This window comes from Streptomyces sp. NPDC097107, assembly GCF_044762405.1.
Lineage (GTDB): Bacteria > Actinomycetota > Actinomycetes > Streptomycetales > Streptomycetaceae > Streptomyces > Streptomyces thinghirensis.
Genome location: NZ_JBIWEF010000002.1, coordinates 170,711 through 396,786 on the forward strand (window position 1 = coordinate 170,711; position 226,076 = coordinate 396,786).

Here is a 226,076-nt window from a genome sequence, read left to right on the forward strand (position 1 = left end):
TTCACGTGAAACATGCCCTCCCGTCCAAAGGGTGTGTTTCACGTGACACGAGCCGCGTGAGACACACCCTGCCGGACTCAGTGCGCGGGTTCGGCGATGTGCTGGGTGCCGATCCGCTTGCGGAACACCCAGTACGTCCAGCCCTGGTAGAGCAGGACGACCGGCGTGGCGACCGCGGCCAGCCAAGTCATGATCTTCAGGGTGTAAGGGCTGGACGAAGCGTTGGTGACAGTGAGGCTCCAGTCCGCGTTGAGCGTGGACGGCATGACATTCGGGAAGAGCGTCAGGAAGAGCATCGCCACGGCGGCCACGATGGTGACGCCGGACAGTGCGAACGACCACCCCTCGCGGCCGGCCTGGTTGGCCACCAGGGCGACGACCAGGGCGGCGACGGCCACCACGAGGGCGGCCAGGCTCTTGCCGTCCCCGCTGTCGACCTGCGTCCAGGCCAGGAAGGCCAGAGCCAGGACGGCCGTGACAAGGCCGACGCGCAGCGCGAGGATCCGTGACCTTTCACGGATCTCACCGACGGTCTTGAGCGCCGTGAACACCGTCCCGTGGAATGTGAACAGCGTCAGCGTGACCAGGCCGCCGAGGAGGGCGTACGGATTGAGCAGGTCCCAGACGGAGCCGACGTACTCCAGGTCCCGGTCGATCTTTACGCCGTGCACGATGTTGCCGAAGGCCACGCCCCACAGGAACGCCGGGAGCAGCGAGGTCCAGAAGATCGCGGTCTCCCAGTTGCGCTGCCAGCGTTCCTCCGGCCGCTTCACGCGGTACTCGAAGGCGACACCCCGGACGATCAGGCAGACCAGGATGACGAGCAGAGGCAGGTAGAAGCCGGAGAAGAGAGTGGCGTACCACTCGGGGAAGGCGGCGAAGGTCGCACCGCCGGCCGTGAGCAGCCATACCTCGTTGCCGTCCCACACGGGCCCGATGGTGTTGATCAGGACCCGCTTCTCGGCCCGGTTCCGGGCGAGCAATTTGGTGAGCACGCCGACCCCGAAGTCGAAGCCCTCCAGGAAGAAGTAGCCCGTCCACAGGACGGCGATCAGAACGAACCAGACGTCGTGCAGTTCCATGACTGTGCAGCTCCCTCGGCCTAGTACGAGAAGGCCATCGGCTTGTCGGCGTCACGGAGGTCGCCGCCGATCTTCGTGGGCGGGTTGAGGTCGGCCTCGGTGAGCTCGGGCGGGCCCGCCTTGACGTACTTGGCGAGCAGCCTGACCTCGATGACGGCGAGGATGGCGTAGAGCGTGGTGAAGACGACCATCGAGATGATGACCTCCGCCTGGGAGACACCGGGGGAGACTGCGTCGCGGGTCTGCATCACGCCGTAGACGACCCAGGGCTGCCGGCCCATCTCGGTGAAGATCCAGCCCCAGGAGTTGGCGATCAGCGGGAAGGCCATCGTCCAGAGGGCCAGGAGCCAGTACAGGCGGGTGAGTCTGGCGCCGAGCGGCGTGCGCAGAAGTACCAGGTGCGGCACCTCGTCCTCACCGGTTCGCAGAGCAGCCGGAAGCAGGAACCTCTTCCGCGTCAGCCACAGGCCCAGCAGGCCGAGGGAGAAGGACGCCATCCCGAAACCGATCATCCACCGGAAGCCCCAGTAGGCGACGGGGACGATGGGCTTGTAGTCACCTGGGCCGAACTTCTCCTGCAGCGCCTTGTTGGTGTCGTTGATGCCGGGTACGTACGAGTCGAAGTCGCTGTGAGCGAGGAAGGACAGCAGTCCGGGAATCTCCAGGGCGACCTTGTTGTGTCCCTTGTCGACGTCTCCGTAGGCGAAGACGGAGAACGGCGCCGGCTCCTCGCCGTCCCACAGGGCTTCGGCGGCGGCCATCTTCATCGGCTGCTGCTCGTACATGACCTTGCCGAGGGTGTCGCCGCTGACCGCGGTGAGCATGCCGCCGACCGCCATGGTGACCAGGCCGAGCCGGAGCGACGTCCGCATCACCGGGATGTGCTTCTTGCGCATCAGGTGGAAGGCGGCGATGCCGACCATGAAGGCGCCACCCGTCAGGAAGGCCGCCGAGAAGCTGTGGAAGACCTGGTTGAGGGTGGTGTTCTGGGTCAGGACGGCCCAGAAGTCGGTCAGCTCGGCGCGGCCCTTCTCCTCGTTGATGCGGTAGCCGACGGGGTGCTGCATCCAGGAGTTGGCCGCGAGGATGAAGTACGCCGACAGCAGGGTGCCGATCGAGACCATCCAGATGCAGGCCAGGTGGATCTTCTTGGGCAGCTTGTCCCAGCCGAAGATCCATAGGCCGATGAAGGTGGACTCGAAGAAGAAGGCGATCAGCGCCTCGAAGGCGAGCGGGGCACCGAAGACATCACCCACGAAGCGGGAGTAGTCGGACCAGTTCATGCCGAACTGGAACTCCTGCACGATGCCGGTGACGACACCCATGGCGATGTTGATCAGAAAGAGCTTGCCCCAGAACTTGGTCGCTCTGAGGTACTTCTCCTTCTCGGTACGGACCCAGGCGGTCTGCAGTCCGGCCGTGAGGGCGGCCAGCGAGATCGTCAGCGGGACGAACAGGAAGTGGTAGACGGTCGTGATGCCGAACTGCCATCGCGCCAGCGTCTCTGGCGCCAGAGCCATGTCCACGTCGTCAGTCTCCTTACATCGCCACATCACCATGGCCGGCGGTGCTTTGAGCGTGTATGTTGCACCTATCTCGGGCGCAACCGGGACACGCTTGTGAACGCGTTCACATTCACAAGCAATTATGACGTACAGCTTTTCGACACCGGAAGGGGGGTCCCCTGTGACGTCAACCCCTTGGCAAGAGCTTCAACAACTTGTTGAATTCGCCGCATGAAGATTCGGATCTCATGGCCTGCGGGTCACCTCACCGCAACGCTCGACGACACCCCGACCACGCAGGCGCTGCTCAAGGCCCTGCCGTTCACTGCCTCCGCCCACACATGGGGCGAGGAGGTGTACTTCGACACGGGTATGTCCGTTTCACGTGAAACGGACGCCCGGGAAGTCGTGGAACCAGGCACGGTCGCCTTCTGGACCGACGGCGACGCTCTGGCGCTGCCGTACGGGCCTACGCCGATCTCGCGAGACGACGAATGCCGCCTCGCGAGTCCCTGCAATGTCCTGGGTCGCCTCGACGGCGATCCGCGCCTGCTCGCGACGGTGCGCGACGGCGACCCGATACGCGTCGAACGCGTCGACGCGTAGAACCACTACAGCCGTCTTCAATCCCTACAGCGGTCGCCAACTTATACAGCAGTCTTGCGAAGCTCCTACAGCGGCCTACAGCTCGTTGCGGAACTCCTCCGACACCTTGAGGAAAATGTCGTTCGCCTCGCTCTCGCCGACCGTCACCCGCACACCCTCGCCCGGGAACGGTCGAATGACAACGCCTGCCTGCTCACAGGCGTCGGCGAAGGCGACCGTGCGCTCCCCCAGCCGCAGCCACACGAAGTTGGCCTGGGTCTCGGGCACCGTCCACCCCTGTGCGCGCAGCGCGTCGACCACGCGCGTGCGCTCGCACACCAGCGAACCGACCCGGCCGATCAACTCGTCCTCGGCGCGCAGCGAGGCGATCGCCGCCTCCTGCGCGATCTGACTGACCCCGAAGGGCACCGCCGTCTTGCGCAGCGCCGCCGCCACCGGCTCGTGGGCGATCGCGAACCCGACCCGCAGGCCGGCGAGGCCATACGCCTTGGAGAAGGTACGCAGGACGCAGACGTTGGGCCGCTTACGGTAGATCTCGACGCCGTCCGGCACCTCGGGGTCCCGGATGAACTCGCGGTAGGCCTCGTCGAGGACCACCAGCACGTCGCTCGGCACCTGATCGAGGAACCGCTCCAGCTCGGCCCGTCGCACCACCGTGCCCGTCGGGTTGTTGGGGTTGCAGACGAAGATCAGCCGGGTCCGGTCCGTGATCGCGGCCGCCATCGCGTCCAAGTCGTGCACGTCGCCCGGTGTCAGCGGCACCTTCACGGACGTCGCGCCGCTGATCTGCGTGATGATCGGGTACGCCTCGAAGGAGCGCCAGGCGTAGATGACCTCGTCGCCCGGGCCCGAGGTGGCCTGGATGAGCTGCTGGGCCACACCAACCGAGCCGGTGCCGGTGGCCAGGTGGGAGAGGGGCACACCGAACCGGTCCGACAGCTCGCTCATCAGGGCCGTACAGGCCATGTCCGGGTACCGGTTGAACGACGAGGCCGTGGCCGTCACCGTCTCCATCACGCCCGGCAGCGGCGGATAGGGGTTCTCGTTGGAGGACAGCTTGTAGGCCACCGGACCGTCGGCCGCGGCCGGCCTGCCCGGCTTGTAGGTGGGAATTCCCTCCAGCTCGGCGCGCAGCTTGGGGCTCGTCTCGCTCACCGCAGTCCTCCTCGTGACCACCACCGGCATCGAATACTTCTCACCTTATGAGGATTCAGCGCCGCTGCGTATAGGTGAGGCCAGACCTCGTCCGTCACACTGGCATCAGGGGCATCAGCGCACGAAGGCGCGCGATTCGGGGGGGGCGCGCCGCACATATATCTACGCGCCGGTGGCTCGCGCCGTGGCGCGCATCCCTCGTGCAGGTGAGTTGAGACCTCTTCGCAACATCTGCCACTTGGCAGGCCCTCACCGGTCGATACGCCAGGTAATGGAGTTCATCCCATCAACTGCCTTACTTTCGAAGGCGGTTGCGAATCAATGATCATGCAGAAACGTGACTGTCAACGCATGCATATGCGTCCGCCCTACCCCACCCCATGAGCCCTACTATCGGCTCGCCATGACAGCAGCAGGAAAGCACCAGGTGAGCCGCGCGGAAACCTCACGTCGAGGCAGCCGGCCGGGCCGGGCGGGCATCAGGGACGTGGCCGCCGCCGCCGGAGTATCCATCACTACCGTCTCCGATGCCCTCAACGGCAAGGGCCGACTCCCGGATGCCACCCGGCGCCATGTGCGCGAGGTCGCCGACCGACTGGGCTACCGGCCCTCGGCCGCCGCCCGCACGCTCCGCACCGGCAAGTCCGGACTCATCGGCCTGACCGTGACGACGTACGGGGATGAACCTTTCACCTTCACCGAGTTCGCGTACTTCGCCGAGATGGCGCGGGCCGCCACGTCCGCCGCGCTGGCCCGCGGATACGCCCTCGTCATCCTCCCGGCGACCTCCCGTCACGACGTGTGGTCGAACGTCGCGCTCGACGGCACGGTCGTCATCGACCCCTCGGACCACGACCCGGTCGTCAGCGAACTGGTACGCCAGGGTTTACCGGTCGTCTCCGACGGCCGCCCGGCCGGCTCGCTCCCCGTGACCGCCTGGGTCGACAACGACCACGAGGCCGCCGTACTCGGCATCCTCGACCACCTGGCCGACGCCGGTGCCCGCAGGATCGGCCTGCTCACCGGCACCACGACCGACACGTATACCCATCTGTCGACCACCGCCTACCTGCGCTGGTGCGAGCGCGTCGGCCAGGACCCGGTCTACGAGGCCTATCCGGCACACGACCCGTGCGCCGGCGCCGTCGCCGCCGACCGGCTGCTCGCCCGACCCGACCGGCCCGACGCCGTCTACGGCCTGTTCGACCCGAACGGCACCGACCTGCTCGCCGCCGCCCGCCGCTACGGGCTGCGCGTCCCGGAGGACCTGCTGCTGGTCTGCTGCAGCGAGTCCACCGGGTACGCCAGCACCGAACCGCCCATCACCACCCTGTCCCTGAAGCCCCGCCGCATCGGCACGGCGGTGATCCAGGTCCTCATCGACGCCATCGAGGGGCTCGACTCGGATCAGCCGGTCGAGCAGGTGATACCGACCGAACTGATCGTGCGTACGTCTTCGCAGCGGCGCCCGCCACGGACGACGGTCAGCCCGCCGCGGTCACCCGAGGGCAAGTAGGGCCACCGTCTCGGGAGCGGGAGGCGTGGCCCGGCCGACGCGTCCGCTCGGGAGGGCCGGCAGCCCAGCGGGTGCGGCGCCACCCACGTACGGGAGTGGCGGCAAGGCCGGCGGAAACGGCATCCGGTACGTCCGGGGCGTGATCACACCGCCGTTGCGGACGGTCGAAGCCCGGTCCAATCGGGGCGAAAGCCGCAGTGAACCGGAGTCCTGTTCTGATTCACCACCCCTGGGTCATCACACAGCGCGATCCGCATTCCTATGATGGGCCCACACACCGTGGGCCGCTGCGACCAGGCAGTCCGAAGCGGTGCAGATGCGGCGCGATGGTGGAGGGGTCGATGACTCAGGGGGCCGGTCAGGGACCCGAGGTGGAGCGGACGGCGACGGTACGCGACTTCCGGGTGCCCGCGTACGTCCACGAGACCGCTCCGTACGCCGCCACCGGCACGCACGCGGGCGAGGCAGCGCCGCCCTCCGAGGAGGAGTACGAGGAGAACCTTCCGGAGGGGTACACGCCCACGCAGCGGGATCTGCCCGTCATCCGTCGGGGTGACACGGTCCAGGTGGCCGTCGACCCCGAACCGCTCGTGGTGCAGCAGCCCGCCACGGGCCAGGGGCCACTGTTCGTCGTCGGCGACGTGCACGGCTATCTCGACGAGCTGCTGGCCGCCCTCCAGGAGAAGGGCCTCATCGACGCCGCCGGGCAGTGGTGCGCGGGCACCTCCCGCCTGTGGTTCCTCGGCGACTTCACGGACCGGGGCCCGGACGGCATCGGCGTCATCGACCTGGTGATGCGGCTGTCCGCCGAGGCAGCCGCGGCCGGCGGCTACTGCAAGGCGCTGATGGGCAACCACGAACTGCTGTTGCTCGGCGCCAAGCGGTTCGGCGACACGCCCGTCAACTCCGGTGCGGGCACCGCCACCTTCCAGGCGGCCTGGCTGCTGAACGGCGGCCAGAAGACCGACATGGACCGACTGCAGGACCACCACCTCCAGTGGATGGCCCGCCTCGACGCCCTCGAAGCGGTCGACGGCCACCTCCTGGTCCACTCCGACACCACCACCTACCTCGACTACGGCGGCTCCATCGAGGAGGTCAACGACACCGTCCGCGAGACGCTCACGCGCAACGACGCGGAAGAGGTGTGGGACCTGTTCCGCAAATTCACCAAGCGTTTCTCCTTCCGCGACGAGGGCGGCGCCGACGCCGTGCGCTCACTGCTGGACACGTACGGCGGCACCCGGATCGTGCACGGCCACAGCCCCATCCCCTACCTGCTGGGCGAGGTCGGCTCCGAGGACGGCGAGGACGACACGCGTACCACGGTCGAGGGACCTCACGTCTACGCGGACGGGCTGGCCATCGCGATGGACGGCGGCGTGACCATGGCCGGAAAGCTGCTGGTCCAGCAACTTCCGCTGGACGTCTGACCGTTCACCGGACAGGTTTACGCGCGGCGGCGTCCGTACAGCCCGGCACCCAATTTCTGGAAACCCCCTGTCACCACCCACCGTCACCGCTCTACCATCGGCTTATCCGTAGCAGGCTCCCCTCCGTTTCTGCCCGACGGCTCGTTGGCATGCGAGCCCCAAGCCCTACGGAGCATCGGGGGATGCACATGAACAGCGTTCCGCAGCACCTGTCGAACGAGGACCGCCAAGAGTACGAGCGGGTCCTCGAAGAGGCGCTGCGCTCCGCACCACACCGCCCGGAACTGGCCGCTGTCGGACAGCGGCTCAACTCCGAACAACTGCGCACCATGGCACTCAACGCCACCGCCCTCATCACCGCGGCGGCCACGACCGAGTACCAGCACTACGTGAAGGTCCGCGAGGAACTGCGCCACCCGGCGCCGCCCGCCCAGGTGCCTTCCACGCGCGAATCCGGCTCCGACGAGCCGGGCACGGGCGCGGCGGGACTCGCCGCCACCGTGGGCGAGGTCGCCGAGGCGACCGGCGCGGGTGCCGTCGCCGTAGTCGCCGTCCTGGCACCAGTCCTGGCCGGTACCGCCGCGGCGATCTTCCTGCTCGTCGGCTACATCCTGAAGATGCTCGATCCGGGGCAGAGCTTCGCGCAGACCATGCTCACCACCGGATGGGTGTTCGGCGCGTTCACCGCGGTGGCGATCCTCGTCGCCGCGGTGGGGCTACTGCTCACCGCGCTGCGCAACCGTCCCTCCGCCGAGTCCGGCTTCTACGGCGAACTCGACGAGGAAGTGGTCCGGGCCAGGGACGCCTGGCACGAAGCCCTGCTCGAGCGCGGCATCCTGCCCTTCCTCGGGGAGGCACTCGCAGAGCCGGGCGCCACGGCACTGCACCGTACGGCACCGGCGGCGCCGACCAGCCGTATGCCGCACCTCGGTTACGGCCGTCCCGGGTTCACCAGCCCGGACGGCGGTCCCGAGGCGGGCCCGCGTCCGCGTTACTCGAGTCCGGACTACAGCAGCCCGGACTTCGGCGGCCCGGAACACCGGCCCGAGTAGCCACCGGTCCCGGGCGGGCAGCGGATTCAGAGGATGCCCGCCCGGCCGGCGGCAGCGATCCAGGACGGGAACTCGGACAGCAGTCGGTCGTACAGCTCCGGGTCCGGGACGGTGCGGATGTCGTCCACGGCGAAGAAGCCGACGTTGTCGACGCGGCGGCCCGGCAGGGTGTCGAAGCGCTCGAGCACCCCGTAGTTGGACCGCCCGAGCCCCACGAACTGCCAGAAGACGGGTTCCTCCACCGCCTCCCGCAACTCCCGCTCGATCTCGGCATCGCGGTAGACGCCTCCGTCGGAGAAGAACAGCACCAGGGTCGGAGCCGACGCCGGGTTGTCCCGGACGTAGGACCGGACTTCGGCGATCACCTTCTGTTCCTCGTTCTGGATGCCGACCGCCCGCATGTCGACCTGCTCGGGGTGCAGGCCCTTCTTCCTGCCGCGGCGGAAGAGGCTGATCTCCCCCACGCGTACGTGCAGCCGCAGCCATTCGGGGAGCTCTCCGATGCGGAGGTCGGGCAGCCGGGCCGGAGTCGAGGCGAAGGTCCACGCCTGCATCTCACCGTCGTCGTCCAGTTGCGCGGCGACGGCGGCCATCCGCTCCACGACGTCCGTGACCACGCCCTTGGAGTAGAGGAAGGACATGGACCCGGAGGCGTCCAGGACCAGGATGACGCGCGCGGTGACCCCGGCCGCCCCGTGCTTGCTCAGGCTGACCGCGACCTGTTCCTTGCGCAGGGACAATCGCTTGCGCATGTCGACGGGAAGGTGTTCCTCCCCCTTGGTGAGGCGGGGTCCCGCACCGGTGGGCGCCGGTGGCGCGGTCGGCGCTGCGGGCGGCGCCTGTGCTGCCGACGGGGCCGGGACCGGTGGCATGGGCGCCTGCGGTGTCGGCGGGGTCGGCCGGCTCGCCGCTGTCGCCGGGGCGGCGGGCGCGGCCGCCGGGGGAGCGTCGTCCACGGTGATGCCGAAGTCCGTGGCCACCCCCGCGAGTCCGGAGGCGTAACCCTGCCCGACCGCGCGGAACTTCCACTTCCCCTGGCGCCGGTACAACTCGCCGCCGACCAGGGCGGTCTCCGTCCCGGCCGCCATGTCGAACCGGGCCAGTTCGGTGCGGGTCCCGGTGTCCAGCAGCCGCAGTGACAGGCCCGGGACCTGGCCGAACGTCCCGCTGTCCGCCGAGGCACACAGGACGATGCGGTCGACGGCCGGTTCCACCGAGCGCAGGTCCACCTCGACGGCGTCGGTCGTGACACCCGCGCCGGCACCGGAGCCGCCCTGCTTGCCCAGGTACCTCACCGCGTCGGACGCATGGCGGGGCTGGTTGTAGAAGACGAAGTCGCCGTCGTCCCGCACGCGTCCGGCCGAGGTGAGCAGCAGCGCGGAGGCGTCGACCTCGGGCACACCCGGCCCGGCGGCCCAGACGAGTTCGACGCGCACCGCGGGGGAGTCGACGGCGAGATTGGCACCCTTGCTCAGGGAGATGGCTGTCATGTACCCAGTCTGCCGAGACGCACCCCCGGTGGGGAGAGGGCAGGCCCGGCGTCCCGTCCGGGAGATCACTCGCCCCGCCGTCCCGGGCCCACGCCAAGCGCCCCCGCCCTTGGTGTGCAGGATCGCTCAGCGTGAGACCGGGGCAGGGACTCAGTCGGCCAACGGCAGGTAGACCCTGTTTCCCTGTGCCGCGAACTCCTTCGACTTCTGGGCCATGCCCTCCTCGATCTCGGCCTTGCTGCCTCCGTGCTCACGTCGGATGTCCTGCGAGATCTTCATCGAACAGAACTTCGGACCGCACATCGAGCAGAAGTGGGCCGTCTTGGCGGGCTCGGCCGGCAGTGTCTCGTCGTGGAACTCCCGTGCGGTGTCCGGGTCGAGGGCCAGGTTGAACTGGTCCTCCCACCGGAACTCGAAACGGGCGTCCGACAGCGCGTCGTCCCACTCCTGCGCACCTGGGTGACCCTTGGCGAGGTCGGCGGCATGGGCGGCGATCTTGTAGGTGATGACGCCGGTCTTGACGTCGTCACGGTTGGGCAGGCCCAAGTGCTCCTTGGGCGTGACGTAGCAAAGCATGGCCGTGCCCCACCAAGCGATCATCGCGGCACCGATACCGGAGGTGATGTGGTCGTACGCCGGCGCGACGTCCGTCGTCAGCGGGCCGAGCGTATAGAACGGAGCTTCATCGCAGATCTCCTGCTGAAGGTCGATGTTCTCCTTGATCTTGTGCATCGGGACATGGCCCGGGCCCTCGATCATGGTCTGTACGTTGAAACGCTTGGCGATCGAGTTGAGTTCCCCGAGCGTGCGCAACTCCGCGAACTGCGCCTCGTCGTTGGCGTCCGCGATCGAGCCCGGCCGCAGGCCGTCGCCGAGGGAGTACGTGACGTCGTAGGCGGCGAGGATTTCGCAGAGCTCCTCGAAGTTCTCGTAGAGGAACGACTCCCTGTGGTGCGCCAGGCACCACGCCGCCATGATCGAGCCACCGCGCGAGACGATGCCCGTCTTACGGTTCGCGGTCAGCGGTACGTACGCCAGGCGCACACCCGCGTGGACCGTCATGTAGTCCACGCCCTGCTCGGCCTGCTCAATGACGGTGTCCTTGTAGATCTCCCAGGTCAGCTCCTCGGCGCGGCCGTCGACCTTCTCCAGGGCCTGGTAGAGCGGCACGGTGCCGATGGGGACGGGGGAGTTGCGCAGCACCCACTCGCGGGTGGTGTGGATGTTGCGGCCGGTGGACAGGTCCATGACCGTGTCGGCACCCCACCGGGTCGCCCAGGTCATCTTGTCGACCTCCTCCTCGATGGAGGACGTCACCGCCGAGTTGCCGATGTTGGCGTTGACCTTCACCAGGAACCGCTTGCCGATGATCATCGGCTCGATCTCCGGGTGGTTGACGTTGGCAGGCAGCACGGCACGGCCCGCCGCGATCTCCTCCCGGACCACTTCCGGCGAGACGTTCTCCCGGACTGCCACGTATTCCATCTCCGGCGTGATCTCGCCCCGGCGTGCGTACGCGAGCTGCGTGACCGCGTTGCCGTCCCTCCCCCGGCGCGGCTGGCGCGGCCGCCCGGGGAAGACGGCGTCGAGGTTGCGCAGGCCGCCGCGCGGAGAGGTGTGTTTGATTCCGTCGTCCTCGGGACGAACGGGACGGCCCGCGTACTCCTCGGTGTCCCCCCGGGCGATGATCCAGTTCTCCCGCAGCGGCAAGAGCCCCCTGCGGACATCGGTGTCGACGAGCGGATCGGTGTACGGGCCTGAAGTGTCGTACAGCGTGACCGACTGCCCGTTGGTGAGGTGCACCTGGCGAACCGGCACGCGCAGGTCGGGGCGCGAACCCTCGACGTACGCCTTGTGCCAGCCGATGGACTTCCCGGCCTCCGTGGTCTCCTCCTGGGCGGAGTTCTGCGTGGAGGCAGGCGTGCGTGCGTCCTTGATGGTCATGAGACCTACTCCCTACGCCGGCATTACCCGGTAACAGGTTCGGCGGTCGACGCAGCGGCTTCCGTCTGTCGACGCTTCGTGGGATACATCACTCGGATTCGGTGACGTTTCCCGTGAAACATCGATGGAACGGAGGTCAGCGCCCTCTCAGCCCGGTGCTCCGAGCTCCCGCGTGTACAAAGGTGCCCCCACGCTAGCGTCAATTCGGGCGCGGTGAACAGAGGGCCCCCCTCGTTCTTGCGATGATCGGTCGGTGACCACACCGCAGCATCCACCGTTTCCGCCGCACGAGCCCCGCCGCGGACCGGGCCCCGAGGAAGGCGACGGCCGCGGAGCCGGCCCCGCCCCTTCCGGCGCTCCGGGCTCTGGCGGCGGCAGAGACGACACGGGCGGCGGCCACGGCGCGGGGGACGGCCACGGCGATTCCGGCGGCCACGGCGGTCCGGGTGGCCACGGCGGTTCCGGCGGCCACGGCGGTCCGGGTGGGCACGGGCACTCCCACAGTCACGGACCGGCGGCGCCCGTCTCCCGGCACCTGCGGAAGGTCATCGCCGCGGTCCTCATCCCGTTCGCCGCGGCGGTACTGGTCGGGCTCGCGTTGCTGTGGCCGGGCGGTGCGCCGCCGCACGAACGCACCGGGGTCGGCTTCGACCGGCAGACGCAGGACGCCACCGTCACCAAGGTGGTCGAGCTGAGCTGCCAGTCCGTCAACGCATCGGGCGTCCCCCCGACCGGCGACACCTCCACCGCCGAGGGCTCCTCCGCGGTGCAGCAGGCGCAGGGCGACTGCAAGCGGGCGACGATCCGCGTCGACAGCGGCAAGGACAAGGGCCTTACGTTCACCGAGATCGTGCAGCCGGACCAGTCCCGGCAGTTGCACGAGGGCCAGAAGGTGGTGGTCGCCTACGAGCCCTCCGCACCGAAGGACCTGCAGTACTCGGTGACCGACATCAACCGCGGGCTGCCGCTGGCCCTGCTCGCCTGCATCTTCGCGCTCGCCGTCGTGGTCGTCGGAAGGCTGCGGGGCCTCATGGCCCTGGTCTCGCTGGCCATCAGCTTCCTGCTGCTGAACTTCTTCATCCTGCCCGCGATCCTGCAGGGGTCGAACCCGCTGGCCGTGGCTGTGGTCGGGGCCAGCGCCATCATGCTGATCGCGCTCTACCTGTGCCACGGCCTGTCGGCCCGTACGTCCGTTGCGGTGCTGGGCACCCTGATCTCGCTGTTGCTGATCGGCGTGCTCGGATCGCTGTTCATCGACTGGGCCGCGCTCACCGGCAACACGGACGACAACACCGGCCTCATCCACGGCCTGTATCCGACGATCGACATGAGCGGCCTGCTGCTCGCCGGAGTCATCATCGGTTCGCTCGGTGTGCTCGACGACGTGACGGTCACCCAGACGTCGGCGGTCTGGGAACTGCACGAGGCCAACCCCACGATGGGCTGGCGGGGGCTGTACCGGGCGGGTATCCGGATCGGCCGCGACCACATCGCCTCGGTCGTCAACACGCTCGTCCTCGCCTACGCGGGCGCCGCGCTGCCCCTGCTGCTGCTGTTCTCGATCGCGCAGAGCGGGGTGGGGACGGTCGCCAACAGCGAGTTGGTGGCAGAGGAGATCGTGCGCACGCTGGTCGGGTCGATCGGTCTGGTGGCATCCGTTCCGGTCACCACGGCCCTCGCGGCCCTCGTCGTATCGGCCGACCGACCGGCCGGCTCACTGGCGGCGCAGGCCGCCGGTGCGACACCGGGCGCCGGTGCGGCTCCCGTACGCGGGCGGGGCCGTCGGCGTAAGCGCTGACCCATCGGCAGCCGGTCACGGCGAAGCGTTGCACCACGGCCGTAGAGCTGCCGTAACGGTTCAGCCCGCGCTCTGCTCTTCCGCCAGGATGCGGTCCAGGGCATCGTCGAGGTGGGCGTCGAAGTCGGCGAGCGCGCCCTCCTGCCCCAGCGGCACCAGCTTGTCGGTCCGGTCGAGGAACGCCACCAACGGCGCCGCCGACGAACGGAACAGCGCCTGGTCGCTGCCGACCTGAAGCCGGATCAGCACCTCCGCCAGCGGCTCGGGATCGACGGGGGCGATGCGCACGTCACCGTCACCGCACGGCCGACCCACCCCGTCGACCAGCAACTCCCGGCCGAAAGCCCAGGTGACCGGCGCATCCCCGGGCAGATGGAAGGTCAGTCGTACGGCATAGGGATCACAGGTCTCGTAGCGCAGCTCCACCGGAATGCGGAAAGAGAGCTCCTCGGACACGAGAAAGCTCATCATGACCTCTGCCTGTACGGACTCGCCCATTGCCTACCCCGTCATTCGCCGTCGACTGGCCGGGAATCAAACCTCTAACACTGGTGGCATCTTGCTTAACGTACACACCAGATCACAAGGAGTGAGTTTTCAGATACTGATAGAGATCGCGAGCGACCCCAGAAGTCGGCCCACCTCGTCCTGCAACCGCTCCGCCGCGGGCAGCAACCGGTCGGCCTGGTGGAGGGGCAGGGAAATGGCCATCGTCGCGGCCGTGGTGCCCACGGTGATCGGGATCGCCGCGCAGACCGTCCCCAGGGCGTACTCCTGGCGCTCGGTCACCGGCGTCATCCGCCGCATGCGTTCCAGGCGCTTCAGCAGGGCATTGCCATCGCGCACCGTGTACGGCGTGACGGGCTGCACCGGGTAGCGGTCCAGGTGGTCGCGGCGGGCGTCCTCGTCCAGTTGGGACAGCAGGCACTGTCCGATCGCGTGCGCGTGTCCGGTCTCGCGGAAGTCCGCCCACTCCTCGACCGCCGGATTGCCCGGGGTGTCGGAGACGCACATGATCTCGATCTCGCCGTCGCGGTACATGGCGTAGTACACGGGGACACCGATCGCATCGCGCCAGCGGGCCAGCGCGTCGACCACCGTGCTGCGACGTTTCTGCTCGGCTCCGCTGCTGCCGAGCCGCTCGGCTGCCTCGCCGAGGAAGAACAGGCCCTTCTCGCGGCGCAGATATCCCTCGTGCACCAGAGTGCGCAGCAGGTGGTACGCCGTGGGGAGCGCGAGTCGCGTCTCACGGGCCAGTTGTTTGGCGGGGGCTCCGTACGCGTGCTCGGCGACGCATTCCAGAAGGCGCATCGCCCGCTGCACGGAGCTGATGAGGGTCGCGGACGGAGGACCCGCGGGGGGAGCCGCGGGAGGTGTCCGAGACGTCGAATGGGGCTGCACGGGCAGTGCGTGCAGTGGGACGAACCCGGTGTCAGCCGTGGCCAAGAGTCACTCCCGGAACGCGAGGGGGCAGCCCGTGCGGGGACACGGGTGGGGGTGTACGCCACTCGCGGGGTCGCCCCCGCGTGGAGTTCCGGACTCTATTCGCCGGTCACCGCTCGCCGACGGCCCGTCCGGGAAACTTCCCTCGCGCGAGGGAACCGGTGATTCCTGTTACCGCCACCGGTGTCCCACGGCTCTCACCAGTCGCTGCGCGACGATGAACTCGACATGAACTTCCGTACGACGTAGATCAGTCCGCCGACGAGCGCGACGAAGACCAGCAGCTTGAACAGCAGTCCGATCACGAAGCCGACCACGCTGGCGATCAGCCCGCCGAACACGACCAGGGCGATGACCGGCACCGCGATCCACTTCACCCACCACGGCAGTCCCGTGAAGATCTCTCGCATCGCCCTCGTCCTTACCTTTCCGCCCGTTCGAGTGCCGGGTCCTTCGACGGCCCGGAGCCCCTCTGGGGTCATCCGATGTCCTGCACCCGATGCTAGGGCCGCGAGGGCCCCGGCGGGGCCCTCGCACCCCTTGTCTCCCCCTGACCGGTCCCCTAGGGAATCCCGGGGTCGCGACTCAGCTCTCGGGTGGAGAGAACACCACCAGAACCCGCAGATCCTCGCTGATGTGATGGAACTTGTGGGCGACCCCGGCCGGCACGTACACCACGCTGCCGCGGGCGACCTCGGTTGTCTCCATACCCACGGTGATCGCGGCCCGCCCGCTCACCACGAAGTACACCTCGTCCTGCGCGTGCGGCTTCTGCGGGTCGGCCGTACCCGCGTCGAGGGCGTACAGACCGACCGACATGTTCCGCTCGCGCAGGAACTGCAGGTAGGCACCGTCATTGGCGGCGCGTTCCGCCTCCAGTTCGTCCAGCCGAAATGCCTTCATCGCCTCGTCCGCCCCTGCCTCACCATTCGTTTCCGACCGCGTCTGCCACGATCAGACACATGAAGAATTTCCTAGTCAAGACGATCGCCAACGCGGGCGCCCTCGCAGTCGCCGTGTGGCTGCTCGACAAGATCACCCTGACCGGGGGCAGCACCGGCGAGAAGGCCGTCACGCTGATCGTGGTCGCCCTGGTGTTCGGCGTCGTGAACATGCTGGTCAAGCCGATCGTGCAGGTGCTGACCTTCCCCCTGTTCATCCTGACCCTCGGTTTGTTCACGCTGGTGGTCAACGCGCTGATGCTGTTGCTCACGTCATGGCTGGCCGACACGCTCGACCTGAGCTTCCACGTCGACGGGTTCTGGACCGCCGTCCTGGGTGGCCTGATCATCTCGGTCGTCTCCTGGGCCCTCAACGCGTTTTTGCCCGACAAGGACTGATCCCGATGACCTACCGCATCTGCTTCGTGTGCACGGGCAACATCTGCCGCTCCCCGATGGCCGAGGCTGTCTTCCACGCGCGCGTGGCGGACGCCGGGCTGAACGGCCTGATCGAGGCCGACAGCGCCGGCACCGGCGGCTGGCACGAAGGCGAGGGCGCCGACCCGCGCACCATGGCCGTCCTGGAGGAGAACGGCTACGGCCCCGACCACACGGCCCGCCAGTTCCAGCCGTCCTGGTTCTCCCGTCTCGACCTCGTCGTCGCCCTTGACGCCGGTCACCTGCGGGCACTGCGCCGCCTCGCGCCCACGGAGCGGGACGCGGCCAAGGTACGGCTGCTGCGGTCCTACGACCCCACCGCCGACCGCGCCGACCTCAACGTACCGGACCCCTACTACGGGGGCGTGGACGGCTTCGAGAAATGCCTTGAGATGGTGGAGGCGGCGAGCTTTGGACTGCTCGCCGCGGTACGCGAGCACGTGGAAGGACAGGCGGCATGAATGATTCCGCTACGAACAACGGGGCCGGCACGGGCGCGGAGGGCTCCCCTCACGGCGTCGGTGACGGCACGCGCGCGGTGCGGGCCGGGCTGCCCGAGCCGGTCAAGCACGAGCCGACGCTGCCCGGCCCCGTGTTCGCCGCCCACTTCCATCTGCCAGGTGAGCCGACCGGCCCGTACACGTACGGCCGCGACGAGAACCCGACCTGGACCCACCTCGAGCGCGCCATCGGTGAGCTGGAGGCGCCCGGACAGGACGACGTCGAGACGCTGGTGTTCGCCTCCGGCATGGCCGCGATCTCCTCGGTGCTCTTCTCCCAGCTGCGCGCCGGTGACGTAGCCGTCCTGCCCGACGACGGCTACCAGGCGCTGCCGCTGGTCCGCGACCAGCTGGAGGCGTACGGCATCGAGGTGCGCACCGCGCCGACCGGCGGGGACGCCCAGCTCGACGTCCTGGACGGGGCGAAGCTGCTGTGGATCGAGACGCCGTCCAACCCCGGGCTCGACGTGTGCGACGTCCGGCGACTCGCCGAGGCGGCCCACGCTCGCGGCGTCCTGGTCGCCGTGGACAACACGCTCGCCACGCCGCTGGGACAGCGTCCACTGGAGCTTGGCGCCGACTTCTCGGTGGCCAGCGGCACCAAGCAGCTCACCGGTCACGGCGACGTCCTGCTCGGCTACGTGGCAGGCCGCGATGCCGGGGCGATGACCGCCGTACGGCGCTGGCGCAAGATCGTCGGCGCGATTCCCGGGCCCATGGAGGCCTGGCTCGCACATCGTTCGATCGCCACCCTCCAACTGCGTGTGGAACGGCAGAACGCCACCGCGCTGAAGGTGGCCGAAGCCCTCCGTGCGCGGCCCGAGGTCACCGGGCTGCGGTACCCGGGGCTGCCCGACGACCCGTCTCACAAGATCGCCTCGCAGCAGATGCTGCGCTACGGGTGCGTCGTCTCCTTCACCCTGCCCACGCGCGCACGTGCCGATCGCTTTCTCGACGCGCTGCGACTCGTGGAGGGAGCGACGAGCTTCGGTGGGGTGCGGTCCACGGCCGAGCGGCGTGGGCGCTGGGGCGGCGACGCGGTGCCCGAGGGCTTCGTGCGCCTCTCGGTCGGCGCGGAGGATCCCGCGGACCTGGTGGCCGACCTGCTGCGTGCGCTGGAGGAGTCGGCGGACTGAGCGCCGCCGCGCAGCCACCGTGCTGCTTCCGGCCAGGTATGACGGACGGTCCGAGCCTCCCCCCTCGTGGCTCGGACCGCCCTCCGGTTCTGCGGGCGAAGAACCGCGCGATCAAGGCTAGTTGACTCAGTGTCAGTGTCTCATCACAGCAGCGACAGTGACCTGTCGACATATTGGTAGTTGGGCGCGGCCGAAGGGTTGGGGGAGAACAGAAGAGGGGGGAGGGTTTGCCATGGATCTGGCCTTGCTGCGCGCCCTCTTGACCGTGCACCGAGCCGGTTCCTTCACCCGTGCCGCGGCCCTGCTCGGCCTTTCCCAGCCGGCCGTCACCTCACAGATCCGCACACTGCAGCGCCAGCTCGGACGTCCCCTGTTCTTACGGCAGGCCCGCGGCGTCGCTCCGACGACGATCGGTGACGAACTCGCCCACAAGGCCGCACCGCACCTCGACGCCCTGGTGGAAATCGCCGAAACCGGGGCGGACGACGACTCCACGTTCAGAACCCTCCATCTCGCCGGACCACCCGAGTTCACCGCCGAGCGAGCGCTTCCCGTGCTCACGGAACTCACCGGCGAGGACGGACAGGGCTTCGCGCTGCGCGCCTCGTTCGGAAACGCCGAGGAGACCCTGGAGGGGCTCGCCGCCGGACACCACGATCTGGCCATCGGCACGGCCCGGCCGCGCGGAGCGCTGCTCACGGCCACCCCTCTCTGCGACGAGGAACACGTCCTGGTCGCCGCCCCCCACTGGGCCGAGCGGACCGGCACCGAAAGGCTCGGCCGCTCCGCCGCCCCCGCTCTGGAACACGTCCCCGTGGTCGAGGTCCACGAGTCGCTGCCCTTCGTAGCCCGTTACTGGGCATCCGTCTTAGCCACCCGCCCGGCGGCCCCGGGCACGGTGTGCCCCCGACCTGCGTGCTGTCCTCGCCTGTACGGTCGCAGGCGCCGGGATCGCCGTACTGCCCCGCCATCTGTGCGCCGAGGCACTGAAGCGCGGTGTCGTGGTCGCCCTGCGGGAACCGGCGGTGCCGCCGCTGCGGACGTACTTCCTGGTGGTGCGGACCGGCACATTGGCGATGCCACACATCGCCAGCGCCCATGAGTGGCTGCTGCGTGCGGCCGCCGACTGGAACTGAGCCCGGCGATCCCGCGAGCGGGCATCCCGCGATGTTTCACGTGGAACCAACCGGGCCACATTCCTTCCATGACCGTCCGACCCGTGGTCAAGCGCACCGCACGCGCCGTCCTCCTGGACGGCGACCACTTGATCCTGATCAAGCGCACCAAGCCCGGTGTCGACCCCTACTGGGTCACTCCCGGAGGCGGGGTCGAGCCGGACGACACCACCGTCGTAGACGCCCTGCACCGCGAGGTGTACGAGGAACTCGGCGCCAAGATCACTGATGTGGTCCCGTGCTTCGTGGACACGGTGGAGCACATCGGCGAGGACGCCGGAACGACCGGGGTGAAGGTGCAGCACTTCTTCGTCTGCCACCTGGAGTCCATGGACCCGGCCCTCCGGCACGGCCCCGAGGTCGACGAGCCCGCCGGTGAGTACGAGATCGTCCGGGTGCCGTTCACGCGGGTCGGCATCGCCTCCGTCCACCTCGTCCCGCTGTCGCTGCGGCACTATTTGGACGGCAACATCGAGGGTGTGCGCGCCATGCACGCTTCCGACCTGGGCTGACACCGGCGGCAGCCGGCCAGCCCTCCCGTAAGGCGACCAGCGGATGACGGGGTCCTGTGCACTCGGCCACCACATGGCCAAAAGCTCGCGTGTTCCATCGGAAAGTGGTGGACGCGGACGGCCGCTGTCGTACAGCCTGACCTGCGTGCCGAAACCTTTCCTCGCCTCTCTGCCGATCCGCCGCCTGACGCTCCGCGATCTCACCGCCTGCGCCGACCTGTCCGAGGATCGGGGGTGGCCGCGCGAGGAGCACAAGTGGGGGTTCCTCCTGACCGCCGGGAAGGGCTACGGCATCGACGATCCCGGTGGCGGGCTCGTCAGCGCCTGCACCGTCACCGAGTACGGGCCGCCCGACCGCCCCTCCCTCGCCGCCATCGGCATGGTGCTGGTCGCCGAGCGGCACGCCCGTCAGGGAATCGGACGCCGGCTGATGCGTCACGTCGTCGCCGCTCTGGGCACCACTCCGCTGACCTTGCACGCGACTCCGTACGGCCGACCGCTCTACGAGGAGCTCGGCTTCAAGACCACCGGCCGGGCGGACATGGTGCGCGGGCGCTTCACTCCGGGCGGGCCCCAGCCGAGGACCACGACGCGCGCGGCCACTGCCGACGACCTCGCCGCGATCCTCCGGCTCGACGAGGAGGTGTTCGGCACCGACCGCACCCCCATCATCACGCGGCTGCCCGCCTTCGCCGACCAACTGCGCGTCGCCGAGGAGAACGGTCGTCTCATCGGGTACGCGGCGGCCTGGCCCAACATGGACACCCATGTCGTAGGCCCCCTGATCGCCCGCGACACCGAGACGGCCAAGGCACTGATCAGCTCCCTCGCCGCCCGAACGGACCGGCCGCTGCGCACGGACATCGACGTACGGCACGAAGAGCTGCTGGCCTGGGCGAAGGCGCACGGACTCGCCTTCATCGCGCCCAACGCGGTCATGACGTACGGGATCACGGAACTGCCAGGCGACTGGAACCGGCGATTCGCTCCGCTGACGGTGGCGGCGGGCTGACCCGCTCGGTGGTCCCGCCCTCGCGGCAGGGCGGCGGCCGACGTCAGGCGAGGGCCTCCACGGCGGCCTCGGCGAAGGCGTGGTCCTGCTCGGGCGCGCCGCCGCCGACCCCGATCGCGCCGATCAGCCGGCCGTCGCGGTGCACGGGCACGCCACCCGCGATGAACAGAAGCGGCCGGTCGAGCGCGGTGGGCAGGGTGTGGAAGAGACCTCCGGGCTGGACGGCCTCCACGAGGTCTGCGGTGGGGAGGTTCAGCTGGAGCGCCGTGTAGGCCTTGCGGGTGCTGGTCTCCCCGGAGATCAGCACGGCTCGGTCGTCGCGCCGGAAAGCGAGAAGGTGTCCGCCCGCGTCGAGGACGGTGACGCTGACGGTGGCTCCGGCGGCCTCGGCGGCGCGGTGGGCCGCGGCGATGAGAACTTCGGCGTCCTGAATGGTGAGCGGGGCGACAGCGGTGGTGTTCATGGGGCTTTCTCCTTGGTTACTGCTGAGTGGTGCGATGCCTCGGTGGTCTTCGAGGCGGGGGGAGCCGCGGGATGCGGGGACGGCCCTGGCCCCGCACCCCGCGTCCGGGGCGTTCAGCGATGTGCGACGGCGGCCGGCTGCTCGACGGGCTGCTCGACGGGGGTGGAACCCGCGACGGCCTCGCCGGGAGCGCCGTCGCGCCGTTCGAGAGCAGCTGAGACGAGGGCGAGGACCAGCGCCGCGGCCGCGAGCGCGGCACCGACCCAGTTCGGGGCGGTGTAGCCGAAGCCGGCGGCGATGACGACGCCCCCGAGCCAGGCGGAGAGCGCGTTGCCGAGGTTGAAGGCGCCGATGTTCACGGCCGAGGCCAGCGTCGGGGCGCCGTGCGCATGGTCCAGGACGCGCTTCTGCAGGGGCGGGACGGTGGCGAAGCCCAGGGCGCCGATCAGGAAGATGGTCACGGCCGACGCGATCTTGTTGTCCGCGGTGAGCGTGAAGAGGGCGAGTACGACGGCCAGGGCGCCCAGGGAGATGTAAAGCATCGGCATCAGGGCGCGGTCCGCGAACCTGCCGCCGACAAGGTTGCCACCGACCATGCCGAGGCCGAAGAGGACCAGCAGCCAGGTGACCGAACCGTCGGCGAAACCCGCGACGTGGGTCATCATCGGCGCGATGTAGGTGATGGCCGCGAAGACGCCGCCGAAGCCGAGGACGGTCATGGCCATCGCGAGCAGGACCTGGACGTTCTTGAACGCGGCCAGCTCATGTCGGAGCCGCACTCCCTCGGCCTTGGGGACGTCGGGCACCAGCTTGGCGACACCGGCCAGGCCGACGACACCGAGCACCGCCACGACGGCGAAGGTGACGCGCCAGCCGACGGACTGTCCGACGAGGGTCCCCAGCGGGACGCCGACGACGTTGGCAACGGTCAGCCCGGTGAACATCATCGCGATCGCGCCCGCCTTCTTGTGCGGGGCGACCAGGTCGGCCGCGACGACCGAGCCGATGCCGAAGAAGGCACCGTGGGCGAGGGAGGCAACCACACGGCCGGCCAGCATGACGGAGAACGCCGGGGCGAGTGCGGAGAGCAGGTTGCCGACGATGAACAATCCCATCAGCAGCATGAGCATTCGCTTGCGCGTGACCTTGGTGCCGAGCACGGTCATCAACGGAGCGCCGAACACCACGCCGAGCGCGTATCCGGTCACCAGGAAGCCGGCGGTGGGGATGGAGACCCCGTAGTCGCTCGCGACCTCAGGCAGCAAGCCCATGATCACGAACTCTGTCGTTCCGATTCCGAAGGCCCCGATCGCGAGGGCCAAAAGCGCGAGAGGCATGGAGGGGTACACCTTCCCAGACGATTGCAGGAGCGCTTTGCGTGCGTTCACAATAATTGCATACGCGGGCTATAGGGAAGCGCGGGCAATTGCGTGACTGGTCTACCCTGGTCTCAGCCGCTCCGGGACGGAGGAACCACATGACAGCGACGGACCCCGCGCTCACCGCCCTCTCCCAGGGGTGGTGCGCCCTCTCCCTCCTGCACGGGAGGATCGAGGCCCACATCGAGCGCGCTCTGCAGGCCGGGCACGACCTGAGCGTGCGCGAGTACTCCCTGCTCGACGTGCTCAGCCGCCAGCACGAAGGAGACGGAGGGCATCTGCAGATGAAGCAGGTGGCCGACGCCGTCGTCCTCAGCCAGAGCGCCACCACGCGCCTGGTCACCCGGCTCGAGGACCGGGGGCTGCTCGAGCGCTACCTGTGCCCCACCGACCGGCGCGGCATCTACACCAACGTCACGGCGGTCGGCCTCAAGCTGCTGGACGAGGCGCGGCCCACCAATGACGCCGCCCTGCGCGAGGCCCTCGACGAAGCGGCCAGCAACCCCGAACTGGCCCCTCTGGTCCGGGTCGTGGAGACACTCAAGACACCGGTACCCGGCTAGCCGGATGCTGCCGGAGCACACCGTGACCTGTACTGCCGCCTCTGCGTAGGGTGCGGTCATGGGAGATCTTGAAATACGGTCCGCCGCCGAGGACGACATCCCAGCGGTCGTCGCGATGCTCGCCGACGACCCCTTGGGCGCCCAGCGCGAGTCACCGCACGACCTGGGCCCTTACCTGGCCGCGTTCGAACGGCTCCGCGCCGACCCGAACCAGTGCCTGGTCGTCGCCGTTCGAGACGACCGTGTCGTCGGCACACTCCAGTTGACGATCGTTCCCGGCCTCTCCCGGCGCGGCGCCACCCGGTCGATCATCGAAGGCGTCCGCATCCACGCCGACGAACGCGGCAGTGGCCTGGGTACCCAGCTAATCCAGTGGGCGGTCGACGAGTCGCGCCGACAAGGGTGTCACCTCGTGCAGCTCACCTCCGACAAGTTCCGTACCGACGCCCACCGCTTCTACGAGCGCCTCGGCTTCTCGGCCTCGCACACGGGTTTCAAGCTTCAGCTCTAACCACGGCCTTCCGCGGTAAGCGGCCATGACGTGGGGGGCCTGTTTCACGTGAAACAGGCCCCCCACGTCATGGCGGGGCAAGGCGCCTAGCCGATCCCCCGCCACCCCTCCGGATCCACGCCTCCCGGTACAGGGGCCCCCTCGTCGTACGGCTGGCGCGTGAACACGAACGACCCGAGGTCCAGATGGCTCACGGCCCCGTCCGGACGCCGCACGGCCCGCAGAGACTCCCCGGCGTAGTAGCCCTCAAGCCCTGTCCACGTACCGTCGGCATTCACCCGGAAGCGCGAGCGGCGGCCGTTGCCCGACAACGGCTCCAGCGACACTCCCCCATCGGCCGTCAGCCGTAGGGCGAAAGCGTGTGTCCCCCAGTACCACTGCCCGGCCAACTCCAGCACAGAGGTGCCGACTTCCGGCAGCGGACGCCACGGTTCGGGGATCCGGGGTTCCGCCTCAGCGACGATACGCACAAGATCGGCACCCACCCCGGCCGGCAGCGGCCCGGAGGTGCAGTTGGTCAGTACCACCGCGGCCACGTCGTCCTCCACGCTGATGGTGAGGTTGGCCAGGAAACCCGGCAGGGAGCCGGAGTGCCCCACGAGCAGCCGCCCGTCCCAGCGCTGGATCTGCAGGCCGAGGCCGTACGCCGCGCCGTCCAGGACGTCCGCGGCCTCGGCCGCCGCCGCGGGCGCCCGCATCTCCCGCATGGTCTCCGCGCTCAGCACCCTGTCATCCCCCCTCGCCAGGAAGACGGCGAACCGAGCCAGATCTCCGGTGGTGGACCAGAGCTGACCTGCCGGGGCCATCCGCCCGAGATCCTCGGCGGGTTCGGCCAGCATCACGTCGGCCCACGGGTGCACCGCCCAGCCACCGGCGTGCGGCGCTTGCGGACGCCCGGTCGTACGGTCCAGACCCAGCGGTTCCAGCACCTCCCTGCGCAGCACGTCCTCCCACGGAGCACCGCGCAGCTTCTCGACCAGTGCACCGAGCAGGGTGTAGCCGGGGTTGGAGTAGTGGTGCCGACGGCCCACCGGGTGCAGGAGCGGTTGCTTGCCCAGCACATCGGCGAGTTCGGGCCGCAGCGAGCCCGGCGTCCGCTCCCACCACGGCGCGGGGGACTCGGCGGCCAGCCCACCCGAGTGCGCCAGCAACTCGGCGATCGTGGCCTCCCCCGCCCCGGTGCCCGGCAGATGCTTCTCAAGCGGGTCCCCGAGGTCGAGCAGCCTCTCGTCCCGCAGTCGCAGGACGAGAACGGCGGTGAACGTCTTGGTGATCGAGCCGATCCGATACTGCACGTTCTCGTCCGGGCCATGCCCCTCGACCGAAGTCCGCGCTCCGTGCCACACGGTACGTCCGCCCCGAACCACCGCCGCGACGAGCGACGGCGTGCGCCCTTCGGTCTGGGCCACGGCGATTCGGCGCAGCAGCGCCCGACGGGTTGCGGGGAGCAACTCTTCCTGATGTGTCGTCATGCTCTCAGTCCATAGGCCAGGGCACCGCGCGTCGAGCCGATTTCCCCCGCGCCGGGGGATCAGGTCTGCGCCATGTCCACGAAACGCGAATAGTGACCCTGGAAGGCCACGGTGATCGTCGCCGTCGGACCGTTACGATGCTTGGCCACGATCAGGTCGGCTTCGCCTGCGCGCGGTGACTCCTTCTCGTAGGCGTCCTCACGGTGCAGCAGGATGACCATGTCGGCGTCCTGCTCGATCGAGCCGGACTCACGCAGGTCGGAGACCATGGGCTTCTTGTCGGTGCGCTGCTCGGGACCACGGTTCAGCTGGGAGAGCGCGATGACCGGGAGTTCCAGCTCCTTGGCCAGGAGCTTGAGGTTACGGGACATGTCCGAGACCTCCTGCTGACGGCTCTCGGCGCGCTTGGAACCGCCGGACTGCATCAGCTGGAGGTAGTCGATGATGACCAGTTTGAGCTCATTGCGCTGCTTGAGGCGCCGGCACTTGGCTCGGATCTCCATCATCGACAGGTTCGGGGAGTCGTCGATGTAGAGCGGGGCGGCCGAGACGTCCGGCATCCGGCGGGCCAGGCGGGTCCAGTCGTCGTCCGTCATCGTGCCGGACCGCATGTGGTGCAGCGCGACGCGGGCCTCGGCGGACAGCAGACGCATCGCGATCTCGTTACGCCCCATTTCGAGCGAGAAGATGACGCTCGGGAGGTTGTTCTTGATCGACGCGGCCCGCGCGAAGTCCAGCGCGAGCGTCGACTTACCCATGGCGGGACGCGCTGCGATAACGATCATCTGACCGGGGTGCAGGCCGTTGGTCAGCGAGTCGAAGTCCGTGAAGCCCGTGGGCACACCGGTCATCTCTCCGCTGCGCGACCCGATCGCCTCGATCTCGTCGAGCGCACCCTCCATGATGTCGCCGAGCGGCAGATAGTCCTCGCTCGTGCGCTGCTCGGTGACGGCGTAGATCTCGGCCTGGGCACGATTGACGATCTCGTCGACGTCGTCGTCGGCCGCGTAACCCATCTGCGTGATCCGTGTGCCGGCCTCCACCAGGCGGCGCAGGACGGCCCGCTCGTGCACGATCTCCGCGTAGTACGCGGCGTTCGCCGCCGTCGGCACGGTCTGGACGAGGGTGTGCAGATAGGAGGCCCCGCCGACCTTGTTGATCTCACCGCGCTTGGTGAGCTCGGCGGCGATCGTGATGGGGTCGGCCGGCTCGCCCTTGGCGTAGACGTCGAGGATGGCCTGGTAGACCGTCTCGTGGGCCGGCTTGTAGAAGTCGTGGCCCTTGAGGATCTCTACGACATCGGCGATGGCGTCCTTGGACAGGAGCATGCCACCGAGGACAGACTGCTCGGCGTCCAGATCCTGCGGCGGCACCCGCTCGAACGACGGCCCGCCGCCGTCCCAGGCGGCGTTGTCCGAACCGCGCTCGTGCTGCTCGTCGCGGCTGCGGCCCCCGTCCCCGCGACGACGGGAAGCGGGCAGACGATCACTGGGGCCGCTGTCGGCCCACGGGTCGTCCAAGGGCTCGGAAATGCTCACCGAGCCACCTCCTCCCGTCCGCCGAGCGGACCTCGCCGTGCCCCTTATTTCTACGGCACGGCACTGACAAATAAGACGCCCAACTCCGGTTGTGGCGCGTCGGTTTTGTGATGGTTCACAAGCCGGTGGACGGAGCAGGCGCCGGACCACCGTAGGCCCGCGGGCACCGTCAGCCAATCTGGTTATCCACAGGCCATGTGGACGAGCGGCCAGATGCTGTGGAGAACTCTGCGAAACCTGTGCACGACCCGGTGGACAGGCCTGTGAACAAGCCGTCGCCACCGCCTGCGCAACCACCCTGACCTGCAGCTTTCTCATCCACGCCCTGTGCAGAAGAAAAACTTCCCCAGTCGGATCAAGATCGCTTCGAACCGTACCCAGAAGCACACACGGTGAGACGGTACGTAAGGGCCACAATGCCTTTGCATCTCTTACCTGTGGACGATTAGATTGGTGCTCATGACACAGGCCCCCGCGCGCTCCCGGAACGTCCGGCGCCGACACGACCGCGAGATCGTCGCGCTGGCTGTCCCGGCCTTCGGCGCACTCGTCGCCGAGCCCCTCTTCGTCATGGCCGACAGTGCGATCGTCGGCCATCTCGGCACCGCACAACTCGCCGGACTCGGCATCGCCTCGGCCCTGCTCACCACAGCCGTCAGCGTCTTCGTCTTCCTCGCCTACGCCACCACGGCGGCCGTCTCTCGCCGCGTCGGCGCCGGCGACCTGCAATCCGCGATCCGTCAGGGCATGGACGGCATCTGGCTGGCGCTGCTGCTCGGCGCCGCAGTCATAACCGTCGTGCTGCCCACTGCGCCCTCCCTCGTGGAGCTCTTCGGTGCCTCCGACACCGCGGCCCCGTACGCCATCACCTATCTGCGGATCTCCGCCCTCGGCATCCCCGCCATGCTCGTCGTACTGGCCTCGACCGGGGTCCTGCGCGGACTGCAGAACACCCGGACCCCGCTCTACGTCGCCATCGCCGGCTTCCTCGCCAACGCCGTCCTCAATGTCGTACTCGTCTACGGCGCCGACCTCGGCATCGCGGGCTCCGCCTGGGGAACCGTCATCGCCCAGTGCGGCATGGCCGCGGTGTACCTGTGGGTGGTGGTCCGCGGGGCACGTCGGCACGGTGCCTCGTTGCGCCCGGATTTCGCCGGCATCAGGACCTCCGCCCAGGCCGGGGCGCCGCTGCTGGTACGTACCCTCTCGCTGCGAGCGATCCTCATGATCGCCACGGCCGTTGCGGCCCGACTCGGTGACGCCGACATCGCGGCCCATCAGATCGTCCTGTCTCTGTGGAGTCTGCTCGCCTTCGCCCTCGATGCCATCGCCATCGCCGGTCAGGCCATCATCGGACGCTATCTGGGAGCCGGTGACACCCAGGGGGCCCGCGATGCCTGCCGGAGAATGGTGGAGTGGGGAGTCGCGGTCGGGGTCGCACTCGGCCTGCTCGTGGTGCTGTCACGCCCAGCGTTCCTGCCCCTGTTCACCGGAGACTCCGCGGTCAGGGACACCGCCCTGCCCGCTCTTGTGATCGTGGCTGTCTCGCAGCCGATCTGCGGGGTGGTCTACGTCCTGGACGGGGTTCTCATGGGTGCCGGCGACGGCCCCTATCTCGCCTGGGCGATGCTGCTCACCCTGGCGGTCTTCACTCCCGTGGCCCTTCTCGTCCCCACGCTCGGCGGAGGACTCACCGCCCTGTGGGCGGCCATGACCCTGATGATGGCGATGCGCCTGGTGACCCTGTGGCTGCGTACCCGATCAGGTCGCTGGATCGTCACGGGCGCGACACGCTGACGGTTTCACGTGAAACATGATGTTTCACGTGAAACACGGCCATGAAGATGGGGCCGCATCCCCCGACCGGGAGATGCGGCCCCATCTCATCGCTTCAGCGAGAGCAAAGCTCAGGCAGCGACGACCTCGATGCTGACCTTGGCGTCAACCTCGGGGTGCAGACGCACGGACGTCTCGTGGGCGCCCAGGGTCTTGATCGGCGAGCCCAGCTCGATGCGACGCTTGTCGACGTCCGGACCACCGGCAGCCTTGATCGCCGAGGCGACATCAGCCGGGGTGACGGAGCCGAAGAGACGACCGGCGTCGCCGGAGCGGACGGCCAGACGAACCTTCACGCCCTCGAGCTGGCCCTTGATCTGGTTGGCCTGCTCGATGGTCTGGATCTCGTGGATCTTGCGAGCGCGACGAATCTGCTCGACGTCCTTCTCGCCGCCCTTGGTCCAGCGGATGGCGAACTTCCGCGGGATCAGGTAGTTGCGAGCGTAACCGTCCTTGACGTCGACGACGTCGCCCGCGGCACCGAGGCCGGAGACCTCGTGGGTGAGGATGATCTTCATGTTTCGGTCACCCTTCCCTTATCGCGCGGTGGAGGTGTAGGGCAGCAGCGCCATCTCACGGCTGTTCTTCACGGCCGTGGCGACGTCACGCTGGTGCTGAGTGCAGTTGCCGGTCACGCGGCGGGCACGGATCTTGCCGCGGTCGGAAATGAACTTCCGCAGCATGTTCGTGTCCTTGTAGTCCACGTACGTGACCTTGTCCTTGCAGAATGCGCAGACCTTCTTCTTCGGCTTGCGCACAGGCGGCTTAGCCATGATGTTTCTCCTGTGTGATCAAGAAGTGTGAGTGGAGCCCACCTAGAAGGGAGGCTCGTCCGAGTAGCCGCCACCGCCGCCGGAGCCACCGCCCCAGCCGCCGCCCTGCTGACCGCCGCCACCCTGCTGGCCACCGGCGGGAGCGCCGGTCGCCCAGGGGTCGTCGGCCGGAGCGCCGCCGCCCTGCTGGCCACCGCCGGGGCCGCCGCCCCAGCCGCCGCCACCCTGGCCGCCACCGCCACCGCCACCGCCGTAGCCGCCCTGACCTCCGCGGCCCTGGCCCGAGGTCTTCGTGACCTTGGCCGTGGCACTGCGCAGGCTGGCGCCGACCTCGTCGACGTCCAGTTCGTAGACCGTGCGCTTGACGCCCTCCCGGTCCTCGTAGGACCGCTGCTTCAGCCGGCCCTGCACGATGACGCGCATGCCTCGCTGGAGCGACTCGGCGACGTTCTCCGCCGCCTGACGCCAGACCGAGCAGGTGAGAAAGAGGCTTTCGCCGTCCTTCCACTCGTTCGTCTGACGGTCGAAGGTGCGGGGAGTCGACGCGACACGGAACTTCGCGACGGCCGCACCGGACGGGGTGAAGCGCAGCTCGGGGTCATCGACAAGATTGCCGATGACCGTGATGACGGTCTCGCCTGCCATGGGGGAACCTCTCGGCGGGTTTGCTGCTGGCTGCTTGTGCTGCTACTCGAATCCCGGGATCGGCTGAGCGGAAGGGCTCAGTGCATCTCGGGACGGAGGACCTTGGTCCGGAGGACCGACTCGTTCAGGTTCATCTGGCGGTCGAGCTCCTTGACGACCACAGGCTCGGCCTGCAGGTCGATGACCGAGTAGATGCCCTCAGGCTTCTTCTTGATCTCGTACGAGAGACGACGACGGCCCCAGGTGTCGACCTTCTCGACCTTTCCGCCGCCATCACGGACGACAGAGAGGAAGTTCTCGATCAGCGGGGAGACAGAACGCTCCTCGAGATCGGGGTCGAGGATGACCATCACCTCGTAGTGACGCATGTGGAACCCACCTCCTTTGGACTCAGCGGCCACGGTCGATCCGTGGCAGGAGGGTTGCGATGCGTTAGCACCGGTATCAACGAGTAAACCAGGACCCACTGACAATCGGGCCTCCTCCGAGGAGGTGACCCGGCTGGGGACAGGCAGCAGACACCAGTGCAGAAGGTACAGAGTACCCGGCCACCCGCTTGCGGTTGAAATCCGGCTGTGAGGGGACACAATCGGTACTCAGCGGATGTGAGGGCGAAGACACACTGCCTGTGGCAGGAGGAACCCCATGGCACAGATCATGCGACCCGCCAAGCCCCGGACCGGCCTGCTGGCCACCGACGGCAAAGCGCACCCCCTCCAGGACACACTGCTGGCCGTGGGCTTGGTCCTGGCCGTGCTCGCCCTGGCCACCGCGAGCTTCCGCGGGCTTCACGTCCTGACCTCCTGGGCAGGTCTGCTGGGTGTCCTGACCGCCGGATACGGACAGCTCATCTCGGTGACGACGCGCGAGCGCTTCGGCCTGGTACTGGCGCTGGGAGGCTCCGCACTCGGTCTGTTCTTCGGCATCAATCATGGTGGGTTCTTCGGCTGAGCCCGGCCACCGCAGACCCCCTTCCACCCGTACGCCGGACGGGGCGCTCACAGGGCGCAGTAGGCTTCGCGCGAGAGCCGGAGCCCCTGTACCCATGGGGACACACCAGCCCGAGGAGCGCCCCGAATGAGCCTGACCCTGAGGACCATCAGTCGCGAGCAGCATCTGGCCTACATCCAGAGCCTGCCGGCGGCGAGTCACATGCAGGTCCCGGCATGGGCAGACGTCAAGGCGGAATGGCGCTCGGAGAACCTCGGCTGGTTCGACGACCGGACCGGTGAGCTGGTGGGCGTGGGGCTCGTCCTGTACCGGCAGCTTCCCAAGATCAAGCGGTACCTCGCCTACCTCCCCGAGGGCCCGGTCATCAACTGGTACGCGCCGAACCTCCAGGAGTGGATGGAGCCCATGCTGGCGCACCTCAAGCAGCAGGGCGCCTTCTCGGTGAAGATGGGCCCGCCAGTGATCATCCGGCGCTGGGACGCCACGTCCATCAAGAAGGGCATCCAGGACCCCGACGTCAAGCGCCTGCGCGACATAGAGGCCGACCACATCGAGCCGCGCGCCTTCGAGGTGGCAGACAAGCTGCGTCGCATGGGCTGGCAGCAGGGCGAGGACGGCGGCGCCGGCTTCGGCGACGTACAGCCCCGCTACGTCTTCCAGGTGCCGCTGGCCAACCGCTCCCTGGAAGAGGTCCACAAGAACTTCAACCAGCTGTGGCGCCGCAACATCAAGAAGGCCGAGAAGGCCGGCGTCGAAGTGGTCCAGGGCGGTTACCACGACCTCGAGGAGTGGCAGCGCCTGTACGAGATCACGGCCGTGCGCGACCACTTCCGGCCGCGCCCGCTCTCGTACTTCCAGCGCATGTGGGCGGCCCTCAACAACGAGGACCTCAACCGCATGCGGCTGTACTTCGCCCGGCACAACGGGGTGAACCTGTCGGCGGCGACCATGCTGGTCGTCGGCGGGCACGTCTGGTACTCCTACGGCGCCTCCGACAACATCGGCCGCGAGGTCCGGCCCTCGAACGCGATGCAGTGGGCCATGCTCCGCGACGCCTACGCCCTGGGCGCCACCGTCTACGACCTGCGCGGCATCTCGGACTCGCTGGACGAGAGCGACCACCTCTTCGGCCTCATTCAGTTCAAGGTCGGCACGGGCGGGCAGGCGGCCGAGTACCTCGGTGAGTGGGACTTCCCACTGAACAAGCTGCTCCACAAGGCGCTCGACATCTACATGTCTCGCCGCTGACCCACAGCTCACCCCCAACCCGCACCTCTGACAGCCACGAGAAAGGTCCCAGGTCCGGCCATGGCGCTCACCCTCTACGTCGACACCGCGCGCTGGCGGGCGCATCACAAGCACGTGCAGGAGCAGTTCCCGGGGCTCGTCCCGGTCTGCAAGGGCAATGGCTACGGCTTCGGGCACGAGCGGCTGGCGGAGGAGGCCACGCGGCTGGGCTCGGACGTACTGGCCGTCGGCACGACGTACGAGGCCGCCCGGATCAAGGACTTCTTCGGCGGTGACCTGCTGGTCCTGACGCCGTACCGGCGCGGCGAGGAGCCCGTACCGCTGCCCGACCGCGTCGTCCGCTCGGTGTCGTCCATCGACGGCGTGTACGGCCTCGTGGGCGCACGTGTGGTCATCGAGGTGATGTCCTCGATGAAGCGGCACGGCGTCAGCGAGCAGGACCTGCCGCAGCTGCACGCCGCCATAGAGAACGTCCGGCTGGAGGGCTTCGCCATCCACCTGCCGCTGGACCGTACCGACGGCTCGGACGCCGTCGAGGAGGTCATCGGCTGGATGGACCGGCTGCGCGCGGCCAGGCTGCCGCTGCACACGATGTTCGTCAGCCACCTCAAGGCGGACGAACTCGCCCGGCTCCAGCAGCAGTTCCCGCAGACCCGCTTCCGCGCCCGGATCGGCACCCGGCTGTGGCTGGGCGACCACGACGCCACCGAGTACCGCGGCGCGGTCCTGGACGTCACGCGTGTCGCCAAGGGCGAGCGCTTCGGCTACCGGCAGCAGAAGGCGGCTTCCGACGGCTTCCTGGTGGTCGTGGCGGGCGGGACGTCGCACGGCGTGGGTCTGGAGGCCCCGAAGGCGCTGCACGGTGTCATGCCGCGCGCCAAGGGCGTCGCCCGGGCCGGACTCGCCACGGTCAACCGCAATCTCGCGCCGTTCGTCTGGGGCGGCAAGCAGCGCTGGTTCGCGGAGCCGCCGCACATGCAGGTCTCGATCCTGTTCGTGCCCTCCGACGCGCCGGAGCCCAAGGTCGGTGACGAGCTGGTGGCCCATCTGCGGCACACCACCACGCAGTTCGACCGGATCCTCGACCGCTAGCTCGACCACCGGGGAAAAGGCCGTACACGGGGATTCCGTGTACGGCCTTTCACCCGTTCGCTCAGAGCGAACCGCCCGTCTGCTGTCTCCCGCTCCATCTCACCCGTGGCCCCTCGAAGTGGGCTGCGGACTGCTCGGTATGAGGCGCGGGCTGCTCCGTATGAGCCGCGGGTCCCAGGACGAAGACGTCCTCCGACCCGTCGAGCACACCACCCGACGGGTCGTCGTCCCCCTTCCTCCGGACCGGGTCCCGGTCCGGCATGAGGATGTCCCGCACGACCATGACGCAGAGGAACAGCGTTCCCAGCAGGTGCACGCCGATGGCCCAGTGATAGCCGTCCGTCGGCAGTCCCTTGTGGGCGTCACCGCTGGTCGTGTACGCGAGGTACATCCAGATACCCAGGAAGTAGGCCACCTCGCACGCCTGCCAGATCAGGAAGTCACGCCACTTCGGCCGGGCCAGCGCGGCCAGCGGAACCAGCCACAGCACGTACTGCGGTGAGTAGACCTTGTTGGTGAGGATGAACGCCGCAACGATCAGGAAGGCGAGCTGGGCGAATCGCGGACGCCGGGGGGCGGTCAGTGTGAGCGCCGCGATGGCGCCGCAGCACAGCAGCATCAGCAGGGTGGCGAGCGTGTTGACGGTTTCGGTGCTGGGCGGATTGTCGGTGTTTTGAACCAGGATCAGCCAGAAGGATCCGAAGTCGACGCCGCGTTCCCGGCTGAACGTGTAGAACTTCGACCAGCCGTCGAAGGCGAAGAGCATCACCGGCAGGTTCACCACGAGCCAGGCGACGGCCGCGCCCCCCAGAGCCTTTCCGAACTCCCGCCACTTACCCGCACGCCAGCACAGTACGAGCAGTGGACCGAGGATCAGGAAGGGATAGAGCTTGGCGGCCGTGGCCAGGCCCAGCAGAACACCGAAGGCCAGTGAGCGCCCCCGCGACCACATGAGGATCGCGGCGGACGTCAGGGCGACCGCCAGCAGGTCCCAGTTGACGGTGGCGGTCAGCGCGAAGGCGGGTGCGAGGGCGACCAGCAGACCGTCCCAGGGCCGCCGGGTGTGTGTGCGGGTCACGCAGACGGCGATGACGGCCGCGCACACCATGAGCATCCCGGCGTTGACCATCCAGTACCACTGTTCCTGGTCCTGAATGGTGCCGCTGCCCGGTGTGAGCCAGGACGCGACCTCCATGAACACGCCGGTCAGCACCGGGTACTCGAGGTACTCCATGTCGCCGGGGAGCTTGTCGAAGTACGGCACCAGGCCGTCGACGAACCCGCGCCCCTGGTAGAGGTGGGGAATGTCGGAGTAGCACGCGTGCGTGTACTGGGAGCTGGCACCGAAGAACCAGGCGCCGTTGTAACAGGGCGCCTTCTGGACCAGGCCGAGGGCGAACATGCCGATCGCCACGAGCGCGATCACCCGCACGGGGGACCACCAGGACGTGCCGAGCAGGGCCCGGCGGCCGACAGGGCCGCCGATCAGCTCGCTGCCGGCCGCGGCGACCGTGTCCTCCCGGGTCGGCCGCACGGTGTCCGGCTGGTGCACGCTCGCTGGCGTCGATTCTGCACTGGGCATGGGGCACATCCTGCCGTACGCACCTGGGAATACGGCGAGGCCGCCGCACCCTGTGGATGCGGCGGCCCCTGTTTCACGCGATACTTGCGGGTGTTTCACGTGAAACACCCATGCCGGATATTCCGGCGGCTAGCCGTTCTGACCGGAGATGAAGCCGCCCCCGTTCTGGTTGCCTCCGCTGTCGTCCTCTTGCCCTGTCCCACTGGGCGACGTCGAAGGGGTCGGACTGCCTTCCGAGCCACCGTTCTCGTTGCCGGCGTTCTCATTGCCGCTGTTGTCGCCGTCCTCGCAGTTGAACTCGAAGACGCCGCAGGTATTGCTCGGCGAGGGCGAGGGACTGGTCTCGGTCTGACTGGGCGACGGCGACGGCGACGGACTCGTCTCCTCCTCCGTCTGGGAGGGGGAGGGAGACGGGCTGGGCGGCGGGGTGTCGTTGATGACCTCGCCGATGGGCTCCGCCTTCGGGAACTTCTCCGCCTTGGTGCCCTTCAGCGCGTCCTCCATGTAGTCCTGCCAGATGATGGACGGGAAGGACGCACCGTGGATCTTCTTCTCACCACCCGTTCCGTACATCTCCAGAAACGAGCGGTTCTTGATGGTCTCGTCGTCCGGGTAGCGGAACATGCTGATCGCGGTCGACAGCTGCGGGGTGTAGCCGACGAACCAGGCGGACTGGTTGCCGTCCGTGGTACCGGTCTTGCCGGCCACCTCTCGGCCGGACAGCTGGGCGTTGGAACCCGTTCCGTCCTCGACGACGGTCTTCAGGACGTCCGTGACGTTGTCCGCGACCTTCGCGGTGAACGCCTGCTTGGTCTCCGCCTTGTGCGTGTAGACCGTGCCGTCCTTGTTCGACACCTTGGTGACGGAGAAGGGCTCGCGCTGCTTCCCACTCTCCGCGAAGGTGGCGTACGCGCCCGCCATGCGGATGGCGCTCGGGTCCGAGACACCGAGAGAGAAGGACGGGTAGCCGGAGCCCGCCAGGCTGTCCTCCAGGAGTCCCGCGTCGACGGCGGCCTCCTTCACCTTGTCCAGGCCGACATCCATGCCGAGCTGAACGAAGGCGGAGTTCACCGACTCCCGCATGGCCTCGCGTAGGTCGATCTTGTAGTCCGGTGCTTCACCGACGTTCTGCTTGCCATCATTCTCCTGGCGCCACTGCTCGCCCTTCTCGTTCTCCCAGACCGAGCCGTCGTAGTTGTTGATCTTGAGATTGTTCTTGCCGCTGTAGAGGCTCTTCGGGGAGACGACGGTGCGTTCGTCCTGGGCCTGGGTCTCACCGAGCTCGGGATCGCGCACACCCCACTTCATCGCGGCCGCGAGTACGTACGGCTTGAACGTCGAACCGACCTGGGCACCGGTGACGTCGGCGTTGTTGGTGAAGTGCTTGGTGGCGTCCTCACCGCCGTAGATGGCCTCGATGGCACCGGTCTCGGGGTTCACTGAAGCTCCGCCGAACTGGACGTGTGTGTCCGTCTCGGGGCGCTTCTCGGCGTCGATGTTCTTCTTGTAGACCTTCTTGACGGCCTTTTCGAGCTCCTCGACCTTCTTCTTGTCGAAGGTCGTCTGGATCGAGTAGCCGCCGCTCTCCAACTGCTTCTGCGTGACCTTTCCACTCTTGATCACGGACGCCTTGGCAAGGTCGACGAGGTAGCCGATCTGACCACCCAGCTGCGAGTTCGAACGCGGGTTCTGCACGGTGGGGAGCTCGGTGAACTTGGCCCGCTCCTGCTGGCTCAGATGTTCGTACTCCACCATCTTGTCGAGGGTGTCCTGCATCTGGGCCGTGGCACGCTGCCGGTTCGCCTTCGGCGTGGCACCCACCGGGTCGATCGAGGTCGCGCCCGCCGGGTCGTAGTACGTGGCGCCCTTGAGCATCGCGGAGAGGAAGGCGCACTGGCCCGCGTTGAGGTCGACAGCGTCCACGTTGAAGTACGCGCGTGCGGCCGCCTGGATGCCGTAGGCGCCACGGCCGTAGTACGCGGAGTTCAGGTAGCCCTCGAGAATCTCGTCCTTGGGTACCTCCGCACCGACCTTGATCGAGACGAAGATCTCCTTGACCTTGCGGGAGATCGTCTGCGACTGGTCGTTCAGCATCGCGTTCTTCACGTACTGCTGGGTGATGGTGGAACCACCCTGCGTGTCACCGCCCTTGGCCATGTTGAACACGGCGCGTGCGATGCCCTTGGGGTCGATGCCGCTGTCGGAGTAGAACGTCTTGTTCTCCTGGGAAATGATCGCGTTGCGCATTTCCTCGGGGATCTGGGAGAGATTGACGCTCTGGCGGTTGCGCTCACCGCCCGTGGCGACCATCTGACTGCCGTCAGCCCAGTAGTAGACGTTGTTCTGCGCCGTGGCGGTCTCGGCGACGACAGGGACACCCACCATGGCGTAGGCGATGCCCGCGGCGGCCACCATGGTGCCGAAGAAGGCGATGCAGGCCCCGGAGACGAGCTTCCAGGAGGGCACCCAGCGACGCCATCCGTCCCTGTCGTAGCGCGGGTAGTCGATCATCCGCTTCTTGCCGGGCGCGGCCGCGCGCCCTCTGCCGACCACGACCGGTCCGGCGGGATCGCCCCGCCGGCCGCCGCGGCCCGGCTCGGCCGCTCTACGGCGACCGCCTCCTGCCCGCTGTGCCGCGCGCCGGGCTTCGGCACGGCTGCCGTACGGACGCTCCTCGTCCTCCGGACCGTACGAGCCGGACGGAGACCCTGTGGCGCCTCGCGGTGCCGCGCGGCGGCCGGAGGACGAGCCGGACTGGCCGCGTCGGGCCGCGGCACGTCCGCCTCCCTGCGGCTGCGGCGGTTTGCGACGGTGCTCGCTCATCGAACGACTACTCCTCGGGCAGGCGCACCTTTGCGCGCCTGGTAAAGGCGGCTGGTTTCCGGTCCCCCCGAAGTACGGATGCGGTCCCTTCCGGATTCACCCGTACTGCACCAGGGACAGGGACGCCCCCACGCGTCACTCGGTTCCCTGTGGTCTGCATGGCGCACAGACTACGCACCGCCAAAACCCCCGAGCCCCGAAGTTCACCTCAAATCAGGCAACTTGCACTCGATGAATCCCTGATGTGATCCCGTTCACGAGTTCCCCTCTTGTCGCGCGCGGAAGCTCGTTCTATCGTGCTGATGTATCGAGTCGATACATCAGCGCGGCATAAGGGCGAGAGGAGGCGACGATGAGCCGACGTTCCGGCATCCTCGAGTTCGCCGTACTCGGCCTGCTCCGCGAATCCCCGATGCACGGCTATGAGCTGCGCAAACGGCTCAACACGTCACTGGGTGTGTTCCGGGCGTTCAGCTACGGGACGCTCTACCCCTGCCTCAAGACGCTGGTCGCCAACGGCTGGTTGATCGAGGAACCGGGGAACGTCGACGAGGCCGCCGCGTCCCTCACGGGGCGCCGCGCCAAGATCGTCTACCGGTTGACGGCCGACGGTAAGGAACACTTCGAGCAGCTCCTCTCCCAGACGGGCCCGGACGCCTACGAGGACGAGTCCTTCGCCGCTCGCTTCGCGTTCTTCGGGCAGACGTCGCGTGACGTGCGCATGCGCGTGCTCGAGGGCCGGCGCAGTCGGCTGGAGGAGCGTCTGGAGAAGATGAGCGCCTCCTTGGCACGTACCCGGGAGCGACTCGACGACTACACGCTTGAGCTCCAGCGCCACGGAATGGAGTCCGTGGAACGCGAGGTGCGCTGGCTGAACGAGCTCATCGAGAGCGAGCGGGCGGGGCGGGACCTACGGGGTTCCGCCGCGGAGGGGACCGCTCAACAGGACAGGACATCTGGAGCGACGGGCGGCCTGCCCCGGCCCGGGGACGACCCCCGGCCGGATACGCCCGGCGACACCACCACGTGAGCGCCCAGTCAGGGCCTCACTCGTACACACAGGGAGCAACCGGAATGGGTTCGGTTCGCGTAGCCATCGTCGGTGTGGGCAACTGCGCCGCATCGCTGGTGCAGGGCGTCGAGTACTACAAGGACGCCGACCCGGCGGCCAAGGTCCCCGGCCTGATGCACGTCAAGTTCGGCGACTACCACGTCAGCGACATCGAGTTCGTCGCCGCCTTCGACGTGGACGCCAAGAAGGTCGGCCTGGACCTCGCGGACGCCATCGGCGCCTCCGAGAACAACACCATCAAGATCTGCGACGTCCCGAACAGCGGCGTCCAGGTCCAGCGCGGCCACACGCACGACGGTCTCGGCAAGTACTACCGCGAGACCATCGAGGAGTCCGCCGAGGCGCCGGTCGACGTCGTCCAGATCCTCAAGGACAAGCAGGTCGACGTTCTCGTCTGCTACCTGCCCGTCGGTTCCGAGGACGCGGCGAAGTACTACGCCCAGTGCGCCATCGACGCCAAGGTCGCCTTCGTCAACGCCCTTCCGGTCTTCATCGCCGGCACCAAGGAGTGGGCGGACAAGTTCACCGAGGCGGGCGTCCCGATCGTCGGCGACGACATCAAGTCGCAGGTCGGCGCCACCATCACGCACCGCGTCATGGCGAAGCTGTTCGAGGACCGGGGAGTCGTCCTGGACCGCACGATGCAGCTGAACGTCGGCGGCAACATGGACTTCAAGAACATGCTCGAGCGCGAGCGCCTGGAGTCCAAGAAGATCTCCAAGACGCAGGCCGTCACCTCCCAGATCCCCGACCGGGACCTGGGCGCGGACAACGTCCACATCGGCCCGTCCGACTACGTCGCCTGGCTGGACGACCGCAAGTGGGCCTACGTCCGCCTGGAGGGCCGCGCGTTCGGTGACGTCCCGCTGAACCTGGAGTACAAGCTCGAGGTCTGGGACTCCCCGAACTCGGCCGGTGTCATCATCGACGCCCTGCGCGCCGCGAAGATCGCCAAGGACCGCGGCATCGGCGGCCCGATCCTCTCCGCGTCGAGCTACTTCATGAAGTCCCCGCCGGTCCAGTACTTCGATGACGAGGCCCGCGCCAACGTCGAGAAGTTCATCGCCGGCGAGGTCGAGCGCTGACAGGCGCGGACTCCGGTCCGTCGGAGGTCCCCAGGTCGCATGACCCGGGGACCTTTCCCGTATGTGAGGCTGTGCCCCATGGCCGTCGTCCGTGACCTGCGCGTCCTGCTGCGCCTGAAGGGCTTCCGGCGCCTGCTAGCCGTACGCCTGCTCTCCCAGGGCGCCGACGGCGTCTACCAGGTCGCGCTCGCCACCTATGTGGTCTTCTCCCCGGAGAAGCAGACCTCGCCCGCCGCGATCGCCTCCGCAATGGCGGTCCTGCTGCTCCCGTACTCCCTGGTGGGCCCCTTCGCCGGCGTTCTGCTGGACCGCTGGCGCCGCCGCCAGGTATTTCTGTACGGCAACCTGCTGCGAGCCGTACTGGCATCGGTGACGGCCGTACTGATGGTCGTCTCCGTCCCGGACTGGCTCTTCTACGTCTCGGCCCTCTGCGTCACCGCCGTCAACCGCTTCGTTCTCGCGGGCCTGTCCGCCGCGCTGCCGCGTGTGGTGGACGAGGAGCGACTGGTGATGGCCAACTCGCTCTCTCCGACGGCCGGCACCCTGGCCGCGACGGTCGGCGGCGGCCTCGCCTTCGTCGTGCGCCTCGTGGTCGCGGACTCCGACGCCGCCGTGGTGCTGCTCGGGGCCGCCCTGTACCTGTGCGGGGCGCTGGCGTCCCTTCGCATCGCCGTGGAATTGCTCGGCCCCGATCCCGCGCTCGTACCGCCTCGGTTGACCTCGGCTCTCGTCGGCACCGCCCGCGACCTGGTGGCGGGGGTACGTCATCTCGCCGCGCCCGCACGCCGGGAAGCAGCCTGGTCGCTCGCGGGCATGACGCTGATGCGGTTCTGCTACGGCGCCCTGCTGGTGATGCTGCTGATGCTGTGCCGGTACGCCCTGACCTCGGACACGGACGAGGGGCTCGCTCTACTGGGGCTGGCGCTGGGCGTCTCCGGTGCGGGCTTCTTCGCGGCCGCGGTGATCACTCCCTGGGCGGCGGGACGGCTCGGGCCCGGCCGCTGGCTGGCGGTGTGCGCGGGGGCCGCCACAGTGCTGGTCCCGGCACTCGGTCTGCCGTTCGCCACCGTGCCGTTGCTCGCCGCGGCGTTCGTCCTGGGCCTGACGACGCAGGGGGCGAAGATCGCGACCGACACGGTCGTGCAGTCCTCGGTCGACGATGCCTTCCGTGGCCGGATCTTCTCCGTGTACGACGTGCTGTTCAACGTCGCCTTCGTCGGCGCCGCCGGGGTGGCCGCGTTGATGCTGCCGCCGGACGGGCGGTCGGTGCCGCTGGTTGTGACAGTCACCTTGGTCTACGGAGTGGTTGCGACGGCTATGGCCCGGTTTGAAAGCCAGTAAGTGTCACATCAGTGCCACAGAGCCCCACCGGACTGCAGAGATGTCAGTGGGACCCGATAGCTTACGTGCGTCTTATTTCGCGCCATGTCCGCGACACGCACCTATGTTTTCAGGGGGACCCCCAGTGACCACTCCGCCGCCGCCCCAGGGCAACCCGTTCGCGCAGGGCCAGCCGCAGGCTCCGCAGCAGCCCCACGGACAGAACCCCTTCGCCCAGGGCCAGCCGGGTTTCCCGCAGCAGCCTGGCCAGCCCGGGTATCCCCAGCAGGGTGCACCGTATGCCCCGGTCCCGCCGCAGCCGGCCCGACGCAAGCCGAGCTTCAAGACGATCAAGAACATCGTCATCGCCGTGATCGTCGTATGCGTGGCCGTCGGTGGTTACATCGCCAGCCGGGACGACGCCACCTCGGCTGCGGTCGGCGACTGCATGCACCGTGGCAGCAGCAGCGACAGCGACCCCGACCTCGAGGTTGTCGACTGCGGCGACTCGAAGGCCCAGTACGTGGTGCTGGCCAAGGTCGAGGGTTCCTACTCCGCTCTCACCGCCGAGAGCAAGTGCTCGGAAGAAGCCAAGGACTTCCAGTACTCGTACACCGAGAGCGGTAGCGGCAGCGACTTCCTGCTCTGCCTGAAGGACTACAAGAAGTAGGGCAGAGGTTCGGACGCTTCACGCGGACGGTCTTAGGGGCGGTGTTTCACGTGAAACACCGCCCCTTCGCTCGTTCGGCACCAGCCTCCGCTTCGTCACCGGCGTCATGTTTCACGTGAAACATGACGCCGGTCCGCGACTCACGCCTCCTGCTCGGCCCACCACTCCTTGAGCGCCGCCACCGCCGCGTCGTGCTCCATCGGCCCGTTCTCCAGGCGGAGCTCCAGCAGGTGCTTGTAGGCCCGACCGACAGCCGGGCCGGGACGGACGCCGAGGATCTCCATGATCTGGTTGCCATCCAGGGCCGGGCGGATCGCGTCCAATTCCTCCTGTTCCTGGAGCTGCGCGATCCGTTCCTCCAGCCCGTCATACGCACGTGACAGCGCCGAAGCCTTGCGCTTGTTGCGGGTCGTGCAGTCCGAACGGGTCAGCTTGTGGAGCCGGTCGAGCAGAGGCCCGGCGTCCCGGACATACCGACGGACCGCGGAGTCCGTCCACTCGCCCGTGCCGTAGCCGTGAAAGCGCAGGTGCAGCTCGACCAGCCGCGAGACGTCCTTCACCAGGTCGTTTGAGTACTTGAGCGCGGTCATGCGCTTCTTCGTCATCTTGGCCCCGACCACTTCGTGGTGGTGGAACGAGACCCGGCCGTCCTTCTCGAAGCGGCGCGTGCGCGGCTTGCCGATGTCGTGCAACAGGGCCGCAAGGCGCAGGGTCAGGTCGGGGCCCTCGTTCTCCAGGGCCATCGCCTGCTCCAGGACGATGAGTGTGTGGTCGTAGACGTCCTTGTGCCGGTGGTGCTCGTCCCGCTCCAGGCGCAAAGCCGGCAGCTCGGGCAGGACCCGCTCGGCGATACCGGTCTCCACCAGCAGGCTCAGCCCCTTGCGCGGGTGTGAGGAGAGGACGAGCTTGTTCAGCTCGTCCCGGACCCGCTCGGCCGAGACGATGTCGATGCGTCCGGCCATGTCCTTCATGGCGGCGACCACCTCGGGAGCCACCTCGAAGTCCAGCTGCGCGGCGAACCGCGCGGCCCGCATCATCCGGAGCGGGTCGTCGGAGAAGGACTCCTCGGGGGTGCCCGGAGTGCGCAGCACACGCGCCGCGAGATCGTCGAGTCCGCCGTGCGGATCGATGAACCTCTTCTCCGGGAGCGCGACGGCCATCGCGTTCACCGTGAAGTCACGTCGGACGAGGTCCCCCTCGATGGAATCGCCGTACGACACCTCCGGCTTGCGCGAGGTGCGGTCGTACGCCTCCGACCGGTAGGTGGTCACCTCGATCTGCCAGCCGTCCTTCTGCGCCCCGACAGTGCCGAACGCGATCCCGACCTCCCAGACGGCGTCCGCCCAGGGCCGCACGATCTTCAGTACGTCCTGCGGGAGGGCGTCGGTCGTGAAGTCCAGGTCGTTGCCGAGCCGACCGAGCAACGCGTCCCGGACCGAGCCGCCGACCAGGGCAAGAGAGAACCCGGCCTCCTGGAAGCGGCGGGCGAGGTCGTCGGCGACAGGGGCTACCCGCAGCGGTTCGCTCACGGCGCGGTGCTGCTCCTGGCTGAGGGCACTGGGGCTGGCTTCGTTGGCGTTCGGCACAACAGAAGAGGGTACGTGGCCCGAGCGGAGACCGACGTCCCCATTGATCGGGTTGCTCGCGCACCGAAAAGCCCCCACTTCCACTGTGCTCCCTTTATAGGCGCACATACGGGGCAGCCGCGTTCGGTGGCGGATCTTGTGGCCTACTCCGCGGCACTTCCCCTCGGCGCGCATCGTTACCATTCGTGGACGCACATTCCGACGACCACTGACGACGACGAGGGACGGGCGAGCGCGTGGCCGAGGCGGCAGACTTCCAGGGGACCAGTCCCTCACCTGCCCGCCGGTGGCTACGGCGCACCACGGCGCTGATCGCCGGGGCGCCGCTGCTGGCCGGCCTGGTACAGCTGCCGACCGCCGGATCGGCACACGCCGACGGGCAGCCCTCGGCCAAGGCCGACGCCGATTCGGGCTCGGTGGCCGTCGCGGTCGACTCGCTCACCCCCTCCGCGCCCACGGACGGGGACACGGTGACCGTGTCGGGCACCGTGACCAACCACGGCAAGCAGGCCGTCACCGACGCCCACGTGGGCCTGCGCGTGGGGCCCGAGGTCAACACCCGCTCGTTCCTCGACGCGATCGCCAAGGGCAGCAACGATCTACAAGGGACCATCGCCCCGGAGATCGACGACAAGTACACCGAGAAGTTCTCCAAGCTCAACCCCGGCGTCGCCGAGCCCTTCAACATCTCCGTGCCGGTCGACGACCTGGACCTGGGCGAGGACGGCGTCTACGAATTCGCCGTCTCGCTGTCCGGGGAGACCTCCGCGCAGCCCTGGGAGCAGATCCTCGGCATCCAGCGGACCTTCCTGCCCTGGCAGTCCGACGAGGCCGATCCCAAGACGAAGACCACGGCTCTGTGGCCGCTCGTGTCGACCACGCACATGGCCGCCGAGACGGGACCCAACGAGGAGCAGACACCGGTCTTCCTCAACGACGACCTGGCCAAGGAGATCTCCCCCGGGGGCCGGCTGAACCAGATGGTGACGCTGGGCAAGGACCTCGATGTGACCTGGGTGGTCGACCCGGACCTGCTCGCCTCCGTCGACGCGATGACGGGCAGCTACCGCGTCCGGGACGGCGACAAGACGGTCGCCGGCACCCATCAGACGGTCGCCAAGCAGTGGCTCGCCGAGCTGCAGGACGCGGTGGCCGACAAGGAGGTCGTCGCCCTTCCCTTCGCCGACCCGGACCTGGCGTCCCTGGCCCACAACGGCACGGACGTCACTGGCTCGCTGAACCAGCTGAAGAGTGCCACGGACGTCATCGACAACACGGTCGAGCCGATCCTCCACGTGAAGCCGAACACCGACTTCGCCTGGCCCGTTGACGGCGCCGTCGACGGGTCGATCGTCAAGGTCGCCACCTCCGCAGGCGCCGACAAGGTGATTGCCCGCAGCGACAGCCTCCAGGAGACCAGCGGCCTGCCGTACACACCCTCCGCGGCCCGCCCCATCGGCGGTGGCACGACGGCCGTCGTCGCGGACGCCCGGCTGTCCACGGCGTTCGAGGGTGATCTGACGAGGGCCTCCGCGTCCACGCTCGCGGTACAGCGGTTCCTCGCCCAGAGTCTGGCCCTGGGTCTCCAGACCGGCAAGCAGCGCAGCATCGTCATCGCCCCGCAACGCATGCCCTCCGGAAACCAGGCACGCGCGATGGCCGAGGCGCTGCGGGCGATGCAGGGCGGTACGTGGTCCGAGTCGCAGAAGCTGGCGGCGGCCGCCACGGCCAAGCCGGACCCGGACGCCACCACCAAGGTGCCCGGAACCTCCTCCTACCCCTCGGCGCTGCGCAAGAAGGAACTGCCCCGGACGGCGTTCGCGCAGACCGCGCGGACGCAGGACACGCTCGGCAACTTCAAGGTCGTCCTGTCGGACCCGTCCCGGGTGGTGACGCCGTTCGGGCGTGCACTGAACCGGGAGATGTCCGCGTCGTGGCGCGGCAGGGCCGCCGAGGCGGAGTCATTCCGCAACGGCGTGAAGTTGTACCTCGACGGGCTGACCGGCCGGGTCAGACTGATCGACAAGTCGGAGACGAAGCTCTCCGGTCGCAGCGCCACGATTCCCGTGACGGTGCAGAACAACCTGGTGCAGGACGTCGGCCCCCTGGTCCTGCGGCTCACCTCGACCAACCCGACGCGGCTCGAGATCGATGGCGCCGACTACGAGGAACAGCCGATCTCGGTCTCCGGCGGCCACAGCCAGTCGGTGAAGTTCACCACGTCGGCCAACGCCAACGGCCGTGCGACGGTGATCGCCCAGCTGTACACGATGGACGGGCGAAAGTACGGCGAGCCCGTCACCTTCGACGTGAAGGTCACCGAGATCACGGCCACCGTGATGCTCGTCATCGGCGGCGGTGTCCTGCTCCTCGTCCTCGCCGGCTTCCGGATGTACACACAGCGCAAGCGGGCCGCTGCCCGCGACGCGGAGCAGAGCGAGACCGGCGAGGCGGAGGAGCCCGAGGACTCCGGGAACTCCGGGAATGGTCCGCAGAACCCGGAAGGCTCCGCCGAACGTCTCAAGGAGGAGTCCGAGGCACGCCCCCGGACAGGCGACCCGGAGCAGCCGAGTGACCCGACACCGGACACCGCAGCGGAAAGCGCCGACCCGTCCGGCACGGGTGAGAGAGTGGACCGTTGAGGATGTCGTGGCCGGTGGGCCCGGGACGATGAGGTGGGGTAACCATGAACGCGCCGTACGACGGTGACCGCGGTCGGACCGTGGACGGCTCGGGTCACCCCGAGGGTCCGCCGCCCGACCCCGGCCAGGCACCGCCGCAGCCACCCGCGGACATGTACCTCCAGGACGCCTACGACCAGGATCCCTACCGGGCGCAGGACCTCTCCGCCCAGGACCCCGTCTCCGAGGCGCTCTACGACCGCGCCGCGCACCCCCCGCCGCCCCCGGGCACGTATCCGCCGCAGCAGCCGCTGTACTCCCAGCCCTCCCAGTCTCCCTACGCCCCCGACCCACGCGTCTGGGCCCAGACCCCGGCCCCCGAGCCGGAGGGCCCGGCGCAGTACCTGCCGTACGGCGACGACCCGCGGACCACCCAGTTCGTCGGCGTGGACGATCTGGTCACGCAGGCCGGCGAGCAGCGCCACGAGCCGGACGCCTTCGCACACCTCTTCCGGGACCAGCAGCAGGGCGGCGGCCACCCCTCCTACGACGATCACGCCTCCGTGCCGGCCCCCGCGCCGGCACCGGGGCAGTACGACGGGACACCGGGGCCAGGACAGTACGGCGCGCACCACGGACCCGACCCGCACGGGAACGCGTCGGCCTACGGTCAGTACGGCGGCCCCGCTCCGGCGCCCGGGCAGCAGCACGCGGCGCCCGCGCCGGGCCAGTACGCGGTGGCGCCCACACCGGAAGCGGCCGAGGCGCCCCTCCAGGAGCCCGCGCCCGTCGCCGCACCGGCCGCCGCGTCCAAGAAGGGCGGGCGTGCGGGGGGCCTGCTGAAGTCGAGCGCCGTGATGGCGGCGGGCACGATGGTGTCGCGGCTCACCGGGTTCGTGCGCTCGGCCTTGATCGTTTCGGCTCTGGGGGTCGGCCTGCTCGGCGACACCTTCCAGGTCGCCTATCAGCTGCCCACGATGATCTACATTCTCACCGTCGGTGGCGGCCTCAACTCGGTCTTTGTTCCGCAGCTCGTGCGGGCCATGAAGGAGGACGACGACGGCGGCGAAGCCTTCGCCAACCGTCTGCTGACCCTCGTCATGGTGGCGCTCGGCGCGCTCACCGTGATCACGGTCTTCGCGGCGCCCCTACTGATCCGGATGCTGTCCAACCCGGTGGCCAGTGACCCTGCCGCGAACGAGGTCGCCATTACCTTCGTCCGCTACTTCCTGCCCTCGATCTTCTTCATGGGCCTCCACGTGGTCATGGGGCAGATCCTCAACGCCCGCGGCAGGTTCGGCGCGATGATGTGGACCCCGGTCCTGAACAACATCGTCATCATCGTGACCCTAGGAATGTTCATCTGGGTCTACGGCACCGCGGAAAACTCGGGGATGAAGGTCACGAGCATCCCGCCGGAGGGCGAGCGGCTGCTCGGCATCGGAGTGCTGCTGGGTCTCATCGTGCAGGCCCTGGCCATGATCCCGTACCTGCGGGAGACAGGGTTCCGGATTCGGCCGCGTTTCGACTGGAAGGGCCACGGACTCGGCAAGGCCGTCACCCTCGCCAAATGGACGGTCCTGTTCGTCCTCGCCAATCAGGCGGGTGCCATGATCGTCATCCAGCTGTCCACCGCCGCGGGTAAGGCGTCGCCCGTCGACGGCACTGGCTTCGCCGCCTACGCCAACGCCCAGCTGATCTGGGGCCTGCCTCAGGCCATCATCACCGTCTCCCTGATGGCGGCCCTTCTGCCCCGCATCTCCCGCTCGGCGTCCGAGAACGACGGTGGCGCGGTCCGAGACGACATCTCCCAGGGGCTGCGCACCACAGCCGTCGCCATCGTTCCCGTTTCCTTCGGTTTCGTTGCACTCGGCATCCCGATGTGCACGCTCATGTTCGGCTCTTCGGGTACCAGCGAAGCCACCAACATGGGCTTCATGCTGATGGCCTTCGGCCTCGGTCTCGTCCCGTACTCCGTGCAGTACGTCGTCCTGCGTGCCTTCTACGCCTATGAGGACACCCGGACGCCCTTCTACAACACGGTCATCGTGGCCGCTGTCAACGCCACTGCCGCAGGGCTCTGCTACTTCCTGCTCCCAGCGCGCTGGGCCGTCGTAGGCATGGCCGCCTCCTACGGCCTGGCCTACGTGATCGGCGTGGGCATCGCCTGGCGCAGGCTGCGCAAGCGGCTCGGCGGGGACCTGGACGGCGCCCGGGTGCTGCGGACGTACGCCAGGCTGTGCATCGCGTCCGTCCCGGCCGCCCTGCTCAGCGGTGCGGCCTGCTACGCGATCAGCCGTGCGCTCGGCCAGGGCGTACTGGGGTCGTTCGCGGCGCTGCTGGCCGGCGGGCTGCTCCTGTTCGGCGTCTTCTTCGTCGCCGCCCGCCGGATGCGTATCGAGGAAGTCAACTCGCTGGTCGGCATGGTGCGCGGACGCCTGGGACGCTGAGACCCGGGGTAGGCGCACAACCATCGTCCGCCGCCGTGTGTCGTGCATAGCGCCGGACTGTGGGCACAATTGGGTTCGGCGTCGGACTGCGCGCATCGGGAGTCGGCCGGCGCGCATCGAATGGGGAGGCAGGAACGACGGTGGCGGAACGGAGCACAGCTGCCGTCGACGTGGCAGACAACAGCGGCGATGAGCCGCTGACCGCCCAGGCGGACCAGTCCACGGCCGACGGGGTGGCCAACAACCGGGAGCGGGAAACGGACAGCGACGAGGCACAGGGGAGCCCCACGAGCGAGGATTCCGGCAAGGCCTCGCCTCCCGAACTGCACAGCGGGCACAAACTCGCCAGCCGCTACCGCCTCGAGGAGTGCGTCACCCGTCTGGACGGCTTCAGCAGTTGGCGGGCCGTCGACGAGAAGCTCCGCCGCGCCGTCGGCGTCCACATTCTTCCGGCGGACCACTCACGCGCCCGCTCCGTGCTGGCTGCGGCACGTTCCTCCGCTCTTCTCGGCGACCCCCGCTTCGTCCAGGTCCTCGACGCCGTCGAGGACAACGACATCGTCTACGTCGTGCACGAGTGGCTCCCCGACGCCACCGAGCTGACCGCTCTGCTCGCCTCCGGCCCGCTGGAGGTGTACGACGCCTACCAGATGGTGAGTCAGGTCGCGGGTGCCATGGCGGCCGCCCACCGTGAAGGCCTCGCCCACCTGCGCCTGAGCCCCACCGCGGTGCTGCGGACGTCGACGGGCCAGTGGCGGATCCGCGGACTCGCCGTGAACGCCGCACTTCGCGGCATCAGTTCCGACACCCCTCAGCGCACTGACACCGAGGCGATCGGTGCCCTGCTGTACGCCACGCTCACCCAGCGCTGGCCGTACGAGAGCGACGCCCACGGTCTGGCCGGTCTGCCCAAGGACATCGGGCTGATCCCCCCGGACCAGGTGCGCGCGGGTGTCCACCGCGGCCTGTCCGAACTCTCCATGCGGGCGCTCGCCAACGACGGCGCCACCGCCTCCCGCCACGAGTCTCCGTGCACCACGCCGGAAGAACTGGTGAAGGCGATCAGTGAGATGCCACGCATCCGCCCGCCGGAGCCTGCCTACACCGCACCGCCCGCGTACCAGCGCACGGCATACCAGCAGGGGGCCTACGGCCGTCCGGCACCGCACCCCGGCGCCACCCAGCCGGTGCAGACCCCGCCACCCCCGCTGCAGAGCCGCACCGGCAAGGCACTGAAGTGGAGCGTCTCCGCCCTGCTCATCGCCGCACTCGGGCTGGGCAGCTGGCAGCTCGCGGACGCGATCATGGAACGGGGCGGCAAGGCGGACGACCAGAACCAGACGCAGACGACGGATGGCGACGACGACAAGAGCCAGAAGGTCCCGGTGGCAGGCAAGCCTGTCCCCATCGCGGGCGCCCGGGACTTCGACCCCTTCGGCGATCAGTCCGAGACGCCGTCCGCGATAGGGAACGTCTACGACGACAGCACGTCCAGCTATTGGCAGACGGACTACTACCTCAGTTCCGACTTCGGCCGCCTCAAGCCGGGGGTCGGCGTCATCGTGGACCTTGGCAAGGTCCAGCAGGTGGGAAAAGTGACCGTCACCTTTGTCGGGAACACATCCGTCGAGCTGCGTAGCGCGAGCAAGGACGCCACGGCGGAACCGGCGTCCTTCGACGAGTACAGCAAGGTTGCCAAGGGCTCAGGCACCACGGTGGAACTCAAGCCGGGCAAGGCCGTCCAGAGCCGGTACCTCCTGGTGTGGCTCACGGATGATCTGCCGATGCAGTCGGACGGGAAGTGGCGCGGCCGCCTGGCGGACATCAAAGTGACCAGCTGACGGCATCTGCCGCAGAGAGAGGGTGCGATGGCGGGCAGCGCGAGTCGTGACGGCGTGAGCGATCAGGACCTCCTCGCCCGCCACGTCGAAGGTGACCCCGACGCCTTCGGTGAGCTCGTGCGCCGCCACCGGGACCGGCTCTGGGCGGTGGCCCTGCGGACGCTGGGGGACCGGGAGGAGGCCGCTGACGCCGTTCAGGACGCGCTCGTCTCCGCCTACCGCGCCGCCCACACCTTCCGCGGACAGGCAGCCGTCACGACGTGGCTGCACCGGATCACGGTGAACGCCTGCCTGGACCGCGCCCGCAAGGTTGCCTCCCGGAAGACCGCCCCCGTCGACGACACCGAGCGCCTGGAGCAGCTCCTGGAGCCGCACGAGTCGGCCTCGGCGCCCGCCGAGCGCAACGACCTGCATCGCCAGCTGCTGGAGGCTCTGGGCACCCTGCCGGCCGACCAACGGGCCGCCCTCGTCCTGGTGGACATGCAGGGCTACCCCGTGGCGGAGGCCGCCCGGGTCCTCGACGTGCCGGCCGGCACGATCAAGAGCCGGTGCGCCCGGGGCAGAGCCAGACTTCTGCCGCTCCTCACCCACCTGCGCCCGGACGGCAGCGGCGAGGACACGAAGCCGGGTGCGAAACGGAACCGGACGCAGGGGCCATCCGTCCCACCCGCAGCGGGACCGCACCGTGCGGGCCCGCCGGACGCAGGGCCGAGTGATTCAGCCGCAGTGAAGGGCGGAGGTGGACGAGCGTGACGTCGTCGACGACAGACATGACCGGGCACCCGGACGTCGCGGAGATCTCCGACCTCACCGAGGGCCTGCTCCCGCCGTCCCGGACCGCGGACGTGCGACAGCACCTGGAGACCTGCGAGCTCTGCGCGGACGTGTTCGCGTCGCTGGAGGAGATCCAGGAGCTGCTCGGCACGCTGCCTGGACCGACGCGGATGCCCGACGACGTGGCCGGCCGTATCGACGCCGCCCTGGCGGCCGAGGCGCTGCTGAGCGCCACCGTGCCGGAACCCCCGGAGCCGACGCCTGCCGCTGCCACGCCCGCCACATCCGACAGGAACGACAGCGCGCATCGTGTTTCACGTGAAACATCGACCACGACGGATCGACCCGCCGGGCACGCCCGCGCTTCCTCCACCGGGCCGGGCCGCAAGGACCGCAAGCGAAGCGGGCGGCGCAGGATCGCCGTACTCAGCGCCGTGGCCGCCGCCGCTGCGATCGGGCTCGGCTCCGTGATCGTCTACTCGGTCACCGGGAGCAGCCCGTCCGACGGCACCGCGCTTGCGGACACCTTCTCAGAAGAAAAGTTGAAGGAACAGGTCGCCGCTCTCGTCGCCGACGACCAGAGCGGCGCGCAGAACGGACCGCGTACACCGCGCAGCTTCGGTATGGAGTCCGAGACCGGTGGTGAGAACCGCGTTTTCAAGCAGCCGGCGGTTCCCGAATGCATTCGGAAGGCCATCGGACGCGACGACGCGGCGCTGGCCACGAAGGACGGCGTCTACAAGGGCAAGGAAGCGCTCCTCGTGGTGCTGCCCGACGTCTCCAACGACAGCCGAGTGACCGCCTACATCGTCGAGTCGGCGTGTGTGGCTCAGCCTGCTGTCAGTAAGGCCGAGATCCTTTTGAAGCACTCCTACGCTCATTCCTGAGCGCTCGCGCCCGTCCCATTTCCCGTATGCCCGCCCCCTCGGCTCCGTGTGCCCGGACACAGCGGGAATGCGCGCCCCGTAGGATCCGTTGGGTGGGGTGAGAGCTCCGAAAGAAGCTCCACCCGGCCCTGAAGACGCAGTCCAGAGACGAGGAATGAAGCCGTGAGCGACGTCCGAAACGTGATCATCATCGGCTCCGGGCCCGCCGGCTACACGGCGGCGCTCTACACCGCGCGCGCGTCGCTGAAGCCGCTGGTGTTCGAGGGCGCCGTCACCGCGGGTGGTGCTCTGATGAACACCACCGAGGTGGAGAACTTCCCGGGCTTCCAGGACGGCATCATGGGCCCCGAGCTCATGGACAACATGCGTGCCCAGGCCGAGCGCTTCGGCGCCGAGCTGATCCCGGACGATGTCGTCGCCGTCGACCTGAGTGGCGAGATCAAGAAGGTCACCGACACCGCGGGGACCGTCCACGAGGCCAAGGCCGTCATCATCACCACCGGTTCCCAGCACCGCAAGCTCGGCCTGCCCAACGAGGACGCCCTCTCCGGCCGTGGCGTCTCCTGGTGCGCGACCTGCGACGGCTTCTTCTTCAAGGATCAGGACATCGCCGTGATCGGCGGCGGTGACACCGCGATGGAGGAGGCCACGTTCCTCTCCCGCTTCGCCAAGTCCGTGACGATCGTCCACCGCCGTGACACACTGCGCGCGTCCAAGGCAATGCAGGAGCGCGCCTTCGCCGACCCCAAGATCTCGTTCGTCTGGGACAGCGAGGTTGCCGAGGTCCAGGGCGACCAGAAGCTGTCGGGCCTGAAGCTGCGCAACGTCAAGACCGGCGAGCTCTCGGACCTGGCAGTCACCGGCCTGTTCATCGCGATCGGTCACGACCCGCGTACCGAGCTCTTCAAGGGCCAGCTCGACCTGGACCCGGAGGGCTACCTGAAGGTCGACGCTCCGTCGACCCGCACCAACCTGACCGGCGTCTTCGGCGCCGGAGACGTGGTCGACCACACCTACCGTCAGGCGATCACCGCCGCCGGCACCGGCTGCTCCGCCGCACTCGACGCCGAGCGCTTCCTCGCCGCGCTCACCGACGAGGACAAGGCCGAGCCCGAGAAGACCACTGTCTGACCCTCATCCGCCCCACGCATCAACCAGTTAAGGAGCCCGCCGTGGCCGGCACCCTGAAGCAAGTGACCGACGATTCCTTCGAGCAGGACGTCCTCAAGAACGACAAGCCCGTCCTGGTGGACTTCTGGGCCGCCTGGTGCGGTCCGTGCCGTCAGATCGCGCCGTCCCTCGAGGCCATCGCCGCCGAGTACGGCGACAAGATCGAGATCGTCAAGCTCAACATCGACGAGAACCCGGGTACGGCCGCCAAGTACGGCGTCATGTCCATCCCGACCCTGAACGTCTACCAGGGCGGCGAGGTCGCCAAGACCATCGTCGGCGCCAAGCCGAAGGCGGCGATCGTTCGCGACCTCGAGGACTTCATCGCCGACTAGCGTTTCACGTGAAACACGTATGGGCCGACCCGGACGGGTCGGCCCATACGCTTTACAGCGGCAATGCGCTTCGCTACAGCGGTCGCAACGCGGGTTCCTTCTGGACGGCTCCGAGCAGCCGGTCCAGTGCCATCTCCACGTCTTCCTTCCAGGACAGCGTGGCCCGGAGATCCAGCCGCAGCCGCGGATGGCTGGGATGCGGCCGGACTGTCTTGAAGCCCACAGCCAGCAAATGGTCCGCCGGCAGGACGCAGGCGGGCTCCTTCCAGCGGGCGTCCCCGAACGCCTCGATCGCCTTGAAGCCCCGACGCAGCAAATCCTTGGCAACCGTCTGAACCATCACCCGGCCCAGTCCTTGCCCCTGATAGCCCGGCATCACGAAGGCGGTCATCAACTGCACAGCGTCGGGCGAGACAGGACTCGTGGGAAACGCGGTCGAACGCGGTACGTATGCAGGAGGCGCGTAGAGGACGAAGCCCACCGGGACGTCGTCGACGTAGACCACCCGGCCACATGATCCCCAGTCCAGCAGGACGGCGGAAATCCAGGACTCCTTCTCCAGGGTCGGCGTGCCCGCCTTTACCGCGGCTTCGCCTCTGACGGGATCCAGTTCCCAGAAGACACACGAGCGACAGCGCTGGGGAAGGTCCTGAAGGTTGTCCAGCGTGAGCGGTACGAGCCGGCGCCCCATGAAGGCTGTTCCTCGCTTCCTTCGCCCGCCGCGTCGCGGGCGGCTGTCAGAGCGCTCCGTTCCTTGAGCAGGCTGCCAATGAACCCACTGACCGCGCCCAGCCCCAAGCCCGCGCTCACCAGTCCGGTGCGGCTCAACGATCGCATGGCCCCTGCCTTCCTCTCAGAGGTGCTGCCAGGTGCTTGCGCCTTCCGATCGCATCGTATCCACGTTGGGATGACCCCGACACCGACGGAAAGCAAAGGGCGGGTCGTGTCCGGTACGCACCGGACACGACCCGCCCCATCGGCCGGTGGAGCACCGACGAGCGCTCCACCGGCCCGAGCCTCAGGAGTCGAACTCTTCCGCTTCGCCCTCCAGAAGTCCCTTCTGCAGCACGGGCCCTTCACCGGGAGCGAGGCTCCCAAGGATCCGCTCAAGATCCTCCATGGAAGCGAACTCCACGGTGATCTTTCCCTTCTTCTGTCCCAGGTCGACCTTCACCCGCGTCTCGAAACGGTCCGAGAGCCGCGTCGCCAGATCAGAAAGCGCCGGCGAGACAAGGGAACCGGCCCGCGGGCCCTTGGCCCGCTGCGCCTTCTGCGGCCGGGACCCCATCAGGGTCACGATCTCCTCGACCGACCGTACCGAGAGACCTTCGGCCACGATCCGATGGGCCAGCCGGTCCTGGTCCTCCGGGTCCTCCACGGAGAGCAGCGCACGCGCGTGCCCGGCGGAGAGCACCCCGGCAGCCACCCGGTTCTGAACCTTCGGCGAGAGCTTCAGCAGACGCAGCGTGTTGGAGACCTGAGGGCGGGAGCGGCCGATACGGTCCGCCAGCTGGTCGTGCGTGCAGTTGAAGTCCTTCAGCAGCTGGTCGTAGGCGAAGGCCTCTTCCAGGGGGTTCAGCTGAGCCCGGTGAAGGTTCTCCAGCAACGCGTCCAGGAGGAGCTTCTCGTCCTCCGTGGCCCGCACGATCGCCGGGATGGTCTCCATCTCCAGTTCCCGGCACGCACGGAACCGGCGCTCACCCATGATGAGCTCGTAGCGCCCGGGCCCCGTCTGCCGGACGACGACGGGCTGGAGGAGGCCGACCTCCCTGATGGAGGTGACCAGCTCGGCCAGCGCGTCATCGTCGAAGTCCTTACGCGGCTGCTTCGGGTTCGGCGTGATGGAGTCGAGCGGGACCTCCGCGAAGTGCGCGCCCACGGGCGACCTGAGCGAGTCCACCCCACTCGATGCCGTACCGGATGCCGTCGACTCCTCCGTTTCACGTGGAACAGGCGGCAGCGTGGCTACCTTCGCCGCGGCCACACCGCGGTCGTTCGGCAGCAGAGGCATCGCCGGGGATGCGGAAGCCGCATTCCCCAGCGCCGCCGACGCCACCGACTTCTCCGTCGGAGCATTGGGGATCAGTGCGCCCAGACCTCGGCCCAGCCCCCTCCGTCGCTCACTCACTGGATCCCCTCCACCATGCTCGGGTCGTTCTGTGCGCCGATATGGGCATGCGTCGCGTCGTAACTGACGCCCACGCCCTTCAGCGCGATCTCGCGTGCCGCCTCTAGATAGGAGAGGGCTCCGCTCGATCCTGGATCGTAGGTCAGTACCGTCTGCCCATAGCTCGGGGCCTCGGAGATGCGGACCGAGCGAGGAATGCTCGTCCGCAGCACCTCGTCGCCGAAGTGGCTGCGCACTTCGTCGGCGACCTGGGACGCGAGCCGCGTCCGGCCGTCGTACATGGTGAGCAGGATCGTCGACACATGCAGGTTGGGGTTGAGGTGCCCGCGAACCAGGTCGACGTTGCGCAGCAGCTGTCCCAGCCCCTCCAGCGCGTAGTACTCGCACTGGATCGGGATCAGCACCTCCTGGCCCGCGACGAGCGCGTTGACCGTCAGCAGGCCGAGGGAGGGCGGGCAGTCGATGAGGATGTAATCCAGCGGCTGTTCGTATGCCTGGATCGCCCGCTGAAGCCGGCTCTCACGTGCCACCAGAGAGACCAGCTCGATCTCCGCACCGGCGAGATCGATGGTGGCGGGGGCGCAGAAGAGACCCTCGACGTCGGGGACCGGCTGGACCACCTCCGAGAGCGGTCTGCTCTCGACCAGCACGTCATAGATGGATGGGACGTCGGCGTGGTGGTCGATGCCCAGCGCGGTGGAGGCGTTGCCCTGCGGATCGAGGTCGACGACCAGGACCCGGGCACCGTGGAGGGCAAGCGACGCGGCGAGGTTGACGGTCGTCGTCGTCTTGCCCACGCCGCCCTTCTGATTGGCGACCACCATGACCCTGGTCTGCTCGGGCCGCGGCAATCCCTCGCCGGCGCGGTCCAAGGCTTCCACCGCCAGTTGGGCAGCACGACCGATCGGAGTGTCGTCCATCGGAGGCGGTGTTTCACGTGAAACATCCGCCCCCATCGACTCGGTACGGGGACCGGGGACCGGATCGGTCATCGGTCCCGCGATATTGGCGTCGGACCGCAAGGATTCACTCTCCTCGACTTCAGGCTCGCAATGAACAGAGCCTCCCATGCCTTCGGGGTCATGAACCAGTGAGGCCTGGCCTTCTGTGGAGAAATCCACCTCTGTGGACAACTCCCCGCCCTCTCCGAGCGACCCGAGAGGCTTTCGATCGCGGGGATCGGCCGCGGCGCGGCCGCGACTGATGATGCCGTGCAGCAGTGAGCGACGTTTCACGTGAAACACGATGCACAGCAGCCGGTGCCGAAATGCCGCGACACTCCGACATGCATAGGTTTGGCAGCTTGTGTGGAGTACGGCTCACCATCAGGACGCGTCAGCGCCGTCGGTGCCGCAGCAACCGAATGAGGCTATCCGCGACGCCGCCGGGCACGCCCCGTCCGGGCCGCCTTGGCCCGTTTTGCAGCGAACCGCACGCCACCCGGGCTCTCCCCGACCTCAACCCGCACCACGGTGGACATGGGGTCCACAACCCCCTCGCCGACATGCAGGATGGACGTCTCCACCGCGCCCAGCTTACTCAGCGCCGTGGCCGCGGCCTTCAGTTCCTCCTCTGCGGTGTCGCCCTTGAGAGCCAGCATCTCGCCGTACGGGCGGAGCAGTGGAACCCCCCACGTGGCCAGGCGGTCCAGCGGAGCAACGGCACGGGCGGTCACCACATGCACTGGCGGCATCTTCCCCATGACCTCTTCGGCCCGGCCGCGCACAACGGTGACATGGTCCAAGCCCAACAGCTCCACGACCTCGGTCAGGAAGTTCGTGCGCCGCAGCAGCGGCTCCAGGAGCGTGATCTTCAGGTCTTCCCGGACGAGCGCCAGGGGGATCCCCGGCAATCCGGCACCCGAACCGACGTCGCACACCGTCACGCCCTCGGGCACGACTTCCGAGAGCACCGCGCAGTTCAGCAGATGCCGCTCCCACAGGCGGGGAACCTCACGCGGACCGATCAGACCGCGCTTCACCCCTGCCTCGGCGAGCAGTTCCGCGTAGCGGACCGCATCCGCGTACCGATCGCCGAACACGTCGTGTGCCTGCTCGGGCACAGGGGGAAGCTCCGCTGCCTCCGTCACGGGGACCGTCCTTCCGTACGGCACCGGCGCACCAGTCGCCGCTATCAGAACCACCAGAACTATCAGGCTGACAAAGTTCGGCCCCGCCTGCGCAACAGACGGGGCCGGAGAACGAGAGGTCCGATCAGGCAGGAAGCACGACGACGAAGCGCTCCGGCTCCTCGCCTTCGGACTCGCTGCGCAGTCCCGCCGCCTTGACCGCGTCGTGCACGACCTTGCGCTCGAACGGTGTCATCGGCTTCATTCGCACCGACTCGCCGCTGCTCCTGACCTCGGCCGCGGCCTTGGCGCCCAGCTCGGAGAGCTCGGCCCGCTTCGTGGCCCGGTAATCCGCGATGTCGAGCATCAGCCGGCTGCGATCGCCGGTCTCCCGGTGCACGGCCAGGCGCGTGAGCTCCTGCAGAGCCTCCAGCACCTCCCCGTCCCTGCCGACCAGCTTCTGCAGGTCACGGCTGTGCGAATCGCTGATGATCGAGACAGAGGCACGGTCGGCCTCGACGTCCATGTCGATGTCGCCGTCGAGGTCGGCGATGTCGAGCAGACCCTCCAGGTAGTCCGCGGCGATCTCGCCCTCGTTCTCGAGGTGAGTCAGGGTGTCTGCGCCCTCGGCAGCGGCGGAGGTGGTGCCTTCCGTCACGGGATGGACTCCTTCTTACTTCTTCGACGGGGACTTGGGCCGCTGCGGGCCCTTGCGCTGTCCGGACTGGGCCTTGCTGCGGCCACCGCCGCCGGACTTCTGCGCCGGCTTCTTGGCGGCGGCGGGCTTGGCGTCCTGCTTGCCGTCCTGTGGGTCGTCCGACTTGGTCAGCGAGGTCTTGGGGTCGGGCTCACCGGCCGCCTTCACGGACTGGCGCTGAGACTTGCTCTGCCGTTTGGGCTGCTGGCGCTTGGGGGTGGCCGGAGTGGCCACGGTCGCGCCGTCCTCGGTCTGGGTGGCGACGGCCGTGTCGCTCTTCAGCACAGTGCCGTCGGGCTGAGCCGCCAGGCCCGCCTTGTTCAGACCGTTGATGAACTTCCGCTCGAACTCGTTGCGGTCCCGGCCCTTGGCGACGATGGCCTTGACGATGGCCTTCTCACCACGTCCACGCGTCTTGCCGTGCTGGGTGACGCTCTTGTGCAGGCGCTCCAGGTAGGACGCCTGGGCCTTGGAACCCGGTGTCGGGTTGTTGCGGATGACATACATCTGCTGACCCATGGTCCACACGTTCGTGGTCAGCCAGTAGACGAGGACACCGACGGGGAAGTTGATGCCGAAGACGGCGAACATGACCGGGAAGACGTACATCAGCATCTTCTGCTGCTGCATGAACGGCGTCTTCACCGTCGTGTCGACGTTCTTGGTCATCAGCTGGCGCTGAGTGAAGAACTGCGACGCCGACATCAGCACGATCATGATCGCGGTGACGACCCGGACGTCCGTCAACGAGGACCCGAGAGCCTCCACCTTGGAAGCGCCATCGGTGAACTTCGAGGCCAGCGGCGCACCGAAGATGTGGGCCTTCTGGGCACTCTCCAGCAGACGGTCGTTGATCACACCGACGGTGTCGTTCGACGCGATGCTGTTGAGCACGTGGTACAGGGCGAAGAAGAACGGGGACTGCGCCAGGATGGGAAGGCACGAGGAGAGCGGGTTGGTGCCCGTCTCCTTGTACAGCTTCATCATCTCTTCGGACTGGCGCTGCTTGTCGTTCTTGTAGCGCTCCTGGATCTTCTTCATCTCCGGCTGGAGCGTCTGCATCCCGCGCGTCGCCTTGATCTGCTTCACGAAGAGCGGGATCAGGCAGATGCGGATGAGGATCACCAGGGACACGATGGACAGGCCCCAGGCCCACCCCGTGTCCGGGCCGAAGATGGCGCCGTACACGCTGTGGAACTGGACGATGACCCAGGAGACAGGTGTCGTGATGAAGCTGAAGAGGCTGGCAATCGTGTCCACTGATCATGCTCCTTGGGCATGGGACTGGGTCTCTGCGGCCGGGCTCGAAGGACCGGGCGGACTCGTGTGAGAAGCCTGTCCTTCGATGGCCGGTTCGGCGGCGGAGGGCCCGCCCTTGCGTGCACGCCAGGCGTCACGCAGCATTTCGTGCCACCGCGGGCGCTTACGCGGCGGAACATGGTCCACGCCGCCCAGCGACCACGGATTGCACCGCAGGATGCGCCAAGCGGTGAGCGCCGTGCCCTTGAGAGCACCGTGCCGGTCGACGGCCGTGTAGCCGTAGTGGGAACACGACGGGTAGTACTTGCACACCGGCCCCAGCAGCGGACTGATCGTCCACTGGTACAGCTTGATCAGAGCCAGCAGCGGGTACTTCATCGCGCGCCCCCTCCCAGTAGCCGCTCCAAGGCGGCGTCCAGGTCTTGGGCCAGCTGTGCATGGTCGGCGTCACCCGCACCGGGTAGCGCTCGTACGACTACCAGGCTACCGGGGGGCAACAGGTCGATCCGGTCGCGCATCAGATGGCGAAGCCTGCGCTTCACCTTGTTGCGCACCACCGCACCACCCACAGCTTTGCTCACGACGAAACCCGCACGTGTCGGGGGAGCGCTCTCCCCAGGCGCGTGCGGGTCCGTGGCACCGCTTCGAAGGTGGACGACGAGGGCCGGACGGCCGGCCCGGCGGCCTCGTCGTACCGCGGTCGCGAAGTCCTCGCGCCGCCTCAGCCGGTTCTCGGTGGGCAGCACGATGTCATGACCTGACCGGGATCAGGCGGACAGACGGGCGCGACCCTTGCTACGGCGAGTCGCGAGAATCGCGCGGCCGGCACGGGTACGCATACGCAGCCGGAAACCGTGGGTCTTCGCGCGGCGACGGTTGTTCGGCTGGAAGGTGCGCTTGCTCACTCGGGGGCTCCAGAAAGAATCGGGGTTGGCGGGGTGCCGTCCTGGCTGTCACCGTGCGCCCACGAGTAGCTCGCGTTACGCCCGAGTGCACCGCTTTTCGATCACCTTTTACGTGACCTGTGCCCATCGGAGGCAGGCGGCAGCAGCCATCGACAACTCGACCTGGTCACGGTACGTGGGACTGCGCCATTCGGTCAAACCAGCGGCGACCGGCAGACACTTGTCCACAGGCTGGGGACAACAACTTGAACCCTACCGGCCACGCTGACTACCGTGACTGGACTCCGATTCGTTCCCTTATCCCTGCCCCACCCGAGTTTCATCCCGACCCGTCCCCGAATCACACCTTCGAGGGACTCGTGAGAGAGCGTGCCCTGTGGCTGACGTACCTGCCGATCTTGCCGCAGTGTGGCCACGCGTACTGGAGCAACTTCTCGGGGAGGGCCGCGGGCAGGGTGTCGAGTCGAAGGACGAGCACTGGATCCGGCGCTGCCAGCCCCTCGCGCTGGTCGCCGACACCGCTCTGCTCGCCGTGCCGAACGAATTTGCGAAAGGCGTACTGGAGGGCCGCCTCGCCCCCGTCGTCAGCGAGACCCTGAGCCGCGAATGCGGTCGGCCGATCCGCATCGCGATCACCGTCGACGACACCGCCGGCGACCCCGCGCCGCCCGCCCCGCAGGCGCAGCCCGCCCGCCCCCAGCCCCGCTACGAGGAGCCCGAGCTCCCTGCCCCCGGCCACCAGGGGCAGGGCGGCGGCCGCGACGAGTACGAGGGATACGGCCGCCACCGCGCCGATCAGCTCCCCACCGCCCGCCCCGCCTACCCGCAGGAGTACCAGCGCCCCGAGCCCGGCTCCTGGCCGCGCCCGGCGCAGCAGGACGACTACGGCTGGCAGCAGCAGCGCCTCGGCTTCCCCGAGCGCGACCCCTACGCGACACCGCCGCAGGAGCCCTACGGCCAGGAGCCCTATCCCAAGGACTCGTACCAGCAGGACTACCGTCAGCAGTCGCCGGACCGCCCTCCGTACGACTCCCAGCGCGGCACATACGAACGCGGTGACTACGAGCGCGGTGACTACGAACGCGGTGACCGCGAGCAGTCCCGCAACGACTACGAAAAGCCGCGCGGCGACTACGGCCAGCGCAGCCCCCGGCGGGACCTGCCCGAGCCGCCGTCCGGCTCCGGCCACGTCCACCGCGGCGGCCCCGTCGGACCCGGACCCGCCACCGGCGCCCCCGGCCCGCTGGCCGCACAGCCCGCACCGGCGACCGGGCCGGGCGAGCCCACCGCGCGCCTGAATCCGAAGTACCTCTTCGACACCTTCGTCATCGGCGCCTCCAACCGGTTCGCCCACGCGGCCGCCGTCGCCGTCGCCGAAGCACCCGCGAAGGCCTACAACCCCCTCTTCATCTACGGGGAGTCGGGCCTCGGCAAGACCCACCTCCTGCACGCCATCGGGCACTACGCCCGCAGCCTCTACCCCGGCACGCGCGTGCGGTACGTGAGCTCCGAGGAGTTCACCAACGAGTTCATCAACTCCATCCGCGACGGCAAGGGCGACAGCTTCCGCAAGCGCTACCGCGAGATGGACATCCTGCTCGTCGACGACATCCAGTTCCTGGCGGACAAGGAGTCGACGCAGGAGGAGTTCTTCCACACCTTCAACACGCTCCACAACGCCAACAAGCAGATCGTTCTCTCCTCCGACCGGCCGCCCAAGCAGCTGGTCACGCTGGAGGACCGGCTGCGGAACCGTTTCGAGTGGGGCCTGATCACCGACGTCCAGCCGCCCGAGCTGGAGACGCGCATCGCGATCCTGCGCAAGAAGGCCGTGCAGGAGCAGCTCAACGCCCCGCCCGAGGTACTGGAGTTCATCGCCTCCCGGATCTCGCGCAACATCCGCGAGCTGGAGGGCGCGCTGATCCGGGTGACGGCGTTCGCGTCGCTCAACCGGCAGCCGGTCGACCTGGGGCTGACGGAGATCGTCCTCAAGGACCTGATCCCCGGCGGCGAGGACTCGGCCCCCGAGATCACGTCCACGGCCATCATGGGCGCCACCGCCGACTACTTCGGCCTCACCGTCGAGGACCTGTGCGGCACCTCGCGCGGGCGCGCGCTGGTGACGGCCCGGCAGATCGCCATGTACCTGTGCCGGGAGCTGACGGACCTCTCGCTGCCGAAGATCGGCGCGCTGTTCGGCGGCCGGGACCACACCACGGTGATGCACGCCGACCGCAAGATCCGCAATCTGATGGCCGAGCGCCGCTCCATCTACAACCAGGTGACCGAGCTGACCAACCGCATCAAGAACGGCTGACGGCCGCCGGCACCGGCCGCACGGGCGCCCCGGGACATCCCGGGGCGCCCTTTGCGTGCCCGGGGGATCGCACTGCCGTCCTGCTCGCTGTTCGAATACCTGCCGGGTTACGGGCGTCCTCCACAGATTCGGCCACTTTTTTCCGTCCACACCTTGGGGACTGGGAAGTTGTCCCGATCCTGTCCACAGGCCAGAGGGTTGAGGGATCATCAGAGCAGGTCAGCTCCCTGTGGATTCGTGGACGAACGATCTCCACAGCCTGTGGACGAAGAAATCATCCACAGGCTGTGCACCGAGTTGTCCACGGGCAACCCACAGGCTGAGGCCCGTTGTCCCCAGCGATCCCGAGCTTCTCCACATGCCTGTCCACTGTTCGGCAACGCGACGCGCCCTGTCACCACCTCGAGTGAAAGGCGTCACATCAAGCTGCCCGGTTGGGCTGTGGGAAACGTGGGTAAACCTGGGGACGGCTCTGGGGAGAAGTCGCCTCTGCCTGTGCACGGAGTGTGCAGAACTTTCTGTTCTCCACAGATACGCCCGGTTGTCCACCGGCTCCGCCCACAGGCCCGGTGGACAAAATTGCTGCTCTGACCTGGGCAAACGAGGTTATCCACGGTATCCACAGGCCCTACTACTACTAGCGACTAGAGAGAGTGCGGAATCCGTTTCGAAGCGGGCCCTGTGCACAACTCGCTCTCTCGAGCCCGACCGCCCCTCGTCGCGACTTGACCCCGAACGGCACCTACTGTCAGTGGGGTGCGTCAGACTGGTCCCCGGTGTTCTGCCCCTCACAGGGACCGACGACACCGACCCAGACGACGAAGGCCAGGCAGGGCGAGCAGCGCCGGCAACAGCAGGAGGCGGCAACAGTGAAGATCCGGGTGGAACGCGACGTACTCGCGGAGGCAGTGGCCTGGGCGGCTCGCAGCCTCCCGGCCCGTCCGCCGGCGCCGGTCCTCGCGGGCCTGCTGCTGAAGGCCGAGGAGGGGCAGCTGAGCCTGTCCAGCTTCGACTACGAGGTCTCCGCGAGGGTCTCGGTGGAGGCGGAGATCGAGGAGGAGGGCACGGTCCTCGTCTCGGGCCGCCTGCTCGCCGACATCTCCCGCGCCCTCCCCAACCGGCCGGTGGAGATTTCCACAGACGGTGTACGGGCGACGGTGGTCTGCGGCTCCTCGCGGTTCACCCTCCACACGCTGCCGGTGGAGGAGTACCCGGCCCTGCCGCAGATGCCGGAGGCGACCGGCACGGTCCCCGGCGAGGTCTTCGCCTCGGCCGTGCAGCAGGTCGCCATCGCCGCCGGCCGCGACGACACGCTGCCCGTCCTCACCGGTGTGCGCATCGAGATCGAGGGCGACTCGGTGACGCTGGCCTCCACCGACCGCTACCGCTTCGCGGTCCGCGAGTTCCTGTGGAAGCCGGAGAATCCCGAGGTCTCCGCGGTCGCCCTGGTACCCGCCAAGACGCTCCAGGACACCGCCAAGGCGCTGACCAGCGGCGATCAGGTCATCCTGGCGCTGTCCGGCTCGGGCGCGGGCGAGGGCCTGATCGGTTTCGAGGGTGCGGGCCGCCGGACGACGACCCGTCTGCTGGAGGGCGACCTCCCGAAGTACAAGACGCTGTTCCCGACGGAGTTCAACAGCGTCGCCGTGATCGAGACCGCCCCCTTCGTGGAGGCCGTCAAGCGTGTGGCCCTGGTCGCCGAGCGCAACACCCCGGTGCGGCTCAGCTTCGAGCAGGGAGTGCTCATCCTGGAGGCCGGCTCCAGCGACGACGCACAGGCTGTGGAAAGGGTCGACGCGCAGCTGGAGGGCGACGACATCTCGATCGCCTTCAACCCGACGTTCCTGCTGGACGGCCTGAGCGCGATCGACTCGCCGGTGGCGCAGCTGTCCTTCACGACGTCCACGAAGCCCGCGCTGCTCAGCGGCAAGCCCGCGGTGGACGCCGAGGCCGACGAGGCCTACAAGTACCTGATCATGCCGGTGCGGCTGAGCGGCTGAGCGGTCGGGGCCCGGCGCAGTGGTCCACAAGGTGGGGGCAAACCCGCAGGTGAGGGCGTACGTCTGAGCGCGTACGCCCACAGCTGTGCACGGGCCGGCGGGTTTAGGCTCGGACGTGGGTACGAAAGTGCCGCGGCACGCATCCGGCGGTTCAGGACGTGCCGTCCCGCCACCTCGCACACCTTAAGGAACGCAACTGATGGAGCTCGGTCTCGTCGGCCTCGGCAAGATGGGCGGCAACATGCGCGAGCGGATCCGCCGCGCGGGCCACACCGTCGTCGGATACGACCGCAATCCGGACCTCGCCGATGTCCACAGCCTCGAAGAGCTTGTGGGCAAGCTCAGCGCCCCGCGCGTGGTCTGGGTCATGGTCCCGGCCGGCGAGGCCACCCAGGCCACCGTCGACCGGCTCGGCGAGCTGCTGGAGCCCGGTGACGTGGTCGTGGACGGCGGCAACTCCCGCTGGACGGACGACGAGAAGCACGCCGAGGAGCTGGCCGCCAAGGGCATAGGCTTCGTCGACTGCGGCGTCTCCGGCGGCGTGTGGGGTCTGGAGAACGGCTACGCGCTGATGTACGGCGGCGACGCGGACGACGTCGCCCGGGTGCAGCCGGCCTTCGACGCCCTCAAGCCGGAGGGTGACTTCGGCGCCGTGCACGCCGGCAAGGTGGGCGCGGGCCACTTCGCGAAGATGGTCCACAACGGCATCGAGTACGCGATGATGCAGGCTTATGCCGAGGGCTGGGAGCTGCTGGAGAAGGTCGACTCCGTGGAGAACGTCCGCGAGGTCTTCCGGTCCTGGCAGGAGGGCACGGTGATCCGTTCCTGGCTGCTGGACCTGGCGGTCAACGCGCTCGACGAGGACGAGCACCTGGGCGGCCTGCGCGGTTATGCACAGGACTCCGGTGAGGGACGCTGGACTGTGGAGGCCGCGATCGACAACGCTGTGCCGCTGCCGGCGATCACGGCGTCGCTGTTCGCGCGGTTCGCGTCCCGGCAGGACGACTCGCCGCAGATGAAGATGATCGCCGCCCTGCGCAATCAGTTCGGCGGCCACGCGGTCGAGAAGAAGTAAGCAACACCCGAAGGTCAACACCGGAGGGTCAGCACCCGAAGGTTGGGGAGGTCGGCGAAACGACCATGCACGTCACGCATCTGTCGCTGGCCGACTTCCGTTCGTACGCCCGGGTCGAGGTCCCGCTGGACCCGGGCGTCAGCGCCTTCGTCGGGCCGAACGGGCAGGGCAAGACGAACCTCGTCGAGGCGGTCGGCTATCTCGCCACGCTCGGCAGCCACCGGGTCTCCTCCGACGCGCCCCTGGTCCGCATGGGCGCCGAGCGCGCCGTGATCCGCGCCCAGGTCCGGCAGGGCGAGCGGCAGCAGCTGATCGAGCTGGAACTGAACCCGGGCCGCGCCAACCGTGCCCGTATCAACAGGTCCACGCAGGTCAAGCCGCGTGACGTGCTCGGCATCGTGCGCACCGTGCTGTTCGCGCCCGAGGACCTCGCGCTGGTGAAGGGCGACCCCGGTGAGCGGCGCCGCTTCCTGGACGAGCTGATCACCGCCCGCTCCCCGCGGATGGCCGGGGTGCGCTCCGACTACGACCGGGTCCTCAAGCAGCGCAACACCCTGCTGAAGTCGGCGGCGCTCGCGCGCCGGCACGGCGGCCGCACGATGGACCTGTCCACGCTCGACGTCTGGGACCAGCACCTCGCGCGCGCGGGTGCCGAACTGCTGGCTCAGCGCCTCGACCTGATCGCCGCCGTGCAGCCGCTGGCGGACAAGGCGTACGAGCAGCTGGCGCCGGGGGGCGGCCCCGTCGCCCTCGAGTACAAGCCGTCGGCGCCCGGTGAGGCGCACACGCGCGAGGATCTGTTCGAGCAGCTGATGGCCGCGCTCGCCGAGGCCCGCAAGCAGGAGATCGAGCGGGGCGTGACCCTGGTGGGTCCGCACCGGGACGATCTGCTTCTCAAACTCGGCTCGCTGCCCGCCAAGGGGTACGCGTCCCACGGCGAGTCGTGGTCCTACGCCCTGGCGCTGCGGCTGGCGTCGTTCGATCTTCTCAGGGCGGAGGGCAATGAGCCGGTCCTGGTCCTGGACGACGTTTTCGCCGAGCTGGACGCGCGGCGCCGGGAGCGGCTGGCCGAGCTGGTGGCGCCCGGTGAGCAGGTGCTGGTGACGGCCGCGGTCGATGACGATGTTCCGGGTGTGCTGGCGGGTGCGCGGTTCACGGTGGCCGAGGGCGCGGTGGAGCGCGTATGAGCGCGGGCGGGCCGGTCCCCGGGAAATCCCCCGAGGAGGGCGCCGACAGCAAGGGTGGCCGGGAACCGTCGGGTGTCGATCTCGCGCGGGTGGCGCTGAGGGCGGCGCGGGAGGCGGCACGCGCGCGTGGGGACGCCGCACAGCAGAAGAAGCAGGCGCGGCGCGGGGGCCTGCGTTCCGGGGCGCGCGCCGACGGGCGCGACCCGATGGCGTTGGGTTCCGCGATCAACCGGCTGATCACCGAGCGCGGCTGGGAGACGCCGGCCGCGGTGGGCGGGGTGATGGGCCGCTGGCCGGAGATCGTCGGTGCGGACGTGGCGAAGCACTGTGTGCCGGAGCGGTACGACGAGGACGAGCGGGTGCTGGTCGTCCGCTGTGACTCGACGGCGTGGGCGACGAATCTGCGGTTGCTCGCCCCGACGCTGGTGGCCCGGTTGAACGAGGATCTCGGGCACGGGTCGGTGCGGGTGATCAAGGTGCTGGGGCCCGGTGGTGCCGGTGGTCCCGGTCGTCGCTACGGGCCGCTGCGTGCGCCCGGCAGCCGGGGCCCGGGCGACACCTACGGGTGAGCCGCGGGCGGTCTGCGGGCGATTCGGAGGCTCTCCGCGGGTGCTTTGCGGGCGCTTCGCGGATGACCTGTCACCTTGTCAGAGACGGGTGATGTACCTCACATAATTGGGCCGCGACGGCGGGTGTGAACCGTCGCCGCGCCCTCCGTCCCGCAACCGCACGCGGTTGCGAATCCCGATCTGACTCCCAAGTAGCCAAGGGTTGACGCCTCGAAGCGCTGAGTGCCGTTGTGAGCCTCTTGGGGCCCCCATCCCCATATCGGGAGTCGGACGAGCATCGTTCAGGGCGGCACATGCGGACTCAGGTACCGGCAAACCCCCATCAGTGTCAGTGCTACCGGTAGAATGGAAGACAATCCCGCCCCGAACGTGGGGACCGTCCGGGACTAGCTGAGCAACGCTGATCAAGGCTTACCAACGCAACATGCCGCAGCCGCTCCGGCAACCCGCCGACGAGCCCGGCTCGTGCTGTGCCAGAAAGGGCGCTTCGTGGCCGATTCCGGCAACCCCAACGAGAACAACCCGTCCACCGACACCGGCGTGAACGACGCGGTGAGCACCTCGAACGCCGAGGCGCCCGCCTCGTACGACGCCAGTGCCATCACCGTCCTCGAGGGTCTGGACGCGGTCCGCAAGCGACCCGGTATGTATATCGGCTCGACCGGTGAACGTGGCCTGCACCACCTGGTGCAGGAGGTCGTGGACAACTCCGTCGACGAGGCGCTGGCCGGTCACGCGGACACCGTCGACGTCACCATCCTCGCCGACGGCGGCGTCCGGGTCGTCGACAACGGCCGCGGCATCCCGGTGGGCATCGTCCCCTCCGAGGGCAAGCCCGCCGTCGAGGTCGTGCTGACCGTGCTGCACGCGGGCGGCAAGTTCGGCGGCGGCGGTTACGCGGTCTCCGGCGGTCTGCACGGCGTGGGTGTCTCCGTCGTCAACGCCCTCTCCACGAGGGTCGCCGTAGAGGTCAGGACCGAGGGCTACCGCTGGACGCAGGACTACAAGCTGGGCGTCCCCACGGCGCCGCTGGCTCGGCACGAGGCCACCGAGGAGACCGGCACCTCGGTCACCTTCTGGGCCGACGGTGACATCTTCGAGAGCACCGACTACTCCTTCGAAACGCTCTCCCGGCGCTTCCAGGAGATGGCCTTCCTCAACAAGGGCCTGAGGATCAACCTCACCGACGAGCGCGAGTCGGCGAAGGCCACCGCCGGCGCGGACGAGGCGGGCGAGGACGAGAAGCACGAGGTCAAGACCGTCTCGTACTACTACGAGGGCGGCATCGTCGACTTCGTGAAGTACCTCAACTCCCGCAAGGGAGAGCTGGTGCACCCCACCGTGATCGATCTCGAGGCCGAGGACAAGGACAAGAGCCTGTCCCTCGAGATCGCGATGCAGTGGAACGGCGGCTACACGGAGGGCGTGTACTCCTTCGCCAACATCATCCACACGCACGAGGGCGGTACGCACGAGGAGGGCTTCCGTGCGGCGCTCACCTCGCTCATCAACAAGTACGCGCGCGACAAGCGCCTGCTGCGCGAGAAGGACGACAACCTCACGGGTGACGACATCCGCGAGGGTCTGACGGCGATCATCTCGGTGAAGCTGGGCGAGCCGCAGTTCGAGGGCCAGACCAAGACCAAGCTGGGCAACACGGAGGTCAAGACCTTCGTCCAGCGGGTGGTCTACGAGCACCTGGCCGACTGGCTCGACCGCAATCCGAACGAGGCGGCGGACATCATCCGCAAGGGCATCCAGGCGGCCACCGCGCGCGTGGCGGCCCGCAAGGCCCGTGACCTGACGCGTCGTAAGGGTCTGCTGGAGACGGCGTCGCTGCCGGGCAAGCTGTCCGACTGCCAGTCGAACGACCCGATCAAGTGCGAGATCTTCATCGTCGAGGGCGACTCCGCCGGCGGCTCCGCCAAGTCCGGCCGGAACCCGCAGTACCAGGCGATCCTCCCGATCCGCGGCAAGATCCTCAACGTCGAGAAGGCGCGCATCGACCGGATCCTGCAGAACCAGGAGATCCAGGCGATGATCTCCGCGTTCGGCACGGGTGTGCACGAGGACTTCGACATCGAGAAGCTCCGCTATCACAAGATCATTCTGATGGCGGACGCCGACGTCGACGGCCAGCACATCAACACCCTGCTGCTGACCTTCCTGTTCCGCTTCATGCGGCCGCTGGTCGAGGCCGGGCACGTGTACCTGTCCCGCCCGCCGCTCTACAAGATCAAGTGGGGACGGGACGACTTCGAGTACGCGTACTCGGACCGCGAGCGCGACGCGCTGATCGATATGGGCCGCAACGCCGGCAAGCGCATCCGTGAGGACTCCGTGCAGCGCTTCAAGGGCCTCGGCGAGATGAACGCCGAGGAGCTGCGCATCACGACCATGGACCAGGAGCACCGCGTGCTCGGCCAGGTCACGCTCGACGACGCCGCGCAGGCCGACGACCTGTTCTCGGTGCTGATGGGCGAGGACGTCGAGGCCCGGCGCGCGTTCATCCAGCGCAACGCCAAGGACGTCCGCTTCCTCGACATCTGAGTCGGTCTCAGCTGACCGCACCAGGAAGGACCTTCACCAGCAATGACCGACGAGAACACTCCTGTGACGACGCCCGAGGGTGACGCTTTGGCGATGCGTGTCGAGCCCGTCGGGCTCGAGACGGAGATGCAGCGCTCCTACCTCGACTACGCGATGTCCGTCATCGTCTCGCGTGCGCTGCCCGACGTCCGCGACGGCCTCAAGCCCGTGCACCGCCGCGTGCTGTACGCCATGTACGACGGCGGGTACCGCCCCGAGCGCGGCTTCTACAAGTGCGCCCGCGTCGTCGGCGACGTCATGGGCAATTACCACCCGCACGGCGACAGCTCCATCTACGACGCCCTGGTCCGCCTCGCCCAGCCGTGGTCGATGCGGATGCCGCTCGTCGACTCCAACGGCAACTTCGGTTCGCCGGGCAACGACCCGGCGGCGGCCATGCGGTACACCGAGTGCAAGATGGCGCCGCTGGCCATGGAGATGGTCCGTGACATCGACGAGGAGACCGTCGACTTCACGGACAACTACGACGGCCGCTCCCAGGAGCCGACCGTCCTGCCCGCCCGCTTCCCGAACCTGCTGATCAACGGCTCGGCCGGGATCGCGGTCGGCATGGCGACCAACATCCCGCCGCACAACCTGCGCGAGGTCGCGGCCGGCGCCCAGTGGTACCTGGAGAACTACGAGGCCTCGCACGAGGAACTGCTGGACGCGCTCATCGAGCGCATCAAGGGTCCCGACTTCCCGACCGGCGCGCTGGTGGTGGGCCGCAACGGCATCGAGGAGGCCTACCGCACCGGGCGTGGCTCGATCACCATGCGCGCGGTCGTCGAGGTCGAGGAGATCCAGAACCGCCAGTGCCTGGTGGTCACGGAGCTGCCGTACCAGACCAACCCCGACAACCTCGCGCAGAAGATCGCCGACCTGGTGAAGGACGGCAAGATCGGCGGCATCGCGGACGTCCGTGACGAGACGTCGTCCCGCACCGGTCAGCGCCTGGTCATCGTGCTGAAGCGGGACGCGGTCGCCAAGGTCGTCCTGAACAACCTGTACAAGCACACCGACCTGCAGTCGAACTTCAGCGCCAACATGCTGGCCCTGGTCGACGGCGTGCCGCGCACCCTCTCCCTGGACGCGTTCATCCGGCACTGGGTGAACCACCAGATCGAGGTCATCGTCCGGCGTACCAAGTTCCGCCTGCGCAAGGCCGAGGAGCGGGCGCACATCCTGCGCGGCCTGCTCAAGGCCCTGGACGCCATCGACGAGGTCATCGCGCTGATCCGGCGTAGCGACACCGTCGAGATCGCGCGCGGCGGCCTGATGGACCTTCTCGTCATCGACGAGATCCAGGCCAACGCGATCCTGGAGATGCAGCTGCGCCGCCTGGCGGCGCTGGAGCGCCAGAAGATCGTCCGGGAGCACGACGAGCTCCAGGCGAAGATCACCCAGTACAACGAGATCCTCTCCTCCCCGGCCCGCCAGCGCGGAATCGTCGGCGAGGAGCTGACCGCGCTCGTCGAGAAGTACGGCGACGACCGCAAGACCAAGCTGATCCCGTACGAGGGCGACATGTCCATCGAGGACCTGATCGCCGAAGAGGACATCGTCGTCACGGTCACGCGGGGCGGCTACATCAAGCGCACCAAGACCGACGACTACCGGGCCCAGAAGCGCGGCGGCAAGGGCGTACGCGGCACGAAGCTCAAGGAAGACGACATCGTCAACCACTTCTTCGTGTCCACCACGCACCACTGGCTGCTGTTCTTCACCAACAAGGGCAGGGTCTACCGGGCGAAGGCGTACGAGCTGCCCGACGCAGGACGGGACGCGCGCGGCCAGCACGTGGCGAACCTGCTGGCCTTCCAGCCGGACGAGTCGATCGCCCAGATCCGCGCGATCCGCGACTACGAGGCGGTGCCCTACCTGGTCCTGGCGACCAAGGCGGGCCTGGTGAAGAAGACGCCGCTGAAGGACTACGACTCGCCGCGCTCGGGCGGCGTGATCGCCATCAACCTGCGTGAGCAGGCGGACGGTTCCGACGACGAGCTGATCGGAGCCGAACTCGTCTCGGCCGACGACGATCTGCTGCTGATCAGCAAGAAGGCGCAGTCGATCAGGTTCACCGCCTCGGACGACACGCTGCGGCCCATGGGGCGTGCCACCTCGGGCGTGAAGGGCATGAGTTTCCGTGAAGGGGACCAGCTGCTCTCGATGAATGTTGTTCGAGCCGGTACGTTCGTGTTCACTGCAACCGACGGCGGGTACGCGAAGCGGACCTCTGTCGACGAGTACCGCGTCCAGGGCCGCGGCGGCCTCGGCATCAAGGCTGCCAAGATCGTCGAGGACCGTGGATCGCTCGTGGGCGCGCTGGTGGTCGAGGAGCACGACGAAATCCTCGCCATCACCCTCTCGGGCGGTGTGATTCGTACGCGAGTCAGCGGGGTCAGGGAGACGGGCCGTGACACCATGGGCGTCCAACTGATCAATCTGGGCAAGCGCGATGCCGTCGTCGGCATCGCACGCAACGCCGAGGCGGGACGCGAGGCGGAGGAGGTCGACGGCGATGTGGTCGTCGACGAGACCGCCGAAGGTGCCGCGACCACCGGCACGGACGAGGGTGAGGCGCCCTCGGCCGAGTAGCACGAGGAGAGAGTCATCGTGAGCGGAGCCACGGGCGCCGGGTCGGCCGGTACCTCCAGGGGTACGGAAACGGACGGCGGCGGCCGTGGCTCCGCCGCGCGTGCGACGGATTCGCACACGACTCAACTGCGCAAGATCGACGACGACGCGTCCGACTCCCGCTCGGCGAGCTCGTCCAAGACGCATGGATCCCAGGGGGGAACTGTGACGGACACCCGAGGCCAGCAGACACAGCAGGCGGCCTCGCCGCTGCCGGGAGAACGGCAGCCCCAGCAGCCCGGCGGGCCGTACCACCCGCCGCAGGCCTACCAGACCCAGGGCGGCAACGCGGCCGCCGCCGTGCGCCGCCCGCGCACCGGCGCCCGCACCACGCCCCGCGTCCGCAAGGCACGCCTGCGCGTGGCGAAGGCCGACCCGTGGTCGGTGATGAAGGTCAGCTTCCTGCTCTCCATCGCGCTCGGCATCTGCACGATCGTCGCGTCCGCCGTGCTGTGGATGGTCATGGACGCCATGGGCGTCTTCTCGACCGTCGGCGGCACGATCTCCGAGGCGACCGGCTCGAACGAGTCCAACGGTTTCGACCTGCAGTCGTTCCTGTCGCTGCCCAACGTCCTGCTGTTCGCGACGGTCATCGCGGTCGTGGACGTCGTCCTCGCGACGGCGCTCGCCACGCTCGGCGCGTTCATCTACAACCTGTCCGCCGGCTTCGTCGGGGGCGTGGAGCTTACGCTCGCCGAGGACGAGTGATCGTCGCTCGCCGGTCTCGCGACAACCGATTTTGGGACTGCCCGCCTCGTGCGCTAATCTTCAGGGGTCAGCGCGCGGGACATACACCGCAGAGCGCGGCGGGGCTATAGCTCAGTTGGTTAGAGCGCATCCCTGATAAGGATGAGGCCACAGGTTCAAATCCTGTTAGCCCCACCAGCGAGAAGACCCCCAGTCGGTAGCGACTGGGGGTCTTTCGCGTCTCCAGGTGTGCCCAGGTGTCTCCGGTGTTTCCAGGTGTCTCCGGTGACGACAACGCCCGACCGCTGGCGACGGGGGATGCGCCAGCGGTCGGGCTGTGGCCAAGGCTAACAAGGCCGGGTGCGTGGCGGGAGACATTCACCCATCGCACGGGCGCTCGTACGACAGGCGCGGCAGGTACTCGTGCCACTTCTCCTTGGTCAGCACGCCTTGGGTGGCCGAGCAGATGCGGTCGATGGCGTCGTCCACATCGAGGTTCCACAGCCGTACGGTGTCAGTGCCGCTGGACACCCCGAGCATGTGGCTGACGGGGCTGAAGGACAGGAAGCCGCCCGTCTTGGCGTTGGGGCTCATCGACTCCCCGATGGGAGCGGCCCCGGCGGGGGCGTGGACGTCCCAGAGCCGGACCGTGTTGTCGTTGGCGCCACTGGACAGGGTGTCGCCGTCCCGGCTGAACGTCAGCGACACCACCGAATCGGTGTGGCCGGCGAGCGTGGAGTCCGGTGGGGCCGCTTCGCGGGGATCGGTGACCTCCCAGAGCCTGACCGTGCCGTCGTCGCTGCCGCTGGCCAGCGTATGGCCGTCCGGGCTGTAGGCCAGCGCGTTGACGGGGCCGAGGTGTCCCGTACGGGGGGCGCCGAGCCGGGCGGCGTGACGGGGGTCGCTCACGTCCCAGAGCCGTACGGTGTCGTCCGCGCTGCCACTGGCCAGCGTGCGGCCGTCCGGGCTGAAGGCGAGGGTGTTGACGTATCCCGTGTGACCGGTGAGCGGCTTGCCGAGCGGGCGGGGGCGGGACGGGTCGCCGGCGTTCCACAGCTGGACGGTGCGGTCGTCGTAGGCCGTGGCCAGCGTGCGGCCGTCCGGGCTGAACGCCAGGGCCTCGGGGCCCGCGTAGCGGGTGCGGAGCACCACGGGTGGCCCGTGGGCGGTGGGCCGGGCCGGGTCCGTGACGTCCCACAGCTGTAACGCGCTGCTTCCCGTCAGCACCGCGAGGGTGTCGCCGTCCGGGGAGAACACGAGGGAGCGTACGTCGCCCTCCGCCGGGCGGAAGGGCTCGCCCAGTGACACGGGCCGGCCGGGATTCGTCACGTTCCACAGACGGACCCGGCCGTCGCGCGCCGCGGTGGCCAGTACGTGACCGTCCGGGCGGAACGCTCCGTTGCGGCCGATCATGTCCGACGTCGGCAGCGACCACAGGCGGACCTTGCTGTCCCCGCTGCCGGTGGCGAGCGTGCGGCCGTCGGGGCTGAAGCCGAGGGCGTACATCTCTCCGCTGCTTCCCGCGAGGGGCATGCCGATCTGGGACGGGTAGGCCGGGTCGCTGACGTTCCAGAGGCTCGCCGTGCTGTCCGCGCTGCTCGCGGCGAGCATGTCCCCGTCGGGACTGAAGGCCACGGACCAGATGGGGCCGGTGTGGCCGGTCAGCGGCGAGCCGATGCGTGCCGCGTCGCGTGGATCGGTCACGTCCCAGAGCCGTACGGTGTCGTCCTCGCTGCCGGTGGCGAGCGTGTGGCCGTCGGGGCTGAAGGCCACGGAGTGCACCAGTCCGGTGTGACCGGCCAGCGGTTCGCCGATGGGCGTCGCGGACTGGGGGTCGGTGACGTTCCACAGCCGGACCGTGTCGTCGTTGCCGCCTGCCGCCAGCGTCCGGCCGTCGAGGCTGAACGCGACCGAGCGCACCGCCGCGCCGGGACCCGTCAGCGTGTCCAGCGCCTTCGGCCGGCGCGGGTCGGCCACGTCCCACAGCCGCACGGCGTGGTCGTCGTGGGCGGAGGCCAGCGTCCGGCCGTCCGGGCTGAACGCGAGCAGGTAGACGGTGCCGCCGTGACCGGTCAGGGGGGCACCGAGCGGGCGCGGGCGGCTGAGGTCGCCGATGTCCCAGAGCCGGATCGTGCCGTCGTCGGAGGCGCCGGCCAGGGTGCGGCCGTCCGGGCTGAACACCGCGGAGCTGACCCAGCTCGTGTGGCCGGTGAGCGGTTTGCCCAGCGGTTCGGGACGTGCGGGGTCCGACACGTCCCACAGCCGCACCGTCCGGTCGTAGCTCGCCGTAGCCAGGGTCTGCCCGTCCGGGCTGAAGGAGGTGAGGTAGACGGCGCCGGTGTGCCCGAGGAGCGGTGTGGCCAAGGGCGCGTTGACGATCGAGATCAGCCGGTTCCGCACGCCCTCGTCGTCCGGCCGCAGGCGGTGCGCCGCCAGGTCGAGCTGGGCCGACAGCGACGGGTCCGTGTACTGGACCCGGTCCGCCTCGGCCACCACCTGCTCGAACACGGCGTCGTTGCGCTGCTGCCAGGCGACCACCGCCGAACCGACCGCCACGATCGCCAGGACGACCAGGGCCGACACCGCGGCACGACTGATCAGGACGGAGCGCTTGCGCAGCCTGACCGCGGCGGCCAGGAAGTCCACCGCGCTCCGGGTCAGAAAGGTGCCGTCGGCCGACTCCGCCCAGCCGCGGGCCCGCTCCAGCCGGGAACCCCGGTAGAGGAGGGAGGGGTCGCGGTCCGACTCCTCCCAGGCCCGGCCGTCCTCCTCCAGCCGCTGGCGCAGCAGGTTGCCGGTGCGGTCCTCGTCGATCCAGTCGCGCAGGCGCGGCCAGGCGTGGAGCAGCGCCTCATGGGTGATCTCCACGGTCTCCGCGTCGAGCGTCACCAGCCGGGCGCGCACCAGCGCTTCGAGCGACTCCTCCGTCTTGCCGGGGTCCCTCGACTCGTGTGCCAGCCGGCGTCGGGTGCCCCGCCTGCGGGTGGCCTGGGTGTCCTCGCTCACCCGGACCAGCCTGAGCAGGAGCAGCCGTGCGGCCGTGCGCGCCGCCGGGTCGAGGTCCGACCAGGCCCGCTCGGCGGTCGCCGCCACCGCTCCCTGGATCCCGCCGGCCGCGCGGTACCCGGCCAGCGTCAGCCGACCCGCCTTGCGGCGCTGCCAGGTGGCGAGCAGGGCGTGGGAGAGGAGCGGCAGCACGCCCGCGTCGTGAGCGCCGCGCGGGCCGCCGGTGCTCACCTCCCGGATGATCAGCTCCGCGAGTCCCGGTTCGAGCTCCATGCCCACGGCACGGGCCGGGCCGTTCACCGCCTCGCGCAGTTCCGCGGTGGTCAGCGGCCCCAGCACCATGTGCCGGTGCTGCAGCGCGTCGGCCAGCTCGGGATGGCGCAGGCACTGCTCGTAGAAGTCCGCGCGTACGCCGAGGGCCACGAGCACGGGCGCCGGGTCTCCCGGACCGCCGGGCGCGCAGGCGGCCTGGAGGAGCTGGACGAACACGCGCCGGTCCGAATCGTCGGCGCAGAGGGTGAAGATCTCCTCGAACTGGTCCACGATGACGACCGGACGGGCTGCCACTGGCGAAGCCGCTCCCGCCACCGGTTCCGCCACCGGTTCCGCCACCGCCACCGCCTCCGCCACCGGTTCCGCCTCCGCTGCCGCTTCGGCTTCCGGTTCCGTCGCCGCTTCCGCTCTGCCGCGGGCCCACGCCGCGAAGGCGTCCCTGGCCGCCCGCGCGTTCTCCGGAGCGTCCGGAGTGCCCGATCGCGCCACGACGGGCGCGAGTTCGGGTATCCGCCGGGTCAGCTCCCCGAGCGGATCGCCTCCCGGTACGAGCTGGAGTACGTCCCTCGGCCGGCCGGGCCCTGCGTCCCCACCACCCCTACCACCCCCGCCATCCCCGCCGCCCAGCGCGCCCTTTCGCAGGGCGGGCACCAGACCGGCGTTCAGCAGGGAGGACTTTCCCGCCCCGGAGGCGCCTACGAGCATGACCAGGCCGCCCGAGCCCTCCGCCGCGCGGAGCTGCGCGACGAGAGCGTCCGTGCTCCGCTCCCGCCCGAAGAACCAGTCGGCGTCCTGCTGGCGGTACGCGGCCAGACCGCGGTAGGGACAGACACCGCCGGGGACGGCCGGGGCAGCCTCGGCCGGGGGGTGTTCCTCGTCCGCGGCGGACGGCGCGGGGCGTTCGCCGGTCGGGTCGGTCACCGCCCGGTCCCACAGGCGCTGCCACTGGGTCAGGTCGTACAGGCCCGCGGACACCGGTGCGGGTCGCGCGCGCCGCGCCAGGGGGATGAGCACATGCAGTACCGCCGCGAGGGCGGGGAACTGGGCGGGTACGTTCCTGGCCCGCCGCCAGTCGCTGATCCGCTGGGCGGAGACCCGTACGGGCCGTCCTCTTTCGTCGACCCGCTGGAGCCGGACGACCGCCTCGGACACACGTTTGAGGGGAGGGTTGCCGGCCTCCCTGTACAGCAGAGCGAGACGTTCCGCGAAGGCCGTGCGTGCCCCTGAGTCGAAACTCAAGGTCTCCACTCCTTACTTCCCCCGCACCTGGACGTCCGGACCGGAAAACTCACTCTATACGCCTGACCTGCGGCTACGTCATGGCCGCCGCACCGGAACCTCCCCGGCGGCGGCCTCAGCTGGCAGGATCACGTCGCAGTGGCGAGTCACCCGCCCGACACCCGGACAGGTCAGCGGCCCGGCGCCCGGAGAGCCACCCTGTGCGGCCGAACGTTCTCGGTCAGCTTTTTCGGTGGCCCAGCCCTCCACGATCCGGTCCGGTACCGCGTACCACACGCCGTCGGCATGGCTCGGCTCCGGTCCCCACGAGGGGAGGGACCGGTGCCGAACCATGCCGACGGGCCCGGCGGCCCTCGTCCTCAGCGCTCCGGGGGCGCCGGACGATCTCGCGAGCGCCGGTCCGACCGGCGAGCGGCCAGGGCGGGTTCGGAGCGCCGATCCGCGGGCAGGCACGTCGTGTTGGCTCCGATTCGAGCGCCGCTGGAGTGTGTATGAGGATCTCCGTCGACCCCGAGCAGTGCTACGGCTCCGGCGACTGCGTCCACCGGGCCCCGTCCGTCTTCACCAAGGTCGACGGCCTGGGTGCCGTGATACCCGGACGCGAGTACGACGTCGACGCGCCACGGGTGCGCGAAGCGGCCGAGGGGTGCCCCTCGGCCGCGATCACCATCACCATCACGGGGGAGCACTGAGCATCCGAGCCGGAAGCGTCCCAGGAGCACTGAGTACCCGAGGTCCGCGCATGCCCCTGTCCGAGGTCCTGGTCACGCTCGGCAGCCGTTACGTGCGGACCGCCCCCGGTACGTTCGGGAAGGCGGCGCTCGCCGCGCGCTGGCTCAACCCCCATCTGCGCGAGCACCCCCGCCGACGGGTCGTCACAGTGCCCTCCGGCGACCTGTTCGCCGTGGACACGCAGGACCTGATCCAGCGGTACCTGTACCTGTTCGGCACCTGGGAGCCGCACATGACGGCCTGGCTGCGGCGCCGGCTGCGACCGGGGGACGGCTTCGTCGACGTCGGGGCCAACATCGGTGTCTTCAGCGTTCTCGCGTCGCGGCTCGTCGGCGACCGGGGCAGTGTCGTGGCGATCGAGGCCTCCCCCGTCTTCCACCGCCGTCTGGTGCGGCACGGCCGGCTCAACGCCCGCGGGAACATCCGCGCCCTCAACGCCGCCGTCTCGGACGGCCACAAGACCCTGACCTTCGTCCTCGCCAGCTCACGCAACATGGGCGCGAACAGCATCGTCCCTTACGACGGCCCGGCGGAGTCCACCTTCGAGATCGAGGCCCGGCCGCTGCCGGAACTCCTCGATCCGGCGGAGATCGCGAACGCCCGGGTGATCAAGATCGATGTCGAGGGCGCGGAGGGGAGCGTCGTCCGCGGGCTGGCGCCGATGCTGGGCAGCCTGCGGCCCGACGCGGAGATCAGTGTCGAGGTGACGCCCGAGCGCATGGCCCGGCTCGGGGACTCCATCGGCGAACTGCTGACGGTGATGCGCGACGCGGGCTTCCACGTCTACCGGCTGGCCAACGACTACGCGCCCGAGAGCTATCCCCCGGCGCTGGGCGGTGAGGCCGGCGTGCCGGTCCGGTGGCGGGGGCCCGTCGTGGAGGAGAGCGACCTGGTCTTCTCCCGGGTCGATGCGGAGAGACTCCCCTGATCCGGCGGTTCCGGCGCCGCCCCGACAGCCCTCGGCCGTCGCGGCGCCGTCCCGTCCGGTGCACGGGCGGGGGCCGGGAGTCTCAGGTAGCGGGCGGAAAACGCCATCCGAAGGACGCCAGCGCCCGCGCCCTGGCCTCCACGACCGCCATCCGGGCTTCGCGTTCGGCGGGGTCCGCATGGGCCGCCTGCCCGGTCACCTGGCCCTCCCACTTGCGGTAGAGCAGGCCCACCTCTTCGGAGAACCACCCCCGGCTCACGCAGTTGAGCGCCAGCAGCAGGCCGGTGTCCTCGGACGCCGGCAGGGCCATCCAGCCGCCGAGCGCGAGCAGCAGTTCGCGCCGTACCAGGAGTGTCGCCGGGTGGACCTGGGCGCGGTAGTCGTTCGCCTTCCAGTGGTCGAGCACCGCTCCGCGCTCGATCGGCCCGTGCTCCGGGTCACCCGGGAAACCGGCCGTCGAGCCGTCGGGCAGCAGGTCCAGGGCGCGCGACGTGGCCCACCCGAGCGCCGGGTCGGCCTCCAGGGCGGCCAGGTCGCGGGCCAGGGTCCCCGGCGGGAGCAGGTCGTCGGCGTCCAGGGTCTTCACGTACTCGCCGTCCGCGTGGGACAGGGCCATCGTGCGGGTCACACCCGGGCCGCCCCGCTGTCCCGGCCGTCCTTGCCGGAAGACGACGCGCGGGTCGTCGGGCACGTGCGGGCCGACGTCGTCCGTCCGCCCGTCCTCCTGGATCACCCAGTGCCACTCCCAGCCGGCGGGCAACTCCTGCGCGCACAGGGACGCGTAGGTCTCCGGCAGGAAGGGTGCCGAGGGGCCGTGGACGGCCGTGACGATGACGACGCGCCGGTTCACGGCGGCATTCGGGTCGTCCGCGATCACTTCGTACGCCTTCGGCACTGGTACTCACCGGTTCCTGTCCGTTGTGATGCGGCTTCAGCCTAGCCACTCCTCAAGAGGTCCCGATGAGTTGGGGCGGGTGTCCCCGTACACGGCGGCGGCCCGGCTGCTCTGTCGAGCGGCCGGGCCGTTTCTCGCGTGTGGTGCTGTACGCAGATCGCCGTGACGTCGGGTTCGGGTGGTGCGGGCGCCGCGGCGGGTGCCGTGCGCGCGCCGGACACCTCAGCGTTGCAGCGGCTCGGTGTGCTGGGCGGTGGCGTGCCGGGCCGGAGCCTCTGCGGTGTCGTCGCACAGGAGGTCGGTGGACGTCGCGGTGGCGTCGGCGGTCGGACGGTGGCGGCAGGTGGGGGCCTTGCCGTGGGCCTCGGCGCGGATGCGCTGTTTCATCGTGGGGGGCAGGGAGCCGGTACGTGACCAGGACCAGGGTGCCGCCGCCGCGGGTGCCGCCTCGGGGGAGGCGCTCTCGGTGTTGCTGTGCGTTCCGGTCTGCGGTGCGGCCGCGGAGGCGGTCGTCGTGATGAGTCCGAGCGCCGTGCACAGCGCGAGGAAGGCGGTGACGATGGTGGTCCACAGCGTGATGACCTTGTTCCGGGCCATAACCCCTCACTTTCGGGTTGGGCGATTTGCGTACTTTCCTCATGATGTGTATGTGGGCCGCGAAGTGGTGGACCGACGCCCGTGGCGCGTCGATGTTCAGATGAACACCACCCGGATGGACGCAAGGCGTAGGAAAAGGTGCCCAAACGGGAGGGAGGTGGGCAAAATTCGCGTTCTGTGAGGGTGTGATCACCCTCCGATCGGAGCGGCTTCGTCCGTGCTTATTGGGCTCGGACGGCGGGCAGTTGGCCGCCGACGCAGGTCACCGATCGGTATCGGCCGGTGTGTATAGTCGGGCGCCAGAGGTCCCCTACGTCAAGGAAAGACGAGGTAGCGCGGTGAAGAAGCTTCTCCTGGTCGCACTGGCCGCCATCGGCGGGCTCCTCGTGTACCGCCAGATCCAGGCGGATCGCGCCGAGCAGGATCTGTGGACGGAGGCGACTGACTCCGTGCCCACGGGTTCGTGAGTACGACCGACATCCGGTCCTGAGCAGACCCCGGCCGTCATACGGTCGGGGTTTTGTGTTGCCCGGATGCCGTTGCCCGGATGGCGTTGCCTGGTTTCCGCTGCCGGGATTCCGTGCGGGGGCGCGGAAGCGCGGGGTCGCGCGGCAGGATGGGCCACGGTCCGGTCCGGTTGGCGGCAACAGCGCCGGTGAGCGCGAGGGGTGGCGGGTGATGGGGCGGTGGTGTACGGCTCGGCGGGGCGGCGCCGGGGCGGGGCGTGGCGGATCAGGGCGTGCGGGGCTTTTGGGGCGTGCGGGGCGTGCGGGGCTTATGGGGCTTGCGGGGCGTGCGGGGCTTGCGGGGGGTGGCGGACCAGGGCCTGACCGACCGCGTACGCCCGTGCGGCTGGCGGTCGTGACCGTCGTACTGGCCACGACCGCCGCCCTGCCCGCCGGTGCGTCGCTCGCGGCGGGTACGCCTCCCGGCTACGTCTTCACCGAGGACGCCCGGCGGATCGAGGGCGCGAGCGGCACCTCGGACGCAGTACGCCTGGAACCCGGCACCACGTACCGCAGTTCCCTGCCGAGAAGCGGCACTCTCTACTACCGCCTCGAACTCGACGCGGCGTCGGACGCCTACGTCTCCGTCACCGCCGCACCCGGCCCCGACGGCGAGGTCACCGCCGTCGACGGCATCCGGCTCTCCGTGCAGGACGCCGAGGGCGGCTCCTGCTCGTCCGACAGCGCGACCTTCGGCGCCGCCCGCAGCCCCCGACCCGTCACGGCCCGGGGCATGCGCGAGATCGCCCCCGGCGAGACCCGGTGCCAGGACCCCGGCACCTACTACGTCGCGGTAGAGCGGTCCCGGCCCGAGGACTCCCCGCCGGGGGCCTGGGACCTGGAGCTCACCGCCGTCACCGAACCCCGCCCGGAACGGACCGGCGCGACCACCGCGCCCGACGCCTGGGACTCCGCCTCCCCCGCCCCCCTCGCCGGCGAGCCCGAACGGCGCCCGGGCGGCGGCGGCTTCGCCCACGCCACCCCCGTCGGGCAGGGAGTCTGGCGTGACGGCATCCGGCCCGGACAGACCCTCTTCTACAAGGTGCCGGTCGACTGGGGCCGCCAGTTGTACGCGACCGCCGAACTCGGCAGCTCCGGCGACGGCTCCGGCTACGCCACCAGCGCCCTGCACCTGGCCCTGCACAACCCCGTCCGCGGCGAGGTCGACGACGCCGCGAGGGGGTACACCGGGCGCCCGACGTCGGTCGCTCTCGCTCCCCTGCCGCCGGTGGCCTACGCCAACCGGTACGCCACCGACGGACAGACCGGCGCGATGCGGTTCGCCGGCTCCTACTACCTCGTGGTGCACCTCGCGGCACAGGTGGCCGACGACTTCGGCGACGGCCCCTTCGGGCTGACACTGCGCGTACGGCTCGGGGGAGCGGCGCGGACCGGCCCGGAGTACGCGGGGGAGCCCGAGCCGAAGGGCGTCTTCGAGGTCTCGGCACGGGACCGTGAGGCCGTGCCGGAGGGCGGCGGCGGGGGCGACGACCTCGCCATGAAGGCGGTCGCCGTGGGCGGGATCGGCACCGGCAGCCTGCTGCTCATGGGCCTGGGGGTGTGGACGGCGGCGGCGCGGCGCGGGCGGGGAAGGGCCTAGGCGAGGCCCCGGCTCAGATACGGGTCAGGGCCCAGAAGCCCACGGCGTAACAGGCCAGCGCGAGGATCAGCAGCGGAACGGCCACCCTGGCCGGAGGACCGGGGCGGCGACGCCGCCGTGCCGCGCGGTGCTGCGGATACGCCTGGGCAGGGGGACGCGACTGCGGGCTCCGAGCGGTGTACGAGGCGGTGGGGACGTCGGCTCGCTGCTCCGGGGACGGTGTCAGTGCCTGGGCGGGGAGCGGAGGCGCGTACGGGGGCGCGTACTGCGGGCTGCCCGGGAAGTCCGGTGTCCATGCGTGCGCCTGCTGGGGACCGGGCGCGGGCGAGGAGGTGACGGTCGGCTGCGGGGGCGGCAGATGGAAACTGCCGGTCTCCGACATGGCGGACGGCCCGGCGGTCCCGGGAGACGACGCCGACTGCGCGCCGTCAGGGGTGGACGACGTACGGTCCGGGGCTCCCATGCCGTCCGGGACCTCCATGCCGACCGGGGCTCCCATGCGGTCCGGGACCTCCACGCCGACCGGGGCTCCCATGCCGTCCGGGACCTCCATGCCGACCGGGGCTCCCATGCGGTCCGGGACCTCCATGCCGTCCGGGACCGACGGCGTATGGCCCGGAGTCGACGGCGTCCGGCCCGGAGTCGACGGCGTGGCATCCGGCGTCGATCCCGGGCCGAGCGGCCGCCGTGGGTCTGACAGGGCGGCATCCACGCCCGAGGCCCGCCCGAGTGGCCCGTCGGGCCCGAACCCCTCGGGCAGCGGGCCGACTTGGTCGAAAATCTCGATCAGCTCGTCGTCGGGTCCCGGCTCCGGCAGCAGCTCCGCCGCCGCGGCCAGCGCCTTGCGCGCCCCCGTGGCGGTGCGGAACCTCGCCGGTGGGTCCGGCTGCACCAGTGTCGCCACGACCTGCCACAGCGGCTCGGGAATCCCCTGCGGCGCGGGCGGCGTCCCGTGCTCGGCGAAGTACTGCACCAGCGCCTTGGCGTCCGGCTTCGCCCCCTCCAGCAGGTACAGGGCGACCAGGCCCACGGCGAACAGGTCGGCCGGGAAGTCCGGCTCCGCGCCCATCATCTGCTCCGGCGCCAGGTAACCCGGCGTCCCCACCACGAGGTTGGTCTCCGTCAGCCGGGGCTCGCCCAGCCGCATCGCGATGCCGAAGTCGGACAGCCGCAACCGGGGCCGGCCCGTCCCCGTCGCTTCGAGCAGCAGGTTGGCGGGCTTGACGTCACGGTGTACGACGTCCTCCGCGTGCACCGCCGCGAGGCCCGCGAGCAACTGGTCGAGGAGGATGCAGACGAAGGCGGGCGGCAGGGGGCCGTAGTCCCCGACCAGGTGGACGAGCGAACCGCCCGTGACCAGGTCCATGGTGAACAGGACCTTGTCGTCGTCGGCGGCCCAGCTCGCGGGCGCGAGTACATGGGGATGATCGATCCGCATCGCCTGTTCGCGCACGAACCGCAGCAGCGAGTGCGCGTCCCGCTGTTGGAGCACCTTGGCCGCCACGTACCGCCGGCGGCGGTGGTCCCAGGCGCGCCAGACGGCACCGACCCCGCCCCGGCCGATCGGGTCGACCAGCTCGTACCGGCCCGCGAAGACCTCACCCATGGCTGTGCGCCGCTCCTCCCCTGGGACCTGCCACGCCGTGCCCGCGGCCCGGCCGCCGGACCCCCCTCCGTCGGCCGGGCCCCGGGGTCAGTTCTGGTGGGACTGGTAGTGCGCCACCGCGTCCGAGGTGCGGCCCGCGCCGTACACCCGCAGGAACTCCGCCAGCTCCGGATGGGAGCCGGACAGGGCGTCCGCCGCGTCGATGATGTCCCCGGCGGCCGCCACCGAGCGCAGCAGCGACTGGATCTCACGGACCACCCGCTTGACCGTCGGCGCTCCCGAACTGCTCGTGGTCGTGGTGGTGTTGTTGAGCACCGATCCCCCCTGCGACTTCCTGATCTCGTCCATGCGCTCGGTCGCCTCGGCCGCGCTCACGCTGCCGTCCGCCACCTGCCCCGCCAGGTCCTGCAGCAGCTGCACCCGCTGAACCACCGCGGGATTGCCGATCTTCGCCCGCTGGCCGCTCATCAGCTGCGACAGCATCGGTGCGGACAGCCCCAGCACCCCCGCGAGACGAGCCTGGTTGAGACCAAGATCGTCGATCAGCCTGCGGAAGAGCGCCCCCAGCGGCTCTCCATACCAGTTCCGCTGCAGTTCCCGCGCTCTTGCGGTGGCTTCCTGCTGTGCGGCGTCCATTGCGTCTCCCCATCGCTTCCCCAAAAACCGCAGTTCGCTCCAGCGAACCACCCCGAGCATCTTACGGAGCGTGGTGTTTCACCGGGACCCCCAATCATTTGTGAGATACGGGGGGCGACCCGGTACTCTTGTCTGCGGCGCCCCCGCCGGCACGAGGTTTCCCGGCCGGACGCCTCCTTCGGGGCCTTAGCTCAGTTGGTAGAGCGCTGTCTTTGCATGGCAGATGTCAGGGGTTCGACTCCCCTAGGCTCCACTCATACAACCCCTCTGAACTGCGGGAACGCGGTTCGGAGGGGTTTTTGTGTACGGGTGCGTTCCTCGTTCTGCACGAGGTTCATGGTCAGCAGCAGCAGCGTCGGCGAGCCGCCCGTGGGGGCGATGTCCCCGTAGGTCCCGAGGACGACGCCGTGCTGTTCCGCGAGGAGCAGCAGCGTCTCGGTGGCCTCTTCCGCCACGAGGGACAGGTCGACGCGTTCCCGGGCGAAGGACCGCTGCCCGGTGCGGTTGAGCAGGAGCAGTGCCTCGGTGAGGGCGATGGCTCGGGCGTTGACGGCGTGGAGGCGGTCGACGAGTTCGCCGGTGTCCTGGTCCGGATCGGAGCGGGCCACGTCGAGCAGCGCCTTCGAGATCGCCAACGGGGTGCGCAACTCGTGAGAGGCGTTGGCCGTGAACCGGCGCGTCGCAACTGCGGTCCGTGCAGGACGTGGCCGGGGGCGGCTTCGGGGTCACCTGGCCGGCGAAGCTCCCGGTGGTGCGGATCGACCACGTCCTGGTCCGCGGCGTGGAGCCGGAGAGCTCGTGGCTGCTGCCGCCCACCGGCAGCGACCACCGGCCGGTGGCGGCCGCAATCAGCTGGTGACCCGACAGCATCGTGACCACACACCGCATGACAGGGCCACCGGCGAGCTCGCCCCCATGGGCCATGGCCCGCCCCGAGAGTGACAGGAAACACCAGACCGTATCCTGCGAACCGCCGATGCCGCACGCCTCCGCAACCGCCCCACCAGGCAAGACAGTTGGCCGAGCGCACCGCCGGACCGCCTCGCCGCACCGCCGCGGCGGAGCGACCGCGGCTCCTGGGCGGGCACCGACTCCCCGGGGGCCCGTCGAGCACCACGGAGGTGCTGTCTGCTCTTGATATCGTCACCCCACAGGGCACCAGCGCCACACCCCTGCGGGGCGGTGCCACATGGCTCATCGCCGTCGGAAGGCGTCCGGTCGCTACCGACGAGGTGGAAGGGGTAACCATGCGGGCGAAGGTACGGGCCGCTCTCGACGCGCTCTACATGAAGCGGCTGGTCAGGGAGTTGGAGGGACGCCCACGCCCCCAGCACATCGGCATCATGCTCGACGGCAACCGCCGGTGGGCCAAGATGTCGGGCATCGACGACCCACGCGAGGGCTACCGGGCCGGCGGGGCCAAGGTGCTGGACTTCCTGCGCTGGTGCGACTCCGCACAGATCGAGCACGTCACCCTGTTCATGCTCTCCGACGACAACCTCCACCGGCCCGAAGACCAGCTGAACCCGCTCATCGACATCATCGCCGAGGTCGTGGAACGGCTCGCCGCACCGGGCAACCCCTGGCGCGTCGAAGCGGTCGGCGCCCTGGACCTGCTGCCCGCCGAGTCCGCCACCCGCCTCAAGACCGCCACCGCCGCCACCCAGGACCGCAAGGGCGGCACCAAGGTCGACGTCGCCGTCGGCTACGGAGGCCGACGAGAGATCGTCGACGCCGTACGCTCCGCCCTCACCGAGCACAGCTCACAGGGCGGGGACATCGACGAGTTCATCGAGACCTTCACCATGGAGCACATCTCCAAGCACCTGTACTCCAAGACACGGTCCGAGTCCGACCTCATCATCCGCACCTCCGGCGAACAGCGCCTCTCCGGATTCCTGCTCTGGCAGTCCGCCTACGCCGAAGTCCACTTCTGCGAGACCTACTGGCCGGACTTCCGCGAGATCGACTTCTTGCGCGCCCTGCGCTCCTACTCCCTGCGCGAACGCCGCTACGGCCGCTGAGCGAACGCCGCTACGGCCGCTGAGCGGCGGTGTGAAGGCTTCGACGGTTTCACGTGAAACAACGCCGCGGGGCGGGAGACCCTCAAGTCTCCCGCCCCGCGGCGATGTGAAATCCGTCAGCGAAGGTCAGCGGGGCTCGTCGCCCTCCGCCGCCTCGTCCTGGGCCTGCTTGGCCTGAACCTCGGGGTCGAGGATCGCCTCACCGGTACCGTCCACCGACGTCAGCCGCCCCGATTCGGGAACCTCCGTCGCCTCGGGCGGTTCCACCAGCCAGTCCGGGTTGGCCTGCTTGTCCCACCACTTCCAGGCAGCGAACGCACCGCCCGCGACGACACCCGCCAGCGCCAGAACCTTCGCGATACGCCCGGCCCTGGCCCGACGCTGATGCTTACGCGTCAGCTTCTGGATCTCCTTGGCCGTGACCTGCCCCCGCAGCGCGGCCAGTGCGGCGGCACCCCGCGCGGCGGCCTCGTCCCTGACGGGGCCGGCCGCGGCCACCGCATGCTCGATCCTCGGCCTGGAGTACTCGGCCGCCTGCCGGGCGGCCAGACGGGTACGGACGGCGGCCTCCTGAGCGGCAGCGTCCATCTTCGGCGGCACATGCGTACGGGCCTGCTCCAGTCGCGGCGCGACATGCGCGCCGTACTGGTGCCGGGCCTGGCACGCGGCCTGCGACACCTTGGGCGCCAGTCGTCCGCGCGCCTCCTGCGTGTAGTGAGCGGCCCTGTCCTTGGCCGTGTCGGCGTAGGGCGCCACCACTTCCGCGGCGTGCAGCACGCTGTCCTTCGCCGAACCGGTCGCGGCGCGCACGCTGTCGATGCGGGTCACGGGTTCCTCCTCCTCGGTGGCGTACGGTAATTCGACTTTCCACCCTTTTACGGATCATGCCTGCGGACGCACTGCCAGGCATGTGAGGGCGGGCATCCGGGTCACGGACGATGCCTTCGGGCCCTCTGGGGCAAGGGGTGATGAAGTCGCGAACAAGAGTCGATCAACATCAATAACGGATGAATACCGGGCAACGGGAGCCTGCCGACGACAATGCCACGGATCGGCGCCCCGCGCTCGTAACCCAGGACTACACGCACCCCCGATCGTGCAAGGATCGACAAGCACGACAGGACGACGGAAGGCACGACGTGGCCGAGCAGCTCTACGCCACCCTGAAGACCAGCCAGGGCGACATCGAGATCCGGCTCCTTCCGGACTACGCCCCCCGGACGGTCCGGAACTTCGTCGAGCTCGCCCTCGGCGCCCGGGAATGGACCCACCCCGCCACCGGCGAGAAGTCCACCGACAAGCTCTACGACGGCACGGCCTTCCACCGAGTGATCAGCGGCTTCATGATCCAGGGCGGCGACCCGCTCGGCAACGGCACCGGCGGCCCCGGCTACCAGTTCGAGGACGAGATCCACCCCGACCTCGCCTTCGACAAGCCCTACCTGATGGCCATGGCCAACGCCGGTCCCGACACCAACGGCTCGCAGTTCTTCATCACCGTCTCTCCGACGACGTGGCTGAACCGCAAGCGCACGATCTTCGGCGAGGTGACCGACGCGGCCAGCCAGAAGGTCGTCGACGCCATCGCCATCACCCAGACCAACCCCCGCACCGAACGCCCCCTCAACGACGTCGTCATCGAGTCCGTCGTCGTCGAGACCCGCCAGGACTGATCACCGGCACTGGCCACAAGGACTACCTCCCCGCCCGCAGGGCAGGAACCAAACGCCCCGCCCATCCGTAAAAAAGGGCGGGGCGGTGCATGTGCCCACACCGCTCACAGGACGACCGAGGGGAAGCCATGGACCACGCGGCAGCCGGCCCACCGGAAGCCCAGAGCACACCCGGCTGCTACCGCCACCCCGACCGGGAGACGGGCATCCGCTGCACCCGCTGCGAACGCCCCATCTGCACGGACTGCATGGTCAACGCCTCCGTCGGCTTCCACTGCCCCGACTGCGCCACAGGCCGCACCGGCGACGGGCCCGCCCCGGCCGCCTCCCGGCCCCGCACCCTGGCGGGCGGCACCATCGCGGGCGACCCCCACCTCCTCACCAAGATCCTCATCGGGCTCAACGCGGCGGTCTTCATCGCCGTCCAGGCCCTGTCGTCGTCCTTCCTCAGCGACATGGTGCTCATCGGGCGATGGCCCCCCGCCCCCTTCGTCCCCACCGAAGGCGTCGCCGAGGGCGAGTGGTACCGCCTGGTGACCACGATGTTCACCCACGAGGAAATCTGGCACATCGGCTTCAACATGCTCAGCCTCTGGTTCCTCGGAGGCCCCCTGGAAGCCGCCCTCGGCAGAGCCCGCTACATCACGCTCTACCTCGTCTCCGGCCTGGCCGGCAGCGCTCTCACCTACCTGCTTGCCTCGCCCACCACAGCCACCCTCGGCGCCTCCGGCGCGGTCTTCGGCCTCTTCGGCGCCACCGCCGCACTCGTCCGCCGCCTCAACGCCGACATGCGGCCAATCGTCATCCTCTTGGTGATCAACCTGGTCTTCACCTTCACCTGGGCCAACATCGCCTGGCAGGCACACATCGGCGGCCTCGTCGCCGGCGCCGCGATCGGCTACGCCATGCTCCACGCACCGCGCGAGCGGCGAGCGCTCGTGCAGTACGGCACCTGCGCGCTGGTCCTCGTGGCCGTCGTCGGCCTGACCCTGTTGAGAACCGTCCAGCTCACCTGAGCAGGAGTTGTCCACAGCGGGTGGCGGATCTTGTGCATAGCGTGCGGGAACAGGTGTGCCCCCTGTAGCTGACTTGGGTTTCCGCAGGTCAGACAGGGGGCGAACGTGCTTTCGGTTGCCGGTACTTCCGTCACACCGGCGTCAATGCCCAGTGGGTTATCCACAGATCGTCTTTCTTTTCCCACACCGTGTGGACAACGCCTGTGGATAACTCCGTGGATAGCCCTGGGGAGAGCTACTTCCACTGCGTCGAGACACCGAATCCCGCGGCGATGAAACCGAAGCCCACCACGATGTTCCAGTTGCCCAGCGCGTCGATGGGCAGTGAACCGTCGGTGACGTAGAAGACGACGATCCAGGCGAGGCCGATGACGAACATGGCCAGCATGACGGGTGCCACCCAGCTGCGGCTGGTCAGCTTGATGCTGGCCGCCTGCTTCGACGGCGGCGGCGTGTAGTCGGCCTTCTTGCGGATACGTGACTTCGGCACGAGGGTCTCTCCTGTCGATGCGCTGCGTGGCCGCGCAGGGAACGGGGTCGGGGACTCTGAGTGCTCCCCCGGGCGTCCGTTAGCGTAGTGCTTCCGTGGCGCCGAAGGAGATAAGGGTACGTTGAGCAATTCTGCCGACTCCCCCGGGACGGGATCCAGCCCTGCCCGCAGGCGCCGATTCCGGCCCGTGCGCGTACTCACGGCGGCCGTCTTCGCTCTGGCGGGGCTCATATTCTTCACCAGCTTCAATACCGCCAAGGGCACCAATATCCGCACGGACGCCTCTTTGCTCAAGTTGTCCGATCTCATCCATGAGCGCAGCCGGGAGAACGGTGAGCGGGAGGAGTCCAACGCGGCTCTGCGCGACGAGATCGACGCGCTCGCCGAGCGCGACAACGGAAGTACGAAGGCGGAGGCGGACAAGCTCGCGGCGCTGAAGAAGAAGGCGGGCACGCAGCCGCTGAAGGGCGAGTCGATCTCGGTCACGCTCGACGACGCCCCGCCGGACGCCACCGCCAAGCTCCCCGGCTACCCGGAGCCCGAGCCCGACTACCTGGTGATCCACCAGCAGGATCTGCAGGCCGTGGTGAACGCGCTGTGGCAGGGCGGCGCCGAGGGCATCAAGGTCATGGACCAGCGGCTGATCTCCACCAGCGCGGTGCGCTGTGTGGGCAACACCCTGATCCTCCAGGGCCGGGTCTACTCACCGCCGTACAAGATCCAGGCGGTGGGGGATCCGGAGCGGCTGAAGGAAGCGCTGGCCGCGTCCCCGGCGGTCCAGAACTACATGGTGTACGTGAACGTCTACGGGCTGGGCTGGAAGGTCGAGGACGAGGGGCGGGCGACGCTGCCGGGCTACTCGGGCACGGCGGACCTGCACTATGCCCAGCCTGTGGATTGACGCCTTTCCGGAGGGCCCCGCGCCGTTAGTCTGGTGCGGTACGGCGTGAGTCTGGCGCCGTGGTGCGACGGAAGGGACGGCATGTACGGCTGGATCTGGCGGCATCTGCCGGGGAAAGTGTGGGTGAAGGCGCTGCTCTCACTCATGCTGGCGGTGACCGTGGTCTACGTCCTCTTCCAGTACGTCTTCCCGTGGGCCGAGCCGCTGCTTCCCTTCAACGATGTGACGGTGGACAACCAGTGAGTGCGCGCATCCTCGTCGTCGACAACTACGACAGCTTCGTCTTCAACCTGGTCCAGTACCTGTACCAACTGGGCGCCGAGTGCGAGGTACTGCGCAACGACGAGGTGTCGACGGCGCACGCCCGGGACGGGTTCGACGGCGTGCTGCTCTCTCCCGGTCCGGGTACGCCCGAGCAGGCGGGGGTCTGCGTCGACATGGTCCGGCACTGCGCGGCGACCGGGGTGCCCGTCTTCGGCGTCTGTCTCGGCATGCAGTCGATGCAGGTGGCGTACGGCGGTGTGGTGGACCGGGCGCCGGAGCTGCTGCACGGCAAGACCTCGCCGGTCGAGCACGCGGGCCGGGGCGTCTTCGCGGGCCTGCCCTCTCCCTTCACGGCGACGCGGTACCACTCGCTGGCGGCGGAGCCGGCCACGGTTCCGGCGGAGCTGGAGGTGACGGCACGCACGCACGACGGGATCGTGATGGGGCTGCGCCATCGTGAACTGCCCGTCGAGGGTGTGCAGTTCCATCCGGAGTCGGTGCTGACCGAGCACGGGCACCGGATGCTGGCCAACTGGCTGGCGGAGTGCGGCGACCAGGACGCGGTGGCGAGGTCGGCGGGGCTCGCCCCGGTGGTGGGCAGGGCCACGGCGTGACCGCGCTGCGCCCCGAGCGCGAATCCGGCGCGGCCGGTGACCAGGGATCCTCGTACGGGCGGCCGTACGGGGATTCCGGTGCGTTCGGGGGCGGTTGGCACCAGGACTCCGCTGCCGAGGACTTCTCCTCCGGGGAACCGTACCGGCCGGTAGTCGCCGACGACGAGACGGTGGCGCTGCGGGTTCCGGATCCGCCGCCGGAGCGGCGTACCACCGTTCCTCCCGTGACCGGTGGGCGCGCGGCCCGCAGGAAGGCCGCGAAACGGCGTCACGGGCGCCGTGGGGCCTCCGGGGGCCCGGCGGAGGTGCAGGAGCCGGTCGAGGCGCCGAAAGCGCCTCTGTCGCGCGTTGAGGCGCGTCGGCAGGCCCGGGCGCGCAAGCCGGGCCCCGCGGTGATCGCCAGCCGTGCGATCGGTGAGGTCTTCATCACGACCGGCGTGCTGATGCTGCTGTTCGTCACGTACCAGCTGTGGTGGACGAACGTGCGGGCGCAGGCGCAGGCGGACAAGGCGGCGAGCAGTCTCCAGGACGACTGGGCGAGCGGCAAGCGGAACCCGGGGGCGTTCGAGCCGGGGCAGGGGTTCGCGCTGCTGCACATTCCCAAGCTGGACGTCGTGGTGCCGATCGCGGAGGGCATCGACGACAAGAAGGTCCTGGACCGGGGCATGGTCGGGCACTACGCCGAGGGTGCGCTGAAGACGGCGATGCCGGAGGCGAAGGCGGGCAACTTCGGGCTGGCGGGGCATCGCAACACGCACGGCGAGCCGTTCCGGTACATCAACAAGCTGAGCCCGGGCGATCCGATCGTCGTCGAGACGCAGGACGAGTACTTCGTCTACAAGATGGCGTCGATCCTGCCGGTGACGTCGCCGAGCAACGTCAGCGTCCTCGACCCGGTGCCGAAGCAGTCGGGTTTCACCGGTCCCGGCCGCTACATCACCCTCACCACCTGCACGCCGGAGTTCACGAGCAAGTACCGGATGATCGTCTGGGGCAAGATGGTCGAGGAACGGCCGCGCAGCAAGGGCAAGCCGGATGCGCTCGTCAGTTAAGGGCGGATGACCAGTGGCAGCGACCACCGACACGGAGCACGAAGAGCAGACCGGCGCGGACGGCCCACCGGAGCCCGCGACACGCCGCCGCGGTCGAGGTCCGGGGCGGATCGTCGCGCTGGCCGTCAGCGTCTTTGGCGAGCTCCTGATCACCGCGGGCCTGGTGCTCGGCCTGTTCGTCGTCTACTCCCTGTGGTGGACGAACGTGGTCGCAGACCGCGCGGCGGACGAGCAGGCCGACAAGGTCCGCGACAACTGGGCCCAGGACCGGGTCGGTCCGGACGGTCCGGGGGAGCTGGACACCAGGGCGGGCATCGGCTTCCTGCACGTGCCGGCGATGGGGAACGGCGACATCCTGGTGGAGAAGGGCACGTCGATGAAGATCCTCAACGACGGCGTGGCCGGCTACTACACCGACCCGGTCGAGTCGGCGCTGCCGACCTCGGGCAAGAAGGGCAACTTCTCGCTGGCGGCGCACCGGGACGGGCACGGGGCGAAGTTCCACAACATCGACAAGATCGAGAAGGGCGACCCGGTCGTCTTCGAGACGAAGGACAAGTGGTACGTCTACAAGACCTACGCGGTCCTTCCCGAGACGTCGAAGTTCAACGTCAAGGTTCTCGACGCGGTCCCCGAGGAGTCCGGCAGGAAGAAGGCCGGCCACTACATCACGCTGACGACCTGCACCCCGGTGTACACGAGCAGGTACCGGTACGTGGTCTGGGGCGAACTGGTCCGCACGGAGAAGGTGGACGCAGAGCGGACGCCGCCGGAGGAACTGCGCTGACTGACCTCCTCGCGGGAGGTCAGTCCTCTAACATGACGGAGGCCCGAAGCCGCAACTTCTCTTTGCGGCTTCGGGCCTCTTGCCGTGCGGCCTACCGGAGCGCCTTGAGGAGCACTCCGGCGCTCCAGGCTTCCAGCTCCTCGCGGTTCACGGTGATGACTCCGCTGAGTCTGGCGATCGCCTCCGATTCGTGGCTGAAGTTGGAGGTGGCGACGAACAGGGCGACGTCCACATGGTCGATGGCGCGTGCCGCGCCCGCGAACTTCTGCATGTCCGCGCTGGGTACGGTCCAGCGGCCGGACCTGTTCTTGCACTGGACGGCGACGGTGCGTCCGTCGGCGGTGCGGCCGGTGATGTCGATGCCGCGGTCGGTGCGGGCCTGCCGTACGACGACGTCGACGCAGCCGTCCCGGCGCAGCAGGTCGGCGACGTGGTGCTCGAAGGCCCGCCAGGTCATCGCGTTGAGTTTCGCCCTGACGTCATCGGCGGGGTTGTCTCCCTCCAGGGTCGCGAGGCGTTTGTGGTGCCAGCACAGCTTGCGCTCGACGTTCTCGATGTCCCCGCGGAGTTCGATGAGCTCGCGGCGGTGTTCGCCGGACGTGGCGATGAGGGCGTTGAACATCGGTACGACGGCCCGGCCGAGGATGTGGGTGATGCGCTGGTCGATGCGGGCGTCTTGGGTGCTGGTGTCGGTCGGGGCCGGGTTGTCCACAGGCTGTGTGCGTGCCAGGTACTCCATGTCCAGGAGGTGGACACGCACCTGGCGTGCGACTTCGCTGTCGCGGAGGAGCATGGCGATGTTGAGAACGGCTCGCCTGGAGTAGATGGTGAGGCTCCGGCGGGCCTGTGGATAAGTGGCCAGCGAGAGTGACATGTTGTCACTCTCGAATTCCCGCAGGTCAGCGCCTCGGAGCACGGTCATTCCGTTGGCTCCGAGTTCCTCACGGTGGCGCTTGGTCAGCTGGCGGATGGCTTCGGCGGTGACGTGGAAGTACGCCGCCACCATCGCCGTAGTCACGTGCATGCCGTCCGGCAGCAGGGACAGTGCCTTTACGCGGTCGAGCACGTCCGTGCGGTCGAGGACGCTGCTGCGTAGGGCCGGTGATTCCAGTAGGGCGGTCTCGCTGATCATGTCTCGGCCCCCCGGTTGGGTTGTGTGGTCACCTTTTGTCAACGAGTCATGACATACGAAGACACGATCGATTCGCGGCGGCGCGTACGAACGGAGCCCCGGTCCCTCCGCGGAGGGACCGGGGCTCTTGTCGTGCCGGGAGTTGCCGGGGTGCGTCAGTCGTCGCCGCGGAGGCCGCCGATGATGCCGCCGCCGTTGCCGCCGCCGTTGTTGCCGCCGCCGTTGCCGCCCACGGTGGTGAGGGTGATCTGGGTGGCGGCCGGGTCGTCGACCTCGGTGCCCGCCGGCGGGTTCTGCTGTATCACCACGGCGTTGCCGTCGTTGGGTCCATTGACCTGGATGTTGGTGAAGCCCGCCTGCTGGAGGGTCTGCTGGGCCTGCTGCAGCGGGGTGCCGAGCTTGATCTCGGGCACCTTCTTCTTCTTCACGGCCTTGCCGACGACGATCGTGACCTTGGAGCCCTTGTCGACCTGCTGGTTCGCTGCGGGCGTGGTGGAGATCACCTTGTCGACCTGGTTCGGGTCCTGTGTCGGCTGGTCGGTGCAGGTGGCTTGCAGGTCACCGCTGCTTTCGATCTGCGCCTTGGCCTCGTCGCAGCTGCGGCCGACGACGTCCGGGACCGTGGCCTTCGCCTCGGCCTCGGCGACCTCCAGGGTCACCGTGGAGCCCTTCTCCAGCTCGCTGCCCGGGTCGGGGTCCTGGCTGAGGACGGTGCCCTCGTCCTGGGAAGACTCGGTCTGCTTGGTCTCGACCTCGAAGCCCTTGTCCTTGAGCTGCTGGGTGGCCTCGTCGACGTTCTTGTCGATGACGTTCGGCACGGCGACCTTGGGGGCGCCGGTCGAGACGACCAGGTTGACGGTGGACTTCTTTTCCACGCTGGTGCCCTGCGCGGGGTCCTGCGAGCAGATGCTGCCCTTCTTCTGGTCCTCGCAGCGCTTCTGCGTGAAGACCAGTTCCAGGTCGGCGTTGGTGGCCAGTTGCTCGGCGTCGGCTCTGGTCTGGCCGACAAAGGCCGGCACGTCGACCTTGTTGTTGCCCGGCCCGCCGTCCCCGCTGAACGCGTACTTGCCGATCAAAATCGCGCCCACGAGGACGAGGATGCCTGCCAGGACCAGGACGATCGTGGAGGTGTTCGACTTGCGCGGCTGCTGGCGGCGCCGGCCGGGGCGGTCGTCGTAGCCGTAGCCGCCGTCGTCCGGGTTCATGGGCGGCAGCATGGTCGTGGCGCCGCCGCCCGCGTCCGAGCGCAGGGCGGTGGTCGGCTGGTCGTCGGGGTAGGCGCCGTAGCCGCCCGCGGCCATGGCGCCGAGCGCGGCGGTGGCGCCGACCGGCTGGCCGTCGAGGCAGGCCTCGATGTCGGCGCGCATCTCGTCGGCCGACTGGTAGCGGTAGTCGGGGTCCTTGACCAGGGCCTTCAGCACGATCGCGTCCATCTCGGGCGTGATCTCGGGGTCGAAGACGCTGGGCGCCTGCGGTTCCTCGCGAACGTGCTGGTAGGCGACGGCGACCGGGGAGTCGCCGACGAAGGGCGGCCGCACCGTGAGCAGCTCGTAGAGGAGGCAGCCCGTGGAGTACAGGTCGGAGCGTGCGTCGACCTGCTCGCCCTTGGCCTGCTCCGGGGAGAGGTACTGGGCGGTGCCGATCACCGCGGCGGTCTGGGTCATCGTCATGCCGGAGTCGCCCATGGCGCGGGCGATGCCGAAGTCCATGACCTTGACCTGGCCGCCCCGCGTCAGCATGACGTTGGCCGGCTTGATGTCGCGGTGGACGATGCCGGCCCGGTGCGAGTACTCCAGCGCCTGGAGGATGCCGATGGTCATCTCCAGCGTCCGCTCCGGCAGCAGCTTGCGGCCGGAGTGGAGCAGCTCACGGAGCGTGGAGCCGTCGACGTACTCCATGACGATGTACGGGATCGACACGTTGTCGATGTAGTCCTCGCCCGTGTCGTACACCGCCACGATCGCGGGGTGGTTGAGCGAGGCGGCCGACTGGGCCTCCCGGCGGAAGCGGGCCTGGAAGGACGGGTCGCGCGCGAGGTCCGCGCGCAGCGTCTTCACCGCCACCTGGCGTCCGAGCCGGGTGTCATGCGCGTGGTAAACCTCCGCCATGCCACCACGGCCGAGCACCGGGCCCAGCTCGTACCGGCCGCCGAGGCGACGCGGCTCTTCCATGGTTACTACCAGCCCTCTCCGTCGGTCCCGACCGGCCTGCTTGTACGGTCGGAGGCTGCCGTCCGGCCTACCGTACCCGGCTCGCTCCGGGTGACCTGGCCAAGCCCGATACCCGATACAGGACCGGTATCGCAACGTGCGCCTATGTGAAGGGGACGTGAGCGGAGTCACGTCCTGTTCAGTCCGTGGTCACTTCTTGCTCTCCAGAACGGCCTCCATCACGTCCTTCGCGATCGGCGCCGCGAGCCCGCCGCCGGAGATGTCGTCACGGACGGCGTTCTCGTCCTCGATCACCACGGCCACGGCGACGGGCGAGCCGCCGTCCTCGCCCTTGGCGTACGAGATGAACCAGGCGTAGGGGTTCTCCTTGTTGTCCACACCGTGCTGGGCCGTACCGGTCTTGCCGCCCACGGTGACGCCGTCGATCTGTGCGTTGGTTCCCGTGCCGTCCTCGACGACGGTCTCCATCATGTCCTGGAGGATCTGGGCGTTGTCCGCGGAGAGCGGCTCGCTCATCTCCTCGGGGTCCGTCTTCTCGATGGTGTCGAGGTTGGGGGCCTGGAGTTCGTCGACCATGTACGGCTTCATCAGGGTGCCGTTGTTGGCGATGGCCGAGGTGACCATGGCCATCTGCAGCGGGGTCGCGGCGGTGTTGAACTGGCCGATGGAGGACAGTGCGACCTCCGAGGGCGCCATGGCGTCCGAGAAGACGGAGCTGCTGGAGCGCACGGGGACGAACTGCTCCTCGGTGAAGCCGAACTTCTTGGCCGTCTCGAGCATCTTGTCGTTGCCGAGGTCGGAGCCGACCTTGCCGAAGACGGTGTTGCAGGACACGCGGAGTGCCTCGCGGAGGGTGGCGTCCTCGCAGGGGAGGTCGCCCTCGTTGGGCAGCTCGGTGGTGGTGCCGGGCATCGTCCAGGGCAGGGGGGAGTCGGTCTTCTCGTCCGCCGAGTCGTACAGGCCGTGCTCCAGGGCGGCGGCCGCGGTGAGCACCTTGAAGGTGGATCCGGGCGGGTACACCGCGCGCAGGGCGCGGTTGAGCATCGGGTCGGCGGGGTTGTTCTTCTTCTGGAGCCGGTTCCAGGCCTCGCCGGCCGCCTCGTTGCTGCCGGCGATCGAGGTGGGGTCGTACGACGGGTAGGAGGCCATCGAGAGGATCTTGCCCGTGGACGGTTCGAGCGCCACGACGGCGCCCTTGGCGCCCTGCTTCTTCAGGCCGTCGTAGGCGGCCTTCTGGGCGGCGCTGTTGAGGGTGGTGACGACGTTGCCGCCTTCGCGCCTCTTGCCGGTGATCATGTCGAGGGTGTTGCGGAAGAAGAGCCGGTCGTCGTTGCCGGTGAGGATGCCGTCGTCGATGGCCTCGAGCTGGGTGGCGCCGTAGGCCTGGGAGACGTAGCCGGTGACGGGCGCCCACATGGCGCCGTCCTTGTAGGTGCGCTTGTACTTGAAGTCGCCCTTGGTGGTGGCGTGGCCGGTGATGGCCTGGCCGTCGACGATGATGTCGCCGCGCGGGCTGGCGTACCGCTCGATGGCGACGCGGCGGTTGTGCTCGTCCTCCTTGAGCTCGTCCGCCTGGACGTACTGGAGCCAGTTGTCGCGGATGAGCAGGGTGAGGACGAGGAGGCCGCAGAAGATGGCGATTCGGCGCAGTGGCTTGTTCACGGTCGGACCACCTGGGTCATCTCGGCGTCCGGGTTGGCGGGAGCGGCGGGTGCGGGTCTGCGGGCGGTGTCGCTGATGCGCAGCAGGATGCCGATCAGGGCCCAGTTGGCGATGACGGAGGAGCCTCCGTAGGCGAGGAAGGGCATCGTCATGCCGGTGAGCGGGATGAGGCCCATGACGCCGCCGGCGACGACGAAGACCTGGAGGGCGAAGGCGCCGGAGAGGCCGATGGCGAGGAGCTTGCCGAACGGGTCGCGGGCGGCGAGGGCGGTGCGCACGCCGCGTTCCACGATCAACGCGTAGAGCAGGAGCAGTGCCATGAGGCCGGCCAGGCCGAGTTCCTCGCCGAAGGTGGCGAGGATGAAGTCGGAGTTGGCGGCGAACCGGATGAGTTCGGAGTGGCCCTGGCCCCAGCCGGTGCCGAGGGTGCCGCCGGAGCCGAAGGCCCACAGGGCCTGCATGGCCTGCTCGGAGTGGCCGGCCTGGCCGGCGCGGGAGAGCGTGTACTCGCGCATGGGGTCGAGCCAGGCGTCGACGCGCTGCTGGATGTGGGGTTCGAAGCTGGCGACGCCGACGGCGCCGACGGCGGACATCAGCAGGCCGAAGACGATCCAGCTGGTCCGCTCGGTGGCGACGTACAGCATGATCACGAACATGCCGAAGAACAGCAGCGAGGTGCCGAGGTCGGTCTCGAAGACCAGGATGAGGATCGAGACCATCCAGACGACGAGGATGGGGCCGAGGTCGCGGCCGCGGGGCAGGTAGAGGCCCATGAAGCGGCGGCTGGCGAGTGCGAGCGCGTCGCGCTTCACCATCAGGTAGCCGGCGAAGAAGATCGCCAGGACGATCTTGGCGAATTCTCCGGGCTGGATGGAGAAGGAGCCGACCTGGATCCAGATCTTGGCGCCGTAGATGTTCTTGCCGAGGCCCGGCACCAGCGGGAGCAGCAGGAGGAGCAGCGCGGTGACCATGGAGATGTAGGTGTAGCGCTGCAGGACGCGGTGGTCCTTGAGGAAGATCAGCACGGCGACGAACAGGGCGATGCCCATCGCGGTGTACATCAGCTGCCGGGGCGCGGCGGTGCCGGCCTGCTCGATGCTCTGGAGGAGTTCGGACTGGTCGAGGCGCCAGATGGCGACGAGTCCCAGTCCGTTGAGCAGGGTGGCCAGCGGCAGCATCAGGGGGTCCGCGTACGGCGCGAACCTGCGCACGACGAGGTGGCCGACGCCGGCCAGGAGGCCGAGGCCGAGGCCGTAGCTCAGCAGGCCGGCGGGCACCTCGTCGTTGATGGCCAGGCCCACGTTGGCGTAGGCGAAGACCGGGATGAGGACGGCGAACACGAGCAGAGCCAGCTCGGTGTTGCGCCGGCTCGGGGCGCCGATGGCGCCGATCGTGGACGTGTGGTGCGTCGGCGAGTTGGTAGAACTGCTCATCGTGTGACAGGGCCTCTCACGGCTTGCCTACTGCTTACCGCACAGCGAGACGACCTTCTGCTCTTCCTCCGAGAGGGTCGGTCCGGAGCCTGGGGTGGGTGCGGTCGTGGACGGGGACTCGGACGATTCGGGTGCCTTCGGTGATCCCGAGGGGTTCGGGGTCGGTGAGGCCTTGGACGTGAAGGAGGCGGGTGTGGTTCCCGTGGTGCCTCCGGCCTCGCCCTCGCCCGTCTTCGCGTTCTTCTCGGTCTCCGCGGTGCGCCGGTCGGCCTGCTTCTTGCAGGCGGAGGCCTGCACCGCCAGTTCCTCGATCTTCGCCCGGGCGTCGGCCAGGTCGCTCTCGGGGATGGTGGCCTCGACCAGTTTCTGCTGGTAGGGCGGCAGGTACTTGAGTTCGATCTCGGGGTGATCCTTCTGGATCTTCGAGAGGGAGACCCAGGCGAGGTCCTGGCTGATGCCCCGGTACAGCGCGAGGTGGTCGTTGTTGGTGCCGACGTAGTACTGGGTCTGCGTCCAGCGCCAGCCGCCGTACGTGCCGCCGCCGATGACGGCGAGGGCGAGCACGGTGTAGAGGGATCGCTTCAGCCACTTGCGGCTCTTGCGGGGTTTGGCGAAGTCGTCGGGGCCGTAGTCGTCGAAGCCGCCGGCCGGGATGTAGCCGGTGGTGTCGCCGCTGCCGGGCGGGCCGAACTCGCCGCCTCCGCCGCGCTGTCCGCCGCCCTGGCGGCCGAGTCCGGCGGCGCGGCCGGCCGGGGTCTGCATGATGCCGTTGTCGCCGAACTGGGCCTGGTTCTCGGCGACGGCGCCGACCACGATCGGGGTGTCGGAGAGCTGGCCGGCGAGGGTGTCACCGGTGTCCAGGTCGAGGACGTCGGCGATGATGACGGTGATGTTGTCGGGGCCGCCGCCGCGCAGGGCGAGCTGGATCAGCTCCTGGACGGTCTCCTGGGGGCCCTGGTAGCCGGCGAGGGTGTCCTCCATCGTCTGGTGGGAGACGACGCCGGAGAGTCCGTCGGAGCAGATGAGGTAGCGGTCGCCGGCCCTGACCTCGCGGATGGACAGGTCGGGCTCGACGTGGTCGCCGCTGCCGAGGGCGCGCATCAGCAGGGAGCGCTGCGGGTGGGTGCCGGCCTCCTCCTCGGTGATGCGGCCCTCGTCGACCAGGCGCTGCACCCAGGTGTGGTCCTGTGTGATCTGCGTGAGGACGCCGTCGCGCAGGAGGTAGGCGCGGGAGTCGCCGACGTGGACGAGGCCGAGGCGCTGGCCGGTCCAGAGCAGGGCGGTGAGGGTGGTGCCCATGCCTTCGAGGGCGGGGTCCTCCTCGACCATCTGCCGGAGCTGGTCGTTGGCGCGCTGCACGGCGGTGCCGAGGGAGGTGAGGATGTCGGAGCCGGGCACGTCGTCGTCGAGGGCGACGATGGTGGAGATCACCTCGGAGGAGGCGACCTCGCCGGCGGCCTGGCCACCCATGCCGTCGGCGATGGCGAGCAGGCGGGGACCGGCGTAACCGGAGTCCTCGTTGCCCTCCCGGATCATGCCCTTGTGCGATCCGGCGGCGAAGCGCAGTGACAGACTCATGCGCACCTCGCCCGTCGGCTCCGGGTACAGCCGGTCGTGTCGAGCCACACTGCCCACCCTCCGGTCGGGAGCGCGCCGGGGCCCGGGGTGCCGGCCGCCGCTGCGTGCTCGCTCCGCTCGCGCTCATTCATTGGTGTAGCACTACTTCCGCAGCTCGATGACGGTCTTGCCGATGCGGATGGGCGACCCCGGTCCGATCGGTGTGGGGGTCGTCAGCCGGGACCGGTCCAGGTAGGTGCCGTTGGTGGAGCCCAGGTCCTCGACGATCCACTGGCCGTTCTGGTCGGGGTAGATCCTGGCATGGCGGCTGGAGGCGTAGTCGTCGTCCAGCACGATCGTCGAGTCGTGTGCCCGGCCGAGCGTGATGGTCTGGCCCTGGAGGGCAACGGTGGTGCCGGTGAGGGTGCCCTCCGTCACTACCAGTTTGGTGGGAGCGCCGCGGCGTCCCCGGCCGCCGCTCTGTTGTTGGCGCTGTGGTGGAGGCGCCTGGCCCTGGCGCGCGGCGGCCTGCTGCGGTCGGGCGGCGTCGCGCCGCGCTCCGCGCTGGGTGACCCGCGTGCCGAACAGGTCGCTGCGGATGACCTGCACGGCCACGATCACGAACAGCCACAATACGGCGAGAAAACCCAGCCGCATGACCGTGAGGGTCAGCTCTGACATTGCCCCCGGATCACCCTTCGGCTTGCCTGTAGATAACGGTGGTGCTGCCCACGACGATCCGCGAGCCGTCGCGGAGCGTAGCGCGGGTGGTGTGCTGCCCGTCCACCACGATGCCGTTGGTGGACCCGAGATCCTGGATCGTCGAGGGCGTTCCGGTCCGGATCTCGCAGTGCCGGCGGGAGACGCCGGGGTCGTCGATCCGCACGTCGGCCTCGGTGCTGCGTCCGAGCACGAGTGTCGCGCGGGAGATCTGATGGCGGGTGCCGTTGATCTCGATCCAGTGGCGGGTGTGTCCGGCGGCCGCGGGTGCGGCCGGGGGCTGCTGGCCGCCCGCGGGCTGCGGGTAGCCGTATCCGCCGGGGCGTCCGCCGGGTGGCGGCGCGGCCGGCATGGGTGGGGCGCCCGCGGGGGCGGCGGCCGGCGGGTAGCCGTAGCCACCGCCCGGGCCGCCGGGCCGCCCGGTGGGGGCAGGGGGTGCGGTGGGGCCCGCGGGCGCCGGGCCGCCCTGGTGGCTGCTGGAGGAGGCGAGCGTACGGCTGCGTACCCGGTACAGGCCGGTGTCGAGGTCGTCCGCCTTCTCCAGGTGGACCTTGATCGGTCCCATGAAGGTGTAGCGCTGCTGCTTGGCGTAGTCGCGGACCATGCCGGCGAGCTCGTCGCCGAGCTGGCCGGAGTAGGGGCTGAGGCGCTCGAAGTCGGGCGTGCTCAGTTCCACGATGAAGTCATTGGGTACGACGGTGCGGTCGCGGTTCCAGATGGTCGCGTTGTTGTCGCATTCGCGCTGGAGCGCTCCCGCGATCTCCACGGGCTGCACCTCGGACTTGAACACCTTCGCGAAGGTGCCGTTGACCAGACCTTCGAGACGCTGCTCGAACTTCTTCAGGACTCCCATGGGGCACCTCCTCCGTCGCTGCCGTCCTGTCCGCTGCCTTGCGTACTGCTTACGCGTGTACCGCTCACCCGCGCACTGCCTACTTGGTACTGCTTACTGATCGTATCCACGCGCCGGTCGATCGGCTGGTTCCCCCTGTCGGCCCGGTCGACGGGTGTCGACGCCTCTCGGAGTTCCCGCCGGAGCTCCCCTTCGAACGCTGGGGTCCTTCGGGATGCTCTCCCGCGGGTACTCATGCCCAGGATCGTAGAGGCGGCCGCAGACCAGTGTCCCGCACCTGACTGCGGACCCCTACCGGCTCCTGGGGAGACGGGCCGGACCGGTACGAGGTTGATACCTGAACGGACACGGGCCGATACGAGTGCCCGAGTGCCCGAAGGAGGGCGGGCGCCCTGCTCCCGGGGCCTTGCGCGTGGCCTGTCCCCGCCTGGGAAGGGATGTGAATCCACCCGTTCCAGCGTGCTAATGTTCTCGTGTCGGAAGGCGCCGGACCGCAGGGAAAGGCCCCGAGGACACACCCAATGCGCGGGTGGCGGAATAGGCAGACGCGCTGGATTCAGGTTCCAGTGCCCGAAAGGGCGTGGGGGTTCAACTCCCCCCTCGCGCACCAGCCGGAAGCCCCCCAGGTCTCGGACCTGGGGGGCTTTCGCATGCTCGGGCGGGGGCGCTGTGGGGGGCGCCGCGGGGCCGCGGTGCGCTGTGAGGAAGGTCTCAGGGCTCGCGGCGCCACAGGGCCGGCACGTTGGGCGGCTCCCAGCCCGCCATCGAGGTGTGCGCCTGGAGGCAGCGGTAGGAGCCGCCGCCGTACGTGACCCCGTTGCCGGCGGCGTAGGAGCGGCCGGCCGCCCAGGTGCCGCCCGGCGGGTCGGTCGGCGGGTCGGTGGGGCCGGGGCCCGGATCGCCGTCCACGTCCAGGACGAAGTCGAAGCTCCCCTCCTTGCCGCCGCCGGCGCCGCGGACGTTCATCAGCAGCGCGGGGTCGAAGAGGGCGTCCGTGCTGTTGCGGGGCTCGCCGGGGAAGTACAGCTGGGTGGTCAGTACGGGTTCACCGGGTGTCTGCGCCTTGACGTGGATGTGCCGGGTACGGCCCGGATAGAGGCCGGGGACGATCGTCCGCAGTGAGAACGCGCCCGTGGCGTCGGTGAACTGGTGGCCGCGGAGGGTGTATCCGGCCATGTCGTAGGCGCCGGCGTTGTCGGCCTGCCAGAAGTCGAGGAGCACGCCGGGCAGCGGGACGCAGTCGCGGCCGAAGACGTAGCCGCTGACGGTCAGCCGGGTGCCGGCGGTGCCGGGTGTCACCAGGCTGGTGCGCAGCGGGGAGTTCGGCTTGAAGTACGGGCCCTCCATCTGGTCGGGCGTCGGGTCGTCGCCGTCGTCGCAGAAGGGGGTCGGCGGCAGGGGCTCGCCGGTGGAGGAGCGGGCGGTGTCCCGGGCGAGCGCGATGGAGCCGGTGGCGAGCAGCGGGACGGCGGCGCCGGCGGCGACGGCCGCCCTGAGCAGCGTCTTGCGGCTGATGCCGCGGTCGGCGGTGGCGCCGGGGCCCGGGCCGGTGTGCGGTCCGGTGTGCGGTCCGGTGTGCGGTCCGGGTCCGGGTCCGGGTCCGGGTCCGGTGCCGGGTTCGTCGGGGGTGGTGGGGGCGTCGGAGGTCATGGCGTTCCTCGGTCTCCTCGGTGGGGTGGTCCCTGGGGAAGCTGGACGGGACGTGCGACATCCGGGACGTCGGGGACAGGGAGCGCGCCCGCCGCGCGGGGCGGGCTGCTGTCGGTGCTTCGGCGGGCGCGCTCCGTGGTGATCGCTGGAAACCGTATGCGGGCCGGTGGGGGCCCGGACACCTCCCGTTCCGCCCCCTGCCCGGCGTTATGCGGGCGGCGGAACGGGGCGGGCGGGCCCGTGTACGGGCGGATCGCCCGGGGGTACGGTCGTGGCGCGTCGGCGCCAGGGAGCGGCGGCGCGGACATGGATGCGGCACGGGTGCGGCACGGGTACGGCACGAGTGTGTGTACGGGTACGAGTACGGGGAGGGCGGTCGCGATGACCGAGGCGACAGCGGGGACGACGGCGGGGACTGCGGCCGAGGGGACGGCGGGGGAGGTGACGGCGGGGACGGCGGCCGAGGGGACGGCGGGGGCGCGTGCGGGCGCGGGAGCGGGCGCGGTAGAGGGCCCGGAGGGGGGCGTGCGGGTGCCGGCCGTGCCGGGGTTCGCGCGGTGGCCCGTCGGCGGCTCGCCGAAGGCCGAGGGAAAGGCGCTGCGCACGCGCGTTCCGCGGTCCGCGCACGCCGACCTCACCCTGGACGCCTCCCGCCCGGACGCGGTGAGCGCGGTCGAGGAGTCCAACCGCGGCCGGATACCCGGACTCACCCCGATCCGGGTCGGGCGGATGGCCGCCACACCGTTCGCCTTCCTGCGCGGGTCGGCGGGGCTGATGGCGTACGACCTGGCGCGTACGCCGACGACGGGGATCGGCGCCCAGATCTGCGGCGACGCGCACGCCGCCAACTTCGGTCTCTACGGTGACGTCCGCGGCGGCCTGGTCATCGACCTGAACGACTTCGACGAGACCGTCCACGGCCCCTGGGAGTGGGACCTCAAGCGGCTCGCCGCCTCGATCGTCCTCGCGGGCCGGGAGGCCGGCGCCGACGAGGACACCTGCCGCGAGGCCGCCCACGACACGGCCGGCGCCTACCGGCGCACCATGCGGCTGCTGGCGAAGCTCCCCGCGCTGGACGCCTGGAACGCCATCGCGGACGAGGAACTCGTCTCCCACACCGACGCCCACGACCTGCTCGGCACGCTGGAGCGGGTGGCCGAGAAGGCGCGGGCCAACACCAGCGGGCGCTTCGCCGCCAAGTCGACCGAGGCCACCGAGGACGGCGGGCGGCGCTTCGCCGACGCCCCGCCGGTGCTGCGGCGCGTCCCGGCCGGGGAGGCGGCGGCGGTCGCGGCCGCTCTGGAGCCGTACCTGGCCACGCTCTCCGAGGACCGGCTCCCGCTGCTGGCGCGGTACGCGGTGCACGACGTCGCCTTCCGGGTCGTCGGCACCGGCAGCGTGGGCACGCGGTCGTACGTCGTGCTGCTCCTGGACCACCGCGGCGAGCCGCTCGTGCTCCAGGTGAAGGAGGCCCGCCCCTCCGCGCTGCTGCCCCATCTGACGGCCGTCGGCTTCGACGCCCCCGAGGCCGCGCACGAGGGGCGCCGGGTGGTCATGGGGCAGAAGCGGATGCAGGTGGTCAGCGACATGCTGCTGGGCTGGACGGTGGTCGACGGGCGGCCGTTCCAGGTGCGGCAGTTCCGCAACCGCAAGGGCAGCGTCGACGCCACGGCCCTGGCCGCCGGCCAGATGGACGACTACGGCCGCATGACCGGCGCCCTGCTGGCCCGCGCCCACGCGCACAGCGCCGACCCGCGGCTCATCGCCGGCTACTGCGGCAGGAACGACGAGCTGGACGAGGCGGTGGCCGCCTTCGCCGTGGCCTACGCCGACCGCACGGAGGCCGACCACGCGGAGCTGGTGGACGCGGTGCGGGCCGGGCGGGTCGCGGCGGAACTGGGGGTGTGACGCTTCCACCGCCTGCGCCGGAGACGTCGCAGGCGGTGGAAGCGCGGCCGCCTCGGGTGGCGTACGTCGTGCGTACGTCGTGCGCGGGCGGGGCGCGCGTCGTCGGGTGCGGCGGGCCGGGCGGCGCCGGGCGGGGTGTGGCCTACGCTGGTCGGGTGACGACCCCGGAAGCTGAGCAGGGTGGTGGCGGCGCCGGTGCGGAGCCGGCGGCGACGCCCGAGGACGGTGCGCCGCGTCCCGAGGAACGGCTGGAACAGGCCGTGCGGGCCGCCGAGCAGGCACTCATCGAGTACGAGATCGCGCTGGAGACCTTCCGCGTGGAAGTAGAGAACTTCTCGCGGCTGCACGAACAGCGGCTCGGCCCGGTGTACGCGCGGCTCGAGGAGCTGGAGGCGCAGATCCTGGAGGCCAGGGCGGCCGGCACCGGTGACGCGGAGGACCGCCGCCGGGCCGACGAGGCGCGGGCCCGGCTGATGCCGATCCCCGGGGTCGAGGAGCTGCTGAACGGCTGGATGGACGGGGACGGCCTGTTCCCGGAGGCCACGGCGATGCTGACGGACCAGGCGGTACGCCCGCCGCAGCGGGTGCGGCCCGGAGAGGAGGCCCGCAAGCTCTACCGCGAGCTGGTCCGCAAGGCCCACCCCGACCTGGCGCAGGAGGACGAGGAGCGGGTCCGGCGCGAGGAGTTCATCACCCGGGTCAACGCCGCCTACGCCCGTGGCGACGCGGCGCGGCTGCGCGAGCTGGCGGAGGAGTGGGCCGCCGGTCCGGCGCCCGAGCGGCGCCCGAGCCTGGGCGAGGAGCTGTACGTCCGCCTCGAATGGCTCGACCGTCGCAAGGAGATGCTCACGCTGCTCGCCAAGGAGTTGGAGGAGAGCGCGATCGGGGCCATGCTCCGGCTCGCCCCCGACGACCCCGACCGGCTGCTGGAGGAGATCGCCGAGCAGTTGGCGACCCAGGTGCGGGAGCGGGAGGCCGAACTGGCGGCGGTGCTCGGGCAGGGCTGAGCCGGGCGGGGGCTCGGGTAGCGTCTGGGGCATGAGTTTTGGAGCTGGTGTGCCCACGGTCGAGGTCACGGACCTCAAGGACGGCGACTTCCTGCTGGACGTCCGCGAGGACGACGAGTGGCAGGCCGGTCACGCCGCCGGGGCGCTGCACATTCCCATCAGCGAGTTCGTGGCCCGGTACGGTGAGCTGACCGAGGCCGCGCCGCAGGACGCCCGGGTCCACGTGATCTGCCGCTCCGGCGGACGCTCGGCCCAGGTCACCATGTATCTGGCCCAGCAGGGCATCGACGCCGTGAACGTCGACGGCGGCATGCAGGTGTGGGCCGCGGCCGGCCGCCCGGTGGTGGACGGGAAGGGCGAGCCGGGGCACGTTCTCTAGGCCGCTCGGGTCGTCTCCGGGTCGTCCCTCCGGGTTGCCCCCGGGCCGTCCCTCCGGATCGCCGCCGGATCGTCTCCGTGTCACGGCGGGCGCCGTCGCGCGGTGACGATGTGGTGACGGCCACTGCGCGGTCGGTCCGCCGGGGGCTGTGCGGGCGGACAGTCCTGAGTACCGTTCCCGTTCGGACGCTGTCGAGCAGCCGCACGAGTGGCGCGCGGGCGAGCCCCGCGACGGAAGGGGCGGTACGACGGATCGGGACCGGAACGGGGCGGAATGGACGCGTACGACACAGGCTCGGACGCCCCGCGGGGGCGGGACGAGCAGGGGGGACGGGGCGCACCGGATCAGCCTGACCAGTCGGATTGGTCGGGTCGGTCGGATCAGCCGGATCAGCCGGTCCAGTCGGATCAGCCGGTCCAGTCGGTCCAGTCGGATCAGCCGGGTCGGTTGGATCAGCCGGACCGGCCGGTCCAGTCGGTCCAGTCGGCCCAGTCGGATCAGCCGGGTCGGTTGGATCAGCCGGACCGGCCGGTCCAGTCGGTCCAGTCGGCCCAGTCGGCCCAGTCGGTCCAGTCGGATCAGCCGGGTCGGTCGGATCAGCGGCACCGGCCGGGTCGGTCGGACCGGTCGGATCAGCCGGGTCGGTCGGACGGCGACAGGGCCGGGTCCGAGGCCGGCGCGGGAGACGGCCCCCGTTCGGGCACCGCGGTGCCCCGCCAGGCGATCGTGGCGCCCCGTACCGGTATCTCCGCGCTCTCCCCGCGCTACCAGGTCGGTGCCGTGGCCGCCCTCGCGGTCGTCGCCGTCGCCGTCTGCGCCCACCTCGGCCTGGTGTTCCTGCACGTGGCGCCGTCGAACACCCTCACCAAGCAGCACGGCGAGGCGGTGGACGAGTGGGTCTTCCCGGAGTTCGAACAGAACTGGAAGCTCTTCGCGCCCAACCCGCTCCAGCAGAACGTCTCCGTCCAGCTCCGGGCGGAGGTGAGCACGGCGGACGGCGCGATACGCACGACCGGCTGGTACGACCTGTCCGCCGAGGACGGCCGGGACATCGACGGCAATCCGCTGCCGAGCCACACCCAGCAGAACGAGCTCCGCCGGGCCTGGGACTTCTTCGTCGCCACCCACGACTCCGACGACCGCCCGGTGGGCCTGCGGGGCACGCTGTCCGAGGACTATCTGCGCCGCATCGCCGTCCTGCGCCTGGACCGGAACGACGCCGCCGGGCCGGGCGGTGCCGTCCAGCGCGTCCAGTACCGTTCCCGGACCACCAACGTGGAGCCGCCCTCGTGGAGCGGGGAGAAGGTCTCCGGCCGGCCGGCCTACCGCGAGCTGCCCTGGTGGCCGCTGGCCGCCGGTGGGAAGGAGGGGGACGCCGCGTGAACGACATCGCCCTCTCGGTCTCCCGCGGCATCGCCCGTGTCACCGGCGCCGCGCTCGGCCCGTACCAGACCGCCGTGATCCGCATCGGCTTCAGCGCCACCTGGCTGCTCTTCCTGCTGCGCGAACTGCCCCACCGCCACGAGCTGTACGGTCCCGGGAGCCCCTGGGGCCACGACCTCGCCGAGCAGCTGATCGCGGACAACGGCGCCTTCACGGTGCTGATGTGGTCCGACGGGCGGGTCTGGTTCGAGATCGTCTACGCGGTGGCCGTCCTGAGCGGTGTGCTGCTCCTGCTGGGCTGGCGCACCCGGACCATGTCCGTGATCTTCATGGTCGGTGTGCTCTCGCTGCAGAACCGCAGCGTCTTCATGGGGGACGGCGGCGACAACGTCCTGCACCTGATGAGCATCTACCTGGTGCTCACGCGCTGCGGCCAGGTGTGGTCGCTGGACGCGCGCCGGGCGCGGCGTGCGGGTGGGGCACGCGCGCGTGGGGAGCGTGTCGTGGACCGGGCCGGGCCGGCGCTGTGGTGGGTGTTCGGGTTCGTGCTGCTCACCATGACGTCGGCGGGCGGGCTGGACGGCGACTGGTTCGTTCCGGCGCTGCTGTGGGCGGTGTGGGCCGCGCAGGGCCTGTGGTGGGCCGTGGGGCGCTGGGCCGGGGGCGGTGAGCCGCGGATCCTGCTCGACGTGATCGCCAACATCGTGCACAACGGCGCGCTGGTCGTGATCATGGCCGAGGCCTGCCTGATCTACGCGACGGCGGGCTGGTACAAGATCCAGGGCTCGCGCTGGCAGGACGGCACCGCGGTCCACTACCCGCTGAACCTTGACTACTTCTCGCCCTGGCCCGCGCTCTCCGAGGCGCTGGCCGCCAACGGCACGATGGTCATGCTCATCACCTACGGCACGGTCGCCGTGCAGGTCGCGTTCCCGTTCACGCTGTTCAACCGGCGGATCAAGAACGTGCTGCTGGCCGCCATGATGGCCGAGCACGCGGTGATCGCCGTGGTGCTGGGGCTGCCGTTCTTCTCGCTGGCGATGATCGCCGCGGACGCGGTCTTCCTGCCAACCTCCTTCCTGCGCCGGCTGGGCGGCCGGGCGGCACGCGCGCGTGCCGGGCTACTGGGCCGGCTACTGGGCCGGCTGCCGGGCCGGCTGACGGCCGGGCGTGGCGACGGCGGTGGCGACGGCGGTGGTGCCGGTGGTGGTGCCGGTGGTGGGGACGACCGCAGGGCGGCGGTGCCCGGGCCCCGCTCCCAGGAGGCCGCGGAGAGCGACAAGGACCCCGGCCACACGCACGTAGGCTTCCGGACATGACCGACCCCGACCTCGATCCGCCGGCCGTCTGGCGCCGGCACGCCGGGCCGTGCGTGCTGCTCGACGGGTTCCACGCCCTCAAGCACGCGCTGCGATTCGGCGCCGAGGTCCCGGTGGCCGTCACCGCCGACCGCGCGGGCGCCCTGGCCCTCGCCGAGGAGCTGGCGCCCGACGTGCGGGACGCCATGGACGCTCTGCTGGCGGAGGTGCCGCAGGAGACGTACGCCTCCCTCGTGCCGCGCCCGCATCCCACCGCCGTGGCCGCCCTGGCCGTACGGCCCTCGCGTGCGGTCAGCCTGCGGGCGCTGGCGCACACGCCCCGCCGTACGCCCGTCGTGGTCCTCGACCAGCCGCGCAACCTCGGCAACGCGGGGGCGGTGATCCGGCTGGCCGCCGGTTTCGGGGCGACCGGTGTGGTCACCACGGGCACACTCGATCCATGGCATCCCACGGTGGTGCGCGGCGGGGCGGGGCTGCACTTCGCGACCGCCGTGGAACGGCTGGAGGCCGGGGAGCTGCCGCCGGGGCCGGTGTTCGCGCTGGACCCGGAGGGCGAGGACGTCCGCGGGCTGAAGCTGCCGGACGACGCGCTGCTCGCGTTCGGCTCGGAGCGCAGCGGGCTGTCGCGGGAGCTGCGCGCGCGTGCCGACCATCTGGTGGCGCTGCCGATGCGCCCCCAGGTCTCCAGCTACAACCTCGCGACCAGTGTGGCCATGACGCTGTACCACTGGAGCGCCGGCGGGGGCGCACCGCACGTGACCTGACAGGCTGTTCTAGGCCTGGCGGCGGACCTCCACCACCCGGAAGCGGCTGGCCACGAAAGCCCCGTCGCACAGGGCGGCGTTGGCCGCCGGGTTGCCGCCCGAGCCGTGGAAGTCGGAGAAGGCGGCCGTCTGGTTGACGTACACCCCGCCGGTGAGGTTCAGGGACAGCTGGGCCGCCTCCTCCAGGCAGGCCTCCCGCACGGACTGCTCGACCTCCGTGTCGGTCGTGTAGGCGCCCACCGTCATCGCGCCCTTCTCCCGGACGCTGTGCCGCAGCAGCTCCACGGCGTGCTGCGCGGAGTCGACGGCGACGGCGAAGGAGACCGGGCCGAAGCACTCGCTGGTGTAGGCGGCCTCGTCGTCGGGCTTGGCGCCGTCCAGCTTGACGATCACCGGGGTGCGCACGACCGCGTCCGGGAAGTCCGGGTTGGCCACCTCGCGGGAGGCCAGGGCGACCTCGCCGAGGCCGGCGGCGGCCTCCAGGCGGGCCTTGACGTCCGGGTTGACGATCGCGCCGAGCAGGGCGTTCGCCCGGGCGTCGTCGCCGAGGAGTCCGTCGACGGCCCGCGCCAGGTCCGCGGTCACCTCGTCGTAGGTCCTGGGGCCCTGGTCGGTGCGGATGCCGTCGCGGGGGATCAGCAGGTTCTGCGGGGTGGTGCACATCTGGCCGCTGTAGAGGGAGAGGGAGAAGGCCAGGTTGGCGAGCATCCCCTTGTAGTCGTCGGTGGAGTCGACGATCACCGTGTTGACGCCGGCCTTCTCGGTGAAGACCTGCGCCTGGCGGGCGTTGGCCTCCAGCCAGTCGCCGAAGGAGGTGGAGCCGGTGTAGTCGATGATCCGGATCTCGGGGCGGGTCGCCAGGGTCTTGGCGATGCCCTCGCCGGGGTGCTCGGCGGCCAGCGCGACCAGGTTCGGGTCGAAACCGGCCTCGGCGAGGACGTCGCGGGCCACCTGCACGGTGAGCGCGAGCGGCAGCACCGCGCGCGGGTGGGGCTTGACCAGCACCGCGTTGCCGGTGGCGAGGGAGGCGAACAGGCCCGGGTAGCCGTTCCAGGTCGGGAAGGTGTTGCAGCCGATGACCAGGCCGATACCGCGCGGGACCGGCGTGAACTGCTTGGTCAGCGCGAGCGGGTCGCGCTTGCCCTGCGGCTTGGTCCACTCCGCCGTGTCGGGGGTACGGACCTGCTCCACGTACGCGTAGGCCACGGCCTCCATGCCGCGGTCCTGCGCGTGCGGGCCGCCTGCCTGGAAGGCCATCATGAAGGCCTGGCCGGAGGTGTGCATGACCGCCTGGGCGAACTCCATCGTCCGGTCGGCGATCCGCCGGAGGATCTCCAGGCAGACCATCGCGCGCAGCTCCGCGCCCGCGTCCCGCCACGCCTTCTGGCCGGCCTTCATGGCGGGCAGCAGCACGTCGAGGTCCGCGTGCGGGTACTGAACGCCCAGCTCGACGCCGTACGGGGAGACCTCGCCGCCGGTCCAGCCGTCGGTGCCGGGCTGGCCGAGGTCGAGGCGGGTGCCGAGCAGGGCGTCGAAGGCGGCCTTGCCCGCGGCCGTGTCCAGGCTGCCGTTCTCCCCGTAGGCCTTGGGGTGTTCGGGGTGGGGGGACCAGTACGCGCGCGTGCGGATCGTCTCCAGCGCCAGGTCCAGGGTCGGCCGGTGCTGGGCGATCAGCTGGTGTGCGGTGAGTTCGGCGGCCATGCGGGACCAACTCCTCGTCTCTCACGAACTCGCCGTCGACTCCGCGTCGACGCTTCGTCGAGTCCGTGGACCTGGGGGAAACCTGGGCAGAAACAGGCGGACACGGCTAGAGTAACCGAACGATCGGTCGGGACAAGGGGGACCGCCGCATCTGTGGAAAACCCCGTGCGGGAGGATCGCGCACATGACAGCACTCGACCTCAGCAGCCCCGTGGCCGTCGTCGGCACCGGCACCATGGGCCAGGGCATCGCCCAGGTGGCGCTGGTCGCGGGCCACCCCGTACGGCTGTACGACGCCGTCCCCGGGCGGGCCCGGGAAGCGGCCGACGCGATCGGCGCCCGGCTCGACCGGCTCGTCGAGAAGGAACGGCTCACCGGCGCCGAGCGGGACGCCGCCCGTGCCCGGCTCGGGCCCGCCGAGGCCCTCGCCGGCCTCGCCGACTGCGCGCTGGTCGTCGAGGCGGTCCTGGAACGGCTGGACGTCAAGCAGGAGCTGTTCCGGGCGCTGGAGGACGTCGTCGGCGACGACTGCCTGCTCGCCACCAACACCTCCTCCCTGTCCGTCACCGCCATCGGCGGCGCGCTCCGCGCCCCCGGCCGCTTCGTCGGCCTGCACTTCTTCAACCCCGCGCCGCTGCTGCCGCTGGTGGAGGTGGTCTCCGGGTTCGCCACCGACCCCGCGTCGGCCACGCGCGCGTACGAGACGGCCCGCGCCTGGGGGAAGACCCCGGTCGCCTGCGCCGACACCCCCGGCTTCGTCGTCAACCGAGTCGCCCGGCCCTTCTACGCCGAGGCCCTCGCGGTCCACGAGCTGCGGGCCGCCGACCCGGCCACCGTCGACGCCGTGCTGCGCGAGTCGGGCGGCTTCAGGATGGGCGCCTTCGAGCTGACCGACCTGATCGGGCAGGACGTCAACGAGTCCGTCACGCACTCCGTGTGGCAGGCGTTCTTCCAGGACGCGCGCTTCACACCGTCGCTCGCCCAGCGCCGCCTGGTCGAGTCCGGCCGGCTCGGCCGCAAGAGCGGGCAGGGCTGGTACGACTACCGGGACGGTGCCGAGCGGCCCGAGCCGCACACCGCCGAACCCGCCGACCGGCCCGCGTACGTCGTCGCCGAGGGGGGCCTCGGACCGGCCGGCGAGCTGCCCGCGCTGATCCGCGAGGCGGGCATCGAGGTCCGCGAGGAGGACCGGGGCACCGGGTCGCTGGTGCTGCCCGGCGGCGGCCGGCTCCACCTCACCGACGGGCAGACCTCGGCCGAGCTCGGCGGTGCCATCCACTTCGACCTCGCCCTCGACTACCGGCGGGCCACCCGTATCGCCCTCGCGCCCTCCGGGACCACCCCGCCCCGCGCCCTCGCCGAGGCCACCGGCCTCTTCCAGGCGCTCGGCAAGAAGGTCAGCGTCGTCGGCGACGTGCCCGGCATGATCGTGGCGCGGACGGTCGCGCGGATCGTCGACCTGGCGTACGACGCGGTCGCCCGGGGCGTGGCCTCGGCGGAGGACGTCGACACCGCGATGCGCCTCGGCGTGAACTACCCGCTCGGGCCCGTCGAGTGGGGCCGCCGGCTGGGACTCCGGTGGGTGTACGAACTGCTGGGCGAGCTGCACGAACGCGAGCCCTCCGGGCGCCACGCCCCGTCCCTGGCGCTCCGCCGTCACACGCACGCCTCCGACGCAGGGGAGGGCACCCCCTCATGAGTACCGCCAGGCGCGACACGTACACGCCCGAGACGCTGCTCTCCGTCGCCGTGCAGGTCTTCATCGAGCGCGGCTACGACGGCACCTCCATGGAGCACCTCTCCAAGGCGGCCGGCATCTCCAAGTCGTCGATCTACCACCACGTCACGGGCAAGGAGGAGCTGTTGCGCCGGGCCGTGAGCCGGGCGCTGGACGAGCTCTTCGCGATCCTCGACGAGGAGCACGCGCGCGTGGGGCCCGCCGCCGAGCGGCTGGAGTACGTCGTGCGGCGCATGGTCGAGGTGCTCATGGCCGAACTGCCGTACGTCACGCTGCTGCTGCGGGTGCGCGGCAACACCGGCACCGAGCGGTGGGCGCTGGAGCGGCGGCGCGAGTTCGACCACCGGGTCGCCGACCTGCTGAAGGCCGCGGCGGCCGAGGGGGACGTGCGCGCGGACGTGGAGGTACGGCTCGCGACGCGCCTGGTCTTCGGCATGATCAACTCGATCGTGGAGTGGTACCGGCCCGACGGTCCCCACGGCAGCGGCGGCCGGGGCGGCGCGGGTGAGCGCGAAGTGGTCGACGCGGTGGCGCGGCTGGTCTTCGGGGGTCTGCGCAAGGCGTCCTGAGTGGCCACTAGGCTCCGGCCCGGCGGTCAGCTCTGCGGTTCCAGGTCCTCGGTCTCGAACACCAGCAGGGTGCGCGTGCTGAGTACCTCCGGGATGGCCTGGAGACGGGTGAGCACCAGTTCGCGCAGGGCCCGGTTGTCCGGGGTGTGCACCAGCAGCAGGACGTCGAAGTCGCCGCCCACCAGGGCGATGTGCGAGGCCCCGGGGAGCTGCCGGAGCTGCGCGCGGACCGTGCGCCAGGAGTTCTGCACGATTTTCAGGGTGATGTACGCCGAGGTGCCGTGCCCGGCGCGTTCGTGGTCGACGCGGGCGCCGAAGCCACGGATGACGCCGTCCTCGACGAGCCGGTTGATGCGCGCGTAGGCGTTCGCGCGCGAGACGTGCACCCGCTCGGCGACCGAGCGTATCGAGGCGCGGCCGTCCGCCTGGAGCATGCGCAGGATGTCCTGATCGATGGCGTCCAGCGGGCGCGGGGGCGGCGGGGCGCCGGCGTCGTCCGGGCCGCCGGCTTCTTCCGGGCGTTCGGCCATTTGTTCAGATGCCACGTGCCCCCGCCTTCCTCCCATGGACGTACTGCGTCCATCTCAGGCTGTGGAGAACCGTTTGTCCACAGCCTGGGGCCGCCTGTAGCCAAAATGCGTCGGCGACCGAACAATCGGTAGGTGAGGCCCGTCACATCCGTGGCGAGCCGACAGCCGCTCCCACGAGGAGGTGCCGTCATGACGGTCATGGAGCAGCGGGGCGCTTACCGGCCCACACCGCCGCCCGCCTGGCAGCCCCGTACCGACCCCGCGCCGCTGCTGCCCGACGCGGAGCCGTACCGCGTCCTCGGCACGAAGGCCGCCGAGGAGGCCGACCCCGAGCTGCTGCGCACGCTGTACGCCCGGCTGGTCGCCGGCCGGCGCTACAACGCGCAGGCCACGGCGCTGACCAAGCAGGGCCGGCTGGCCGTCTACCCCTCCAGCACCGGTCAGGAGGCCTGCGAGGTCGCCGCCGCGCTGGCCCTTCAGGAGCGGGACTGGCTCTTCCCGAGCTACCGCGACACGCTCGCCGTCGTCGCCCGCGGGGTCGACCCCGTCGAGGCACTCACCCTGCTGCGCGGTGACTGGCACACCGGCTACGACCCCTTCGAGCACCGGGTCGCGCCCCTGTCCACGCCGCTGGCCACCCAGCTCCCGCACGCCGTCGGTCTTGCGCACGCCGCCCGGCTCAAGGGCGACGACGTGGTCGCGCTCGCCATGGTCGGCGACGGCGGCACCAGCGAGGGCGACTTCCACGAGGCGCTGAACTTCGCGGCCGTCTGGCGGGCACCGGTCGTCTTCCTCGTGCAGAACAACGGCTTCGCGATCTCCGTTCCGCTCGCCAAGCAGACCGCGGCCCCGTCGCTGGCCCACAAGGCCGTCGGCTACGGCATCCCCGGCCGCCTGGTCGACGGCAACGACGCCGCCGCCGTGCACGAGGTCCTGTCCGACGCCGTGCGCCACGCGCGCGCGGGGGGCGGTCCCACGCTGGTGGAGGCGGTGACGTACCGCGTCGAGGCGCACACCAACGCCGACGACGCGACGCGCTACCGGGGCGACGCCGAGGTCGAGGCCTGGCGCCGGCACGACCCGATCGAGCTGCTTCAGCGGGAGCTGACCGAGCGCGGTCTGCTCGACGAGGAGGGCGTCCGGGCCGCCCGCGAGGACGCCGAGACCATGGCCGCCGACCTGCGCGCCCGCATGAACAGGGACCCGGAACTCGACCCCATGGACCTGTTCGACCACGTCTACGCCGAGCCCACGCCGCAGCTGCGCGAGCAGCGCGACCTGCTGCGGGCGGAGCTGGCGGCGGCGGCCGAGGCGGAGACCGGGGCCGCGTCCGGGGCGCCCGAAGGGGGACACCGATGACCACGGTCGCCGTCAAGCCGGCCACCATGGCGCAGGCCCTCACGCGCGCGCTGCGCGACGCCATGGCCGCCGACCCGGGCGTGCACGTCCTGGGCGAGGACGTGGGCACCCTCGGCGGCGTCTTCCGGGTCACCGACGGACTCGCCGCGGAGTTCGGCGAGGACCGCTGCACGGACACCCCGCTCGCCGAGGCCGGCATCCTCGGCACGGCCGTGGGCATGGCGATGTACGGACTGCGCCCGGTCGTGGAGATGCAGTTCGACGCCTTCGCCTACCCGGCGTTCGAGCAGGTCGTCAGCCACGTCACCAAGATGCGCAACCGCACCCGCGGCCGGATGCCCCTGCCGCTGACCATCCGCGTCCCCTACGGTGGCGGCATCGGCGGCGTCGAGCACCACAGCGACTCGTCCGAGGCGTACTACATGGCGACTCCGGGGCTCCATGTCGTCACGCCCGCGACCGTCGCCGACGCCTACGGGCTGCTGCGCCGGTCCATCGCCTCCGACGACCCGGTGGTCTTCCTCGAACCCAAGCGTCTGTACTGGTCGAAGGATGCCTGGAACCCCGAGGAGCCGACGCCCGTTGAACCGGTGGGCCGCGCGGTGGTGCGGCGCTCGGGCAGGAGCGCCACACTCATCACGTACGGACCGTCGCTGGTCGCCTGCATGGAGGCGGCCGAGGCGGCCCGGGCCGAGGGCTGGGACCTCGAAGTCGTCGATCTGCGCTCCCTGGTGCCGTTCGACGACGAGACGGTGTGCGCTTCGGTGCGGCGGACGGGACGCGCGGTCGTCGTCCACGAGTCGGGTTCCTTCGGGGGCCCGGGCGGGGAGATCGCGGCCCGGGTCACGGAGCGCTGCTTCCACCACCTGGAGGCGCCGGTGCTGCGTGTGGCCGGGTTCGACATCCCGTATCCGCCGCCGATGCTGGAGCGTCACCACCTGCCCGGTGTGGACCGGATCCTGGACGCCGTGGGGCGCCTGCAGTGGGAGGCCGAAAGCTGATGGCACACGCTTCTGATGGGCGCAGCCTGGAGTTCAAGCTCCCCGACCTCGGTGAGGGGCTCACCGAGGCGGAGATCGTGCGCTGGCTGGTCGAGGTCGGCGACGTCGTGGCCGTCGACCAGCCGGTCGTCGAGGTCGAGACGGCCAAGGCGATGGTCGAGGTGCCCTGCCCCTACGAGGGCGTGGTCACCGCCCGCTTCGGCGAGGAGGGCTCGGAGCTGCCCGTCGGAGCGCCGCTGCTGACGGTGGCGGTGGGCGAGGGTGCCGCCGGCCTTCCGGCGCGGGACTCCGGCGCCGGCGGCGAGGCGGTGGAGCCGGCGCGAGCCGAGGGGCCGGCGGCCGGGCAGGCGAAGGCCGGGGGCTCGGGCAACGTCCTCGTCGGATACGGCACCTCCGAAGCGCCCGCGCGCCGGCGCCGGGTGCGGCCGGACCGGCAGACGTCCACCGCGGCGGCGACCGGGCAGGTCAACGGCCGGGCCCGTACCGCGGACCCGGTGGACGGCCCCGTCCCCGTCATCTCCCCGCTGGTGCGCAGGCTGGCCCGGCAGAACGACCTGGACCTGCGCGAGCTGAGCGGCTCCGGCCCGGAAGGGCTGATCCTGCGGGCGGACGTGGAGTACGCGCTGCGTGCCGCCGCCGCGCACGGCGGCCGTACGGCGGTCCGGGAGGGACAGGCCGGCCCCACCGAGGCGCCGGCACCCGTGTCCTCCGCCGCGCGTTCCGGCGGTGTCCGCACCCCCCTCAAGGGCGTCCGCGGCGCCGTCGCCGACAAGCTCTCCCGCAGCCGGCGCGAGATCCCGGACGCGACCTGCTGGGTGGACGCCGACGCGACCGAGCTGATGCGGGCGCGCACGGCCATGAACGCGGCGGGCGGGCCGAAGATCTCCCTCGTCGCGCTGCTGGCCCGGATCTGCACGGCCGCCCTGGCCCGCTTCCCGGAGCTGAACTCCACGGTCGACGCGGAGGCCCGCGAGGTCGTCCGGTTCGACCACGTCCACCTCGGCTTCGCGGCGCAGACCGACCGGGGGCTGGTCGTGCCGGTCGTCCGGGACGCTCACGCCCGGGACGCCGAGGCGCTCACCGCCGAGTTCGCCCGGCTGACCGAGGCGGCCCGGGCCGGTCGCCTGACGCCCGGTGCACTGACCGGCGGGACCTTCACGTTGAACAACTACGGCGTCTTCGGCGTCGACGGCTCCACGCCGATCATCAACCACCCCGAGGCGGCCATGCTCGGCGTCGGCCGCATCGTCCCCAAACCGTGGGTGCACGAGGGCGAGTTGGCGGTGCGCCAGGTCGTCCAGCTGTCGCTCACCTTCGACCACCGGGTGTGCGACGGTGGTACGGCGGGCGGTTTCCTGCGGTACGTGGCGGACTGCGTCGAACAGCCGGCGGTGCTGCTGCGGACCCTGTGACGAGAGTCCGGCGGCGACGCCGGTCGGCACACTCCGATCGCGCGGGCTCCCCCGCGTTCCCTGTGATCGCCGGGCAACGCATACTCGGGGGGTGACCGCGTACAAGCCCTCCGGTGATCCCGGCGCCGGCACCGACCCCGCGCCCGGTCCGGCCCCCGTCGGGTACGACGCCGTCGTGCTCGCCGGCGGGGCCGCGCGGCGACTCGGCGGCGCCGACAAACCCGGCCTCCGCGTGGGCGGTCGCGCGCTGCTGGACCGGGTGCTCGCCGCCTGCGCCGGAGCGCGGACGACCGTCGTGGTCGCCGACCCGCGACCCACCGCGCGCCCGGTGACCTGGGCGCGCGAGGACCCGCCCGGCGGCGGACCGCTCGCCGCCCTCGCCGCCGGTCTGCGGCACACCACTGCCGAGCACGTCGTGGTGGTCTCCGCCGACCTGCCGTTCCTCGCCGGGTCCACCGTCGGACGACTGCTGTCGGCCCTCGTCGCGAGCGACGCCGATGGCGCGCTGCTCACCGACGCCGACGGCCGCGACCAGCCCCTCGTCGCCGCCTACCGTGCGTCCGCGCTGCGCCGCGAACTGCCCGCGCGGGACCGTGCGGGTCTCACCGGGCTGCCGCTGCGCCGGCTCACCGGCGCGCTCCGTCTCACCCGTGTCCCCGATGCCGTCGCCTCCTTCGACTGCGACACCTGGGACGACATCGCCACCGCAAGGGCACGCATCAGGGAGCATGGTCACGTGTTGGATGAATGGATCACCGCAGCCAAGGACGAGTTGGGCATCGACCTCGACGTCGACACCGGCCTTCTGCTCGACCTCGCCCGGGACGCCGCCCACGGGGTGGCCAGGCCGGCGGCCCCGCTGACCACCTTCCTCGTCGGCTACGCGGCCGGGCGGGCCCAAGGCGGCCCCGAAGCCGTCGCCGAGGCAGCCCGCAAGGCCGCCGCTCTCGCGCAGCGCTGGGCGGAGGAGACCGCCGTAGCCGAGTCCGCACCCGCGGCGGGCAAGCCCGACGTGGCTCCGGACGCCACCCCTGACACCCGCCCGGACGCGCGATGACCTCCCACGGCACACGGACCGACGAGGAAGCCGAAGACCTCGACGTCGAGGAGGCGCTCGCCCTCGTGAAGGAGAACCGCGGCCCGGCCGGCCCGCCCCACGGCGACCACGACCACGCGACGACGCCCGCGCACGCCACGCACCACGGCGACCACAGTCACCACGAAGCCCACGGAGCCCACGGAGCCCACGGACCCCAAGGGCCACAGGACGCCCCGCACAAGCAGGCCGACTCCCACCACCGCGCGACGCCCTGGCCCGAAGCCCGGGCGACCGCCGAGCGCGCCGCCCGGACCGCCGTCCGTGCCGCTCGCCGCGCCCCGCTCGCCGAGCCCCTCGGCGCGGCCCTGGGCCTCACCCTGGCCTCGCCACTCACCGCCCTGACCGACCTGCCCTCCTTCGACACCTCCGCGATGGACGGCTGGGCCGTCGCCGGCCCGGGCCCCTGGACGGTGCGCGACGAGGGCGTCCTGGCCGGACACGCGGAACCCGCGCCCCTCACCGACGGCGAGGCCGTCCGTATCGCCACCGGCGCGCGGGTCCCCCTGGACACCACCGCCGTACTGCGCACCGAACACGGCCGTACCGACGGCAGAAACCGGCTGCAGGCGACCCGGGAGGTCGTCCACGGCCAGGACATCCGCCCGCGCGGTCAGGAGTGCCGCAGCGGCGACCAGTTGCTGCCCGTCGGCACCCTGGTGACGCCGGCCGTGCTGGGCCTCGCGGCAGCCGCCGGCTACGACAGCGTCACCGCGGTCCCCCGCCCACGCGTCGACGTCCTCGTCCTCGGCGACGAACTGCTCACCGAGGGCCGCCCGCACGACGGCCTCATCCGGGACGCGCTCGGCCCGATGCTGCCGCCGTGGCTGCGTGCCCTGGGCGCCGAGGTCCGCGCGGTCCGCCGGATCGGCGACGACGCCGAGGCCCTGCACCGCGCCGTCACCGCCTCCGACGCCGACCTGGTCATCACGACCGGCGGTACCGCCGCGGGCCCCGTCGACCACGTCCATCCCGTCCTGAGCCGTGTCGGCGCCGAACTCCTCGTGGACGGCGTCAAGGTGCGCCCGGGCCACCCCATGCTGCTGGCCCGGCTCAAGGACGACCAGCACCTCGTCGGCCTGCCCGGCAACCCTCTCGCCGCCGTCTCCGGACTGCTCACGCTCGCCGAACCGCTGCTGCGCACCCTCGCCGCCCGTCCGGCGCCCGAGCCGTACACGCTGCCGCTGCGGGACGCGGTGCACGGGCACCCGTACGACACCCGGCTCGTCCCCGTCGTACTGCGCGGCGACGGTGCCGTGCCGCTGCACTACAACGGCCCGGCCATGCTGCGCGGCATCGCGGCCGCCGACGCCCTGGCCGTCGTACCCCCGGGCGGGGCTCGTCCGGGCCAGGAGGCCGAGCTGCTCGACCTGCCCTGGGCCACCGGCGGAATCGGAGTGTGTTTCACGTGAAACTCCCGGGCCAGGACGCGATCGCCCGCCAGGCGGACGAACACCTCGTGACCCATCGGGTGAAACTCCCGAGGAAGCTGGTGGAGCACCCGATCCGCCAGGTCGGCAAACGGCTGTCCCTGGCCCTGGTGGTCCTCCTGGCGACGGCGTTCATCGTCTATGCCGACGCCGACGGCTACAACGACAACTCCGACGGCTCCGTCGACCTCCTCGACGCCTTCTACTACGCCACCGTCACCCTCTCCACCACCGGTTACGGCGACATCACGCCCGTCAGCGACGCGGCCCGGCTGACCAACATCTTCGTCGTCACGCCGCTGCGTGTGATGTTCCTGATCATCCTGGTCGGCACCACGTTGGAAGCCCTCACCGAGCGCACGCGGGATGAGTGGCGCCTGAACCGCTGGAGGTCCACTTTGCGCGATCACACCGTCGTCGTCGGCTTCGGTACCAAGGGACGGTCGGCGATCCAGACCGTCTGTGCGACCGGGCTGCGCAAGGAGCAGGTCGTCGTCGTCGATCCCAGCGGGAAGGCCATCGAGGCCGCGACGGCCCACGGCTACGCGGGCGTGGTCGGTGACGCGACGCGCAGCGACGTGCTGAACCGCGCCGAGGTGTACCGGGCGAGGCAGATCATCATCGCCACCCAGCGCGACGACACGGCCGTACTGGTGACGCTGACGGCCCGGCAGCTCAACCGCGCGGCGAAGATCGTGGTCGCGGTGCGCGAGGAGGAGAACGCGCCGCTGCTGAAGCAGTCCGGCGCCGACGCCGTGATCACCAGCGCCAGCGCCGCGGGCCGCCTGCTCGGGCTCTCCGTGCTCAGCCCCGCCGCCGGCATGGTGATGGAGGACCTCATCAGCCAGGGCAGTGGCCTCGACCTCATCGAGCGGCCGGTCATAAAGGCCGAGGTGGGCAGGAACCCGCGCGAGACGGATGACCTGGTGGTCAGCGTCGTCCGCGGACACCGGGTACTCGGCTACGACGACCCGGCCGTCGGCGGACTGGAGCTGACGGACCGCCTGATCACGATCGTGCGGGCGACGCCGGCCACCCATGTGGCACCCGACGCCCGCCCGCTGCCCCGTGACTGACGGGGCGCCGATCCCGTACCGCGGAGGCTACTTGCGGTTGTAGAGCCGCATCGTGACCGGGCCGAAGACCAGCAGGAGCAGGCCCGCCCAGCCCAGCGTCCAGGCGATCTCGACGCCGGGCCACTCACCCGCCATCAGTCCGCGCACCGCGGACGCCAGGTGCGTGATCGGGCTGTTGTTGACGAACACCTGCAGCCAGCCCGGCATCGTCTTCGGGTCGACGAAGACGTTGGACAGGAAGGTGAGCGGGAAGATCACCATCATGCTGACGCTCATCACCGACTTCTCGGTGCGCAGCATCAGCCCGAACATCGTCCAGATCCACGAGAAGGCGAACGAGAAGACCAGCAGCAGCGCGATCCCGGCGACCACACCGCCGAACCCGCCGTCCGGCCGGTAGCCGAGCAGCAGACCCACGGCGAGCATCACGACGGACGCGATGCTGTAGCGCAACGCGTCGCCGAGCAGATAGCCGACCATCGCCGACGGCCGCCAGATCGGCAGCGAGCGGAAGCGGTCGAAGACGCCCTTCTCGATGTCGACGTTCACCGAGATCCCGGTGTACATCGTGATCATCACGACCGACATCACCAGGATGCCCGGCAGCACGAACTGGATGTAGTCGCTCGGTGAACCCGCCAGCGCACCGCCGAAGAGGTACGTGAACATCAACAGGTTCATGATCGGGAAGGCGGTGACGTCGAAGAGCTGCTCCGGCACGTGTTTGATCTTGAGGATCGCGCGCCATCCGAACGTCAGGGACGTGGACAGGGCACTGGGCCGGGGCGGCCGCTCCTTGGTGACCAGCAGGGCCGCCAGCGACTCGGTGCTGACCGCGGCGAGTTCCTTGCTCTCAATGCTCGTGGCCGTGCTCATGCCGCCACCTCGTCCTTCGTGTCAGGGCCGGTGCCGGTGCCGTTGCCGGTGGTCAGGCCGGTGTCGTGCCCGGTCAGCGCCAGGAAGACCTCGTCGAGGCTGGGCTGTCCCAGGGAGAAGTTGTCGACGGTGATGCCGGCCCTGGTCAGCTCGCCCAGCGCCTTGGCGGCCTGGTCGGCGGCCGTGTCGCTCGCCGCCACACCGAGGCGCGCGGTCAGCGCCACCGGGTCGGGCTCCAACTGCACCTCGGCGACGAGCAGGTCCCGCAGCAGCCGCTCCGCCTCGGGCCGCTGGTCGGCGTCCCGCAGCCGCAGATGGACGGAGCCCGCGCCGACGGACGCCTTCAGCTCGCCCTTGGTGCCCTCGGCGATCACCTTGCCCTTGTCGATGACGGCGATCCGGGACGCCAGCTGATCGGCCTCGTCCAGGTACTGCGTGGTCAGCAGCACGGTCGTGCCCTGGGCGACGACCGCGCGCACGATGTCCCACACCTGGTTGCGGCTGCGCGGGTCGAGGCCGGTCGTCGGCTCGTCGAGGAAGAGCAGATCGGGGGTGTTGAGGATGGACGCGGCGATGTCGATGCGCCGCCGCATGCCGCCGGAGTAGTGCTTGACCTGCTTCGCCGCCGCCTCCGTCAGCCCGAAGGCCTCCAGCAGCTGGGCACCCCGCTCCCGCGCGGCCGTCTTGCCGTGCCCGAGGAGCCGGCCCAGCAGGATCAGGTTCTCGGTGCCGGTGAGGTCCTCGTCCACGGACGCGTACTGCCCGGTGAGGCTCACCCGGCTGCGCACCTCGTCGGCCTCGCGCACGATGTCGTGGCCGAAGACGTGGGCCTGGCCGCCGTCCGGCCGCAGGAGGGTGGCGAGCATCTTCACCGTGGTGGTCTTGCCGGCGCCGTTCGGGCCGAGGACGCCGTAGACGGTGCCGGCGGGTACTGCGAGGTCCACCCCGTCCACGGCCCTGGTCTCGCCGAACGTCTTCACCAGTCCCGCGGTCTCGATCGCGAGTCCGGACGTGTGCGTGCTCATTGGTGGTCCTTCCGCGTTCTTGGGCTACGCGTTTTCGGGGTACGCATGGGAAGACCTTCACCGTCGCGCAAACTCATCGGTCGCGCACAGGGATTTCCGGTGGACGGTCCCGAAGTCGGAGGGCGCCGCGACCGTGAGACGGAGAACGCTCCGACCGGGGGCCGAGGTGGAGGGGCCCGGGCAGGGGTGGAGGAGTAGCGTCGCCCTCATGCATGCGATCACGATTCCCGAACCCGGAGGCCCCGAGGCCCTGGTCTGGGCCGAGGTCCCCGACCCGGTGCCCGACGAGGGCGAGGTCCTGGTCGAGGTGGCGGCCAGCGCCGTCAACCGGGCCGACATCATGCAGCGCCAGGGCTTCTACGACCCCCCGCCCGGCGCCTCCCCCTACCCCGGTCTGGAGTGCTCCGGGCGCGTCGCCGCCCTCGGGACGGGCGTGTCCGGCTGGTCCGTGGGCGACGAGGTGTGCGCGCTGCTCGGAGGCGGCGGCTACGCCGAGAAGGTCGCCGTTCCGGCCGGTCAGCTACTGCCGGTTCCGGAGGGCATCGACGTCAGGCGGGCGGCGGCGCTGCCCGAGGTGGTCTGCACCGTCTGGTCGAACGTCTTCATGGTCGCCCACCTGCGTCCCGGCGAGACGCTGCTCGTGCACGGCGGTTCCAGCGGCATCGGCACCATGGCGATCCAGCTGGCCAAGGCCGTCGGCGCGAAGGTCGCCGTGACGGCGGGCACCAAGGAGAAGCTGGAGCGCTGCGCCGAACTGGGCGCCGACATCTTGATCAACTACCGCGAGCAGGACTTCGTCACCGAGGTGAAGGAGGCGACGGGCGGCGCGGGCGCCGACGTCATCCTCGACAACATGGGCGCCAAGTACCTGGACCGCAACGTCCGGGCCCTCGCCGTCAACGGCCGGCTCGCGATCATCGGCATGCAGGGCGGCCGGAAGGGCGAGCTGGACATCGGCACGCTCCTGGCCAAGCGCGCCGCCGTCAGCGCGACCTCGCTGCGTGCCCGGCCGCAGGAGGAGAAGGCGGCCATCGTGGCGGCCGTACGCGAGCACGTCTGGCCGTTGTTCGGCGGCGGCAGCGGTGCGCGCGTACGCCCGATCGTCGACCGCGAACTCCCGATGAGCGACGCCCCCGCCGCCCACCGGGTCGTGGAGGAGAGCGGCCACATCGGCAAGGTGCTGCTGATCGCCCCGTAGGGGTGTGCGTCAGCCGCGCCGTAGGCGGAGGCCGACGAAGGCCAGGGCCAGACCGAGGCCGATGAGGACCAGCCCGCTGCCCAGGGGCAGGGCTCGCACCACGGGCTCGGTGGCGTCGTCGGCGTGCGTGCCGGCCTGCGGCTGGAAACGGGACGGGGACGCCGAGGGCACCAGGGCGGCCTCCCCGGGGGCCACGGCGGTCTCCGGAGCGTCGGGCAGGTCCTCGCCGCCGTCACCGTCCGACCGGTGGCGGGCGTTCCCGTCCGCGCCGGCCTCTTCTGGCCCGCGCTCCTCGGGCCGCCCGGGCCGCTGCCGCCCCTCGCCCGGCCGGCTCCCCGCCCGGGAGGACTCCGGGTCGGCCGCCGATGTGCCCGACGCGGAGGCGGAGGCGGAGGCGGAGGGGGAGGCCGTCGCGGAGCCGCGCGCCGCGCTGCCCGCCGGGCCGGATTCCCTGCCGGACGGTGATGCGGTGCCGGCATCCGGGCCGTCGGGGCCGTCGTCGTCCCCCTGCGGGCGCTGCGGGCGCTCGTGACCGTTGTGCCCGTCGTGACCGCCGGACCCGTCCGGGTCGGCCGCCCCCGGAACCGAAGCCGGAACCGAAGCCGGAACCGAGGCCGGAACCGACCCGGAGGGAGACGGGGACACGGCGGCCGGCCCGACGGCGGTGGCGACCGCCCCGACCGCCCCGACCGCCCCGGGCCCGGCGCCGTGCGCCACCCCCACCCCGTACGGCGACAGCAGTGCGCTCGCCCCCAGGACCCCCACCAGCCCCGTCGCTCGAAGTGTGCGCAGCCATGGAGTCACGTCGGTGACCCCCTCCCGGTGGTAACCAGTCGCAGAAATCGACGGAACAAGCCTCACACCCGCCCGCCATACCGGCATTCCGGACGCCGCCGAACGCGCACAGCACGCTTCTGCGGGGGCACCGCCCCGTCGCGGGGCACGGGTGCGAGAGAATGGGGTCATGGAGATGCCGAGGAACGACAGGTCGCCGGAGAACCCCCAGATCCTGGTCGTCGGCCAGGATGGAATGGCGCTCAGCGGTGGCGGCGGGGACGACGAGTCCCGCGAGATCCCGGTGACCGAGCAGGTGGAACAGCCTGCCAAGGTCATGCGGATCGGCAGCATGATCAAGCAGCTGCTGGAGGAGGTGCGCGTCGCGCCCCTGGACGAGGCGAGCCGGGCCCGGCTCAAGGAGATCCACGCCAGCTCGGTGAAGGAGCTGGAGGACGGCCTGGCACCGGAGCTGGTCGAGGAGCTGGAGCGGCTCTCCCTGCCCTTCACGGACGACGTCACCCCGACCGACGCCGAGCTGCGGATCGCGCAGGCGCAGCTGGTCGGCTGGCTGGAGGGCCTGTTCCACGGCATCCAGACCACGCTGTTCGCCCAGCAGATGGCCGCACGGGCCCAGCTGGAGCAGATGCGCCGCGCGCTGCCGCCGGGCGTCGGCCAGGACGGCGAGGAGCCGCCCCACCCCGGCGGCCGTTCGGGTGGCCCCTACCTGTAGGCCGCCGCTACCGGCAGGGACGACGACCCACCGACACCACGAGGGGCCCGGCAGCACCTGCTGCCGGGCCCCTCGCCGTACGCCGGGCCCCACGCGGGGTACGCGGTCAGGACGGCGGGTTGCCCGTCGAGACCTTGAGCTGGATCTCCGGCATGTCCTCGGGGTCGACGTCCGTACCGGGCGCGGGGAACTGGTCGCGGATCGAGCCCTCGCCGTAGGTGTTCTCGTCGACCTCCACGACCTTCATCCGCCAGCCCGCGGCGTTGAAGCACTCCTTGACCGAGCCGATGTACTTGAACGAGAAGTCCGGCACCTTGATCTTGTCGGGGTCGTTGTACGACTCCTCCGGCTCGGTGCACTCGTCCTTCTCGATCGTCTTCGTCCTGTCCGGCCCGCGGTAGCCCGCCGCCTTCGACGCCGACGCGCTGGCGCTGGTCTCTCCGCCGCCCTGGGGGTCGTCACCGCCGCCGTTGTTCATCGTCAGCGCGCCGACCAGACCGCCGACGGCCACGAGGGCCACCACGATCGAGCCGATGATCACCGGCCTGTTGCTCTTGCGACCGCCCGGGGAACCGGGCGCCGGCGCCGACGGCGTGAGGTTGTACGGCGGCGGGGTCGACGGGCTCTGGGGGGAGTACGCGGCCGGTGTCGGGTAGCCGCCCTGCTGCGGATAGCCGTACGCGGGCGAGTGCGGGGCGGGTGTGGGGGTGCCGTACGGGTTCGGGCCCGGGGCCGGTGCCGGCTGGTACGGCGTCTGGACGGGGCCGGTGGGCACCGGTCCGCTCTGGTCGACCGGCGGGAACACCGCGGAGCCGACGCCCGCGCCGCTCGACGCGGGGGCGCCGGGCACGATGCTCGGCGGGGCCGCGTGGAAGGAGGCCGCCACACGCAGGCACTCGTCCCGCATCGCCTCGGCGCTGGGGAAACGCTCGTTGGGGTTCTTCTTCAGCGCGCGGGCCACCAGCGCGTCCACGGCCGGCGGCAGCGCGCGGTTGACGGACGAAGGAGCCACCGGCTCCTCCTGCACGTGCGCGTACGCGATGGCCAGCGGCGAGTCCGCGTCGAACGGCAGGCGCCCGGTGACCAGTTGGAAGAGCATGATGCCGACCGAGTACAGGTCGGAGCGGGCGTCCACACCGCGGCCGAGGGCCTGTTCCGGCGAGAGGTACTGCGGGGTGCCGACGACCATGCCGGTCTGCGTCATCGAGGTCACACCGGACTGCATGGCGCGGGCGATGCCGAAGTCCATCACCTTGACCACGCCGCGTTTGGTCATCATCACGTTGCCCGGCTTGATGTCCCGGTGGACCAGGCCCATCTCGTGGCTGATCTCCAGGGCGGCCAGCACGTCCGCGGTGATCTTCAGCGCCTTGTCGGCGGGCATCGCGCCCTGCTGCCGGACGTCCTCGTCGAGCACCGAGCCGAGCGGCCGGCCCTCGACGTACTCCATGACGATGTACGGCATCGGCATGGAGCCGTCCGCGGCGGAGCCGCTGTCGGACAACGCGTCCTCGCCGGTGTCGAAGACGGAGACGATGTTGGTGTGCGTGAGCTTGGCCACTGCCTGGGCCTCGCGGCGGAAGCGCTCGCGGAAGGCCTGCTCCCGGCCCAGTTCGGTGTGCAGCGTCTTGATCGCGACCTGGCGGTCCAGCACGGAGTCGTACGCCAGGTGCACGGAGGCCATGCCGCCCTCGCCGAGCAAGTCGCGCAGCTGGTAGCGGCCGCCGGCGAGCGCCCGCCCCGCGTACCGGCCCTGTCCGGCGTCCTGGCTCATGTCTCTGCGTCCCCCATGGGCGCCGCGACGCCGGTGGCAGCGGCACGCGCGCTCGCGTTTGTGATCGTGATCGAAAGTGCGATTCCCGGCCAAGTCTGCCCCAGGGCACTGACACGTCAAGCGCGGTGCCCGTTCCGTGACCGTACGCGAAAGAAGCGTCGCGGAAGCGTTACAGCCGACCTACCGCCGGTACACAGAATTTGCACGACAGTACGGAATCAGGGTTTCATGACCGGTCCGTCTCGATGCCGGTCGCGGCGTCCATCTCGGACCGGAGGCCCCCGCGAAGGCTGTAGCGTGGGCCGACGGAGACCGTAACAACACCGCGCGCACCGCGGGCAGAAACGACGGCGAGGACTGATGGCACAGCAGCAGCGCGCCCAGGGCCCGTCCGATCCCGAGGCGACTGGCGGCGGTATGGCTGACGCGCCGGAGACCTGGGGCAACGGCGGGCTGGTCGGCGACGGCCGGTACCGGCTGACCCGCAGGCTCGGGCGGGGCGGCATGGCCGAGGTGTTCGCCGCCGAGGACGTGCGTCTCGGCCGCACCGTGGCGGTCAAGCTGCTGCGCGCCGACCTCGCCGAGGACCCGGTCTCCAAGGCCCGCTTCACGCGTGAGGCCCAGTCGGTGGCCGGTCTCAACCACCACGCGATCGTCGCCGTGTACGACTCCGGCGAGGACTTCGTCGGCGGGCAGTCCGTGCCGTACATCGTGATGGAGATCGTCGAGGGCCGCACCATCCGCGACCTCCTCCTGAACGCCGAGGCGCCCGGCCCCGAGCAGGCGCTGATCATCGTCTCCGGCGTCCTGGAGGCGCTCGCCTACTCCCACCAGCACGGCATCGTGCACCGCGACATCAAGCCCGCCAACGTCATCATCACGCACAACGGCGCGGTGAAGGTGATGGACTTCGGCATCGCCCGCGCCCTGCACGGCGCGTCCACGACGATGACGCAGACCGGCATGGTCATGGGCACCCCGCAGTACCTCTCCCCGGAGCAGGCCCTCGGCAAGGCCGTCGACCACCGCTCCGACCTGTACGCGACGGGCTGCCTGCTCTACGAACTCCTCGCGCTGCGTCCGCCGTTCACCGGCGAGACCCCGCTGTCGGTGGTCTACCAGCACGTCCAGGACATCCCGACGCCGCCCTCCGAGGTCTCCGACGCCACTCCGCCGGAGCTGGACGGCCTGGTGATGCGCTCGCTCGCCAAGGAGCCCGACGACCGGTTCCAGACCGCCGAGGAGATGCGCGGCCTGGTCCAGTACGGGCTCCAGATGCTGTACGAGCAGGGTGGCCACACCGGCACCTGGAACACCGGCCCGGTCGCCGCGCACGACGGCCGGCACACCCCGTCGGCCGGCCTCGGCCTCGCGGGCACCTCGGTGCTGCCGCACCCCGACCACGGCGCGTCGGGCACCCAGCAGATCCCCCAGCCGATCCTGCCGAACGGCGGTTACGGAGGGGGCGACGACGGCGGCTTCGAAGGCCGCGGGAACAAGGGCAGCGGCCGCGGCAAGCTGTGGATACTGGCCGTCCTCGCGGTGATCGCCATCGCGGCGGGTGTCGCGCTGGCCCTGAACAACGGCGACGGCGGCAAGGGCGGCCCCGACACGGACAAGAGCCCGTCGGCGTCCACCTCGCAGAGCTCCGACGAGGGGTCGCCCAGCCCGTCGCCCAGCGACGAGGAGACGCAGGAGACCACCGACCCGGGCACGGAGCAGGGCAACGGTGGCGGAGGCACGGGCGACGGGGACTACACGCCGTCGTACTCACCGTCGTACACGCCGTCGCAGAGCGTGACGGAGGAGCCGACGGGCGACCCGACGGGTGATCCGACGGGTGACCCGACGGCGCCCACGGGTGACCCGACGACGGACCCGACGACGCCGACGGGCGACCCCACCGGCGACCCGACGGGCGGCACCGACGGCGGCGCCACCGGCGACCCGGGTGGCGATGGCGACCCGGCGGGCGAATAACGCGGAACCCACCCCACGCGCGCGTGCGGCCCGGGAACGGGCTTCACGCGCGCGTCGCGTTTCGAGGCGTCACAGAGAGCCGGCGGCGCCGTCCGTGAAGTGCACGGAGCCGAACTGCGGCTCGATCCGCAGGTAGACCGGCTCGAAGGGCTCGCCGTCCACCTCGCGCGGCGCGGGGCCGAAGCGTCCGATCTCGTCGGCGTTCGGTTCGTGGACGTCGCACCGGCCCACGACCTGCACGGTCCACAGGCTCTCGCCGGGCCCGGCGGAGCTCAGGTTGTCGGCACCGTACGCGACGACGCTCCCCGCGCACACCTGGTGGTACCCGCAGCTCCTGGGCATGCGCAGCAGTACCCGGCCGTCGGCCACGATGTGCCGTGCGAAGGCGAGGGAGGGCAGGGCGCGCAGGCTGGTGGCCGCACGGCCGTGGGCGGTGCGGCCGAGCAGGCCGACGGCGAGCTGTTCGTCGGAGGGCATGGCCTCACCGTGCGGGAGCGGGAGGCGACGGGAACAGAGTCGCCCGCCCCGGTATGAGGGGACGTAAGTCCCGAATAGGCGCGGCCCGCGTTTCTCAGCGGTTCTCGGCCTGCAGCCGGGCCACGAACGCGGCCGCCTGTGAACGCCGCCGCATTCCGAGTTTGGCCAGCAGGCTCGACACGTAATTCTTGATCGTCTTCTCGGCCAGGTGCAGCTGCTCGCCGATCGCGCGATTGGTCAGCCCCTCGCCGATCAGTTCCAGGATGCGCCGCTCCTGCTCGGTGAGACGGGCGAGCCGGTCGTCGGCCCGGGTGCCGCCGTCGCGCAGCCGCTCCAGTACGCGCGCCGTGGCCGCCGGATCGAGCAGTGACTTCCCCCGCGCCACCTCCCGTACGGCGCTCAGCAGCTCGGCGCCGCGGATGTCCTTGAGGACGTAGCCGGAGGCGCCCGCCATGATCGCGTCGAAGAGGGCCTCGTCGTCGGCGAAGGAGGTCAGCATGAGGCACTGGACGGTCTCGTCGCGGGAGCGGATCTCGCGGCACACCTCCACGCCGCTGCCGTCCGGCAGCCGGACGTCCAGCACCGCCACGTCCGGACGGGTGGCCGCCACCCGGGCCGGGGCGTCCGCCGCCGTGCCGGCCTCGCCGACCACCTCGATATCGGCCTCGCCCGCGAGCAGATCGTGCACGCCCCGGCGGACGACCTCGTGGTCGTCGAGGAGGAATACCCGGATTTTTCCGTCTTCGCGCACGGGCTCAGTCTCACACACCAACTCTTCCCGTGCCCGGGGTGGCCGGGATAACGTGCCGTTGTTCCGGCCCCCTGCGAGGCTGTGACCAGTAAAACTTCCGCACTTCGCCGATTTACTTGGAAATCCGAGTAAAAAGGCAGGTCAGGTGGGGTTTCACAGAAATGTGGAGCACTGGGTAACGTGCTGTTCGCAGGGCGCTCGCCGGGGCACCTGTCACGCCTGTTCCCGATCGGGCCGCACCCACCCTTGTGCGACCGCCGGGCCGCAGGTGAGCCGCACTGGCTTCCGGCGAACCCGGGGGCCGGACCGACGGAGGAGCACACGTGACCGAGAGCACTGCCGCGCGCAAGCCGCGACGCAGCGCCGGAAGCAAGGCGACCGGTACCACCGGCACCAAGGCCGGCGCCACGGGCGCCAAGGCCGGCACCACCGGCACCAAGCGCACTACCCGCACCGCTGCCGCCGAGAAGGGCTCCGAGACGGAGCTGGTGCAGCTGCTGACACCCGAGGGCGAACGCGTCGAGCCCGCCAGGAACTCGGCCTACGCCGAGTACGCCGCGTTCGTCGCCGACATCACCCCCGAAGAGCTGCGCGGCCTGTACCGCGACATGGTGCTCACCCGGCGCTTCGACGCCGAGGCCACCGCCCTGCAGCGCCAGGGCGAGCTGGGCCTGTGGGCCTCACTGCTGGGCCAGGAGGCCGCCCAGATCGGCTCCGGCCGGGCCACCCGCGAGGACGACTACGTCTTCCCGACCTACCGCGAGCACGGCGTCGCCTGGTGCCGCGGGGTGGACCCGACCAACCTGCTCGGCATGTTCCGCGGCGTGAACAACGGCGGCTGGGACCCCAACAGCAACAACTTCCACCTGTACACCATCGTCATCGGCTCACAGGCGCTGCACGCCACGGGCTACGCGATGGGCATCACCAAGGACGGCGCGGACTCCGCCGTGATCGCCTACTTCGGCGACGGCGCCTCCAGCCAGGGCGACGTCAGCGAGGCGTTCAACTTCGCCGCCGTCTACAACGCCCCCGTCGTCTTCTTCTGCCAGAACAACCAGTGGGCGATCTCCGAGTCCAACGAGAAGCAGACCCGCGTGCCGCTCTACCAGCGCGCCCAGGGCTTCGGCTTCCCCGGCGTCCGCGTCGACGGCAACGACGCGCTGGCCTGCCTCGCGGTCACCCGGTGGGCGCTGGAGCGGGCGCGGCGCGGTGAGGGCCCGGCGCTGATCGAGGCGTACACGTACCGCATGGGCGCCCACACCACCTCGGACGACCCCTCCCGCTACCGGCACGACGACGAGCGCGCCGCCTGGGAGGCGAAGGACCCGATCCTGCGCCTTCGCCGCTTCCTGGAGTCCGCAAACCACGCGGACGAGGGATTCTTCGCGGAACTGGAGGCGGAGAGCGAGACGTTGGGCAAACGAGTGCGCGAAGTGGTCCGTGCCATGCCGGACCCGGACCGGTTCGCCATCTTCGAGAACGTGTACGCGGACGGGCACGCGCTCGTCGACGAGGAGCGAGCCCAGTTCGCCGCCTACCAGGCGTCGTTCGCAGAGGCCGAGGGGGTCTGACATGGCGACGGAAAAGATGGCACTGGCCAAGGCGATCAACGAATCGCTGCGCCGCGCGCTGGACTCCGACCCCAAGGTCCTGATCATGGGCGAGGACGTCGGCAAGCTCGGCGGCGTCTTCCGGGTCACCGACGGCCTCCTAAAGGACTTCGGCGAGGACCGGGTCATCGACACCCCGCTGGCCGAGTCCGGCATCGTCGGTACCGCCATCGGCCTGGCCCTGCGCGGCTACCGCCCGGTGGTGGAGATCCAGTTCGACGGCTTCGTCTTCCCGGCCTACGACCAGATCGTCACCCAGCTGGCGAAGATGCACGCCCGTTCGCTGGGCAAGGTCAAGATGCCGGTAGTCATCCGCATCCCCTACGGCGGCGGCATCGGCGCCGTCGAGCACCACTCCGAGTCCCCCGAGGCGCTGTTCGCGCACGTGGCGGGCCTGAAGGTGGTCTCCCCGTCGAACTCGGCGGACGCGTACTGGATGATGCAGCAGGCCATCCAGAGCGACGACCCGGTGATCTACTTCGAGCCCAAGCGGCGCTACTGGGACAAGGGCGAGGTCGACAGCGAGGCCATCCCGGGCCCGCTGCACACCGCGCGGGTGGTGCGCGAGGGCAGCGACCTCACGCTCGCCGCGTACGGCCCGATGGTGAAGCTCTGCCAGGAGGTCGCCGACGCGGCGGCCGAGGAGGGCCGGTCCCTGGAGGTCGTCGACCTGCGCTCGATCTCCCCGGTCGACTTCGACACGATCCAGGCGTCGGTGGAGAAGACCCGCCGCCTGGTCGTGGTCCACGAGGCACCGGTGTTCCTGGGCTCGGGCGCGGAGATCGCGGCCCGCATCACGGAGCGCTGCTTCTACCACCTGGAGGCCCCGGTGCTGAGGGTCGGCGGCTACCACGCCCCGTACCCGCCGGCCCGCCTGGAGGAGGAGTACCTGCCCGATCTGGACCGGGTGCTGGATGCCGTCGACCGCTCGCTGGCGTACTGAGGAGAGGGTCGTGACGACAATGACCGAAGGGTCCGTACGCGAGTTCAAGATGCCCGACGTGGGCGAGGGACTCACCGAGGCCGAGATCCTCAAGTGGTACGTCCAGCCCGGTGACACGGTCACCGACGGCCAGGTGGTGTGCGAGGTCGAGACGGCGAAGGCCGCCGTCGAGCTGCCCATCCCCTACGACGGAGTGGTCCGCGAGCTGCACTTCCCCGAGGGCACCACGGTCGACGTGGGCACGTCGATCATCGCGGTGGCCGTCGGCGACGCGGCGGCGGCCTCCGCGCCGGAACCGGCACAGGCCCCTGTCGAGGGCACGGCGGACACGGCGACCGGGTCGGCCGCGACCGAGGCTGAGGAGAAGAAGCCGGAGGGCCGGCAGCCGGTCCTGGTCGGCTACGGGGTGTCCACCTCCTCGACCCGCCGCCGCCCCCGCAAGATCGCGGAGGTCCCGGCCCAGGAGGCCTCGGCCGCCTCCGCCGCGATCCAGGCCGAGATGAACGGCCACGGGTCCGCACCGGCCGTCACCCGAGGGCGTCCGCTCGCCAAGCCCCCGGTGCGCAAGCTGGCCAAGGACCTCGGCGTCGACCTGGCCACGGTCGCGCCGACCGGCCCGGACGGCATCATCACGCGCGAGGACGTGCACGCGGCGGTGGCCCCGGCCGAGGCCCCGGAGCCCGAGGCGGCACCGGCGGCACCCGCCGCGGCCACCTCCGCGGCCCCCTCCCCGGCGACCGCGGTGTCGTACGACACGGCGCGTGAGACCCGTATCCCGGTCAAGGGCGTCCGCAAGGCGACGGCGGCGGCGATGGTCGGTTCGGCGTTCACGGCGCCGCACGTCACCGAGTTCGTCACGGTCGACGTGACGCGCACGATGAAGCTGGTCGAGGAGCTGAAGCAGGACAAGGAGTTCACGGGCCTGCGGGTGAACCCGCTCCTGCTGATCGCCAAGGCCCTGCTGGTCGCGATCAAGCGCAACCCGGACGTCAACGCCTCCTGGGACGAGGCGGCGCAGGAGATCGTGGTCAAGCACTACGTCAACCTGGGCATCGCCGCGGCGACCCCGCGCGGTCTGATCGTTCCGAACATCAAGGACGCCCACGCCAAGACGCTGCCGCAGCTGGCGGGGTCCCTGGGCGAGCTGGTGTCGACGGCCCGGGAGGGCAAGACCTCCCCGGCCGCGATGCAGGCGGGCACGGTGACCATCACCAACGTCGGCGTCTTCGGCGTCGACACCGGCACGCCGATCCTCAACCCCGGCGAGTCCGCGATCCTCGCGGTCGGCGCGATCAAGCTCCAGCCGTGGGTGCACAAGGGCAAGGTGAAGCCGCGTCAGGTGACCACCCTGGCGCTGAGCTTCGACCACCGCCTGGTCGACGGAGAGCTGGGCTCCAAGGTCCTCGCCGACGTGGCGGCGATCCTGGAACAGCCCAAGCGCCTGCTCACCTGGGCGTGAAAGCCGCGGACCGAGTAGATTCATGACGGAAGGGGCGCCGCAAGTTCGAGTTGCGACGCCCCTTCTGCTGCGCCCGGCTCAGAGCGGATGCAGCACGTACACCGGAGCTCCGTCGTCGGCCCCGCCCCGGGAGCGAATGCAAGCGTGCCTGCGCAGCAGCCGCAGGCACTCGTTGACCCGCCGCACGGAGAGCCCCGTACGGGCGGCGATCGACTCCAGCGGCTCCCGCAGCTCACCCTTCTCGACGAGCACCGGTGCGATGACCAGGGCGACCGTCCACACGTCCTCCGTCACGGACAGCCGACGCCGCCAGTCGGCCAGTACGGACTCCGTGGTGGGCGCCGGGGCGAGGTGGCCGCCGACCGCCCCGCGGTGGAGGACCAGGGTGTCGAACCGGTCCGCGATGCGCTCCAAGGCGTGCACCATGGCCTGTTGCACGGCGAGGGTGGCCTGTTGGGCGGCGAGGGTGGCCTGCTGCGTGCACAGCATCTCCTTCTGCAACGCGATCGACGTACGTTGGCCCTCGGCCAGCTCCTCGTCCAGTCGCAGGTTGTGTGCCTCCAACCGGACGATCGCCTCGGCCACCTGGTCCGGCATGGCGTAGGCGATGGGCGCGCCGGGTGCGGCGGGCTGTACTTCGGCCTCGTCCAGAGAGTACGAACCCTCGCGCTGCACGGTCTCGATGACTTCGGCGACCCACTGCTTGAAGGGGGCGCAGGCCGGTTTGGTGCAGGCGTTGACGAGGAGGATGAGACCTTGGAGAGAGATGACGTGCAAGTCTCGACGCCACCCTCTACCTGCGGGAACGCTGAGACCGTAACCTCCAGTTACGGTCTCGAGCATCTCTCGGTGCTCGTCGGGAACATGATCTGCGAGAGCTTTCCGAGAGTTGGTGTGGCCGAGTTCCTTGCACACGTCCACCGCCGGGAACCAGTGGCTTCCGTCCGGCACGGTCAGCCTCCGCACTCGGGCGCCGGTGGCCGCGTACACGAAATCGTTGACGTCGATCGCCTCGTGCCGCTCGGCGGAGCTCCGCCGCTTGCTGGGTTCGTTCATGTGAACCACCTCCGTCGCGGAACGTAGGGCCGAGCCATAGGCATATGCCAGCATCTCCCGGGATGTTCACGACTGCGAGCGAAGGTGATCGAGAACCGCTGCGCCGACCGGTGGGTCGGGTATATGGCGGACGGCGCCGGGTGGCTGCTCCGGGCGCGTGCGAAGGGGGCTCAGCGGTGTCGGTGAGCCCCCTTCGTCGGTGTGCGGGGGTGTCAGACCCTGCCGAAGCCGTAGTTCATGAGCATCGTGGCGTCCTTGGCGCGCTGGGACGTGGAGGAGGAGGTCAGAACCGTGCCGATGACGGTCTTGCCCTTTCGGGTCGCGGCGAAGACCAGGCAGTACTTGGCCTCCGGGCCCGACCCGGTCTTGACGCCGATGGCGCCGCTGTAGCTGCCGAGCAGCGTGTTGGTGTTGGTCCAGGGCGCCATCGTGCGGGTGCCGCCCTTCTTGGTGACCGTCTTCGCCGTGTACTTCTTGGTCTTGACGACGGTGCGGAAGGTGGAGCTCTTCATCGCACTGCTCGCGAGCTTCGTCAGATCGCGCGGCGTGGAGTAGTTCTTGCCGTTGCCGATGCCGTCGAACGAGTCGAAGTGCGTGTTCTTCAGGCCGAGGCTCTTGGCGGTGGAGTTCATCTTGCCGATGAACGACTTCACCCGGGCCGCCCGCGTCGTGCCCGAGCCGAACTTGTCGGCCAGCGCGTACGCGGCGTCGCAGCCGGACGGCAGCATCAGCCCGTACAGCAGCTGCCGGACCGTCACCTTGTCGCCGACGATCAGGCGGGCTGAGGAGGCGTTCTTCGACACGATGTAGTCGCTGTACGCCATCTGGATCGTGACCTTGGCGTCCAGGTTCAGTTTCGGCTGCGAGAGCACGACCTTGGCGGTCATGATCTTGGTCGTGGAGCCGGTGGAGCGCCGGGTGTCCGCGGCCTTGGTGTAGAGCGGCTTGCCGTTCGCGTTGTTCATCACGAAGCCGCCCTTGGCGACGATCGAGGGCGCGGCGGCGGCCCGCGCGGGCGCGGTCTGCGTGGATGAGACGGCCTGCGCGGGTGCGGCCTGCGCGGGTGCGGCCTGGGCGGGTGCGGTGGAGAGGGCTCCGGTCGCGAGTACGGCGCCGCTGGTCAGGGCGACGGCGACGGCTCTGCGGAGCCGGATGCCGTGAATGGTGTTTATCAAGTCGAATACCCCGATTGTGGTGAATTCCCCTGGAGCGCGGCCTGGTTGTGGTCGGTAAGGCTTCGGCCGCGTCTGTGCGACACGTGAATAGCACGGATGGTTGTGCGGTGGTCGGGGTGGGGCGCGCGGTCCTCCTGATGGGTGGCCGCGGGTCCGCATACTGGACGGGCCCCGTCTTGCGTCCCTGTTGTATCTATCCTGTCGGCATGACCACGGCAGTGAAGCGACCACCGGCGGCGGACCGCGTCTACACCCACGTCAAGCAGGGCGTCCTGGAGCGCCGCTACGAGGGCGGGACCCTGCTCACCGAGGGCGAGCTCGCCGAGGCCGTGGGCGTCTCCCGCACGCCGGTGCGCGAGGCGCTGCTCCGGCTCGAGGCCGAGGGTCTGATCCGGCTCTACCCGAAGAAGGGCGCGCTGGTCCTGCCCGTCTCCGCGCAGGAGATCGCGGACGTGGTGGAGACCCGGCTGCTGGTCGAGGAACACGCGGCCAGGAAGGCCGTACCCGCACCGCACGGCCTCGTCGAACGGCTGGAGGAACTGCTCGCCCGGCAGAAGGAGCAGGCCGCCGCCGGCGACCTCACCGCCGCCTCCGTCACCGACCGCTGCTTCCACGCCGAGATCGTCCGCAGCGGCGGCAACGAGATCCTCTCCCGCCTCTACGACCAGCTCCGCGACCGCCAGCTGCGCATGGGCGTCGCCGTCATGCACTCCCATCCCGACCGGATCGCCAAGACCCTCACCGAGCACGGGGAGATCCTCGACGCGCTGCGCGCCGGTGACGCGGAGGCGGCCGTCGGAGTGGTCCACCGGCACGTGGGCTGGTTCTCGCACCTGGCCCGGGGGGAGGCCCGATGAGTTCGGCCACGTCGGCCGGGAAGACCCTGCCCGGTGATCCCCCAGGCGGACGGCGCGCGATCGCCGTGTGGAGCGTCGGCGTCGCCGTCTACTTCGTCGCCGTCATCTTCCGTACGTCCCTGGGAGTGGCCGGCCTCGACGCCGCCGACCGCTTCCACGTGAACGCCTCCGCCCTGTCCACCTTCTCCATCGTCCAGCTGCTGGTCTACGCCGGCATGCAGATTCCCGTCGGCCTGCTGGTCGACCGGCTCGGCACGAAGAAGGTGCTGGGCATCGGCGTCGTGCTCTTCACGGCCGGGCAGCTGGGCTTCGCCTTCTCCCCGTCGTACGGCATGGCGCTCGCCTCGCGGGCGCTGCTCGGCTGCGGCGACGCGATGACGTTCATCAGCGTGCTGCGGCTGGGCACCCGCTGGTTCCCGGCCCGGCGCGGGCCGATGGTCGCCCAGCTCGCCGGACTGGTCGGCATGGCGGGCAACCTGGTCTCCACCCTGGTCCTCGCCCGGCTGCTGCACGGCATCGGCTGGACGGCGGCGTTCGCGGGCAGTGCGCTGGCGGGCGTGGCCGTCTTCGTCCTGCTGCTGCTCTTCCTGAAGGACCACCCCGAGGGGCACGAGCCGGAGCCGCTGCCGCACCAGGGGGCCGCGTACGTACGGCGGCAGATCGCCACGTCCTGGCGGGAGCCGGGGACACGGCTCGGGCTGTGGGTGCACTTCACCACCCAGTTCCCGGCGATGGTGTTCCTGCTGCTGTGGGGGATGCCGTTCCTGGTCGAGGCGCAGGGGCTGTCCCGGGCCACGGCCGGTGGGCTGCTCACGCTCGTCGTGGTGTCCAACATGACGGTCGGCCTGGTCTACGGCCAGATCATCGCCCGGCACCACGCGGCACGGCTGCCGCTGGCGCTCGGCACGGTGGGCGCGACGGCGTTCCTGTGGGCGGCGACGCTCGCCTACCCGGCCGACCACGCCCCGATGTGGCTCCTGGTCGTGCTGTGCACGGTGCTGGGCGCCTGCGGGCCGGCGTCGATGATCGGCTTCGACTTCGCGCGGCCGGCGAATCCGCCGGAGCGGCAGGGGACGGCGTCCGGGATCACCAACATGGGCGGTTTCGTGGCGTCGATGACCACGTTGTTCGCGGTGGGGGTGCTGCTGGACGCGACCGGGGACGACTACACCGTCGCGTTCTCGTCCGTGTTCGTGCTTCAGGCGGTCGGGGTGTCGCAGATCCTCCGGTTGCGGAAGCGGGCGGCGCGGCGGGAGCGGGAGCGGTTGGTCACGAGCCGGGTGGAGACGGTGCACGTGCCTGTGTAGGTGCCCGGTGTGAGGTCCGGGGCGGGGGTGGGTGCGCGGCCCGGCGCCGACGGGGTGCCGCCGCGCCCGCCCGTGCCGCCCCTGGGGTGCCTCCCAGGCCGTTCAGGCACTGGGGGAGGCACGACTGCCCGCAGCCGGCGCTACTGCGTCACCGTGAAGTTCCGCAGGATCGCCGCCGTCAGGTCGTGGTCGCCCTCCGTTTTGATGCGGTCCGCCGCGGCCTCCGGTGACACGCGGCCGCAGGCCAGGCGGACGTAGGTCTCCCAGTCGAGGGTGAGGGTGGCGGCGGGGCCGAGGGCGGGGGCCGTTTCCAGGGTGCCGCGCCCCTGGATGTCGACGCGGATGGTGCGCAGGAACTCGACCGGGCCGTGGACGTCGAAGACGACGGCGGAGCTGCGGGGGGCGTCCGCGCGCTCGGCGACGACCCCCGGCAGCTCGTCGAGGAGCACGTCACGGGCGACGTGCGCGCCGGGGGAGTCGAGGTTGCCGGGGCGGCCGAGGGCCGTGCGCAGGTCCTGTTCGTGGGCCCAGACGTCGAAGGCGTGCCGGCGCATCGCCTCTTCGAGGGTCAGCTCGGTGCCGAGCGGGCCGCGCACCTTCGTGCCGGGATCGCGCGACTCGTTCCGCAGCTGGCGGCTGCGCCGGATGATCATGTACTCCAGCTCGGACGTCATCTCCGGTGCCGTGTGGTGGCGGCGGACGTCGACCTGCATCTCCATGTAGCGCTGGTGGTCATTGGTGACGTGGAAGAGGTCACGCGGGAGCGCGTGGATGGGGCGAGGGTCGCCCAGCATCTCGGAGTCCAGCCCCAGCACGTGGGAGACGATGTCGCGCACCGACCAGCCCGGGCAGGGGGTGCGGCGGTTCCACTCTGCCTCCACAAGCGGCTGTACCAGCTCGGATATCGCCTCGATGGAGTGAGTCCAGGCGTCGGCGTAGGGCTGGAGGGTGGGATGCAGACTCACGGAACGGGACCCCTCGGCGGTCGGTACACGGGCGGGTTGTGGCGGCGGTGCCAGTGGGAGGTGGCTGCGGTCGGCGTCGGCTTGGGACTCCCCCGGCTCTCGGCTGCCTTCGATCCGGGAGGACCCCCAAGTTACGCTGCTGTGCGGCACCCCGGCAGTGCTTTCGTGTGACGATCGTAGGCCCGTGTGGACGGCTCGAATGCCAGGACGGTGGTAGTGTGCGCGCCTCTTTGCTCCAAATCGCTGTGAATGAGGACGAGTCGGCGGAAGTGCGCCGTGTGCGAGCGGCGGCGCTCGTACGGGATCAGGCGGGCGCCGACCTCGTCGTACTGCCGGAACTGTGGACCACGGGCGCGTTCGCCTTCGAGGAGTTCGGCTCGCAGGCCGAGCCGCTCGAAGGCCCGACGTACGAGGCGATGGCGAAGGCGGCGGGCGACGCGGGCGTGTGGCTGCACGCGGGGTCGGTCCCCGAGCGTGGCTCCGACGGGCAGCTGTACAACACCTCTCTCGTCTTCTCCCCCTCCGGTGACCTGGCCGCCTCCTACCGCAAGATCCACCGGTTCGGCTTCGACAAGGGCGAGGCCGTGCTGATGGGCGCGGGGCGCGAGCCGGTGACGGTCCGTCTGCCGGATACGACGCTTGGCGTGGCGACCTGTTACGACCTCCGCTTCCCCGAACTCTTCCGCTCACTCGTCGACGCGGGGGCCGAGACCCTCGTCGTCCCGGCGGGCTGGCCGGAGCGCCGCCGGTCCCACTGGACGCTCCTGGCCCAGGCACGGGCGGTGGAGAACCAGGCGTTCGTCCTCGCGTGTGGAACGGCCGGGACGCACGCCGGAGTTCCGCAGGCCGGTCACTCGATCGTGGTGGATCCGTGGGGCGAGGTGCTGGCGGAGGCCGGCGCGGACGAGGAGGTCCTCACGGTGGAGTTCGACCCGGCGAAGGTGGCGCGGACCAGGGAACAGTTCCCGGCGCTGAAGGACCGGGTGCTGGGGCTCCCGACGCCGCGGCGCTAGCGAGGGCGCCCCGGACACACGGTACGCGGCCCGGCTCCCGGCCCTAGACTCCCGCGCATGGCACCAACCGGTACCCCAGCCATCCGCCGTGTCCGGGTGGACCCCGACGGCACCCACTTCGCGTCGGCGTTCGAGCTCCCGACGGCCGGACTGCCCCGGCTGACGCCCGAGCAATGGGCCCGCGCCAGCTTCGAGGACATCCCGGCGGTGCTGCGGGAGCTGATCCGGACGGGCTGGGCCGGCGTGCTCGGTCTGCGGCTGGGGCCGCGGTCCTCGGCGCGGCACGTGGTGGGGTGGCGCATGGTGGAGTCCGGGCCGGACAGACTCGCCCTGGAGGCCCGCGCCCCGTCGCTGACCATCCGCAACGTGCTCACCCACGACGGCTCACGGCTGGTCTGGGCGACGTACGTGCGCTACGAGCGCCGGGCCGGCCGGGCGCTGTGGTCCCTGGCCGCACCGGTGCACCACCTGGCCGTGCCCCTGCTCCTCGGCCGCGCCGTCCGCCGCGCGGGGTGAGGAGCAGCCGGGGTCCCGCCTGTCACGCGTCACGCGGCACGCGTCCCCTCGTCACCCGTCACGCGACACTCGTCACCCGTCACTCGTCCTCCCGCTCCTTCTCCGCCAGGTGGATCACGCACACCGTCAGCGCGATCAGCAGCGCCGGGTCGGCGTCGTCCCGGACGACGTCGACGCCGTAGGTGTCCCGGAGGGTCAGCCACCGGCGCGAGACGACGGCCAGCAGCTCACCGTCGTACTCGATGGCGAACTCCCGGTCGAGGATCTTGCCGCTGACGTCCAGTTCGGTGCCGTCGGCCAGCGAGACCCGGTAGTGGTTGCGCAGCAGGGAGAGACGTTTCCGCTTGATCCGGGCCAGCGGCTCGTCGCCCCGCTCGATCACCATCGTGTCGCGCAGGGCGAACATCTTCTGGTGGATGTCGATGAGCACGCGCCCCTGGACGTCCTTCAGCTCCCAGGTGTCCCGCAGCCGCATCGCCTTGCCGTCGACGAGGTACACCTTGTTGCCGTTGTCGTCCTCGATCCAGTAGTCGTCGCCGAAGCCGAGGAGCCGGTCGTACACGAGGAATCTCATGACGTGATCGCTTCCCCGGGGCCCGCCCCGAAACGCCGCCGGTAGGCCGACGGGCTGAGCCCGGTCTCGCGCCGCAGCAGCGCCCGCAGGTTCGCGGCGGTCCCCAGTCCGCTGCGGGCCGCCACCACGTCCAGCCGCTCCTCGCCGCGCTCGATCAGGCGCCGGGCGAGGGTCACGCGCTCGGCCGTCAGCCAGGCGAGCGGCGTCGTCCCCAGCTGCGCCCGGAACCGCCGGTGCAGGGTCGCCGGTGACATCGCCGCGCGCTCCGCGAGGTCCGTCACCGTCAGCGGCTCGTCGAGGCGCTCCTGCGCCCACTCCAGCAGGGGCGTCAGCGACGCGTCGGGGACGTGGGGCACCGGGCGCTCCACGAACTGCCGCTGCCCGCCGTCCCGGTGCGTGGCGAACACCAGTCGGCGGGAGACGGCGTTGGCGATCTCGGCGCCGTGGTCCTTGCGCCAGATGTGCAGCCCGAGGTCGAGTGCCGCCGCGCTGCCCGCGGCGGTGAGCACGTCGTCCTCGTCCACGAACAGCACGTCCGGCTCCAGCAGCACCCGGGGATGCAGCCGGCGGAAGGAGTCGGCCCACAACCAGTGGGTGGCGGCCCGCCGGCCGTCCAGCAGCCCCGCCTCGGCGAGCGCGAAGCTGCCGGTGCACAGGCTCATGACGCGGGCGCCGCGCGCGTGCGCGCGCCGGATCGCGTCGAGGACGGCCGGGCCGCGCGGTACGACGTTGTCCGGCCGGCCGGGTACGACGACCGTGTCGGCCCCGTCCGCGGCCTCCAGGCCGGGTACGTCGGTGAGTGCGAAGAACCCGTGGTTCATCCGGATCCCGGGGGCCGGGCGTGATGCCGGCGGGGCTCAGGCGCCGTAGCCGTTGTTGTACCCGTCCCGCGTGTGGTGGTGGGGCCGGTCCTCGACGACCGGGGTCGTCGGCGGCATCACGACGCGACGGCGCCGGGCGATGCTGCTGAAGGTCGCCACACCGATCAGACCGACGATCATGAGGATGACACCGACCAGGTCGAGGTTGACGCCCTGCATGTCCCAGTCGGTCGCGAACGTGAGGATGGCTCCCACGGCGATGAGGATGATGCACCCGCCGAGGCCCATGACTGTTGCCTCCTTGTAGATCCGGTCGGTTCCGGGTTTCCGGTCGATCCGGTTCCGTGCGGGTACCCCCGGCCGGAACACACATGCGGGGCAGGGGTGTTCCGGCCGGGGAACGCTCCGGGGCTCAGCCCTCCAGGAACGCCACCAGCGCGTTCGCCAGCAGGTGCGGGTCGTCGGCGCCGCACAACTCCCGGGCGCTGTGCATCGAGAGGATGGCCGCGCCGATGTCGACGGTGCTGATGCCGTGCCGGGCCGCGGTGATGGGGCCGATGGTCGTGCCGCACGGCATGGAGTTGTTGGAGACGAACGTCTGGAAGGGGACGCCGGCCTTCTCGCAGGCGGCGGCGAACACCGCGCGGCCCGAACCGTCCGTGGCGTAGCGGTTGTTGACGTTGACCTTGAGGATGGGGCCGCCGTTGACCCGCGGCTGGTGCGTCGGGTCGTGCCGCTCCGCGTAGTTGGGGTGCACGGCGTGGCCGGTGTCGGAGGACAGGCAGACCGTGCCGGCGAAGGCGCGCGCCCGGTCCTCGTAACTGCCGCCCCGCGCGAACACCGAGCGCTCCAGCACGCTGCCGAGGAGCGGGCCGTCGGCGCCGGTGTCCGACTGGGAGCCGGTCTCCTCGTGGTCGAAGGCGGCGAGGACCGGGAGGTAGGGGAGGTCCGCGCCGGAGGTCGCGACCGCGGCCAGGGCGGCCACGCCGGCGTGCACGGACAGGAGGTTGTCCATGCGGGGGCCGGCCACCAGGTCCCGGTCGCGGCCCAGGTAGGCCGGGGGCTCCACCGAGTGGGTCATCAGGTCCCAGCCGGTGACCTCGCCGCGGGCGAGACCCGCCTCCTCCTCCAGGAAGGCGATCAGGTCGCCGTCGCGGACGGTGTCGCCCAGGCCCCAGACGGGCTGGAGGTGGCGCTGCTTGTCGAGCTTGAGGCCCTCCGCGGACACGTTGCGGTCCATGTGGATGGCGAGTTGCGGGACGCGGAGCAGCGGGCGGTCGATGTTGACCAGGCGGGTCGAGCCGTCGCGCAGCGTGAGCCGGCCGGCCAGGCCCAGGTCGCGGTCGAGCCAGGAGTTCATCAGGGGGCCGCCGTAGATCTCGACGGCGACCTGGCGCCAGCCGTGCGCCCCGGTGTCCGGGCGGGGCTTCACGCGCAGGTTGGGGGAGTCGGTGTGCGCGCCGACGATGCGGAAGGGGGTGTGCGGGGTAGCGCCCTCGGGGACGTACCAGGCCACGATCGCGCCGCCGCGCAGCACGTACCTGCCGCCGGTGGTCCCCTCCCAGGCGTCCGTCTCCGCGACCTGCCGGAAGCCCGCCTTCTCCAGCCGCTCGGCGGCGGTGGCCACCGCGTGGTACGGCGTGGGGCCGGCCGCGAGGAAGGACATGAGGTCGTCGGTGTGGCCGCGGTCGAAGCGGGAGGGTGCGCTCATGGGGTTCACCTTAACGACGTGCGAGGGCCCGCTTCCCGTGGCGCGGGAGCGGACCCTCGTCAGGCTGTGCGGAATTGGTGGAGGGGGCCGGACGGGTCCTAGAAGGCCGCCTCGTCCAGCTCCATCAGGTCCAGTTCGACGCCCTGGGCGACCTTGCGGGCCATGGTGACGCCGGGCAGGACGTTGGCCGCGAAGAACTTCGCCGCCGCGATCTTGCCGGTGTAGAAGGGCTTGTCCTTCGCGGACGCGGTCGGCAGCTTCTCGGCGGCGATGGCGGCGCCCTTGAGGAGCAGGTAGCCGACGATCACGTCACCGGAGGCCAGCAGCAGGCGGGTGGTGTTGAGACCCACCTTGTAGATGTTCTTGACGTCCTGCTCGGTGGCCGCGAGGTCGGTGAGCATCAGGCCGACGATGGCCTCCAGCTCGACGGCGGCCTTGGCCAGGTGCTCGCGGGCGCCGGACAGGTCCTCGCCGCCGGTGCCGAGGGCGAGGAACTTCTTGATGTCCTCGGCGAGCGAGTTCAGCGCGGCGCCCTGGTTGCGGACGATCTTCCGGAAGAAGTAGTCCTGGCCCTGGATCGCCGTGGTGCCCTCGTACAGGGTGTCGATCTTGGCGTCGCGGATGTACTGCTCGATCGGGTACTCCTGGAGGAACCCGGAGCCGCCGAAGGTCTGGAGCGACTGGGCGAGCTGCTCGTAGGCCTTCTCCGAGCCGTAGCCCTTGACGATCGGCAGGAGCAGGTCGTTGAGGGCGTGCTCGGTGGCGGCGTCCTCGCCGTTCGCCTCCTTGACCTGGATCTCGTCCTGGACGGAGGCGGTGTACATGACGAGGGCGCGCATGCCCTCGGCGTACGCCTTCTGCGTCATGAGGGAGCGGCGGACGTCCGGGTGGTGCGTGACGGTGACCTTGGGGGCCGACTTGTCCATGAAGTTGGCCAGGTCGGGGCCCTGGACGCGCTCCTTGGCGTACTCGAGCGCGTTGAGGTAGCCGGTCGACAGGGTCGAGATGGCCTTCGTGCCGACCATCATCCGCGCGAACTCGATGATGCGGAACATCTGGCGGATGCCGTCGTGCTTGTCGCCGATCAGCCAGCCCTTGGCGGGGTGGCGGTCGCCGAAGGTCATCTCGCAGGTGTTGGAGGCCTTCAGGCCCATCTTGTGCTCGACGTTGGTGGCGTAGACGCCGTTGCGCTCGCCCAGCTCGCCGGTCTCGAAGTCGAACTCGTACTTCGGGACGAGGAAGAGGGACAGGCCCTTGGTGCCGGGCCCTGCGCCCTCGGGGCGGGCGAGGACGTAGTGGAGGATGTTCTCCGACATGTCGTGCTCGCCGGACGTGATGAAGCGCTTGACGCCCTCGATGTGCCAGGAGCCGTCCTCCTGCTGGACCGCCTTGGTGCGGCCGGCGCCGACGTCCGAGCCGGCGTCCGGCTCGGTGAGGACCATGGTGGAGCCCCACTGCTTCTCGACGGCGAAGGACGCGATGTGCTTCTGCACCTCGTTGCCCTCCTCGAAGAGGATGCCCGCGAAGGCGGGGCCGGAGGAGTACATCCACACGGCCGGGTTGGCGCCGAGGATCAGCTCCGCGTAGGCCCAGATCAGGGAGCGCGGCGAGGTGGTGCCGCCGATCTCCTCGGGCAGGCCCAGGCGCCAGTACTCGGAGTCCATGAAGGCCTGGTAGCTCTTCTTGAAGGACGCCGGGACCGGCGCGGTGTTGGTCTCCGGGTCGAAGACCGGCGGGTTGCGGTCGGCGTCGGCGAAGGACTCGGCCAGCTCGTTCTCCGAGAGGCGGGTCAGCTCCTCCAGGACGCTCTTGGCGGTGTCCGTGTCCATCTCCGCGAACGGGCCGGTGCCGTACACCTTGTCACGGCCGAGCACCTCGAAGAGGTTGAACTCGATGTCCCGGAGATTCGGCTTGTAGTGCCCCATGGCGACGGCTCCGTTGAGAGATCGGCGAGGCACTGAATCCTCGCATCTGTACACATACCGACTGCGCGTACCAAGCAGTAGCTACGATGATGCTACCCGTCGGTAATAAGAAGCAACCCCGAGCCGGTCATCTGTGACCCGTCACTCGCTACTCTTTGCGGCATGTACGGCTACGACCAGACCGCGGGCCAACAGCAGCAGCAGTACGCCCCGCCGCAGCAGCCGATGTCCGGCGGATACGGGCAGCAGCCGCCGCTGTACCCCGAGCCGTCCCCGCCCTCGCTCGCGGACGCGGTGCGCGCCTTCACCACCGGCCAGATGTCCGCCGAGGACTTCCAGCAGATCTTCGCGACCTCGAAGGTCTACTGCCCGCGCGGTGACAACCCCGGCTTCCTCGCGCTGCACAACACCCAGCAGCCGGTGATCCCCATGTTCACCGGGCTCAAGGAGCTGCGCCGGTACGCGGGCAAGGAGTCCAAGTACTTCGTGATCACCGGCGCGGAGGTGATCGACCTCCTGCCGACCGGCTACGGCTTCGTACTGGACATGGAGGGCGAGCACCGGATGGTGTTCGACGCGACGGCCGTCGAACAGATGGTCGATTTCGCCATGCGCCGGATGTACGGCTGACCGTTGCCGCCACTGCGAGCCCGGAGGGAATGCCCTCCGGGCTTTCCGGGTTTGAGGTGGCAAGAAGTTCAACGCTCAACTAAAGTGGGCGTACCCGAGGAGGTACCGACATGCCTGCAGTGACCGTCGAGAACCCGTTGACGCTGCCCCGCGTATCCGCACCCGCCGACGCCGTCGCACGTCCCGTGCTCACCGTCACGACCGCGCCCAGCGGTTTCGAGGGCGAGGGCTTCCCGGTTCGCCGCGCGTTCGCCGGGATCAACTACCGCCATCTCGACCCGTTCATCATGATGGACCAGATGGGTGAGGTGGAGTATCAGCCTGGGGAGCCGAAGGGGACCCCGTGGCATCCTCACCGCGGCTTCGAGACCGTCACGTACATCATCGACGGGATCTTCGACCACCAGGACTCCCAGGGCGGTGGCGGCACCATCACCAACGGCGACACCCAGTGGATGACGGCGGGCTCCGGTCTGCTGCACATCGAGGCGCCGCCGGAGCAGCTGGTCATGTCGGGCGGGCTGTTCCACGGGCTCCAGCTGTGGGTGAACCTCCCGGCCAGGGACAAGATGATGGCCCCCAGGTACCAGGACATCCGCAGCGGCTCCGTCCAGCTGCTCACCTCCCCGGACGGCGGCGCGCTGATGCGCGTCATCGCCGGTGAGCTGGACGGCCACGAGGGCCCCGGCATCACGCACACGCCGATCACGATGGTCCACGCGACGCTCGCGCCCGGCGCCGAGGTCACCCTGCCGTGGCGGGAGGACTTCAACGGCCTGGCGTACGTGATGGCCGGGCGCGGGTCGGTGGGCGCCGAACGGCGGCCGGTCCACCTGGGGCAGACGGCCGTCTTCGGGGCCGGGGGCTCGCTGACCGTCCGCGCGGACGAGAAGCAGGACTCGCACACCCCCGACCTGGAGGTCGTGCTCCTCGGCGGGCAGCCGATCCGGGAGCCGATGGCGCACTACGGGCCGTTCGTCATGAACACCCGTGAGGAACTCCAGCAGGCCTTCGACGACTTCCAGAAGGGGCGCCTGGGCACGGTCCCGGCCGTGCACGGGATGTCGGCGGCGGGGCCGGAGGCCTGACGCCGGCCGCGCACTGACCGGGCGTCACCCTGACGTCGTGTCACCCGGGCGGGCCGTCCGCGCAGGACAGCCCGCCCGGTGCGTGATCGGCTGGGGGCGTGCAGCTGCTTCCCGGTCCGGTCCGTCGGTTCGCCGCCTGGTGCGCCGTCATCCTGCTCGCCAGCGGTGTCGTCTACGTCGCGATCCGGCTCTGCGTCGAGTTCCGCACCGCGGTGACGCCGGCGCTGCTCGCGCTGCTCGGCACCGCCCTGCTCAGGCCGCTGCACCGGTGGCTGGTGAAGGCGCACGTGCAGCGGTCGCTGGCCGCCGGGCTCACCTGTGTCGCCGTCGTCGCCGTGGTCGGCGGGGCCGTGTACATCGTGGTGTCCGCGCTCATCGAGACCGGCGACCAGATCATCGCCTCGCTCCGGGACGCGGCCAAGGACATCGCCGACCACTTCGGGGCGGCCGGCACCTCGCTGGAGGACATGGCGTCCAACGCGCGTGAGCTGCTGGGCAGGTTCGGCGGTACGGCCGCCTCGGAGGTGGTCACCGGGATCAGCGTCGTCGGCGAGATGCTCGCCATGGCGGTGCTCGCCCTGCTGCTCGTCTTCTTCTTCCTGCGCGACTCCGACAGGGCCGTCGACACGGTGCGGGCCGTCGCCCCGCCCGGCGGCGCCGACATGGTCGAGGCGATGTCCCGGCGGGCCTTCGGTGCCGTCGAGGGCTTCATGCGGGGCACCACCCTCATCGCCCTCATCGACGCGGTCTGCATCACCGTCGGGCTGCTCGTCCTGCGCGTCCCCGGTGCTGTCGGGCTCGGCGCGCTGGTCTTCGTCGGCGCCTACATCCCCTACCTGGGCGCGTTCATCTCCGGAGCCGTCGCCGTGCTGGTCGCGCTGGCCGACCGGGGCTTCGTCATCGCGCTGTGGGCCCTCGGGGTGGTCCTGGCCGTGCAGCTGCTGGAGGGACATGTGCTCCAGCCGGTGATCCAGAGCCGGACCGTGCAGATGCACCCGGCCATCGTGCTGCTGGCGCTCACCGCGGGGGCGTCGGTGGCGGGCATCCTGGGGATGCTCCTGGCCGTTCCCCTCACCGCGGCGGCGTTCGGGGTCGTCCACGAGCTCCAGGCGCGTTACGCGGCATCGGGGTCGCCGACCGGGCCCCGGCCGTCGCCGGGGCCGCCTTCCGGGCCCGCGGACTCGTAGACCTCGTACCAGATGCTCTTGCCCACGCCGCGCGGGGCGACTCCCCACGCGTCCGCGAGCAGCTCGATCAGCATCAGGCCGCGTCCGGAGGACGCCATCTCCCCCGGCCGGCGCTTGTGCGGCAGGTCGTCGCCGCTGTCGGTGACCTCCACCCGGATCAGCCGCTCGCCCGGCTCGCCGACGATCTCGGCGACCAGCAGGGCGTCGGCGTCGGTGTGCACCAGGACGTTGGTCAGCACCTCGGAGAGCAGGAGCACCGCGGCGTCCCGCTGCTCCTCGTCGGGCCAGTCGTGCAGCAGGCCGCGCAGATGCTGCCGGGCGGTGGCGACCCGCGCGGGCTCGGCCTGCGCGACCGTCAGCATCGTGCGGCGCACCGGGGGCCTGGCCACGGTGCTGTCGCCGCAGCCGCAGCCCTCGCCCTGCCGGCAGAGCAGCAACAGGGCGATGTCGTCCTCCCGCCGGTCGGCCAGCGGGCCGGTGGTGTGGTGCGAGGAGGGCCCGTGCACGGCCTGGACCAGTGCGTCGGCCAGCTGCTCCAGGCCGCCGTCGTGCTCCTCCAGGATCACGCGGAGGCGGTGCCAGCCGGTCTGCAGGTCGTGGCCGCCGGTCTCCACCAGGCCGTCCGTGCACAGCATCAGGGTGTCCCCGGGTTCCAGGGCGAGCCGCGTGGTCGGGTAGTCGGAGTCCGGGTCGATGCCGAGGGGCAGTCCGCCCGCCGTGGCGAGGATCAGCGCCGTCCCGTCCGCCATGCGCACGACCGGGTCCAGATGCCCGGCGCGGGCGCTCTCCACCGTGCCGGTCGCGGGGTCGACCTCGGCGTAGTAGCAGGTCGCGAAGCGCATGTCCCCGGGGTCGTCGCCGGACTGGGCGAGACCGTGGAAGAAGTGGGAGGCGCGGGAGAGCACCGCGTCGGGGCGGTGGCCCTCGGCGGCGTAGGCGCGCAGGGCGATGCGCAGCTGGCCCATCAGCCCGGCCGCGCGTACGTCGTGTCCCTGGACGTCGCCGATGACCAGGGCGAAGCGTCCCCCGGGCAACTCGATCATGTCGTACCAGTCGCCGCCGACCTGGAGGCCGCCGCCGGTGGGGACGTAGCGGGCGGCGACGCTCATGCCGGGGATCTCCGGGCCGAGCACGGGCAGCATGGTGCGCTGAAGCCCGTCGGTCAGCTCCCGCTGGGTCTCGGCGGCGCCGGCCCGGGTCAGGGCCTGCGCCAGCATCCGCGCCACGGTGGTCAGCACCGACCGTTCGTCCGGTGTGAAGGCGACCGGGTAGGCGAAGGCCGCCATCCAGGCGCCCATCGGGCGGCCCGCCACGGTCAGCGGCAGGAAGGCCCAGGAGCGGCGGCCGAAGCGCTCGACGAGCGGCCAGGTGAGGGGGTAGCGGGCCCGGTACCGCTCGGGGGAGGAGAGATAGACGGCGCGGCCGGTGCGGACCGCCTCGGCGGCCGGGTAGTCCGTGTCCAGCGGCATGTTCACGAACGGGTTCATGTCGTTCTGCGGCTGTCCGTGGTGGCCGATGACCGTCAGGCGGTCGCCGGAGACCCCGAAGACCGCGAGCCCGTCCGGGGAGAAGCCCGGCATCGACAGCCCCGCCGCGACCCGCAGCACCTCCTCGGTGGACCGTGCCTCGGCCAGTGCCCGGCCCGCGTCCAGGAGGAACGCCTCCCGGGAGCGGCGCCAGTCGCCGGTGACCGCGCTGCGCCCGGCGGGCGTGCCCGGCGTCGGTTCGGCGACCTCCTGAAGGGTGCCGGTCAGCTCGTAGGCCTTGCGCACGGGGTCGAACGACGGCTTGGAGCGGCTGCGGACGGTCCGGACGATGTGGCCCAGCTCGTCCATGATCCGGATCCGGACCTCGGCGAGGGTGCCCTCGGCCACGGCGAGCTGGACCACCCCGGTGATCTCGTTCCAGTCCACCGGATGCAGCCGGGCCCGCACCTGGGACTCGGTGAGGCTCGCCCGTTCCGCGGGCAGCCCGAGCAGGCGGGCCGCCTCCGCGTCGAGCGTGACCTCTCCGGTGGCGGTGTCCCAGTGCCACAGACCGGTCGCGAGAGCGGCAAGGACGGCCCCCACCTCGGGCAGGGGCTCACCAGTGCGCATTCACCCACTGTAGGAAGAGGTGATCGGAGACTGCCACCGGTCGCCCCCGGGCCCGCGCCGCGTCAATGGGGAGGAGGACAGCTGTGCCCGGCCGGTACGCTGGGGGTTGTTTCACGCTGGGGTTGTTTCACGTGAAACGCGGAACACCATCCCCGATCCACGAAGGCTGGATGAACGACGATGCATCGGTACAGGTCCCACACCTGCGGCGAGCTCCGCTCCTCTGACGTCGGCACCGACGTCCGACTGAGTGGCTGGCTGCACAATCGGCGCGACCTGGGCGGCATCCTCTTCATCGATCTGCGCGATCACTACGGCATCACGCAGCTCGTCGCCCGTCCGGGCACCGAGGCCTACGAGGCGCTGGACAAACTGACCAAGGAGTCGACCGTTCGTGTCGACGGCAAGGTCGTCTCCCGGGGCGCCGACAACATCAACCCCGACCTGCCCACGGGTGAGGTCGAGGTCGAGGTGGGCGAGGTCGAGCTGCTCGGCGCCGCCCAGCCGCTGCCCTTCACGATCAACGCCGAGGACGGGGTCAACGAGGAGCGGCGCCTGGAGTACCGCTTCCTGGACCTGCGCCGCGAGCGCATGCACCGCAACATCATGATGCGCACGGCGGTCATCTCGGCGATCCGTCACAAGATGGTGGCCCTCGGCTTCAACGAGATGGCGACGCCCATCCTCACCGCCACCTCTCCCGAGGGCGCCCGCGACTTCGTCGTGCCCTCCCGTCTGCACGCGGGCCGCTTCTACGCCCTGCCGCAGGCGCCGCAGCAGTTCAAGCAGCTGCTGATGATCTCCGGCTTCGACCGGTACTTCCAGATCGCGCCCTGCTTCCGCGACGAGGACGCCCGCGCCGACCGCTCGCCGGGCGAGTTCTACCAGCTCGACGTCGAGATGAGCTTCGTCGAGCAGGAGGACGTCTTCCAGCCGGTCGAGCGGCTGATGACGGAGCTGTTCACCGAGTTCGGCGGCGGCCGCGAGGTCACCTCCCCCTTCCCGCGGATCCCGTTCCGCGAGGCGATGCTGAAGTACGGCTCCGACAAGCCGGACCTGCGCGCCAAGCTGGAGCTCGTCGACATCACCGACATCTTCGCGGGCTCGGAGTTCAAGGCCTTCGCAGGCAAGCACGTCCGCGCGCTGCCGGTGCCGGACGTCTCGGGCCAGCCCCGCAAGTTCTTCGACCAGCTCGGCGACTACGCCGTCTCGCAGGGCGCCAAGGGCCTGGCCTGGGTCCGCGTCGGCGAGGACGGCACGCTGACCGGTCCGATCGCGAAGTTCCTCACCGAGGAGAACGTCGCGGAGCTGACCAAGCGGCTCTCCCTGGCCCCCGGCCACGCGGTGTTCTTCGGCGCCGGCGAGTTCGACGAGGTCTCGAAGATCATGGGCGCGGTGCGGGTCGAGGCCGCCAAGCGTGCCGGGCACTTCGAGGAGAACGTCTTCCGGTTCTGCTGGATCGTCGACTTCCCGATGTACGAGAAGGACGAGGAGACGGGGAGGATCGACTTCTCCCACAACCCCTTCTCGATGCCGCAGGGCGGCATGGACGCCCTGGAGAACCAGGACCCGCTGGACATCCTCGCCTGGCAGTACGACATCGTCTGCAACGGTGTCGAGCTATCCTCCGGCGCGATCCGGAACCACGAGCCGGACATCATGCTCAAGGCCTTCGCGATCGCCGGCTACGACGCGGAGACCGTCGAGCGCGAGTTCGCCGGCATGCTGCGCGCGCTCCGCTTCGGCGCCCCGCCGCACGGTGGCATCGCCCCGGGCGTCGACCGCATCGTCATGCTGCTCGCCGACGAGCCCAACATCCGCGAGACCATCGCCTTCCCGCTCAACGGCAACGCCCAGGACCTGATGATGGGCGCGCCGACCGAGCTGGACGAGACCCGGCTGAGGGAGCTGCACCTGACGGTGCGCAAGCCGCAGCCGAAGTAGTCCGCCGACGGCACGGCACGGCACGGCACGGCGCAGGGCCCGGCACCGGAGCGATCTCAGGTGCCGGGCCCTTCGTCGTCGTCACGCCTGGTCCTCGCTCCGGTAGAGCGGCAGGTTCTGGGTCGGGACGGTCCAGTCGGCGATGGTGACGTCCTCGCCGTAGACGAAGTCCTTGCGGGTGGCGTAGCGGGGGCCGTCGGGGGTGGTGTGGATGTCCGTGAATACGGCGCCGGTGCCCGTGCGGGGGTCGAAGACCGCGTAGACGGGGATGCCGAGCAGGGGGTAGTCGCGCACTTTGCCCACCCAGTCGTTGCCCGGGTTGGAGCGGGAGACGACCTCGACGGCAGCGATGAGCGACCGAGGGTCGAACGACCCCTCGATGTCCATGTCCTCTTCGGCGATCACCATCAGATCGGGCCGTCGCATGACGCCTTCGGGCTCGTCCTCCACGTCCGGCTCACCGGTGTGCGCCACGATCTCTTCCGGCATCACCTTTTCCAGGCGCTTCCGGAGCCGCAGTGTGGTCAGCTCGTGCCGACCGCTGGGCGACATCATGTCGTGGACGATCCCTTCCTTGGTGATCTCGAACTTGCCGGGCAGCGTGTCGTCCGAGGACTGAACGAAGTCGCGCATGGCCCGGTAGAGGTGGGAGGCGCCCTGCTGTGCGTCGTCGGGTGCGATGGTCATGGCGCTCGCTCCTCGTCGGGTGTGCCCACGGGCTCGGGCAAGGATCGTCGAATTCATGCTAGGCGCTCTCTAGGTGATCGGTTCGGCAGTCGCGGCAGTGGCCTGGGGCCGGGGCCCTGAAGGGGCGGTCGCAGCCGTCGCAGGTCTGGAACGGGTGCCGGGGCTCGGGGACCGGCGGGGCCGGTGGCCGGAACGGCGGTGGGGGCGGCAGCTGGGCGGTCAGGCGGTGGGCGAGGAAGGCGGCCGGCCGGATCAGGGGCTCGTTGGGCAGGTTCTCGGTCAGGGCGTGGCGTACGGCGGTGGGGGTGACCTCGCGCTCCAGCCAGGCGGCGACGCCCGGGGCGAGGTGTTCGGCGTCGGTGGCCGAGAGGAGGAGTCGGGGGTCGCGGCGGCGCAGGCCGGTGAGGACGTCGACGGCCGCCTGGAGGAGGGCGGGGGCGGGATGCGACGGCTGGGGTACGGCGGGGAGGCGCTTGCGCGGCGGCGGCTTCTCCTGGGCCGCGCGCCGGGCGGAAGGGCGGGATGTCGTCTCCCGTGCGCCGCCGCCGCTGTGTCCGGGCCTGTTGCGGGAGACCGTGCGGGTGACGATCCGGCCGGTGGACGTGCGTGTACACGTGCGTTGCAGGTAGCCGTGCTTCTCCAGCTCGCGCAGCCCGGCGGCGATGCGGGTGGGGCCCTCGGGGAAGCGGGCGGCAAGGGTCTTGATGTCGACGGAGGTGCCCTGCCGCACCGACTGGATGTAGCAGGAGAGCCCGATGGCGAGCAGGGACAGCTCCTCGTGCTGGACGAGGTGGTTGCCGACCACCGTGAAGCTCTCGGTGTGGCGGACGTTGTCGTGGACGACGCCTGCGAGGGGCTGCTCGTGGGGGTGGTCTTCGTCCGGGGTTCGGGACGTGGCGGGCATGGGCGCGTTAGGGTGCTGTGCATCCATCGGGGAAGAGCTCTTTTCTTCCTTGGCGGTTAGGCCCTCGCATTGGGAAGCCACTCCCGGCGGGGGCCGTCGCATGTCTGGTGGTCGTGTCGCCGCTGAGCGTAGGGCAGACAACCGGTCCCGAATCCAGCCGAGTTGGCATATTCACTCTCGGGAGTGACCGCGCCCGACGGGAGGGAGGGGAGGGGCTTGGCGGGGTGTTTTCTCCCCGGTTGGTGGTTCACAGGGGGCGCGGGTGGGACCGGCACCCGGCTCGTCGCGTTCCGGAGTTCCTCAGTGATGACGCCGTCGCGTACGGTCACTGCCCGTCAGTTGTCCGGTGGTGTCCGGGCTTGTCAGGGCCGTGCGTACGGGTAGGGCGTGGCTGATACGCGGCGGTACGACGGAGGGGCGCGCGCATGTCGGTGGACGGTGAGGTTCGACAGCTCAGGACCGAGGCTGACGAGCCCGGGTGGGAGGTGGACCCGGACGACGAGTGGGGCGTGGCGGTGGTCGCCACCGTGGGGCGGCAGTTGAAGCTGCGCCGGGAGGCCGTGGGGATGCGGGCCGGTGACTTCGGCAGGGCCGTGGGGTACGGCGAGGATCTCGTCTACAAGATCGAGGGCGGGAAGCGGATTCCCCGTCCGGAGTACCTGGAGATGGCCGACGAGGTGCTGGAGGCCGGTGGGCTGCTCGCTGCCATGAAGGAGGACGTGGCGAAGGTCCGGTATCCGAAGAAGGTGCGGGATCTCGCGCGGATGGAGGCCAAGGCGGTCGAGATCGGGATCTACGTGTGCAGCAGCATCCCTGGGCTGTTGCAGACTCCCGAGCACGCGCGTGCCCTGCTGGAGTCGTGGCAGCCGGCCTACTCCCCGGAGGACTTGGAGCGCCGGGTGGCCGCCCGCATGGCTCGCCGAGCCATCTACGACCGGTGTCCCGCGCCCGCGCTGAGCTTCGTCCTGGAAGAGGCCACGCTTCGGCGCGGGGTCGGGGGCACAATGGTGCGGCAACAGCAGTTCGAACGTGCGCTGGAGGTGGGGCGGATGAACAACGTCACCCTCCAGGTGATGCCGATGGGCAGTGGACCACACCCCGGCATGAGCGGCCGGATCGAAGTGCTCAAGTTCGAGGACGGCACGGCGGTGGGACGCTCCGACGGGGCGTTCAACGGCCGCCCGACGCACGATCCGAGGCAGCTTCGCGTCCTTGAACTGCGGTATGGCACCATCCGGGCCCAGGCTCTTCCACCGGAGGAGTCGCTGGCGTTCATCGAGCAACTGCTGGGAGAAACATGATCCGTAAGCCCACCGCCGGGGATGCCTCCGAACTGGCGTGGTTCAAGAGCAGTTATAGCGACGGACCCGACGGCGACTCCTGCGTCGAGGTAGCGGCCACCCCCGGCACCGTCCACGTCCGTGACTCCAAGTACCGCGACGCGAGCCCACGCCTCGCGTTGGCGGCGCAGGCGTGGGCGGGCTTCGTGGCGTACGCGTCCGGGAGCTGAAGGGCTGCCGTAGTCCTACCGCGCCACGAACTGGGTCAGGATCGCCTGGACCTCGTAGATGTCGACGCCCTTGGTGAAGGTCTTCTGGATGGGGGTCTGGGAGCCGGAGAGCCAGATCTTCAGCTCGGCGTCGAGGTCGAAGGTGCCGGCCGTCTCGACCGCGAAGTGCGTGATGCTGCGGTACGGGATCGAGTGGTACTCGGTCTTCTTGCCGGTGATGCCCTGCTTGTCGACCAGGATCAGCCGCCGGTCGGTGAACAGGATGGTGTCGCGGATCAGCAGGTACGCGGCGTGGATCTGCTCGCCGTGGCCGAGCAGGCGCGCGTACTCCTGCTGCGCCTGGGCCGGGTCGATGCTGTGTGCGTTGCCGAAGAGTGCCATGGATGATCCCCCCACGTGAGCTGGCTGCTCGTCCGATCCTCGCAAAGCGCGGGGCCCGGGAGAAGGTCTGGCCCTCCCGGGCCCCGTGCTGTAGCGAGCGCGTTACGCGGTCGGCTTCTCCTCGAGACGGGGGAAGAGCACCGCGCCCTTGGTGACCGTCGAACCGGCCGGCAGCCGGCCCCAGTCGCCCGCCTCCTGGACCTTCTGGTCCGCGAGGCCGCCGAGGGACGCCTCGGCGCCCAGGGAGTCCCAGAGCTTCTGGGAGGTGTCCGGCATGATCGGGTTCAGGAGGACCGCCACCGCGCGGAGGGACTCCGCGGCCGTGTAGAGGATCGTCGCGAGGCGCGCCTTGCCCTCGTCGGACGTGTCCTTCGCGACCTTCCAGGGCTCCTGCTCGGTGATGTAGCCGTTGACCTGCTTCACGAAGTCGAAGACGGCCAGGATGCCGCCCTGGAAGTCCAGCTCCTCGCCGATCTTCCGGTCGGCCTCCGTGACCGCCTTGGCCAGGCCGTCGTGGATCGCCTTCTCCGCGTCCCCGTCGGCCTCGGAGGCCGGCAGCTCGCCGCCGAAGTACTTGCCGACCATGGCCGCGACGCGGGAGGCGAGGTTGCCGTAGTCGTTGGCCAGCTCGCTGGTGTAGCGGGCGGAGAAGTCCTCCCAGGAGAACGAGCCGTCCTGACCGAACGCGATCGCGCGCAGGAAGTACCAGCGGTACGCGTCGACGCCGAAGTGCGAGGTGAGGTCCTGCGGCTTGATGCCGGTCAGGTTGGACTTGCTCATCTTCTCGCCGCCGACCATCAGCCAGCCGTTCGCGGCGATCTTCCCGGGCAGCGGGAGGCCCTGGGCCATCAGCATCGCCGGCCAGATGATCGCGTGGAAGCGGAGGATGTCCTTGCCGACCAGGTGCACGTCGGCGGGGAACGTCGACTCGAACTTCTCCGGGCTCTCGTTGTAGCCGACCGCCGTGGCGTAGTTCAGCAGGGCGTCGATCCACACGTAGATGACGTGCTTGTCGTCCCAGGGGACCGGCACGCCCCAGTCGAAGGTCGAGCGGGAGATGGAGAGGTCCTGGAGGCCCTGGCGGACGAAGTTCACGACCTCGTTGCGCGCGGACTCGGGCTGGATGAAGCCCGGGTTGGCCTCGTAGTGGGCGAGCAGCTTCTCGCTGTACTCGCTCAGCTTGAAGAAGTAGTTCTCCTCGCTGAGGAGCTCGACCGGCTTCTTGTGGATCGGGCACAGCTTCTGGCCCGCGTACTCGCCCTCGCCGTCGAGCAGCTCGCCGGGGAGCTTGTACTCCTCGCAGCCCACGCAGTACGGGCCCTCGTAGCCGCCCTTGTAGATCTCGTCCTTGTCGTACAGGTCCTGCACGAACTCCTGGACGCGGTCGGTGTGCCGCTTCTGCGTGGTGCGGATGAAGTCGTCGTTCGCGATGTCGAGGTGCTCCCACAGGGGCTTCCAGGCCTCGGTGACGAGCTTGTCGGCCCAGGCCTGCGGGGTGACCCCGTTCGCCTCGGCCGTGCGCATGATCTTCTGACCGTGCTCGTCCGTGCCGGTGAGGTACCACACCTTCTCGCCGCGCTGGCGGTGCCAGCGGGTGAGCACGTCGCCTGCGACGGTCGTATAGGCGTGGCCCAGGTGAGGAGCGTCGTTGACGTAGTAGATGGGGGTCGAGACGTAGAACGCCTTCGCCCCCTGCTTCTCGTTTCCAGTGGCCGCCATGGTCGAAATCCTACTGGTCGGATGGAGATCGACTCACACGCGTTCCGGGGGGCGGACAGGGGCGGTCTCCCCCTGTCCGCCCCCCGCCGGGCGGTTCCGGTGCCTGGCGGCCTACGGGCGCCAGGTGGCCAGTACGCCCTCGTAGAGCTCCTTGTCGGTGAGTTCCTTGGGGGTCTCGCCGGCGAGGAAGTGGGACGCGTTGCCCGTCTTGAGTTTGCGGAGGTAGTCGAAGGCCTTGTTCTCCGGGTCACCGAAGGCGACGAAGGAGAAGTGGACGTTCGGGTGGTCGGCCGCCGCCTTGGTGAGGGACTGGGTGGCCGGGGTCTTGGCGTCGGGGGCGCCGTCGGTCTGGAAGATCACCAGGGCGGGGGTGCCGGGGGCCTCTTTCTTGGTGTGGTGGGCGAGGACGGCCTCGACGGCGGCGTGGTAGCTGGTGCGGCCCATGCGGCCGAGCGCTGCGTGCAGCTCGTCGATCTTGTTCTCGTGGTCGGTGAGGGTCAGCTCGCCGGTGCCGTCCACCTCCGTGGAGAAGAACGTGACGTGGACCGTCGCCTCGGGGTCCAGGTGGGCGGCGAGCGCGAGGGTCTGCTCGGCGAGGGCCTGGGCGGAGCCGTCCTTGTAGTACGGGCGCATGGAGGCGGAGCGGTCGAGTACGAGGTGGACCCTGGCGCGGGTGCCGGTGAGGTCGTGCTTCTTGAGGGCGGTGCCGGCGGCCTTGTAGGCGGTGGCGAGGCCGGGGGCGTGGGAGCGGAGGCGGGCGGCGGGGGTCGCGGGTTTGGCCTCCGGCGCTGCGGGGGTCGGTTGCGGTTGTGCCTGCGGCGCGGGGGTCGGTTGCGGTTGTGCCTGCGGCGCGGGGGTCGGTTGCGCCTCGGCTTCGCCTTCGGCGTCCGGGTTCCCACCCGCACCGCCCGTGCTGCCTTCGTCGTCGGGTGCGGGTGGCCCCTGTGGGGGTGCCTCGCCGTCGGCGGCCGCGGGTTCGGGGGTGGATGTCGGCTCTGCCGGTACCTCTGCCGGTACCTCTGCCGGTACCTCTGCCGGTACCTCTGCCTCTGCCTTCTCCGCTGCCTTCGGCTCCGGCTCCGGCTCCGGCTCCGATTCCGGCTCCGGCTCCGGCTTCGCTTCCTGTGCCGGCTTCGGCTCGGGCTCGGGCTTCGCTTCCTGTGCCGGCTCCGGCTTCGGTTCCGGGGGCGTGTCCGGGGTCTCGGTCTGCTTCGGGACCGTGGGGTTGGTGAAGGCCGCCTTGACGAGTTCGTGCTCGTCGGCAGTGGTTTCCGAGCGGGGCTCGGGGACCTGCGTGGCCTCCGTACGTTCCGGGGCCTCGGTCGGCTCCGGGGGCGCGGTGGGCTGGGACGGGAGCTTCGGCTCCGGCGCGGTGGCCGGCGGTGCCGTCTCCTGCGTCACACCCTCCGCCTGGGCGGCCTGTTCTTTGCGTGACCGGCCGAACACGTTCCGCAGAGAGGTGAGAATGCCCATGTGCGCAACCCTTCGCGTGAGTTGATGCCCGTCAATCCCTGGCCAGGACGGACACGTAAGGTTAGCGGCCCTGGATTGTGATCTTGTGCAGGGTCTGCCATGAAACCCCTGGCGCGTCAAGGCGGGATCGAGCCCCCGTGGCAATTCCACTTCCGCTTCCGGGGGTTCACCCGCTGTTCACCGTGGCGCCCGTCTCTCGCACGTATGTGCACCTACGGTCGCGCTGATACCAAGGGCATCCAGGGATTCTCAAGGGGAGAACACAGTGCGCAAGCTGCTGCCGTTGATCGGAACACCGTCCGGTTCGCATCCCGGCGGCCGGTCCGCCATGACCTGCCGTTTCCGGTGTGGTGACGCCTGCTTCCACGAGGTGCCCAACACCAGCTCCAACGAGTACGTCGGCGACGTGATCGCCGGTGCGCTCAGCCGCCGTTCCATGATGCGTGCCGCGGCCGTCGTCACCGTCGCCGCGGCGGGTGCCGGGGCCGTGGGCGTGGCCGGGGCGCCGTCGGCGCAGGCCGCGCCGGTGGCCGGGCGGGGACACGGGGGCGGGCACGGGAAACCGTCGAAAACGCAGGGCGCGCGCGGGCTGCGGTTCACGCCCGTCGCGCCCAACACCGACGACGCCGTCACCGTCCCGGAGGGTTACCGGCAGGACGTCGTGATCCGTTGGGGTGAACCCATTCTGCGCGGCGCGCCCGCCTTCGACCCGGAGAAGCAGACCGCCGAGGCGCAGGCGGGGCAGTTCGGGTACAACAACGACTTCCTCGCGCTGCTGCCGCTGCGCGGTGAGCACGGCCGGCAGGTCCTCGTCGCCAACCACGAGTACACCGACGAGGTGCTCATGTTCCGCGGCTACGACCCCGACAACCCGACCCGTGAGCAGGTCGAGATCGCCTGGGCCGCGCACGGCCTGTCCGCCGTGGTGGTGGAGGAGGAGCGCGGGAGCGGGAAGCTGACGCCCGTCGCGCGGCACCGCCTGAACCGGCGCGTCACCGCGACCACCGAGTTCCGGCTGACCGGGCCGGCCGCCGGGTCCGACCTGGTGAAGACCTCCGCCGACCGGTCCGGCCGGAAGGTGCTCGGCACCCTCAACAACTGCTCCGGCGGCACCACTCCGTGGGGCACGACGCTGCACGGCGAGGAGAACTTCAACCAGTACTTCGCCAACAGCGGCCGGGCGACGGACAAGCGGTACGGGATCGGCACCGGCGCCACCGAGCGCAAGTGGGAGCGGTTCGACAAGCGCTTCGACGTCGCCCAGGAGCCGAACGAGGTGCACCGCTTCGGGTACGTCGTCGAACTGGACCCGTACGACCCGGAGTCCACCCCGCGCAAGCACACGCTGCTCGGCCGCTTCAAGCACGAGGCGGCGACCGTGCGGCTGACCCACGACGGGCGCCCGGTCGTCTACACCGGTGACGACGAGCGGTTCGACTACTTCTACAAGTTCGTCGGCAGCAAGCGGATGCGGCACGGCAGCAGCCGCTGGGCGCGTGAGCACAACCTGTCGCTGCTCGACGAGGGCACCCTCTACGTCGCCAAGCTCAGCGGCGACTCCCCGGCGATCGAGATCGACGGCACGGGCAAGCTGCCGCGCGACGGCGAGTTCGACGGCAGTGGCCGCTGGATCCCGCTGGTCACCGCCACCGAGGACGGCGCCGTCTCGCACGTCGACGGCATGAGCGCCGAGGAGGTCTGCGTCTTCACGCGGCTCGCCGGTGACAAGGTCGGCGCGACGAAGATGGACCGGCCCGAGGACATCGAGCCGTCCCCGCAGAGCGGCAAGGTGTACGTCGCCCTCACCAACAACTCCAACCGCGGCGTCGGCTCGAACGCCAAGGCGGACGAGGCCAACCCGCGCAACGCCAACAAGCACGGGCACGTCCTGGAGCTGACCGAGCGCTGGAACCGGGCCGACGCGACCGCCTTCGCCTGGTCGCTGTTCCTCGTCGCCGGTGACCCGGAGGACCCGGCGACGTACTTCGCGGGCTTCCCGAAGGACCGGGTCAGCCCGATCTCCTGCCCCGACAACGTCGCCTTCGACGACCACGGCAACCTGTGGCTGTCCACCGACGGCAACGCGCTCGGCACCCACGACGGCCTCTTCGGCGTCGCGACCAAGGGCGACCGGCGCGGTGAGCTGAAGCAGTTCCTGACCGTGCCGAACGGCGCGGAGACCTGCGGCCCGCTCATCCAGGACCGGCGCGTGCTGGTCGCCGTGCAGCACCCGGGCGAGATCGACGGCGCCTCCGTGGAGGAGCCGGCCAGCACCTGGCCCGACGGGCCCGGGACGCTCGTGCGTCCGGCGGTCGTCGCCGTGTGGCGCGCGGACGGCCGCGACATCGGCGTCTGAGCGCCCGCCGCGTCGTCCGGGGCCGGTGTCGGCTCGTCCGGGGCCGGTGTCAGCCGGCCCTGTGCAGCGTGAGGTCGACGACCACCGCGCGGTGGTCGGTGCCGGCCAGGTCCAGGAACCGGGCGCGGTGTGCGGTGAAGTCCTCCGACACCAGGACGTGGTCGATCTGCACGCCGAACGCCGGGGTGGTCCGGGCAGGCCAGGTGGCCTTCCGGTCGGCCCCGGCCAGCCGGGCCGCGTCGCGCAGCCCGGTGTCGAGGATGCGGCGGAAGGCGGCGTGGTCCTGGGATGCGTTGAAGTCGCCGGCGAGGATGCCGGGGGTCCCGCTGCCCTCGGCCTCGGCGGCGGCGTCGCGCAGTGCGCCCAGTTCCTCGCGCCACAGGCCGACCTGCTCCGGCAGCGGCGGCATCGGGTGGGCGAGCTGGAGCCGGACGGCGTTGCCGCGCACGTCGGCGACGGCGCCGGGCATGCCCATGGTGCCGGGGACGCCGGCGGTGGCCTTGAGCGGGAACGCGCTCAGGATGACGGACCCCTCGGAGCCGCCGCCCTCGACGGCCTGCCGGTGGGGGTAGTCGGCGGCGAGGTCGCGCCGCAGCGCCGCGTCGCACGTGTACTCGCACTCCTGTACGAACACGAGGTCGGGCTTCTCGCGCCGCACGGCGGAGACCAGCTCGCCGGTGCCCTGCCCGAACTCGACGTTCGAGGTCAGCACCCGCAGCTCGGCGACGGGCAGCCCGACGGGGTCGCCCGTCTTGCCGTACGGCTCGATGAACCAGGCCAGCAGCCCGAGCAGCGCCACGCCCCACACCGCGCCGGTCCACCACCGGGCGAGCAGCGTCAGCAGCAGCCCGGCGCCCGTCGGCACGAGCAGCCAGGGCAGGAAGGCGAGCAGCTGCGGTACGGGTGTGACGCCGTCGCTGTCGGCGAGGCGGCAGCCGACGACCACGCTCACCACGGCGAACAGCAGCCCCGCGCACCAGGCCCCGAACCGCCGTCCGGCGCGGCGGGCGGCCGGCCGCTCCCGCGGGTCCGTCCACTGGCCGGTCGCCGTGTCGGTGTCCGTGTTCAAGTCCCGGCCCTTCGCTCGCGGGTGCGGTGGCTGCCTGTGCGATGCCCGAATCCCCCGTCTAAGACGGACGCCGGGGGCCGAAAGTTGCGCACCGGGCCCTACGCCTCCGCGTGGGACTCCCGGTGGAACTCCCGGACCACCTCGATGCGCCCCACGATGTGCCGGTCGAACTGCGCCGGCTCCTCCGCCGGAACCCACAGCTACCCGCCGCCGGGCGCCCGCGGAGTCAGCCGGTGACGGGTTCCGACCGGGCGGTTCAGAGCCGGGCCCGCGGCCGCCGGGGCGGTGCCGGGTCGGCGGCGGTCCCCGCGGGTGCCCGGCGCCGGCGCAGCAGATGTCCGTACCGGCCCGTGAGCCAGGAGGTCAGGGCGACCGTGAGGCCCAGGGCGACCAGGAGCCAGGAGGCCGTGCGCAGGGTGTCGGTGAGGGCGTCGTAGACGGCGCCCGCGGCCGGTCCGTCCACCGCGCCGTCCACCGCGCCGGGGAGTTCGGCGACGGTGAACCGGCGGCCGACCACGACGGCGAGGGCGAGCAGCGCCCCGCCGAGGGCGGTGCCGATCCCGGCGGCCGTGACCGCGCGCCGGCGGCAGGCGGCCACGGCGATGCCGGTGACCGCGAAGACGACGGCCGCGAGCGGCAGCCACAAGGCGGCGACGTCGAGCACGTGGTAGCCCTTCCTGAGCCGGTCCACCTCGTGGGCCGGGAGCACGGTGACCGCGGTGTGCCGGACCGGGATGCGCCGCGCGAACGGCACGTTGTCGTCGGTGAGCCGGTCCTTGACGCGGGTGGTGACGGGGGCCAGGTCGACGGTGACCGCGCGTCCGCGCGTCCGTTCGTCCCGCAGGGCGCGCAGTACGGCTTCGTGGGCGGTGCGGTTGGCCGCGTCCCAGCCCTCGCGGAAGGCCTCGGTCCGGGTGAAGGACCGTGCCGCGTCCTGCACGAAGAGCCGCACGGTGCCGCTCACGGGGCCGGCCGCGACCTGGTCCACGACCCCTTCGCCCACCGTGTCGCCCACCGCATCGGCGACCGCGTCCCGTACGTCCGGATCGTCGGCGAGCGGCGACATGGCGGCGACGTACCGGCCGGTGTCGGCCGGCCCGAGCAGCGCCCAGGCCGCCAGCGTGCCGCACGGCGCGAGCAGGCAGGCGAGGGCGATCAGGACGGCCGACAGGGCGTTCCGGTGACGTGGGGGCACGCTTCAAGGCAAGGCCCCGGCAGCGGCACGGGCGACCGGCGTGACTGCATATGGCCCCCCACGACGAGCCGAACGGGCGCCCCGCCCGGAGCGGAGGGCCGCGGACGAGTGGCCGCCCGTCCCGGCGCTCCGGCCTCCCGGACGTGCCGTCCGTCAGGTGGCCTGGTGGCCCTTGGCGTCCTCGTGGGTGTAGTAGCGGTAGAACAACGTGGCGAACACCGCCGCCGCGAGGAGCAGGGACACGACGACGCAGGTGAACACGGCCACGCCGCTCTGCGAGTACAGGAACCCCAGCGCACTGCCCGCGAACGCGGCCCACAGGACCGCGTGGCCTTCGCGCGGCAGCCGCTCGGCCACCGCCCGGACCACGGCGAAGACCACGACGAACGCGAGCACGGTCATGAAGCCGAACAGCAGGTTCCAGCCGGTGATGGGGCCGCCGTGGCGGTTGATGGACGCGGCCCAGTAGCCGTAGACCAGCCCGATCGTGACGGGCACCGCCCACTTCGCCACCTTGTGGGCCCGCTCGCCGAAGACATCGGGCGTCGTCGTACGGCCGCGCGTGCCCGTCCCGGGGGACGTTCCGGTGGATGTTCCGCGTGCCGGTACCGCGTGAGCCATAGCGCACTCCTCTCGCCTCGCCCCCGTCTACCAGGGCACACCTGGGCGGGCCGACCGGCAAGTCAGGATGCGGGCCGCGGGGGCACGTGCTTCGCTGGGCCCCGTGTGGAGTCGCGACCGCGAGCCGGTGCGCGGCCGGTGGCGGCCGCTCGGCCGACTCGTCCAGGCCGCCGGCCGGGGCGACGCCGTGTCCCGGCATGAACTGCTCAGTGTCCGCGGGCACAGCGCGGCCTGGCTGATCCCGCTGCTCCTGCTCGTCGGCATCACCGCGGCCGACGTCGCGACCGGAGCGTTCGAGATCATCTCCTGGACCGTGCTCGTGCCCGGCATCGCCGCCGCGATCTGCGGGGTGCGGTCCACGGCCGTGCACGCGGTGGCCGCCGTCGTCGTCTACGTGTTCGCGGACACCGTCTGGCAGCACCGGGAGCAGACCGGGCTGCCCGGCCTGGTCCTCGTCGTCCTCGGGGGGACGATCGCGGTGGCGGCCGCCGCGCTCCGGGTCGGCGGCGAGCGGCGCATGATCCACATGCGGGACATCGCGGAGACCACCCGCCGCACCGTGCTGCGCCCGCTCCCGGAGGGTTTCGGCGGCCTCGACCACGCCGGCGTCTATCTCTCCTCGGACACCGAGGCCCGCGTCGGCGGCGACTTCTACGACATCCAGCCCGGCCCGCACGGCACCCGCGTCCTCGTCGGCGACGTGCAGGGCAAGGGCCTGGGCGCGGTGGAGGCGGCGGCCGCGCTGCTCGGCACCTTCCGCGAGGTCGCCTACCACGAGCCGGACCTCGCGACGGTCGCCGAGCGTCTGGAGACCCGCATGCGGCGCCACCGCGCGCACACCGCGGCCCTCGGCCGGTCCGACGGCGACCGCTTCGCCACCGCCGTGCTGATCGGCTTCTCCGAGGACCTGCCCGACGCCGTGGACGCCGTCTTCTTCGGCCACGAACCCCCGCTGGCGGCCGGTCCCGAGGGCGTGCGGCCCCTCGCGGACGCCGGCGGGCTGCCGCTGGGCATGGGCGACCTGGCGTCCGGCCCGTCGGTGTCGGTGCGCCGGCCGGCCCTCGCCGCGGACGAGACGCTCCTCGTGGTCACCGACGGGGTGACCGAGGCCCGCGACGCCCAGGGGTGCTTCTACCGGCACGCCGAGAACGTCGCCCGCGCGGTCGCCGCCGATCCGTCGAACGCGGCGCCGCCCAAGCTGGTGGCGCTCGTCCGGGACGGCACGCTGCGGCACTGCCGGGGACGGCTGGCCGACGACACCACCGTCTTCGCGGTCCGGCGCAGCGGACGGCCGCCGGAGTGGCCCTAGACAGGGCTCAGGTGCCCCGCTTTGCAGCCGCAGCGGTTACGGTGCTGCCGTACGTGATCGACAGGGGGAGGGGACATGCCCGGAACCGTGCTGCTGCTCGCGGCGTCGCCCGTGGGCAGGGGGTGCCTGGTGGACGCCGCCTCCGTGCTTCCCGTGCTGGCGGCCGTGCCGCCCGCCGTGCTCTCCGGCACCGACACCGCGAACGTCGTCGAGCTCGCCGACCCGCTGGAGCCGCAGGCCGTCCTCACCCGGCTGCGCGCCGCCGCGGCGGCCCCCGGACCACTCACCGTCTACGTCGCCGGCCAGCTCCAGCTGGACCGGCGCCAGCGCCTGCCGCACCTGGCGCTGGCCCGTACGACACCGGCGACCGTCCGCTACACCGCCCTGCCCTGGCACTGGATCCGCGAGGAACTGCGGCTGCGGCCGAGCGGCGCGACGACGCTGCTGCTCGACCTGCACGCCGACCAGGAGACCTGGCAGTGGCTGCGGGCCAGTCCGCTGGACTGCGGGCGCAACAACGCCGTTTACGGTCGCATCGCGCCGCCGCCCGCCAGACGGACGGTGGCGGCCCCGTCGTACATGCGGGCCGTCGCGACGATCCTGCGCAGCGGGCACCGGCCGCCGCCGGACCAGCTGCACCAGCAGGCGCTGACCCGCGCCGCGGCCGATGCCGCGGGCAGTGGCGCGGCGGCCGGCGCGGACCTGGTGCTGACCGCGCCGGGGCCGGAGGCGGGCGACCCGCACGCCCTCATCGCCGCCGCCGTGCAGTCCGGGCGGCACGCGGACGCCGACGCGCTCGCCGCCCGGCACGAGCGGGCCGCCGCCCACGCCCACGGGCCCGCTTCCGAGGACGCGCTGCACTGGACGGAGGTCCGCGCCGACCTGGCGATGTTCGCGGGGGACCCGGTGCGCAGCTGCCGGGCCTGGCTGACGGTGGCCGAGGCCCGGCTGGGCGCCGGCCAGCCGCCACAGGCACCGGCGGTGGAGGCGGCCGTCGACCGGGCCCACCACCAGTGGGGGCAGGTCCGCGACGCCGGGCCGGCCCGGGAACTGGGCGGGGCGCTCGCCGCGTTGCGGGGGCGGGTGCCCGGGCCGCGCGAGGGCGCGCTGGACCACGTGCGGCGGGAACTGAGCCGGTTGCAGGTCCAGGGCTGACGCCCCCGGATCCCGTCGGCCGGGTGTGCGCGCCCGCGTGCGCGTCACGACAGTGGCGTACGGACCCTCCCCTGGGCGCAACAGGGGTGCCATGATGGTGAGTTATGGCTGAGGGGGACGGAGTGGTGACGCGCGGTATCCGCATCCGGCTGGACGGTACCGCGAGCGAGAGCGACATCGACGCCCTGCACAAATGGCTGGAACGGGAGAAACCGCTCGCCGACCTGGCCCGGACCGACCAGCTCCGCATCGACGAACACAGCCGGACCGACGAGGCGGGCGCCCCGATGGGTGTCGGCATGGACATCGTGGTGGCGGTGATAGGGGGCGCCGCGGGCGCGATGTTCCAGGGCGTGATCGACCAGGTCAGGCGATCCGTGGAGGCCTGGCGGGCCAACCGCCGCGAGGTGGAGGACGGAGACCCGCCCCGGGCGCGCGTCGAGCCGGTGCGACCCGACGACAGGTAGGCGGCCGGTGACCGGTTACGACCCGCGGGGGAAGGCGAACCGGGCGCTGTTGGTCGGAGTGTCCGAGTACGACAACACGGGGCCGCCGGACGGCGTGCCCGGCGACCTTCCTGCGGTCAAGCACAACCTGAACCGGCTGGAGGAGGCGCTTCGGCACGGCGGTGTGTTCGGTGAGCGGGAGATCACGGTGTGCCGCTCTCCCGACCAGGGCGCCTTCGACCAGGAGCTGTGGAAGGCCGCCAATGAGGCCGCCGGCGTCCTGCTGCTGTACTTCGCCGGGCACGGGGCGATCCCGAACGCGGGCGATGAGCTGTTCCTGCAGATGCGCAAGGCACGTGTGGTCGCGGGCGGGCACGCGGTCTTCCCCGGCGCGGAGCTGTTCAGCGTCGCGCAGGCGATGCTCGCCGCCAGTCCGGCCCGGCGGATCGTGGTCGTCCTCGACTGCTGCTTCGCCGGCAACGCCGCCTGGATCCGCCCGGAGCCCCGTGACAAACGGCGGCTGCTGCTGTTGATGAGCGTGCAGGCCAACCACCGCATCGACGCGGGCGGTCCCGACACCCCGACGCCGTTCACCGCCGAACTCGCGGAACTGCTGGAGGCGGACGGCGACGTGTCGTTCCGCGCGCTCGTGCGCGACCTGCGGTCCCGGATGTCCGCGGCGGGGCACCGGACGGTGCGCGGTGACGTCTGGGAGCCGGAGAGTCGCGCCGAGCCAGGGGTGGACGTGCTCCTCGCCGCACGGGCAGGGGCGACCGGAGGCCCGCCCGCGCCCACACCCACGCCTCCCAGGTTCCCCGGCCTCGGGTCCGGCTCCGTCCTCCATCCGCCGCCCGGGCCCGTCCTCCAACCCCCGCCTGGGCCCGTCCTCCAACCCCCGCCTGGGCCCGTCCTCCAACCCCCGCCCGGGCCAGTTCCCGGCCCCGGGACCGGGCCCGCCTCTGATCCTCGGCCCGGGTCGGTTCCCGGCCCCGGGCCGGGGCCCGCCCCTGACCCCGGGCCGGAACCCGTGCGCCGGGTCGGGGCTGCTCTGTTCGGGTTGCTGGGCGGGATGGGCGCAGCCGGAGTCGCGCTGATCCGGCGGATGCGTGGCTCCGGGGCCCGGGAGGAACGGGCCGGCGGCGGAGGTTCGGTCGGGCAGGGGGGTGGCGGGCCCTTGGGTGGGCACGCGGCCGGCGGAGGTTCGGTCGGGCAGGGGGGTGGCGGGCCCTTGGGTGGGCACGCGGCCGGCGGAGGTTCGGTCGGGCAGGCCGGCGGCGAGGGACAGGAAGGGCAGGGCGGCGGCGAGGGACAGGAAGGGAAGGGCGGCGGCGAGGGACAGGAAGGGAAGGGCGGAGGGAGGTGGGACGGGCGGACGCGGCGGCTGGTCGCCGGGGGTGTCGTCGTGCTGGTCCTGGTCGGCGCCGCCCTCGGGTTCGGGGCCTACCGGCACCTCGTCCCGACCGGCGGCCCCTCCTCCTGCGCCCCGCCCCTGGAGCTGCGGGTGCTCACCGAACCCGACCTGGAGCCGACGGTCCGGGCCGCCGCCGACGCGTACCTGACGTCGGAGGCGAACACCACCGGCGACGGCTGCCGGCGCAGCGGCATCACCGTCTACAGCGCGGGCGCCGCCGACGCGGTCACCGCCCTGCGCAAGCAGACCGGCGCCTGGCAGGAACCCCGCGAGGCCGACACCAACCCGCAGCGCGACGTCGGCCCGCAGCCCGACGTCTGGATACCCGGCTCCCCCGCCGACGCCGCCCGGGTCGCCGCGGGGCAGGACACCGACTCCGTGGCCGAACTCGACCCGGACCAGGAACCCTTCGCGTACTCCCCGGTCGTGCTCGCCGTGCCGCAGGACATCGCCGCCGATGAACTCGACGACCGCACCGGCCCTCCGCTCACCCGGATGATCGACGACCTGCGCGCCCGGCACGCGGACGCCGCGGTGCGCCGTCCCGACCCGGAGTTCACCGACACCGGACTGCTGGCCACGATCGCCCTGTACGGCGCCCCGGGCGCGGCCGGCGCCCGTGACCCCCGCCGCGCCGAGGACCGGGTCGCCCAGTCCGGCCCGCCCGCCCCGACCGCCGCCGAGCTGCTGTGCGCGCTGCCCGACGACGACGCCGTCGACAACCGCACCGCGGCCCTCGTCCCCGAGTTCCTCCTGAAGAGCGGCGTCGGCTGCGACAGCGCGCGCCGCACCCCGCGCATGGCCCAGTACCCGGGCGACGTACCGGGTCTGGAACCCCTCTTCGTCCGCGTCCGCTGGCAGGGCGCCGACCGCGACGCGGCCGACCGCGACGACGAGGCGGACGCCTTCCGGGAGTGGCTCACCGGCACGGGCGGCAGGGCGGCCTTCGCCCGGGACGGCTTCCGCTCGGCCACCGGCAACCGTGCCCTGCTGGACCCCACCGAGGTCGCCGAAGGGGTGCTGAGGGCGCCGTCGCCGCTGACCGAGTCCGCCGGGCGGGACGCGATGGAGGCGTCCCTGGAGGGCTACCGGGGTGCGAACGGCCCCGGCCGCGTGCTGTTCCTGCTCGACAGCTCCGGCTCGATGGCCGGTCAGTGGGAGGGGCCCAGCGGTGGGCCCGGCCTGCTGAAACAGTCGTTGGGCGGGCTCGGCGAACGGGACGAGTACGCGGTGTGGGCGGTGTCGGACGCCGGCGGGGACACCCACGAGAGCGTGCTGTCCTTCGGCCCGCACACCCGCAAGGACGCCGAGCGCGCCATCGACCGCGAGGCCGGGGTCCGGGACGCCGAGGCCGATCCCGGCGGCGCGCTGCGGGCCGCGCTGGAAGCCATGGAGGTGCGGGACGCCGACGACGAGCGTCCCGGCCTGATCGTCTTCGTCACCGACGACGAGGACGCGGACCGGCTCGCCGACGACGGCTTCGGCGACCTGCTGGCCCTCGCGCGCGCGAGGGACGTGCCGATCGCGATGGTCTCCCTGAAGGGCGGCGGCTGCGACGAGGGGAAGCCGGACACCCGGATCTCCGAGGCGAGCGGCGGCCGCTGCCTCGACGCCGACGACGATCTCGGCGCCGCCCTGCACGACGAGGTCGCCCGCACCGGAACGGGGGAGGCGTGATGCGCGGAGTACCGCTCCGGCGACAGTCCCGGCGACGGGCGGCGGTGCTGCTGGCCCCGCTGTTCCTGCTGGTGCCGACCGCGTGCGGCGGTGGTGGCGGCGACGGGAGCGGGCCCGCGGCATCCCCCTCCGCCGACGTGCCCGGCGACATCGTGGTCGCCAGCGGCCGGGACGTCACCGGCAAGAACGGCGTCCGCCAGCGGCTCATCGACGCCTGGAACGCCGGGCAGGAGAAGGCCGGCACCGGCTACCGTGCCCGGCTCGTCGAACTCCCCGGCAACGCCGACGAACAGCGCAGCCAGCTGCTCGGCGCGCTCCAGTCCGGCAGCGCCGCCTACGACGTGGTCAACCTCGACGTCACCTGGGTCCCGGAGTTCGCGGCCGCGGACCTGATCAGCCCGTTGCCCGGGTCGCTGCTCGACGAGGACGTCATCGCGCCCGTCGCGAGCACCGCCCGCTGGGGCGGCAAGGTGTACGCCGCTCCCTTCAACAGCGACGTCGGCCTGCTCTACTACCGGCGCGACCACCTGAGCCAGGCGGACGTCGAGCAGACCGACCTGACGGGCGGCCTGGACTGGCCGGAGCTGAAGAAGCTGATCAACGCCGTCGGCGACCACAAGCCCGACGGCTACGACAAGGGCTGGACGACCCAGCTCGCCGCGTACGAGGGGCGTACGGTCAACGCGGTGGAGGCGTTCGCGTCGGCGGTGCCGGACCTCACGCTCACCGACGAGGACGGGGACTACGCCGCCACCGTCGAGGAGCTGACGGAGGGCATCACCGAGCTGCGCCGCCGTACCGAGGCCTCGTACGTGCTCCCGGACGCCTTCCACTCCGACGAGGCGGCGTCCCTCGGCGACTTCGCCTCCGGTCGCACCACCTTCCTGCGGCACTGGCCGTACGTGTATCCCGCCCTGCACCAGGCGTTCCCCGACGACGACCGGCTCGGGGTGACCGCGTTGCCGGGGCGGGCCGTACTCGGCGGCCAGAACCTCGCCGTGACCGCGGCGTCCCAGCGGACGGCCAAGGCGACCGACCTGATCCGGTACCTGACCGGCAAGGAGAGCGAACGCTGCCTGCTGGACGCCGGTTTCGCGGCGACGCGCACCTCCGCCTACACGGACGACGCCGTGACGTGCGCGGTGGGTGCCGCGACGCCCTCCGCGACGCCCTCCGCGACGCCCTCCGCGACGCCCTCCGCGGCGCCCACCGGGGAGAGCGCCGACACGGTGCCCCGCGACGCGGCCGGGCGCCCGGAGTACGCCCGCGACATCCTGCTACCCGCCCTCCGGGAGGCGGTGCACCGCCCCCGCACCCCGCTGTACGGCGCCTTCACCCAGACCTTCACCACCGAGCTGGGCGCCCTCTTCGCCGACGACCCGCCGGGTGACGCGGAACTGGCCCGGCGGCTGGACGAGGCCCTCGGACGCGCACTGCCGGGCTGACCGTCCAGCGGCGCCGCGCCGCACGACGCCTCAGCGGCTCACGGTGACCAGTGAGTCCGTGACCAGAGAGTCCGTGACCAGAGAGTCCGTGACCGCGGTCGGGTCCCCCGCCGGGGCGGGCGCCGGCGGGTGTGCCGTGCCCGTCGGTCCCGCGTTCGCGGCCAGCAGCAGGCAGGCCACGGCGGCGACGGCCGCGGCGAGGGCTCTGGCGTAACGTTCGGCGGTGCGTGTGCGTTCGGGCACGGCGTCCTCTGCGGGGTCGTACGGGATTGCGCCAAGCGCTGTTAAGCGCGCTTAATCCGCGGTTTAACCTAAAGCCGTCGGAGTCTAACGGGCAAGAGCCGCAGGGGGAGTTGACAGTGGGGGACCGTGACGACCGGGTGGCCATCGGCCGCCGGGTGCAGCGACTACGGGCCGAGCGCGGGATGACCCAGCGCCAGCTCGCCGAACCGGCCTACACACCGGCCTACATCTCCACCCTGGAGGCCGGCCGCGTCCGCCCCTCCGACGGAGCGCTGCGGCATCTCGCCGAACGGCTCGGCGTCGGCTACGAGGAGCTGGCCACCGGACGCCCGGCCCGGCTCGCCACCGATCTGCGGCTCAGACTCACCGAGGCGCGGCGCACGCTCGCCACCGACGGCGCCGAACAGGCGGCCGGGCAGTACACCGGACTGCTCGCCGAGGCCGAGACCCACGAGCTGCCCGAGGAACGGGCCGCCGCGCTGCTCGGACTCGGCGAGTGCGCGGTGGAGACCGGTGAACTGGCCGCCGGGCGACAGTACTTCGAGCGGGCCGAACAGTGCCTCGCCGACGCCGGCGCCCCGCTGCCCGCCCGCGTCCCGGCGCTGCGCGGACGCGCCCTCGCCCACTACCTCGCCGGTGAACTGCGGTACGCCGTCTACCTCCTGGAGACCACCCTCGACGAGCTGAACCGCGGCGGCCTGCACGACCCCGACGCGCTGCTCCTGCTCTACGCCAGCGCCATCGGCCCGTACATGGACATGGGCGCCCACGCGCGCGCCGCCCAGGCCGCCGAACTCGCCCTCTCCCTCGCCCCCAGCGCCGGCGACCCCGCGCTGGTGGCCCGCATGCACCGCTCCGTCGCCCGCACCCTGCTCGCCGAGGGCCGCCTCGCCGAGGCCGACGCCTCGCTCGCCAAGGCGGCCGAGCTGTACCGCACGCTGCAACTCCGCACCGAGCTGGCCAACTGCCACTGGATGCGCGGCTACGTCTGCGCCCAGAACGGCGAACTCCCGCGCGCCGAGGAGGAGATGCGGCAGGCCCTCGGCATGCTCTCCGCCACCCGCGCCGCCCTCTACAGCAGCCAGGTCGCCGTCGAACTGGCCGACGTACTGCACCGGCGCGGCAAGTCCGAGGAGGCCGCGGAACTGCTGCACGGGGTACTGGACGACCTCTCCTCCGAGCGCGGCGCCGTGCACTCCGCGGGTGCGCACCGGCTGCTCGGCGTCATCGCCGAGGACGCCCGGGACACCGAGGCCGCCGAGGAGCACTACGTCCGCGCCCTCAGCCTGCTGGAACGGGCCGGGGCCGCCGGCGACCTGGCCGACCTGTGCCGGCTCCTCGGCGACCTGCTGCGCCGCACCGGCCGGGTGGAGGCGGCCCTCGACGCCTACCGCACCGGCCTCGGACACCGCAGGGCACCCGGCACGACGACTCTGGGCCCGGCGCCCGCGCAGCCGCCGCTGTAGGGAATCCTGGGCTGTGCACAGCGGCGCCGGTCAGCATGGCGGCGGGGGCAGGGACGAGCGGGGTGCGAGGGACGTGGACGACCGACGGACCGTGGCCGACGGTGTGCGGCTCGCCGTGCGCGCGCTGGTGTACGCCGTGCTCGGCGGCGCCGCGCTGCTCACCGTCGCCACCGTGGTCTCGGTACTGGGCCCGGCCCTGGCGCTCGACCTCTACACGCCCCCGGTGGCGGCCTGGTGGACGGTGTTCACCGCCGTCGTCGTGCAGGGCGTGCCCTTCCTGCTGCTCGGCACGGTCGTCTCGGCGGCGATCGGGGCGTTCGTGCCGGAGCGCGCCTTCAGCCGCCTCCTGCCCCGCAACCAGGCCCTCGCGGTGCCCGTCGCGGGCGCGGCGGGGGTGGTGCTGCCCGGCTGCGAGTGCGCGTCGGTGCCGGTGGCCGGGAGCCTGATGCGGAGCGGGGTCGCCCCGGCGGCGGCGCTCGCCTTCCTCCTGTCGGCGCCCGCGATCAACCCGGTGGTGCTGGTGGCCACGTCGATCGCGTTCCCCGGACAGCCCGCCATGGTCGCCGCCCGCCTGCTCGCCTCGCTCACGGCCGCGGTGGTGATGGGCTGGCTGTGGGTCCGGTTCGGGAAGGACGAGTGGTTGCGCCTGCCGAAGAGCCGTACGGCGCCCGGAGCGTCGTCGTACGGCTGGACCGGCTTCCTCTCCGGTCTGCGGCACGACTTCCTGCACGCCGGCGGCTTCCTCGTCGTCGGCGCGGGCGCGGCCGCCGCCTTCAACGTCGCCGTGCCCCGCTCCGTCCTGGACGTCTTCACCGACTCCGCCTGGCTGTCCGTGCTGCTGCTCGCGGTCCTCGCGGTGGTGCTGTGCGTGTGCAGCGAGGCGGACGCGTTCGTCGCCGCCTCGCTGACCGGGTTCTCGCCGACCGCGCGGCTGGCGTTCATGGTGGTGGGGCCGATGGTCGACCTGAAGCTGATCGCGCTGCAGACCGGTACCTTCGGCCGCGCCTTCGCGGTGCGGTTCGCGTCGGTGACCTGGGTGGTGGCCGTGGCGAGCAGCGTGCTGGTGGGGTGGTGGCTGCTGTGAGGCGGTACGGGCCGGCGGTCCTGCTCGCGCTGACCGGCGCGGCGGTACTGCGCATCTCGCTCTTCGGCGACCTCTACCTGCGGTACGTGCAGCCGGGGCTGCGGCCGTACCTGATCGTGTCCGGGGCGGTGCTGGTGCTGCTCGCGGCGGCGACGGCCCTCGCCCGGCGCGATGGGGAGGCGGACGAGGAGGCGGACGAGGAGGCGGACACCCACGGCCACAGCCACGGCCCCGCCGGTCCCCGCGTCGCCTGGCTGCTCACCCTGCCCGCCCTCGCCCTGCTGCTGTTCCCGCCGCCCGCGCTCGGCTCCTACAGCGCGGGCCGCGAGGCGGCGCAGCGTGCGGCGCAGGGGGTCGGCACCTTCCCGGCGCTGCCGTCCGGGGACCCGGTGGAGCTGACCCTCGCCGAGTTCGGCTCCCGCGCGCTCTACGACAGCGAGCGGTCGCTGACCGGCCGTACCGTCCGCCTCACCGGCTTCGTCACCCACGGCGAGGACGGCACCTGGTACGTCACCAGGCTCCTCGTCTCCTGCTGCGCCGCCGACGCCACCACCGGCAGGGCCGAGATCCGCGGGGCCGGCGCCCCGCCCGTCGACACGTGGGTCACGGTCACCGGCGGCTGGCACCCGGAGGGCGGACTCGGCTCGGACGCGGCCTGGCCGCCGGTCCTCGACGCGAGGGACGTACGCCGGGTGGAGCAGCCCGCGAACCCGTACGAGAAGCGCTGAGCCCCCGTCCACGACGTGCGGCGCGCCCTGGTTTCCCCCGGTCGGGCCCGGGTAGTCGAGCCTGCGGCCGCGGGAGTGAAGGAGGCGGTGCGCGTGCGGCCCAGCGACAATTGCGGGTGGTCCTCGGACCGAGCACGCGCCGCCGAGGTGATCGCCGCACAAGTGCGGGGCGCCCCGCCGGACGAGGTCCCCGGACGCCTGTGCCGCACGGCCGTACGGCTGCTGCCGGTGACCGGGGCGAGCGCGTCACTGCGCGGCGAGGGCGTGCCGGTACGGCTGTGCGCCAGCGGTGACCGGGCGACGTACCTGGCCGAGCTACAGGCCACGCTGGGTGACGGCCCCTGTGTGAGCGCCGCCGAGTCGGGCGCCCCGGTGCTCGTCTGCGACCTGACGGCCGGTGCCGACGCCGGCCGGTGGCCCGTCTTCGCCCAGCAGGCGACGGCCGTCGGCGTACGGGCGGTCTACGCGCTGCCGCTGGGCGGCGCCGCCGGTTGCCTGGGCACCCTCGACCTCTACCGGGACACCCCCGGCCCGCTGGCCGACCCGCAGCTGAGCCTGGCGCGGCTCGTGGCCGGCGTCATGACGACGGCGCTGATGGCGCTGCCGCACGGGGAGGAGACCTGGCTGGACCGGCTGGCCGGAGACCACGACGAGGTCTACCGGGCCGTCGGCATGATCATGGCCCAGCTGGGGGTGGGGGCCGACGAGGCCCTGGCCCGCCTGCGCGCCGACGCGTTCGTGTGCGGCCGCACCGCGCACGACGTGGCCCGCGACGTCCTCACCCACCGCCGGCGCTTCGACCGCGACCACTAGGGGGTGCCGTTTGGATCTTGCCGGGGTCGCGGGGTCTGGCACGCACTCCCCCACTGCCTGAAGGGCGTGGGAGGTGCCCCCAGCGGCGTTGTCGTCGGTTGCCAGGGCTCAGCCCTGTCGCCCTTTCCGCCTTGCAGCCGCACGCACCAGACCCCGCTCGGGTCAGTCGCAACGCACCGCTGCCCGGAGTCGGCCTGATCCAAACGACACCCCCCAGCACCACCGCCCCTGCCCACGCCGCCGGCGTGCGGGGCCGTCCGGGTGAGGCGCCCGGCGAGAAAAACGGCTCGCGGCGGCGTCCGCCCCCGGGTACCGTCCCGTCCCATGAAGCGCGCGCGCCATTTCCTGATGACGACGCCGGGGAGTGTCCCGGCGCGCTGACTGCTGAGCAGAAGTCCGAAGCCCCGGGGCGAGCGCCCCGGGGCTTCTTCGCGTGGTGCTCGTCCCCCGTCCGGAGGAGACCACCGTGCACGACCAGCACCGAAACCCCGCCCAGGCACCCGCACCAGCGTCCGCACACGTCCGCGACCACCGGCGGCTCGGCCGCGAACTCGGACTGTTCGACACCGACCCCCTGATGGGCGCGGGCCTGCCGTACTGGCTGCCCGACGGGGCGATCGTCCGCCACACCCTGGAGGAGTACGTCCGCGAGGCGGAGCGCCGGGCCGGCTACCGGCACGTCTACTCGCCCATCCTCGGCAAACGCGAGCTGTACGAGATCTCAGGACACTGGGAGCACTACCGCGACGACATGTTCCCGCCGATGGAGCTGGGCGCGGAGGAAATCGTGCTCCGTCCGAGCCTGTGCCCCCACCACGCCCTGGTCTACCGCTCCCGCTCCCACAGCTACCGGGAACTGCCCCTGCGGATCGCCGAGCTGGGCGCCATGTACCGCTCCGAACCGTCCGGCGTGCTCGGCGGCCTGACCCGCGTGCGGGCCATCCACCTCAACGACGCGCACATCTTCTGCACCCCGGACCAGGCCGCCGCCGAGGCCCGCGCCGCCCTCGGCCTCATCCGCCGCGCCCACGCCGACCTGGGCATCCGCGCCGCCCGCTACCGCCTCTCGCTGCCCGGCCCGGGCGGCAAGTACGTCGCCGACCCGGAGCTGTGGCGGCGGGCCACCGCACTGCTGGAGGAGGCCCTGGAGGGGCTGCCGTACGAGGCGGTGGAGGGTGAGGCCGCCTTCTACGGACCGAAGATCGACGTGCAGGTCGCGGACGCCGCGGGGCGCGAGTCCACCCTCTCCACCGTCCAGATCGACTTCCACCAGCCCGAACGCTTCGGCCTGCGCTACACCGGCCCCGACGGCGCCGCCCACCGCCCGGTCATGGTGCACCGCAGCGTCATCGGCAGTGTGGAGCGGGTGGTCGCGCACCTGATCGAGGCGCACGGCGGGGCGTTCCCGGCATGGCTGGCGCCGGTGCAGCTGGTGGTGCTGCCGGTCGGCGCGGAACAGCGGGACCCGGCGTACGACCTGGTACGGCGCGCCGGTGACCTGGGGCTGCGCGCCGAGGTCGCCGGGCCGGAGCGGGGAACCCTCGGCGCCCGCGTCCGGGCGGCGCGCAAGGTGCCGTACCAGGCGGTGATCGGCGCGCGGGAGGCGGCGGGCGGCGACCTGGCGGACGTACGGCTGCGGGACGGGCGCCGGCCCGGGCGGGTGTCCGGCGCGGAGCTGCTGCGGCGGATCGACGGCCGGGTGCGGGCACGCGGCCCCGAGCTGTGGGAACCCGCGTGAGCCCGCGTAGGGTCACCGGGATTCGCGCCCCACCGAGCCCGAGGAGCCCCCGCAGTGACGACCGCCTCCGACGACCGGCAGCCCATCCCGGTGATCATCGACTGCGACACCGGCATCGACGACGCGCTGGCCCTGCTGCTGGCGGTCCGCCACCCGGGGCTCGATCTGCGCGCCGTCACCTGCGTGGCCGGGAACACCGGCGTGGCGGGGGTCGTACGGAACACCCTGACCGTGCTGGAGCAGGCCGGCGCCCCGGACGTCCCCGTCGCCCGGGGCGCCGAGCGCCCGCTGATCGAGGGGGTGCGCACCGCCCGGCACGTGCACGGGCACGACGGCATGGGCGACCTCGGTCTGCCCGCGCCCACCCGCGCCCCCGTCGACGTCGACGCGGTCACCCTGCTGCGCCGCGAGATCCTCGCCTCCCCGCGGCCGGTCACCCTGGTCCCCACCGCGCCGGCGACCAACATCGCGCTGCTGCTGCGCACCCACCCGGAGGTCACCGCCAACATCGAACGGATCGTGTTCATGGGGGGCGCGGTGGCCACCGGGAACGCGACGCCGGTCGCCGAGTTCAACGTGTGGCACGACCCGGAGGCCGCCGCGATCCTGCTCACCGCCGGGGTGCCGATCACGATGTACGGGCTGGACGTGTTCCAGCGGGTGATCGTCCCGGGGCCGGACGTACGCCGTCTGCGGGCGAGCGCCGAGCCCGGCACCCGGCTCGCCGGTGAGCTGCTCGCCCACCGCGGCCCCGCCACCGGCGAGTCCGACCCCGGCGGCGGCCTCGGCGACGCGGGCGCGGTCTGCGCGGTGCTCGACCCGGAGGGCCTGACCACGCACCGGCTGCCCGTCGAGGTGTCCCTGGCACCGGGACCGGCCCGCGGTCAGACCCTCGTCGACCGCCGGGTCCGCCCCGGGGAGTCCGAACTGCACGAGGGGACCCGCGAACAGCCCCTGGTGGACGTCGCTTTGGAGGTGGACGTGGCGCGGTACGTGAAGCTGTACCTGGGGGCGGTCGAGCGCACCGTCGGGTAGCGCATCGGCGCGTCGCGGGCGCGCGGGTTCGCTTTTCGGGTGATGTGGACAGATCTATTCGTGTCGCCCGCACGCATCGCGAAGGAGACCGCGTGACCGTACGCAGCACCACCAGCACGCCCGACCTGTCGTCCAAGGACCCCAACTGGTGGCGGCAGGCCGTCATCTACCAGATCTACCCGCGCAGTTTCGCCGACGCCGACGGCGACGGGCTCGGTGACCTGCGCGGCATCACCCAGCGCCTGACCCATCTGGCGACGCTGGGCGTCGACGCCCTGTGGCTCAGCCCGTTCTACCCGTCCGAACTCGCCGACGGCGGCTACGACGTCGACGACTACCGCGACGTCGACCCGCGCCTCGGCACCCTGGACGACTTCGACGCGATGGCCGCCGAAGCCCACCGGCTGGGTCTGAAGGTGATCGTCGACCTGGTCCCCAACCACACCTCGCACCGCCACGCGTGGTTCCGGGAGGCCCTGGCGGCGGGCCCGGGTTCCGCGGCCCGGGACCGCTACGTCTTCCGTGACGGCCGCGGCGAGCGGGGAGAACTGCCGCCCACCGACTGGCAGTCCGTCTTCGGCGGCAGCGCCTGGAAGCGGGTGCCCGACGGCCAGTGGTACCTGCACCTCTTCGCGCCCCAGCAGCCCGACCTGAACTGGGAGAACGAGCAGGTCCGGGCCGACTTCCGCACCACGCTGAAGTTCTGGTGCGACCGGGGCGTCGACGGCTTCCGGGTGGACGTGGCGCACGCGCTGGTCAAGGATCTGACCGAGCCGCTGCGTGATCTCGGCTCCCCGGAACTGAGCAGCGAGGCGGCGCTCGCGGAGTTCGCCCCCGGCACCCACCCGTTCTACGACCGCGACGACGTCCACGAGGTCTACCGCGACTGGCGCAAGATCCTCGACGCCTACTCCCCGCCCCGGATGGCGGTGGCCGAGGCGTGGGTGCCGGGCGCCCGGCGCGCGCTGTACGCCCGCCCGGACGAGCTGGGTCAGGCGTTCAACTTCGAGTACCTCCAGGGCGGCTGGGACGCGGCGGAGCTGCGCGAGATCATCACCGGTTCGCTGGCCGACGCGCACGCCGCCGGTGCCTCTGCGACGTGGGTGCTGTCCAACCACGACGTGGTCCGCCACGCCACCCGCCTGGCCCTGCCGCCGGACACCGACACCGACGCCTGGCTGCTGTCCGGCGGCCACGCGCCGACCGTCGACGCGCGGGCGGGTCTGCGCCGGGCCCGCGCGGCGACGCTGCTGATGCTGGCGCTGCCCGGCTCGGCGTACGTCTACCAGGGCGAGGAACTGGGCCTGCCCGAGGTGGCCGACCTGCCCACCGAGGTGCTCCAGGACCCGATCTGGGAGCAGACCGGGCACGTCCGCAAGGGCCGCGACGGATGCCGGGTGCCGCTGCCGTGGACGACGGACGGGCCGTCGTACGGCTTCGGCGCGGGCGCCGCATGGCTGCCGCAGCCGCCGGACTTCGCGTCGTACGCCGTCCAGGCCCAGGACGGCGTGGCGGGCTCGACCCTGGAGCTGTACCGCACGGCCCTGCGCCTGCGCCGGAAGCTGCTCGACGGCGAGTCGCTGGCCTGGGCGGACGACGTTCCGGCCGGGGTCCTCCGGTTCGACCGCTCGGACCGGTGGCGCTGCGTCACCAATCTCTCCGGCACGACGGTCGACCTGCCGGCCGGGGAGGTGCTGCTGAGCAGCGCACCGCTGGACGACGGCCGCCTGGGCCCTGACACGACGGTGTGGATGGCGCTGTAACCGGTCCGCGGGGAGGATCGGGGCCGGCGGCGGTCGGACCACGATCGCCCGTTCGTGCGAGGTGGTGCTGAGCCGGCGGCCCCGCTCCTCCGTCCAGGTCCGCGGAGGCCGGCGCGCACACCGGCGTTCGGCCGGACGGGGGGCTCCCGCCGGCCGCGGGCTACCCGCTCCGGGGCGGGAGCCCGTCGGGTGGCCGGGTCACACGTGTCCCGATCCGCCGCTGCCGAAGGAGCCGCTCGATCCCGGCAGCCAGCGGTGGCGGCTCTGGTCCTCGCCCCGGCGGCTGCCCGAGTGGTGGAGCTGGTACGGCATGAGCCGTGGGCTTCCGTCCGCCGCGAGCGGGATCTCGTCGGGTTCCCGCGCCTCCCGTTCCTCGTGGACGGCGCCGGAGGCGGGGAGTTTGCCGTGTTCGTCGGCGTGCGGGCGCTCGGATTCGCGTTCCATGACCCCCATGCCCATGCGTACGGCCCAGATCAGCGCGCCGGCGATCACCAGCCCGCCGATGAAGGCGATCGTCAGGTTGAGCGCGTGCGAGGACGCGGCCAGCAGTTCATACGTTGCCGTACTCATGTTCTGATTATGTACCCCCAAATGAGATAAAGCGCCAGGAATGTCCGGAGTGGCCGCCCGGAGGTCTTCCAGGAGCGCCTGCCGTGATTGAGAGCGGCCGGTGGCTGGTACCCGGCACACCGCGGCGGCGCCGCCCCCGAGCCCGCCGCCCCCCGCGCCGCCGGTGGAAGGAGCGCCCCATGACCGCGCCGTTGACGGCCGACGCCCATGACCACGGCCTGGCCGGGGACGGCACCGCCGACGACCGGCCGGCGTTGCAGAAGCTGGTGGACGCGCTGGGGGACGCCACCGCCGCCGACGGACGCCCGCGCACCGTGCGGGTGCCCGCCGGGCGGTACGTGATCCGGGACCGGCCCGTGCTCTGGCGCAGCGGCGTCTCGCTGATCGGCGCCGGACGCGGGGCCACCTGCTTCGCGCTCGCCAACCCGGGCGCCCCGGCGCGGCCGGTCCCGCTGGCCTGGTTCACCACCGCCCAACACGGCGCCGGGCCGGACCACCACATCGCCGACGTCACCTTCGCCCACTTCGAGACCGACGGCTCCGGGGTGGAGACCGAGGGGTACGAGGTGCTGGCCAAGGGGCTCGGCCTCCAGTACGTACTGCGCGGGCGCTTCACCGACCTGTACATCCACGACACCGCCGCCACCGGCTTCGGGTGCGACTTCCTCCAGGACACCGTCGTCGAGGGCGTGCTGGCCGAACGGTGCGGGCGGCAGGACCCCGGCGAGAAGATGGGCGGCGCGGGCATCGGGATCGGGGTCGGTGGCTGGGGGCCGGTCGAACGGCTGGCGGTGACCGACTGCACGGCCACCGGGAACGGCACCAACGGCATCTTCCTCGAACTCCAGCAGGACGACTGGGTCCCGCCCCGCGGCATCCGCGTCACCGCCTGCCACACCGAGGGCAACCGCTACGGCATCTCCGACTGGGGCGCCGACGGCCTGCTGGTCACCGGCTGCACGATGCTCGGCAACCACGTCGCCGGGTTCGACGTGTCGGCGCAGGGCACGACGAGCGTCGGCGGCCGCGGTGGCATCGTCACCGGTTGCGTCCTCGACGGCAACGTGGGCGACGGCATCGCGCTCGGCAACACCCCGGGCCCGTACGCCTTCCGCGGCAACCGCGTCAGCGGCAACGGGCGGTACGGCTACTGGCAGCACAACCTGGCGGGCGGCGACCAGGAACCCGCCACGGACATCGTCCTGGAGTCCAACGACATCCACGACAACGCCCTGGACGGCATCCGCGTCGACGCCCCGCTGCACGAGCCGGCGATCTTCGGCAACCGGATCCGGAACAACGGCCGCCGTGCCGCGCCGGAGACCCGGGGCGGCGGCGCGGGCGTCCACTGCGGGCCGCTCTCCCTGACCGACGAGAACGCCGACTGGCTGCCGGGCGGCCACCGCGGCAAGCGGCTGACGGTCGGCGCCCGGGACGCCGGGGCCGGCCCCCGGGACGCCGACGCCGAGGCCGACGCCGAGACCGAGGCCGAGGCCGAGACCGAGACCGAGGCCGAAACCGAGGCCGGCGACCGTGTCACCGCCGGGGAGGGCGACGAAGTCACCGTCGTGGTCACCGACAACACCGCCACCGAACTCACCCTCGCCCCCGAGCGACCCGGCGCGGAGACGGCCTGGCCGGGCGGCACCCCCGGGCCCGGCGCCGCCTACCGCCTCCCGGACGCCCCGGCCCCGCGCACCGGCCTCACCGCCGCCGCCGCCGTGACCCACCCGTACGTGCACGGCAACCGCGTCCGGGACGACGGGCACCCGCGCACCCAGACGCACGCCCTGTGGATCGCGCACGAGGCCACCTGGACCGGCGGCCGGGTCTCCGGCAACGACTTCAGCGGCAACGCGTCGGCGGCGACCCGGTTCGACTCGGCGCCGAGCGGCGGTCGCTGGCGGGACAACGACGGCTGACCCGCCGCCTCACGGTGCCCGGAGCGCGTCCACCGCGATCCGGGCCGCCGTGCCGATCACGGCGTCCGCCGCCGGGAGGACGGCCGCGGTGTGGGCGGTACGGGTGAAGACGGCCACGGCGTAGCGGCCGCCGTCGGGGTATTCGACGACGCCGACCTCGTTGCGCAGGGTCGGCAGGCTGCCGGTCTTGCCGGCCACGTGGACGTCGTCGAAGGGGAACCCCGAGGCCAGGCGGTGCGGCCAGACCTGGAGGCCCATGACGCGGCGCGCGGCGGCGCCGTACTCGGGCGGGCAGGCCTCGTCCCGCCAGAGGGCGGTGAGCAGGCGGGTCATGTCGCGGGGGGTGCTGCGGTTGGTGCGGGCCGGGTCCAGAGCGCGGAGCCGGGTGATGACGTGCGGGTCGGTCAGCGCCCGGGCACCGGCCGGCCCGGCGTCCTCGCGCATGGTGCCGAGCATCTCGCCGAAGCCGTACACCGCCCGCGTGCGGGTGAGGCCCAGCCGGTCCGTGGTGCGGTTGACGGCGTCCAGACCGACCCGGCGCAGCAGCAGGTCGGCGGCGGTGTTGTCGCTGACGGACATCATCAGGAACGCCGCGTCGCGCAGTGACAGCCGGACCGGGTCCAGCATGGCCGCCAGCCCCGTGGGCCCGGGGGTGCGTCCGGCCGGCGGGGACTCGACCTGCTCCGTGAGGTCGAGCACCCCGGCCGCCGCCAGCTCGTGCAGCGTCACCAGCACACACACCTTGTGGACACTGGCCGTGCACACCGCCTGGTCCGCCCCGGTCTCGACCTGTGCGCCGGAGTCGATGTCGACGGCGTGCAGCCACCCGGTGACCCCGGCGTCGGCGAAGGCGGCCTGGAGGCGTCCGGTCACGATGTCGGTCACAGCCAGAACTCCGATGCCGGGCGAAGGTGCAGTGGCCGGGCGGGGGCCTCCGAGCGGGCGCCGGCCGTGGTGCGCAGGGCATGGGTGGCCGCGTCCGCGAAGGCGCCGACGGCGGCGTCGCCGCGCCCCTTGGGCCAGGCCACGGAGTGCCGCCAGGCCAGCGGCGCCCCGGCCAGGGGGCGCCAGACCAGGTCCCCGTCGGCCGGGGCGGCGAGCTGGGTGTCGCGGGGGCCCAGGGCGACGGCCCCGGACGACAGCACGAGGCCGCGTACGAAGCTGGCGCCCTGGCCGTGCCGTACGGCCGCGGGCGTGTAGCCGCCTCGCGCGCAGGCGGTGAGCAGGTCGTCGTAGACCGCGGGGGCGCCGGCGCGCGGGAAGAGGACCAGGTCGTAGCCGGTGAGGGAGGCGAGCGGCACCTCGTCGAGCCGTGCCTGGGCGGCCCCGCGCGGCAGCAGCACGCCGAGGTCGCGGCGCAGGACCGGCCCCAGCTCCAGGCCGGCGACGTCACAGGGGTGGTGGATGAGGCCGACGTCCAGCTCGTGCGCCGCGAAGGCGGCGAGCTGCTGGGCCGTGGACAGCTCGTGCAGTTCCAGTTCGAGGCCCGCGTGCCGGCGCCGGAAGTCCGCCAGGAGCGCGGCGACGGTCTCACCGGAGATGTCGGGTGACAGGGCGGCGCGCAGCAGCCCGGTCTCACCGTCCCTGATACGGCGCGCGGCGGCCCGGAAGGACTCGGAGCGGGCGAGCAGCTCACGGGCCTCGGCGAGCAGCAGCGTGCCCGCCTCGGTGATGGCCACCTGGCGGCTGGTGCGCTCGAAGAGCCGGACGCCCAACTCCCGCTCCAGCCGCTGGATGCGCTGCGACAGGGGCGGCTGGGCCATGCCGAGGCGGGCGGCGGCACGCCCGAAGTGTGACTCTTCTGCAACAGCCACAAAGCACTCCAGGTGCCGCACCAGGTCCACGACCAGTAATCATATCGGGGATTGATCGATCCGACATCCATATCAATCTTGGACAGTGGGCCGGTGGGGTTGCTGTCCTCGGGGTATGCGCTCCTTCCGCGACCTCTCGCTCGGCCCGCGCCGGTGGCCCGCCGCGCTCGCCCTCGCCCTCACCCTCCCCCTGGCCGGCTGCGCCACCGGGTCCGGGAGCCCGGACCCGGCGCCGCCGGCGAGCAGCACGCCCCCGCCCGGCGCCACGGCGTCCGCGGCACCGGAGGTGGTCGCCGGCCGGCTGCGGGCCGACGGCCACACCCGCCGGTACCTCCTGCACCGGCCCGCCGCCGACGGCCCGAGGCCCCTCGTCATCGCCTTCCACGGCCGTGGCGCCGACGCCGCCGAGATGCGCGAGAAGAGCCGGCTGGAGAAGGCCGCCGGGGCCCGCGGCATGCTGGTCGCCTACCCCGAGGGGCTCGACAACGGCTGGGGCGCGGGCAGGCAGGCGACCGAGCGGCGCCCGGATCCCGACCTCGACGTGCGGTTCACCGAGGCACTGATCAAGCACCTGGTGCGCACCGAACGGGCCGACCCCGAGCGGGTCTACGTCGCCGGATTCTCCAACGGCGGCTCGATGGCGCTGCGCATGGCCGCCCAGCGTCCCGGCCTGCTGGCGGGAGCGGCCTCGGTATCCGGGCAGCTGCCCGCGGGCGCCGCCGCGGTCGAGCCCACGGGGCCCGTCCCGGTCATGGTCGTCTACGGCGCCGACGACCCCGTACGCCCCCTGGCGGGCTGGCCCTCCCCGCCGCCGGACCCCGAGGAGCCGATCCTCCCGAGCCTGTCGGCCCGGGACAGCGCGGAGGCGTTCGCGGTGGCGGGCGGTGCGGGCGAACCGGTCACGGAGGACGAGAAGGGCTACGACCGGACCGTCTGGCGCCTGAAGGAGGCGGCCTCCGATGCCTCCGACGCCCCGGGCGACGGCTCCGACGCGCCCGGCGACGGCCGGGACGCCACCGTCCAGCTCCTGGTCGTCGAGGACGCCGGTCACACCTGGCCGGGTTCGTCGATCACCCCGCCCAAGGGGTTCGGCCCCACCAGCAAGGCCCTGAGCGCCACCGACACGATCCTCGACTTCTTCACCGCCGGCTGACCGACGACGCTGACCGGCGACGCGGCCCGACCCACAGACCCCGACGCACGGCCGACCCACAGACCCGACGCACGGCCGACCCACAGACCCGACGCACGGCCGACCCACAGACAGGAACCCAGATGCCGGACTCTCCCTACTTCACCCCTCCGCGCCGCCGCGGGCCGCGCAACGGTGTGCGGGCCGTCGCCGCGGTGGGGGTCGTGCTCGCCATCGCCGCGGGCGGCTCGTACGCCGCCGGGTTCGGCCCCTTCGCGCGCGGCGACGACGGTCCCGACCCCGCCGCGATGAAGCAGGCGCGCGCGTTCCTCGCCGACTGGGCCGCCGGGCGCCTGCCGAGCGCGGCCGGCCGCACCACCAGACCCGGCGCGGCACAGGAGGTGCTGCAGAGCTTCACCGCGGGCCTCGACATCGGCAAGCCGCGACTGACGGCGGCGGGGGAGGCGAAGGAGGCCGAGGACGGCACCCTCGGCGTCCCCTTCACCGCGAAGATGCCGATCACGGGCCTGGGCACCTGGACGTACGAGTCGCGGCTGCCGCTGCGCGAACAGGACGACGGCGGCTGGAAGGTGGACTGGCGGCTGTCCCTGGTGCACCCGCGGCTGAGCGACACGGAGAAGTTCCGGCTGGAGCGCGAGGAGACGACACCGCCGAACGTCACCGACCGCGAGCGGACCTCCCTCTCGGGCGGCGAGTACCCGTCCCTGACTCCACTCCTCGGCCGGCTCGCCGACAGCACCGGTGGCGGACCGCGCGGCGCGGTCGAGCTGGTCGACCGGGCCACCGGCGAGACCGTGCGCACCGAGGCGGCCTTCGGGAAGAAACCCGATCCGGCGACGGACGGCAAGCCCGTCCGCACCACCCTGGACGCCACCTGGCAGTCCGCCGCCGAACAGGCCCTCACCGAGGCCGACGGCAAGAACGCCGCCCTCGTCGCCCTGCGCATCGACAACGGAGAGGTCCTCGCCCTCGCCAACTCCCCCTCCACCGGCTTCAACCGCGCCGCCTCCGGCACCTACGCGCCCGGCTCCACCTGGAAGATCGTCACCAGCAGCGCCCTCCTGCTCAAGGGCGCCGTCGAGCCCGACGACGTCGTGGACTGCCCCAAGTACCTGACCGTCGGGAAGGAGTTCCACAACGTCGAGACGTCCGAGTACCCCGGCGCCACGTTCCGCAAGGACTTCACGGAGTCGTGCAACACCGCGTTCATCAGCCTGCGCGGCAAGCTCGGCGAGGGGGAGCTGGGGAAGGTCGCCCGCACCTACTTCGGGGTCGGCCAGGAGTGGCACATCGGCATCCCGACGTACGACGGCTCCGTGCCGGTACCCAAGGACGAGACGGAGAAGGCCGCGTCGATGATCGGGCAGGGCCGGGTCCAGGCCAACCCGCTGATCATGGCGTCGGTGACGGCCACCGCGGTCTCGGGCGAGTTCCACCAGCCGTCCGTCACCGCCGGGAACACGGACGAAACCCGCACCGAGCCGCTCCCCGACGAGGTCGTCACCCAGCTGCGCGAGCTGATGCGGGCCACCGTCACCGACGGCACCGCGCACGTCCTGGCCGACCTGCCCGGCGAGATCGGCGCGAAGACCGGTACCGCCGAGGTCTCCGACGACCAGGACAACAACGGCTGGCTCGTCGCCCACCGCGGCAACGTGGCCGTCGCCGTGGTCGTCGAGGAGGGCGTCACCGGCGGCGGCTCGGCGGGACCGATCGTGCACAGCCTGCTGTCCGCCGTACCACAGGACCCGTCCTGAGCCGTTCGGGACCCGCCCGGCGTTCGTACGACCCGGAGGGTGAGGGATGACCGTCGGCGCACGCGACGGAGCGCCCCGGCAGCGACGCGACGCGCGGCGCAACCGGGAGCTTCTGCTGGAGGCGGCCCACGAGGTGTTCACCGAGGAGGGCCTGGACGCGCCGCTGGACGTGATCGCACGCCGGGCGGGCGTCGGCAACCCGACGCTCTACCGCCACTTCCCCACCCGGGCCGCGCTCGTGGACGCCGTCTTCCGTGACTCGCTGACGGACACGATGGACGCCGGGGAACGGGCCAGGAACGCCACGGACGCGTGGGCGGGCCTGACCGCCTATCCCGACGCGGTCTTGGAGACCCTGGCCGCCGATCGCGGCACCAACGACCTCATGACGACGCACCTGCGGGGCGTGGACAGCCTGGAGGCCGTGCACGGGCACACCCGCCGGACCGTGGACTCGCTGCCGGCCCGCTGCCGCGACGAGGGCACCGTCCGCGCCGGCGTCACCACCGAGGACGTCCTGTTCGCGCTCGCGGCACTGGGCCGTGCCGTCCCGGCCCTGACCGCCGCGACCGCGCCGGACGCCTGGCGCCGCCCCCTGGCCCTGCTCCTCGGTGGCCTGTGCACCGCGCCGCACCCGCCGCCCCTGCCCGTCCCCGCGCTCACCGCCGCCGAACTCGGCGACGTCCTGCGGGAGATGGGCCCGCACCGCACACGCGGTGGCGGCCGCGTGGCCGACGCGTGAGGTGAGGTGGCTCAGCCCTGGGAAGTGGGCGTCGCGGGCCCGCCGTCCCCGGTGCCCTCGCGGCGGACCGCCTCACCCCGGATGACGCGCGGCGCCTCCCGGTCCTCCGACGGCGTCCGCTCCTCGTCCTTCATCGCACGGGCCTCGGCCTTGAGGATGCGGGCCGACTTGCCCGCCGAGCGGGTCAGCTCGGGGAGCTTCTTGGCGGCGAGTACGGCAATGACGACGATGAGAATGATCGCGAGCTCGCTCAGTCCGAACACGGCGCTCCCCTGTGGACGTACGGTGCGGGCCCGCGGCACGGGCCCGCACGGAATCTACGGCAAAGTCGGCGGAAGCCAGGGCCAGGGCCGGGGCCGGGGCCAAGGTCAGGGTCGGGCCCAGGGGTGGCCCAGAGGCCAGGTCCGGGGCCGGGGGCCTCAGAGGTCGAACTCGTGCGGCGGCAGGTCCAGGGCGTAGCACGCCTCGCGGACGACGGCCCGCTCGTCCTTGTCGAAGTCCCCGTCGGCGCCGCCGATCACGATGCCGATCTGCACCACGGCCCGTGCCTCGGCGGGCTTCTTCTTGGCCTTGGCGATCTCCTGGAGGATGCCGACCTTGCCGAAGGCGAAGTCGGCGGTCAGCTTGTCCAGGTTGGCCTCGAAGCGACGCCGCAGGTCGTCGGCGGGGAAGTTCTGCAGTACCTCGTTGGTCCCGATTAGCTGGGCCACGCGCTGCCGTTCCGACGGATCGACGGTGCCGTCGGCTGCGGCGACCAGCGCGCACATCGCCATGCTCGCGTCGCGGAAGGCGCCGCTCTTGAGGTCGTTCTTCTTCGCCGTGAGCTGCGTCTGCATCTGCGACGCGGACTCCTTGAAGCGGTCCCACAGGGCCATGAGAACTCCGTACGGGTCGGGAGGGGCGAGCTTCTACAATCTTGTAGAAGCTATCAGGCGTCCCCGTCTTCCTCGAAGGCTTCCTCGAAGGCGTTCTCGGAGCCGTCCTCGGACTCGTCCTCGAAGAAGTCCCCCACCTCGTCGACGACCTCGGCCGCCACCGTCCCGCCGGCGACCCCCACCGCGACCCCCACCGCGCCCCCGGCCGCGCCCGCCGCGACGCCGGCGCCGGAACCGGCACCGGAACCGCCGGACAGAGCCCCGGACTCGTGCCCGTACACGGCGTGGGAGCCGTAGGACTCCCGGTGCTCGACCAGCTCCCGGACCCAGCCGTCGACGAGGGCGTTCCAGTCCTGCGGCCCGGCCGGTCCCTCGTGGGGGACGGTGAAGCGGCTGAGGGCGTCATGGCCGTCGGAGAACGGGCCGCCGCGCTTGTCCGCCTCCAGGACCACCTCCAGGGCGCCGGACACGGCCAGGAACGTCAGCTCGATCTCGTTGACCTGGTCGGCGTACCGCGGGGGCGGGGTGAGCTCGATCTCCTGGTAGAAGGGCAGCTGCTGCCCGGTGCCGCCGATACGGCCGAACTCCAGGTCGGCGGAGCGGAAGCCGAAGCCGAGCTGTCCGAGGGCCTCCAGGACGGCCTCCTGGGCGGGCAGGGGTGCCACGGTCAGCGGGTCCAGGTCGCCCTTGTCCCGGGCGCCGGCGACCGCCAGCTCGGTGCGCACGCCGAGCGCGATGTCCAGGGGCTGCCCGTAGAGCTCGGTGGCCGGCGTCTCCCAGGGCAGCGACACCGTGAACGGCACGCTGCGCCGCTTGCCCGCCGCGAGCCGGAAATCCCCGCCGACGGTGTGCCGGGCGAAGACGACGACGCCCTCGCCCTCCCCGTGGTCGCCCTGCGCGGCCTCGACGCGGGCCACCAGTTCCAGCGCGACGTGCTCGACATCGTGGTCGGCGGTGCCGCCGACCAGATCGACCCGGCCCGGCAGTGCGTCCCCCGGCCGGACGGCGCCCGGGTCGAGGACCGTGTCCACCGTGGGACCGCCCACGCCGAGGGAACCGAGCAGCCGCTGGAACACCATCGAGGCGTTCACTCCTTCACGTTCGTTCGCACGTTCGTCCGGGGAACAACCGGAACAGTCCGGCAGTTCTCTACAGGCGAGTAGAAGCATAGGGGTCCGAGGACATGGAGGACTCCCCATGCTTTTGCTCGTCCTTTACCATGAGAGGGAAAAACCCCGGGCGGCCGGCTGGTACCGGCGCCCGCCGACCCCGTTAAGGAGTCCCGTTCCGTAATGGAGCCTCCCAGTACCGGCCGTGCCATGGCCGGCCCGCAGTCCTTCCGGTATGCGCGTGCGCCGTATGTGCGTGTGCCGTATGTGCGTGAGGGAAGCGGGGTGGCACGGTGACCGAGGTCCTGCTGCTCCTGCTGGCCCTCCTTCTCACCCTGGCCTGCGCCCTCTTCGTGGCGGCCGAGTTCTCCCTCACCACCGTCGAGCGCGGTGACCTGGAGCGTGCCGCCGAGTCCGGTGAGCGCGGCGCCGACGGCGCCCTCAAGGCCGTACGGTCCCTGACCCTCCAGCTCTCCGGCGCCCAGCTCGGCATCACCGTGACCTCGCTGGTCATCGGCATGCTGGCCGAGCCGTCCCTCGCGGTGCTGCTGCGCGGCCCGCTGTGGGCGATCGGCCTCGGCGCTGCCGCCTCGACGGTGGCGACCGTGCTCGGCGTGGTCGTCTCCACCGTCGTCCTGATGGTCGTCGGTGAGCTGGTCCCGAAGAACTGGGCGATCTCCCGCCCGCTGGCCGTCGCGAAGGTCGTCGCGGGTCCGCAGCGCGGCTTCACCACCGCGTTCGGTCCCTTCATCAGGCACCTGAACGACACCGCGAACCGCTTCGTACGCCGCTTCGGCCTCGAGCCGGCCGAGGAGCTGGCGTCCGCCCGCAGCGCCGAGGAACTGGTCGCCCTGGCCCAGCACTCGGCCGCCGAGGGCACCCTGGAGGCGGACTCGGCCGAGCTGTTCGTGCGCACCCTGCACCTGAGCGAGCTGACCGCGGAGAACGTCATGACCCCGCGCGTGGACGTCAAGGCCCTGGAGGCCCACGCCACCGCCGCCGACGCCGCGAACCTCTCGCACGCCACCGGCCTGTCCCGCTTCCCGGTCTACCGGGACAGCCTGGACGAGGTCATCGGCACCGTGCACATCCGCGACGTCCTGGCCCTGGAGCCGGAGCGGCGCACCGTCACCCCCGTCACCGAGCTGGCCACCGCGCCGCTCCTGGTGCCGGACAGCCTGCCCGCCGACCGCCTCCTGGAGCGCATGCGCCAGACCCGCACCATGGCCGTCGTCATCGACGAGTACGGCGGTACGGCGGGCGTGGCGACCGTCGAGGACATCGTGGAGGAGGTCGTCGGCGAGGTGCGCGACGAGCACGACCCGGTCGAGATACCGGACCTGCTGCCCGCCCCCGCCGAGACGGACGGCCGCACGGCCTGGGAGGCCGACGGCTCGCTCCGCCTCGACCGGCTCGCGCGCATCGGCCTGACCGCACCGGACGGGCCGTACGAGACCCTGGCCGGTCTGGTCGCCACCCACCTGGCGCGCATCCCCGCCAAGGGTGACGTCATCGACCTGGACGGCTGGCGCCTGGACGTCCTCGACGTCGACCACCACCGCGCCGACCGCCTGCGGGTCACCGCACCCGCGCCGGCCCCGTCGGCCGACCGCCAGCCGGAGGTGGCCCGATGACCGTCGTACAGCTCCTCATCGGCGCCCTCACGCTGCTGACCAACGCGTTCTTCGTCGGCGCCGAGTTCGCCATGATCTCGGTACGCCGCAGCCAGATCGAGCCGCGCGCGAAGACGGGCGACAAGCGCGCCCGGATGACCCTGTGGGGCCTGGAACACATCTCCGCGATGATGGCCACGGCCCAGCTCGGCATCACCGTCTCCTCCCTCGTGCTCGGCGCGGTCGCGGAACCGGCCATCGCGCACCTGATGGAGCCGGTGTTCGAGGCGGTCCACATGCCGCACGCGCTGGTCCACCCGATCGCCTTCGCGATCGCCCTGGCCCTCGCCACCTATCTGCACATGCTGATCGGCGAGATGATCCCGAAGAACATCGCGCTGGCCGCCCCGGCGACCACCGCGCTGGTCCTCGGCCCGCCGCTGGTCGCCCTCACCAAGGCGCTGAAGCCGGTCATCTTCGGTATCAACGCCTTCGCCAACATGCTCCTCAAGCTGCTGCGGGTGGAGCCGAAGGACGAGGTCGAGGCCGTCTTCACCGACGACCAGCTGGCCCGCATGGTCGTCGACGCGAGCGAGGCCGGACTCCTCACCCCGGCCGACGGCGAGCGTCTGCGCGACGCGCTGGAACTGGGCACCCGCCCGGTCGGCGAGATCCTGGTCCCGGCCCAGAAGATGCGCACGGTCGACCACACGATCACCCCGGCCGAGCTGGAGCGCATGGCCGCCGAGGCGGGCTACTCCCGCTTCCCGGTCACCGGCCCCGGCGGCACGGTCCTCGGCTACCTGCACATCAAGGACACCCTGGGCCTCACCGACCGCGACCGTCCCTTCCCGCGCGCTGCCCTGCACCGGGTCACCCGGGTCCGCATCGACACCCCGCTCGACGACACCCTCACCGCCCTGCGCACCGAGGACAGCCACCTGGCCGCCGTCACCGGCGAGACGGGCGCGGTCCTGGGCTTCGTGACGATGGAGGACGTCCTGACGGAACTGGTGGGCCCGACGACACCGGTGGCATGACCCCGGGAACCGGGGAACTACCGCACGACCACGGCCCGTCTCCCACAGCGACACCAACACCGCTGTGGGAGGCGCGCATGGCCATGGTCGGCCTGTTCTGGATCACCGAGGACCACGTGTACGTCGGCGCCGAACCCACCGGTGCGGCGCCCGGCGTCCGGCTGACCAAAGACGGGGTCGAGACCCTGGGGCCGGACCAGGGCGGCCGCTCCTGGTCCTGGGACCTGGTCGGCGGCATCGACGTACAGGACGTGGCCGTGCGCTCCACGGCGCGACGGCTGGCCTCGGTGGCGTTCGACTCGCTGGTCGTCCTGGTCACCGGCGACGGCGAACACCCGCCGGCCTTCACGGTGCGGGTGGAGACCGAGAACGACGGCCCGATCGAGGCGACCGCCCTGGCCGCCGCCCCCGGAGGCATCCACACCCCGGACGAGCACGCCCTCTCCCGCACCCTCCTCACCCGCCTCACCACCGGCGACACGCCCGTGGAGAGCCTCCTCACCTGGCGCCGCGACGAGCCCGCGGACGTCGCCCCGACCAGGGACGAACAACTGGCACTCCTGCGCCACTGGACGGCGGCCCCGGCCTGACCGGTCGGCACCCGGGCCACGCTGTCGTGGCCGCCCCGGCGGGGTGGCGCCGCGGCAGGCGAGGCGGCCGTACGTTGCCGGGTTCGCTCTGGCGCGCCAGGTCCAGGACATCCGCGGGGACGCGATGGTCGGCACGGCCCTCGTCGCTCTGCGGCGAGCGTCACTCCTGGCAGGCCGGCCACCCGTGACAGTCCGGTCGGCCGGTGGCACGAGGGCACTGTCGGCGCCGCCGAGAAGGCACCGCCCCGGAGCGAGCCGCGCGTGGCGGGTGCCGGAATCCGGGCATGCCGACGGCGGCCGGGCGGGCGGGCGGGTCCCGGGCTTCCCGACGGCGGCCGGCTGGGCGGGCGGGTCCTGGGCTTCTCGACGGCGGCCGGCCGGGCGGGGCCCGGAGTACCGTGGAGGGACCGGGAGCCTGCCGTGCACCGGCCCCGACACCGGTGCCGCTCCCGGCGATCGACGACACCGGGCCGGATTCGCCCGAGCCCGGGGCGGGACTCGCCTCATGACCGTGAACGTGCCGGTACGGCCGACGACCACAGAACGTGACGGGCGGCCGGTCGGCCCGGGTCGGCCGGGTCCGCGGAGGCCGAGGGCGGAACGGGGTTCCTCGCCCCTCGCCGGAGAGCGCGTCCGGCCGCTGACGCGGCGCCAGATCGAGGACCGGTTCGGGGAGCTGGGAGATCTGTACGCACAGACCTCGGGCGGCGGCCCACGGGCGTGGAACGTGGCCCGCGGGGCGTTCCTGCGGCAGCTGGCGGCCGACGTGCGGCGGCCGGGGTTCTCGCTGCTGATCGCCGAGAGCACCGTCCTGGCCGGCTGCGCCTACGGCTACCCCGTACCCGGCGGCGCCGCCGGGGGCGTGCGGGGCCTGGACGCGTATCTGCCGAGGAGCGTGCTGCCCGTCGCCGCGTCCGGACGGCTCTTCCTGGTCTCCGGGATCATCGTCCCGGCGCGGGTGCGCAGGCAGAACGCGGACCGTGCCTGGAACCTCGCCCGGCGCCTGCAGAGGCGGCTGCTCACCGAGCACGACGCCGCCCTCGGGGTCACGCTGGTGGACCGGACCGACGTCGCGACCGTCCACGCGCTGCGCTCCTGGGGCTGGCGCTACGCCGAGGGCGACACCCTCCAGGCGTCCCTGCTCGGCTCGTACGGCGTCCTGGTCCTCGAGTCCTGAGCCTCCCGGCCCCGCCCTCCCGCACCCGGCGGATGTGTGTTCGCCGCGGCAGGTATCCGACGAGCGCGACTAGAGTTCAGGTTGCGGGGGAACCGGATTCCCCGCGGCGGGCCGTGTCCCCAGCGGCTCGCAGGAAGGTATGCATGTCCCCGGAGAGCAGGCTGATCGCCGAAGGCCGGCCGCAGGCCGCCGACCGGCTCGACGACGATCAGTACCCGGCGTACACCATGGGCAGGGCGGCCGAGCTGATCGGTGCCACGCCCGGTTTCCTCCGCGCCCTCGGCGAGGCGGGTCTGATCAGCCCGAAGCGTTCGGAAGGCGGGCACCGCCGCTACTCGCGCCAGCAACTGCGCCGCGCCGCCCGCGCCCGCGAGCTGGTCGACCAGGGAACGCCCGTCGAGGCCGCCTGCCGCATCGTCCGCCTGGAGGACGACCTGGAGGCGGCGCTGCACATGAACGAGGAGCTCCGCCGCGAGGCGGCGGGTCCCGGTGGGAACGGAGAACGGCGCGGCGAGTGAAAAACTGACCCCGGTGAAACAGATATTCGTCGAACGCCGGAATCATTATTCTGCGGTAAATGTGGGCGTCATTCCGCGTGATTCATTTCCCGTGTCGCCGATTCATATCGTGCTAGGCTGGACATCAGTTGCAGTTGTGGTTGCCATTTGTGTTACCGGTTTTCCGGGCAGGTGATCATCGCAGCGATGGGAAGGCCCGCACGGTGCGGGCCTCCAGCACTGCCTAGGAGTAAAAGACATGGCTTCCGGTACCGTGAAGTGGTTCAACGCCGAAAAGGGCTTCGGTTTCATCGCGCAGGACGGCGGCGGCGCCGACGTCTTCGCCCACTACTCGAACATCGCCACCCAGGGCTTCCGTGAGCTCCAGGAGGGCCAGCGGGTCAACTTCGACGTCACGCAGGGCCAGAAGGGCCCGCAGGCGGAGAACATCGTTCCCGAGTAATCGCGCGCGAACCGCTGCATGAGGGCCCGCACCGCAAGGTGCGGGCCCTCATGCGTGTGCCCGGCGGTCCGTTCGCTCACCAGCCGGTCGCCAGCAGGTGGTTGATGAGCAGGGCCAGTGCGGCCTGCGCCGCCAGCCACCCGCGCGGGCGGCCGAGGAACGCACAGGCCGGGAGCAGCCACAGGGCGAAGGGGAGCCAGATGCGTTCCGTCTCCGCCTTGCTCATGCCGGACAGGTCGGCCACCAGCAGGGCGAGCAGCCCGGCGGCCACCAGAAACGCCAGGCGACCGTCCTCGGCGCTCACGGCGTCGTCGCGCCGCCGCCGGACCAGCACACCCGCGGTCCGCCGTAGCCCCGCGACCGTCGCCAGGCCGACGATGAGCACGGTGCAGGCGAGATTCGCCCACACCCAGTAGCCGTAGGGGCGGACGCCGGCCGCGCCCTGGTAGTACCGCTCGACCAGCAGGTGGTACGCCTCCCACCAGTCGAACCCGGCCGCGGTGAACGCCACCGGCACCACCGCCATCCCCGCCAGCAGCGGCGCGAACAGCACGGGCCGCTCCCGCACCCCGCGCCGCCCGAGCCACAGCACCGCCGCCCCGATCACCGCGAACAGCGTCAGACCGTACGAGAGATACAGGGTCAGGCCGAACAGCAGCCCCGACCCCGCCGCCCACCACAGCGAGCGCCCGGTGACCGCGAGGGCCAGCAGCGCCACCGCCCACGCGGCGACCGCCGCGAAGTAGCCGTCGGCCGACGTGCCCATCCACACCGCGGCCGGCGCCAGGACCAGGAAGGGCGCCGCCCGCCGGGCGAGCCGCTCGCCGGCCAGCACCCGCACCGCCACCAGCACCGCCACGCACGCCGTCGCGCCCACCGTGATGCACCAGACCCCGGCCCAGCCCCCGCCGCCCAGCCCGATCCGGTCGAGCAGCACGAAGGTGAGCGTGGCCCCCGGCGGGTGACCGGCGACATGGGCGGGCCAGTTGTCGGGGGAGTGCAGAAGGATGTGCCCGTTGAAATCGCGCAGGGTCGCCGGTACGTCGCGCCAGCGGTCGATGACCGAGAGGTACTCCTGCCGGGTGGTGAGCCGGCCGGCGATGCCCCGGCGCCAGCCGTCGATCAGGGCCAGCGACCAGGTCCAGGCCATCGCCGCGACCCAGGCCGCGGGGAGCAGCGCGCGCCACGGCAGACGGGCGGCGACGGCCGGTCCGTACGCCGCGGTCGCCACGGCCACCAGGACGGCCGCCGGGGTGCCGGGGCCCAGGTGCGGATCCCAGCGGCCGAGCAGCGGTGGCCAGCCGACGATCAGGGTGTCGTAGGTGTACACGTTGCGGCCGACCAGGACGGCGGCCGCGACGAGCAGCACGGCGGCCGCGACGGCGTAGAGGTCGCGAGGAAGGGAGCGCGGGCGGGTCACATCGGCACCGTAGGCCGGGAGATCGCCGACGGGATGCTGCACGCGGCGGACGTCAGCGTTTCGTCATGGGTCGGGGACCGTCCGCGGGGCCGGTCCCGGCCTACCGTCGGAACATGCGCGACCTCGCCTCACGGCTTCCGTCCTCGCCGGGTTTCTGGCGCAGCCCTCTGCGCGGCCCCCGGTTCACGGCGGTGCTCGGCCTCGTCCTGCTCGTCGGCATCACCGTGCTGTTCGTGACGGGCCTGCTCTCGTACGCCGCGTACAACCCCGATCTGGACCCGGTCAACGACAAGACCCCGGACAAGGGGCTCCTCGGCTTCTACCTCTTCGCGTGGCCGACCGACCCGCACTGGCTGTACCGCCTCACCCAGGGCGTCCACGTCACCCTCGGCCTCACCCTGATCCCGGTGCTGCTGGCCAAGCTGTGGTCGGTCGTGCCGAGGCTCTTCACGCTGCCGCCGGCCCGCTCGCTCGCCCACGCGCTGGAGCGGGTCTCGCTGCTGCTGCTGGTCGGGGGCGCGCTGTTCACGTTCCTGACGGGCGTGCTCAACATCCAGCTGGACTACGTCTTCCCCGGCTCCTTCTACCCGCTGCACTTCTACGGGGCCTGGGTCTTCTTCGCCGCGTTCGTCGCGCACGCCGCGCTCAAGGTGCCGGTGGCGCTGCGCAACCTCCGGGCGATGCGCGAGGAGCGCGACGACCTGGTCTCCCCGCGGCCCGGCCCGCCCACCGTCTCGCGGCGCGGGGCGCTGTGGCTGGTGGGCGGCGGCGCGCTGCTGATGTTCGGCACGAACGCCGGCCGCAGCTTCGACGGGGCGCTGCGGGAGACGGCCGTGCTCTCGCCGCACGGCGGGCCCGAACCGGGGAACGGCCCGGGCGGCTTCCAGGTCAACAAGACGGCCGCCTACGCGGGCATCGACCCGGCCGAGACGAGCGAGGACGCCTGGCGGCTCGTCGTCACGGGACGCACGGGGACCGTCCGGCTCGGCCGGGCCGAACTGCGGCGCCTGGAGCAGTACAGCGCGGCGCTGCCCATCGCCTGCGTCGAGGGCTGGTCGACGTCCGACCAGTGGTGGCGCGGGGTGCGGCTGCGCGACCTCGCCGCGCTCGTGGGCTTCGAGGACGACCCGCCGGACGTGTTCGTCGAGTCCCTCCAGCGCCGGGGCGCCTTCCGCAGCGGGGCGCTGCGCGCCAACCAGGTGGCCGACCCGCGCTCCCTGCTCGCCCTGGACGTCAACGGCGAGGCGCTGAGCCCGGACCACGGATATCCGGCGCGGATCATCGTGCCCGCCGCGCCGGGCGTGCTGAACACCAAGTGGGTGGCCCGCCTGACGTTCGGAGACCTGTGATGAACCCCGTGCGCGGGCTGCCGCGCCCCGTGATCGGCAGCCCCTTCCAGATCGTCCTGCTCGCCTGCTCCTTCGCGCTCGCCGGCTACGCGGGTGTGCGGCTGCTCGCCGGCGACTGGCTGGGCGTGCTGCTGTGGTTCGTGGGGGCGGCGCTGCTGCACGACCTGGTGCTGCTGCCCCTGTACGCGGTGGCCGACCGGGCGGTCCTGCGAGGGCTGGGGGCGGCCGGACGCCGTGAGTGGGCGCTGTACGTGCGGGTCCCGGCCGCCTTCTCCGGGCTGCTCCTGCTGGTCTGGTTCCCGTTGATCAGCGGCCGGGTGGACGCGCGCTACCGGTCGGTCGCCGCACTGTCGGCGGACGGCTTCCTCGCCCGCTGGCTGCTGATCACGGCCGCGCTGTTCGGCGGCTCGGCGCTGTTGCTGGCGGTGCGGTCGCTGAGGTCGCAGCGGTCGCCGCGCAGTGCGACGAAGCGGCGTCCCCCCGACGTCCACTGAGCGACGGTCCGCAGACCGGCGGCACCCGCGTGGCGCAGCAGGGCGGGGGTGCCGATCCGCGCCCAGGGGAAGGGGCTGCCGACGGCCTGGGCGTCGGTGACGTCGACGACCTGCACGTGGGTGCGTTCGTCGACGTCCACCGGAGCCGTCTCGGCGATCAGCAGGCCGCCGGGCGCGAGCAGGGCGGCGACGCGGACGAGCAGGGCGCGGGGGTCGCCGCCGATGCCGACGTTGCCGTCCATGAGGAGGACGGTGCCCCACCGGCCCTCGCCCGGCAGGGGCTCGAAGACCGAGCGCCGCAGCGACTGGCCCCCGAGCCGCAGGGTGCGGGCGACGGCGGCGTCGCTGACGTCGATGCCGAGGACGGCCCGGCCCCGGGCGGCGAGTTCCGCCACCAGCCGGCCGGGTCCGCAGCCCACGTCGAGTACGGCGCCCTCGCACCGGTCCAGCACCTCCAGGTCGACCGCGTCGGCCCGGGCACACCAGCGCTCGACCTCCAGCGGCAGCAGCCAGCCGTCCACCCGGCGCAGGAACAGCGGACCGCGGCCGGCGCGCAGGGCGGCGGAGTAGGGGTCGGAGGCGGCCCAGGGGCCGGGAGCGGCGCCTCGCGGGGCTGATACGCCGACACGGCCGGGGGCGCCGCCCGGCCGGCCGCTCGCCTGCCCGCCCGTGGCTCTGCTCATCGGCCCGCCCGTGGCCCTGCTCATCGGCCCGCCCGTCGGCCCGCGACCTCGGTGCACGCGGCCAGCCGGGCGGCGAACCGGCCGTGCGGGGCCAGTGCGGCGACGGCCGACGCGTCGGCGGCGGTGTCGACGTCGCGCAGGCGCGGCAGGTCGCGCACCCGCAGCCCCGCCGCGAGGAGCCGCGCCCGCTGCACGGCCCCCGTCAGCGGCGTCGACATGGGTACGCCCCGCAGCAGCGCGGGATCGGGGCGGGCCATGCCCAGAGCCCAGAAACCGCCGTCCTCGGCCGGACCGACGTACGCGTCGCAGCCGGTGAAGTCCACGGTGAGCAGCTCCGGCGTCACCTGCGGGGTGTCCATCCCGATCAGCAGGGCGGGCCCGGCGCAGCCGGCGAAGGCGTCCGCGAGCCGTTCGTCGAGGCCGCCCGCGCACTGCGGTACGACGTCGATGCCGGGCGGCAGCCAGGGGCCGGGGGTGCCGTCGAGCACCAGCACCCGGCGCCGTGCGGGCGCCGCGGCCACGGCGCGCAGGGTGTCGGCGAGGGCCGCCTCGGCGAGCGCGGCCGCCTGGACCGGCGTGAAGGGCGGGGTGAGCCGGGTCTTGACCCGGCCGGGACGGGGTTCCTTGGCGATGACGAGAAGGGTGGTCACGTGCCGCTCACCTCGGACTCTCTGCGCGGGCCGGACCGTGGGCGGGCGCCTCGGCCAGAACGCGGCGCATGTCCCGTACCGCGTGCCACGTGCCGCGCCAGGTCCCCGTCACCTTCGAGGCGCCGGTGCGGGGCAGGTAGGGGACGTCGTGCTCGGTGATCCGCCAGCCCGCGTCGGCGGCGCGCACCACCATCTGGAGCGGGTACCCGCTGCGCCGGTCGGTGAGACCGAGGGCGAGCAGCGGCTGGCGGCGGGCGGCGCGCAGCGGGCCGAGGTCGTGCAGGCCCAGGCCGGTGCGGCGGCGCAGCATCCGGGCGAGCGCGAGGTTGCCGGCGCGGGCGTGCGCGGGCCACGCGCCCCGGCCCTGCGGGCGCCGGCGGCCGAGCACCAGGTCGGCGGTGCCGGCGCGGATCTCGCGCACGAAGGGCGCCAGCAGGGCCGGGTCGAGGGAGGCGTCGCAGTCGCAGAAGCAGACGATGTCGGCGGTGGCGGCGGTCAGCCCGGCGTGGCAGGCGGCGCCGAAACCGCGGCGCGGCTCGGTCACGACCGTGGCGCCGTGCGCGCGGGCGATGTCCGCCGAGCCGTCGGTGGAGCCGTTGTCGACGACGAGCGCGCGCCAGCCGGCCGGGACGCGGGCCAGGACCCAGGGGAGGGCCCCGGCCTCGTTCAGGCACGGCAGTACGAGGTCGACGTCCGGAGCGGGCGAGGTGGTCACGGTTTCACCCTACGAACCCGAAACGGGCGAATCGGACTCCCGCTCCTTACGAAACGCGGACGTCGGGGGTCCGGCGACCCCGGGTGACGCCGCCGACGCGGGCACGGTGCGAGGCTGGGCACATGCAGCAGCAGCCGTACGAGTCCGCGCCCTGGGACGGGTCACCGGCCGGGTCTTCGGACGTGCCCCGGGCCGGGTCTACATGCGGGCCCAGGGCCGGGGCGCCGGCGGGGTATCCGGATGCGACCCGGGACGAGTTCGCGGACGAGTTCCCGGCCGCGTCTCCGGGCGTGCCCCGGGCCGGGGCACCGGCCGCGTCTTCGGACGCGCCGGGGGAAGCGGTCCCGAGCGGATCCCCGGGCACGCTCCCCAATGGGTCTTCGGGCGTGCCCCGGACCGGGCCCCCGGGCATTCCCCGAAGCGGTTCCCCGACCGGTTCCCCACCCACCACCGCCCGGGTCCTGGTCGTCGATGACGATCCCACCGTCGCGGAGGTCGTCGCCGGTTATCTGGACCGTGCCGGTTACGTCGTCGACCGGGCCGACGACGGGCCGACCGCGCTCGCCCGGGCCGCCGCGCACCGGCCGGACCTGGTGGTGCTGGACCTGATGCTGCCCGGCATGGACGGCCTGGAGGTGTGCCGGCGGATGCGCGGCCAGGGGCCCGTGCCGGTCATCATGCTGACCGCCCGCGGCGACGAGGACGACCGCATCCTGGGCCTGGAGGTCGGCGCCGACGACTACGTGACCAAGCCGTTCAGCCCGCGGGAGCTGGTGCTGCGGGTGGAGTCCGTACTGCGCCGCACCCGGCCCGCGGCGGTGGAGCGGCCCCTGGGCGCGGCCGGCCTGGCCGTCGACCCGGTCGCCCGGCGGGTCACCAAGAACGGCTGCGAACTCGCCCTCACGCTGCGCGAGTTCGACCTGCTAGCCTTCCTCCTGCGGCACCCGGGACGGGCGTTCGCCCGGGAGGAACTGATGCAGCGGGTGTGGGGCTGGGACTTCGGCGACCTGTCCACCGTCACCGTCCACGTCCGGCGGCTGCGCGGAAAGGTCGAGGACGACCCGGCCCGGCCCCGGTTGATCCAGACCGTGTGGGGCGTGGGCTACCGCTTCGACCCGGCCGGGCGGGAGGCGGACTGACCGTGTCCGACACCCTTCTCATCGCCCTCTACGCCGGCGCCGGCGCCGCCGCCGCCGGCCTGGTGGGGGCCGGCGTACTGCGGCTGATCCGGCGGCGCTCACTGACCGCGTCGCTCGCGGTGGTGGCCGCGGTCGCCGTCCTCGCGATGCTCGCGGGCACCCTCGCGGTCGCCTGGGCGATGTTCCTGTCCCCGCACGACCTGTCCGTCGTCACGACCGTCGTGGCGATGGCGGCCGTCGTCTCCCTGGCCACCGCGCTGCTGCTGGGCCGCTGGGTCGTCGCCCGCAGCCGTGAACTGACCGTCGCCGCCCGCTCGTTCGGCGACGACGGCGGCTACGCGGCCCCCGCGGCCGGCGCGACCGCCGAACTGGACGCGCTCAGCCGTGAACTGGCGGCCACCAGCGCCCGGCTCACGGAATCCCGGCAGCGGGAACGCGCCCTGGAGACCTCCCGGCGCGAACTGGTCGCCTGGATCTCGCACGACCTGCGTACCCCGCTGGCCGGCCTGCGCGCCATGTCCGAGGCCCTGGAGGACGGCGTCGCCGCCGACCCCGACCGCTACCTCCGCCAGATCCGCACCGAGGTGGAACGCCTCAACGGCATGGTCGGCGACCTCTTCGAGCTGTCCCGCATCCACGCCGGCACGCTCCCCCTCGCCCCGGCCCGGATCTCCCTCTACGACCTGGTCGGCGACGCCCTCGCGGGCGCGGACCCGCTCGCGCGGGAGCACGGCGTACGGCTGGTCGGCGACGCCGTGGCGGCCGTACCGGTCGAGGTGGACGGCAAGGAGATGAGCCGGGTCCTGGGCAACCTGCTGGTCAACGCGATCCGCCGCACCCCCGCCGACGGCACGGTCGCGGTCGCCGCCGAACGCTCGCTCGACGGCGTGGTGGTCTCCGTGACCGACGGCTGCGGCGGCATCCCGGAGGAGGACCTGCCGCGCGTCTTCGACACCGGCTGGCGCGGCACCCACGCCCGTACCCCGCCCGCCGGCGCGGGCCTCGGCCTCGCCATCGTCCGGGGCATCGTGGAGGCCCACCGCGGCCGGGCCACCGTACGCAACATCCCGGGCGGCTGCCGCTTCGAGGTGACCCTGCCGGCACCGGAGGGGTGAACCGGCCGGGCCCGCACGGCACGGACCGCGGGCCGCGTACCGTGCTCACTCCCCGCGCAGCCCCGCCCGCGCGAACTCCCGCATCCCCTCCGCGAAACCGACCCGTGGCCGCCACCCCAGTTCGGCCCGCAGCCGCGAGGAGTCGGCGGTGATGTGGCGGACGTCGCCGAGGCGGTACTCGCCGGTGACGACGGGCTCGGGCCCGCCGTACGCGGCGGCCAGCGAGGCCGCCATCCCGCCCACCGTGTGCGGTTCGCCGCTGCCGGTGTTGTACGCCGTGAGCGTCCCGCCCGGCGGCTCGGCCTCCAGCGCGGCGAGGTTCGCCGCGGCCACGTCCCGTACGTGCACGAAGTCCCGGAGCTGGCGGCCGTCCTCGAAGACCCGCGGCGCCTCGCCGCGGGCGAGCGCGGAACGGAAGAAGGAGGCGACACCGGCATACGGGGTGTCGCGCGGCATCCGGGGCCCGTACACGTTGTGGTAGCGCAGGGACACGGCCGTCGCGCCGGTCGTCCGGGCCCAGGCGGCGGCCAGGTGCTCCTGGGCCAGCTTGGTGGTGGCGTACACGTTGCGCGGGTCGGCCGGGGCGTCCTCGCCGACCAGCCCGGGGGACAGATCCGTGCCGCACACCGGGCACGCGGGCTCGAACCGGCCCGCGTCCAGGTCGGCGGCGGCGCGCGGCCCGGGCCGTACGACTCCGTGCCGGCGGCACGTGTACCGGCCCTCCCCGTACACGACCATCGACCCGGCGAGCACGAGCCGCCGCACGCCCGCGTCCGCCATGGCGGTGAGCAGGACGGCGGTGCCGAGGTCGTTGCGCGAGACGTACTCCGCCGCGTCGGCGAACCCGTTGCCGAGCCCGACCATCGCGGCCTGGTGGCACACGGCGTCGGCCCCGGCCAGCGCCCGGGCGACGGCCGCCGGGTCGCGCACGTCCGCGCCGGGGTCCTCGCGGACGTCGTAGCCGACGCCTTCGTGCCCGTGCGCCCGCAGCGCCTCCACGACATGGGACCCGATGAACCCGGCACCGCCGGTGACCAGTACGCGCATACGGCCACGGTAGGACGGCGGAGGCGGCGGGCCGGGCGCCCCGCCCGGCACGTCATGAGTCCGTAAGGAGCGGGCCGGGCGCGGCACGACGGCGGCTTTGCCATCCCTTTACAACCCGTCCCGGCGCTGCCTCGTCTCTCCGTCCGATCCACGTCCACACCCCGCGCGGCACACGCGCCGACCGACGAGAGAGAGCGACCCGATGCGCCGAACCATCCTCAGCGCCGTGGCCCTGGCGTGCACCGCCGTACTGGCGGCCACCGCACCCGCGTTCGCCGACGACCCGACCCCGGTCCCCTCCGCCCCGCCGGCCGAGGCCACCCCGAGCCCCGGCACCGAGCCGAGCGAGGTGCCGTCGCCCTCCGTCAGCTCACCGGCCCCGGCGGCCGAGCCGTCCCGGGCACCGGCCGACGGCCAGGTCTCCACCGTGCCCGAGGGTGCACCCGACACCGGGGTCGCGGCGCCGGCGTCCTCGGGCACCGACGAAGGGCTCATCGGCGCGGGCGCCGGTGGCGTGCTCGTCGCGGGCGGCGCGGTCCTCTTCGTCGTACGCCGCCGGCGGGCGGCGACCGGGGCATGACCCCGCTCTCCGGGCGCGCCCTCGCCACCACCGCGCTGGCCGCGCTCCTCGTGGGCTGCGGCGGCCAGGGGGACGACGCGGGCCGGACCGGACGTCCCACGGCCGCGGCACCGCCGTCGCACGCCTCCGCGAAGTCGGTGCCGCCCCTGGAGCGTTCGGTGCCGGTCGGCCTGCGCATCCCGGCCATCGGCGTCGACACCCCGGTGATGCGGCTGGGGCTGGCGGCGGACGGCACGGTGGAGGTTCCGCCCGTCACGGACGACGACCGCGCCGGCTGGTACCGGCACTCGCCGACCCCGGGCCAGGTCGGGCCGTCGGTCGTCCTCGGCCACGTCACGGTCGGCACCCACGGGGACGGGGTCTTCCGGCACCTCGCGCGGCTGCACCGGGGCGACCGGATCGAGGCGCGCCTGGAGAACGGCACGGCGGCGGAGTTCAGGGTCACCGCCGTACGGACGGTGGCGAAGGCCGACTTCCCGGCCGACGACGTCTACGGGGACGTGGACCGCCCGGAGTTGCGGCTCATCACCTGCGGCGGCCCGCGGGTCGGCGAGGAGTACCGGGACAACGTGATCGCCTTCGCGGAGCTCGACTCGACGAGCCCCGCGCCCGGCTGACCGGACCGACCGACCGCGCGTACCGCATACCCTCACGACCATGGAGAGCGTTGAAACGGTCCCGTGACACGGCGGCGTCCGAGCTGTTCGCCGCCCTGTATCCGCGCCTCGCCGGCTGGTGCCGCCGGCTCGTCGACGACGACGAGACGGCCCACGAGATCGCCTCGGAGGCGTTCACCCGGCTCTGGGCCCGCTGGACGTCCGTGGAGGAGCCCCGCGGCTTCCTCTACGTCACCGCCGCCAACCTCGTCCGCGACCACTGGCGCAAGCTGGAGCGCGAACGCCGGGCGGTACGCCGGGTCACCGCGGAGGTCGCCGTGCGCCCGCACCCCGAGCAGGCCGACCCCTCGGTGCGCCTGCTCGTGCAGTCCCTGCCGGAGCGATTGCGCGTGCCGATCCTTCTCCACTACTACGCTGACATGCCGATCCGGGAGGTGTCCGTGCTGACCGGGCGCAAGGAAGGAACCGTCAAGGCCGACCTCCACGCGGCCCGCGAACTGCTCCGCGTCCATCTGAGGAGAAGCCTTGACCACACGCCTTGAGGACGGCCAGGACGATCCGGGGTTCGAGCGGGACGACGATCCGCTGCTCGTCGTGCTGCGTCCGGGCGGCGACTTTCTGGGCCCGCCCCCCGGGCGTTACGAGGCGGTCCGCCGGGCGGCGTCGCGCCGGCGCCTGTTCCGAGCAGTGGCCGGGGCCGCCGCGACCGCTGCCGCCGCCGCCGTGATCGCGCTGCCGTTGCACTGGGCGGCCCCCGCGTCGCCCCCGCGTCCGACGGCCCCACTGGCCCCGGCTCCCGCCGGTCCGACGCCGACGCCGACGACCTCACCGAGCCCGGCCCCGCCCCGCGATTCCTCGCGTGAGCCGTCCCCCGAGCCGTCCGAGCCCTCCGCGGGCGCGGCGTCGCGCTCGTCGCCGGACTCGGCGTCGCACGCCCCGCCGGGTTCCGAGCCGTCGGCCGTGCCGAGCACGCCGCCCGCCGCCGGCCGGGCGCCGTCGAGCGCACCCGGAGCCGAGCCGTCGGTGGGGCCGAGTACCGTGCCCACGCCCTCGGAGCGCGCGGGCGGGGCTGCCACGACCGGACGATGATCCATCACGTGGTGCCGCTCGCCGGACGGAACGCCGGTCCCGGCCGTCGGTGCGCGCCCGCCTCCCTCGCGGAGGACGGGTTCGTCGACTGCCCGCCCGGCGAGGAGACCACGCTCACCGTCGTCAACGCCTTCCACCGCGTCGCGCCCCGGCCTCCGCCGGCGCTGCTCCTCGACGAGGACCGGCTCCCCTGGGTGCGTGTGGCAGGCCGCCGTACCCGTGCCGCCGCCCGGGGGCGCCGAGGGCACGCTGGTCCCGCACGTACTCGGCCCCCTCGACCGCGCGGCCGTCCAGTGCGTGCTGGAGGTCCGGTGGGACGACGGGGGCCGGGCTACGGGACGGTCCTGACGTGGGAGGGGGCGGACGGCGCCCCCTGCGTCACGCGACCGGCGGAGGCGTGCCGCCGAGCAGCGCCGACGCGGTCTGCACCGGCGTGGCGGCGGGCTCCGGCGCGGGCGCGAGCTCGGGGTCCGGGTGGCAGGTGAAGCCGAGGCGGGCCATGGCCCGGGTGACCTCGCCGCTGGAGAAGTCGCGGCGGTCCTGCCGGGTGATGACCTCGCCCACCTGCTTGACGGGGTAGCGGCGGCGGCCGATGGTCACGGACTCACCCGTGACGGTCTCGGGCGTGATGCCCTTCATCGAATCCAGCACCCCACCCTTGGTGAGGTCGAACGGGTACCGGGCGATGACACAGCGCATGATGCCTCCACAAGGGGGAGATGGGGCGGGTGGGTTGGCCGTTCGCGACGGTCCGGGAGGTGTCAGGCCGCCGAGCCACCGGCGGACTGTCGCCGCGGCCTGCGGCGCGGGGCTTCGCCGGCGGGCCGGCCCTGGGTGCCGCGGCCCTGGCCGGAGCGGCTCTGCTGGGTGGCGGACGCCTGGCCGGTGCGGCCCTGGCCGGAGCGGCTGCGGCGGCCACGGGACGAGGAAACCCCGCCGGACCCGGCGCGGCGCGGGCGTTCCACGACCGGTACGGCGATGACGACCGGGACACCGGACGGGGTCTGCGCCCCGGTGATGCGGGACAGCTCCGCCTCGCCCGAACGGACCGGCGTGACCTGCGGGGTGATACCGGCCGAGGCCATCAGCCGGGTCATGTCGCGGCGCTGGCCCGGGGTCACCAGGGTGACGACGCTGCCGGACTCGCCGGCGCGGGCCGTACGGCCGCCCCGGTGCAGGTAGTCCTTGTGGTCGCTGGGCGGGTCGACGTTGACGACCAGGTCGAGATTGTCGACGTGGATGCCGCGGGCCGCGACGTTGGTCGCCACCAGGGCCGTCACGTGCCCGTCCTTGAACTGGGCGAGGGTCCGGGTGCGCTGCGGCTGGGACTTGCCGCCGTGCAGGCCCGCGGCGCGGACGCCGTTGTTCAGCAGGTGCTTCACCAGCCGGTCCACGGCGTGCTTGGTGTCCAGGAACATGATCACCCGGCCGTCGCGCGCCGCGATCTCGGTGGTGGCGCGGTGCTTGTCCGTGTCGTGCACGTGCAGCACGTGGTGCTCCATCGTGGTGACGGCGCCGGCCGACGGGTCGACGGAGTGCACCACCGGGTCCGTCAGGTAGCGGCGGACCAGCCGGTCGACGTTGCGGTCCAGGGTGGCCGAGAACAGCATTCGCTGCCCGTCCGGGGCGACCTGGTCGAGCAGGGCGGTGACCTGGGGCATGAAGCCCATGTCGGTCATCTGGTCGGCCTCGTCGAGGACGGTGATGGTGACGTCGCCGAGGTGGCAGTCGCCCCGGTCGATGAGGTCCTTGAGCCGCCCGGGCGTCGCGACGACGACCTCGGCGCCGGACCGCAGCGCGCCGGCCTGCCGGCCGATCGACATGCCGCCGACGACGGTGGCCGACCGCAGGCCCACGGCGCGGGCGTACGGGGTCAGCGCGTCGGTGACCTGCTGGGCCAGCTCACGGGTGGGGACGAGGACGAGGGCGAGCGGACGTCGCGGCTCGGCGCGCCGGCCGGCCGTGCGGGCCAGCAGGGCGAGACCGAAGGCGAGCGTCTTGCCCGAGCCCGTGCGGCCGCGGCCGAGTACGTCGCGGCCGGCCAGGGAGTTCGGCAGGGTCGCCGCCTGGATCGGGAACGGCACGGTCACGCCCTCGCCGGCGAGCGCGGTCAGCAGTCGCGCCGGCATGTCGAGCTCGTCGAACGACTCGACGGCGGGCAGCGCCGGGGTGACCGTCTTCGGCAGCGCGAACTCGCCCTGGGGGGCGGCCGGTCGGCGGCCGGAGGTCTGGGAGCGGCGGGGGCCGCCGCCGGAGCGTCGTCGGTCATTGGTGCGTACGCGGTTCATGGGGAACCTTCCTTGATATGGCACGTATCAAGGGAGACCCGCAGCAAGGGAACGGCGCAGGGAATCGCAAGAACGAGCCGGCCCCGGTCGGTTGCGGCTGGTGCAGCCGTGTGGACCGGGAGAACTGATGAAAAGGGAAATCTGAATGCGCGGGGGGATATGCGGACCCCCGCGGGGCGCTCTGCGCCCGGAAAAGCGGCGAGCTGGGGCCCGCACCCCAAGGTGCGGGCCCCAGCTGCGAAGTACGCGTGAGCGTCAGGCGGGAACGATGTTCTCGGCCGTCGGGCCCTTCTGGCCCTGCGCGATGTCGAACGACACCTTCTGACCCTCGAGCAGCTCGCGGAAGCCCTGGGCGTTGATGTTCGAGTAGTGGGCGAAGACGTCGGGGCCGCCGCCGTCCTGCTCGATGAAGCCGAAGCCCTTTTCCGCGTTGAACCACTTAACGGTGCCGGAAGCCATGTTTTTCTCCTTCGGTACGGTGCTCGGAGTTCACCCTGTGTGATCTCCGGTCGCCGTGATGATCACCCCGTCGGAAAAAACCTTCAGGCAACCACAACTGCAACTGCCATCGACAGTAGCACGCCGTGATCGCCCGGGCGCTGGCGACAAATCTTGCTCCGACTGGCCGACAGAGGAATATTCCACGGGCGTCCGGCCGATTTCTCCTGTCCTGGAGGCAGATATTGCTCCCTGCGGGCCGCAGTCCTGCCGTCAGTCCCCCGGCCCGCACTGCTGTGACCTCCTGCGATGCGGGTAAGAGCCGCCGATGACTCCGGTAGTCACGGCGTAGCCGACAAAAGCGGCGAAATCGTCCCAGAGAGACAAAGGCCACGTCCGCCGGGCGGGTGGCGAAACGATTCGATCGGGGCCCGCGCCGACGCCGGTCCGGGCGGGCTGGAGGAACGGTTCGGCGTCCGTCGGCGTCGTCCCCTTCCAGGGCACGGCGGCCGTGTCCCGGAGAGGGGGCGCGGGGTGCGTACGGGCGAATTCGCCGAGTGGACACGGCGGTTCGAGGTCGAGCGGGAGCGCAGACAGGCGCAGGGCGACCCGGACTGGAGGCAGGGGGCGGCGCTGCCCGCGGCGGTGTGGGCCGGCATCCAGCGCTTCCAGGTCGGCGAGGACGGCGACGGGGCGAGCCTCGTGGACAAGGCGGACCGGGCCGGCGACCCCGACTACGCGCGCGCGGTGCGCCTCTTCGTCGCCGAGGAGCAGAACCACGCCCGGCTCCTGGCCCGGCTGCTGGCCGCGGGCGGCGTGCCGACGCTGCCAAGTCACTGGAGCGACACGGTCTTCGTGAGGCTGCGGCGCCTGCTGGGCCTGCGCCTCGAACTGCTGGTGCTGATGATCGCGGAGGTAGTGGCGCTGCGCTACTACCGGGCCCTGCGTGACGGCACCGACGACGCGCTCACCTCGGACGTGGCGGGACGGATCCTGTCCGACGAGCGGCGCCACGTCCCCTTCCACTGCGAGCGGCTGCACGCCTCGCTGGCGGGACTGCCCCGCCCCGCGCGCCGCCCGGTGATGACCCTGTGGCGGCTCCTCCTCCTCGGGGCCGCCCTCGTCGTCGCCGCCGACCACGGCCGGGCCCTGCGCCGGCTCGGAACCGGGCGCCGTCGTTTCGTGGCCGACGTCATGGCCTCGTCCGCCGAGGTGGTCCGCGCGGTGCTCGCCCGGCACGGCAAGAAGGACCCGCCGGAAACAGAGCCGGAACCCGGGAGGTAATCTTTCCGTCTTTATCTGCCGACGGGCTGCTCCTCGTGAACAGGAATGCGGCAAATCGGCTGGAAATTGATAAAGAAGGCATTGCGGGTGTTCTCACGAATAGGTAGCAGAAACGCGTTCTCCGTGGTGCGCCGACCACGGGCGAGACTCTGGGCCGTGGCGGGTGCGGTGGCCCTCGGATTCCTTATCACCCTGGAAATCGCCGCGCGTCGCTACGGCCTGCCCGGCCCGATCACCCACCAGGCGCAGGAGTTGATATTCGCCCCCGCGTCGGGGCCCCTCCTGTACGCCAGTATGGCTTTGACGATGGTGGTGCTCACCTGGCGCCAACGGTTCGTCGCGGCGGGCGTCGCGGTCGGCATCGACGTCGCCATCGCACTGGTGCGGTGGGTGGCCGACGCAGGGGTGACCGAGGGGCACAGCTTCGGCAGCGGCGCGTTGTGGGTGATCCTGGGCTGTGCGGTCCTCGCCGTCACGCGCCGCACCGGCCAGGAACGCGTCCTGCTGCTGAAGGGCGTCGGGCTGGGCCTGCTCCTGGTGGCCGGCCGCAAGACCGGCGACACCTGGCTGCTGATCACGTCGAAGACCCGCCCGGACGTGCTCGACCCGTACGTGGCGGTCGCCGATCACGCGCTGGGCAACCCGTCGTGGCTGGTGGGACGGGCCGTCGAGGCCACCGGCCCGGTCGGCGCCCACGTCCTCGACTGGGTCTACGCCCAACTCGCGGTGGCCGCGGTCGTCGTCGCGCTGTACCAGCTGCGCCACGTGGCGGCGGAGCGCCGCTTCCCGGGCCATCACCTGGTCCGCACGTTCCTGGTGATCGGCCTCCTCGGTCCGGCCATCTACATGATCTTCCCTGTCGTCGGACCGGTCTTCACCTACGGCACCGGCGCGTTCGGCACCGGCGGCGAGCAGTGGGCGATGGCCAACCTGTGGCCGCACACGCCGAACCCGATCAGCCCTCCGCAGCCGTGGACGTACGACGAGATCACGCCCCGGAACTGCATGCCCAGTCTGCACACGGCGTGGGCGACGGTGATCTTCATCCATTCCCGCAAGGGCCCCCGTCTCCTGCGCTTCGCGGGAACGTTCTGGCTTGTCGCCACCCTCTGCGCGACGCTGGGATTCGGCTACCACTACGGCATCGACCTCGTGGCCGGCGTGGTGTTCGCGGTCACCGTCGAGGCAGCGCTGCGCTCGCTCGACCGCGGCTGGGACCGGCCGGGAATCCGGTTGGTCGTTCATGGCGCACTGGTCTTCACCGTACTCCTGGTGTCGACTCGCTACCTGCCGATGGAAATGGCCCAACACCCGTGGGTCTTCGGGCCACTTCTCATTCTGGCGATGGTCTCGGTCGTCCACGGCTACGTGCGGACCACCAAGCGGTGGGAACCGCGGACCGCGGCGCCGGCCCAGCGACCGGAACCGCAACTCGAACCGGCCTGACGACCCCCGAGCACCGAGCACCGAGCGCGGACTCAGCGCACCGGGAAGCCGAAGGAGCAGCCCCGCTCCTGGAGCCAGGGGAGGACGCGGCGCAGGGCTTCGACGGTCTGGGAGCGGTCGCCTCCCGCGTCGTGGAAGAGGACCGTCGGCCCGTTGGGCAGCTCCCGCTGCACGGTCTCGACGATGGCGTCCGCGCCCGGCCGCTCGAAGTCCTTGGTGTCCACGTTCCAGCCCAGCGGGCGCATGCCCCGGGAGGCGGCCAGCTCGCGGCTGTAGGGGGTGAAGGCCCCGCCGGGCGCCCGGTAGTACATCGGGCGCACGCCGCCGGACGCCTTGGTGATCATGCGCTCGGCGTCGAGGATCTCCTGCGACTGGTAGGCCTCGGACTTCCTGTCCATGGCGGTGTCGTGCGACACCGTGTGGTCGCACAGCCGGTGCCCGGCCGCGACCACGTCCTTCACGAGGTTCGGGTGGGCCTGCGCCTGCGTCCCCGTCACGCAGAACGTGGCCTTCACTCCGTACTCGCGCAGCAGGTCGAGCACTTGAGGGGTCCACGCGGGGTCGGGGCCGTCGTCGATGGTGATGTTGACGCCGCGCGCCCCCGCGTCCGAAGCGTGGGCGATGGTTGCCGCGACCCGCTCGACGTCGCCGCCCGGCGTGGGCGACGCGGTCGCCTTCGGCGACGAGCCACCCACGGCGTCGGCCTGCGCGGTCCACACCGAGGCACCGACGGCGAGCACCGTCACCCCGAGCGCCGCCCCGACCAGCTTGCCGTACCAGCCCCGCCCGCCGCTGTGCCGTGCCATGTCCGCCCCGCTTCCGCGCAGTTCCTCGTCGCCCCTCGGCCACCTCGGGGCCACCTGGCAGGACGAGGGGGAACGGCCACGGGATGCGTCCGTTACCGATCACGGACAATCCCGGAGGAGTTCGCGGACAACTCGGCGGCGGCGGTCGTGGGGCACGGCGCCGAGACCACCGGCGTGACCGACGGCTTCCCGGCCTGGTCGTGGTTCCCGGTCCTCTCCCGCAACGGCGAACTGGAGCAGCTTCCCGCGCTCCCCGGGACGTACGACGTGCAACGCCCGTCAGGAGCCGGCGCTCCACACCGGCAGGCGGGGGCGCCCCGGCCCTCGACTTACTTGCTGACGGCGAACCGCATCAGAGCGTGCTCGTCGCCCTGCTTGACCTTCCCCGTCTCGTTGATGACCTCCAGCTTCCAGGCGCCGCCCACCCGCACGGCCTTGGCCACGGCGCAGGCGTTGTCCTGGCTGAGCAGGCTGGGCCAGATGTCGGCGACCTGCTGGGTGCTGCCCCCGGTCGCGTCGTAGACCTTGAAGCTGATGTTGCGCGCCTTCTGGAAGTCGCTGCCCTTCTTGTAGGCGGCGGCGACGAAAACGACGGACGTGATGGGGGCGGGGAGGCGGGCGAACTCGACGGTCACCGTCTCGTCGTCGCCGTCCCCGTGCCCGGTCTGGTTGTCGCCGCTGTGCAGGAGCGCGCCGTTGCCCATGGGGTCGAGGGAGTCGAGGCCGGCCAGGCGCACCGGGTCGCCGCCCTGCATGGCGACGGCGATGAGGTCGAGGTCGGTGCCGGTCTTGCGGCGGAGCTTGCCGAGCACCCCGCCGCTGCTGCCGGCGGTCGGGTCCCAGGAGACGCCGATGGACAGGTGGGTCACCCCGTCCAGGTCCGCGGGGCCGTCTTCCTTCGTCAGCGTGATCATGTTCGAGTCATCCTCCGTTTTCGTGCCTACGGCACAGAGTCTGCCCCGCGCTCTCCGCTCCCGGGTGGGCGGGTGCCGTCAGCGTGCGTCCGGGGTACCCGAGACGATCACGAACGGAGGAGGCCGACCTGGCGGACGGGGACGGCCCGGAGGGCCGCCGCCGCGCGCAGGGCGTGGCGGGGTGCCGCGGTGTCAGCGACGTGCCTCGGCGCGGTCGAGGGCGGCGACGCCGAGGGCTGCGAGAGCGATCCGGATGAGCCACTCGACCCAGTCGACGCCTTCGGTGTCGGCGACACCGAAGGCCGCGAGGGCCGAGCCGGCTCGGAGGGAGAGCGGGGTCCTGCTCCGGCGAGCAGGACCGAGGCGGCTCCGTCAGACGTTGACGCCGAAGTCGGCGGCGATGCCGGCCAGCCCCGAGGCGTAGCCCTGGCCGACGGCCCGGAACTTCCATTCGGCGCCGTGCCGGTAGAGCTCGCCGAAGACCATGGCGGTCTCCGTGGAGGCGTCCTCGGAGAGGTCGTAGCGGGCGATTTCCTGGTTGTTGGCCTGGTTGACGACGCGGATGAACGCGTTGCGGACCTGGCCGAAGCTCTGGCCGCGGTTCTCGGCGTCGTGGATGGAGACCGGGAAGACGATTTTGTCGATCTCGGTGGGGACGGTGGCGAGGTTCACCTTGACGGCCTCGTCGTCGCCCTCGCCCTCGCCGGTGAGGTTGTCGCCGGTGTGCTCGACCGAGCCGTCCGGGCTGGTGAGGTTGTTGTAGAAGACGAAGTGCCCGTCCGAGGGCACCTTGCCGGAGGCGTCGAGGAGCAGCACCGAGGCGTCCAGGTCGTAGTCGGTACCGGTGGTGGTTCGCACGTCCCAGCCCAGACCGACCAGTACGGCGGTCAGGCCCGGCGCCTCCTTGCTCAGCGAGACGTTGCCGCCCTTGGCCAGTGAGACTCCCATTGCGTACTCCTTCTCAGTAGGTGTGGTGTGGTCCGCACCGCGTGCGGGGCCACGGATGTCGAAGAGAGGGGCAGAGTTCGTGGGGGTGCCTGTCAGTTACGGGAGTTGCCGAACAGCAGGCGGTAGCCGACCAGCAGCACGAAGGCGCCGACGACGGCGGACCCCCACGTCGCGGCGTCGAAGAACTCCCGCTGCACCGGCCGGTCGAGGAACTCGGCCGACAGCCAGCCGCCGAGGAAGGCACCGGCGATGCCGATCACCGTCGTGCCGACGCAACCGCCGGGATCCCGTCCGGGCAGGATCGCCTTGGCGATCGCTCCGGCGAGCAGTCCCAGCACCAGCCAGGCGATGACACCCATCCTCGTGCGCTCCCTACCGCTGTGTTGTTCCCGAGACGGACGGCCCCCGGACAGCCTATCTTCTACAGCGATGTAGAGGGTGTGGCGGTCGGAGGGCGTCTATACGATGTCCGCCCGGGAGACCGGCGGTGGGCGGAAGGGAGACGGGACGTGGCGGACAGTCGGCGTCCCCGGCGGCGGGGGCAGGGTGAGCTTGAGGCGCTGGTGCTGTCGGCGCTGCGGGAGACTGGCGGGCCGGCCACGGCCGGCCGGGTGCACGAACAGCTTGGCGAGGGTCTCGCCTATACGACGGTGATCACGATCCTGACCCGGTTGCTGGACAAGGGTGTGGTGGCCCGGGAGCGGGCAGGCCGTTCCTTCGTCTGGCGGCCGGTCGCCGACCAGGCGGGTCTGGCGGCGCGGAAGATGCGCCGGGTCCTGGACGCGGAGAACGACAGGGAGGCGGTGCTGACCAGCTTCCTCACCGCCCTCGACCCGGCTGACGAACGGCTTCTGCGCGACCTGCTGGCCCAGCCGCGGAGCGACGGAGGGGACTGACACCTCATGGGAGTCTTCGTCTTCCTGCCGCTCTTCCTGCCGCTCACCGCTTGGCCGATCTCCCGGCTGGCCGAGCAGCATCTGCACCCGCGGACAGCGACCGGACTGCTCACGGCCGTGGCCACCGTGATGGCACTGTGCAGCACGGTGTGCCTGGCGTTGGTCATGGTGGTCGGGACGGCGCAGCTACCGGGGAACCCTCTGCCCGACGGCTGGTCCGACCCGGAGGTGCGCGCGGCGGTCCCCTTCGACGAAGTGGCCGGGAAGGCGGCGATCCCGGCTCTGTGCGCGGTTCTCCTGTCCTGCGGGCGGACGCTGTGGCGGCACGGCCGGGTACGTCGTCGTGCTCACCGCGCGCTGGCCGGACTGCCGGACACCACGGTGGCCGTACTCGCGGACGACGTTCCGTACGCGTACGCTCTGCCCGGCGCACGACGAGACCGTGTCGTGGTGACCACCGCCCTGCTGGGCTGCCTGGAGGCGGCGGAGCGCCGGGCGCTGTTCGCCCACGAGCGGGCGCACCTGGCCGGGCGGCACCATCGCCATCTGCTGGCCGTGCAACTCGCCTCACGCGCCAACCCGTTCCTTCGTCCGCTGCGCTCGACGGTGACGTACGCGGCGGAACGGTGGGCCGACGAGGAAGCGGCCCGTGCCGTGGGGAGCCGGCGGGTCGTGGCGCATGCGATCGGCAAGGCGGCCCTGGTGTCACGCGACGCGCCCGTGGCGACGCTGGCGGGCATGGCCGGGCCGGGGCCGGTGCCGCGCAGGGTGGCCGCCCTGCTGAAGCCCGCTCCGGTGCCGCGCAACTGGCCGTCGGTGTCCACCTCGGTGGGGTGGGCGGCGTGGGCGGCGGCGGCGGGCACCGCCGTGTCGGCGATGTCGTCGGCGAACTCGGCCGTGACCATGTTCTTCATCCTGCACGCTGCGACACCGCTCTGAACGAGAGGGTCGAGAGCCAGGCGCGGCTGCCAACGTGAGTCCCGCTGCGCGGCGGCGAAGACGTCGGGTGCCGGACACCGGAAACCGGGCGGCACGGTGGAGCTGGGTGACACGCTGCCGTTCCGACGGATCGACGTGCCTCCCCCACTGCTTGATACGTGGGAGGTGCCCCCAGCTGCGGCGACCAGCGCGCACATCGCCACGCTCGCGTAGCGGAAGGCGCCGCTCTTGAGATCGTTCTTCTTCGCCGTGAGCTGCATCTGCATCTGCATCTGCATCTGCATCTGGGATGCCGGCTCCTTGAAGCGGTCCCACAGGGCCGTGAGCACTCCAAACGGGTCAAGGGGAGCCCCTGCGGGACGCGGCTCGGGGCAGTCGAAAGCTCGTGCTGTGGTCGGAAAGCGGATGACGGAGCACGCGGCTCCGTCCCTGCGCCTGGCGTGACCTCCGACTGCCGCTCAGTCTTCGCTCTCGTCGTCGCCCTCGAAGAAGTCTCCGACCTCGTCGACGACTTCGGCGGCGACCATGCCGCCGACGACACCGACCGCGAGGCCGGCGGCTCCGGCAGCGATCGCCGTTCCCATGCCGGGGCCCGATCGGTGATGGTCGCGGTGATGCTCACCGTGTCCGTGGTGTCCGTGGTTTCCGTCGTGTCCGTGGTCGGCGTAGGGCGCGCCGTGCCCGTATGCGGTCCGGTGCTCGACGAGCCGGCGGATCCAGCCGTCGACCTCGGCCGTCCAGTCGCGGGTGTCGTGGTGCCCGACGGCGAAGCGGGTGAGCGCGTCCTGGCCGGAGGAGAAGGGGCCGCCGCGTTTGTCGGCTTCCAGGACCACCTCCAGTCCTGCGGGGCCGGCCAGGAAGGTCAGCTCGATCTCGTTGACCTGGTGCGCGTACTGGGGTGCGGGGGTGAGCTCGATCTCCTGGTAGAAGGGGAGCTGCTGCCCGGTGCCGCCGATGTGTCCGTATTCGAGGTCGGCGGACTTGAAACCGAAGCCGAGCTGTCCGAGGGCTTCCAGGATCGCCTCCTGGGCCGGCAGCGGGGCGACGGTGAGCTGGTCGAGGTCGCCGCGGTCCTTGGCGCCGGCGACGGCGAGTTCGGTGCGCACGCCGAGGACGATGCCCAGGGGCTGCCCGTACAGCTCGGTGACGGGTGTCTCCCAGGGCAGTGTGACGCCGAAGGGGACACTGCGAGACTCTTCGGCGGCCAGCCGGAAGCCGCCGCCGACGGTGAACCGGTCGAAGACGAGGACGCCCCCGCTCTCACCCTCCTCGTGCTCGGCCTCGACCCGGGCCACGAGGTCGAGCGTGATGTGCTCGATGTCGAAATCGGCCTGACCGCCTTTGAGGTGGACCTGCCCGCTGAGTGGCCCGCCGGGCACGACGGGAGACGGGTCGAGGACCGTGTCGACCGTGGGGGCGCCCACGCCGAGTGAGCCGAGAAGTCGCTTGAACACCATTGTGGCGTCCACTCCTTATGCGTGCGTGTGTTCGTCAGGAAGGTGCCGTCCGCCCGCGTGGCGGCAGACGGCACCACAGCCGTTGACCGGCCGGCTACTTGGCCGCCTCGAGAGCGGCGAGGGCCTGCGCCCAACGGACGTACTTCAAGTCGGCCAGGTCCGCGACGGTCTTGACGCCGAACGCCTCCTGGAGCAGCTCACCGTCGCGGTCGGAGACCCCCTTCAGCGCTCCCACGGGGGCGCCGAGTATCTCCTGCAGGCTCTTGTCCGCCCACGCCTTGTCCAGCACCTTGTCCAGGTCGATCGAGGCCATGTGTGTCGTCTCCAGAGGTACGCGGCCCGGGTCGGCCCAGGGCCTGTTTCTACAAGCGAGTAGAAGCATAGAGTCGCCTCGGCGGGTGAGGAGGGCCCTGCGGGTTGCCTCGCCGGGAAAGGCCGAAATCCGCCCCCGGGCTGACCGGAGGCTGCTCGGCGCGAAGGCCGTTCACTGGTGGCGGTGTGCCGGAGGTGAGGGGACGCGTACCGGGAGTGGAACCTGGTTTCAGCCAGAACCCGTTCTGCTGTCTGCACGCAACAGGTACGGAGTCGGCGCGTGTCCGCCAGATCGACAGGCCCTTCGGTGCTCGGGCCTTGACCATTCCGCGCACGGTTTGTCGAGCACGGCACGCGGCGGGGTGGTGTCGGGCTGCCTCGCACAGCCGGGGACTGGAGGCCCGCACCCCCAGTGACCGCCGACCGACGTGGAAGTCTCGGCCACCGGCCTGTGGCGGCCGAGGGGCTGGGACCGGGAATCGGCGCATGCGCGAAGATCCTCCCGACCGAATGCCTGCCTCTCCCGGAGATGGGTCCGCTTTTCCGCGCCGGTGGCGTCCACCCGGAGCAGGTCCTCATCGCAGGAGCCCTTCCACCTATCTCCGTCCTTGAGTCCTGCGGCCGCCGCTGAATCCTCTCGGCGTGCGCCTGCAGAGGGTGGAGCACCTTCCGGCGGCAGAGCGGCCACAAGTGGCCCGGGTGTCCGCAGCGTGCCCGCGGAACAGCCGAACGCCCGGACCTCTGGGCTCATCTGCCGGGTTCGGGCCCGTACCACTGGAGCGCCTGGCCTGTGACGGCGGCGATGCATTCGAAGTCCCGGTCGCGGTGGAGGAGGGTCAGTCCCTGCAACTCGGCCGTGGCCGCCACCGCGAGGTCGGCGGCTCCGGCACTGCGGTGCTGTCCGCGCTGGGTGAGGATGCCCTGGACCTGCCAGGCGCGGTCGTAGGCGCGGTCGTCGACCGGCACCCAGCCGAAGAGCAGACGCAGGTCCTCGATGCCTTGGGCGCGGCCGTGGTCGTGAGGGTCGGTTCGCACCGCTGTTGACCGTGGCTGTCCGCTCTTACGGGCACGCTGTCGTGGATCGGCCGGAAACTGCGTGAGCACGCTGGCCGATGCCCAGGGGGTTCGGCCTGTCCCGTGGGGCCGGATGACGTCAACGCCATCCGGCAACCATCACGTCTGCGAGTTCCCGCAGGTCCTGCGCTCTGTACCTGGGCGGGGTCATCGCCCGCGGGTACACCGACGCTCCGCGCCGCAGCCACGCACCGTCCAGTCCCGCTCGCTGGGCTCCGTCGATGTCCCAGGGATGCACGGCGACCATCAGTGCCTGGTCGGGCCGTACGCCGACCCGCTCGACGGCGTAGAGGTAGGCGGCCGGCCCCGGCTTCCAGCGGCGCGGGCCACCTACGTCCGACAGGGCCTCGAAGCGGTCCAGCACTCCGGCCCTGTCCAACAGCCGCTCGGCCATGGCGACGCTGCCGTTGGTCATCGCCGTCAGGCGATACCCCGCCTCACTCAGCTTCCGTATGCCGTCCGGCACGTCGGGATGTACGTCCAGGTGGGCGAAGCCGTCGAGAATGTGCCGGGCCGCCGCCTCAGCATCTCCCGTCCAGCCCTCCAGCCCGGACAGCAGTGCCCGTACTCCGTCGTGGGCGATGGACGCGAAGTCCGCATACGCGCCGGCGGCTGTCAGCGCGAAGCCGTCCCGCAGTACCCCGGCGAACCAGGTGGGCAGCAGATGCCCGGGGGCGTTGACGTCCTCGAAGCGGGCGCGCAGCGGCGTGAGGTCGCTGAGTGTCTCGTTGACGTCGAAGACGAGGACCTGGGGCCGGTCGGCGGGCATGCTCTCCTCCTCGTGGCGTCCGGACGTTCGATGTCGGTCGGAAGGCCCATCAGGCTGCGAGTACCCACCCTGCGCGCAAGTGCTGCGGCAGCCTCGTTCCTCCGTCGGCTTCGGAGTGCTGCGGGGGCATGCGCAGACAGAATTCGCGGAGCGTCCGCGTCTCCACGCCCATCCCCGCCAGCCCCTCCTGGCCGGCGGGTCAGCACCTCCCGCACGGCGGGGGACGCTCAGTGGGATCGCCACTACGGACTTCGACCTCCACGAGAGGTGGTTCGGTGCACGAGGCGGCGAGCACGTTGCGGTGCCACAGCCCAATGCCTCGCCCCTCTCTGTCAGCCTTGGGGAAGTTGGCCTGCACCAAGCGGAAGAAATCCGTGTCCCTGATCGACGGTATCGCTGCCTCTGTGAGCATGTGGAGTGCCTCCAGGCTGCCACCGTTCGCGGAGGTGCCCGGAATGTAGAGGTTTGCGCCATCCGCCCGCGCCCGAAGTTCGGCCCCGTTCAATGAGGCGATCAGATCGGCCACGGCTCCCGTGGCGGCTGTGAGGCGTGTGGTCACTCTGGTGTCAGCGTACTCAGGTGTCCCGAGCGCAAGGCGGGCCAGGACGTCACGGCCTGAGTCGGTCAGGTGGAGGCGGCGGTCGAAGAGGTCGGCCATGCCGGTGACCGAGAACCACGCCGTGCGGTTGTGCACGGGGCCAGTGGTGGTCCACGGCAGGTCGTATCCTTCGCGCGCCAAGCGGAGCAGTTGTTCGTGAGTGAGAGGCGTCGAAGCGAGGGCGTGCATGGCTTCGCCGACGAATCTGACATTGATGTGGAGCGTCTCGATCAGCAGGGACGGATCGCCGCTTCGGTACCAGGCTTGGGCTGCGGTACTAGGCAGGAGGGCGGAACCCTCGCGGGAGAGCAGTCCCGATCGAACGAGCCCTTGTAACTGGTACCGGTTCAGTCCACCGGCCTGGGGCAAGGAGGTGTGTCCGTTCGGAGGCACGGCCTGACTGGAGGCTAACTCTCCGATCACCTCGCGGAGCGTGCCGACCCACTGTGACCGCTTGCCCGGAAGCCCAGGCATACCTGTGGTTCGTTCCGCCCACGCCCGAGGGCGTACCAGGTGTCCCATAGTTGCCGACAGTACCGCTGACGCGACGTCAAGGTACGGGGCCTTTGGGAACCATGCTGACGGACGTGGAGCGTCCTATACGCAGCATCGGACCCATTCTGGGTCTGGAGGCAGGGACAGGAGAGCGGCCTGGCTCGGTAGCTCCGTTGTGATAATCCTCGGCAGGCATAGGGCGCGGAGCCTAGTTTCCGGCAGGTGCTGAGTAGTGGATGTGGCCGACTGAAACGAGCGGTCAT

General features: G+C 71.1%; 203 protein-coding genes, 3 tRNA genes, 8 pseudogenes and 1 riboswitch (1 of these 215 cut by a window edge). Of the genes and pseudogenes, 116 read left to right on the forward strand and 98 right to left on the reverse strand.

The window, feature by feature from the left end:
• The 3 genes from cydD to ACIQ1J_RS04470 all read right to left on the reverse strand — a co-directional run.
• Positions 1-5 carry the 5' end (the start) of a thiol reductant ABC exporter subunit CydD gene (gene cydD / locus ACIQ1J_RS04460; RefSeq protein ID WP_403554795.1) on the reverse strand. The gene continues 3,496 nt to the left of window position 1, outside the view, so the window shows 5 of its 3,501 coding nt (coding positions 1-5); it begins with the start codon at positions 3-5; its stop codon lies beyond the left edge, outside the window.
• Positions 6-77: 72 nt separating this feature from the next.
• The gene (gene cydB, locus ACIQ1J_RS04465) at positions 78-1,082 is read right to left on the reverse strand and encodes a cytochrome d ubiquinol oxidase subunit II (protein WP_403554035.1); all 1,005 of its coding nucleotides are present in this window, start codon (positions 1,080-1,082) and stop codon (positions 78-80) included.
• Between the two features lie 20 nt (positions 1,083-1,102).
• Positions 1,103-2,608 carry a cytochrome ubiquinol oxidase subunit I gene (locus ACIQ1J_RS04470; RefSeq protein WP_403554037.1) on the reverse strand — a complete coding sequence of 502 codons (1,506 nt, stop codon included), beginning with the start codon at positions 2,606-2,608 and terminating at the stop codon, positions 1,103-1,105.
• A gap of 210 nt (positions 2,609-2,818) precedes the next feature.
• Here ACIQ1J_RS04470 and ACIQ1J_RS04475 point away from each other — a divergent pair, with 210 nt between their 5' ends.
• Entirely contained in the window at positions 2,819-3,193 is a 375-nt protein-coding gene (locus ACIQ1J_RS04475; RefSeq protein ID WP_403554039.1) for a cyclophilin-like fold protein, read from the forward strand.
• 75 nt (positions 3,194-3,268) lie between these two features.
• On the opposite strand, the gene hisC is transcribed toward ACIQ1J_RS04475, so the two are convergent.
• A complete protein-coding gene (gene hisC, locus ACIQ1J_RS04480; RefSeq protein WP_403554041.1) occupies positions 3,269-4,348 on the reverse strand; it encodes a histidinol-phosphate transaminase in 1,080 nt (359 codons plus the stop codon).
• A 403-nt stretch (positions 4,349-4,751) separates the two neighbouring features.
• Here hisC and ACIQ1J_RS04485 point away from each other — a divergent pair, with 403 nt between their 5' ends.
• From ACIQ1J_RS04485 to ACIQ1J_RS04495, 3 genes are all read left to right on the forward strand, one after another.
• Positions 4,752-5,864: a LacI family DNA-binding transcriptional regulator gene (locus ACIQ1J_RS04485; RefSeq protein ID WP_210960131.1), complete on the forward strand. Its 1,113-nt coding sequence runs from the start codon at positions 4,752-4,754 to the stop codon at positions 5,862-5,864.
• A 326-nt stretch (positions 5,865-6,190) separates the two neighbouring features.
• Positions 6,191-7,297 carry a metallophosphoesterase gene (gene sppA, locus ACIQ1J_RS04490; protein WP_247696206.1) on the forward strand — a complete coding sequence of 369 codons (1,107 nt, stop codon included), beginning with the start codon at positions 6,191-6,193 and terminating at the stop codon, positions 7,295-7,297.
• A 182-nt stretch (positions 7,298-7,479) separates the two neighbouring features.
• Positions 7,480-8,349, forward strand: a complete 870-nt coding sequence (locus ACIQ1J_RS04495; protein WP_403554044.1) for a hypothetical protein — start codon at positions 7,480-7,482, stop codon at positions 8,347-8,349.
• A gap of 26 nt (positions 8,350-8,375) precedes the next feature.
• Here ACIQ1J_RS04495 and ACIQ1J_RS04500 read toward each other — a convergent pair whose 3' ends face one another.
• Together ACIQ1J_RS04500 and thiC are read right to left on the reverse strand one after the other, a co-directional pair.
• Complete coding sequence (locus ACIQ1J_RS04500; RefSeq protein WP_403554046.1) at positions 8,376-9,839, reverse strand: VWA domain-containing protein; 1,464 nt, start codon at positions 9,837-9,839, stop codon at positions 8,376-8,378.
• Between the two features lie 150 nt (positions 9,840-9,989).
• Positions 9,990-11,783: a phosphomethylpyrimidine synthase ThiC gene (gene thiC, locus ACIQ1J_RS04505; protein WP_403554048.1), complete on the reverse strand. Its 1,794-nt coding sequence runs from the start codon at positions 11,781-11,783 to the stop codon at positions 9,990-9,992.
• Positions 11,776-11,965: riboswitch (TPP riboswitch) on the reverse strand. It overlaps the preceding gene by 8 nt.
• Before the next feature lie 71 nt (positions 11,966-12,036).
• Between thiC and ACIQ1J_RS04510 the strand changes: the two genes are divergently transcribed.
• Positions 12,037-13,581, forward strand: coding sequence for a YibE/F family protein (locus tag ACIQ1J_RS04510; RefSeq protein WP_403554050.1), 1,545 nt, complete (start codon positions 12,037-12,039; stop codon positions 13,579-13,581).
• A 60-nt stretch (positions 13,582-13,641) separates the two neighbouring features.
• Here ACIQ1J_RS04510 and ACIQ1J_RS04515 read toward each other — a convergent pair whose 3' ends face one another.
• From ACIQ1J_RS04515 to ACIQ1J_RS04530, 4 genes are all read right to left on the reverse strand, one after another.
• Positions 13,642-14,079 carry an SsgA family sporulation/cell division regulator gene (locus ACIQ1J_RS04515; RefSeq protein WP_121747963.1) on the reverse strand — a complete coding sequence of 146 codons (438 nt, stop codon included), beginning with the start codon at positions 14,077-14,079 and terminating at the stop codon, positions 13,642-13,644.
• A 99-nt stretch (positions 14,080-14,178) separates the two neighbouring features.
• Positions 14,179-14,904 (reverse strand): IclR family transcriptional regulator, encoded by a 726-nt coding sequence (locus tag ACIQ1J_RS04520; RefSeq protein WP_210960126.1) that lies wholly within the window; start codon positions 14,902-14,904, stop codon positions 14,179-14,181.
• Positions 14,905-15,221: 317 nt separating this feature from the next.
• Entirely contained in the window at positions 15,222-15,434 is a 213-nt protein-coding gene (locus tag ACIQ1J_RS04525) for a DUF5326 family protein (RefSeq protein WP_007388908.1), read from the reverse strand.
• Positions 15,435-15,609: 175 nt separating this feature from the next.
• Positions 15,610-15,927, reverse strand: coding sequence for a cupin domain-containing protein (locus tag ACIQ1J_RS04530; RefSeq protein WP_055422103.1), 318 nt, complete (start codon positions 15,925-15,927; stop codon positions 15,610-15,612).
• Between the two features lie 59 nt (positions 15,928-15,986).
• Between ACIQ1J_RS04530 and ACIQ1J_RS04535 the strand changes: the two genes are divergently transcribed.
• The 6 genes and pseudogenes from ACIQ1J_RS04535 (at position 15,987) to ACIQ1J_RS04560 (ending at position 20,738) form a co-directional block, all read left to right on the forward strand.
• Complete coding sequence (locus ACIQ1J_RS04535) at positions 15,987-16,364, forward strand: phage holin family protein (protein ID WP_403554053.1); 378 nt, start codon at positions 15,987-15,989, stop codon at positions 16,362-16,364.
• A gap of 5 nt (positions 16,365-16,369) precedes the next feature.
• Positions 16,370-16,864: a low molecular weight protein-tyrosine-phosphatase gene (locus tag ACIQ1J_RS04540; RefSeq protein WP_403554055.1), complete on the forward strand. Its 495-nt coding sequence runs from the start codon at positions 16,370-16,372 to the stop codon at positions 16,862-16,864.
• On the forward strand, positions 16,861-18,039 hold the full coding sequence (locus ACIQ1J_RS04545; protein ID WP_403554057.1) for a cystathionine gamma-lyase: 1,179 nt from the start codon (positions 16,861-16,863) through the stop codon (positions 18,037-18,039). Before ACIQ1J_RS04540 ends, ACIQ1J_RS04545 begins: the two co-directional genes overlap by 4 nt.
• Before the next feature lie 232 nt (positions 18,040-18,271).
• Positions 18,272-19,175, forward strand: a pseudogene (locus tag ACIQ1J_RS04550) (LysR family transcriptional regulator).
• Positions 19,176-19,243: 68 nt separating this feature from the next.
• Positions 19,244-19,726, forward strand: a complete 483-nt coding sequence (locus ACIQ1J_RS04555) for an NUDIX domain-containing protein (RefSeq protein ID WP_210960122.1) — start codon at positions 19,244-19,246, stop codon at positions 19,724-19,726.
• 145 nt (positions 19,727-19,871) lie between these two features.
• Positions 19,872-20,738, forward strand: coding sequence for a GNAT family N-acetyltransferase (locus tag ACIQ1J_RS04560; protein WP_403554060.1), 867 nt, complete (start codon positions 19,872-19,874; stop codon positions 20,736-20,738).
• Positions 20,739-20,781: 43 nt separating this feature from the next.
• Here the strand turns inward: ACIQ1J_RS04560 and ACIQ1J_RS04565 are convergent, their stop codons facing one another.
• Positions 20,782-21,201 carry a heme-binding protein gene (locus ACIQ1J_RS04565; protein WP_403554062.1) on the reverse strand — a complete coding sequence of 140 codons (420 nt, stop codon included), beginning with the start codon at positions 21,199-21,201 and terminating at the stop codon, positions 20,782-20,784.
• A 113-nt stretch (positions 21,202-21,314) separates the two neighbouring features.
• Positions 21,315-22,538, reverse strand: coding sequence for an MFS transporter (locus ACIQ1J_RS04570; RefSeq protein ID WP_403554064.1), 1,224 nt, complete (start codon positions 22,536-22,538; stop codon positions 21,315-21,317).
• A gap of 140 nt (positions 22,539-22,678) precedes the next feature.
• Here ACIQ1J_RS04570 and ACIQ1J_RS04575 point away from each other — a divergent pair, with 140 nt between their 5' ends.
• Together ACIQ1J_RS04575 and ACIQ1J_RS04580 are read left to right on the forward strand one after the other, a co-directional pair.
• A complete protein-coding gene (locus ACIQ1J_RS04575; protein WP_403554066.1) occupies positions 22,679-23,143 on the forward strand; it encodes a MarR family winged helix-turn-helix transcriptional regulator in 465 nt (154 codons plus the stop codon).
• Between the two features lie 58 nt (positions 23,144-23,201).
• Positions 23,202-23,654, forward strand: a complete 453-nt coding sequence (locus tag ACIQ1J_RS04580) for a GNAT family N-acetyltransferase (RefSeq protein ID WP_210960117.1) — start codon at positions 23,202-23,204, stop codon at positions 23,652-23,654.
• Between the two features lie 86 nt (positions 23,655-23,740).
• Here ACIQ1J_RS04580 and ACIQ1J_RS04585 read toward each other — a convergent pair whose 3' ends face one another.
• Both ACIQ1J_RS04585 and dnaB read right to left on the reverse strand, forming a co-directional pair.
• Positions 23,741-25,126, reverse strand: coding sequence for a serine hydrolase domain-containing protein (locus tag ACIQ1J_RS04585; protein ID WP_403554068.1), 1,386 nt, complete (start codon positions 25,124-25,126; stop codon positions 23,741-23,743).
• 59 nt (positions 25,127-25,185) lie between these two features.
• On the reverse strand, positions 25,186-26,664 hold the full coding sequence (dnaB, locus tag ACIQ1J_RS04590; protein WP_210960115.1) for a replicative DNA helicase: 1,479 nt from the start codon (positions 26,662-26,664) through the stop codon (positions 25,186-25,188).
• 459 nt (positions 26,665-27,123) lie between these two features.
• Here dnaB and ACIQ1J_RS04595 point away from each other — a divergent pair, with 459 nt between their 5' ends.
• Complete coding sequence (locus ACIQ1J_RS04595; protein WP_210960114.1) at positions 27,124-28,461, forward strand: MATE family efflux transporter; 1,338 nt, start codon at positions 27,124-27,126, stop codon at positions 28,459-28,461.
• A 110-nt stretch (positions 28,462-28,571) separates the two neighbouring features.
• Here ACIQ1J_RS04595 and rplI read toward each other — a convergent pair whose 3' ends face one another.
• From rplI to rpsF, 4 genes are all read right to left on the reverse strand, one after another.
• Positions 28,572-29,018 carry a 50S ribosomal protein L9 gene (gene rplI, locus ACIQ1J_RS04600; protein WP_210960113.1) on the reverse strand — a complete coding sequence of 149 codons (447 nt, stop codon included), beginning with the start codon at positions 29,016-29,018 and terminating at the stop codon, positions 28,572-28,574.
• Positions 29,019-29,036: 18 nt separating this feature from the next.
• Positions 29,037-29,273, reverse strand: a complete 237-nt coding sequence (rpsR, locus tag ACIQ1J_RS04605) for a 30S ribosomal protein S18 (RefSeq protein WP_003949403.1) — start codon at positions 29,271-29,273, stop codon at positions 29,037-29,039.
• 42 nt (positions 29,274-29,315) lie between these two features.
• Positions 29,316-29,918, reverse strand: coding sequence for a single-stranded DNA-binding protein (locus tag ACIQ1J_RS04610; protein ID WP_210960112.1), 603 nt, complete (start codon positions 29,916-29,918; stop codon positions 29,316-29,318).
• Between the two features lie 77 nt (positions 29,919-29,995).
• Positions 29,996-30,286, reverse strand: coding sequence for a 30S ribosomal protein S6 (rpsF, locus tag ACIQ1J_RS04615; protein WP_210960111.1), 291 nt, complete (start codon positions 30,284-30,286; stop codon positions 29,996-29,998).
• Between the two features lie 277 nt (positions 30,287-30,563).
• Here rpsF and ACIQ1J_RS04620 point away from each other — a divergent pair, with 277 nt between their 5' ends.
• From ACIQ1J_RS04620 to ACIQ1J_RS04630, 3 genes are all read left to right on the forward strand, one after another.
• The gene (locus ACIQ1J_RS04620) at positions 30,564-30,869 is read left to right on the forward strand and encodes a hypothetical protein (protein ID WP_210960110.1); all 306 of its coding nucleotides are present in this window, start codon (positions 30,564-30,566) and stop codon (positions 30,867-30,869) included.
• 126 nt (positions 30,870-30,995) lie between these two features.
• The gene (gene femX, locus ACIQ1J_RS04625; RefSeq protein WP_403554071.1) at positions 30,996-32,117 is read left to right on the forward strand and encodes a peptidoglycan bridge formation glycyltransferase FemX; all 1,122 of its coding nucleotides are present in this window, start codon (positions 30,996-30,998) and stop codon (positions 32,115-32,117) included.
• Positions 32,118-32,177: 60 nt separating this feature from the next.
• On the forward strand, positions 32,178-33,209 hold the full coding sequence (locus ACIQ1J_RS04630; protein ID WP_210960108.1) for an alanine racemase: 1,032 nt from the start codon (positions 32,178-32,180) through the stop codon (positions 33,207-33,209).
• Between the two features lie 61 nt (positions 33,210-33,270).
• Here ACIQ1J_RS04630 and ACIQ1J_RS04635 read toward each other — a convergent pair whose 3' ends face one another.
• Both ACIQ1J_RS04635 and ACIQ1J_RS04640 read right to left on the reverse strand, forming a co-directional pair.
• Complete coding sequence (locus ACIQ1J_RS04635) at positions 33,271-34,800, reverse strand: glycosyltransferase family 87 protein (protein WP_403554073.1); 1,530 nt, start codon at positions 34,798-34,800, stop codon at positions 33,271-33,273.
• Positions 34,801-34,920: 120 nt separating this feature from the next.
• Positions 34,921-37,614: a transglycosylase domain-containing protein gene (locus tag ACIQ1J_RS04640; RefSeq protein WP_403554075.1), complete on the reverse strand. Its 2,694-nt coding sequence runs from the start codon at positions 37,612-37,614 to the stop codon at positions 34,921-34,923.
• A gap of 352 nt (positions 37,615-37,966) precedes the next feature.
• Here ACIQ1J_RS04640 and ACIQ1J_RS04645 point away from each other — a divergent pair, with 352 nt between their 5' ends.
• The 4 genes from ACIQ1J_RS04645 (at position 37,967) to ACIQ1J_RS04660 (ending at position 41,761) form a co-directional block, all read left to right on the forward strand.
• Positions 37,967-38,644, forward strand: a complete 678-nt coding sequence (locus tag ACIQ1J_RS04645) for a PadR family transcriptional regulator (protein WP_403554077.1) — start codon at positions 37,967-37,969, stop codon at positions 38,642-38,644.
• A gap of 44 nt (positions 38,645-38,688) precedes the next feature.
• The gene (locus ACIQ1J_RS04650; protein WP_403554079.1) at positions 38,689-39,771 is read left to right on the forward strand and encodes an inositol-3-phosphate synthase; all 1,083 of its coding nucleotides are present in this window, start codon (positions 38,689-38,691) and stop codon (positions 39,769-39,771) included.
• 78 nt (positions 39,772-39,849) lie between these two features.
• Positions 39,850-41,112: an MFS transporter gene (locus ACIQ1J_RS04655; RefSeq protein WP_403554081.1), complete on the forward strand. Its 1,263-nt coding sequence runs from the start codon at positions 39,850-39,852 to the stop codon at positions 41,110-41,112.
• A gap of 103 nt (positions 41,113-41,215) precedes the next feature.
• On the forward strand, positions 41,216-41,761 hold the full coding sequence (locus tag ACIQ1J_RS04660) for a hypothetical protein (protein ID WP_403554083.1): 546 nt from the start codon (positions 41,216-41,218) through the stop codon (positions 41,759-41,761).
• A 140-nt stretch (positions 41,762-41,901) separates the two neighbouring features.
• On the opposite strand, the gene ACIQ1J_RS04665 is transcribed toward ACIQ1J_RS04660, so the two are convergent.
• Positions 41,902-43,347, reverse strand: a complete 1,446-nt coding sequence (locus ACIQ1J_RS04665; protein WP_403554085.1) for a CCA tRNA nucleotidyltransferase — start codon at positions 43,345-43,347, stop codon at positions 41,902-41,904.
• 236 nt (positions 43,348-43,583) lie between these two features.
• Here ACIQ1J_RS04665 and ACIQ1J_RS04670 point away from each other — a divergent pair, with 236 nt between their 5' ends.
• From ACIQ1J_RS04670 to trxA, 7 genes are all read left to right on the forward strand, one after another.
• Positions 43,584-45,989 (forward strand): DUF6049 family protein, encoded by a 2,406-nt coding sequence (locus ACIQ1J_RS04670; RefSeq protein ID WP_403554087.1) that lies wholly within the window; start codon positions 43,584-43,586, stop codon positions 45,987-45,989.
• 44 nt (positions 45,990-46,033) lie between these two features.
• Entirely contained in the window at positions 46,034-48,418 is a 2,385-nt protein-coding gene (gene murJ, locus ACIQ1J_RS04675) for a murein biosynthesis integral membrane protein MurJ (RefSeq protein WP_403554089.1), read from the forward strand.
• Between the two features lie 140 nt (positions 48,419-48,558).
• The gene (locus tag ACIQ1J_RS04680) at positions 48,559-50,259 is read left to right on the forward strand and encodes a protein kinase family protein (protein ID WP_403554091.1); all 1,701 of its coding nucleotides are present in this window, start codon (positions 48,559-48,561) and stop codon (positions 50,257-50,259) included.
• 27 nt (positions 50,260-50,286) lie between these two features.
• A complete protein-coding gene (gene sigM / locus ACIQ1J_RS04685) occupies positions 50,287-51,012 on the forward strand; it encodes an RNA polymerase sigma factor SigM (RefSeq protein WP_403554093.1) in 726 nt (241 codons plus the stop codon).
• 17 nt (positions 51,013-51,029) lie between these two features.
• A complete protein-coding gene (locus ACIQ1J_RS04690) occupies positions 51,030-51,920 on the forward strand; it encodes an anti-sigma factor family protein (RefSeq protein WP_403554797.1) in 891 nt (296 codons plus the stop codon).
• 162 nt (positions 51,921-52,082) lie between these two features.
• Positions 52,083-53,051, forward strand: coding sequence for a thioredoxin-disulfide reductase (gene trxB / locus ACIQ1J_RS04695; RefSeq protein WP_210960099.1), 969 nt, complete (start codon positions 52,083-52,085; stop codon positions 53,049-53,051).
• A gap of 41 nt (positions 53,052-53,092) precedes the next feature.
• Entirely contained in the window at positions 53,093-53,425 is a 333-nt protein-coding gene (gene trxA, locus ACIQ1J_RS04700) for a thioredoxin (RefSeq protein WP_121748009.1), read from the forward strand.
• A gap of 73 nt (positions 53,426-53,498) precedes the next feature.
• Here the strand turns inward: trxA and ACIQ1J_RS04705 are convergent, their stop codons facing one another.
• From ACIQ1J_RS04705 to rpmH, 9 genes are all read right to left on the reverse strand, one after another.
• On the reverse strand, positions 53,499-54,116 hold the full coding sequence (locus tag ACIQ1J_RS04705; RefSeq protein WP_403554096.1) for a GNAT family N-acetyltransferase: 618 nt from the start codon (positions 54,114-54,116) through the stop codon (positions 53,499-53,501).
• Positions 54,117-54,443: 327 nt separating this feature from the next.
• Positions 54,444-55,553: a ParB/RepB/Spo0J family partition protein gene (locus ACIQ1J_RS04710; protein WP_403554098.1), complete on the reverse strand. Its 1,110-nt coding sequence runs from the start codon at positions 55,551-55,553 to the stop codon at positions 54,444-54,446.
• Positions 55,550-56,623, reverse strand: coding sequence for a ParA family protein (locus tag ACIQ1J_RS04715; protein WP_403554799.1), 1,074 nt, complete (start codon positions 56,621-56,623; stop codon positions 55,550-55,552). Before ACIQ1J_RS04715 ends, ACIQ1J_RS04710 begins: the two co-directional genes overlap by 4 nt.
• Before the next feature lie 299 nt (positions 56,624-56,922).
• Positions 56,923-57,642, reverse strand: coding sequence for a 16S rRNA (guanine(527)-N(7))-methyltransferase RsmG (gene rsmG / locus ACIQ1J_RS04720; RefSeq protein ID WP_210960096.1), 720 nt, complete (start codon positions 57,640-57,642; stop codon positions 56,923-56,925).
• A 124-nt stretch (positions 57,643-57,766) separates the two neighbouring features.
• The gene (locus ACIQ1J_RS04725; protein ID WP_210960095.1) at positions 57,767-58,279 is read right to left on the reverse strand and encodes a R3H domain-containing nucleic acid-binding protein; all 513 of its coding nucleotides are present in this window, start codon (positions 58,277-58,279) and stop codon (positions 57,767-57,769) included.
• Between the two features lie 15 nt (positions 58,280-58,294).
• Positions 58,295-59,578, reverse strand: a complete 1,284-nt coding sequence (gene yidC, locus ACIQ1J_RS04730; RefSeq protein WP_403554101.1) for a membrane protein insertase YidC — start codon at positions 59,576-59,578, stop codon at positions 58,295-58,297.
• Positions 59,579-59,581: 3 nt separating this feature from the next.
• Entirely contained in the window at positions 59,582-59,956 is a 375-nt protein-coding gene (gene yidD, locus ACIQ1J_RS04735) for a membrane protein insertion efficiency factor YidD (RefSeq protein ID WP_210960093.1), read from the reverse strand.
• On the reverse strand, positions 59,953-60,324 hold the full coding sequence (gene rnpA / locus ACIQ1J_RS04740; RefSeq protein ID WP_210960092.1) for a ribonuclease P protein component: 372 nt from the start codon (positions 60,322-60,324) through the stop codon (positions 59,953-59,955). Before rnpA ends, yidD begins: the two co-directional genes overlap by 4 nt.
• A gap of 21 nt (positions 60,325-60,345) precedes the next feature.
• Positions 60,346-60,483, reverse strand: coding sequence for a 50S ribosomal protein L34 (gene rpmH / locus ACIQ1J_RS04745; RefSeq protein ID WP_003975051.1), 138 nt, complete (start codon positions 60,481-60,483; stop codon positions 60,346-60,348).
• A 376-nt stretch (positions 60,484-60,859) separates the two neighbouring features.
• Here rpmH and dnaA point away from each other — a divergent pair, with 376 nt between their 5' ends.
• The 9 genes from dnaA (at position 60,860) to ACIQ1J_RS04790 (ending at position 73,742) form a co-directional block, all read left to right on the forward strand.
• A complete protein-coding gene (gene dnaA / locus ACIQ1J_RS04750) occupies positions 60,860-62,800 on the forward strand; it encodes a chromosomal replication initiator protein DnaA (protein WP_403554104.1) in 1,941 nt (646 codons plus the stop codon).
• Between the two features lie 869 nt (positions 62,801-63,669).
• A complete protein-coding gene (dnaN, locus tag ACIQ1J_RS04755) occupies positions 63,670-64,800 on the forward strand; it encodes a DNA polymerase III subunit beta (protein ID WP_121748020.1) in 1,131 nt (376 codons plus the stop codon).
• 199 nt (positions 64,801-64,999) lie between these two features.
• Positions 65,000-65,875, forward strand: a complete 876-nt coding sequence (gnd, locus tag ACIQ1J_RS04760; RefSeq protein ID WP_403554106.1) for a phosphogluconate dehydrogenase (NAD(+)-dependent, decarboxylating) — start codon at positions 65,000-65,002, stop codon at positions 65,873-65,875.
• 65 nt (positions 65,876-65,940) lie between these two features.
• Positions 65,941-67,062: a DNA replication/repair protein RecF gene (gene recF, locus ACIQ1J_RS04765; RefSeq protein WP_210960089.1), complete on the forward strand. Its 1,122-nt coding sequence runs from the start codon at positions 65,941-65,943 to the stop codon at positions 67,060-67,062.
• Positions 67,059-67,631 carry a DUF721 domain-containing protein gene (locus tag ACIQ1J_RS04770; RefSeq protein ID WP_403554111.1) on the forward strand — a complete coding sequence of 191 codons (573 nt, stop codon included), beginning with the start codon at positions 67,059-67,061 and terminating at the stop codon, positions 67,629-67,631. The genes recF and ACIQ1J_RS04770 overlap by 4 nt, the downstream gene beginning before the upstream one ends.
• Positions 67,632-68,120: 489 nt before the next feature.
• Positions 68,121-70,181, forward strand: a complete 2,061-nt coding sequence (gyrB, locus tag ACIQ1J_RS04775; protein WP_403554113.1) for a DNA topoisomerase (ATP-hydrolyzing) subunit B — start codon at positions 68,121-68,123, stop codon at positions 70,179-70,181.
• 42 nt (positions 70,182-70,223) lie between these two features.
• The gene (gyrA, locus tag ACIQ1J_RS04780; protein WP_403554115.1) at positions 70,224-72,818 is read left to right on the forward strand and encodes a DNA gyrase subunit A; all 2,595 of its coding nucleotides are present in this window, start codon (positions 70,224-70,226) and stop codon (positions 72,816-72,818) included.
• Between the two features lie 18 nt (positions 72,819-72,836).
• Entirely contained in the window at positions 72,837-73,565 is a 729-nt protein-coding gene (locus ACIQ1J_RS04785) for a DUF3566 domain-containing protein (RefSeq protein WP_210960085.1), read from the forward strand.
• Between the two features lie 100 nt (positions 73,566-73,665).
• Positions 73,666-73,742, forward strand: a tRNA-Ile gene (locus ACIQ1J_RS04790).
• A 180-nt stretch (positions 73,743-73,922) separates the two neighbouring features.
• On the opposite strand, the gene ACIQ1J_RS04795 is transcribed toward ACIQ1J_RS04790, so the two are convergent.
• Positions 73,923-78,071, reverse strand: a complete 4,149-nt coding sequence (locus ACIQ1J_RS04795; RefSeq protein WP_403554117.1) for a hypothetical protein — start codon at positions 78,069-78,071, stop codon at positions 73,923-73,925.
• A gap of 482 nt (positions 78,072-78,553) precedes the next feature.
• On the opposite strand from ACIQ1J_RS04795, the gene ACIQ1J_RS04800 reads away from it, so the two are divergent.
• Positions 78,554-78,754, forward strand: a complete 201-nt coding sequence (locus ACIQ1J_RS04800; RefSeq protein WP_403554119.1) for a ferredoxin — start codon at positions 78,554-78,556, stop codon at positions 78,752-78,754.
• Positions 78,755-78,804: 50 nt separating this feature from the next.
• On the forward strand, positions 78,805-79,722 hold the full coding sequence (locus tag ACIQ1J_RS04805) for an FkbM family methyltransferase (protein WP_403554121.1): 918 nt from the start codon (positions 78,805-78,807) through the stop codon (positions 79,720-79,722).
• Between the two features lie 82 nt (positions 79,723-79,804).
• On the opposite strand, the gene ACIQ1J_RS04810 is transcribed toward ACIQ1J_RS04805, so the two are convergent.
• Positions 79,805-80,572, reverse strand: coding sequence for a glycosyltransferase family 2 protein (locus ACIQ1J_RS04810; RefSeq protein ID WP_210960172.1), 768 nt, complete (start codon positions 80,570-80,572; stop codon positions 79,805-79,807).
• A 267-nt stretch (positions 80,573-80,839) separates the two neighbouring features.
• A complete protein-coding gene (locus tag ACIQ1J_RS04815) occupies positions 80,840-81,214 on the reverse strand; it encodes a DUF6344 domain-containing protein (RefSeq protein ID WP_403554123.1) in 375 nt (124 codons plus the stop codon).
• Between the two features lie 338 nt (positions 81,215-81,552).
• On the opposite strand from ACIQ1J_RS04815, the gene ACIQ1J_RS04820 reads away from it, so the two are divergent.
• Positions 81,553-81,681, forward strand: coding sequence for a DLW-39 family protein (locus tag ACIQ1J_RS04820; RefSeq protein ID WP_003999697.1), 129 nt, complete (start codon positions 81,553-81,555; stop codon positions 81,679-81,681).
• A gap of 310 nt (positions 81,682-81,991) precedes the next feature.
• Positions 81,992-83,320, forward strand: a complete 1,329-nt coding sequence (locus ACIQ1J_RS04825; RefSeq protein WP_403554125.1) for a hypothetical protein — start codon at positions 81,992-81,994, stop codon at positions 83,318-83,320.
• A 13-nt stretch (positions 83,321-83,333) separates the two neighbouring features.
• On the opposite strand, the gene ACIQ1J_RS04830 is transcribed toward ACIQ1J_RS04825, so the two are convergent.
• Together ACIQ1J_RS04830 and ACIQ1J_RS04835 are read right to left on the reverse strand one after the other, a co-directional pair.
• On the reverse strand, positions 83,334-84,926 hold the full coding sequence (locus tag ACIQ1J_RS04830; RefSeq protein WP_403554127.1) for a protein kinase: 1,593 nt from the start codon (positions 84,924-84,926) through the stop codon (positions 83,334-83,336).
• An 87-nt stretch (positions 84,927-85,013) separates the two neighbouring features.
• Positions 85,014-85,562, reverse strand: coding sequence for a helix-turn-helix domain-containing protein (locus tag ACIQ1J_RS04835; protein WP_403554129.1), 549 nt, complete (start codon positions 85,560-85,562; stop codon positions 85,014-85,016).
• A gap of 180 nt (positions 85,563-85,742) precedes the next feature.
• Between ACIQ1J_RS04835 and ACIQ1J_RS04840 the strand changes: the two genes are divergently transcribed.
• A tRNA-Ala gene (locus ACIQ1J_RS04840) sits at positions 85,743-85,815 on the forward strand.
• 67 nt (positions 85,816-85,882) lie between these two features.
• Here ACIQ1J_RS04840 and ACIQ1J_RS04845 read toward each other — a convergent pair.
• A pseudogene (locus tag ACIQ1J_RS04845) lies at positions 85,883-86,239 on the reverse strand (sensor histidine kinase); the annotation flags it as partial.
• Between the two features lie 2 nt (positions 86,240-86,241).
• Between ACIQ1J_RS04845 and ACIQ1J_RS04850 the strand changes: the two are divergent.
• Positions 86,242-86,421, forward strand: a pseudogene (locus ACIQ1J_RS04850) (hypothetical protein); the annotation flags it as partial.
• A gap of 388 nt (positions 86,422-86,809) precedes the next feature.
• A complete protein-coding gene (locus ACIQ1J_RS04855) occupies positions 86,810-87,586 on the forward strand; it encodes an isoprenyl transferase (protein ID WP_121748036.1) in 777 nt (258 codons plus the stop codon).
• Positions 87,587-87,712: 126 nt separating this feature from the next.
• Here ACIQ1J_RS04855 and ACIQ1J_RS04860 read toward each other — a convergent pair whose 3' ends face one another.
• Entirely contained in the window at positions 87,713-88,414 is a 702-nt protein-coding gene (locus tag ACIQ1J_RS04860; RefSeq protein WP_210959982.1) for a DUF5324 family protein, read from the reverse strand.
• A 311-nt stretch (positions 88,415-88,725) separates the two neighbouring features.
• Between ACIQ1J_RS04860 and ACIQ1J_RS04865 the strand changes: the two genes are divergently transcribed.
• Both ACIQ1J_RS04865 and ACIQ1J_RS04870 read left to right on the forward strand, forming a co-directional pair.
• Entirely contained in the window at positions 88,726-89,259 is a 534-nt protein-coding gene (locus ACIQ1J_RS04865) for a peptidylprolyl isomerase (protein ID WP_403554132.1), read from the forward strand.
• Positions 89,260-89,387: 128 nt separating this feature from the next.
• Entirely contained in the window at positions 89,388-90,275 is an 888-nt protein-coding gene (locus ACIQ1J_RS04870) for a rhomboid family intramembrane serine protease (protein WP_403554134.1), read from the forward strand.
• A 235-nt stretch (positions 90,276-90,510) separates the two neighbouring features.
• Here ACIQ1J_RS04870 and crgA read toward each other — a convergent pair whose 3' ends face one another.
• Complete coding sequence (gene crgA, locus ACIQ1J_RS04875) at positions 90,511-90,765, reverse strand: cell division protein CrgA (RefSeq protein WP_210959977.1); 255 nt, start codon at positions 90,763-90,765, stop codon at positions 90,511-90,513.
• 121 nt (positions 90,766-90,886) lie between these two features.
• Between crgA and ACIQ1J_RS04880 the strand changes: the two genes are divergently transcribed.
• Genes ACIQ1J_RS04880 through ACIQ1J_RS04900 form a run of 5 tightly spaced genes read left to right on the forward strand, consistent with a single transcriptional unit; the run spans position 90,887 to position 94,383 of the window.
• Positions 90,887-91,666 (forward strand): DUF881 domain-containing protein, encoded by a 780-nt coding sequence (locus ACIQ1J_RS04880; protein WP_403554136.1) that lies wholly within the window; start codon positions 90,887-90,889, stop codon positions 91,664-91,666.
• A gap of 45 nt (positions 91,667-91,711) precedes the next feature.
• Positions 91,712-91,909, forward strand: a complete 198-nt coding sequence (locus ACIQ1J_RS04885) for a hypothetical protein (RefSeq protein ID WP_403554837.1) — start codon at positions 91,712-91,714, stop codon at positions 91,907-91,909.
• Complete coding sequence (locus ACIQ1J_RS04890) at positions 91,906-92,544, forward strand: aminodeoxychorismate/anthranilate synthase component II (protein WP_403554138.1); 639 nt, start codon at positions 91,906-91,908, stop codon at positions 92,542-92,544. The genes ACIQ1J_RS04885 and ACIQ1J_RS04890 overlap by 4 nt, the downstream gene beginning before the upstream one ends.
• Entirely contained in the window at positions 92,541-93,596 is a 1,056-nt protein-coding gene (locus tag ACIQ1J_RS04895) for a class E sortase (protein ID WP_403554139.1), read from the forward strand. Before ACIQ1J_RS04890 ends, ACIQ1J_RS04895 begins: the two co-directional genes overlap by 4 nt.
• 13 nt (positions 93,597-93,609) lie before the next feature.
• On the forward strand, positions 93,610-94,383 hold the full coding sequence (locus ACIQ1J_RS04900) for a class E sortase (protein WP_403554141.1): 774 nt from the start codon (positions 93,610-93,612) through the stop codon (positions 94,381-94,383).
• 91 nt (positions 94,384-94,474) lie between these two features.
• Here ACIQ1J_RS04900 and ACIQ1J_RS04905 read toward each other — a convergent pair whose 3' ends face one another.
• From ACIQ1J_RS04905 to fhaA, 7 genes are all read right to left on the reverse strand, one after another.
• The gene (locus tag ACIQ1J_RS04905; RefSeq protein ID WP_403554143.1) at positions 94,475-95,515 is read right to left on the reverse strand and encodes a restriction endonuclease; all 1,041 of its coding nucleotides are present in this window, start codon (positions 95,513-95,515) and stop codon (positions 94,475-94,477) included.
• Between the two features lie 155 nt (positions 95,516-95,670).
• On the reverse strand, positions 95,671-97,686 hold the full coding sequence (pknB, locus tag ACIQ1J_RS04910) for a Stk1 family PASTA domain-containing Ser/Thr kinase (RefSeq protein WP_403554145.1): 2,016 nt from the start codon (positions 97,684-97,686) through the stop codon (positions 95,671-95,673).
• 189 nt (positions 97,687-97,875) lie between these two features.
• A complete protein-coding gene (locus ACIQ1J_RS04915) occupies positions 97,876-99,348 on the reverse strand; it encodes a peptidoglycan D,D-transpeptidase FtsI family protein (protein WP_403554147.1) in 1,473 nt (490 codons plus the stop codon).
• Positions 99,345-100,781, reverse strand: coding sequence for an FtsW/RodA/SpoVE family cell cycle protein (locus ACIQ1J_RS04920; RefSeq protein WP_210959962.1), 1,437 nt, complete (start codon positions 100,779-100,781; stop codon positions 99,345-99,347). The genes ACIQ1J_RS04915 and ACIQ1J_RS04920 overlap by 4 nt, the downstream gene beginning before the upstream one ends.
• Positions 100,782-100,808: 27 nt before the next feature.
• A complete protein-coding gene (locus ACIQ1J_RS04925) occupies positions 100,809-102,359 on the reverse strand; it encodes a Stp1/IreP family PP2C-type Ser/Thr phosphatase (protein WP_403554801.1) in 1,551 nt (516 codons plus the stop codon).
• A 141-nt stretch (positions 102,360-102,500) separates the two neighbouring features.
• Positions 102,501-103,019 carry an antibiotic biosynthesis regulator FhaB gene (gene fhaB, locus ACIQ1J_RS04930; RefSeq protein WP_121748050.1) on the reverse strand — a complete coding sequence of 173 codons (519 nt, stop codon included), beginning with the start codon at positions 103,017-103,019 and terminating at the stop codon, positions 102,501-102,503.
• 10 nt (positions 103,020-103,029) lie between these two features.
• Positions 103,030-103,911, reverse strand: coding sequence for an antibiotic biosynthesis regulator FhaA (gene fhaA / locus ACIQ1J_RS04935; protein ID WP_403554150.1), 882 nt, complete (start codon positions 103,909-103,911; stop codon positions 103,030-103,032).
• 523 nt (positions 103,912-104,434) lie between these two features.
• On the opposite strand from fhaA, the gene ACIQ1J_RS04940 reads away from it, so the two are divergent.
• A tRNA-Leu gene (locus ACIQ1J_RS04940) sits at positions 104,435-104,521 on the forward strand.
• 101 nt (positions 104,522-104,622) lie between these two features.
• Here the strand turns inward: ACIQ1J_RS04940 and ACIQ1J_RS04945 are convergent.
• Entirely contained in the window at positions 104,623-105,561 is a 939-nt protein-coding gene (locus ACIQ1J_RS04945; RefSeq protein WP_403554152.1) for a carbohydrate-binding protein, read from the reverse strand.
• A 381-nt stretch (positions 105,562-105,942) separates the two neighbouring features.
• On the opposite strand from ACIQ1J_RS04945, the gene ACIQ1J_RS04950 reads away from it, so the two are divergent.
• The 6 genes from ACIQ1J_RS04950 to ACIQ1J_RS04975 all read left to right on the forward strand — a co-directional run bounded on the left by ACIQ1J_RS04950 (position 105,943) and on the right by ACIQ1J_RS04975 (position 112,321).
• Positions 105,943-107,469, forward strand: coding sequence for a DUF2252 domain-containing protein (locus tag ACIQ1J_RS04950; RefSeq protein WP_403554154.1), 1,527 nt, complete (start codon positions 105,943-105,945; stop codon positions 107,467-107,469).
• Between the two features lie 155 nt (positions 107,470-107,624).
• Positions 107,625-108,476, forward strand: a complete 852-nt coding sequence (locus ACIQ1J_RS04955) for a hypothetical protein (RefSeq protein WP_403554156.1) — start codon at positions 107,625-107,627, stop codon at positions 108,474-108,476.
• Between the two features lie 49 nt (positions 108,477-108,525).
• A complete protein-coding gene (locus tag ACIQ1J_RS04960; RefSeq protein ID WP_210960169.1) occupies positions 108,526-108,855 on the forward strand; it encodes a rhodanese-like domain-containing protein in 330 nt (109 codons plus the stop codon).
• 708 nt (positions 108,856-109,563) lie between these two features.
• On the forward strand, positions 109,564-110,238 hold the full coding sequence (locus ACIQ1J_RS04965; protein WP_403554158.1) for a DUF5819 family protein: 675 nt from the start codon (positions 109,564-109,566) through the stop codon (positions 110,236-110,238).
• On the forward strand, positions 110,235-111,557 hold the full coding sequence (locus ACIQ1J_RS04970; RefSeq protein ID WP_403554160.1) for an HTTM domain-containing protein: 1,323 nt from the start codon (positions 110,235-110,237) through the stop codon (positions 111,555-111,557). Before ACIQ1J_RS04965 ends, ACIQ1J_RS04970 begins: the two co-directional genes overlap by 4 nt.
• Positions 111,554-112,321 (forward strand): TrmH family RNA methyltransferase, encoded by a 768-nt coding sequence (locus ACIQ1J_RS04975; RefSeq protein ID WP_403554162.1) that lies wholly within the window; start codon positions 111,554-111,556, stop codon positions 112,319-112,321. The genes ACIQ1J_RS04970 and ACIQ1J_RS04975 overlap by 4 nt, the downstream gene beginning before the upstream one ends.
• Before the next feature lie 9 nt (positions 112,322-112,330).
• Here ACIQ1J_RS04975 and paaN read toward each other — a convergent pair whose 3' ends face one another.
• Positions 112,331-114,022: a phenylacetic acid degradation protein PaaN gene (gene paaN / locus ACIQ1J_RS04980; RefSeq protein ID WP_403554164.1), complete on the reverse strand. Its 1,692-nt coding sequence runs from the start codon at positions 114,020-114,022 to the stop codon at positions 112,331-112,333.
• Between the two features lie 184 nt (positions 114,023-114,206).
• Here paaN and ACIQ1J_RS04985 point away from each other — a divergent pair, with 184 nt between their 5' ends.
• Together ACIQ1J_RS04985 and ACIQ1J_RS04990 are read left to right on the forward strand one after the other, a co-directional pair.
• Positions 114,207-115,721 carry a 3-hydroxyacyl-CoA dehydrogenase gene (locus tag ACIQ1J_RS04985; protein WP_403554166.1) on the forward strand — a complete coding sequence of 505 codons (1,515 nt, stop codon included), beginning with the start codon at positions 114,207-114,209 and terminating at the stop codon, positions 115,719-115,721.
• On the forward strand, positions 115,718-116,329 hold the full coding sequence (locus ACIQ1J_RS04990) for a TetR/AcrR family transcriptional regulator (protein ID WP_403554167.1): 612 nt from the start codon (positions 115,718-115,720) through the stop codon (positions 116,327-116,329). The genes ACIQ1J_RS04985 and ACIQ1J_RS04990 overlap by 4 nt, the downstream gene beginning before the upstream one ends.
• A gap of 26 nt (positions 116,330-116,355) precedes the next feature.
• Here the strand turns inward: ACIQ1J_RS04990 and ACIQ1J_RS04995 are convergent, their stop codons facing one another.
• A complete protein-coding gene (locus tag ACIQ1J_RS04995) occupies positions 116,356-116,859 on the reverse strand; it encodes an Lrp/AsnC family transcriptional regulator (protein ID WP_210960168.1) in 504 nt (167 codons plus the stop codon).
• A 189-nt stretch (positions 116,860-117,048) separates the two neighbouring features.
• On the opposite strand from ACIQ1J_RS04995, the gene pdhA (ACIQ1J_RS05000) reads away from it, so the two are divergent.
• The 6 genes from pdhA (ACIQ1J_RS05000) (at position 117,049) to ACIQ1J_RS05025 (ending at position 124,233) form a co-directional block, all read left to right on the forward strand.
• On the forward strand, positions 117,049-118,218 hold the full coding sequence (pdhA, locus tag ACIQ1J_RS05000) for a pyruvate dehydrogenase (acetyl-transferring) E1 component subunit alpha (RefSeq protein WP_403554169.1): 1,170 nt from the start codon (positions 117,049-117,051) through the stop codon (positions 118,216-118,218).
• On the forward strand, positions 118,215-119,219 hold the full coding sequence (locus tag ACIQ1J_RS05005; protein WP_403554171.1) for an alpha-ketoacid dehydrogenase subunit beta: 1,005 nt from the start codon (positions 118,215-118,217) through the stop codon (positions 119,217-119,219). The genes pdhA (ACIQ1J_RS05000) and ACIQ1J_RS05005 overlap by 4 nt, the downstream gene beginning before the upstream one ends.
• The gene (locus ACIQ1J_RS05010) at positions 119,219-120,631 is read left to right on the forward strand and encodes a dihydrolipoamide acetyltransferase family protein (protein WP_403554173.1); all 1,413 of its coding nucleotides are present in this window, start codon (positions 119,219-119,221) and stop codon (positions 120,629-120,631) included. Before ACIQ1J_RS05005 ends, ACIQ1J_RS05010 begins: the two co-directional genes overlap by 1 nt.
• A gap of 91 nt (positions 120,632-120,722) precedes the next feature.
• The gene (locus tag ACIQ1J_RS05015) at positions 120,723-121,688 is read left to right on the forward strand and encodes an NTP transferase domain-containing protein (protein WP_403554175.1); all 966 of its coding nucleotides are present in this window, start codon (positions 120,723-120,725) and stop codon (positions 121,686-121,688) included.
• On the forward strand, positions 121,685-123,139 hold the full coding sequence (locus tag ACIQ1J_RS05020) for a molybdopterin molybdotransferase MoeA (RefSeq protein ID WP_403554177.1): 1,455 nt from the start codon (positions 121,685-121,687) through the stop codon (positions 123,137-123,139). The genes ACIQ1J_RS05015 and ACIQ1J_RS05020 overlap by 4 nt, the downstream gene beginning before the upstream one ends.
• Positions 123,136-124,233, forward strand: coding sequence for a TrkA family potassium uptake protein (locus tag ACIQ1J_RS05025; protein WP_210959937.1), 1,098 nt, complete (start codon positions 123,136-123,138; stop codon positions 124,231-124,233). Before ACIQ1J_RS05020 ends, ACIQ1J_RS05025 begins: the two co-directional genes overlap by 4 nt.
• A 27-nt stretch (positions 124,234-124,260) precedes the next feature.
• Here ACIQ1J_RS05025 and ACIQ1J_RS05030 read toward each other — a convergent pair whose 3' ends face one another.
• Together ACIQ1J_RS05030 and ACIQ1J_RS05035 are read right to left on the reverse strand one after the other, a co-directional pair.
• Entirely contained in the window at positions 124,261-125,109 is an 849-nt protein-coding gene (locus tag ACIQ1J_RS05030; protein ID WP_403554179.1) for an ABC transporter permease, read from the reverse strand.
• Entirely contained in the window at positions 125,106-126,134 is a 1,029-nt protein-coding gene (locus ACIQ1J_RS05035; RefSeq protein WP_403554181.1) for an ATP-binding cassette domain-containing protein, read from the reverse strand. The genes ACIQ1J_RS05030 and ACIQ1J_RS05035 overlap by 4 nt, the downstream gene beginning before the upstream one ends.
• A 208-nt stretch (positions 126,135-126,342) precedes the next feature.
• Between ACIQ1J_RS05035 and ACIQ1J_RS05040 the strand changes: the two genes are divergently transcribed.
• Complete coding sequence (locus ACIQ1J_RS05040; RefSeq protein ID WP_403554183.1) at positions 126,343-127,332, forward strand: NAD(P)H-quinone oxidoreductase; 990 nt, start codon at positions 126,343-126,345, stop codon at positions 127,330-127,332.
• A 9-nt stretch (positions 127,333-127,341) separates the two neighbouring features.
• Here the strand turns inward: ACIQ1J_RS05040 and ACIQ1J_RS05045 are convergent, their stop codons facing one another.
• Entirely contained in the window at positions 127,342-128,136 is a 795-nt protein-coding gene (locus ACIQ1J_RS05045; RefSeq protein WP_403554185.1) for a hypothetical protein, read from the reverse strand.
• 160 nt (positions 128,137-128,296) lie between these two features.
• Between ACIQ1J_RS05045 and ACIQ1J_RS05050 the strand changes: the two genes are divergently transcribed.
• Positions 128,297-128,839: a bacterial proteasome activator family protein gene (locus ACIQ1J_RS05050; RefSeq protein WP_210959933.1), complete on the forward strand. Its 543-nt coding sequence runs from the start codon at positions 128,297-128,299 to the stop codon at positions 128,837-128,839.
• Between the two features lie 106 nt (positions 128,840-128,945).
• On the opposite strand, the gene ACIQ1J_RS05055 is transcribed toward ACIQ1J_RS05050, so the two are convergent.
• The gene (locus ACIQ1J_RS05055; protein ID WP_403554187.1) at positions 128,946-130,613 is read right to left on the reverse strand and encodes a protein kinase; all 1,668 of its coding nucleotides are present in this window, start codon (positions 130,611-130,613) and stop codon (positions 128,946-128,948) included.
• A gap of 360 nt (positions 130,614-130,973) precedes the next feature.
• Between ACIQ1J_RS05055 and ACIQ1J_RS05060 the strand changes: the two genes are divergently transcribed.
• Positions 130,974-132,593 (forward strand): protein kinase domain-containing protein, encoded by a 1,620-nt coding sequence (locus ACIQ1J_RS05060; protein ID WP_210959931.1) that lies wholly within the window; start codon positions 130,974-130,976, stop codon positions 132,591-132,593.
• Between the two features lie 69 nt (positions 132,594-132,662).
• Here ACIQ1J_RS05060 and ACIQ1J_RS05065 read toward each other — a convergent pair whose 3' ends face one another.
• Both ACIQ1J_RS05065 and ACIQ1J_RS05070 read right to left on the reverse strand, forming a co-directional pair.
• Positions 132,663-133,070, reverse strand: coding sequence for a pyridoxamine 5'-phosphate oxidase family protein (locus ACIQ1J_RS05065; RefSeq protein ID WP_403554189.1), 408 nt, complete (start codon positions 133,068-133,070; stop codon positions 132,663-132,665).
• A gap of 94 nt (positions 133,071-133,164) precedes the next feature.
• On the reverse strand, positions 133,165-133,821 hold the full coding sequence (locus ACIQ1J_RS05070; protein ID WP_210959927.1) for a response regulator transcription factor: 657 nt from the start codon (positions 133,819-133,821) through the stop codon (positions 133,165-133,167).
• Positions 133,822-134,144: 323 nt separating this feature from the next.
• Between ACIQ1J_RS05070 and pdhA (ACIQ1J_RS05075) the strand changes: the two genes are divergently transcribed.
• Genes pdhA (ACIQ1J_RS05075) through ACIQ1J_RS05085 form a run of 3 tightly spaced genes read left to right on the forward strand, consistent with a single transcriptional unit; the run spans position 134,145 to position 137,836 of the window.
• Positions 134,145-135,395, forward strand: a complete 1,251-nt coding sequence (gene pdhA / locus ACIQ1J_RS05075) for a pyruvate dehydrogenase (acetyl-transferring) E1 component subunit alpha (protein WP_210959925.1) — start codon at positions 134,145-134,147, stop codon at positions 135,393-135,395.
• Between the two features lie 16 nt (positions 135,396-135,411).
• Entirely contained in the window at positions 135,412-136,377 is a 966-nt protein-coding gene (locus ACIQ1J_RS05080; RefSeq protein ID WP_403554804.1) for an alpha-ketoacid dehydrogenase subunit beta, read from the forward strand.
• A 19-nt stretch (positions 136,378-136,396) separates the two neighbouring features.
• Positions 136,397-137,836 (forward strand): dihydrolipoamide acetyltransferase family protein, encoded by a 1,440-nt coding sequence (locus ACIQ1J_RS05085; RefSeq protein WP_403554806.1) that lies wholly within the window; start codon positions 136,397-136,399, stop codon positions 137,834-137,836.
• 78 nt (positions 137,837-137,914) lie between these two features.
• Here the strand turns inward: ACIQ1J_RS05085 and ACIQ1J_RS05090 are convergent, their stop codons facing one another.
• Both ACIQ1J_RS05090 and ACIQ1J_RS05095 read right to left on the reverse strand, forming a co-directional pair.
• Entirely contained in the window at positions 137,915-138,892 is a 978-nt protein-coding gene (locus tag ACIQ1J_RS05090) for a Bro-N domain-containing protein (protein WP_403554192.1), read from the reverse strand.
• Between the two features lie 212 nt (positions 138,893-139,104).
• On the reverse strand, positions 139,105-140,067 hold the full coding sequence (locus ACIQ1J_RS05095) for a D-alanyl-D-alanine carboxypeptidase family protein (protein ID WP_403554194.1): 963 nt from the start codon (positions 140,065-140,067) through the stop codon (positions 139,105-139,107).
• Positions 140,068-140,273: 206 nt separating this feature from the next.
• On the opposite strand from ACIQ1J_RS05095, the gene ACIQ1J_RS05100 reads away from it, so the two are divergent.
• On the forward strand, positions 140,274-140,924 hold the full coding sequence (locus tag ACIQ1J_RS05100) for a GntR family transcriptional regulator (RefSeq protein ID WP_403554196.1): 651 nt from the start codon (positions 140,274-140,276) through the stop codon (positions 140,922-140,924).
• Positions 140,921-142,231, forward strand: a complete 1,311-nt coding sequence (locus tag ACIQ1J_RS05105) for a nitrate/nitrite transporter (RefSeq protein WP_403554198.1) — start codon at positions 140,921-140,923, stop codon at positions 142,229-142,231. Before ACIQ1J_RS05100 ends, ACIQ1J_RS05105 begins: the two co-directional genes overlap by 4 nt.
• A 140-nt stretch (positions 142,232-142,371) precedes the next feature.
• On the opposite strand, the gene ACIQ1J_RS05110 is transcribed toward ACIQ1J_RS05105, so the two are convergent.
• Positions 142,372-143,196, reverse strand: a complete 825-nt coding sequence (locus ACIQ1J_RS05110) for a maleylpyruvate isomerase family mycothiol-dependent enzyme (protein WP_403554200.1) — start codon at positions 143,194-143,196, stop codon at positions 142,372-142,374.
• Positions 143,197-143,414: 218 nt separating this feature from the next.
• On the opposite strand from ACIQ1J_RS05110, the gene ACIQ1J_RS05115 reads away from it, so the two are divergent.
• Positions 143,415-144,209 carry a carbon-nitrogen family hydrolase gene (locus ACIQ1J_RS05115; RefSeq protein ID WP_403554202.1) on the forward strand — a complete coding sequence of 265 codons (795 nt, stop codon included), beginning with the start codon at positions 143,415-143,417 and terminating at the stop codon, positions 144,207-144,209.
• A 57-nt stretch (positions 144,210-144,266) separates the two neighbouring features.
• Positions 144,267-144,725, forward strand: coding sequence for a DUF2867 domain-containing protein (locus tag ACIQ1J_RS05120; protein WP_403554204.1), 459 nt, complete (start codon positions 144,267-144,269; stop codon positions 144,723-144,725).
• A 79-nt stretch (positions 144,726-144,804) separates the two neighbouring features.
• Here the strand turns inward: ACIQ1J_RS05120 and ACIQ1J_RS05125 are convergent, their stop codons facing one another.
• From ACIQ1J_RS05125 to ACIQ1J_RS05145, 5 genes and pseudogenes are all read right to left on the reverse strand, one after another.
• Positions 144,805-145,299 carry an LURP-one-related/scramblase family protein gene (locus ACIQ1J_RS05125; protein ID WP_210959909.1) on the reverse strand — a complete coding sequence of 165 codons (495 nt, stop codon included), beginning with the start codon at positions 145,297-145,299 and terminating at the stop codon, positions 144,805-144,807.
• Positions 145,296-146,138, reverse strand: a pseudogene (locus tag ACIQ1J_RS05130) (GlxA family transcriptional regulator); the annotation flags it as partial. The gene ACIQ1J_RS05125 and the pseudogene ACIQ1J_RS05130, both read right to left, overlap by 4 nt.
• Before the next feature lie 18 nt (positions 146,139-146,156).
• Positions 146,157-146,408, reverse strand: coding sequence for a DUF6458 family protein (locus ACIQ1J_RS05135; protein ID WP_403554206.1), 252 nt, complete (start codon positions 146,406-146,408; stop codon positions 146,157-146,159).
• 124 nt (positions 146,409-146,532) lie between these two features.
• The gene (locus ACIQ1J_RS05140; protein ID WP_403554208.1) at positions 146,533-147,831 is read right to left on the reverse strand and encodes a M18 family aminopeptidase; all 1,299 of its coding nucleotides are present in this window, start codon (positions 147,829-147,831) and stop codon (positions 146,533-146,535) included.
• Positions 147,832-147,929: 98 nt separating this feature from the next.
• Complete coding sequence (locus ACIQ1J_RS05145) at positions 147,930-149,756, reverse strand: acyl-CoA dehydrogenase (RefSeq protein WP_403554210.1); 1,827 nt, start codon at positions 149,754-149,756, stop codon at positions 147,930-147,932.
• A 162-nt stretch (positions 149,757-149,918) separates the two neighbouring features.
• Here ACIQ1J_RS05145 and ACIQ1J_RS05150 point away from each other — a divergent pair, with 162 nt between their 5' ends.
• From ACIQ1J_RS05150 to ACIQ1J_RS05160, 3 genes are all read left to right on the forward strand, one after another.
• Positions 149,919-150,386 carry an SseB family protein gene (locus ACIQ1J_RS05150; protein WP_403554212.1) on the forward strand — a complete coding sequence of 156 codons (468 nt, stop codon included), beginning with the start codon at positions 149,919-149,921 and terminating at the stop codon, positions 150,384-150,386.
• Between the two features lie 110 nt (positions 150,387-150,496).
• Positions 150,497-151,474, forward strand: coding sequence for a pirin family protein (locus ACIQ1J_RS05155; RefSeq protein ID WP_403554214.1), 978 nt, complete (start codon positions 150,497-150,499; stop codon positions 151,472-151,474).
• A gap of 98 nt (positions 151,475-151,572) precedes the next feature.
• Entirely contained in the window at positions 151,573-152,661 is a 1,089-nt protein-coding gene (locus ACIQ1J_RS05160; protein WP_403554216.1) for an AI-2E family transporter, read from the forward strand.
• Here ACIQ1J_RS05160 and ACIQ1J_RS05165 read toward each other — a convergent pair.
• Positions 152,589-154,757: a SpoIIE family protein phosphatase gene (locus ACIQ1J_RS05165; RefSeq protein ID WP_403554218.1), complete on the reverse strand. Its 2,169-nt coding sequence runs from the start codon at positions 154,755-154,757 to the stop codon at positions 152,589-152,591. The genes ACIQ1J_RS05160 and ACIQ1J_RS05165 overlap by 73 nt on opposite strands.
• 180 nt (positions 154,758-154,937) lie before the next feature.
• Here ACIQ1J_RS05165 and aspS point away from each other — a divergent pair, with 180 nt between their 5' ends.
• Positions 154,938-156,701 (forward strand): aspartate--tRNA ligase, encoded by a 1,764-nt coding sequence (aspS, locus tag ACIQ1J_RS05170; RefSeq protein ID WP_403554220.1) that lies wholly within the window; start codon positions 154,938-154,940, stop codon positions 156,699-156,701.
• A gap of 81 nt (positions 156,702-156,782) precedes the next feature.
• Here the strand turns inward: aspS and ACIQ1J_RS05175 are convergent, their stop codons facing one another.
• Positions 156,783-157,388 carry a Uma2 family endonuclease gene (locus tag ACIQ1J_RS05175; protein ID WP_403554222.1) on the reverse strand — a complete coding sequence of 202 codons (606 nt, stop codon included), beginning with the start codon at positions 157,386-157,388 and terminating at the stop codon, positions 156,783-156,785.
• A gap of 58 nt (positions 157,389-157,446) precedes the next feature.
• On the reverse strand, positions 157,447-158,292 hold the full coding sequence (locus ACIQ1J_RS05180; protein ID WP_403554224.1) for a helix-turn-helix domain-containing protein: 846 nt from the start codon (positions 158,290-158,292) through the stop codon (positions 157,447-157,449).
• 425 nt (positions 158,293-158,717) lie between these two features.
• Between ACIQ1J_RS05180 and ACIQ1J_RS05185 the strand changes: the two genes are divergently transcribed.
• Positions 158,718-159,593 (forward strand): helix-turn-helix domain-containing protein, encoded by an 876-nt coding sequence (locus ACIQ1J_RS05185; protein WP_403554226.1) that lies wholly within the window; start codon positions 158,718-158,720, stop codon positions 159,591-159,593.
• Positions 159,590-159,802: a DUF397 domain-containing protein gene (locus ACIQ1J_RS05190; protein ID WP_210959885.1), complete on the forward strand. Its 213-nt coding sequence runs from the start codon at positions 159,590-159,592 to the stop codon at positions 159,800-159,802. Before ACIQ1J_RS05185 ends, ACIQ1J_RS05190 begins: the two co-directional genes overlap by 4 nt.
• Positions 159,803-159,817: 15 nt before the next feature.
• Here the strand turns inward: ACIQ1J_RS05190 and ACIQ1J_RS05195 are convergent, their stop codons facing one another.
• The 3 genes from ACIQ1J_RS05195 to ACIQ1J_RS05205 all read right to left on the reverse strand — a co-directional run bounded on the left by ACIQ1J_RS05195 (position 159,818) and on the right by ACIQ1J_RS05205 (position 163,375).
• Positions 159,818-160,183, reverse strand: a complete 366-nt coding sequence (locus ACIQ1J_RS05195; RefSeq protein ID WP_210959883.1) for a PH domain-containing protein — start codon at positions 160,181-160,183, stop codon at positions 159,818-159,820.
• Between the two features lie 102 nt (positions 160,184-160,285).
• Positions 160,286-161,902: a methionine--tRNA ligase gene (gene metG / locus ACIQ1J_RS05200; protein ID WP_403554228.1), complete on the reverse strand. Its 1,617-nt coding sequence runs from the start codon at positions 161,900-161,902 to the stop codon at positions 160,286-160,288.
• Positions 161,903-162,013: 111 nt separating this feature from the next.
• Positions 162,014-163,375 carry a VWA domain-containing protein gene (locus tag ACIQ1J_RS05205; RefSeq protein WP_403554230.1) on the reverse strand — a complete coding sequence of 454 codons (1,362 nt, stop codon included), beginning with the start codon at positions 163,373-163,375 and terminating at the stop codon, positions 162,014-162,016.
• A gap of 265 nt (positions 163,376-163,640) precedes the next feature.
• On the opposite strand from ACIQ1J_RS05205, the gene ACIQ1J_RS05210 reads away from it, so the two are divergent.
• Positions 163,641-165,731 carry a PhoX family protein gene (locus ACIQ1J_RS05210; RefSeq protein ID WP_403554232.1) on the forward strand — a complete coding sequence of 697 codons (2,091 nt, stop codon included), beginning with the start codon at positions 163,641-163,643 and terminating at the stop codon, positions 165,729-165,731.
• A 49-nt stretch (positions 165,732-165,780) separates the two neighbouring features.
• Here the strand turns inward: ACIQ1J_RS05210 and ACIQ1J_RS05215 are convergent, their stop codons facing one another.
• From ACIQ1J_RS05215 to ACIQ1J_RS05225, 3 genes are all read right to left on the reverse strand, one after another.
• Positions 165,781-166,800: an endonuclease/exonuclease/phosphatase family protein gene (locus ACIQ1J_RS05215; protein ID WP_403554234.1), complete on the reverse strand. Its 1,020-nt coding sequence runs from the start codon at positions 166,798-166,800 to the stop codon at positions 165,781-165,783.
• A gap of 256 nt (positions 166,801-167,056) precedes the next feature.
• On the reverse strand, positions 167,057-167,995 hold the full coding sequence (locus ACIQ1J_RS05220) for a hypothetical protein (protein WP_210959873.1): 939 nt from the start codon (positions 167,993-167,995) through the stop codon (positions 167,057-167,059).
• 153 nt (positions 167,996-168,148) lie between these two features.
• A complete protein-coding gene (locus ACIQ1J_RS05225; RefSeq protein WP_403554236.1) occupies positions 168,149-168,616 on the reverse strand; it encodes a hypothetical protein in 468 nt (155 codons plus the stop codon).
• A 67-nt stretch (positions 168,617-168,683) separates the two neighbouring features.
• On the opposite strand from ACIQ1J_RS05225, the gene ACIQ1J_RS05230 reads away from it, so the two are divergent.
• From ACIQ1J_RS05230 to ACIQ1J_RS05250, 5 genes are all read left to right on the forward strand, one after another.
• Complete coding sequence (locus tag ACIQ1J_RS05230) at positions 168,684-169,925, forward strand: PP2C family protein-serine/threonine phosphatase (protein ID WP_403554238.1); 1,242 nt, start codon at positions 168,684-168,686, stop codon at positions 169,923-169,925.
• Positions 169,926-170,000: 75 nt separating this feature from the next.
• Complete coding sequence (locus ACIQ1J_RS05235; protein WP_403554240.1) at positions 170,001-171,080, forward strand: hypothetical protein; 1,080 nt, start codon at positions 170,001-170,003, stop codon at positions 171,078-171,080.
• A 104-nt stretch (positions 171,081-171,184) separates the two neighbouring features.
• On the forward strand, positions 171,185-171,547 hold the full coding sequence (locus ACIQ1J_RS05240; protein WP_403554242.1) for a hypothetical protein: 363 nt from the start codon (positions 171,185-171,187) through the stop codon (positions 171,545-171,547).
• A 7-nt stretch (positions 171,548-171,554) separates the two neighbouring features.
• Positions 171,555-174,614 (forward strand): substrate-binding domain-containing protein, encoded by a 3,060-nt coding sequence (locus tag ACIQ1J_RS05245; protein ID WP_403554244.1) that lies wholly within the window; start codon positions 171,555-171,557, stop codon positions 174,612-174,614.
• Positions 174,614-176,059, forward strand: a complete 1,446-nt coding sequence (locus ACIQ1J_RS05250; RefSeq protein ID WP_403554246.1) for an extracellular solute-binding protein — start codon at positions 174,614-174,616, stop codon at positions 176,057-176,059. Before ACIQ1J_RS05245 ends, ACIQ1J_RS05250 begins: the two co-directional genes overlap by 1 nt.
• Before the next feature lie 30 nt (positions 176,060-176,089).
• On the opposite strand, the gene ACIQ1J_RS05255 is transcribed toward ACIQ1J_RS05250, so the two are convergent.
• Positions 176,090-176,302, reverse strand: coding sequence for a hypothetical protein (locus tag ACIQ1J_RS05255; protein ID WP_403554248.1), 213 nt, complete (start codon positions 176,300-176,302; stop codon positions 176,090-176,092).
• A 116-nt stretch (positions 176,303-176,418) separates the two neighbouring features.
• Between ACIQ1J_RS05255 and ACIQ1J_RS05260 the strand changes: the two genes are divergently transcribed.
• From ACIQ1J_RS05260 to ACIQ1J_RS05290, 7 genes are all read left to right on the forward strand, one after another.
• On the forward strand, positions 176,419-177,768 hold the full coding sequence (locus ACIQ1J_RS05260) for a helix-turn-helix domain-containing protein (protein ID WP_403554250.1): 1,350 nt from the start codon (positions 176,419-176,421) through the stop codon (positions 177,766-177,768).
• 73 nt (positions 177,769-177,841) lie between these two features.
• The gene (locus ACIQ1J_RS05265) at positions 177,842-178,852 is read left to right on the forward strand and encodes a permease (RefSeq protein ID WP_403554251.1); all 1,011 of its coding nucleotides are present in this window, start codon (positions 177,842-177,844) and stop codon (positions 178,850-178,852) included.
• A complete protein-coding gene (locus ACIQ1J_RS05270) occupies positions 178,849-179,580 on the forward strand; it encodes a TIGR03943 family putative permease subunit (protein WP_403554808.1) in 732 nt (243 codons plus the stop codon). Before ACIQ1J_RS05265 ends, ACIQ1J_RS05270 begins: the two co-directional genes overlap by 4 nt.
• 93 nt (positions 179,581-179,673) lie before the next feature.
• On the forward strand, positions 179,674-180,393 hold the full coding sequence (locus tag ACIQ1J_RS05275; protein ID WP_403554253.1) for a GAF and ANTAR domain-containing protein: 720 nt from the start codon (positions 179,674-179,676) through the stop codon (positions 180,391-180,393).
• Positions 180,394-180,859: 466 nt separating this feature from the next.
• A complete protein-coding gene (gene thrS / locus ACIQ1J_RS05280) occupies positions 180,860-182,131 on the forward strand; it encodes a threonine--tRNA ligase (protein WP_403554255.1) in 1,272 nt (423 codons plus the stop codon).
• A gap of 54 nt (positions 182,132-182,185) precedes the next feature.
• Entirely contained in the window at positions 182,186-183,166 is a 981-nt protein-coding gene (locus ACIQ1J_RS05285) for a nucleoside hydrolase (RefSeq protein ID WP_403554257.1), read from the forward strand.
• Positions 183,167-183,258: 92 nt separating this feature from the next.
• Positions 183,259-184,929: a glycoside hydrolase family 13 protein gene (locus tag ACIQ1J_RS05290; RefSeq protein WP_403554259.1), complete on the forward strand. Its 1,671-nt coding sequence runs from the start codon at positions 183,259-183,261 to the stop codon at positions 184,927-184,929.
• A 198-nt stretch (positions 184,930-185,127) separates the two neighbouring features.
• On the opposite strand, the gene ACIQ1J_RS05295 is transcribed toward ACIQ1J_RS05290, so the two are convergent.
• Positions 185,128-185,499, reverse strand: coding sequence for a DUF6479 family protein (locus ACIQ1J_RS05295; protein WP_210964242.1), 372 nt, complete (start codon positions 185,497-185,499; stop codon positions 185,128-185,130).
• Between the two features lie 179 nt (positions 185,500-185,678).
• Between ACIQ1J_RS05295 and ACIQ1J_RS05300 the strand changes: the two genes are divergently transcribed.
• Complete coding sequence (locus tag ACIQ1J_RS05300; RefSeq protein WP_403554261.1) at positions 185,679-187,421, forward strand: right-handed parallel beta-helix repeat-containing protein; 1,743 nt, start codon at positions 185,679-185,681, stop codon at positions 187,419-187,421.
• A gap of 9 nt (positions 187,422-187,430) precedes the next feature.
• On the opposite strand, the gene ACIQ1J_RS05305 is transcribed toward ACIQ1J_RS05300, so the two are convergent.
• Both ACIQ1J_RS05305 and ACIQ1J_RS05310 read right to left on the reverse strand, forming a co-directional pair.
• Positions 187,431-188,306 carry a serine hydrolase gene (locus ACIQ1J_RS05305; RefSeq protein ID WP_210964244.1) on the reverse strand — a complete coding sequence of 292 codons (876 nt, stop codon included), beginning with the start codon at positions 188,304-188,306 and terminating at the stop codon, positions 187,431-187,433.
• A complete protein-coding gene (locus ACIQ1J_RS05310; protein ID WP_403554264.1) occupies positions 188,303-189,235 on the reverse strand; it encodes a LysR family transcriptional regulator in 933 nt (310 codons plus the stop codon). The genes ACIQ1J_RS05305 and ACIQ1J_RS05310 overlap by 4 nt, the downstream gene beginning before the upstream one ends.
• A 115-nt stretch (positions 189,236-189,350) precedes the next feature.
• Here ACIQ1J_RS05310 and ACIQ1J_RS05315 point away from each other — a divergent pair, with 115 nt between their 5' ends.
• The 3 genes from ACIQ1J_RS05315 to ACIQ1J_RS05325 all read left to right on the forward strand — a co-directional run bounded on the left by ACIQ1J_RS05315 (position 189,351) and on the right by ACIQ1J_RS05325 (position 192,887).
• Positions 189,351-190,388 (forward strand): alpha/beta hydrolase family esterase, encoded by a 1,038-nt coding sequence (locus tag ACIQ1J_RS05315; RefSeq protein ID WP_403554266.1) that lies wholly within the window; start codon positions 189,351-189,353, stop codon positions 190,386-190,388.
• 122 nt (positions 190,389-190,510) lie between these two features.
• Complete coding sequence (locus ACIQ1J_RS05320; protein ID WP_403554268.1) at positions 190,511-192,145, forward strand: penicillin-binding transpeptidase domain-containing protein; 1,635 nt, start codon at positions 190,511-190,513, stop codon at positions 192,143-192,145.
• Positions 192,146-192,191: 46 nt separating this feature from the next.
• Entirely contained in the window at positions 192,192-192,887 is a 696-nt protein-coding gene (locus ACIQ1J_RS05325) for a TetR/AcrR family transcriptional regulator (protein ID WP_403554270.1), read from the forward strand.
• Between the two features lie 11 nt (positions 192,888-192,898).
• Here ACIQ1J_RS05325 and ACIQ1J_RS05330 read toward each other — a convergent pair whose 3' ends face one another.
• From ACIQ1J_RS05330 to ACIQ1J_RS05340, 3 genes are all read right to left on the reverse strand, one after another.
• Complete coding sequence (locus ACIQ1J_RS05330; protein ID WP_210964248.1) at positions 192,899-193,150, reverse strand: twin-arginine translocase TatA/TatE family subunit; 252 nt, start codon at positions 193,148-193,150, stop codon at positions 192,899-192,901.
• 156 nt (positions 193,151-193,306) lie between these two features.
• The gene (locus ACIQ1J_RS05335; RefSeq protein ID WP_403554272.1) at positions 193,307-193,762 is read right to left on the reverse strand and encodes a tellurite resistance TerB family protein; all 456 of its coding nucleotides are present in this window, start codon (positions 193,760-193,762) and stop codon (positions 193,307-193,309) included.
• Between the two features lie 53 nt (positions 193,763-193,815).
• A complete protein-coding gene (locus ACIQ1J_RS05340; protein ID WP_403554274.1) occupies positions 193,816-194,841 on the reverse strand; it encodes a sporulation protein in 1,026 nt (341 codons plus the stop codon).
• Between the two features lie 323 nt (positions 194,842-195,164).
• On the opposite strand from ACIQ1J_RS05340, the gene ACIQ1J_RS05345 reads away from it, so the two are divergent.
• From ACIQ1J_RS05345 to ACIQ1J_RS05370, 6 genes are all read left to right on the forward strand, one after another.
• The gene (locus tag ACIQ1J_RS05345) at positions 195,165-196,505 is read left to right on the forward strand and encodes a hemolysin family protein (protein ID WP_403554276.1); all 1,341 of its coding nucleotides are present in this window, start codon (positions 195,165-195,167) and stop codon (positions 196,503-196,505) included.
• Entirely contained in the window at positions 196,502-197,524 is a 1,023-nt protein-coding gene (locus ACIQ1J_RS05350) for a hemolysin family protein (protein WP_403554278.1), read from the forward strand. The genes ACIQ1J_RS05345 and ACIQ1J_RS05350 overlap by 4 nt, the downstream gene beginning before the upstream one ends.
• 77 nt (positions 197,525-197,601) lie before the next feature.
• The gene (locus ACIQ1J_RS05355) at positions 197,602-198,114 is read left to right on the forward strand and encodes a hypothetical protein (protein WP_403554280.1); all 513 of its coding nucleotides are present in this window, start codon (positions 197,602-197,604) and stop codon (positions 198,112-198,114) included.
• 505 nt (positions 198,115-198,619) lie between these two features.
• A complete protein-coding gene (locus ACIQ1J_RS05360) occupies positions 198,620-199,291 on the forward strand; it encodes a hypothetical protein (protein WP_210964253.1) in 672 nt (223 codons plus the stop codon).
• A 143-nt stretch (positions 199,292-199,434) separates the two neighbouring features.
• Positions 199,435-199,809, forward strand: a complete 375-nt coding sequence (locus ACIQ1J_RS05365) for a MerR family transcriptional regulator (RefSeq protein ID WP_210964254.1) — start codon at positions 199,435-199,437, stop codon at positions 199,807-199,809.
• 238 nt (positions 199,810-200,047) lie between these two features.
• A complete protein-coding gene (locus ACIQ1J_RS05370) occupies positions 200,048-200,251 on the forward strand; it encodes a cold-shock protein (protein ID WP_121748131.1) in 204 nt (67 codons plus the stop codon).
• 76 nt (positions 200,252-200,327) lie between these two features.
• Here the strand turns inward: ACIQ1J_RS05370 and ACIQ1J_RS05375 are convergent, their stop codons facing one another.
• Positions 200,328-201,671: a hypothetical protein gene (locus tag ACIQ1J_RS05375; protein ID WP_403554283.1), complete on the reverse strand. Its 1,344-nt coding sequence runs from the start codon at positions 201,669-201,671 to the stop codon at positions 200,328-200,330.
• 113 nt (positions 201,672-201,784) lie between these two features.
• On the opposite strand from ACIQ1J_RS05375, the gene ACIQ1J_RS05380 reads away from it, so the two are divergent.
• Positions 201,785-203,020 carry a molybdopterin-dependent oxidoreductase gene (locus tag ACIQ1J_RS05380; protein ID WP_403554285.1) on the forward strand — a complete coding sequence of 412 codons (1,236 nt, stop codon included), beginning with the start codon at positions 201,785-201,787 and terminating at the stop codon, positions 203,018-203,020.
• A gap of 328 nt (positions 203,021-203,348) precedes the next feature.
• Here ACIQ1J_RS05380 and ACIQ1J_RS05385 read toward each other — a convergent pair whose 3' ends face one another.
• The 3 genes from ACIQ1J_RS05385 to ACIQ1J_RS05395 are packed head-to-tail and all read right to left on the reverse strand — an operon-like array spanning position 203,349 to position 205,562.
• Entirely contained in the window at positions 203,349-204,197 is an 849-nt protein-coding gene (locus ACIQ1J_RS05385; RefSeq protein ID WP_403554287.1) for a class I SAM-dependent methyltransferase, read from the reverse strand.
• A gap of 20 nt (positions 204,198-204,217) precedes the next feature.
• Positions 204,218-204,847, reverse strand: a complete 630-nt coding sequence (locus ACIQ1J_RS05390) for a DUF2064 domain-containing protein (RefSeq protein ID WP_403554289.1) — start codon at positions 204,845-204,847, stop codon at positions 204,218-204,220.
• Between the two features lie 7 nt (positions 204,848-204,854).
• Positions 204,855-205,562, reverse strand: coding sequence for a glycosyltransferase family 2 protein (locus ACIQ1J_RS05395; protein WP_403554291.1), 708 nt, complete (start codon positions 205,560-205,562; stop codon positions 204,855-204,857).
• 410 nt (positions 205,563-205,972) lie between these two features.
• Between ACIQ1J_RS05395 and ACIQ1J_RS05400 the strand changes: the two genes are divergently transcribed.
• Together ACIQ1J_RS05400 and ACIQ1J_RS05405 are read left to right on the forward strand one after the other, a co-directional pair.
• Positions 205,973-206,701: a response regulator transcription factor gene (locus ACIQ1J_RS05400; RefSeq protein WP_403554810.1), complete on the forward strand. Its 729-nt coding sequence runs from the start codon at positions 205,973-205,975 to the stop codon at positions 206,699-206,701.
• A 2-nt stretch (positions 206,702-206,703) separates the two neighbouring features.
• Positions 206,704-207,816, forward strand: a complete 1,113-nt coding sequence (locus tag ACIQ1J_RS05405) for a sensor histidine kinase (RefSeq protein ID WP_403554293.1) — start codon at positions 206,704-206,706, stop codon at positions 207,814-207,816.
• A 45-nt stretch (positions 207,817-207,861) separates the two neighbouring features.
• On the opposite strand, the gene ACIQ1J_RS05410 is transcribed toward ACIQ1J_RS05405, so the two are convergent.
• Positions 207,862-208,863 (reverse strand): NAD-dependent epimerase/dehydratase family protein, encoded by a 1,002-nt coding sequence (locus ACIQ1J_RS05410; protein ID WP_403554295.1) that lies wholly within the window; start codon positions 208,861-208,863, stop codon positions 207,862-207,864.
• Between the two features lie 202 nt (positions 208,864-209,065).
• Between ACIQ1J_RS05410 and ACIQ1J_RS05415 the strand changes: the two genes are divergently transcribed.
• From ACIQ1J_RS05415 to ACIQ1J_RS05425, 3 genes are read left to right on the forward strand one after another with little or no spacing between them, the layout of a single operon-like run.
• Entirely contained in the window at positions 209,066-209,443 is a 378-nt protein-coding gene (locus ACIQ1J_RS05415) for a Tat pathway signal sequence domain protein (RefSeq protein ID WP_210964262.1), read from the forward strand.
• Positions 209,440-210,060 (forward strand): class F sortase, encoded by a 621-nt coding sequence (locus tag ACIQ1J_RS05420; RefSeq protein ID WP_403554297.1) that lies wholly within the window; start codon positions 209,440-209,442, stop codon positions 210,058-210,060. The genes ACIQ1J_RS05415 and ACIQ1J_RS05420 overlap by 4 nt, the downstream gene beginning before the upstream one ends.
• A gap of 50 nt (positions 210,061-210,110) precedes the next feature.
• Positions 210,111-210,602, forward strand: a complete 492-nt coding sequence (locus tag ACIQ1J_RS05425; protein ID WP_403554299.1) for an RNA polymerase sigma factor — start codon at positions 210,111-210,113, stop codon at positions 210,600-210,602.
• Between the two features lie 96 nt (positions 210,603-210,698).
• Here the strand turns inward: ACIQ1J_RS05425 and ACIQ1J_RS05430 are convergent, their stop codons facing one another.
• Positions 210,699-211,136, reverse strand: a complete 438-nt coding sequence (locus tag ACIQ1J_RS05430; protein WP_403554301.1) for a hypothetical protein — start codon at positions 211,134-211,136, stop codon at positions 210,699-210,701.
• A gap of 9 nt (positions 211,137-211,145) precedes the next feature.
• Here ACIQ1J_RS05430 and ACIQ1J_RS05435 point away from each other — a divergent pair.
• Positions 211,146-211,497: pseudogene (locus ACIQ1J_RS05435) on the forward strand (DUF952 domain-containing protein).
• A 30-nt stretch (positions 211,498-211,527) separates the two neighbouring features.
• Here ACIQ1J_RS05435 and ACIQ1J_RS05440 read toward each other — a convergent pair.
• From ACIQ1J_RS05440 to ACIQ1J_RS05450, 3 genes are all read right to left on the reverse strand, one after another.
• Positions 211,528-211,848, reverse strand: coding sequence for an SCO5918 family protein (locus tag ACIQ1J_RS05440; protein ID WP_210964266.1), 321 nt, complete (start codon positions 211,846-211,848; stop codon positions 211,528-211,530).
• 62 nt (positions 211,849-211,910) lie between these two features.
• The gene (locus ACIQ1J_RS05445; protein WP_403554303.1) at positions 211,911-213,437 is read right to left on the reverse strand and encodes a DEAD/DEAH box helicase; all 1,527 of its coding nucleotides are present in this window, start codon (positions 213,435-213,437) and stop codon (positions 211,911-211,913) included.
• 255 nt (positions 213,438-213,692) lie between these two features.
• Positions 213,693-213,896 carry a cold-shock protein gene (locus ACIQ1J_RS05450; RefSeq protein WP_121748142.1) on the reverse strand — a complete coding sequence of 68 codons (204 nt, stop codon included), beginning with the start codon at positions 213,894-213,896 and terminating at the stop codon, positions 213,693-213,695.
• 513 nt (positions 213,897-214,409) lie between these two features.
• Here ACIQ1J_RS05450 and ACIQ1J_RS05455 point away from each other — a divergent pair.
• Both ACIQ1J_RS05455 and ACIQ1J_RS05460 read left to right on the forward strand, forming a co-directional pair.
• Entirely contained in the window at positions 214,410-215,159 is a 750-nt protein-coding gene (locus tag ACIQ1J_RS05455) for a ferritin-like domain-containing protein (RefSeq protein WP_403554305.1), read from the forward strand.
• A 156-nt stretch (positions 215,160-215,315) separates the two neighbouring features.
• The gene (locus tag ACIQ1J_RS05460) at positions 215,316-216,605 is read left to right on the forward strand and encodes a phosphatase PAP2 family protein (RefSeq protein ID WP_403554307.1); all 1,290 of its coding nucleotides are present in this window, start codon (positions 215,316-215,318) and stop codon (positions 216,603-216,605) included.
• A gap of 32 nt (positions 216,606-216,637) precedes the next feature.
• Here ACIQ1J_RS05460 and ACIQ1J_RS05465 read toward each other — a convergent pair whose 3' ends face one another.
• The 5 genes and pseudogenes from ACIQ1J_RS05465 to ACIQ1J_RS05485 all read right to left on the reverse strand — a co-directional run bounded on the left by ACIQ1J_RS05465 (position 216,638) and on the right by ACIQ1J_RS05485 (position 219,632).
• Positions 216,638-217,411 carry a polysaccharide deacetylase family protein gene (locus ACIQ1J_RS05465; RefSeq protein WP_403554308.1) on the reverse strand — a complete coding sequence of 258 codons (774 nt, stop codon included), beginning with the start codon at positions 217,409-217,411 and terminating at the stop codon, positions 216,638-216,640.
• 329 nt (positions 217,412-217,740) lie between these two features.
• Entirely contained in the window at positions 217,741-218,325 is a 585-nt protein-coding gene (locus ACIQ1J_RS05470) for a TerD family protein (RefSeq protein WP_210964271.1), read from the reverse strand.
• Between the two features lie 192 nt (positions 218,326-218,517).
• Positions 218,518-218,643, reverse strand: a pseudogene (locus ACIQ1J_RS05475) (GlsB/YeaQ/YmgE family stress response membrane protein); the annotation flags it as partial.
• Between the two features lie 54 nt (positions 218,644-218,697).
• Complete coding sequence (locus ACIQ1J_RS05480) at positions 218,698-219,273, reverse strand: TerD family protein (RefSeq protein ID WP_403554311.1); 576 nt, start codon at positions 219,271-219,273, stop codon at positions 218,698-218,700.
• Between the two features lie 92 nt (positions 219,274-219,365).
• Entirely contained in the window at positions 219,366-219,632 is a 267-nt protein-coding gene (locus tag ACIQ1J_RS05485; RefSeq protein WP_403554313.1) for a GlsB/YeaQ/YmgE family stress response membrane protein, read from the reverse strand.
• Between the two features lie 150 nt (positions 219,633-219,782).
• On the opposite strand from ACIQ1J_RS05485, the gene ACIQ1J_RS05490 reads away from it, so the two are divergent.
• Positions 219,783-220,169: a BlaI/MecI/CopY family transcriptional regulator gene (locus tag ACIQ1J_RS05490; RefSeq protein ID WP_210964274.1), complete on the forward strand. Its 387-nt coding sequence runs from the start codon at positions 219,783-219,785 to the stop codon at positions 220,167-220,169.
• Between the two features lie 6 nt (positions 220,170-220,175).
• Positions 220,176-221,108 carry a M56 family metallopeptidase gene (locus ACIQ1J_RS05495; protein WP_403554315.1) on the forward strand — a complete coding sequence of 311 codons (933 nt, stop codon included), beginning with the start codon at positions 220,176-220,178 and terminating at the stop codon, positions 221,106-221,108.
• Between the two features lie 60 nt (positions 221,109-221,168).
• On the opposite strand, the pseudogene ACIQ1J_RS05500 reads toward ACIQ1J_RS05495, so the two are convergent.
• The 6 genes and pseudogenes from ACIQ1J_RS05500 to ACIQ1J_RS05525 form a co-directional block, all read right to left on the reverse strand.
• Positions 221,169-221,392: pseudogene (locus ACIQ1J_RS05500) on the reverse strand (hypothetical protein); the annotation flags it as partial.
• A 174-nt stretch (positions 221,393-221,566) separates the two neighbouring features.
• On the reverse strand, positions 221,567-222,565 hold the full coding sequence (locus tag ACIQ1J_RS05505) for a sporulation protein (protein ID WP_403554317.1): 999 nt from the start codon (positions 222,563-222,565) through the stop codon (positions 221,567-221,569).
• A gap of 94 nt (positions 222,566-222,659) precedes the next feature.
• Positions 222,660-222,878: a hypothetical protein gene (locus tag ACIQ1J_RS05510; protein WP_210964277.1), complete on the reverse strand. Its 219-nt coding sequence runs from the start codon at positions 222,876-222,878 to the stop codon at positions 222,660-222,662.
• Between the two features lie 746 nt (positions 222,879-223,624).
• Positions 223,625-223,885: pseudogene (locus tag ACIQ1J_RS05515) on the reverse strand (PIN domain-containing protein); the annotation flags it as partial.
• 145 nt (positions 223,886-224,030) lie between these two features.
• Complete coding sequence (locus tag ACIQ1J_RS05520; RefSeq protein ID WP_403554319.1) at positions 224,031-224,720, reverse strand: haloacid dehalogenase type II; 690 nt, start codon at positions 224,718-224,720, stop codon at positions 224,031-224,033.
• A 199-nt stretch (positions 224,721-224,919) separates the two neighbouring features.
• Positions 224,920-225,414 carry a hypothetical protein gene (locus tag ACIQ1J_RS05525; RefSeq protein WP_403554321.1) on the reverse strand — a complete coding sequence of 165 codons (495 nt, stop codon included), beginning with the start codon at positions 225,412-225,414 and terminating at the stop codon, positions 224,920-224,922.
• Between the last annotated feature and the right edge of the window lie 662 nt (positions 225,415-226,076).

What these genes read in the sequence shown, in the direction of transcription:
- cydB (WP_403554035.1), bottom strand. Translation starts at nt 1,082, where the DNA reads ATGGAACTGCACGACGTCTGGTTCGTTCTGATCGCCGTCCTGTGGACG.
- ACIQ1J_RS04475 (WP_403554039.1), top strand. Translation starts at nt 2,819, where the DNA reads ATGAAGATTCGGATCTCATGGCCTGCGGGTCACCTCACCGCAACGCTC.
- ACIQ1J_RS04485 (WP_210960131.1), top strand. Translation starts at nt 4,752, where the DNA reads ATGACAGCAGCAGGAAAGCACCAGGTGAGCCGCGCGGAAACCTCACGT.
- sppA (WP_247696206.1), top strand. Translation starts at nt 6,191, where the DNA reads ATGGTGGAGGGGTCGATGACTCAGGGGGCCGGTCAGGGACCCGAGGTG.
- ACIQ1J_RS04495 (WP_403554044.1), top strand. Translation starts at nt 7,480, where the DNA reads ATGCACATGAACAGCGTTCCGCAGCACCTGTCGAACGAGGACCGCCAA.
- ACIQ1J_RS04500 (WP_403554046.1), bottom strand. Translation starts at nt 9,839, where the DNA reads ATGACAGCCATCTCCCTGAGCAAGGGTGCCAATCTCGCCGTCGACTCC.
- thiC (WP_403554048.1), bottom strand. Translation starts at nt 11,783, where the DNA reads ATGACCATCAAGGACGCACGCACGCCTGCCTCCACGCAGAACTCCGCC.
- ACIQ1J_RS04515 (WP_121747963.1), bottom strand. Translation starts at nt 14,079, where the DNA reads ATGGGCGAGTCCGTACAGGCAGAGGTCATGATGAGCTTTCTCGTGTCC.
- ACIQ1J_RS04525 (WP_007388908.1), bottom strand. Translation starts at nt 15,434, where the DNA reads ATGCGAGAGATCTTCACGGGACTGCCGTGGTGGGTGAAGTGGATCGCG.
- ACIQ1J_RS04530 (WP_055422103.1), bottom strand. Translation starts at nt 15,927, where the DNA reads ATGAAGGCATTTCGGCTGGACGAACTGGAGGCGGAACGCGCCGCCAAT.
- ACIQ1J_RS04535 (WP_403554053.1), top strand. Translation starts at nt 15,987, where the DNA reads ATGAAGAATTTCCTAGTCAAGACGATCGCCAACGCGGGCGCCCTCGCA.
- ACIQ1J_RS04540 (WP_403554055.1), top strand. Translation starts at nt 16,370, where the DNA reads ATGACCTACCGCATCTGCTTCGTGTGCACGGGCAACATCTGCCGCTCC.
- ACIQ1J_RS04545 (WP_403554057.1), top strand. Translation starts at nt 16,861, where the DNA reads ATGAATGATTCCGCTACGAACAACGGGGCCGGCACGGGCGCGGAGGGC.
- ACIQ1J_RS04555 (WP_210960122.1), top strand. Translation starts at nt 19,244, where the DNA reads ATGACCGTCCGACCCGTGGTCAAGCGCACCGCACGCGCCGTCCTCCTG.
- ACIQ1J_RS04565 (WP_403554062.1), bottom strand. Translation starts at nt 21,201, where the DNA reads ATGAACACCACCGCTGTCGCCCCGCTCACCATTCAGGACGCCGAAGTT.
- ACIQ1J_RS04570 (WP_403554064.1), bottom strand. Translation starts at nt 22,538, where the DNA reads ATGCCTCTCGCGCTTTTGGCCCTCGCGATCGGGGCCTTCGGAATCGGA.
- ACIQ1J_RS04575 (WP_403554066.1), top strand. Translation starts at nt 22,679, where the DNA reads ATGACAGCGACGGACCCCGCGCTCACCGCCCTCTCCCAGGGGTGGTGC.
- ACIQ1J_RS04580 (WP_210960117.1), top strand. Translation starts at nt 23,202, where the DNA reads ATGGGAGATCTTGAAATACGGTCCGCCGCCGAGGACGACATCCCAGCG.
- ACIQ1J_RS04585 (WP_403554068.1), bottom strand. Translation starts at nt 25,126, where the DNA reads ATGACGACACATCAGGAAGAGTTGCTCCCCGCAACCCGTCGGGCGCTG.
- ACIQ1J_RS04595 (WP_210960114.1), top strand. Translation starts at nt 27,124, where the DNA reads ATGACACAGGCCCCCGCGCGCTCCCGGAACGTCCGGCGCCGACACGAC.
- rplI (WP_210960113.1), bottom strand. Translation starts at nt 29,018, where the DNA reads ATGAAGATCATCCTCACCCACGAGGTCTCCGGCCTCGGTGCCGCGGGC.
- rpsR (WP_003949403.1), bottom strand. Translation starts at nt 29,273, where the DNA reads ATGGCTAAGCCGCCTGTGCGCAAGCCGAAGAAGAAGGTCTGCGCATTC.
- ACIQ1J_RS04610 (WP_210960112.1), bottom strand. Translation starts at nt 29,918, where the DNA reads ATGGCAGGCGAGACCGTCATCACGGTCATCGGCAATCTTGTCGATGAC.
- rpsF (WP_210960111.1), bottom strand. Translation starts at nt 30,286, where the DNA reads ATGCGTCACTACGAGGTGATGGTCATCCTCGACCCCGATCTCGAGGAG.
- ACIQ1J_RS04620 (WP_210960110.1), top strand. Translation starts at nt 30,564, where the DNA reads ATGGCACAGATCATGCGACCCGCCAAGCCCCGGACCGGCCTGCTGGCC.
- femX (WP_403554071.1), top strand. Translation starts at nt 30,996, where the DNA reads ATGAGCCTGACCCTGAGGACCATCAGTCGCGAGCAGCATCTGGCCTAC.
- ACIQ1J_RS04630 (WP_210960108.1), top strand. Translation starts at nt 32,178, where the DNA reads ATGGCGCTCACCCTCTACGTCGACACCGCGCGCTGGCGGGCGCATCAC.
- ACIQ1J_RS04635 (WP_403554073.1), bottom strand. Translation starts at nt 34,800, where the DNA reads ATGTGCCCCATGCCCAGTGCAGAATCGACGCCAGCGAGCGTGCACCAG.
- ACIQ1J_RS04640 (WP_403554075.1), bottom strand. Translation starts at nt 37,614, where the DNA reads ATGAGCGAGCACCGTCGCAAACCGCCGCAGCCGCAGGGAGGCGGACGT.
- ACIQ1J_RS04645 (WP_403554077.1), top strand. Translation starts at nt 37,967, where the DNA reads ATGAGCCGACGTTCCGGCATCCTCGAGTTCGCCGTACTCGGCCTGCTC.
- ACIQ1J_RS04650 (WP_403554079.1), top strand. Translation starts at nt 38,689, where the DNA reads ATGGGTTCGGTTCGCGTAGCCATCGTCGGTGTGGGCAACTGCGCCGCA.
- ACIQ1J_RS04655 (WP_403554081.1), top strand. Translation starts at nt 39,850, where the DNA reads ATGGCCGTCGTCCGTGACCTGCGCGTCCTGCTGCGCCTGAAGGGCTTC.
- ACIQ1J_RS04660 (WP_403554083.1), top strand. Translation starts at nt 41,216, where the DNA reads ATGTTTTCAGGGGGACCCCCAGTGACCACTCCGCCGCCGCCCCAGGGC.
- murJ (WP_403554089.1), top strand. Translation starts at nt 46,034, where the DNA reads ATGAACGCGCCGTACGACGGTGACCGCGGTCGGACCGTGGACGGCTCG.
- sigM (WP_403554093.1), top strand. Translation starts at nt 50,287, where the DNA reads ATGGCGGGCAGCGCGAGTCGTGACGGCGTGAGCGATCAGGACCTCCTC.
- ACIQ1J_RS04690 (WP_403554797.1), top strand. Translation starts at nt 51,030, where the DNA reads ATGACCGGGCACCCGGACGTCGCGGAGATCTCCGACCTCACCGAGGGC.
- ACIQ1J_RS04705 (WP_403554096.1), bottom strand. Translation starts at nt 54,116, where the DNA reads ATGGGGCGCCGGCTCGTACCGCTCACGCTGGACAACCTTCAGGACCTT.
- ACIQ1J_RS04715 (WP_403554799.1), bottom strand. Translation starts at nt 56,623, where the DNA reads ATGGGAGGCTCTGTTCATTGCGAGCCTGAAGTCGAGGAGAGTGAATCC.
- yidD (WP_210960093.1), bottom strand. Translation starts at nt 59,956, where the DNA reads ATGAAGTACCCGCTGCTGGCTCTGATCAAGCTGTACCAGTGGACGATC.
- gnd (WP_403554106.1), top strand. Translation starts at nt 65,000, where the DNA reads ATGGAGCTCGGTCTCGTCGGCCTCGGCAAGATGGGCGGCAACATGCGC.
- recF (WP_210960089.1), top strand. Translation starts at nt 65,941, where the DNA reads ATGCACGTCACGCATCTGTCGCTGGCCGACTTCCGTTCGTACGCCCGG.
- ACIQ1J_RS04770 (WP_403554111.1), top strand. Translation starts at nt 67,059, where the DNA reads ATGAGCGCGGGCGGGCCGGTCCCCGGGAAATCCCCCGAGGAGGGCGCC.
- gyrA (WP_403554115.1), top strand. Translation starts at nt 70,224, where the DNA reads ATGACCGACGAGAACACTCCTGTGACGACGCCCGAGGGTGACGCTTTG.
- ACIQ1J_RS04800 (WP_403554119.1), top strand. Translation starts at nt 78,554, where the DNA reads ATGAGGATCTCCGTCGACCCCGAGCAGTGCTACGGCTCCGGCGACTGC.
- ACIQ1J_RS04805 (WP_403554121.1), top strand. Translation starts at nt 78,805, where the DNA reads ATGCCCCTGTCCGAGGTCCTGGTCACGCTCGGCAGCCGTTACGTGCGG.
- ACIQ1J_RS04815 (WP_403554123.1), bottom strand. Translation starts at nt 81,214, where the DNA reads ATGGCCCGGAACAAGGTCATCACGCTGTGGACCACCATCGTCACCGCC.
- ACIQ1J_RS04825 (WP_403554125.1), top strand. Translation starts at nt 81,992, where the DNA reads ATGGGGCTTGCGGGGCGTGCGGGGCTTGCGGGGGGTGGCGGACCAGGG.
- ACIQ1J_RS04830 (WP_403554127.1), bottom strand. Translation starts at nt 84,926, where the DNA reads ATGGGTGAGGTCTTCGCGGGCCGGTACGAGCTGGTCGACCCGATCGGC.
- ACIQ1J_RS04835 (WP_403554129.1), bottom strand. Translation starts at nt 85,562, where the DNA reads ATGGACGCCGCACAGCAGGAAGCCACCGCAAGAGCGCGGGAACTGCAG.
- ACIQ1J_RS04855 (WP_121748036.1), top strand. Translation starts at nt 86,810, where the DNA reads ATGCGGGCGAAGGTACGGGCCGCTCTCGACGCGCTCTACATGAAGCGG.
- ACIQ1J_RS04870 (WP_403554134.1), top strand. Translation starts at nt 89,388, where the DNA reads ATGGACCACGCGGCAGCCGGCCCACCGGAAGCCCAGAGCACACCCGGC.
- ACIQ1J_RS04905 (WP_403554143.1), bottom strand. Translation starts at nt 95,515, where the DNA reads ATGATCAGCGAGACCGCCCTACTGGAATCACCGGCCCTACGCAGCAGC.
- pknB (WP_403554145.1), bottom strand. Translation starts at nt 97,686, where the DNA reads ATGGAAGAGCCGCGTCGCCTCGGCGGCCGGTACGAGCTGGGCCCGGTG.
- ACIQ1J_RS04920 (WP_210959962.1), bottom strand. Translation starts at nt 100,781, where the DNA reads ATGAGCAGTTCTACCAACTCGCCGACGCACCACACGTCCACGATCGGC.
- ACIQ1J_RS04925 (WP_403554801.1), bottom strand. Translation starts at nt 102,359, where the DNA reads ATGAGTCTGTCACTGCGCTTCGCCGCCGGATCGCACAAGGGCATGATC.
- fhaB (WP_121748050.1), bottom strand. Translation starts at nt 103,019, where the DNA reads ATGTCAGAGCTGACCCTCACGGTCATGCGGCTGGGTTTTCTCGCCGTA.
- fhaA (WP_403554150.1), bottom strand. Translation starts at nt 103,911, where the DNA reads ATGGGAGTCCTGAAGAAGTTCGAGCAGCGTCTCGAAGGTCTGGTCAAC.
- ACIQ1J_RS04945 (WP_403554152.1), bottom strand. Translation starts at nt 105,561, where the DNA reads ATGACCTCCGACGCCCCCACCACCCCCGACGAACCCGGCACCGGACCC.
- ACIQ1J_RS04950 (WP_403554154.1), top strand. Translation starts at nt 105,943, where the DNA reads ATGACCGAGGCGACAGCGGGGACGACGGCGGGGACTGCGGCCGAGGGG.
- ACIQ1J_RS04975 (WP_403554162.1), top strand. Translation starts at nt 111,554, where the DNA reads ATGACCGACCCCGACCTCGATCCGCCGGCCGTCTGGCGCCGGCACGCC.
- paaN (WP_403554164.1), bottom strand. Translation starts at nt 114,022, where the DNA reads ATGGCCGCCGAACTCACCGCACACCAGCTGATCGCCCAGCACCGGCCG.
- ACIQ1J_RS04985 (WP_403554166.1), top strand. Translation starts at nt 114,207, where the DNA reads ATGACAGCACTCGACCTCAGCAGCCCCGTGGCCGTCGTCGGCACCGGC.
- ACIQ1J_RS04990 (WP_403554167.1), top strand. Translation starts at nt 115,718, where the DNA reads ATGAGTACCGCCAGGCGCGACACGTACACGCCCGAGACGCTGCTCTCC.
- ACIQ1J_RS04995 (WP_210960168.1), bottom strand. Translation starts at nt 116,859, where the DNA reads ATGGCCGAACGCCCGGAAGAAGCCGGCGGCCCGGACGACGCCGGCGCC.
- pdhA (WP_403554169.1), top strand. Translation starts at nt 117,049, where the DNA reads ATGACGGTCATGGAGCAGCGGGGCGCTTACCGGCCCACACCGCCGCCC.
- ACIQ1J_RS05005 (WP_403554171.1), top strand. Translation starts at nt 118,215, where the DNA reads ATGACCACGGTCGCCGTCAAGCCGGCCACCATGGCGCAGGCCCTCACG.
- ACIQ1J_RS05010 (WP_403554173.1), top strand. Translation starts at nt 119,219, where the DNA reads ATGGCACACGCTTCTGATGGGCGCAGCCTGGAGTTCAAGCTCCCCGAC.
- ACIQ1J_RS05020 (WP_403554177.1), top strand. Translation starts at nt 121,685, where the DNA reads ATGACCTCCCACGGCACACGGACCGACGAGGAAGCCGAAGACCTCGAC.
- ACIQ1J_RS05030 (WP_403554179.1), bottom strand. Translation starts at nt 125,109, where the DNA reads ATGAGCACGGCCACGAGCATTGAGAGCAAGGAACTCGCCGCGGTCAGC.
- ACIQ1J_RS05035 (WP_403554181.1), bottom strand. Translation starts at nt 126,134, where the DNA reads ATGAGCACGCACACGTCCGGACTCGCGATCGAGACCGCGGGACTGGTG.
- ACIQ1J_RS05040 (WP_403554183.1), top strand. Translation starts at nt 126,343, where the DNA reads ATGCATGCGATCACGATTCCCGAACCCGGAGGCCCCGAGGCCCTGGTC.
- ACIQ1J_RS05050 (WP_210959933.1), top strand. Translation starts at nt 128,297, where the DNA reads ATGGAGATGCCGAGGAACGACAGGTCGCCGGAGAACCCCCAGATCCTG.
- ACIQ1J_RS05055 (WP_403554187.1), bottom strand. Translation starts at nt 130,613, where the DNA reads ATGAGCCAGGACGCCGGACAGGGCCGGTACGCGGGGCGGGCGCTCGCC.
- ACIQ1J_RS05060 (WP_210959931.1), top strand. Translation starts at nt 130,974, where the DNA reads ATGGCACAGCAGCAGCGCGCCCAGGGCCCGTCCGATCCCGAGGCGACT.
- ACIQ1J_RS05065 (WP_403554189.1), bottom strand. Translation starts at nt 133,070, where the DNA reads ATGCCCTCCGACGAACAGCTCGCCGTCGGCCTGCTCGGCCGCACCGCC.
- ACIQ1J_RS05080 (WP_403554804.1), top strand. Translation starts at nt 135,412, where the DNA reads ATGGCACTGGCCAAGGCGATCAACGAATCGCTGCGCCGCGCGCTGGAC.
- ACIQ1J_RS05085 (WP_403554806.1), top strand. Translation starts at nt 136,397, where the DNA reads ATGACCGAAGGGTCCGTACGCGAGTTCAAGATGCCCGACGTGGGCGAG.
- ACIQ1J_RS05090 (WP_403554192.1), bottom strand. Translation starts at nt 138,892, where the DNA reads ATGAACGAACCCAGCAAGCGGCGGAGCTCCGCCGAGCGGCACGAGGCG.
- ACIQ1J_RS05100 (WP_403554196.1), top strand. Translation starts at nt 140,274, where the DNA reads ATGACCACGGCAGTGAAGCGACCACCGGCGGCGGACCGCGTCTACACC.
- ACIQ1J_RS05105 (WP_403554198.1), top strand. Translation starts at nt 140,921, where the DNA reads ATGAGTTCGGCCACGTCGGCCGGGAAGACCCTGCCCGGTGATCCCCCA.
- ACIQ1J_RS05120 (WP_403554204.1), top strand. Translation starts at nt 144,267, where the DNA reads ATGGCACCAACCGGTACCCCAGCCATCCGCCGTGTCCGGGTGGACCCC.
- ACIQ1J_RS05125 (WP_210959909.1), bottom strand. Translation starts at nt 145,299, where the DNA reads ATGAGATTCCTCGTGTACGACCGGCTCCTCGGCTTCGGCGACGACTAC.
- ACIQ1J_RS05135 (WP_403554206.1), bottom strand. Translation starts at nt 146,408, where the DNA reads ATGGGCCTCGGCGGGTGCATCATCCTCATCGCCGTGGGAGCCATCCTC.
- ACIQ1J_RS05140 (WP_403554208.1), bottom strand. Translation starts at nt 147,831, where the DNA reads ATGAGCGCACCCTCCCGCTTCGACCGCGGCCACACCGACGACCTCATG.
- ACIQ1J_RS05145 (WP_403554210.1), bottom strand. Translation starts at nt 149,756, where the DNA reads ATGGGGCACTACAAGCCGAATCTCCGGGACATCGAGTTCAACCTCTTC.
- ACIQ1J_RS05150 (WP_403554212.1), top strand. Translation starts at nt 149,919, where the DNA reads ATGTACGGCTACGACCAGACCGCGGGCCAACAGCAGCAGCAGTACGCC.
- ACIQ1J_RS05155 (WP_403554214.1), top strand. Translation starts at nt 150,497, where the DNA reads ATGCCTGCAGTGACCGTCGAGAACCCGTTGACGCTGCCCCGCGTATCC.
- ACIQ1J_RS05165 (WP_403554218.1), bottom strand. Translation starts at nt 154,757, where the DNA reads ATGCGCACTGGTGAGCCCCTGCCCGAGGTGGGGGCCGTCCTTGCCGCT.
- aspS (WP_403554220.1), top strand. Translation starts at nt 154,938, where the DNA reads ATGCATCGGTACAGGTCCCACACCTGCGGCGAGCTCCGCTCCTCTGAC.
- ACIQ1J_RS05175 (WP_403554222.1), bottom strand. Translation starts at nt 157,388, where the DNA reads ATGACCATCGCACCCGACGACGCACAGCAGGGCGCCTCCCACCTCTAC.
- ACIQ1J_RS05180 (WP_403554224.1), bottom strand. Translation starts at nt 158,292, where the DNA reads ATGCCCGCCACGTCCCGAACCCCGGACGAAGACCACCCCCACGAGCAG.
- ACIQ1J_RS05185 (WP_403554226.1), top strand. Translation starts at nt 158,718, where the DNA reads ATGTCGGTGGACGGTGAGGTTCGACAGCTCAGGACCGAGGCTGACGAG.
- ACIQ1J_RS05190 (WP_210959885.1), top strand. Translation starts at nt 159,590, where the DNA reads ATGATCCGTAAGCCCACCGCCGGGGATGCCTCCGAACTGGCGTGGTTC.
- ACIQ1J_RS05195 (WP_210959883.1), bottom strand. Translation starts at nt 160,183, where the DNA reads ATGGCACTCTTCGGCAACGCACACAGCATCGACCCGGCCCAGGCGCAG.
- metG (WP_403554228.1), bottom strand. Translation starts at nt 161,902, where the DNA reads ATGGCGGCCACTGGAAACGAGAAGCAGGGGGCGAAGGCGTTCTACGTC.
- ACIQ1J_RS05205 (WP_403554230.1), bottom strand. Translation starts at nt 163,375, where the DNA reads ATGGGCATTCTCACCTCTCTGCGGAACGTGTTCGGCCGGTCACGCAAA.
- ACIQ1J_RS05225 (WP_403554236.1), bottom strand. Translation starts at nt 168,616, where the DNA reads ATGGCTCACGCGGTACCGGCACGCGGAACATCCACCGGAACGTCCCCC.
- ACIQ1J_RS05230 (WP_403554238.1), top strand. Translation starts at nt 168,684, where the DNA reads ATGCGGGCCGCGGGGGCACGTGCTTCGCTGGGCCCCGTGTGGAGTCGC.
- ACIQ1J_RS05235 (WP_403554240.1), top strand. Translation starts at nt 170,001, where the DNA reads ATGCCCGGAACCGTGCTGCTGCTCGCGGCGTCGCCCGTGGGCAGGGGG.
- ACIQ1J_RS05240 (WP_403554242.1), top strand. Translation starts at nt 171,185, where the DNA reads ATGGCTGAGGGGGACGGAGTGGTGACGCGCGGTATCCGCATCCGGCTG.
- ACIQ1J_RS05250 (WP_403554246.1), top strand. Translation starts at nt 174,614, where the DNA reads ATGCGCGGAGTACCGCTCCGGCGACAGTCCCGGCGACGGGCGGCGGTG.
- ACIQ1J_RS05295 (WP_210964242.1), bottom strand. Translation starts at nt 185,499, where the DNA reads ATGAGTACGGCAACGTATGAACTGCTGGCCGCGTCCTCGCACGCGCTC.
- ACIQ1J_RS05300 (WP_403554261.1), top strand. Translation starts at nt 185,679, where the DNA reads ATGACCGCGCCGTTGACGGCCGACGCCCATGACCACGGCCTGGCCGGG.
- ACIQ1J_RS05315 (WP_403554266.1), top strand. Translation starts at nt 189,351, where the DNA reads ATGCGCTCCTTCCGCGACCTCTCGCTCGGCCCGCGCCGGTGGCCCGCC.
- ACIQ1J_RS05320 (WP_403554268.1), top strand. Translation starts at nt 190,511, where the DNA reads ATGCCGGACTCTCCCTACTTCACCCCTCCGCGCCGCCGCGGGCCGCGC.
- ACIQ1J_RS05325 (WP_403554270.1), top strand. Translation starts at nt 192,192, where the DNA reads ATGACCGTCGGCGCACGCGACGGAGCGCCCCGGCAGCGACGCGACGCG.
- ACIQ1J_RS05335 (WP_403554272.1), bottom strand. Translation starts at nt 193,762, where the DNA reads ATGGCCCTGTGGGACCGCTTCAAGGAGTCCGCGTCGCAGATGCAGACG.
- ACIQ1J_RS05340 (WP_403554274.1), bottom strand. Translation starts at nt 194,841, where the DNA reads ATGGTGTTCCAGCGGCTGCTCGGTTCCCTCGGCGTGGGCGGTCCCACG.
- ACIQ1J_RS05350 (WP_403554278.1), top strand. Translation starts at nt 196,502, where the DNA reads ATGACCGTCGTACAGCTCCTCATCGGCGCCCTCACGCTGCTGACCAAC.
- ACIQ1J_RS05355 (WP_403554280.1), top strand. Translation starts at nt 197,602, where the DNA reads ATGGCCATGGTCGGCCTGTTCTGGATCACCGAGGACCACGTGTACGTC.
- ACIQ1J_RS05360 (WP_210964253.1), top strand. Translation starts at nt 198,620, where the DNA reads ATGACCGTGAACGTGCCGGTACGGCCGACGACCACAGAACGTGACGGG.
- ACIQ1J_RS05365 (WP_210964254.1), top strand. Translation starts at nt 199,435, where the DNA reads ATGTCCCCGGAGAGCAGGCTGATCGCCGAAGGCCGGCCGCAGGCCGCC.
- ACIQ1J_RS05370 (WP_121748131.1), top strand. Translation starts at nt 200,048, where the DNA reads ATGGCTTCCGGTACCGTGAAGTGGTTCAACGCCGAAAAGGGCTTCGGT.
- ACIQ1J_RS05380 (WP_403554285.1), top strand. Translation starts at nt 201,785, where the DNA reads ATGCGCGACCTCGCCTCACGGCTTCCGTCCTCGCCGGGTTTCTGGCGC.
- ACIQ1J_RS05385 (WP_403554287.1), bottom strand. Translation starts at nt 204,197, where the DNA reads ATGAGCAGAGCCACGGGCGGGCAGGCGAGCGGCCGGCCGGGCGGCGCC.
- ACIQ1J_RS05410 (WP_403554295.1), bottom strand. Translation starts at nt 208,863, where the DNA reads ATGCGCGTACTGGTCACCGGCGGTGCCGGGTTCATCGGGTCCCATGTC.
- ACIQ1J_RS05415 (WP_210964262.1), top strand. Translation starts at nt 209,066, where the DNA reads ATGCGCCGAACCATCCTCAGCGCCGTGGCCCTGGCGTGCACCGCCGTA.
- ACIQ1J_RS05420 (WP_403554297.1), top strand. Translation starts at nt 209,440, where the DNA reads ATGACCCCGCTCTCCGGGCGCGCCCTCGCCACCACCGCGCTGGCCGCG.
- ACIQ1J_RS05440 (WP_210964266.1), bottom strand. Translation starts at nt 211,848, where the DNA reads ATGCGCTGTGTCATCGCCCGGTACCCGTTCGACCTCACCAAGGGTGGG.
- ACIQ1J_RS05445 (WP_403554303.1), bottom strand. Translation starts at nt 213,437, where the DNA reads ATGAACCGCGTACGCACCAATGACCGACGACGCTCCGGCGGCGGCCCC.
- ACIQ1J_RS05450 (WP_121748142.1), bottom strand. Translation starts at nt 213,896, where the DNA reads ATGGCTTCCGGCACCGTTAAGTGGTTCAACGCGGAAAAGGGCTTCGGC.
- ACIQ1J_RS05465 (WP_403554308.1), bottom strand. Translation starts at nt 217,411, where the DNA reads ATGGCACGGCACAGCGGCGGGCGGGGCTGGTACGGCAAGCTGGTCGGG.
- ACIQ1J_RS05470 (WP_210964271.1), bottom strand. Translation starts at nt 218,325, where the DNA reads ATGATCACGCTGACGAAGGAAGACGGCCCCGCGGACCTGGACGGGGTG.
- ACIQ1J_RS05480 (WP_403554311.1), bottom strand. Translation starts at nt 219,273, where the DNA reads ATGGGAGTCTCACTGGCCAAGGGCGGCAACGTCTCGCTGAGCAAGGAG.
- ACIQ1J_RS05485 (WP_403554313.1), bottom strand. Translation starts at nt 219,632, where the DNA reads ATGGGTGTCATCGCCTGGCTGGTGCTGGGACTGCTCGCCGGAGCGATC.
- ACIQ1J_RS05495 (WP_403554315.1), top strand. Translation starts at nt 220,176, where the DNA reads ATGGGAGTCTTCGTCTTCCTGCCGCTCTTCCTGCCGCTCACCGCTTGG.
- ACIQ1J_RS05505 (WP_403554317.1), bottom strand. Translation starts at nt 222,565, where the DNA reads ATGGTGTTCAAGCGACTTCTCGGCTCACTCGGCGTGGGCGCCCCCACG.
- ACIQ1J_RS05510 (WP_210964277.1), bottom strand. Translation starts at nt 222,878, where the DNA reads ATGGCCTCGATCGACCTGGACAAGGTGCTGGACAAGGCGTGGGCGGAC.
- ACIQ1J_RS05520 (WP_403554319.1), bottom strand. Translation starts at nt 224,720, where the DNA reads ATGCCCGCCGACCGGCCCCAGGTCCTCGTCTTCGACGTCAACGAGACA.